Origin of the sequence: Ralstonia psammae, assembly GCF_958405935.1 — a bacterium.
Taxonomy (GTDB): Bacteria; Pseudomonadota; Gammaproteobacteria; order Burkholderiales; family Burkholderiaceae; genus Ralstonia; species Ralstonia psammae.
Genome location: NZ_CATZBU010000003.1, coordinates 455851 through 632416, shown reverse-complemented (window position 1 = coordinate 632416; position 176566 = coordinate 455851). Strand labels below are relative to the sequence as shown.

144 protein-coding genes, 1 pseudogene and 1 riboswitch (1 of these 146 cut by a window edge) are annotated in these 176566 nt (G+C 65.2%); of the genes and pseudogenes, 75 read left to right on the top strand and 70 right to left on the bottom strand.

What is annotated here, in order from left to right; all coding sequences use genetic code 11:
* The first annotated feature begins 118 nt into the window (after window positions 1-118).
* The 3 genes from R2N16_RS09560 (at window position 119) to R2N16_RS09550 (ending at window position 2202) form a co-directional block, all read left to right on the top strand.
* Complete coding sequence (locus R2N16_RS09560; protein WP_316665395.1) at window positions 119-901, top strand: sulfite exporter TauE/SafE family protein; 783 nt, start codon at window positions 119-121, stop codon at window positions 899-901.
* A 146-nt stretch (window positions 902-1047) separates the two neighbouring features.
* Window positions 1048-1380, top strand: a complete 333-nt coding sequence (locus R2N16_RS09555; protein ID WP_316665394.1) for a hypothetical protein — start codon at window positions 1048-1050, stop codon at window positions 1378-1380.
* Between the two features lie 12 nt (window positions 1381-1392).
* A complete protein-coding gene (locus R2N16_RS09550; protein WP_316665393.1) occupies window positions 1393-2202 on the top strand; it encodes an alpha/beta fold hydrolase in 810 nt (269 codons plus the stop codon).
* A 184-nt stretch (window positions 2203-2386) separates the two neighbouring features.
* Here the strand turns inward: R2N16_RS09550 and R2N16_RS09545 are convergent, their stop codons facing one another.
* Window positions 2387-2890, bottom strand: a complete 504-nt coding sequence (locus R2N16_RS09545) for an acyl-CoA thioesterase (protein ID WP_316665391.1) — start codon at window positions 2888-2890, stop codon at window positions 2387-2389.
* A gap of 174 nt (window positions 2891-3064) precedes the next feature.
* Between R2N16_RS09545 and R2N16_RS09540 the strand changes: the two genes are divergently transcribed.
* From R2N16_RS09540 to R2N16_RS09490, 11 genes are all read left to right on the top strand, one after another.
* Window positions 3065-3460, top strand: a complete 396-nt coding sequence (locus R2N16_RS09540) for a DUF2946 family protein (RefSeq protein WP_316665390.1) — start codon at window positions 3065-3067, stop codon at window positions 3458-3460.
* 96 nt (window positions 3461-3556) lie between these two features.
* On the top strand, window positions 3557-3898 hold the full coding sequence (locus R2N16_RS09535; RefSeq protein WP_316665389.1) for a hypothetical protein: 342 nt from the start codon (window positions 3557-3559) through the stop codon (window positions 3896-3898).
* 9 nt (window positions 3899-3907) lie between these two features.
* Window positions 3908-5317, top strand: coding sequence for a TolC family protein (locus R2N16_RS09530; protein WP_316665387.1), 1410 nt, complete (start codon window positions 3908-3910; stop codon window positions 5315-5317).
* A gap of 2 nt (window positions 5318-5319) precedes the next feature.
* The gene (locus R2N16_RS09525; RefSeq protein WP_316665386.1) at window positions 5320-6618 is read left to right on the top strand and encodes a multicopper oxidase domain-containing protein; all 1299 of its coding nucleotides are present in this window, start codon (window positions 5320-5322) and stop codon (window positions 6616-6618) included.
* 36 nt (window positions 6619-6654) lie between these two features.
* Window positions 6655-7143: a cupredoxin domain-containing protein gene (locus R2N16_RS09520; RefSeq protein ID WP_316665384.1), complete on the top strand. Its 489-nt coding sequence runs from the start codon at window positions 6655-6657 to the stop codon at window positions 7141-7143.
* Window positions 7144-7180: 37 nt separating this feature from the next.
* Window positions 7181-7501, top strand: coding sequence for a copper-binding protein (locus tag R2N16_RS09515; RefSeq protein WP_316665383.1), 321 nt, complete (start codon window positions 7181-7183; stop codon window positions 7499-7501).
* Window positions 7502-7711: 210 nt separating this feature from the next.
* Complete coding sequence (locus tag R2N16_RS09510; protein ID WP_316665382.1) at window positions 7712-8899, top strand: glycosyl transferase family 90; 1188 nt, start codon at window positions 7712-7714, stop codon at window positions 8897-8899.
* A gap of 124 nt (window positions 8900-9023) precedes the next feature.
* Window positions 9024-9818 carry a phytanoyl-CoA dioxygenase family protein gene (locus R2N16_RS09505; RefSeq protein WP_316665381.1) on the top strand — a complete coding sequence of 265 codons (795 nt, stop codon included), beginning with the start codon at window positions 9024-9026 and terminating at the stop codon, window positions 9816-9818.
* A gap of 98 nt (window positions 9819-9916) precedes the next feature.
* Complete coding sequence (locus R2N16_RS09500) at window positions 9917-10138, top strand: hypothetical protein (RefSeq protein ID WP_316665380.1); 222 nt, start codon at window positions 9917-9919, stop codon at window positions 10136-10138.
* 218 nt (window positions 10139-10356) lie between these two features.
* Window positions 10357-10797 (top strand): DUF2141 domain-containing protein, encoded by a 441-nt coding sequence (locus R2N16_RS09495; RefSeq protein WP_316665379.1) that lies wholly within the window; start codon window positions 10357-10359, stop codon window positions 10795-10797.
* Between the two features lie 19 nt (window positions 10798-10816).
* Window positions 10817-12343, top strand: a complete 1527-nt coding sequence (locus R2N16_RS09490; RefSeq protein WP_316665378.1) for a carotenoid oxygenase family protein — start codon at window positions 10817-10819, stop codon at window positions 12341-12343.
* A 13-nt stretch (window positions 12344-12356) separates the two neighbouring features.
* Here the strand turns inward: R2N16_RS09490 and R2N16_RS09485 are convergent, their stop codons facing one another.
* Entirely contained in the window at window positions 12357-13850 is a 1494-nt protein-coding gene (locus tag R2N16_RS09485; RefSeq protein ID WP_428984106.1) for a M20/M25/M40 family metallo-hydrolase, read from the bottom strand.
* 206 nt (window positions 13851-14056) lie between these two features.
* On the opposite strand from R2N16_RS09485, the gene R2N16_RS09480 reads away from it, so the two are divergent.
* Window positions 14057-14974 carry a LysR family transcriptional regulator gene (locus R2N16_RS09480; protein ID WP_316665376.1) on the top strand — a complete coding sequence of 306 codons (918 nt, stop codon included), beginning with the start codon at window positions 14057-14059 and terminating at the stop codon, window positions 14972-14974.
* Between the two features lie 6 nt (window positions 14975-14980).
* On the opposite strand, the gene R2N16_RS09475 is transcribed toward R2N16_RS09480, so the two are convergent.
* The 4 genes from R2N16_RS09475 to R2N16_RS09460 are packed head-to-tail and all read right to left on the bottom strand — an operon-like array spanning window position 14981 to window position 18930.
* Entirely contained in the window at window positions 14981-16462 is a 1482-nt protein-coding gene (locus tag R2N16_RS09475) for an AMP nucleosidase (protein WP_316665375.1), read from the bottom strand.
* Between the two features lie 46 nt (window positions 16463-16508).
* The gene (locus R2N16_RS09470) at window positions 16509-17276 is read right to left on the bottom strand and encodes an amino acid ABC transporter permease (RefSeq protein ID WP_316665422.1); all 768 of its coding nucleotides are present in this window, start codon (window positions 17274-17276) and stop codon (window positions 16509-16511) included.
* 2 nt (window positions 17277-17278) lie between these two features.
* Window positions 17279-17989 (bottom strand): amino acid ABC transporter permease, encoded by a 711-nt coding sequence (locus R2N16_RS09465; protein ID WP_316665421.1) that lies wholly within the window; start codon window positions 17987-17989, stop codon window positions 17279-17281.
* A gap of 53 nt (window positions 17990-18042) precedes the next feature.
* Window positions 18043-18930, bottom strand: coding sequence for an ABC transporter substrate-binding protein (locus R2N16_RS09460; RefSeq protein ID WP_316665374.1), 888 nt, complete (start codon window positions 18928-18930; stop codon window positions 18043-18045).
* A 315-nt stretch (window positions 18931-19245) separates the two neighbouring features.
* Here R2N16_RS09460 and R2N16_RS09455 point away from each other — a divergent pair, with 315 nt between their 5' ends.
* Complete coding sequence (locus tag R2N16_RS09455; RefSeq protein WP_316665373.1) at window positions 19246-20895, top strand: GGDEF domain-containing protein; 1650 nt, start codon at window positions 19246-19248, stop codon at window positions 20893-20895.
* A 132-nt stretch (window positions 20896-21027) separates the two neighbouring features.
* Window positions 21028-21534 (top strand): acyl-CoA thioesterase, encoded by a 507-nt coding sequence (locus R2N16_RS09450; RefSeq protein WP_316665372.1) that lies wholly within the window; start codon window positions 21028-21030, stop codon window positions 21532-21534.
* 27 nt (window positions 21535-21561) lie between these two features.
* Here R2N16_RS09450 and R2N16_RS09445 read toward each other — a convergent pair whose 3' ends face one another.
* The 12 genes from R2N16_RS09445 to glgA form a co-directional block, all read right to left on the bottom strand.
* Window positions 21562-22947 carry a sensor histidine kinase gene (locus R2N16_RS09445; RefSeq protein WP_316665371.1) on the bottom strand — a complete coding sequence of 462 codons (1386 nt, stop codon included), beginning with the start codon at window positions 22945-22947 and terminating at the stop codon, window positions 21562-21564.
* A 243-nt stretch (window positions 22948-23190) separates the two neighbouring features.
* Window positions 23191-23943, bottom strand: coding sequence for a class I SAM-dependent methyltransferase (locus R2N16_RS09440; RefSeq protein WP_316665370.1), 753 nt, complete (start codon window positions 23941-23943; stop codon window positions 23191-23193).
* A gap of 119 nt (window positions 23944-24062) precedes the next feature.
* On the bottom strand, window positions 24063-24983 hold the full coding sequence (locus tag R2N16_RS09435) for an amidohydrolase family protein (protein ID WP_316665369.1): 921 nt from the start codon (window positions 24981-24983) through the stop codon (window positions 24063-24065).
* A 55-nt stretch (window positions 24984-25038) separates the two neighbouring features.
* Window positions 25039-26286, bottom strand: coding sequence for an MFS transporter (locus R2N16_RS09430; RefSeq protein WP_316665367.1), 1248 nt, complete (start codon window positions 26284-26286; stop codon window positions 25039-25041).
* A 135-nt stretch (window positions 26287-26421) separates the two neighbouring features.
* On the bottom strand, window positions 26422-29244 hold the full coding sequence (gene treY / locus R2N16_RS09425; RefSeq protein WP_316665366.1) for a malto-oligosyltrehalose synthase: 2823 nt from the start codon (window positions 29242-29244) through the stop codon (window positions 26422-26424).
* Complete coding sequence (malQ, locus tag R2N16_RS09420) at window positions 29241-31523, bottom strand: 4-alpha-glucanotransferase (protein ID WP_316665364.1); 2283 nt, start codon at window positions 31521-31523, stop codon at window positions 29241-29243. Before malQ ends, treY begins: the two co-directional genes overlap by 4 nt.
* 31 nt (window positions 31524-31554) lie before the next feature.
* Window positions 31555-33396, bottom strand: coding sequence for a malto-oligosyltrehalose trehalohydrolase (gene treZ / locus R2N16_RS09415; protein ID WP_316665363.1), 1842 nt, complete (start codon window positions 33394-33396; stop codon window positions 31555-31557).
* The gene (gene glgX / locus R2N16_RS09410) at window positions 33393-35681 is read right to left on the bottom strand and encodes a glycogen debranching protein GlgX (protein WP_316665362.1); all 2289 of its coding nucleotides are present in this window, start codon (window positions 35679-35681) and stop codon (window positions 33393-33395) included. Before glgX ends, treZ begins: the two co-directional genes overlap by 4 nt.
* A 624-nt stretch (window positions 35682-36305) precedes the next feature.
* Window positions 36306-38612 carry a 1,4-alpha-glucan branching protein GlgB gene (glgB, locus tag R2N16_RS09405; RefSeq protein ID WP_316665361.1) on the bottom strand — a complete coding sequence of 769 codons (2307 nt, stop codon included), beginning with the start codon at window positions 38610-38612 and terminating at the stop codon, window positions 36306-36308.
* A complete protein-coding gene (treS, locus tag R2N16_RS09400) occupies window positions 38609-42109 on the bottom strand; it encodes a maltose alpha-D-glucosyltransferase (RefSeq protein WP_316665360.1) in 3501 nt (1166 codons plus the stop codon). Before treS ends, glgB begins: the two co-directional genes overlap by 4 nt.
* On the bottom strand, window positions 42106-45696 hold the full coding sequence (locus tag R2N16_RS09395) for a maltotransferase domain-containing protein (protein WP_316665359.1): 3591 nt from the start codon (window positions 45694-45696) through the stop codon (window positions 42106-42108). The genes treS and R2N16_RS09395 overlap by 4 nt, the downstream gene beginning before the upstream one ends.
* Window positions 45697-45727: 31 nt before the next feature.
* A complete protein-coding gene (glgA, locus tag R2N16_RS09390; RefSeq protein WP_316665358.1) occupies window positions 45728-47359 on the bottom strand; it encodes a glycogen synthase GlgA in 1632 nt (543 codons plus the stop codon).
* 379 nt (window positions 47360-47738) lie between these two features.
* On the opposite strand from glgA, the gene ahpC reads away from it, so the two are divergent.
* Both ahpC and ahpF read left to right on the top strand, forming a co-directional pair.
* Window positions 47739-48302 (top strand): alkyl hydroperoxide reductase subunit C, encoded by a 564-nt coding sequence (gene ahpC / locus R2N16_RS09385; RefSeq protein WP_316665357.1) that lies wholly within the window; start codon window positions 47739-47741, stop codon window positions 48300-48302.
* A 124-nt stretch (window positions 48303-48426) separates the two neighbouring features.
* On the top strand, window positions 48427-50001 hold the full coding sequence (gene ahpF, locus R2N16_RS09380; protein ID WP_316665356.1) for an alkyl hydroperoxide reductase subunit F: 1575 nt from the start codon (window positions 48427-48429) through the stop codon (window positions 49999-50001).
* A gap of 77 nt (window positions 50002-50078) precedes the next feature.
* On the opposite strand, the gene R2N16_RS09375 is transcribed toward ahpF, so the two are convergent.
* The gene (locus tag R2N16_RS09375; protein ID WP_316665355.1) at window positions 50079-50966 is read right to left on the bottom strand and encodes a LysR family transcriptional regulator; all 888 of its coding nucleotides are present in this window, start codon (window positions 50964-50966) and stop codon (window positions 50079-50081) included.
* Between the two features lie 94 nt (window positions 50967-51060).
* Here R2N16_RS09375 and R2N16_RS09370 point away from each other — a divergent pair, with 94 nt between their 5' ends.
* Window positions 51061-51516: a nucleoside deaminase gene (locus tag R2N16_RS09370; RefSeq protein WP_316665354.1), complete on the top strand. Its 456-nt coding sequence runs from the start codon at window positions 51061-51063 to the stop codon at window positions 51514-51516.
* A gap of 110 nt (window positions 51517-51626) precedes the next feature.
* Here the strand turns inward: R2N16_RS09370 and sdhB are convergent.
* The 3 genes and pseudogenes from sdhB to R2N16_RS09355 form a co-directional block, all read right to left on the bottom strand.
* Window positions 51627-51764: pseudogene (gene sdhB / locus R2N16_RS09365) on the bottom strand (succinate dehydrogenase iron-sulfur subunit); the annotation flags it as partial.
* Window positions 51765-52013: 249 nt separating this feature from the next.
* Complete coding sequence (locus R2N16_RS09360; RefSeq protein ID WP_316665352.1) at window positions 52014-53177, bottom strand: L-talarate/galactarate dehydratase; 1164 nt, start codon at window positions 53175-53177, stop codon at window positions 52014-52016.
* 51 nt (window positions 53178-53228) lie between these two features.
* Complete coding sequence (locus R2N16_RS09355) at window positions 53229-54587, bottom strand: MFS transporter (protein ID WP_316665351.1); 1359 nt, start codon at window positions 54585-54587, stop codon at window positions 53229-53231.
* A gap of 233 nt (window positions 54588-54820) precedes the next feature.
* On the opposite strand from R2N16_RS09355, the gene R2N16_RS09350 reads away from it, so the two are divergent.
* The gene (locus R2N16_RS09350) at window positions 54821-55858 is read left to right on the top strand and encodes a LacI family DNA-binding transcriptional regulator (RefSeq protein ID WP_316665350.1); all 1038 of its coding nucleotides are present in this window, start codon (window positions 54821-54823) and stop codon (window positions 55856-55858) included.
* A gap of 75 nt (window positions 55859-55933) precedes the next feature.
* Here the strand turns inward: R2N16_RS09350 and R2N16_RS09345 are convergent, their stop codons facing one another.
* Window positions 55934-56869, bottom strand: coding sequence for a LysR family transcriptional regulator (locus R2N16_RS09345; RefSeq protein WP_316665349.1), 936 nt, complete (start codon window positions 56867-56869; stop codon window positions 55934-55936).
* Window positions 56870-56994: 125 nt separating this feature from the next.
* On the opposite strand from R2N16_RS09345, the gene R2N16_RS09340 reads away from it, so the two are divergent.
* The 7 genes from R2N16_RS09340 (at window position 56995) to R2N16_RS09310 (ending at window position 64440) form a co-directional block, all read left to right on the top strand.
* Window positions 56995-58302: an MFS transporter gene (locus R2N16_RS09340; RefSeq protein ID WP_316665348.1), complete on the top strand. Its 1308-nt coding sequence runs from the start codon at window positions 56995-56997 to the stop codon at window positions 58300-58302.
* A 27-nt stretch (window positions 58303-58329) separates the two neighbouring features.
* Window positions 58330-59715 carry an FAD-binding oxidoreductase gene (locus R2N16_RS09335; RefSeq protein ID WP_316665347.1) on the top strand — a complete coding sequence of 462 codons (1386 nt, stop codon included), beginning with the start codon at window positions 58330-58332 and terminating at the stop codon, window positions 59713-59715.
* Between the two features lie 20 nt (window positions 59716-59735).
* A complete protein-coding gene (locus tag R2N16_RS09330) occupies window positions 59736-60485 on the top strand; it encodes an electron transfer flavoprotein subunit beta/FixA family protein (protein ID WP_316665346.1) in 750 nt (249 codons plus the stop codon).
* 17 nt (window positions 60486-60502) lie between these two features.
* Window positions 60503-61438, top strand: a complete 936-nt coding sequence (locus R2N16_RS09325) for an electron transfer flavoprotein subunit alpha/FixB family protein (RefSeq protein WP_316665345.1) — start codon at window positions 60503-60505, stop codon at window positions 61436-61438.
* A 31-nt stretch (window positions 61439-61469) separates the two neighbouring features.
* Window positions 61470-62549: a 4-hydroxyphenylpyruvate dioxygenase gene (gene hppD, locus R2N16_RS09320; RefSeq protein ID WP_316665344.1), complete on the top strand. Its 1080-nt coding sequence runs from the start codon at window positions 61470-61472 to the stop codon at window positions 62547-62549.
* Between the two features lie 17 nt (window positions 62550-62566).
* On the top strand, window positions 62567-63532 hold the full coding sequence (locus R2N16_RS09315; protein ID WP_316665343.1) for a dienelactone hydrolase family protein: 966 nt from the start codon (window positions 62567-62569) through the stop codon (window positions 63530-63532).
* Between the two features lie 215 nt (window positions 63533-63747).
* Entirely contained in the window at window positions 63748-64440 is a 693-nt protein-coding gene (locus R2N16_RS09310; protein ID WP_316665342.1) for an alpha/beta fold hydrolase, read from the top strand.
* A gap of 54 nt (window positions 64441-64494) precedes the next feature.
* Here the strand turns inward: R2N16_RS09310 and R2N16_RS09305 are convergent, their stop codons facing one another.
* A complete protein-coding gene (locus R2N16_RS09305) occupies window positions 64495-65439 on the bottom strand; it encodes a LysR family transcriptional regulator (RefSeq protein ID WP_316665341.1) in 945 nt (314 codons plus the stop codon).
* Window positions 65440-65580: 141 nt separating this feature from the next.
* Here R2N16_RS09305 and R2N16_RS09300 point away from each other — a divergent pair, with 141 nt between their 5' ends.
* The 5 genes from R2N16_RS09300 (at window position 65581) to R2N16_RS09280 (ending at window position 68952) form a co-directional block, all read left to right on the top strand.
* The gene (locus R2N16_RS09300) at window positions 65581-66204 is read left to right on the top strand and encodes an FMN-dependent NADH-azoreductase (protein WP_316665340.1); all 624 of its coding nucleotides are present in this window, start codon (window positions 65581-65583) and stop codon (window positions 66202-66204) included.
* 45 nt (window positions 66205-66249) lie between these two features.
* Entirely contained in the window at window positions 66250-66558 is a 309-nt protein-coding gene (locus tag R2N16_RS09295) for a YciI family protein (protein ID WP_316665339.1), read from the top strand.
* A 51-nt stretch (window positions 66559-66609) separates the two neighbouring features.
* On the top strand, window positions 66610-67518 hold the full coding sequence (locus R2N16_RS09290) for an MBL fold metallo-hydrolase (RefSeq protein ID WP_316665338.1): 909 nt from the start codon (window positions 66610-66612) through the stop codon (window positions 67516-67518).
* 630 nt (window positions 67519-68148) lie between these two features.
* Window positions 68149-68604, top strand: a complete 456-nt coding sequence (gene fur, locus R2N16_RS09285) for a ferric iron uptake transcriptional regulator (protein ID WP_316665337.1) — start codon at window positions 68149-68151, stop codon at window positions 68602-68604.
* A 96-nt stretch (window positions 68605-68700) separates the two neighbouring features.
* Window positions 68701-68952: a hypothetical protein gene (locus R2N16_RS09280; protein ID WP_316665336.1), complete on the top strand. Its 252-nt coding sequence runs from the start codon at window positions 68701-68703 to the stop codon at window positions 68950-68952.
* A 9-nt stretch (window positions 68953-68961) separates the two neighbouring features.
* Here R2N16_RS09280 and R2N16_RS09275 read toward each other — a convergent pair whose 3' ends face one another.
* The 4 genes from R2N16_RS09275 to R2N16_RS09260 all read right to left on the bottom strand — a co-directional run bounded on the left by R2N16_RS09275 (window position 68962) and on the right by R2N16_RS09260 (window position 71908).
* Window positions 68962-69267: a hypothetical protein gene (locus R2N16_RS09275; protein WP_316665335.1), complete on the bottom strand. Its 306-nt coding sequence runs from the start codon at window positions 69265-69267 to the stop codon at window positions 68962-68964.
* Between the two features lie 106 nt (window positions 69268-69373).
* Window positions 69374-69694, bottom strand: coding sequence for a DUF6587 family protein (locus R2N16_RS09270; RefSeq protein ID WP_316665334.1), 321 nt, complete (start codon window positions 69692-69694; stop codon window positions 69374-69376).
* On the bottom strand, window positions 69691-71556 hold the full coding sequence (feoB, locus tag R2N16_RS09265) for a ferrous iron transport protein B (protein ID WP_316665333.1): 1866 nt from the start codon (window positions 71554-71556) through the stop codon (window positions 69691-69693). Before feoB ends, R2N16_RS09270 begins: the two co-directional genes overlap by 4 nt.
* A 46-nt stretch (window positions 71557-71602) precedes the next feature.
* Window positions 71603-71908, bottom strand: coding sequence for a FeoA family protein (locus tag R2N16_RS09260; protein ID WP_316665332.1), 306 nt, complete (start codon window positions 71906-71908; stop codon window positions 71603-71605).
* 685 nt (window positions 71909-72593) lie between these two features.
* On the opposite strand from R2N16_RS09260, the gene R2N16_RS09255 reads away from it, so the two are divergent.
* On the top strand, window positions 72594-76133 hold the full coding sequence (locus R2N16_RS09255; protein ID WP_316665331.1) for a bifunctional diguanylate cyclase/phosphodiesterase: 3540 nt from the start codon (window positions 72594-72596) through the stop codon (window positions 76131-76133).
* A gap of 21 nt (window positions 76134-76154) precedes the next feature.
* On the opposite strand, the gene R2N16_RS09250 is transcribed toward R2N16_RS09255, so the two are convergent.
* On the bottom strand, window positions 76155-77744 hold the full coding sequence (locus R2N16_RS09250; protein WP_316665330.1) for a methyl-accepting chemotaxis protein: 1590 nt from the start codon (window positions 77742-77744) through the stop codon (window positions 76155-76157).
* Between the two features lie 212 nt (window positions 77745-77956).
* On the opposite strand from R2N16_RS09250, the gene R2N16_RS09245 reads away from it, so the two are divergent.
* A complete protein-coding gene (locus tag R2N16_RS09245) occupies window positions 77957-78208 on the top strand; it encodes a hypothetical protein (RefSeq protein WP_316665329.1) in 252 nt (83 codons plus the stop codon).
* Between the two features lie 13 nt (window positions 78209-78221).
* Here R2N16_RS09245 and R2N16_RS09240 read toward each other — a convergent pair whose 3' ends face one another.
* The 3 genes from R2N16_RS09240 to R2N16_RS09230 form a co-directional block, all read right to left on the bottom strand.
* On the bottom strand, window positions 78222-79043 hold the full coding sequence (locus R2N16_RS09240; RefSeq protein WP_316665328.1) for a siderophore-interacting protein: 822 nt from the start codon (window positions 79041-79043) through the stop codon (window positions 78222-78224).
* 91 nt (window positions 79044-79134) lie between these two features.
* Complete coding sequence (locus R2N16_RS09235; protein ID WP_316665327.1) at window positions 79135-79806, bottom strand: PadR family transcriptional regulator; 672 nt, start codon at window positions 79804-79806, stop codon at window positions 79135-79137.
* 115 nt (window positions 79807-79921) lie between these two features.
* Window positions 79922-80440: a MarR family winged helix-turn-helix transcriptional regulator gene (locus tag R2N16_RS09230; protein ID WP_316665326.1), complete on the bottom strand. Its 519-nt coding sequence runs from the start codon at window positions 80438-80440 to the stop codon at window positions 79922-79924.
* 77 nt (window positions 80441-80517) lie between these two features.
* Here R2N16_RS09230 and R2N16_RS09225 point away from each other — a divergent pair, with 77 nt between their 5' ends.
* The 3 genes from R2N16_RS09225 to R2N16_RS09215 are packed head-to-tail and all read left to right on the top strand — an operon-like array spanning window position 80518 to window position 82084.
* Window positions 80518-81015, top strand: coding sequence for a carboxymuconolactone decarboxylase family protein (locus R2N16_RS09225; RefSeq protein ID WP_316665325.1), 498 nt, complete (start codon window positions 80518-80520; stop codon window positions 81013-81015).
* Window positions 81012-81461, top strand: a complete 450-nt coding sequence (locus tag R2N16_RS09220; RefSeq protein ID WP_316665324.1) for a GNAT family N-acetyltransferase — start codon at window positions 81012-81014, stop codon at window positions 81459-81461. The genes R2N16_RS09225 and R2N16_RS09220 overlap by 4 nt, the downstream gene beginning before the upstream one ends.
* Window positions 81458-82084, top strand: a complete 627-nt coding sequence (locus R2N16_RS09215; RefSeq protein WP_316665323.1) for an FMN-dependent NADH-azoreductase — start codon at window positions 81458-81460, stop codon at window positions 82082-82084. Before R2N16_RS09220 ends, R2N16_RS09215 begins: the two co-directional genes overlap by 4 nt.
* A 118-nt stretch (window positions 82085-82202) precedes the next feature.
* Here R2N16_RS09215 and R2N16_RS09210 read toward each other — a convergent pair whose 3' ends face one another.
* Window positions 82203-83798 carry a hypothetical protein gene (locus R2N16_RS09210; protein ID WP_316665322.1) on the bottom strand — a complete coding sequence of 532 codons (1596 nt, stop codon included), beginning with the start codon at window positions 83796-83798 and terminating at the stop codon, window positions 82203-82205.
* Between the two features lie 189 nt (window positions 83799-83987).
* Between R2N16_RS09210 and blaOXA the strand changes: the two genes are divergently transcribed.
* The gene (gene blaOXA / locus R2N16_RS09205) at window positions 83988-84803 is read left to right on the top strand and encodes an OXA-60 family carbapenem-hydrolyzing class D beta-lactamase (RefSeq protein ID WP_316665321.1); all 816 of its coding nucleotides are present in this window, start codon (window positions 83988-83990) and stop codon (window positions 84801-84803) included.
* 167 nt (window positions 84804-84970) lie between these two features.
* Window positions 84971-85420 (top strand): hypothetical protein, encoded by a 450-nt coding sequence (locus tag R2N16_RS09200; protein ID WP_316665320.1) that lies wholly within the window; start codon window positions 84971-84973, stop codon window positions 85418-85420.
* Window positions 85421-85470: 50 nt separating this feature from the next.
* Here R2N16_RS09200 and R2N16_RS09195 read toward each other — a convergent pair whose 3' ends face one another.
* Complete coding sequence (locus tag R2N16_RS09195; RefSeq protein ID WP_316665319.1) at window positions 85471-87084, bottom strand: OpgD/OpgG family glucan biosynthesis protein; 1614 nt, start codon at window positions 87082-87084, stop codon at window positions 85471-85473.
* 197 nt (window positions 87085-87281) lie between these two features.
* Between R2N16_RS09195 and R2N16_RS09190 the strand changes: the two genes are divergently transcribed.
* On the top strand, window positions 87282-88424 hold the full coding sequence (locus R2N16_RS09190; RefSeq protein ID WP_316665318.1) for a serine hydrolase domain-containing protein: 1143 nt from the start codon (window positions 87282-87284) through the stop codon (window positions 88422-88424).
* 21 nt (window positions 88425-88445) lie between these two features.
* Here R2N16_RS09190 and R2N16_RS09185 read toward each other — a convergent pair whose 3' ends face one another.
* Together R2N16_RS09185 and R2N16_RS09180 are read right to left on the bottom strand one after the other, a co-directional pair.
* Window positions 88446-88916, bottom strand: coding sequence for a cyanophycin metabolism-associated DUF1854 family protein (locus tag R2N16_RS09185; protein WP_316665420.1), 471 nt, complete (start codon window positions 88914-88916; stop codon window positions 88446-88448).
* Window positions 88917-88938: 22 nt separating this feature from the next.
* Window positions 88939-91245, bottom strand: coding sequence for a cyanophycin metabolism-associated ABC transporter (locus tag R2N16_RS09180; protein ID WP_316665317.1), 2307 nt, complete (start codon window positions 91243-91245; stop codon window positions 88939-88941).
* Window positions 91246-91535: 290 nt separating this feature from the next.
* Between R2N16_RS09180 and R2N16_RS09175 the strand changes: the two genes are divergently transcribed.
* From R2N16_RS09175 to R2N16_RS09160, 4 genes are all read left to right on the top strand, one after another.
* Window positions 91536-94196, top strand: a complete 2661-nt coding sequence (locus tag R2N16_RS09175) for a cyanophycin synthetase (RefSeq protein WP_316665316.1) — start codon at window positions 91536-91538, stop codon at window positions 94194-94196.
* Window positions 94197-94249: 53 nt separating this feature from the next.
* Entirely contained in the window at window positions 94250-96817 is a 2568-nt protein-coding gene (cphA, locus tag R2N16_RS09170; protein ID WP_316665315.1) for a cyanophycin synthetase, read from the top strand.
* Window positions 96818-97420: 603 nt separating this feature from the next.
* The gene (locus tag R2N16_RS09165; protein WP_316665314.1) at window positions 97421-98035 is read left to right on the top strand and encodes a flavin reductase family protein; all 615 of its coding nucleotides are present in this window, start codon (window positions 97421-97423) and stop codon (window positions 98033-98035) included.
* On the top strand, window positions 98032-98544 hold the full coding sequence (locus R2N16_RS09160; protein WP_316665313.1) for a GNAT family N-acetyltransferase: 513 nt from the start codon (window positions 98032-98034) through the stop codon (window positions 98542-98544). Before R2N16_RS09165 ends, R2N16_RS09160 begins: the two co-directional genes overlap by 4 nt.
* 4 nt (window positions 98545-98548) lie before the next feature.
* On the opposite strand, the gene R2N16_RS09155 is transcribed toward R2N16_RS09160, so the two are convergent.
* The 8 genes from R2N16_RS09155 to R2N16_RS09120 all read right to left on the bottom strand — a co-directional run bounded on the left by R2N16_RS09155 (window position 98549) and on the right by R2N16_RS09120 (window position 107619).
* Window positions 98549-99937: an amidohydrolase family protein gene (locus R2N16_RS09155; protein WP_316665312.1), complete on the bottom strand. Its 1389-nt coding sequence runs from the start codon at window positions 99935-99937 to the stop codon at window positions 98549-98551.
* Window positions 99938-99956: 19 nt separating this feature from the next.
* The gene (locus R2N16_RS09150; RefSeq protein WP_316665311.1) at window positions 99957-101300 is read right to left on the bottom strand and encodes a nucleobase:cation symporter-2 family protein; all 1344 of its coding nucleotides are present in this window, start codon (window positions 101298-101300) and stop codon (window positions 99957-99959) included.
* A gap of 77 nt (window positions 101301-101377) precedes the next feature.
* Entirely contained in the window at window positions 101378-102514 is a 1137-nt protein-coding gene (locus R2N16_RS09145; RefSeq protein WP_316665310.1) for a CobW family GTP-binding protein, read from the bottom strand.
* Complete coding sequence (locus tag R2N16_RS09140) at window positions 102511-103161, bottom strand: UbiX family flavin prenyltransferase (RefSeq protein WP_316665309.1); 651 nt, start codon at window positions 103159-103161, stop codon at window positions 102511-102513. The genes R2N16_RS09145 and R2N16_RS09140 overlap by 4 nt, the downstream gene beginning before the upstream one ends.
* Complete coding sequence (locus R2N16_RS09135) at window positions 103158-104549, bottom strand: UbiD family decarboxylase (RefSeq protein WP_316665308.1); 1392 nt, start codon at window positions 104547-104549, stop codon at window positions 103158-103160. The genes R2N16_RS09140 and R2N16_RS09135 overlap by 4 nt, the downstream gene beginning before the upstream one ends.
* A 63-nt stretch (window positions 104550-104612) precedes the next feature.
* The gene (locus R2N16_RS09130) at window positions 104613-105536 is read right to left on the bottom strand and encodes an amidohydrolase family protein (protein ID WP_021192951.1); all 924 of its coding nucleotides are present in this window, start codon (window positions 105534-105536) and stop codon (window positions 104613-104615) included.
* Between the two features lie 28 nt (window positions 105537-105564).
* Window positions 105565-106476, bottom strand: a complete 912-nt coding sequence (locus R2N16_RS09125) for an amidohydrolase family protein (RefSeq protein WP_045202142.1) — start codon at window positions 106474-106476, stop codon at window positions 105565-105567.
* A 249-nt stretch (window positions 106477-106725) separates the two neighbouring features.
* Window positions 106726-107619, bottom strand: coding sequence for a LysR family transcriptional regulator (locus R2N16_RS09120; protein ID WP_316665307.1), 894 nt, complete (start codon window positions 107617-107619; stop codon window positions 106726-106728).
* Window positions 107620-107753: 134 nt separating this feature from the next.
* On the opposite strand from R2N16_RS09120, the gene R2N16_RS09115 reads away from it, so the two are divergent.
* Genes R2N16_RS09115 through R2N16_RS09105 form a run of 3 tightly spaced genes read left to right on the top strand, consistent with a single transcriptional unit; the run spans window position 107754 to window position 111369 of the window.
* A complete protein-coding gene (locus R2N16_RS09115; RefSeq protein ID WP_316665418.1) occupies window positions 107754-108218 on the top strand; it encodes a (2Fe-2S)-binding protein in 465 nt (154 codons plus the stop codon).
* Entirely contained in the window at window positions 108215-110422 is a 2208-nt protein-coding gene (locus R2N16_RS09110; protein WP_316665306.1) for a xanthine dehydrogenase family protein molybdopterin-binding subunit, read from the top strand. The genes R2N16_RS09115 and R2N16_RS09110 overlap by 4 nt, the downstream gene beginning before the upstream one ends.
* A gap of 8 nt (window positions 110423-110430) precedes the next feature.
* Window positions 110431-111369 (top strand): LysR family transcriptional regulator, encoded by a 939-nt coding sequence (locus R2N16_RS09105; RefSeq protein WP_316665305.1) that lies wholly within the window; start codon window positions 110431-110433, stop codon window positions 111367-111369.
* Here the strand turns inward: R2N16_RS09105 and R2N16_RS09100 are convergent.
* Window positions 111345-112361 (bottom strand): AraC family transcriptional regulator, encoded by a 1017-nt coding sequence (locus R2N16_RS09100; protein ID WP_316665304.1) that lies wholly within the window; start codon window positions 112359-112361, stop codon window positions 111345-111347. The genes R2N16_RS09105 and R2N16_RS09100 overlap by 25 nt on opposite strands.
* A gap of 171 nt (window positions 112362-112532) precedes the next feature.
* Between R2N16_RS09100 and R2N16_RS09095 the strand changes: the two genes are divergently transcribed.
* The 7 genes from R2N16_RS09095 to R2N16_RS09065 all read left to right on the top strand — a co-directional run bounded on the left by R2N16_RS09095 (window position 112533) and on the right by R2N16_RS09065 (window position 121867).
* Window positions 112533-113666, top strand: coding sequence for an acyl-CoA dehydrogenase (locus tag R2N16_RS09095; protein ID WP_316665303.1), 1134 nt, complete (start codon window positions 112533-112535; stop codon window positions 113664-113666).
* Window positions 113667-113727: 61 nt separating this feature from the next.
* On the top strand, window positions 113728-115422 hold the full coding sequence (locus tag R2N16_RS09090; RefSeq protein ID WP_316665302.1) for an AMP-binding protein: 1695 nt from the start codon (window positions 113728-113730) through the stop codon (window positions 115420-115422).
* A 60-nt stretch (window positions 115423-115482) separates the two neighbouring features.
* The gene (locus R2N16_RS09085; protein ID WP_316665301.1) at window positions 115483-117030 is read left to right on the top strand and encodes a CoA-acylating methylmalonate-semialdehyde dehydrogenase; all 1548 of its coding nucleotides are present in this window, start codon (window positions 115483-115485) and stop codon (window positions 117028-117030) included.
* Between the two features lie 19 nt (window positions 117031-117049).
* On the top strand, window positions 117050-117943 hold the full coding sequence (gene mmsB / locus R2N16_RS09080; protein ID WP_316665300.1) for a 3-hydroxyisobutyrate dehydrogenase: 894 nt from the start codon (window positions 117050-117052) through the stop codon (window positions 117941-117943).
* Window positions 117943-118740, top strand: coding sequence for an enoyl-CoA hydratase (locus R2N16_RS09075; RefSeq protein ID WP_316665299.1), 798 nt, complete (start codon window positions 117943-117945; stop codon window positions 118738-118740). Before mmsB ends, R2N16_RS09075 begins: the two co-directional genes overlap by 1 nt.
* On the top strand, window positions 118737-119888 hold the full coding sequence (locus R2N16_RS09070) for an enoyl-CoA hydratase/isomerase family protein (protein ID WP_316665298.1): 1152 nt from the start codon (window positions 118737-118739) through the stop codon (window positions 119886-119888). Before R2N16_RS09075 ends, R2N16_RS09070 begins: the two co-directional genes overlap by 4 nt.
* A 209-nt stretch (window positions 119889-120097) precedes the next feature.
* Window positions 120098-121867 carry a phospholipase D-like domain-containing protein gene (locus R2N16_RS09065; RefSeq protein WP_316665297.1) on the top strand — a complete coding sequence of 590 codons (1770 nt, stop codon included), beginning with the start codon at window positions 120098-120100 and terminating at the stop codon, window positions 121865-121867.
* Between the two features lie 27 nt (window positions 121868-121894).
* Here R2N16_RS09065 and R2N16_RS09060 read toward each other — a convergent pair whose 3' ends face one another.
* Window positions 121895-123388, bottom strand: coding sequence for an acyl-CoA synthetase (locus tag R2N16_RS09060; protein ID WP_316665296.1), 1494 nt, complete (start codon window positions 123386-123388; stop codon window positions 121895-121897).
* Window positions 123389-123786: 398 nt separating this feature from the next.
* On the opposite strand from R2N16_RS09060, the gene R2N16_RS09055 reads away from it, so the two are divergent.
* From R2N16_RS09055 to R2N16_RS09040, 4 genes are all read left to right on the top strand, one after another.
* The gene (locus R2N16_RS09055) at window positions 123787-126621 is read left to right on the top strand and encodes a xanthine dehydrogenase family protein molybdopterin-binding subunit (RefSeq protein WP_316665295.1); all 2835 of its coding nucleotides are present in this window, start codon (window positions 123787-123789) and stop codon (window positions 126619-126621) included.
* Window positions 126618-127175: a (2Fe-2S)-binding protein gene (locus tag R2N16_RS09050; protein WP_316665294.1), complete on the top strand. Its 558-nt coding sequence runs from the start codon at window positions 126618-126620 to the stop codon at window positions 127173-127175. Before R2N16_RS09055 ends, R2N16_RS09050 begins: the two co-directional genes overlap by 4 nt.
* A 5-nt stretch (window positions 127176-127180) precedes the next feature.
* Complete coding sequence (locus tag R2N16_RS09045) at window positions 127181-128458, top strand: cytochrome c (protein ID WP_316665293.1); 1278 nt, start codon at window positions 127181-127183, stop codon at window positions 128456-128458.
* Window positions 128459-128573: 115 nt separating this feature from the next.
* A riboswitch (Fluoride riboswitch) is annotated at window positions 128574-128650 on the top strand.
* A 77-nt stretch (window positions 128651-128727) separates the two neighbouring features.
* Complete coding sequence (locus R2N16_RS09040) at window positions 128728-130002, top strand: voltage-gated chloride channel family protein (protein WP_316665292.1); 1275 nt, start codon at window positions 128728-128730, stop codon at window positions 130000-130002.
* An 82-nt stretch (window positions 130003-130084) separates the two neighbouring features.
* On the opposite strand, the gene aspA is transcribed toward R2N16_RS09040, so the two are convergent.
* From aspA to R2N16_RS09020, 4 genes are all read right to left on the bottom strand, one after another.
* The gene (gene aspA / locus R2N16_RS09035; RefSeq protein WP_316665291.1) at window positions 130085-131500 is read right to left on the bottom strand and encodes an aspartate ammonia-lyase; all 1416 of its coding nucleotides are present in this window, start codon (window positions 131498-131500) and stop codon (window positions 130085-130087) included.
* Window positions 131497-132978: a cysteate racemase gene (gene cuyB, locus R2N16_RS09030; RefSeq protein ID WP_316665290.1), complete on the bottom strand. Its 1482-nt coding sequence runs from the start codon at window positions 132976-132978 to the stop codon at window positions 131497-131499. The genes aspA and cuyB overlap by 4 nt, the downstream gene beginning before the upstream one ends.
* A complete protein-coding gene (locus tag R2N16_RS09025; RefSeq protein ID WP_316665289.1) occupies window positions 132975-134264 on the bottom strand; it encodes a dicarboxylate/amino acid:cation symporter in 1290 nt (429 codons plus the stop codon). Before R2N16_RS09025 ends, cuyB begins: the two co-directional genes overlap by 4 nt.
* 209 nt (window positions 134265-134473) lie before the next feature.
* Complete coding sequence (locus R2N16_RS09020) at window positions 134474-135373, bottom strand: LysR substrate-binding domain-containing protein (protein WP_316665288.1); 900 nt, start codon at window positions 135371-135373, stop codon at window positions 134474-134476.
* A 212-nt stretch (window positions 135374-135585) separates the two neighbouring features.
* Between R2N16_RS09020 and R2N16_RS09015 the strand changes: the two genes are divergently transcribed.
* Window positions 135586-136890 (top strand): O-acetylhomoserine aminocarboxypropyltransferase/cysteine synthase family protein, encoded by a 1305-nt coding sequence (locus R2N16_RS09015; protein ID WP_316665287.1) that lies wholly within the window; start codon window positions 135586-135588, stop codon window positions 136888-136890.
* A 13-nt stretch (window positions 136891-136903) separates the two neighbouring features.
* On the opposite strand, the gene R2N16_RS09010 is transcribed toward R2N16_RS09015, so the two are convergent.
* The 5 genes from R2N16_RS09010 to R2N16_RS08990 form a co-directional block, all read right to left on the bottom strand.
* The gene (locus tag R2N16_RS09010) at window positions 136904-138289 is read right to left on the bottom strand and encodes an amino acid permease (protein ID WP_316665286.1); all 1386 of its coding nucleotides are present in this window, start codon (window positions 138287-138289) and stop codon (window positions 136904-136906) included.
* Between the two features lie 99 nt (window positions 138290-138388).
* Window positions 138389-138874: a hypothetical protein gene (locus R2N16_RS09005; RefSeq protein WP_316665285.1), complete on the bottom strand. Its 486-nt coding sequence runs from the start codon at window positions 138872-138874 to the stop codon at window positions 138389-138391.
* 22 nt (window positions 138875-138896) lie between these two features.
* On the bottom strand, window positions 138897-140849 hold the full coding sequence (locus R2N16_RS09000; protein WP_316665284.1) for a S8 family serine peptidase: 1953 nt from the start codon (window positions 140847-140849) through the stop codon (window positions 138897-138899).
* A gap of 293 nt (window positions 140850-141142) precedes the next feature.
* Window positions 141143-142159 carry a helix-turn-helix domain-containing protein gene (locus R2N16_RS08995; RefSeq protein ID WP_316665283.1) on the bottom strand — a complete coding sequence of 339 codons (1017 nt, stop codon included), beginning with the start codon at window positions 142157-142159 and terminating at the stop codon, window positions 141143-141145.
* A gap of 83 nt (window positions 142160-142242) precedes the next feature.
* Window positions 142243-143760 carry a sensor domain-containing diguanylate cyclase gene (locus R2N16_RS08990; RefSeq protein ID WP_316665282.1) on the bottom strand — a complete coding sequence of 506 codons (1518 nt, stop codon included), beginning with the start codon at window positions 143758-143760 and terminating at the stop codon, window positions 142243-142245.
* A 295-nt stretch (window positions 143761-144055) separates the two neighbouring features.
* On the opposite strand from R2N16_RS08990, the gene R2N16_RS08985 reads away from it, so the two are divergent.
* The 3 genes from R2N16_RS08985 (at window position 144056) to R2N16_RS08975 (ending at window position 148928) form a co-directional block, all read left to right on the top strand.
* Complete coding sequence (locus tag R2N16_RS08985) at window positions 144056-144250, top strand: hypothetical protein (RefSeq protein WP_316665281.1); 195 nt, start codon at window positions 144056-144058, stop codon at window positions 144248-144250.
* A 281-nt stretch (window positions 144251-144531) separates the two neighbouring features.
* Window positions 144532-147156, top strand: coding sequence for a bifunctional lysylphosphatidylglycerol flippase/synthetase MprF (gene mprF / locus R2N16_RS08980; protein WP_316665417.1), 2625 nt, complete (start codon window positions 144532-144534; stop codon window positions 147154-147156).
* On the top strand, window positions 147153-148928 hold the full coding sequence (locus R2N16_RS08975) for a virulence factor (protein WP_316665280.1): 1776 nt from the start codon (window positions 147153-147155) through the stop codon (window positions 148926-148928). Before mprF ends, R2N16_RS08975 begins: the two co-directional genes overlap by 4 nt.
* On the opposite strand, the gene R2N16_RS08970 is transcribed toward R2N16_RS08975, so the two are convergent.
* On the bottom strand, window positions 148925-149890 hold the full coding sequence (locus R2N16_RS08970; protein ID WP_316665279.1) for an AraC family transcriptional regulator: 966 nt from the start codon (window positions 149888-149890) through the stop codon (window positions 148925-148927). The two genes, R2N16_RS08975 and R2N16_RS08970, sit on opposite strands and share 4 nt — an antisense overlap.
* Before the next feature lie 143 nt (window positions 149891-150033).
* On the opposite strand from R2N16_RS08970, the gene R2N16_RS08965 reads away from it, so the two are divergent.
* A complete protein-coding gene (locus R2N16_RS08965) occupies window positions 150034-150897 on the top strand; it encodes an NmrA family NAD(P)-binding protein (protein ID WP_316665278.1) in 864 nt (287 codons plus the stop codon).
* On the opposite strand, the gene R2N16_RS08960 is transcribed toward R2N16_RS08965, so the two are convergent.
* The 3 genes from R2N16_RS08960 to R2N16_RS08950 form a co-directional block, all read right to left on the bottom strand.
* Complete coding sequence (locus tag R2N16_RS08960; RefSeq protein WP_316665277.1) at window positions 150894-152615, bottom strand: SulP family inorganic anion transporter; 1722 nt, start codon at window positions 152613-152615, stop codon at window positions 150894-150896. The genes R2N16_RS08965 and R2N16_RS08960 overlap by 4 nt on opposite strands.
* A gap of 81 nt (window positions 152616-152696) precedes the next feature.
* Window positions 152697-153221, bottom strand: a complete 525-nt coding sequence (locus R2N16_RS08955; RefSeq protein ID WP_316665276.1) for a DUF3761 domain-containing protein — start codon at window positions 153219-153221, stop codon at window positions 152697-152699.
* 209 nt (window positions 153222-153430) lie between these two features.
* A complete protein-coding gene (locus R2N16_RS08950; RefSeq protein WP_316665275.1) occupies window positions 153431-154357 on the bottom strand; it encodes a LysR family transcriptional regulator in 927 nt (308 codons plus the stop codon).
* 112 nt (window positions 154358-154469) lie between these two features.
* Here R2N16_RS08950 and R2N16_RS08945 point away from each other — a divergent pair, with 112 nt between their 5' ends.
* On the top strand, window positions 154470-155219 hold the full coding sequence (locus R2N16_RS08945) for an SDR family oxidoreductase (RefSeq protein WP_316665274.1): 750 nt from the start codon (window positions 154470-154472) through the stop codon (window positions 155217-155219).
* Between the two features lie 298 nt (window positions 155220-155517).
* Here R2N16_RS08945 and R2N16_RS08940 read toward each other — a convergent pair whose 3' ends face one another.
* The gene (locus R2N16_RS08940) at window positions 155518-156324 is read right to left on the bottom strand and encodes an oxidoreductase (RefSeq protein ID WP_316665273.1); all 807 of its coding nucleotides are present in this window, start codon (window positions 156322-156324) and stop codon (window positions 155518-155520) included.
* A 59-nt stretch (window positions 156325-156383) separates the two neighbouring features.
* A complete protein-coding gene (locus tag R2N16_RS08935) occupies window positions 156384-157844 on the bottom strand; it encodes an efflux transporter outer membrane subunit (RefSeq protein WP_316665272.1) in 1461 nt (486 codons plus the stop codon).
* A gap of 86 nt (window positions 157845-157930) precedes the next feature.
* On the opposite strand from R2N16_RS08935, the gene R2N16_RS08930 reads away from it, so the two are divergent.
* From R2N16_RS08930 to R2N16_RS08900, 7 genes are all read left to right on the top strand, one after another.
* A complete protein-coding gene (locus tag R2N16_RS08930) occupies window positions 157931-158545 on the top strand; it encodes a TetR/AcrR family transcriptional regulator (protein WP_316665271.1) in 615 nt (204 codons plus the stop codon).
* Window positions 158546-158632: 87 nt separating this feature from the next.
* On the top strand, window positions 158633-159748 hold the full coding sequence (locus R2N16_RS08925; protein ID WP_316665270.1) for an efflux RND transporter periplasmic adaptor subunit: 1116 nt from the start codon (window positions 158633-158635) through the stop codon (window positions 159746-159748).
* Window positions 159745-162867, top strand: a complete 3123-nt coding sequence (locus R2N16_RS08920) for an efflux RND transporter permease subunit (RefSeq protein WP_316665269.1) — start codon at window positions 159745-159747, stop codon at window positions 162865-162867. The genes R2N16_RS08925 and R2N16_RS08920 overlap by 4 nt, the downstream gene beginning before the upstream one ends.
* 141 nt (window positions 162868-163008) lie before the next feature.
* A complete protein-coding gene (locus R2N16_RS08915; protein ID WP_316665268.1) occupies window positions 163009-163650 on the top strand; it encodes a helix-turn-helix transcriptional regulator in 642 nt (213 codons plus the stop codon).
* On the top strand, window positions 163647-164615 hold the full coding sequence (locus tag R2N16_RS08910) for a threo-3-hydroxy-L-aspartate ammonia-lyase (protein WP_316665267.1): 969 nt from the start codon (window positions 163647-163649) through the stop codon (window positions 164613-164615). Before R2N16_RS08915 ends, R2N16_RS08910 begins: the two co-directional genes overlap by 4 nt.
* Window positions 164612-165001: a RidA family protein gene (locus R2N16_RS08905; protein WP_316665266.1), complete on the top strand. Its 390-nt coding sequence runs from the start codon at window positions 164612-164614 to the stop codon at window positions 164999-165001. The genes R2N16_RS08910 and R2N16_RS08905 overlap by 4 nt, the downstream gene beginning before the upstream one ends.
* A 154-nt stretch (window positions 165002-165155) precedes the next feature.
* Window positions 165156-166031, top strand: coding sequence for a flagellar brake protein (locus R2N16_RS08900; protein WP_316665265.1), 876 nt, complete (start codon window positions 165156-165158; stop codon window positions 166029-166031).
* A gap of 21 nt (window positions 166032-166052) precedes the next feature.
* On the opposite strand, the gene R2N16_RS08895 is transcribed toward R2N16_RS08900, so the two are convergent.
* Window positions 166053-166949 (bottom strand): LysR family transcriptional regulator, encoded by an 897-nt coding sequence (locus R2N16_RS08895; protein WP_316665264.1) that lies wholly within the window; start codon window positions 166947-166949, stop codon window positions 166053-166055.
* 115 nt (window positions 166950-167064) lie between these two features.
* On the opposite strand from R2N16_RS08895, the gene R2N16_RS08890 reads away from it, so the two are divergent.
* Window positions 167065-167502 (top strand): multidrug/biocide efflux PACE transporter, encoded by a 438-nt coding sequence (locus tag R2N16_RS08890; RefSeq protein WP_316665263.1) that lies wholly within the window; start codon window positions 167065-167067, stop codon window positions 167500-167502.
* 114 nt (window positions 167503-167616) lie between these two features.
* Window positions 167617-168258: a helix-turn-helix transcriptional regulator gene (locus R2N16_RS08885; protein WP_316665262.1), complete on the top strand. Its 642-nt coding sequence runs from the start codon at window positions 167617-167619 to the stop codon at window positions 168256-168258.
* Window positions 168259-168278: 20 nt separating this feature from the next.
* On the opposite strand, the gene R2N16_RS08880 is transcribed toward R2N16_RS08885, so the two are convergent.
* From R2N16_RS08880 to R2N16_RS08845, 8 genes are all read right to left on the bottom strand, one after another.
* On the bottom strand, window positions 168279-168497 hold the full coding sequence (locus tag R2N16_RS08880) for a DUF1059 domain-containing protein (protein ID WP_316665261.1): 219 nt from the start codon (window positions 168495-168497) through the stop codon (window positions 168279-168281).
* A gap of 128 nt (window positions 168498-168625) precedes the next feature.
* A complete protein-coding gene (locus R2N16_RS08875; RefSeq protein WP_316665260.1) occupies window positions 168626-169024 on the bottom strand; it encodes a DUF488 domain-containing protein in 399 nt (132 codons plus the stop codon).
* A 53-nt stretch (window positions 169025-169077) separates the two neighbouring features.
* A complete protein-coding gene (locus R2N16_RS08870) occupies window positions 169078-170106 on the bottom strand; it encodes an ABC transporter substrate-binding protein (RefSeq protein ID WP_316665259.1) in 1029 nt (342 codons plus the stop codon).
* A 159-nt stretch (window positions 170107-170265) separates the two neighbouring features.
* Window positions 170266-171162 (bottom strand): ABC transporter permease, encoded by an 897-nt coding sequence (locus R2N16_RS08865; RefSeq protein WP_316665258.1) that lies wholly within the window; start codon window positions 171160-171162, stop codon window positions 170266-170268.
* The gene (locus R2N16_RS08860) at window positions 171152-171946 is read right to left on the bottom strand and encodes an ABC transporter ATP-binding protein (RefSeq protein ID WP_316665257.1); all 795 of its coding nucleotides are present in this window, start codon (window positions 171944-171946) and stop codon (window positions 171152-171154) included. The genes R2N16_RS08865 and R2N16_RS08860 overlap by 11 nt, the downstream gene beginning before the upstream one ends.
* A 53-nt stretch (window positions 171947-171999) precedes the next feature.
* Window positions 172000-172722 carry a GntR family transcriptional regulator gene (locus R2N16_RS08855; RefSeq protein WP_316665256.1) on the bottom strand — a complete coding sequence of 241 codons (723 nt, stop codon included), beginning with the start codon at window positions 172720-172722 and terminating at the stop codon, window positions 172000-172002.
* Between the two features lie 141 nt (window positions 172723-172863).
* Window positions 172864-175140, bottom strand: a complete 2277-nt coding sequence (locus R2N16_RS08850; RefSeq protein ID WP_316665255.1) for a nitric-oxide reductase large subunit — start codon at window positions 175138-175140, stop codon at window positions 172864-172866.
* Window positions 175141-175172: 32 nt separating this feature from the next.
* Entirely contained in the window at window positions 175173-175463 is a 291-nt protein-coding gene (locus R2N16_RS08845; protein WP_316665254.1) for a DUF2249 domain-containing protein, read from the bottom strand.
* 271 nt (window positions 175464-175734) lie between these two features.
* Here R2N16_RS08845 and nirK point away from each other — a divergent pair, with 271 nt between their 5' ends.
* A protein-coding gene (nirK, locus tag R2N16_RS08840) for a copper-containing nitrite reductase (RefSeq protein WP_316665253.1) crosses the window boundary here: on the top strand, window positions 175735-176566 show its 5' portion. The gene runs 668 nt beyond the window's last position; only the first 832 of its 1500 coding nucleotides appear in the window; it begins with the start codon at window positions 175735-175737; the stop codon falls past the right edge of the window.

Below are 176566 nucleotides of genomic sequence, written 5' to 3'. Positions count from 1 at the left end.
CGCGCATAGAGCTGGTGTGTCGGTAAAACGTTATTTTTTCACATTCCCAGCGGGCGGCGGGGTTTAGCGTATACAGCGCCCCGCCGCATTTGTTTGTCCTCCCTCCCTGCTTGTCGGCATGACATCTCACGCGATTCTTACGGGCCTGATCAATTTGCTGCTTGGCATGGGCCTTGGCGTGGCGGGCGGTTTGCTCGGCATTGGCGGCGGGCTGATCGCCATTCCTGTGCTCGGCTATCTGTACGGGATGGACCAGCACCTGGCGCAGGGCACTGCGCTGGTGATGATTGCGCCCAATGTGCTGATCGGCTTTTGGCGGTATCACCAGCGGCATCCGGTGCATCTGCGTTCCGTCGCGCTGATCTGCGTGTTCTCGATGGCGGCGACCTACGTTTCCGCGCGCTTTGCAGCCGGGCTGGATGCCCATCTGCTGCATACGGCGTTTGCGGTATTCCTGATCGTGCTGGCGGTCTACTTTGCCTCGCAGCTCAAAGAAAAGCCGCATGCCGCTGACGCCTCGCATGCTGCCCCACATGCCATGCCGGCCGCGGCGCTGCCATTGATGGGCATCGCCAGCGGGGCGATGTCGGGCATCTTCACAGTGGGCGGCGGGTTGGTGGTGGTGCCGGCACTGGTGACCTTCTTCGGCATGCCGCAGACACGCGCCCAAGGCATGGCGCTTGCGCTGGTGGTGCCGGGCTCGTTCATTGCACTGGCCACGTATGGGCATGCCGGCCATGTGGATTGGGGTACGGGCATTCCGCTGGCGGCCGGCGGTATTGCGAGCGTGTCGTGGGGCGTAGCGCTGGCGTATCGGTTTTCAGCGCGGCGTCTGCGTCTGGCGTTCTGCGCTGTGCTGCTGGGTACGGCGCTGATGATGTTGCTGGTCAAGCCAGCCTGATCGACCTGATTTTTCAGCATGGAAGAGGGCATCGTGTTAACGGGCTTCACACAAGTTGCGTGGGCGAGGTGGCTTCCTTATTCTCGCGGGATCAGGCTGGTGGCGGAAACCTCACGGCGCCAGCCAACCCATCCCTCGGAACATCCATGTCTCAAGACCTCAAAGCCCGCCTGGGCGGTGTGCTGGTGCTCATCCTGGGCGCAGTGATTGGCTGGATCTTCATCCTCGGCCCGCTGCACCAGGCGCAGGCCGGTGCCGCCACGGTGTGTTACTCGCTCAAGGCGATGGTGCTGGTGCCGGGCTGCGTGGTGTTCGGGCTGGCGTTTCTGGTGGGAGGCGACAAGCTGGCCTACCGTGATGCCCAACGCAAACGCCTCACGCCCCTGGGCTGGGTGCTCATAGCCTTCTTTGCGGCGGCTTCGGCGTTCTGCTACTGGTGGTTCAAGCAGCAGTTTGCGGCGCTCGGCTACGCCAGCTGATACCCGATCGACGTGGACACCTTCGACGACGATCTGACGCGGTTTGCCGCCCACGGCGCTGAGCCACTGCCGGCCGCCGTTGAGCAAGGCCATGTCGAGCACGACGGCGCGCGCATCTGGTATGCCACCTTCGGTGCCGGCAAGCCCGTGATCCTGCTGCATGGCGGGCTTGGCCACGGCGGCAATTGGGGGTATCAGATTTCGGCACTCATGACCGCAGGCTACCGGCCCATCGTCATCGATAGCCGTGGGCACGGCCGCAGCACGCGCGACGCACAGCCTTACGCCTACACGCGCATGGCTTCCGACGTGCGGGCCGTCATGGATGCGCTGCACATCGACCGCGCCGCCTTCATCGGCTGGAGCGACGGTGCTTGCGTTGCGCTCACCCTCGCCATGCAGACGCCGGAACGCGCCACGGGCGTGTTCTTCTTCGGCTGCAACATGGACCCAAGTGGCGCCAAGCCTTTCGTACCCACGCCCGTCATCGACCGCTGCTTCGTTCGCCACCAAAAGGATTACACCGCGCTGTCATCCACACCGGACGACTTCGATGCATTTGTCGCAGCCGTCACCGAGATGATGCAGACGCAGCCGAACGCGACGGCCGCGGAGCTGGCAGCGACCCGCGTGCCGGTGACCATCGCGCAGAGCGAGCACGACGAGTTCATCCGGCCCGAACACGCGCGCTATCTGGCGCGGACCCTTCCTGGTGCACAGTTTGTGTTGCTGCCGGGCGTGAGCCATTTCGCGCCGTTGCAGCGACCGGCGTTGTTCAACGACGCCGTGCTCGCGTTTCTGCACGCACTTCCTCAGCCGTAGGTCGACTCGAAGCTCCGCGCGTTTGCTCAACAGTGGCGCCGCGCGTTATCCACAGAAACAGTGGGTAAGCCTGTGGATAACGATGCGCGACCGCGATACCACGCGGTTCGCAGTTCCTTGCTGACTGCGTAGGCAGGCAGGCGCGACGCGGGGGTGTTGCGTCGCTGCCGATGGCATTGCGCGCTTAGCTGCTCGTGCCGGGCGTGCCGTACGTTGCCTTGATCGCCTTGTGCCGGGCTTCCATTTCCTGACGCAGGGTGCGGCGCTGCTGCGCGGCTTCGAAGCGTTCCTTTTCTTCGGCGTTGGCGGGCGCGAGCGGCGGCACGTCGGCCGGTTTGCCGTCGTCATCCACGGCCACCATCGTGAAGTAGCAACTGTTGGTATGGCGCACGACCTGGTTGCGGATGTTCTCCGTGACGACCTTGATACCGATTTCCATCGACGTGCGGCCGGTGTAGTTGACCGACGCGAGGAACGTCACCAGCTCGCCCACGTGAATCGGCTGGCGAAACACCACCTGATCCACCGACAGCGTCACGACGTAGCGGCCGGCGTAGCGGCTCGCGCACGCATAGGCGACCTGATCGAGCAGCTTGAGAATGTGACCGCCGTGCACGTTGCCGGAAAAATTGGCCATGTCGGGCGTCATCAGCACGGTCATGCTGAGCTGGTGGGATTGCGTATTCATGGGGGCGTTGAAGCTGGAATGATGGGGAAAGCAGGGTGCGCAGAAATGGGTACGCAGCAGGCCGTCATTGTGCCGTGCTCGACTCAACTTGTGCTGCATCGCGCGAAATTTGATGGCATCGCGCTACACTAGCGGCTTGCGCAGCCAACGATTTTTTCAGCCCGTCCTTTTTCCATGCACCGATTGCTGACCCGCCTCCTGCTCTGGCTGGTTGTCCTGGCACTGCCCCTGCAAGGGTTTGCCGCGACGGCCATGATGGCGCGCGGCGGTGCAATGGACGATGCGATGGTTGCCATGGCAATGCCGGATGACGGCACAGTCATGTCCGATGCCTGCCATGAGCACGAAGATGCCCTGGCCGCCGGCGCCGACTCGAAAGCGCCGGCACAGTCGCACTGCAAGACCTGCCCGATCTGCGCGGCCTGTTCGCTCGGTTCGGTCGTCCCCCTGGCTGCCAGCCTTGGTGTGCCGCTGATCAAGCTGCCGGCCGCTGCGCCGCGCGGCCTCGCTGTTTCCTTCCGCAGCTTCATTCCCGAAGCGCTGCAACGTCCACCCTCGATTCGCGTTTGACGCCACCAGTCCGTCCATAGAACGGACTGGCCTCTGGTTTGACGGCTCCGTGCACCACGTGCAGCCGTACGTCATCACGCTTGATCGAGGTTTCTCATGCTTTTCACACGATGGTTCGTGGCCGCCGCGCTGCTGGCCCTGGCGCCGCCATGGGTATTGGCGCAGGGCGCGGCATCTGCGCCGGCGGCAACTGCGCCTGACCCTCTGAATGCGGATGCGGCGGTGCCCGCCGTGGCCGCGCCGCACACATTCGACAGCTACCACGCGTATCGCGATACAGGCCCCGCACCTTGGCGCGAGACCAACGCTGCCGTGAGCCCCACGCCGGACACCGCCGCACACGGCGGCCACGCGGGGCCCGCCATGCCCGCGAGCGCTCCAGCCGCCACCTCCACCAAGCCTGCCGGCAAATCCATGCCCGGCATGCACCACCACTGAGGAGGCACCGTGCTCAATCCATCCACACGCCGCCTCGTCCTGTGCGCGCTGGCTGCCACGCTGCTGCTCGGCGGCTGCGCCACCATCACGCAAGACAGCGGCTTCAAGACCGTTGCCGATGTGGCGCGCGACCGGCTCGGCAAGGACGCCACCTGGCAGCGTTCTCCAGAAGCACGCGACAGCGCCGCGCAGCGTACGCGCGAGCTGCTCGCCCAGCCGCTGACGATGGACAACGCCGTGCAGATCGCACTGCTGAACAACCGTGGCTTGCAGGCTTCGTATGCAGAGCTGGGTCTATCCGAAGCCGCGCTCGTGCAGGCCAGCCGCCTGCCCAATCCCGGCTTCAGCTTCAAACGCACACGCAGCGGCGACGATCTGTCGATCGAGCGCACGTTCTCGCTGTCGTTCCTGAGCCTGCTGACGCTGCCGATGGCCACGCGCATCGAAGGCCGTTACTTTGAGCAGACCAAGCTGCTGGTGGCCAACCAGATGCTGCAGGTGGCCGCCGATACACGTCGCGCGTATGTCAATGCCGTGGCGGCCGAGCAATCCGCGCGCTATGCGGAGCAGGTTCAGCAAGCCGCCGAAGCCGGTGCCGAGTTCGCCAAGCGTCTGGCTTCCGCAGGCAACTTCAGCAAGCTTGATCGCGCACGTGAACAAGCCTTCTATGCGGAGGCCACCGCCACCCTCGCGCGCACGCGTCAGCAGGCGCAGGCCGAGCGCGAGGCGTTGATCCGCCTGCTTGGTGTGTGGGGCGCAGAGACCGCCTTCAGGTTGCCTGAACGGCTGCCCGACCTGCCGAAGGATCGCCCTGAGCTGCAACAGATCGAGGCCTACGCGCTGCGCAACCGGCTCGATATCCAGGCGGGCAAGCTGCAGGTCGAGGGCTTGGCATCGTCGCTGGGGCTCACGCAGGCAACGCGCTTCATCAACGTGCTTGACCTCGGCTACGTGCGCAACAGCCAATCCAACGCGCCCCGTGAAACGGGTTATGAGATCAGCATCGAGATCCCGCTATTCGACTGGGGCGGCGCCCGCGTTGCGCGTGCGCAGTCGATCTACATGCAGGCTGCCGATCAGCTTGCGGACACGGCTGTGCGCGCGCGTTCCGAAGTGCGTGAGTCATACGTGCGCTACCAGACCGCATACGATCTCACGCGGCATTACCGCGACGAGGTGGTGCCCGTGCGCAAGAGCATCTCCGACGAGATGCTGCTGCGCTACAACGGCATGCTCGTGAGCGTGTTTGAGCTGCTGGCCGATGCGCGCGAGCAGGTGAATGCCGTGAACGGCTACATCGACGCGCTGCGCGGTTACTGGATTGCGCAGACCGATCTGCAGATGGCGCTGGGCGGTAAGTTGCCGCCGGCCGAGGCGAACGAAACCGCCTCTGCGCCGAACTCTCCTCAAGGACATTGAACATGGTTTCCCGACGTCAATTTCTCGGCGGCACGGGCGCGGCCATGCTGGGCGCGGCCATGGTCTCGCGCGCCGGCGCTGCCTCGCTGCCCGAAGCGCTGCTGCAATCGAAGCCCGCCACCCAGCCGCCGCTCGCACCGCCCAATGGCCGCCCCTACAACCCCGTCGTCACACTCAACGGCTGGACGCTGCCGTGGCGCATGCGCGGCGGCTGGAAGGAGTTCCACCTGGTGGCCGAACCCGTCGAGCGCGAATTCGCGCCCGGCATGACGGGCCACCTGTGGGGCTACAACGGCCAGAGCCCCGGCCCGACGATCGAATGCGTGGAAGGCGATCGCGTGCGCATCTTCGTCACGAACAAGCTGCCCGAGCACACCACGGTGCATTGGCACGGCATGATCCTGCCCGCCGGCATGGACGGCGTGGGAGGGCTGTCGCAGCCGCACATTCCGCCCGGCAAGACTTTCGTCTACGAGTTCGAGATGAAGAAGTCCGGCACCTTCATGTACCACCCGCATTCCGACGAGATGGTGCAGATGGCGATGGGCATGATGGGTTTTATCGTCGTGCACCCGAAAGACCCGGCGCAGCACCGTGTGGACCGCGACTTTGTCTTCCTGCTTGCCGCGTACGACATCGACCCCGGTTCATACACGCCGCGCGTGGCCCAGATGACCGACTTCAACATGTGGACGTGGAACAGCCGCGTCTTCCCCGGCATCGACCCATTGCCCGTGCGCCTGGGCGACCGCGTGCGCATCCGCATGGGCAACCTCACCATGACGAACCATCCGATGCACGTGCATGGCCACACGTTCGAGGTGGCCGGCACCGACGGCGGCTGGGTCCAGCCCAGCGCGCGCTGGCCCGAGGTGACGACCGACATTGCCGTGGGCCAGATGCGCGCCATCGAGTTTGTCGCTGACAACCCTGGTGACTGGGCCTTCCACTGCCACAAGTCGCACCACACGATGAACGCCATGGGGCACAACGTGCCGACCATGATCGGTGTGCAGCAGAAAGACCTTGCCAAGAAGATGAACGCGCTGGTGCCCGACTACATGGGCATGGGGCAGGCCGGCATGGCCGACATGGGCGAGATGGAAATGCCGCTGCCCGACAACACGCTGCCGATGATGACGGGGCAAGGCCCATTCGGCGCCATCGAAATGGGCGGCATGTTCACGGTGATGAAAGTGCGTCGCGATCTGCCGCGCAACAGCTATGCAGACCCCGGTTGGTACAAGCACCCCAAGGGCACCGTCGCCTACGAATACACCGGCAACGGCATCGACGACTGAGCGATGCCTGAATCCACATCCACGATGAGACCGACCATGCAATCCAATCTGATCCGTTCCACCCTCCTGGCCGCGCTGATGTCGATGGCCGCCATCGCTCACGCCTCTGGCGGTCATGCCGGCGGGCATGACCACGACGATGCTGCCATCGGCGAACCCGGCGACGCTGCGCGCATCACGCGCACCGTGCGCGTCGACATGGCCGACACCATGCGCTTCACGCCCGCGCAGATCACCGTGCAGCGCGGCGAGACGATCCGCTTCGAGGTCATCAACCGTGGCCAGGTGCGGCACGAGATGACGCTCGGTACGCCGGCCGACCTCGTCGCCCACGCAGAGCAGATGCGTAAGCACCCCGAGATGGAGCACGCCGACGCCAACGCCGTGACCGTTGACCCGGGCCAGCGCGGCGAGATCGTCTGGCACTTCACGCGCGCAGGCTCGGTCGAGTTTGCGTGTTTGCAGCCCGGACATTTCGAGGCCGGCATGCGCGGCGCCGTGCAGGTGCGCGGCAACAAATCCTGATCTCTCCCCAACCATGTCTTTCGACAAGGAGCCCAATATGTTCCGTCACGCCCTCATGCTGACCGCGCTGCTGGCCGGTGCACCGTTTGTTCACGCGGCCGAAGACGCCGCTTCCGCGCCGGCGGTCTCCGCCACCGCACCCATGTCCGAAGGCGAGATCAAGAAGATCGACACCGCTGCCGGCAAGCTGACCATCAAGCACGGCCCGCTCGACAACCTCGGTATGGAGCCCATGACGATGGTGTTCAGAGTCCAGGATCCGGCGATGCTCACCAAAGTGCAGGTCGGCAGCAAAGTGCGCTTTGTCGCCGAGAAGATCAACGGCGCACTGACCGTGACTGCGTTGGAAGTGCAGTAATACGCAGGCAGGCGGGCACTCGCTCGCCTGCTTGGGCTTCAACGCCGTGGGCGAGCCCGACGTGACGGGTTGGCCTCGGACGACAGAAAAGTGTGACGCCATGACAACGGCCAAGCGACCGGGAGTCAATCCAGTATGGGAGCCGGCCCTTTGCCTCCAAGAATCGGAATGAGTCGCAAGATACTTACGGTAAAGTGAGGCCCGCTGCGGATGCGAGTGGCAATTGGGGTCGATGTGCTGCCTGAAGAGGGAAGCGCCATCGGCGGCACCGTGCGTCGGCGGCGAGCAGAAAGTGGGCCATGTGGCGCTTGCATCTGCGTGTGGGGGCTGGGACTTTTCGCCCGAAAAGCGACGCCCCTGGGTTTAAATTTCCGCGGCATCTTTTGGTTCATGCGTCATCTCAAATACCGCTTGAGCAGAGTCTCTGCAAGAAAATTCTGGTATTACTTTTCAAATGCCTCAAGTCATTTTCTGGCCCGCGCTACCAAAAATGGAAGAGCCGAGACTCTTCTGAAACGCAAAGGTGGCCACAGTGGCATGCAGGATGTCATCGATCGATTGAGTTATTACAACTCGGTTTCAAAGTCCTTCGACCCGAGCCACAATGCGGTGGAGTATTCAAATTTCTTGTTGAAATCCTCAACAAGCACCATCGTGAACAAGGGGTGTGAAATAGGCAGCACCTATTTCTATGACCTTGTCGATCTGATGGACTATTTTGGACCGGGCTACAGCTTTGACTACGACTGCGGAGATGTGACTGCCGAGCCGAGCCATCCGGCGTTCGTGAAGAGTCGTCCCATCAAGAGCAGTTCCCATAATGGGATTCTCTTGAAGCTGGACGCCATCCGGCATTTTTCGCTGGCACGCGACACGATCCATTTCCACGACAAGAAGCCAATGGCGGTTTTTCGTGGTCCTTGCCACCAGGAACATCGCAAAGCGTTTGTCGAACGGTGTCATGACCTCGCAAACGTTAATATTGGCGATACTCGAAAATCGGAGCTTGGGAAAGCAACTTACAAATCCCCCATGACGATTGCCGAGCAGTTGCAATACAAATTTATTGTGAGCGTCGAGGGGAACGACGTTGCAACCAACCTGAAATGGATCATGTCATCCAATTCGCTTTGCTTCATGAGGCGGCCCCGGTATGAGACATGGTTCATGGAGGGGCGGCTGATTCCGGATGTGCATTATGTCTTGCTGAAGGATGATTATTCAGACCTGCAGGAGAAAATGGAGCATTACCGGAAATACCCTGGCGATGCATTGGCGATCATCCGCCGCGCCAATCAATGGGTGGCGCAGTTCATGAACCGCGACCAGGAACGCCTGCTCGGTTTGATGGTGATCGCAAAGTATTTCCGGCTGTCTGGCCAGCAGGCGTTTTGGTAAAGCGCGAGCAGGGCAACGCCTACCGCGTTTGATCCTGCGCAGGCTCGTCGTATGTCGGGCCTGCAACGCATCCGGCGGCGCGTTACACTCGTTTTCTTTCGCCGTCTCCGTACGCTTTTCCGCCATGCCTGCGTTTGCCCCCACCGCCGCCGCCCACGCACAGCCGCTTTCCGACGAGCAGCGCGCCTTCTTCCATGAGCACGGCTACGTCGTGTTGCGCGGCTTCGCCAGCCAGCAGGTGAGCGCCGCGTTGCTTGCGGCCGCGCAGGACGGGCTGGCCCATGCAGCGGCCCCGCTAGAGCTGGAAACCGACGTCGGTTATGCCGGAGCACCCGCCTCGCGCGAAGCCGAGGGGGGGCAAACGGTGCGCCGCCTGCTCGATGCCGATTCTCGCGGCACGCCTTATACGGAATGGGCGCGCGACCCGCGGGTGGCCGGCGCGATCGCACAATTGATTGGTAGCCCCGTGCATCTTTCGCTCGCGCACCACAACTGCGTGATGACCAAGCACCCCGCCTTTGGCACGGCCACACATTGGCACCGCGATAGCCGCTACTGGTCGTTCGCACGCAACGAGCTGGTGTCGTCGTGGCTGGCCCTGGTGGAGGAGACGGTCGACAACGGTTGCCTGTGGGTGATTCCCGGCAGCCACACGCTTGACCTGCCCGCCGACCGGTTCGACGCCAAGCTGTTCCTGCGCCAGGAGCTGCCGGAGAACCGCGCGCTGATCGACACCGCGCGCCCCGTGCCACTGCTGCCCGGCGACGTGCTGCTCTTCCACTGCAACACGTTCCATGCAGCCCGTGCCAACCAGACGGGCGCCGTCAAATTCTCGGCGGTATTTACGTATTACGGCCCCAATAACCATCCGTTGCCTGGCACGCGCTCGGCTGCGCGCCCCGATCCTCTGGTCGGTTGAGGTGCGCCCTCCCCCATTTGTAGGTGAGCGGCGGACAGATTTGTGTCACAGCCCTTTGCTAAGGTGGGCTTCCAACGATCACAAACGGGGAACCCACAATGTCCATTCAGGAAGTGACACATGGCGCGCATGTCATCGTCGTTGATCCGCTGCAACGCGACGATCATCGTTGGATGGCCCGTTTCCAGATCTGTCGCGCCGGCTGCATCGTGTGTGACTGGGAAGACGTTGAGATGCCGGAGGGCTTCATCTCCGCCCAGCTTGCGTTGAGCGCCAGTGTGCTGTTGGCCGAGCACCGTCTGTCCAGCTTGCCGCACTAGCACCTCCACAGCGCGCCCGCTGAGCCCCCGGGCGTTCGAGTCACCGCGTTCCGTGTGATTTCCCTCCAGCTGTGATTCACTCATCGCCCGCAAGCGACCGTTTGCGCCCCGGCATCCGCACTTCGTCGCATCCTCGCTGACCGCCACAGAGTGCCCGCCTACATTGCCTCCTGACCCGCCGGCCTACCAACGCATCGCCGGCCACTCAGGAGACGTTCATGACTGCCATGTTTTCTCTGCCGCGCGCTGCGCTGGCCCTGATGCTGACAGCACTTGCCGCAAGTGCATCCGCCGCCACGCTTACTGTGGTGGTGGAAGGCGCGCAAGGGCGCCAGGGCGCGGTGCGTGCCGCGATGTTCCGCGACAGCGCCAGCTGGCTCAAGCCCGATTCGGCCATCCGGGCGGACATTGCTGCGCTCGATGGCGTGTCGGGCGCGAGCGTCACCTTCGTATATCCGGATTTGCCGGCGGGGCGCTACGCGTTGTCGGTCTTTCATGACGTCAACAATGACGCCAAGCTCGGCACCAACCCGGCCGGCATTCCCATCGAGCCCTACGGTTTCAGCCGCGATGCACGCGGCCGCTTTGGCCCGCCCGCATTTGACGATGCCGCCATCGACGTGCAGGGCGACCTGCGCGTGACGATTCACCTGCATTGATGTTGAGCGAGGGCCCGTCATGCAACGCCGATCTTTCCTTGCGGCCTTGGGCGCCGCACCGTTTGGCTTGACCCTGACCGACGTCACGGCCGCCACCTCCGACGCGTGGGCTGCGGGGTTTGCTGCAGCACGTGCGCAAAACCCGTGGCTGGCGGGGTACCAGGGGGTCAGTGCCGACATGCCGACCCGCGCGCTGGAGGTGGAGGGGGCGTTCCCGCCAGCGTTGCGCGGCGCGTTCTACCGAAACGGCGCAGCGCGGCACGAGATCGGCGGCGTGCGTTACCACCACCTGTTTGATGGCGACGGCATGATCCAGCGTTACGACATCAGCGAGCAGGGCGTCACGCACCGCGGCGTGTTCGTGCGCACCGACAAGTTTGTCGCCGATACCGCCGCCGGCCGGCCGTTGCGGGCGACTTTCGGTACCGCCAACCCCGACATGGAGCCGGTCGCTTCGCCCGACAGCATCAACGTGGCCAACACCAGCCTGGTGATGCACGGCAACGAGATGCTCGCGCTGTGGGAAGGTGGCTCGGCCACGCGTGTCGATCCGGATTCGCTACGTACGCTGGGGGTGCAGACCTGGCGCGACGACTACAAGGGCATGCCGTTTTCTGCCCACCCGAAAGTCGAGCCCGACGGCACGCTGTGGAACTTTGGCGTGAGCAGCGCGGCCGGTCTGCTGACCGTCTATTGCGTGGGCGCGGACGGTGCGCTGAAGCGGGTGGAATCTGTCAAGGTTCCGGATGTGGCGATGGTGCATGACTTTGCCGTGACGCAGCGCCACCTGGTGTTTCTGCTGCCGCCGTTCGTGTACGACATGGAACGCTCGCACGCTGGCATGTCGTTTCTGGATTCACATGTCTGGCGGCCGGAGCTGGGCATGCGTGTGCTCGTGCTCGACAAGGACGATGTCACGCGCATGCGTTGGCTGCAGTTGCCACCGGGCTTCGTCTTCCATCTGGGCAATGCATGGTCGTCGCCGGATGGGCAGGAGGTCCATCTCGATTACATCCGCTCGGACGATGCCACGGTCGTCACCACGTCGCTGCGCGAATTGATGCGCGGGCAGATACGCCCATCGCCCGGCGCGCGCCTCACGCAAGTGCATCTGAATCTGCGCACTGGCCGCGCCGAGCAGTTCAGCACCGAGCATGTGGCCGAGTTCCCAAAAATCGACACGCGCCGCACCTCGCAGCGTCATCACGCGTTGTTCATGGTGGCCCACACGGCGCCGTCGTCGAATGGCAGCCCGCACGCGCTGCACGGCTTTGACACTGTCATGCGCGTCGATACGGATTCGGGGCAGGTGCAGCAGTACCGCTTTGGACACCGCACGCTGGTGGAAGAGCACGTGTTCGTGCCGGCCTCGGCCAGCGCCCGCGAAGGCGAGGGCTGGCTGGTGGGCACGGTGTTCGATGTGGACGCCGGTTGCACCAGCCTGACGGCGTTCGATGCGCAGCATGTCTCTGCGGGGCCTGTCGCCAAGGCGAGCCTGAACGGCGTGGCGCCGCTCGGCCTGCATGGGCTGTTTCGTGCGGCTTAGGGGCCGTGGCCTGTCAGAGCGGGTGCGTCAGCAGGCCGTAGATTGTGCGCACACCGCTCACGTAGTTACCCATCCGGAGGTTTTCGTTGGCAGCATGCTGATTGTTATCGGCGTTGACCAGAGGGATGATCGCGAACGGCACCTGCAGCACGCCGACGATTTCTGCGGTGGGCACGGTCCCCCCCATCATGCGGATGCGGACCGGCGCCGGGTTGGCCCCAAAGCTGTCGGTCAGCGATTTGTAGGCCCATGTGCCCACTGCCGAATCGATTGGTGAGCCCGCGGCATCCGCGCCCTCGCTCTGATACGTGAAGGTGGCCAGTTTGTCGTAGCGGCTGCGCTCTTCGTCGGTCGGGGCGTTCTTTACGAGGTGGTAGCCCTGGCGCTCGATGTGCTGCTCGATCAGCTTGCCGAGGTAGGCCGCGCTGGAGTCTGGCGTGGTTCGGAGGTCGAGTTCGGCGACGGCCTTGTCGGGCACGATATTCGCCACCTTGTCGCCCACGGCCGCAGAAGCCATGCCGCGCACGTTCAATGACGGGTACTGCATCGCCTCCTGGTAGTTGGCGCCGACCTTGTCGGCATGCGCGATGCCCAGGCGCTTGTTGAGCGCCGCCTGGTCGTCGGGCACGGCAGCCATGATCTTGCGGTCAGCCTCGCTGATCTTGACGTGGTCGTAATAGCCCGGCACCGTCACCCGGCCCTGATCGTTCTTCATCGATGCCAGCAGGTTGGCCAACTGCTGGGCCGGGTTGCGGGCGTAATTGCCGTAGTGCCCGCTGTGCAACGGCACCTTTGCGCCGTAGACGGTGAGCCTGGCTTCGGCCGCGCCACGGTTGCCAAAGACCAGTGTCGGCAGGTTGCTCGCATGCATGGGGCCGTCGTGGATGACGATGGCGTCGCAGCGCAGCAGTTCGCGGTTTGCCTGCATCACCTTGCTGATCGACGGCGACCCTTTCTCTTCCTCGCTGTCGAGAATGATCTTGACGTTGACGGCCGGCTGAGCGCCGCTGGCCTTGAGTGCGTCGATGGCGGTCAGCATCATCATGATCGGGCCTTTGTCGTCGGCGGACGACCGGCCGAAGACACGCCACTCCGGATCGAGCGGGCCGCTGAAAAGCTGCGCCGAGTCGATTTCTTCCCAGTTGCCCTGGGCGGTCTTGTGCTTGAGCACGGGCGTCCACGGGCTCTTCTGCGCCCACTGCGCGGGAATCACCGGCTGGCCGTCCAGGTGCATGTAGAACAGCACCGTCTTGCGGGCAGCATCCGGGTTCGGCAGTTCGGCATAGAGCATCGGCTTGCCGTTGTTCGCCAACTGCTTTGTGGTGAAGCCCCGCTTGCGGAACGCCTGCTCCAGCCAGTCGGCATTCTTGCGGACGTCTTCCGGTGCGATGGCGTCGTTGGGCAGGGAGAGCAGCTCGAAGTACTCGCGGTAGCTTGCCTGGGCCTGGCGTTCGGCGTCTGCCGCAGAGAGTTCGGCGGCGCCGCTCAAGCCAGCGGCACCGAGCATGAGGGCAGGCACCCACGCCCGAAGGCGATGGGATGCACGGTGCGCGGCAGTTTGGCGGGCGGCTAGCTGAAGGGGCATCTGGGTACTCCGCTGATCGGACAGTTCCGCATGAGTCTGAGCACACCACACCTTTTTGACCATTAGAATTTTCTTGGGATATCTTTGCGTTTTCTGCAAAGCAAAAGGGCCTCGCGCCCACGTCGCCTATGTCATCCCATCGCCTGCAGGAGACGTCCCTTCGCTATTTTCTAGAGGTTGTGCGCAGCGGTTCGTTGACGGAGGCGGCCGCGCGCCTGCATGTCAGCGCATCGGCCATCAGCCGGCAAGTGGCGATACTTGAAGAGTTGTTGGGCGTGCCGCTGTTCGAGCGTCAACCGCGCGGCATGACGCCCAGCCCGGCAGGCGAGCTGCTGGCCGCGCATGCGCTGCGCGGGGCACTGGAGGCCGAGCGCGTGGTCTCGGATATTCAGGGCCTGCAAGGGCTGCAGCGCGGGCGTGTGCGCATTGCGTGCTCCGATGGCTTTGCGATTGAGTTTGTTCCACGGGCCATCGTGGCGTTTCGCGAGCAGCATCCGGGCATTCAGTTCGACCTGCGCGCCGAAGAACCCATGCGCGTGACCGAGGCGGTCTTGCGCGGCGACGTCGACATCGGCTTGACCTACAGCCGTGCCGCTGTGCACGGCATCCGCGTGGCGTACCAGCAGCGTGGCTCGGTGTTTGCCATCATGCGGCCCGACCACGCGCTGGCGAAGTTCAACAGCGTGACGCTTGCGCAGATGCACCCATTTCCGATTGCGCTCTCGGGGCCCGACAACACGGTGCGCCAGTTGTTCGACATGGGCTGCAGTCATCGCGGGCTCGTGTTCGAGCCGGTGCTGGTCAGCAATCGCTTCGACGGGCTGTTGAGTTTCGTGCTGCACGGCGGCGGCCTGGCCATCGCGGGAGAGATCACGGTGCGCGATCGCGTGCGGCGCGGTGAGTTGCATGCCGCTGAGATTCGCGAGCGCGGCATGCGTGGGCGGACAGTGGAGCTGCAGACCCTGGCGGGCCGCACCTTGCCCGAGGTGGTCCGGGTGTTTCTGGAATTCCTGCGCCAAGCGCTGCCGGAGCAGCGCCTGCGCTGACCCGCGCTATCGGAACGCGGGCTCGTCAAAGCTGCGCAGCTTGCGCGAGTGCAGCGCTTCAACGCCGCTTTCGCGCAGCAGGCGCACGGCCTCCATGCCGATATCCAGGTGCTGGCTGACACGCTGGCGGTAGAACAGGTTGGCCATGCCGCGCAGCTTCAGTTCGCCGTGCAGCGGTTTGTCCGACACGCACAGCAGGGTGCCGTACGGCACGCGCAGACGGAAGCCGTTGGCGGCAATCGTGGCGCTTTCCATGTCGATGGCAATTGCGCGCGACTGGTTGAAGCGCGTGTACAGCGCCTGGTACTTCAGCTCCCAGTTGCGGTCGTCGGTGGAGACCACCGTGCCGGTGCGCATGCGCGATTTCATGTCGGCGCCGGAGAGCCCCGTGATGCGCGCCACCGCTTCCTGCAGCGCCACCTGAATCTCGGCGATGGGCGGCACGGGCACCCACGGCGGCAGGTCCTGGTCGAGCACGTGGTCGTCGCGCACATAGGCGTGCGCCAGCACGTAGTCGCCCAGCTGCTGCGAGCGGCGCAGTCCGCCGCAGTGGCCGATCATCATCCAGCAGTGCGGACGCAGCACGGCCAGATGGTCGGTGATGGTCTTGGCGTTGGACGGGCCCACGCCGATGTTCACCAGTGTCACGCCCAGGCGGTCTTCGCGCACCAGGTGGTAAGCGGGCATCTGCGGGAGGCCCTTGATGCGGTGCGAGTCGTCCGGCGCGGGCGTGCCGAGTTCGTGTTCGGTGTCGCCCGGCTCGACAAAGCGGATGTAGCCCTCGTCGTTGCCGTCTTCCATGAGCTTGCGGCCCAGGGCGGCAAACTCATCGACGTAGCGCTGGTAGTTGGTAAACAGCACAAAGCGCTGGAAGTGCTTCGGATGCGTGGCGGTGTAGTGGTACAGGCGCTGCAAGGCCAGGTCGACCCGCTCGGCGGTGAACATCGACAGCGGCTGCGGCTCGTCGCCAATCGGGCGATAGGTGCCGTTGGCAATGGAGTCATCGATCTGCGCGAGGTCGGGCAGCATGAACGCGCCACCGAGCGCGCGTGCCTGTTCGGGCGTGATGTCCACGGTGGATGCCTCCACCACGAACGGCAGCGGGATCGGCCGGTTGCTCACGCCCACCACGACGGGGCTGTTGTGATAGTGCAGCAGGCGTTCGATCTGCACGCGGTAGTAGTCGCGGAAGAGGTCCGGCCGCGTGAGCGTCGTGCCGTACACACCCGGATACGCCACCGTGCCCCATGCCGGCCGCGCGTCGCTCACCAGCGTTTTCGGGTCGACGGTGATGCCGAGGTAGGGGTAGCAGGCAGAGAGGTCTTCGCTGCAATCCTCACCGCGCGCAAAGGCGTGGAAACGATCGCGAATCGCTTGCGCAGAGCGCTCGTAGATGGCGGTGATGCGCTCGACAGCGGTGTTGGCGTCGGTGCAGATCGCCAGGTCGTGCGCGGGATAGAGATGGGCGGTGGCGCGGGTATCGGTCATGTTTGGATGATACCGACGTTTTGTGAACGCAAGATAGCGGTGTGGCCTAAGTCACGGCATCTGAAGCGGGGCGTTCGCGCCAGCGCAAGAAGCGCTGCCAGGTCGACACACGGGCCGGTTGCGCCACGGGTGTGCCGGCGCCAGAGCGCAACCATTTGGGCAGCGCTTCAATGCCACTGCACAGCAGGAAATACAGGGCGGCCACCGCGCCAAATACTTCGGCCGGATACGCCACCGTGCGGCTGTTGACCTGGCTGGCGGCGGTTGACAGTTCCACGACGCCCACGATGTAGGCGAGCGAGGTGTCCTTGACCGTCGACACCCACTGATTGGCCAGCGACGGGAGCATGATGCGCCACGCCTGGGGCAGCACCACGGTCAGCAACGCCTGCATGGGCGACATACCCAGCGCCAGTGCCGCGTTGCGCTGTCCGGCACCGACGGCGCGCAACCCGGCTTCCATGCTCTGCGTGATGTAGGCAGCGCCTACGGCGGCAAGCGCGGTGACGACCGTGGCCGTTTCCGGCACCGCAACGCCCAGCACCATCGGGATCAGGAAGTAGGCCCAGAACATCAGCATGAGCACGGGAATGGCGCGCAGCGTGGCCAGCAGCCCGCGCAGCAGATGCGCCAGCCGGCGCAGGCCGGGCGTGGCGTCGAGCCGGTCCAGCAGCAAGGCGCCACCCACACCCGCCGCCGTGGCGGTCACGCAGGCCCACAGCGCCATCCACAACGTGAGCGCCGCTCCGGCCAGGGGGCCGGTCGGATACGGGCCCACCAGCAGGTAGCGCAGGTGCAGGAGCACGGCTTCCATCGTCACGAGGGGGCTCCGGCCGACGCAATCTGCGCTGGCGCCCGACCAAGCCGCCGTAGCGCTATCGGCGCGGCCCATTGCAGCAACAGAATCGCCCCGGCATAGAGCACGGTTGCCACGGCAAAGGCCTGGAAAGCGAGCAGCGTGTCGGTTTCCACCTGCCGCGCGCTATATGCAAGCTCTGCCAGCCCGATGCCCATGGCCAGCGAAGTGTTCTTGATGGTGTTGGCACATTGCCCCAGCAGCGGCAGCGCCGACACGCGCAGCGCCTGCGGCAGCACCACACGCAGGAAGGCGGCACGCGGCGTGAAACCCAGCGAGAGCGCGGCCTCACGTTGCCCGCACGGCACGGCGCGGATGCCGGCGCGCAGCTCTTCTGAGAAGAACGCGCCCGCATACAGCGCAATGCCAAATGCCGCCGACAGGAATTCGAATGACGGCGCAGGCAACCGCCAGCCACCCACGGCGATGCCGCTCCAGCCCGTAATGGCACCGACCACATCCTCGCCCAGCAACTGCGCCGCACCGAAATACCAGAAGAACAGCTGGACCAGCAACGGCGTTTTGCGCAGGAAGGCCACCAGACCGCGCGCCGGCAGATGCAGCCACGGCTGAGTGCTCGCACGCAGCGCAGTCAGCAGCAGGCCCACGGCCAGCCCGCCCGCGATGGCCGCCGCCGACACCAGCAGTGTCATCCCGAAGCCCTCCAGCATCCAGCCGAGATAACGCGGTGGCAGGGGCTGGAGGAGGGCCGGCAGGCTCAAGCTCACTTGGTGCTGCCGATGATGAAGTCGCGCGGCAGCGGGGCCGCGCTCTTCGGGCCGAACCAGCGGTCATAGATGCGGCCGGCGGTGCCGTCTTTCTCCAGGCCTTGCAGGATCTGGTCGATGGTGGCCGTCAGCTTTGCTTCGCCCTTGGGCACGCCGATGCCCATGTATTCGCGCGTCAGCACGAACGGCGAGATCTCCAGCTCGCTGCGGTTGGGCAGCGTGGCCAACAGTGCGCCGAGCTTGGCGCCATCCTGAGCAAACGCCTGGATGGCGCCGCTGCGCAGCGCGGTGAGCGCCAACGGAGAATCGTCATAGGCAATCACGCGGGCGTTGGGGTAGCCGTCGCGCAGGGTGGTTTCCTGCGTGGTGCCCTTGTCGACGCCCAGACGGATGCCGTCTTTCTTCAGATCGTCCGGCTGTTTGAGAACGCCCTTCTTGGCGATGAACTGCAGGCCGCTGGCGAAGTACGGCGTGCTGAATTCAATCTGCTTCTTGCGCTCGTCGGTAATGGTGAAGTTGGCGGCCACGATATCGACCTTGCCCGAGGTGAGCAGCGGCACGCGGTTGGCCGGGTTGGTGGCGCGCAGTTCCAGCTTGACGCCCAGCTTTTTGGCGATTTCCTGCGCGTAGTCCACATCGAGTCCAACCGGCTGGCCGGTCTTGGCATCGGCGTAACCGAAGGGCGGGTTGGCATCGAACACGCCCACGCGCAGCACGCCCGCCTTCTTGATGTCGTCCAGCTTGTCAGCGTGAGCCGCCGGCGCGTGCAGCACCGCCACCGCCAATGCCGCCCCAATGACCACACCCACCGCATGGCGCGATGATCTTGCCAACCCTTGCGCCAGACTTTGCAACGAAGATGTGCCCGAAACACGTGCTTGCATGACAACCCCTGATGATTTTTAGGGGGCCAAGCGTAGGGTGATTGCTGCGCTACGCAAACGAATTCGTTGGCAGATCGATATGCACCGATCAGCACGCGAGGGCCGCGCCATGCGCCGGCAAGCCGCCCCGGCCTTCAGTTTTTACATTTCCTGCCGATGGCAGGGAGAGGTGATCGGGTGCGCACCACGCAGCCGTTCACTCGACAAGAGTGCCCGATACACTGCAAGAACAACAAACAAACGGGGAATACACGTGGATCAACCGGCTGGCGCCGCCATTCGCCGGCATCGCCATGCGCGCGGGGCGTGCCGATCATGCTGATCGCGGCACTGGCTTGCGCTGCACTCGTTTCGATCGCGCTGATCGGCCTGTCTTGGCCGCGCCGTGATGACACGGAAGTCTCTGCCTTCATGTTGCTGGCGCTCGGCACCGCGTTGTGGAGCGGCGCGCGTCTCATGGAGGTCGTCACCTTTGACATGCCCGTGCGGGTGGGTTGGGCCAAGGTCGCCTATCTCGGGATCATGATGGTGCCCGCCGCGTGGCTGCGCATGGTGATTGGCCTCATCCGGCCAGACTTCAATGCATTGCCGCTGGTGCGCGCGGGCTGGGTGCTGGCGCTGCTGGTGGCCGCCGCGTTCATCGGGCTGGTTGCCACCAATGAACTGCACCACCTGGTGTGGCTCGATGCGCGCTTCGTCGTCATCGATGGCATACAGCGCGCAGTGTTCGATCACGGGCGAGTCTTCTGGGTGGGCACCGCCTACAACTACGTGCTGCTGGCCATCAGCCTTGTGCTGTTGGTGCTGCCCACCGGCGAAGCGGCCAGCGGGCTGTACGTGTCGTCGCGCACGCAGGTGCGGCTGGCACTCGTCATCGGGCAACTGTTGCCGCTGGTAGCGCATCTCGCTTATCTGCAGCGCTGGACGACGGCGCTGGGCGGTGATCTCACACCCGCCACGTTTGCCGTGAGCACCGCATTGCTCGGCTGGATCGTGCTGCGGCCGCGCCTGCGTGATACCGCAGCCTATGCCCGGGGCAAGATCATCGGGGCCATGCGAGACGGCTGCATCGTGCTGGCCCGCGATGGCTCCATCGCCAGCATCAACGCCGCCGCGCGCTACCTGTTGCCGAGCGCCCAGGTGCATGCGATGCCGCCTGCCGTGCTGAACGTGGGCGGCATCCTGCGCGAGTTTGAGCGTACGCGCCTGCCCAACCGCCACCAGGTCTGGCTGCCCGACACGGGTCGCACGCTGGAAGTCACGCTCGAAGGCCTGAGCGACGCCCGCGGCCACCACGCCGGCGTTTTCCTGCTGCTGCGCGACGTGACGGTCGAGCAATTGCAGCGCGCCGGCATGGCCAGCGCCCAGGATGCGCTGCGCGGCGAGCTGCAGCGCACGCGGGCCTTGCTCAGCGTGCTGGAGAACGACGTCAACCGCGACACGCTCACGCACCTGTTCAATCGCCGCTTTTTTGAAACGCAGGCCCCGCGCCTGCTCGACCACGCCCGCCGTGACAACCGCTCCGTCACGCTGGCGCTGTTCGACATCGATTGCTTCAAGCAATACAACGACACCTACGGTCACCTGCGTGGCGACGAGTGCCTGCGCATGGTGGCCGACATGCTGGGCATGGCGTGCCGTCACCCCGATGACTTCATTGCGCGCGTGGGCGGCGAAGAATTCGTCGCCATGCTGTTTGACCTGAACCGCGATGACGCCAGCCACGCCGTGGCCCGCTCCGTGGCCAGGGTGGCTGAACGGGCCGAGCCGCACGCGGCGTCCGTCGCCGCGCCGTACGTCACGCTGTCAGCCGGCGCCGTCACGCTCACGCCTGTCGACGAACACCTGGACGTGCTGTTCGGATGGGCCGATGCGGCGCTTTACGATGCCAAGCGCAGCGGCCGCAATACGTTTCGCTTTCACCATAGTCCGCCGGGGCTGCGCAGTGTTGCGGGCGGGGAGTAGGCCGCCCGTTCGTAGGGCTACGCTATTGGCGTGTTACGCAATGGCAAGTGCATCGGAAGAATGGACACATGCGCGGGACCACCGCACATGCGCGGCTGCCGCCAGCAGCCACTTCCATTCTTGGAGTATGCGATGCCGACAGGCCAATCCATTGCCACAGTCGTCGACCACTATCTGCGCAATGCCGAGCTGCCCGAAGCCATTTCCGCGCAGCAGACGTTCCAGTACGCCTTCGATGTCTATCTGAAAGATTCCAACGCCTACGCCAACACGTATTTCGCCCGGTATTTCGAGTGGCAGGGCGTGGTGCGCGAGCGCTGGTTTCACGAGTGCATTGACGCTGATCTGCTCATGAGCGGACGCGTGATCTTCGTGACCAAGCTGGCGCATCAGGAATTCGTTGAAGAGACATTCCCGTTTCAGCGCGTGGAATGCCACCTGAACACATTCCGGGTGCAGCCATGCTCGTTCTACATGGTGTTCCGGTTTGTTTCGGGCGAGCGGCTGGTGTCGCTGGGGTATCAGCAGGTGGTGTGCGCCAACGCCGAGCGCGTGATTCAGCGGCTGCCGGAACACGTGCGCGCGCGTGTGAAGGCGTACGCGCTGGACATGCTGCCGGAGCTTGCGCAGGCGTCCTGACGTGTTGACGCCTTGACGACGTGAACGTCAGATAGCAGGAGGTTGGGGAAACCGCATGGAGAACAGCGTGTATTCCCCAACGACGGATTCGCACTGGATGCGCCCGCCGAATGCCTGCATGACGCGGCGGCAGAACGTCAGTCCCACGCCCGAGCCCTTGCCCACATGCTTGGTGGAGAAGAACGGGTCAAAGATGCGGCGCTGCACGCTGGGCGGAATGCCGGTGGCGCTGTCGCGCACCGCGAGCACATAGCTGTCGCCATCTTGGCGGGCGGAGATTTCGATGTGCCCCTTGCGCGCGATCTGGATGGCATGCAGCGCATTCTTCAGCAGGTTGAACAGCACATACACGAGCAGTGTGTCGGAGCCCACGAAGCGCCAGTCAGCGTTGAACGCCTGCACGTGCACGCGCTCGCGCTCGCCGGCCTGGAACGGATACTGCGCCATGGCCGTCTCCACGCATTCGCGCAGCGAATGTGCCGCGAAGGTGCGCCGGTCCAGCCGCTCAAGCGTGACGGAGGCCAGGGCCATCTCGATCACGCTGTGTGCGGATGCGACTTCCGACGTGATAGCCCCCGCCAGTTTGGAGAGGCGATCCAGCATGGCCGGATGCTGCGGCGGCTGGCACAGGCCGTTGTCGATGGCGAGCTGATAGCCGCGATACACGTCGGGCCAGGCGCGGGCGATTTCGGCCGCCTGCAAGCGGATGGTGGTCAGCGGTGTGCGCACTTCGTGTGCAACGGTGGCCGCCAGTGCGTAGGGGCGCATCAAGTCAAACTTGACCACGCCCACGGCAATGATGCCCAGCGCAACGGCCAGCGGCAGCACACCCGGCGGGTAGAACGCAATGCCGTAGTTGACCGCGTAGTCGGCTGCCGCCAACGAAATCAATCCCACGCCGAAGAGGCACGTCAGCAACCGTTTGCGTTTTTCTGCGGTGGCATGCCGCTGCTCGCGGTAGAGCACCCACATGCCGCGCGTGACCAGTGCGGCAGTCTGGACGATGTGCACGGCTTCCAGCGTGCCCGCCTTCGGATAGAAGCCGAAATGGAACCGATGCACGCCGTCGATGACCAGATTGGTGGTAATCAGGAGCGCGATCAGCACGGCGTCCAGCACATAGGCAGCCATGAGCCAGCGTCGCTCACTCGGTGCCTCGGCCACCTCCACGGCAAAGTGATAGAGCATGGTCGGCATGACGAGGATGGCGATCCAGCCGAGCTTGGCCAGTAGCTGGGCGGTGCCAACGTCATGGGTCTGGAAGAGAAACGCCCAGATGCCTTGCCACAGGCACGTGAGCGTTGTCATGCCGAGAAACGCCAGGCTCGCGCGCGTGCGGCCGCGCGTGGTCACGACGTAGACGCCGTAGAACAGGAAGAGCGACGAGACGAAAGCGGGGAACAGGGCGTACATGGAAATCGGAAGTCGGCGCAGAGGCCACGCGCCAATGCCGACCGGGATCGACGGTAACCCGAGAGGCTACCGGCAACCCCGCGTTCGTACACGCGTTCCGATATCACATTTTTTTCATTCTGGATTAAGCAAAACCCCCAAACCGGCGCCACATAACGGCACCCCTCCAACGGGTGTGACAAAAAGGATGAAGGGGGAGGAAGGTGCCCGGGTTGCTCCAGTGGCCGAAGCGGCTCAAGCGGCTCAGGTGGCCTCAATGAGCATCGCGTCGATGGCAAATGAATGGTCGGGCGCCACGGCAAAGTACGTGCGCGCTTCGTCGGCTGCACGGTCGAACAGGTCGCGGATGGCGTCTGCCCGAACCTGCGGGGTGCGGATGCGGGCAATCCAGCTGTCAAAGGCCATCGTCAACTTCCAGGTGCGCGGGGTGCCGGGCTGGAAACCGGCCTCGGCCAGCATGGCCTGCCATTCCGACACACGGTAGTCGCGCACGTGCGACGCATCGCGCAGCACCTCGGCGGCTTGCAGCAGCGTGTCGAGCAGCGGTGCCTGCGGCGCGACGATATCCACGATGACGAGCTTGCCGCCGGGTTTGAGCACACGGCGCGCTTCCGCCAGTCCCTTGCGCACGTCGTACCAGTGGTGGGCAGAAAAACGCGTGGCAACGATGTCGAATGCGGCATCGTCAAAGGGCAGGCTTTCGGCGCGGCCAGCTTGCGTGTGCAACTGCGCAAGGCCGCGGCGCGCGGCTTCGGCCGCCACCACGCTCAGCATGTCTTGTGACAGGTCATACGCCACCATGGCCGCCACGTGCGGCGCCATGGCAAAGCTCACATGCCCGCCGCCGCAGCCGAGATCGAGCACCTTGGCGTGCGGCACCGACTGCGCCAGCGCGGCCAGCGCGTCGAGATCGGCGCCCTGCGCGTGCACTGCGCTGGTCAGGTAGGCCTGGGCGACCTGGCCGAATTGCTCGTCGACGAGTCGATGCTGCTGCATGGCTGCTCCTTACGGCGTGTGGGGATGAGGAGCGGCCAGTGTAGGAGCGCGGCCTGCGCTGCGAAATTCGTGATTCGCGAAATGGGGTATCGCGCGGGCGCGCTGCGGGTAGGGCGCGTTCAGACGAATCGAAACAGGTGCGCAGGCGTGTCGACCAGCACCTGCTTGCGGTCCGCTGCGTTGGGTAGCAGCACGCCGGCGAAGGCCCACATCTTGTCGTAGTTGATCTGCGATTCGAACTGCGTGTGTGGCCAGTCGCTGCCCCAGACCAGGCGGTCCAGGCCGAGCGCATCCTTCAGGCGCGGCATGGCGGCTTGGGCGATGGCTTCGCCGCGTCCGTTGGTGCCGTTCCGGTATGCGCCGGAAATCTTCACCCACACACGGCGGGAGCGGCCGGCGTTGAGCAACGCGGCAAAGCCCGGATCATCCACGCCGAGTGCGGGATCGGGGCGGCCGAAGTGGTCGACCACCACATTCACCTGCGCCTCTAGCAGCGGTTGCAGCAGCGCGGGAAGGCGGCGTGCCTCGACGTGCAATTCCACGTGCCAGCCGAGCGCATGCAGGCGCGCCAGCGCGGCTTGCCACACGGGCGATTTCAACTGCGGGTCCGCCGCACCAATCAGGTTCAGGCGGATGCCGACAATGCCCTCGGTGTTCATCTGCGTGAGCAAGGTGTCGGGCGCGGCCGGGTCGATGACGGCCACACCGCGCAGGCGCTGCGGCGCCTGCTTGAGCGCTGCCAAGAGGTAGCTGTTGTCGACACCCAGAAAGCTCGGCTGGATCAGCACACCGTGCGACACGCCGTGCGCGTCGAGCTGCGCGAGATAGGACGACAGCGTTGCGTCATAAGTGGGCGCATAGCGGCGCGCGTTGGCCAGCGGCAGCCCGCGTTCGAATACATGCGCATGCGTGTCGATGGCAGTGATGCTGCCGGAGGACTCGCGCGTGGCGTCGCGGTTGCCAGTGACGGCGCAACCGGCAAGGGCGGTGGAACCTAGCATGGCAAGCAACCCGGTGTTGAAGGCGCGGCGAGTGGGCATGGGGTCTCCTGGCGGCGACGGATCAGGTGCGTCGTCATGATGTTGTGATGTGGGTTCAGACCGTAACCGCAGCGAGGTCGCGGCCTTTCGTCTCGGGCAGCATCAGCACCGCCACCGCGACGATCGAATAGGCGATGGCCGCATCGATGCCGATGGCCGTGCCCAGCGACATCGATGCGCTCATCTTGCCCACCAGCACCGGGAAGGCGGCAGACACCACGCGGCCGAAGTTGTAGCAAAAGCCCACGCCTGTGCCACGTACGCCCTGCGGATACAGCTCGTTGAAAAGCGCGCCCATGCTGGCCGGAATGCCTGCTGCAAAGAAGCCCAGCGGAAAGCCCAGCACCAGCATCGCACCATCCGACAACGGCACCAGCAGATACACCAGCACTGTCACCACACAGCAGCACGAGAACAGCAGGATGTTGCCGCGACGGCCGAGCACGTCTAGCAGCCAGGCGCTCGCCACGCAGCCGCACCAGAAGGCGAAGATGATTACCGCCAGGTAGCCGCCCGTGCCCAGCACCGACAGGTGGCGCTCCGTCTTGAGATAGGTCGGCAGCCAAGTCATCAGTGCGTAGTAGCCGCCGTGCGCGCCCACGCCGAGCAGCGCGCCGATCAGCGTCATGCGCAGCACCTGCGGGCGGAAGATGTCGAGCAGCGGAAAACGCGAGATCGGCATCGCGTCGGTTTTCCCGCCCGGCTTGGCGGCCCGCACAGGTTCCTGCACGCCACGGCGGATGTAGATGATGAGCAGCGCCGGCAGCAACCCGGCGGCAAACATCACGCGCCAGGCGAGGTCCGGCTCGATGAAGGAATACGTGAGCGCATACAGAAGCACCGCCGCGCCCCAGCCCACGGCCCACGCGCTCTGCACGGTGCCCATGGCCTTGCCGCGGTGGCTGGCGCGGATGCTCTCGGCCATCAGCACGGCGCCCGCCGCCCATTCCCCGCCAAAGCCGAAGCCCTGGATGGCCTTCAGCACGAGGAACTGCTCGTAGTTCTGCGCGAAGGCCGAGGCGAATGTGGCCAGCGAGAACCACAGCACCGTGAACTGCAGCGTGCGCACGCGGCCGAAGCGGTCGGTCAGGGCACCGGCAATCCAGCCGCCCAAGGCGGATGCCACCAGCGTGACGCCCGACACCAGCCCGGCCTCGGCCTTGCCGATGTGCCAGGCCGCGATGATGGTCGGGATGACCAGGCTGAACATCTGCACGTCAAGCGCGTCAAGCGCCCAGCCCCCAAAGCAGGCCCAGAACGTGCGCTTCTCCCCTTTTGAAATCTCTTTGAACCAGCCGAACATGCGGTCTCCTCCGGGTGACGTGAGCGACGCATCCACCATGCATTGCTCTAGTCATCTATATGAATAGAGGAATTTTAGGGCGTGACGGCACGCGGTGCAGTCGGTGTTAACCCGTGCGAATGCGTGAAGCGGCGATCAGGTGTGTAGCAGGGCGATCGGCAGTTGCGCCAGCACCTGGCCCAACGCAAGACGCGGGCTGCGCAGCGTCTGGCCGTCGAATGCGCTATGCAAGGGGGTGTGGGAGAGCGCAGGCGGCAGACAGACCGTGGTGTCCCGCCAGGCGCCATCCGCAAACGTGGGTGTGGCGGCGTGGCCCAGCAGGGCGGAGGCATGCAGTGGCACGATCGCGACGATCGACTGGGCGCCATGCACACGCGCAAACGCGAACACGTGCTGTGCGCCGCTGCCGGTCACGGCCAGCGGTTGGTAGTCGCCGGATTCGAACACCGCTGGCAGCGACGCACGCAGGGCGAGTGCACGTGCCAGCACGGCTTGCTTGATGCGGCCGTCGGTCCAGTGCGTGAGCAGCGACGCGAGGCCATGGCCCGCATGCATGTGCAATGCGCGTAATGCGCGGTGCCGCGCAGCGTAGTCAACAGGCCGGCGGTTGTCGGGATCAACGAGGCTGGTGTCCCAGAAATCCGTGCCCTGATAGAGGTCGGGCACGCCGGGTAGCGTGGTGCGCAGCAAGGTCTGGGCGAGGCCGTTGATGGCCGCGGCCGGGGCCACGCTCTGCACGAAGGCCGAGAGCGAAGGCAGGAAGGTCGAGGCGGCCTCCCCTGTCAGCAGCGTGAAGACGAATTCGCGGCTGGCGGCTTCGTAGTCCGCATCGGGGGCGAACCAGTCGGTGCGCAGCTTGGCTTCGCGCTGCGCCTTTTCTTGCCACTGCGCGACACGCTCGGCCAGTTCGCGCACGGCATCCGCGTCATGCCAGTCGAGATCCGCCGGCCAGATGCCCACGAGCGTTTGATACAGCATCCACTGTGCGGCGGGTGAGGGGGCAGGACCGGTAGGCAGGTGGCGCACCCACGCAGCGTGGTCCGTGCGCCATTGGTGTGCGGCGGCCAACCATTGCGCGGGCCGCTCCGACAGCACGGCCAACCGCGCGCGCACGTCTTCGCCGCGCTTGTGGTCATGCGTGGCGGTGGTGAGCATCGCGTGTGGCCAGGTGTGAGCGCGCGTTTGCATGGCGTGATGGAACGCGTTGGCGCTCATGGAAAACGCACCCGGGTCCGCGCCGACCTCGTTGCGCGACAGCAGCCGCCCGTAGCGGTAGCACGCCGTGTCTTCCACCGCCTTGGCCGCCACTGGAGACGACAACTGCTGGCACCGCCGCAACGCCAGTTGGCGCAGCTTGTCCTGCCCGGCCGGCTGCCCGCCCAGCCATGCATCGAGCCAGCCGAGCACGGGCTGGTCGACGCGCCGCAGGCAGGTGGCCGCCCCGGACATGGCGGTGTGCAAGATGGCCGCATCCTGCGCATCGCGTTGCTGCGCACTCGCATAGGTGCGATACACCGGAAAGTGGACGATCACCTCCGCCAGCGCACGGCGGATGGCGTGCCACGTCACGTCGTGGGTGTTGCGTTGCTGCTGGGCCACCGCGTGCAGCGCGGACGTGGCTCCATCGAGTTCTGCCGCAAAGTGCGCATGCAGAATCTGCCGACGTGCGGAGACTGCCGTGGCCGAGAACGGCGCTTCAGCCGCCGGCGCGCCAATCCATTCCAGCCAGCCTTGGGTGAGCGCGGTCTCGCCGTGCGCATCGTGCAACAGTGCGCCCACCTGGTTCATGAAGTCGTAGCCGCTGGTGCCGTCGACGCCCCAGTCGGTGCGCATGGCTTCATCAGGGGCGAGGATCTTTTCGACGACGATCCACGGGTGGCTCGTGAGCCGGTCAGCGGGGCGTGCGGCGTGCTCGGCCTGCAGGCGGCGGCGTAGCTGGCGGCAATAGGCGGCCGGGTCGGCCAGGCCATCAACGTGGTCGATGCGCACGCCGTCAATCCAGCCCAGGCGATAGAGCCGGAACAGCAGCGCGTGCGTTGCTTCAAACACCTCGGCGCGCTCCATGCGCAGGCCGGCCAGCGAGCCGATGTCGAAGAAGCGGCGCCAGTTGATCTCATCGTTGGCGGTGCGCCAGTGGGCAAGGCGCCAGTGCTGGCGCGCCATCAGGGCATCGAGTTGATCGGGCTGCGCGTTGAGTGTGCGCACGGCTTCGGCGATGTGTGCGGCACCTGCTTTCGTGGTGGCGAGGTTGCGCAGCGTATCGCGCGCTTCGTCTGCACGTTCGCGCCGCGTGCGCAGTGAGCGGATCATGCCGAGTGCGGCAAAGCGATCGGCCACCGCGTGGGTGGCTGCGTCTGTGTTGCCGGCGCGAAGCAGCGCGGCATAGTCGGTCAGGGCAATCGGAAACCGGTGGTCGTAATAGGCAATCGCCAGCCGCGCAGCCGTGTCGTCGTAGGTGAGTTGCAGTCGGCCGCCGGCCAGCGCGTCGGCGTAGTCTTCACCCAGGAACGGGGCGAGCACCTTGTTGCGGAGCAGCGAGGGGGGCGGCTGCCAGTCGATATCGAAGAAGTTTGCATACGCGCTGTCGGGACCGGATTCGAGCACGTCCAGCCACCACGCGTTGTGTGCGCCGCCCACGCCCATATGGTTCGGCACGATATCGACGATCAGCCCCATGCCGCGTGCATGCAGTGCATCCACCAGTCGTTCGAGTGCGCTTTCGCCACCCAGCTCGGGGTTCACGCGTGTGGGGTCGACGACGTCATAGCCATGCGTGGAGCCCGGCTGCGCCGTGGTGATGGGCGACGTGTAGAGATGCGAGATGCCGAGCGCAGCGAAGTCATCAAGCAACGCGCGCGCATGGTCGAACGTAAAGTCGCGGTGCAGTTGAAGCCGCAGCGTGGCGCGCGGTACACGCGCAAGGGCGACGGGCCCGAGGGGTGTGGTGGGTTCGCTCATGACTTGCTGATGCGCGCGTTGGCCAGCGCTGACAGGCGCGCCTGCACCGCGGGCGTGTCGAGCAGCGTGGCGGCCGGCCCGGGCAGGCGACGCCGCCAGTTGGGGTGCGTGTCGATCGTGCTCGGCAGGTTGGGCTGCTCGGCGAGGCCCAGCAGGTCTTCCAGCGGCACAAGCGCAAGCGGCGTGTTGGCCGCGCCCGTAAACACGGTGGCCGCCGTGGCAAAGTCCTGCGCGCTGGCTTGCAGGATGAGTTCGGCTTGCGCCGCGGTGGCCGCGCGTGCCTGTTCCAACGCTGCCTGCAGCGGCGCCACGCCGATCATCGGCACACCGCCATCGGCCAGCACTAGCCGATTGTGCTCGGCAAAGGCCGCGACGAGCGCGGCGCGATCGTCCATGCGGCGTGCGTGTGCTTCGCTCTCGCTCATCCCGGCCGGCAGCAGGCCGAGCTGGGCTTGCCAGCGCAGATCGGTGCCGGTCCACCAGCCGGCGAGCGTGGGCAGATCGTGCGTGCTTGTCATTGCGACGGATGCCGGCGCCCATGTGCGCGGGGCCTTGAAGGGAGCATTGTCGCGCGCGTAGTCCCGCTCGAACCAGAGGATGCGCATGCCGAGCAGGCCGTCGTCGGCGAGCATGTCGCGTAGACCCGGCGGCACGGTGCCAAGGTCCTCTCCAATGACGATGCAGCGGTTGCGCCACGATTCCAGCGCGACCAGCCGCAGCAGATCCTGCATCGGGTAGCGCAGGTACACGCCGTCGAGCGGCCGTGCGCCATCGGGAATCACCCACAGCCGCATGAGCCCGAGCACGTGGTCGATGCGCACGCCGCCGGGCACGGCCATCACCGCGCGCAACATCTCGATAAAGGCCGTAAAGCCCTGCGTGCGCATGGCGCGGGGGCTGAAGGTGGTCAGACCCCAGCCTTGGCCCTGCGCGTTGAACACATCGGGTGGCGCACCCACCGTCACGCCCATCAGCACGTCCCGCTGCCGGGCCCACGCGTGGCTGCCCGCGCTGTCGGTGCCCACCGCCAGGTCGGCGACGAGGCCAATGGCCATGCCGGCGCTTTCCGCAGTGCGCTGCGCGATGGCCCACTGGCGTGCCGCCGCCCATTGCAGGAAGAGGTGGAAGTTCACCGCATCTTCATGCTCGCGTGCGAATGCCTGCACGGCCAGGTAGGTCGGGTCTTGATACTGCTCGGGCCACTGCTTCCAATGTACGGGCCCAAGGTGCGCATTCAGCGCTTCAAAGTGCGCGTGGTTGCGCAGGCTGGCGCCGCCGTCAATGCAATACGCGCGAAGATCGTCCAGCAGGCTCTGGGCGGTGGTGTCCCCAAGCGGCGCCTGCAGCAGCCGGCGATGCAGCGTGCGCAGTACCGTCATGCGGGCGTTGCCGCTGGCCGGCCAGTCGATGAGCGGTGCGGCTTCCAGGCGGGCATAGTCCGCGACGAGGTTGCAGTCCACCACCGCTTGCCGCACGGCTTCGTCTCCAAAGAGCGCCGCGGGGTCGATCATCCACGCGTTCAGGAACAGGCGGCTCGATGGCGAGTACGGCGAATAGCGACGCGCGTCGGCTGTGAACATGGCATGCACGGGGCTGAGCGCTAACGCATCCGCACCGCGCTGCGCGAGGTGCCGGGCCAGCGTGCCCGCCGTGGTGTAGTCGCCCAGGCCGGCACTGCTGGCGGCGCGTTCAGCATCGCATCGCAAGCCATAGAGCTGCGCGGAGCCGCCCCACAGCCGGGTGTCGGTGGGGCGATCGTGCTGACGCAGGGCATCGGCCACGCCGTAGCAACGCGCAGGGGCAATGGCGAGCGTGGCTTCGATCACGGTGCCCGGTCCAGCGTCGATGGTCAGGCGGTGGTAGCCCGCGGCCTGCACCGGTGCCAGGCGCAGCGTTGCATGGTGCTCGCTTGCACTGACGCTGATCGTGCCCTGCATGCTGCCGGCGGACTCGAAGTCGACGCGATAGGTTTGTCCACCCAGCAACGCAGCTTGCGGCGCAGAGGTCTGCAGCACGATCGGCCGCCCCACCACGCCGGTCACGAGCGGCGGTATGGCCACCTCTTCGGCTTCTGCGCGCAGGCGCGCCTGGCTCTCCGACACCTGGGCCGGCGTGCCGGCTGGCAGGCCCAGCGTGAAGAGCACGGTGCGCAGCACCTCGTCGGCCACGCGCATGGGGCGGCTGGCGGCGTCTTCCCAGTCGACCTGCAGCCCGGCATCGGTGGCCAGTTGCTGGAGCGGCGTGCGTTGCGTGCCGGATGCGTTGGTCATGCTGTCCATGGTGCGTCGGCCCATTGGCTGTTGTCAGACGTCAGGTGGACAATGGCGTGCGCAGCAAGGCCACGCACGCGCGCTCGGGCAGCCGATGTGCGATCAGCGCGGCGGCAGCGCCTTCGCGCGATTCGTGCAGCAGATCGGCAGGGTTGCCCGCCAGTACCGTGGGCACGGCCACGGGTTGATCGGCCAGGTTGAGCATCAGCGTGAGCACGCTGCCATCGCCCATGCGCCAGCGGGCAATGGCGCCGGCCTGACCCAGTGCCACCGCATCGAGCGCGCGCGCATTGGGCAGGCGCGGGATGATTTCCGCATGACGCAGCGCCAGCAGGCGGTGCATGCGGTTGCGTGTGCTGAGCGGCCCCGGTTGGGTCAGATCCGCCTCGCCGGGGCAGGAGGCGAGGTAGGTGCGCTCGTCGTTCGGGTCGGGAATGCGCTCGCGCTGGTGTGGATCGGCAAACGCCTCGAACTTCGCAAACTCCCGGCGGCGGCCTTCCCGCACGGCTTCGGCCAGCATGCCGTGGTGGCTGGTGAAGTACAGGAACGGGCACGTGCTGCCCCATTCCTCACCCATGAAGAGCATCGGAATCTGCGGGCTCAGCAGCAACAGCACTTGGGCGGCGTGCAACGCATCGGGGTGCGCGAGCTGCGTCAGGCGTTCGCCAAAGGCGCGGTTGCCGATCTGATCGTGGTTTTGCAGGAACAGCACGAACGCGGTGGGCGGCAGGTGCGCGCTGGGTTCGCCGCGCGGCGCGTTGTCATGGATGGGCGACGGCTCGCCCTGGTAGCAGAACCCGTCCTGCAGCACGCGCGCCAGGCGCTGCGCGGGCGCATCGGCATAGGCAGCGTAATAGGCTTCGCACTCGCCGGTGAGCAGCACGTGCAGGACGTTGTGTCCGTCGTCGTTCCACTGCGCTTCGAAGTCGCCATGGATACCGGCATCGCGCAGCAGCGATGCGGCGTTGTGCTCGTTCTCCAGCACGAGATGCACGTGCCGGCCGGGCTCGACCGACAGCCGCACGCGAGCGGCGAGTTCGCCCAGCCAGTCGCGCTCGGTGATGGCGTGCACGGCGTCGAGCCGCAGGCCGTCAAAGCGATATTCCATCAGCCACATCAACGCGTTGTGGATGAAGAACTCGCGCACCTGCGGCATGCGGAAATCGATCGCCGCGCCCCAGGGTGTATGCACATCGTCGCGGAAGAAGCGGCGCGCGTAGTGGTGCAGGTAATTGCCGTCGGGCCCGAAGTGGTTGTAGACGACATCCAGAAACACCATCATGCCCAGTCCGTGCGCGGTGTCGATCAACGCCTTGAGGTCGTCCGGTGTGCCGTAGCTGGCGTCGGGCGCAAAGGGCAGTACGCCGTCGTAGCCCCAGTTGCGCGCGCCGGGAAACTCCGCCACCGGCATCAGCTCGATGGCCGTGATGCCCAGCCGCGCCAGTTCCGGCAGCCGCCCGCGCACGCCCTTGAAGCCGCCCAGCGTGCCAACGTGCAGTTCGTACAACACCGTCTCGTGCCAGGGGCGGCCCTGCCAGTTGGCGTGCTGCCAGCGGTAGCGCTGCGGATCGATGACGAGGCTTGGGCCAGGGATGTCCTGCCACTGCGCGCGTGCGGCGGGGTCGGGCACGGAGAGCGTCACGCCTTCCCGGTTGGTGATGCGGTATCGATAGCATGTGCCGGCGCCCACGGGCGCCACCGCTGCATACCAGCCGTCAGGTTCGGCATCCATGCGGATGGCCTCGTTGCCCCGCACGTCGTCAATGTCGATCCAGGCGGCGGTTGCGTCGGGTGCCCACAACCGGAAGCGCGTGTTGCCGTCAACCAGGACGGTGGCGCCAAACGGCATGTCGTGCACAAACCGGGGGGCGGGTGCGGTCATCGCGTGGCGTCTCCTGTGTCATCGTCGGGTACGGGGCCGGCTGTCGGGGCGGTGCGCTCGTCGTCGGTGGCGGGGTGTTCGGGCGTGCCGTTCTGCGGTGCGTTGTGCATTTCGGGCACGCGCCCGAGGGTCTCGCCGCTGGCGTCTGCATCGGGCTGCGCGGCAATATGCGCAATGGTGGCGAGCTGCGTGGCGAGCAGCAGCACGACGCTGCGCCCCTCCACTTTCAGCGTGCCGCTGCCATGGGGCCGAGCGTCCTGCTCAGGTGCCGCGCTGTCGACTGCGAGTTGCCAGTCCATGGCCGGCTCGGGGAGTGTGAACGTCAGGTCCGTTGCGGCGCCGTTGATGAGCAGCAGCGCCACATGGGGGCGCGCTTCCCCATCGATGGTCTCGACGCAGGCGCGGCGCAGCGCGAGCGCCCGTGCCTCGCTGTCGTTCCACGCGTCGGGCGAGAGCACCTGGCCGCGCTCATCAAACCAGGCGATGTCCTGCACGCCCGGCAGGATCTCGGTGTTGCCGTGCACGTAATGCGGCCAGCGCAGCGCGGGGCTTGCCTGACGCAGCGCGATCAGCCGCGCCGTATAGCGCGCGAGGGCCTGCCCCGGGTCTTTCTCCAGCAATGACCAATCCAGCCATGACAGCGGGTTGTCCTGGCAGTAGGCGTTGTTGTTGCCGTCTTGCGTGCGGCCGAACTCGTCGCCCGCCAGCAGCATCGGCGTGCCGTTGGAGAAGAACACCGTGGCCAGCAGCGCGCGCGTCACGCGTTCGCGCAGGGCCTGGATGGCCGCGTCTTCGGTCGGGCCTTCGATGCCCCAGTTGGCGCTGCAGTTGTCGTTGTGGCCGTCGCGGTTGTCTTCGCCATTGGCCTCGTTGTGCTTTTCGGCGTAGGTGACGAGGTCGCGCAGCGTGAAGCCGTCGTGCGAGGCGACGTAGTTGATCGAGGCCCACGGGCGTCGCCAGCGGCGGTCGAAGTGGTCGCCGCTGCCGGTCAGGCGTGCCGCCAGATCCGGGCGCTGGCCGGAATCGCCGCGCCAGAACCGTCGCACGCCGTCGCGAAAGCGGTCGTTCCATTCCGCAAAGCCGGGCGGGTGATTGCCGACCTGGTAGCCGTCGGGGCCGACATCCCAGGGTTCGGAGATCAGCTTCACAGTCGAGAGCACCGGGTCCTGCCGGATGGCGTCGAAGAAGCCCGACCCCGGATCGAAGCCGCCGCCCTCGCGGCCCAGTGTCACGCCCAGGTCGAAGCGGAAGCCGTCGACGTGGAAGGCATTGACCCAGTAGCGCAGCGAATCCATCACCATCTGCAGCACGCGCGGGTGCGACAGGTTGAGCGTGTTGCCGCAACCCGTATCGTTGATGTAGTAGCGCTCCTGCCCCGGCACGAGGCGGTAATAGCTCGCGTTGTCCAGGCCCCGGAACGACAGCGTGGGGCCCAGTTCGCTGCCCTCGCACGTGTGGTTGTAGACCACGTCGAGGAAAACCTCGATGCCCGCCGCATGCAGGCGCCGGATCGCCACTTTCAACTCATGCAGCGACGGCGTCGACAGGTAGCTCGGCTCCGGCGCAAAGAAGCACAGCGTGTTGTAGCCCCAGTAGTTGCGCAGGCCGCGCTCTATCAGGAACTGGTCCTGCAGGAAGGCGTGAATGGGCAGCAGCTCGATGGCCGTGATGCCAAGCCGCTGCAGGTGCTCGATGAAGACGCTGTCGCCCAGCGCGCTGAAGGTGCCGCGCTCCGGCGGCAGCAAGTCTTCGCGCAGCATCGACATTCCGCGCACGTGTCCCTCATAGATGACCGTGCGCGACCATGGCGTGCTCGGGCGGATATCGTTGCCCCAGTTGAACGATTCGTCGGTGACCACCGCCTTGGGCATGGCCGGAGCGCTGTCGCGGCGGTCGAATGAAAGGTCGGCCCGGTTGGAGTTCAGCCGATAACCGAACAGCGCGTCGGACCAGCGCAGCGCGCCCACCAGCCGGCGGGCGTAGGGGTCGAGCAGCAGCTTGTGGGGGTTGAAGCGGTGGCCATGCTGCGGCTCCCACGGCCCGTAGGCGCGGTAACCGTAGACCAGGCCGGCTTCCACGCCGGGGAGGTAGCCGTGCCAGACCTCATCGGTGCATTCGGGCAGGGCGAAGCGGGTCAGTTCCTTTCGGCCGGTGGGGTCGAAAATGCAGAGTTCGATCTTGCTGGCGTTGGCCGAGAAGACAGCGAAGTTGATGCCTAGGCCGTCCCATTGGGCGCCTAGGGGGAAGGGTTTGCCGGGGGCAAGGGAGCTGGGGAGGCGGAGCATTGGTTGATGCGTTTTGCGTTTTTTGCCTTGGTGGTTCATCCCTGTTTCGTACCCTGCTGGGCACGACTTACTTTTCTTTGTCTTGCCAAAGAAAAGTAAGCAAAAGAAAGGCGCGCCCGAGATAGCGACCCCCTCCTTGAATTTTCGTAACCGGGCGGAGACGGGGAAAACTCGCTTCGCTCAGACAGTTCCCCGTCTTGTTTCCGCCCGCTTACAAAAATTCAAGGCGCCATCAAGGGCAGGAAAGGCAAACAGTCGATCGCCGGTGCGCCACTTCGTCGGCATCCCCGGCCCGTCGTCTCTCGTCCAGTTCTTCGCCGCTTACTGGATTTGTTTTGGCGCTCGCTTGTGTTCTCCAATTGGTTTGGCGGTTGAGGCCCTAGATGGCGCCTTGAATTTCTGTTGCAGGGAGGAAAAAGGAAGGGAAACTGTCTGAGCGAAGCGAGTTTTTCCCTTCCCCTCCCTGCGACAGAAATTCAAGGAGTGTTTCGCCATCTCGGGCGCGCCTTTCTTTGCTTACTTTCTTTGGCAAGACAAAGAAAGTGAGTCGGCCCCGGCAGGGGACGAAAAGCAGGCAAACCACCAACACCCAAATAAAAAAACCAAAACAGAAAAAACCAAACCTCAAACCTTCAACACCACAACCCCCAGCGGCGGCAACCGCAACACCAACGACTGCCCCTGCCCATGCGCCGCCACATGATCCACATCCACCGCTCCGCCATTCCCGAGGTCACTGCCGCCATACACGGCAGCGTCCGTGTTCAGCACCTCCCGCCAGTGCGTGGCTCCATCCGCTGGCGGCACACCAATGCGATACCCTTCCCGCGGTACCGGCGTCATATTCGCCACCACCAGCATTGGTCGCCCCTCGCCATCCAGCCGCAGGAAGGCAAACACGCTGTTGGTGCGGTCATCGCCAATCACCCAGTTGAATCCTTCCGGCGCGGTGTCCCGCGCATGCAATGACGGCTCACGCCGGTACAGCGTATTGAGGTCATGCACGAGTCGCTGCACCCCGCGGTGCCGGGGGGCGTCCAGCAGGTGCCATTCGGGCGATGCATCGTGGTTCCATTCGCCCACCTGCCCAAACTCGCAGCCCATGAACAGCAGCTTCTTGCCCGGATGCGTCCACATGAACGCCAGGTAGGCGCGCAGGTTCGCCAGCCGCTGCCATGCATCGCCGGGCATCTTGCCCAGCAGCGAGCCCTTGCCGTGTACCACCTCGTCGTGCGAGATCGGCAGGATGAAGTGCTCTGAGAACGCGTACACCAGCCCGAACGTCATGCCGTCGTGATGGTGCTGTCGGTACACGGGGTCGCGCTGCATGTAGTGCAGCGTGTCGTGCATCCAGCCCATATTCCACTTGTAGTCGAACCCCAGGCCGTTGAATTCCACGGGGGCGGTCACGCCGGGCCAGGCAGTCGATTCTTCGGCGATGGTCATGGCGCCGGGGCAGCGTTCGTGCACCACCGTGTTCATCTGCTGCAGGAAGGCCACGGCTTCGAGGTTTTCGCGGCCACCGTAACGGTTGGGCACCCATTCGCCGGCGCGGCGCGAGTAGTCCCGATAGAGCATCGAGGCCACGGCATCCACACGCAGGCCGTCGACGTGAAAGCGCTCGAGCCATTCCAGTGCGCTGGCAATCAGGAAGCCGCGCACTTCGTTGCGGCCAAAGTTGTAGATGAGCGTGTTCCAGTCCTGGTGGAAGCCTTCGCGCGGGTCCTGGTGTTCGTACAGCGCAGTGCCGTCGAATTGCGCCAGCCCGTGCGCGTCGGTGGGGAAGTGCGCGGGCACCCAGTCGACGATGATGCCCAGGCCCGCCTGGTGGCAGCGGTCGACGAAGCGCGCAAACGCCTCCGGCGGGCCAAAGCGCGCAGACGGTGCGAACAACCCCAGCGGCTGATAGCCCCAACTGCCGCCAAACGGATGCTCCGCCACCGGCAGCAGTTCAATGTGCGTAAAGCCGAGCGCCGTCACGTAGGGGATCAGCCGGTCGGCCAGTTCATCCCAATGCAGGTTGCGACCACCGTCTTCCAGATCGCGCAACCACGAGCCGGCGTGCACTTCATAGATGCTGATGGGCGCGTCGGTCTTGTGGCGTTCGCTGCGCGTTTGCATCCAGTCGTCGTCGCCCCAGCGAAACGGGGCCGGGTCGGCCACCACAGAGGCGGTGGCGGGGGGCGGTTCGGCCTGGCGGGCGGCGGGGTCGGCCTTGACCATCAGCCGGCCGTCGGCGCCGATCAGCTCGAACTTGTAGCGTGCACCCGGGCCGACGCCGAGGCCGCTGGGCAGGAACAGTTCCCACACGCCGGCCTGGTGGCGCAGGCGCATGGGGTGGCGGCGGCCATCCCATTGGTTGAAGTCACCCACCACCGATACGCGCTGCGCATTCGGTGCCCACACCGCAAAGCGCACGCCACTGATGCCGTCGACGCGGATGGCCTGCGCACCCAGGCAGCTTGCCAGCGCCCAATGCGTGCCTTCGTTGAGCAGATGCAGGTCCAGATCACCCAGCAGCAGGCCAAAGGCGTACGGGTCTTCGGTTTCCTGCACGGCTTCGTGGCCGGCGCCGGCGGGCCAGATGATGCGCAGGCGATACATCTGCGGATGACCGTACACGTCTTGCGCCTCGGCGGGCAGCGGGCCGTGGAACAGCCCTGTGCGGCCTACCGGCGTCATCTCGCAGACGATCTGGCCGCGTGCGTCGATGGCCTGCACACGGCGCGCACCCGGGTAGAAGGCGCGCACCACCCAGCGCGCGCCGTCATCGGTGGCCACGCGATGGGGCCCGAGTACGGCGAACGGATCGCCCAGGCGGCCGTGCGTGAGCGCATCAACGTGCATCTGGTCGACGCCGGGCGGCAGCACCATCGGCGGTTCGGGTGCGGCGGCAGTCTTGGTTGGCGTGGCAAAGTCGAGCGCCGTCACGGTGGGCCTCCGGTCGAGTTTTCCGCTGCGGATGGCGGTGCCTCTGCCTGCAGCAGGCGACGTGCCACACGCGTGAGGCCTGCCAGCGGAATCGGCAGCCAGGTCGGGCGGTTGGACGCTTCATAGTTGACCTCGTACGCGGCCTTTTCCAGCAGGAACAGATCGAGCAGGTGGAGGTCGACCACGGGTTGCTCCAGCGCATCCGGATCGGGCCCGCGAATGGCCGCGGCATACGCTTCCAGGAAGCGTTCGGTGGACGCGGCGCGGAAGCGCTCCAGCAGCAGGTTGCGCCGTTCCTGCACGGGGCCGGCCACGTGTTCGGGGCCTTGGCGCATGGCGCCCACCACGTAGTCGAGCGAGCGCATCAGCCCCGCCACGTCGCGCAGCGGGCTGGTCTTGCGCCGGCGCTCTTCCACGGGGCGCGAGGGCTCGCCTTCAAAGTCGATCAGGAAGGCATCCCCCTGCGCCACCAGCACCTGGCCGAGGTGGAAATCGCCATGGATGCGCGAGAGCGTGGCGCCCAGGCCGTCTTCGGCATGCGCGCGGGCGGCGTCGAGCAGCGCCTGGTGTTGTGACAGCAGCCATTGCACGTCGGGTTGCTGGGGGCTGTCAGGGTTTTTCTGCTGCCATGCCGTCAGGTTCTCGTGCGCGCGGGCGAGCTGTTCGCTCACGCGGGCTGTCCAGTAGGCGGCATCGTAGGCGTCGGCAATGCGCACGCCAAAGTTCGGGTCTTCGGTGGGCGCCGCCAGCGCGGCATGCAGTTCGCCCAGCCGCGTGCCGATCACGCCGATGAAGCCGACATAGCTGGCCAATGCCTCGTCGGTATCCACGCGCGCTTCCGAGACGGCCACCGGGGAGGATTCGCCATCGCCCGCGGTCGCGCCTTCCATCTGCACCGCGAGTTCGTCGATGGTACGTCGCAGGTAGTCCAGTGCCCACGTCCAAGCATCGCCCTGGTTGGGAACGAAGCTCTGCATGACGGCCAGCGTGGCGCGTTCGCCGTCGGCCGCGTGGTGAGAGACCTCACCGATCAGCGCCGCCGTGTTGGCGTAGCCCACGCGCGTGAGGTGGCGCGTCATCTCCACCTCGGGGTGGACGCCCGTTGCAATACGGCGGATGAGCTTGACGATGACCGACTCGCCAATCACCAGCGAACTGTTCGATTGCTCGGCCGCCAGCCATTGAATGGGCGTGTCGGGTGCCAGCGGTAGCGGTAGCGGTGCGGGCCGCGAGCTGCCGGCTTCAGGCGTGTCAGCCGGTTCCGCCAGTTCTGCGATGTTCGGCTCGGGCTCGAAGCGCACGGTGCCGTCATTGGCTTCCAGCGTGGTGCCCCGCACGAGGTTGGTGAGCAGCGCGCGGGCGAACGTCTCGGTGGTGAAGGCGTCGGTCAGGTAGCCGACATGGCGGCCACGCCGCACGCGTGCCAGGGCGAGCTGAACCGGCAGTGCCGGTAGGGTGGCCGATTCCCATGCGATTGAAAGCGGAAGCAGGTAGCGCTCGACGCGCTCCGTGCCATTGGGGCTGCCCAGCGTGACGGCCACTTCGTTGAGGAACACCTCGGGCCGCGTTGCCCCGGCCAGCGGGCGGTTGGTGGATGCGGCATCCACCGGCACGGTGGCACCCCAGGCAAACTTCGCGCCACGCAGTACGCTGTCCTTGGCTGCAAACCAGCGGCGCTTGGGCAGATAGGTCGGCAGGATATCGCGCTCGATCAACTGGCGGTGCGCCTCGCGCTGTCCTGTGTCGGCCAGGGCATCCAGCCCTGCACGCAGCACCAGCGTCGTGAACTCGGGCAACTGCTCGGCCGCCGGTTGCGACCAACTCGGGCCGGGCTCGTTCTCGCGCAGCTCCAGCCAGTAGAACGCGTACGGCGGCAGCGTGAGCAGATACGACAACTGGCCGATGGGCGGAAATGCCGCCCCGCCAATCAACTCCACCGGCACGCGCTGCGCAAAGGCCGCCAGGTCCAGCTCCACGGCCTGCGAGGCTCGGGAAAGATTCGCCACGCACAGGATGGGCGCCTCGCCTTCCAGCGCACGGATATACGCCAGCACCTTGCGGTTGGCCGGCTGCAGAAACTGGATGGAACCCCGCCCGAACACGCGATGCCGCTTGCGCGTGGCAAGCAGCCGGCGCGTCCAGTTCAGCAGCGAGTGCGCGTCGCGGCTCTGCGCTTCCACGTTCACCGATTCATAGCCGTACAGCGAGCCCATGAGCGCCCGCAGCACGCGGTGTTGGGGGTCGGCGCGCGAGACGCCGCGGTGGGGGGCGGGCGACCACGCCAGCGGGGGCCCCCCCCCGTCGCGGTCGCCCAGGTGGATGTTGTCGCCCATGCCGATCTCGTCGCCGTAGTACATGACGGGCGTGCCCGGCATCGAAAACAGCAGGCTGTTCATCAGCTCGACCCGGCGGCGGTCGCGTTCCAGCAGCGGCGCCAGGCGGCGGCGGATGCCGAGGTTCAGGCGCGCGCGGCGGTCGCTGGCATAGACCTCCCAGAGGTAGTCGCGCTCGGCGTCGGTCACCATTTCGAGCGTCAGTTCGTCGTGATTGCGCAGGAAGATGGCCCACTGGCAGGTGCTGGGCACTTCTGGCGTCTGCCGCATGATGTCGGTGATCGGAAAGCGGTCTTCACGCGCGATCGCCATGTACATGCGCGGCATCAGCGGGAAGTGGAATGCCATGTGGCATTCGTCGCCGGCACCGAAGTACTCTTGCGTGTCTTCGGGCCACTGGTTGGCTTCGGCCAACAGCAGGCGGTTCTTGAATTGCGCGTCCATGGCCGCGCGAATCTTGCGCAGCACCTCGTGCGTCTCCGGCAGGTTCTCGTTCGACGTGCCTTCGCGCTCCACGAGGTAAGGCACGGCATCCAGCCTCAGGCCATCCACGCCCAGGTTCAGCCAGAACTTCATCACGCCGATGACGGCCTTGAGCACGCGCGGGTTGTCGAAGTTCAGATCTGGCTGGTGCGAATAGAAACGGTGCCAGTAGTAGGCCTTGGCCACCGGGTCCCACGTCCAGTTGGAGGGCTCGGTATCGATGAAGATGATGCGCGTGCCGTCGTACTTCTTGTCGTTGTCGGACCACACATAGAAGTCGCGCAGCGCAGAACCGGGCTTGGCGCGCCGCGCACGCTGGAACCACGGGTGTTGGTCCGACGTGTGGTTGATGACGAGTTCCGTGATCACCCGCAGGCCCCGCGCATGCGCTTCGGCAATGAAGCGGCGCACGTCGGCCATGCTGCCGTAATCAGGATGCACGCCGCGGTATTCGGCGATGTCGTAGCCATCGTCGCGGCGTGGCGACGGATAGAACGGCAGCAGCCAGATCACGTCCACCCCAAGCTCCGCAATGTAGTCGAGCTTGGAGATCAACCCGGGGAAATCCCCCACGCCGTCGTTGTCGGAATCGCAGAACGATTTGACGTGCAGCTGATAGATGACGGCGTCCTTGTACCAGAGCGCGTCGTCCACTAGCAGCGCGGTCGGATTGCGCGTCATGACAGTTGTTCCTCCGAAGGCAGGGCCGGGCGTACGCGCCAGATGGCAAATGGCTGCTCGGGTTCAAGACGGATGTGTTGCCACTTGCCGCGCCACACGGTGCGCTGGTTGTTGATCAGGTTTTCGGCCATCAGCGCGCCGTGGTCGGGCAGGCCCCATTGCCACAGCGGCAGTTCGATGTCGGATTCGTGCGCGTGGTGCGGGTCGAGGTTGATGGCAACGAATAGCGTGTTGTCGCCAAAGCGGTCCGGCGGCGGGGCGTTGGCCAGTTCGGCGGGCGAACTGTGCAACTGCGTGGGCAGCACGGGCGGCGTCGATTTGCTGAAGAACAGGATGTGATCGCCCGAGGCCGGCTGGAACGTCACGCCCAGGTGCGAGTGCAACGCCGGATTGGCCCGGCGGATGCGGTTGAGCAGCGCGATCTCTTTGACGATGTTGCCGGGGCGGTTGTGGTCCCACGCGCGCAGTTGGTACTTCTCGGAGTCGAGGTACTCCTCCTTGCCCGGCACCGGTGCGCCTTCGCACAGCTCGAAGCCGTTATAGACGCCCCAGAGGCCAGAGAGCGTGGCCGCCAGCGCCGCGCGAATCAAGAAGCCCGGTCGCCCGGATGTCTGCAGGAACACCGGGTTGATGTCCGGCGTGTTGACAAAGAAGTGCGGGCGGAAATATTCACGCACCGGCGTGCGCGTCAGTTCGGTCAGGTAATCGATGAATTCCTGTTTGGTATGCCGCCACGTGAAGTACGTGTACGACTGCGAGAACCCCACCTTCGCCAGCCGGTACATCACCTTGGGCCGCGTAAAGGCTTCCGACAGGAACACCGTATCCGGATAGCGCGCACGCACCTCACCGATCATCCATTCCCAAAACGGCAGCGGCTTGGTGTGCGGATTGTCGACGCGGAACAGGCGCACGCCCTCGTCGGCCCAGAACATCACGACATCGCGCAAAGCGTTCCACAGGCCGGGTTTGGCGTCGTTGGCATAGAAGTCGACGTTGACGATGTCTTCGTACTTCTTGGGCGGGTTTTCTGCGTATTTGATGCTCCCATCGGGGCGCCACGCAAACCAGCCGGGGTGCTCGCCCAGCCAGGGGTGGTCGGGCGAGCATTGAATGGCAAAGTCCAGCGCCAGCTCCAGGCCTTTCTCACGCGCGGCATCGCGCATGCGGCGGAAGTCTTCCAGCGTGCCGAGCTGCGGGTGGATGGCGTCGTGCCCGCCTTCGGCGGCGCCAATAGCGTAGGGGCTGCCGGGGTCGTCGGCTTCGGCGCGCAGGCTGTTGTTGCGGCCCTTGCGGTTGGTGCGGCCGATGGGGTGGATGGGCGGGAAGTACAGCACGTCGAAGCCCATGCCGCGAATGGCGCCCAGGCGGCGGATCACGTCGTCGAAGGTGCCGTGTCGCTGTTCGTCATCCGATGCTGAGCGGGGGAACAGCTCGTACCAGCTCGCGAACGCTGCGCCCGCGCGCTCCACGTCCAGCGGGTACGCCACGCTTTCCACATAGAACGGCCGGTAGTGCGAGGCCTGCGCCATCACGTGCGCGGTCACCGGGTCCAGGAGCAACTTGAGACGGTGCGCCGGGTCCGCCTCCGCCAACAGGTGTGCGAGCTTGCGCAACGCGTCGACGGGTGCGTCCTTGGGCGCATGCTCGGCCGCCTGTGCGACGAGCCGCGCGCCTTCTTCCAGCTCCAGCGTCACGTCCACGCCGGCGGTGTGCTTCTTTTCCAGCTCAGACCGGTAGGTGCCGAACGCATCGCGCCACGCGGCCACGGCATACACGTGCCGCCCCAGCCGTCCGGGCCGGAATGTACCTCGCCAGCGGTCGTTGCCCAGCGGCACCATCGGCACGTGCTGCCAGGCGTCTTCATCCTGCGCGCGCCACAGCAGGTGGACGGCCAACTCGTCGTGCCCGTCCATCAGCACATCGGCCTCCACGGTGATGTCGTCGCCCACCAGGCGCTTCACGGCAAAGCGGCCGTCATCCACGCTGGGCTGCACCTGTTCGATGCCGATGCGCGGCGAGGCAATGGCTGCGCTGACGGGTTCCGTCGCTTCGCCGGCCTTCGTGCGCGGACTCTTGGCGGGTTTGCCTGCCGCGGGATAGCGCACCGGCGCGTTGCGGAACACGCGCCAGACCTGTACGTCACCGGGCAGCAGGTCGATCTCGGCCAAGGGCCGTGCACTGGCACGCAGCGCGTCGTCGCAACTGCCGACGGGTTCGGTCAGCAGGTCCAGCGCCACGCCGCGCGTAAAGCCGCCGGCCACGCCGGGCAGGAAATGGTCGGCATGCACCGACACGCCCATGTGCAGGTCGGGATTGATGACGGTCAGCGTAGCGGCATCTCCCGCGCGCAGGTCGGGGCCGTCGGCGCGCAGCAGGGCGGTGGCGGGCGCATCGGGGCCGGTCAGCATGCGCAGTTCGGCGTGCGGTGCCACGGTGTTCGTCTCGCGTGCGGCGCGGATGGTGGCGTTCACATCGCGCACGGCATCGCTCAGGTCGAACGCGGCATGTGCGTCGATCCATTGCTGGTCGGATGGGTCACCGCGCTCGGCCAGCATCGGCAGCAGCGCACCGCGTTCAAAGCCCAGCGGCATCAGCCAGCCGGCATCGAGCGTGTCGGCCACGTGCAGGAGGCGGCGGTACGCGCGTTCACGAATCATCGCTTCGCCAAACGCCTGACCGTAGCGCGTGCCGAACGGTGCCTCCACGGTGGCGATGGGCGGTGCCACGGCGGCCAGGCGCGCGTGTTCTTCCACCATCCAGCCGGCGCGGAAGTCCCACCAGCGCAGTGACGAGAATGTCGCGTCAAAACCGGCACCCGCCAGCGCATCGATCGCCGTGCCATCCATGCCGGGCGTCCAGGCCAGGAAGCGCACGGCGCCGGCGTCTTTGCGCACGTCGGCAATCAACGTGCGCCAGCGTTCCGCAGGCAGGCGGGCGGGCGCTTCACAGCGGAACCCGCCGATGCCGAGTGCGGCCCACGCGCGCAGTTGCTGTGTCCACCACGTGAGGATGGCGCCTGCGGTGCGCGGGTCGTCGTGTCGGAACGAGGCCACCTCCAGGTGCGATGGCGGCAGGCGGGGGTCGAGCGCGTCGCCGTTTTCGGCATGGCTGGCGAACCAGTCGGGGTGGTCGGCACGCAGGGGCGCATCGACGGCCACGCGGTCGATCACCAGATCGAGCAACAGCGTAAGCCCCCGTGTGCGGCAGCCTTGGGCCAGCGTTGCGAGTGCGGCGTCGGCTGGTCCGCCACCCAGCGCTGCATGCAGTAGCGCATGGTCACGCGTGACGAAGACATTGCCGGCCGCACCCACCGCAAACGGCGGTGCCATCAACACATGATCAAAGCCCAACGAGGCGATGCGATCGAGCACGCCGTCCCACCGGTCGAGCCGGCCCAATTGCAGCGGGTGCAGGTAGCAGATGGCGGGGGCATAGGGGGGCTCGGCCGCGGCGCGGGGCTGCCCGATCGGCTTCGTGACGGGCTTCGATGCCGATTTGGCTTTGCTGCCGGGTGGCTTGGCCGCCTTGAGTGCGGCCGTGGTTTTACGTGAAGTGGCGGGCTGGGGCGACTTGGTCTCGGGCATGCGTGAAAGCGGGGCAGGGTGTCAGGCGCGGTCAGGCACGGATCTTCTCGGCACTGGCGGCGCGCGCCACCGCGTGCGCTCGGATCTCGTCGGACAGCGCCGTTGAGCGTCGCCGCGCCGGCGTACGCACAGGTTGGTCGGGTCGGGGCGCGTGCAGCGCGTCGGGTGCGGTGGGCGCCTGCGCCAGCGCCAAGGCGGGCATGGGCGTGGCGGCCGGCACCAGGGTGCGGTACAGCGCGAGGTACTCGCGTGCGGCCTGCGACCAGCCGAAGTCGGTCGTCATGCCGTTGTATTGCAGGATGCGCCACGCCTGCGGCTGGGCGAAGACGCGTAGCGCGCGCTCCACCGCGGCCACCATGGCGTCTGCGGTGTCGCCGTCAAACAGGAAACCCGTCGCGCCGTGCAACGCCGCTTCGGGCGAGCCACGGTCGGTGATGGTGTCCGTCAGCCCGCCCACGCGGGACGCGACCGGCACCGTGCCGTAGCGCATTGAATAGAGCGGCGTCAGGCCGCACGGCTCGAAGCGGCTGCCATGCAGCAGGATGTCGGCGCCGGCGTGCAGCAGGTGGGCATAGGCCTCGGTGTAGCCAATCTTCGCGGCCACCTGGCGCGGATAGCGCGCCGCCAGTTCGGCCATGCCGGTCTCGTACGCGTGTTCACCGCAGCCGAGCACGGCCACCTGCAATTGCGGGTTGGATTCGAGCAGTTGAGGCAGCGCCTGCAACGTCACGTCGGACATCTTCTGATGCGTCAGGCGGCTGCCGACGGCCAGCAGCGGCGCCTTGGCATCTTCCGGCAGGCCAAAGCGTTGCTGAAGCACACGCTTGGCGGTGTGCTTGCCGCTCAGGTTGGCGGCAACAAACGGCTGCGGCAGCAACGGGTCTTTCGATGGGTTCCATACATCGTTGTCGATGCCGTTGAGGATGGCGACCAGGTCTTGCTGTCGCGCGCGCAGCAGGTCTTGCATGCCGCAACCTGCCGCGTCGGTCAGGATCTCGCGCGCATACGCGTGGCTTACGGTGGTGAGGCGATCGGCCCACAGCAGGCCGGCCTTCAGGAAGCTGAACTGGCCCCAGAATTCGGCTTCGTGCGCAGCATCGGGTGGCACGCCAATGGCCGGTACCACGTGCATCGGGAAATTGCCCTGGAACGCGAGGTTATGCACCGTAAAGACGGTCTTGACCGGCAGCTGCGCACGCTTGACGAACAGCGGCACCAGCCCCGCATGCCAGTCATGCGCCTGCACGATGTCAGAGCGACGCACACCGGGCACCCCGCCGGCAACGCGGGCAGCGGCCTGGCTGAACGCCGCAAAGCGCAGCGCGTTGTCTTCATACGGCTCGCCGTGGTCATCCAGGTAAGGGTTGCCGGGCCGCGCGAACAGCGCCGGCGCGTCGAACAGCAGCACCGGGGCGCCCTGCGCGCCCATCCGCCCGCTCAACAGGCGTGCGCGGCCACCTGGCAGGTCGGTCCATTCGCACACGGTGCGCGTGTGCTGCAACTGCGTGATGGCGTTGGGATAGCCGGGCAGCATCACCGTCACTTTCATGCCGGCGCGCCGGAGGGCATTGGCGCACGCCCCGACCATATCTCCAAGCCCGCCGGTCTTGGCCAGCGGCACAGCTTCAGAAGCGACAAAGAGAACGTTCAGCGACAAGGTCATGCTCCCGGAGGAATTCGCCTGCCGGGCCGTCAGCCAACTGCATGAGCAGTGGCGGGCGCCGATGCGTGGCGGAGGTTTGTGATCCTCTCCTTCGCGCAAGAGCTATGCCAGTCGGACAGGCGCTGACAAGGCAGTGGGTTTGTGCTCACGCCGCCTTGGCTGTACGTGATGTGCGCGCTGCGAGCGCACGTGCGGAGTGTGCAACCTGCGGGTGCGCTGTGTAATTTCGTCCATGGGCTGCATCAGGCCGTCGTTCGTTCGATTGCCTGGGCAATAGAAAAAAACAATCGGTAAAATCATATCAATCAACTTGTGCAATGCATCGAACGACGATACGATCACCTCCGTTGTCAACCAAGCAACCCAACCGAAAACCACTATGTCGCTGATCAATACTCAAGTCCAACCGTTCAAGGCCCAAGCGTTCCACAACGGCAAGTTCATCGAAGTCTCGGATGAGTCGCTCAAGGGCAAGTGGTCCGTGCTGATCTTCATGCCGGCCGCATTCACGTTCAACTGCCCGACCGAAGTGGAAGACGCAGCGGACAACTACGCAGAATTCCAGAAGGCTGGCGCCGAGGTCTACATCATCACGACTGACACGCACTTCTCGCACAAGGTGTGGCACGAAACGTCGCCGGCCGTGGGCAAGGCACAGTTCCCGCTGGTGGGCGACCCGACCCACGCGCTGACCAACGCATTCGGCGTGCACATTCCGGAAGAAGGCCTGGCACTGCGCGGCACGTTCGTGATCGACCCGCAAGGCGTGATCAAGACGATGGAAGTGCACGACAACGCCATCGCCCGTGACGTGAAGGAAACCCTGCGCAAGCTCAAGGCTGCCCAGTTCGTCGCCAACAACCCCGGCAACGTGTGCCCGGCCAAGTGGAACGAAGGCGCCAAGACGATCAAGCCGTCGCTCGACCTGGTCGGCAAGATCTAAATTTCAAGGCTGTTTGCTGCTCTCGGGCAGCATGAAAAACGGCCGGCACTGCCGGCCGTTTGCTTAAGGGCGACGGCATGTGCCACGCCCTGTTACGGATTCAATGAATACAAAGGAAGTCGTCATGCTGGATGCTGATGTCAAGGCCCAACTGAAGGCCTACCTCGAACGCCTCGTGCAGCCCATTGAGCTGGTCGCCAACGTCGATGACAGCGAGGGCTCCCGCGACATGATGGACCTGCTGCGCGACGTGGCCGAGCAGTCCAGCATGATCGTGCTGACCGAACAACGCGACGCCGCCGAGCGCGCGCCCTCGTTTCTGATCCGTCGCACCGGCGCCGATGTGAGCGTGCGTTTTGCAGCGATCCCGACGGGCCACGAGTTCACCTCGCTTGTGCTGGCGTTGCTGCAGGTGGGCGGCTACGCGCCCAAGCTCGAAGCCGACGTCGTCGAACAGATTCGCAATATCGAAGGGGAGTTCCGCTTCGAGACCTACATGTCGCTCACGTGCCAGAACTGCCCCGACGTGGTCCAGGCGCTGAACGTGATGTCCGTGATCAACCCGCGCATCCAGCATGTCGCCATTGATGGTGCGCTGTTCCAGGGCGAAATCGAAGCGCGCCAGATCATGGCTGTGCCGACCGTGTTCCTGAACGGTGAGACATTCGGCACGGGCCGCATGGGCGTGGAAGAGATTCTCGCCAAGATCGACACTGGCGCGGCCGCGCGTGACGCTGAAAAGCTCGCCGCCAAGGAAGCGTTTGACGTACTGATCGTCGGCGGTGGGCCTGCCGGTGCTGCTGCCGCTGTGTATGCGGCGCGCAAGGGCGTGCGCACCGGCGTGGTGGCCGAGCGCTTTGGCGGGCAGGTGCTCGACACGCTGGGCATCGAGAACTTCATCTCCGTGCAGGAGACGGAAGGGCCGAAGTTTGCCGCCGCGCTGGAGCAGCACGTGCGCCAGTACGACGTCGACATCATGAATACGCAGCGCGCGGTCAAGCTCACGCCTGCGGCTGCGCCTGGCGGCTTTGCCGAGGTGACGCTGGCCAACGGCGCGGTGCTCAAGGGCCGCTCGGTCATCCTGTCGACCGGTGCGCGCTGGCGCAACGTCAACGTGCCCGGCGAGCAGGAATACAAGAACAAGGGCGTGGCGTATTGCCCGCACTGCGACGGCCCGCTGTTCAAGGGCAAGCGCGTGGCCGTGATCGGTGGTGGCAACTCGGGCGTGGAAGCCGCCATCGATCTGGCCGGCCTGGTGAACCACGTCACGCTGCTGGAGTTTGCCAGTGAGCTGAAGGCCGATGCCGTGCTGGTGCGCAAGCTGCAAAGCCTGCCGAATGCGACCATCGTCACCAACGCGCAGACGACCGAGATCACCGGTGACGGCCAGAAGGTCAATGGCCTGCGTTACAAGGACCGCGTGGGCGGCGTCGAGCACACTGTCGCGCTCGAAGGCGTGTTCGTGCAGATCGGCCTGGTGCCCAACACCGAATGGCTGGACGGCGCACTTGAGCGCAACCGCTTCGGCGAGATCGTCGTCGATGCACGTGGCCAGACCAGCGCGGAAGGCGTGTTCGCCGCAGGCGATGCGACCACGACGCCGTACAAGCAGATCATCATCGCGACGGGCGATGGTGCGAAGGCTGCACTGTCGGCGTTCGATCATCTGATCCGCGTGCCGCTGGCCGAAGCTGCCTGAAGCTGAACGAAGCCGTACTCGTACCGAGCCGGACTCCGCAATCTGCGGGTCCGGCTTTTTCTTTGATGCCTCGGTGCTCAGCCAGCGGCGGACTGCAGCGCCTGCGCACGCGCGGAGCACATGTCGACAAGGCGATCGCGCAACGCGCGCCCCGCGCTGTCGAGGTCGGGTCGCGCAAACAGCGCCAGCTCCAGCCCACCGATCTCCGGCAAACCATCGGCAGCGCCAACCACGCGATGCCCGGCCTGCACGGTGCTGGCCGGCAGCAGGCTCACACCCAACCCAGCGCTGACCGCCGCACACAGGCTCGCCAGGCTCGGACTCGAATACGTGATGCGCCACGGTTGGCCGATCGATTCCAGCGCGTGCAGCATCTCCTGCCGATACAGCGCGCCGACCGGAAACACCACCAGCGGCAACGGAGGTTGCGACGCGCCGAGCGGCAGCGTGTGTGGCCGCTCGGCGCTGTCGATCCAGCAGACCGGTTCGGCCCAGCGCGCATGGCAGTCACTATCGGTACCCCATTGCTTGACGAGCAGCATGTCCAGATCGCCATTGCGATACAGGCGCAGCAGGTGGTGAGAAAGGCCGCTTTCCACTTCCAGACGCAGCCGTGGGCGCTCGCGTGCAAAGCTGGCAATGAGCGGCATCAGCGCACCGCTGCCGAGGTCTTCCGGCACACCCAGGCGCAGCACGCCCCCGGTGTGTTCGGGGCTGAGCGCCTCGCTGGCTTCATTGGCCAGGCGTAGCAGACGGCGTGCGTAGCCGAGCAGGCGGTCGCCTTCTTCGGTAGGCAACACCTGGCGCTTGCTGCGGTCGAGCAGGCGGCAATCCAGTTGCTGCTCCAGACGCAGGATCTGCTGGCTGACGGTCGATTGGGTCAGATGCAAATGCTCTGCCGCCCGTGTGAAGTTGCCTGTGTCCACCACGGTGACAAAGCTACGCAGCAAGACAAGATCAATCATTTGAAAACCCACTGAACATCGTTTCACTATTTAATTTGAACATGTTTAGGGGCGCAACCATAATCGACCGGCAATGTTTGTATGGGGAGAATCGATGTCCCATGACCGGTACATGCGCGAGGCCGTGGAGCTTGCGCGCGGTAACGTCAACGCCGGCGGCCTGCCATTTGGGGCGGTGCTGGTACGCGATGGCAAGATCGTCGCGCGTGCCGTCAACGAGGTGCACACCACCAGCGACCCCACCGCACACGCCGAAATGCAGGGCATCCGCCAGGCCAGCCACGCACTGGCCACGCCCGACTTGCGCGGTGTGGTGATGTACGCCAGCGGTCATCCGTGCCCGATGTGTTTTGCAGCGATGCATCGCTGCGGCATTCGCGCGGCCTACTTTGCGTATTCGAACGAAGATGGCGAGCCGTTTGGCATGTCGACCGCCGCCCTGTATGCCGAGATGCGTCGCGCGCCGGAAGGCGGTGAGTTGCAACTGCATTCGTCCAAGCCGACGGGCGAGCAGGGCCTCTACGAGGCATGGCAGGCACGTCAATCGTGAGCGACGTCGTCGCACAGGGTGCCGCGGCGGGCGGGCGTAGCGAGTCGGACCACGCGGTCTCACAGCACAGAGATGCGTTCTCCAAGTGTCGCGCGTGGGGTCGAACCAATTCAAATGATGCGGCGGGCAAGCATGGCTCTGATTTCGCCGATTGCCTTTGCTGGGTTCAGCCCCCTCGGGCGAACGTCCGTGCAATTCAATATCGAGCGGCAGCGGAACAGCCGATAGGGGTCGCCGAGATTATCGCGGCTTGCCGATTTGGACTGGAGCGGTTGCGCAACGTTGCCGGCTGGTGAACCCTCGATGCGCGTGGTCTGCAGTAAGTTGCACGTTAGCACCTGTACACTTCAGCGACGGTTGAAGGAGGAGGGCACGCGTTACCAGGAAACTCCTGACGGTTTGCGAGAAGCGCTGGCGAAGCCCTACCTGCAGAACCCGTCCATGTCTGCCGCTGAAATCTCCTTCCGGCTCGGTCCTAGCGACACATGTCGCGTTGCTTACCCTGCATTCGTGATTTCCGCCGCCAGAGCTGTCCACCCGGCGACGCGCTCGCTCAAGGACAGGCCAAGGCCAGGCCGCGTCGGCACCATCATGCGGCCATCGCGCGTTTCCAGCCTCTCGTTGAACAGCGGTTCCAGCCACTCGAAATGCTCGACCCACGGTTCACGCGAGTACGCTGCGGCAAGGTGAACGTGCAGCTCCATTGCAAAGTGCGGCGCGAGCATGAGACCGGCGTGATCGGCCAGCGCGGCAATCTTGAGGAACGGGGTGATGCCGCCGACGCGCGGGCCATCCGGCATGAGGTAATCCGCCCCACGCTGCCGGATGAACTCCCAGTGTTCCGACACACTGGTAAGCATCTCACCGGTGGCGATCGGTGTGTCGAACTGGGCGGCGAGTGCGGCATGGCCTTCAGCGTCGTAGCAATCGAGCGGCTCTTCGATCCAAACGAGGTTGAAGGGCTCGAAGGTGCGGCACATGCGCTGGGCAGTCGGGCGGTCCCACTGCTGGTTGGCGTCGACCATGAGCGGGAAATCGTCACCGAGATGCTCTCGCACCGCTGCGACACGCTTCACATCCAGGGCGCGATCGGGCTGGCCCACCTTGAGCTTGATGCCCCCGATGCCCTTGGCGCGCGAGATGTCGGTGTTCACCAGCAACTGGTCCAGCGGCGTGTGAAGGAAGCCGCCTGAGGTGTTGTAGCAACGCACGGAATCGCGTTGCGCACCTAGCAGCTTGGCAAGCGACAGATTGGCGCGTTTGGCCTTCATGTCCCACAACGCGACGTCGAACGCGCCGATCGCCTGAACGGCCAGACCGCTACGGCCCACCGATGCGCCGGCCCACGCAAGTTTGTCCCACAGGCGCGCAATGTCATTCGGGTCTTCGCCGATCAGCACCGGCGCAATCTCCTTGGCATGCGCAAACTGACCGGGGCCGCCGGCACGCTTGGAGTAGCTGAAGCCCAGGCCGCGATGGCCGTCTGCCGTACTGATCTCGACAAAGAGGATGGCGATTTCGGTCATCGGCTTCTGACGACCTGTCAGGACCTTGGCGTCGCTGATGGGGTTCGCAAGCGGCAGGAACACCGAGCTGATGCGGATGTGCTCGATGCGATCGCGGACAAGCTGGTAGGCAAGAAGGCTGTCAGGATGGTTCATGGTGATTGCTTGAGAGAAGAGACAGGAAGTTCAATGGCTGCTGCATCGCAGTCAAGGCAGCGACTCCGCAGGTGCCCTTGATGAAGCGGAATGGGTGTCCGGTGCCGGTTCGGAGGGAAGGCGCTCCAGCTTGCCGACAACCAGCAGGTAAGAGAACGCACCAACCAGCGCCACGCCTGCAACGTACGTGAGCGCGGCCTCAAACGAACCGGTCTGCTTGATCATCCAACCAATAGCCAACGGCGTGACGATGCTGGCGAGATTGCCGCACAGGTTGAAGATGCCGCCGCTGATGCCCATGGCCTTCCTGGGCGAGACATCGCCCACGATGCACCAGCCAAGATTGCCGATGCCTTTGGCGAAGAACGCGACCGACATCACCAGCACCACAACGGCGGTTGACTGCACGTAGTTGGCAATGACGATGCAGCTCGATAGCGCCAGGCCGGTGATGATCGGCACCTTGCGCGCGGCGGTCAGGCTAAAGCCGCGCTTGAGCATCCAGTCAGACCACAGGCCACCGATGATGCCGCCCAGGCAGCCGGCCACGGCCGGAATCGCCGCCACCAGGCCCACCTTCAGGATCGACATGCCTTTGGCCTCGATCAGATACGTCGGGAACCACGTCAGAAAGAACCAGGTAATTGAAGTGAGGCAGAACTGACCGATGTAGATACCGACCATCATGCGGTTTGCCGAGATGGCCTTGACCTGACGCCAGCTGAACGGGCTCGGACCATCTGCCATGGTCGGCAGGCCGCCACCGGCGGAGATGTACTCAAGCTCCGCCGTATTCACACGGGCATGTTTGGACGGCTCACGGACCACGCGCAGCCAGATCAGGCCCAGCAGGACGCCCACGGCGCCCGTGGTGAAGAAGACGTACTGCCATCCCCATGTGCTGACGGTGAACGTCATGACCGGGGTGAACACGGCCAACGCAAAGTACTGGGCCGACTGGAACACTGATGTCGCCAGCCCGCGTTCCTGACTGGGGAACCACATCACCGTGAGCCGGCTGTTACACGGGAAGGCAGGCGACTCTGCCACCCCCATCAGAAAGCGCAGCACAAACAGCACGATGAAGGCAGACGCCGCAAACAGGTGCACATAGCCTTGCAGGAATGTCAGGACCGACCATGTGATCAGGCTGACCCCGAGCACGACACGCGCACCAAGCCGGTCGAGAATCAGACCGCCCGGAATCTGCATGGCGGTGTAGGCCCATCCGAACGCCGAAAACGCAATGCCCATGGCCAACGCGTCAAAGCCCAGGTCGTGGCGCATCCTGGGTGCGGCGATGGAGAGCGTGGCGCGATCCACATAGTTGAACACCGTCACGATGAAGATCATCGACAAGATGAACCATCGCACGCGGGTTCGGTGCGTGGATTGGGCGGATGTGGGCATACAGGTCTCCTGTTGGACGCCATGGCTCGCTTCCGTGGTTGAGCGAGTTCTCTTTTTCGCCGGCCCGGGCTCCCATGCAACTGGGATTCGCTGCCGTCGATGAGGCCATTATTAGATGATTGCGCAATCATTCAAGTAGAATTGATTGCGCAATCATCCTCGTTTACCCTGCGGCGACATCGGAGGTCGACAGCGCCCTTCGTCGCACCTCATCCACTATCCGGAGAGGACACATGGTCCGAAAACTGAAGAGCCGCTCGCCCGACGCGCGAGCGAGTGGGGCGCCCAGCGTGACGCTCATCGATGTCGCGCGTGTGGCCGGCGTCGCGCCCATGACGGTTTCGCGAGCGCTTCATCGTCCTGAACTCGTGCGGGAGGAAACGCAGAAGAAGGTATTGGCAGCCGTGCGCGCAACGGGATACGTGCCGAATATGCTTGCCGGCGGGCTCGCCAGTAGCCGAAGCCGGCTGGTGGCCGTGCTGTTGCCCACCATTGCCAGCTCAATCTTTGCCGAGACGGTTCAGGCGCTGATGGACGGATTGTCGGTGGCCAACTACCAGACGCTCATTGGTTTGACCGGTTACTCCGCCAGTCGCGAAGAGGCCTTGGTCGAGGCACTGCTGGGGCGCCGGCCGGATGCCATCGTTCTCGCGGGGACAGACCACACCAACACGACCATCGATCGTTTGACCAGAACAGGAATCCCGGTCGTGGAAATCTGGGATCTGACCGAGAAGCCGATCGATATGGTGATCGGCTTTTCGCACGAGCAAGTGGGGCGAGAGGTTGCTCGCCATCTTCTGCAGAAGGGCTATCACCGGTTCGGCGTCATCTCGGTCAACGACCCACGCGGCTTGCGGCGATGTGAAAGCTTCAGGGCAGAACTCGCGAGACACGGCATCAGCGAATGCCCATTCGAAACGCTGCCCGCGCCCGCAACGCTTGAGGGCGGACGGCGAGGGCTGTCGCACATGCTCGAATACACCACGCCGGACATCATCGTCTGCAGCTCTGACACGCTCGCCGAGGGCGTTCTGATGGAAGCGGCCAGCCGCGGCATTCAAGTGCCAACGGATCTCGCGGTGATGGGCTTCGGCGATCTGAGCATGGCGGCGCAATTGCATCCCGCGCTGTCCACCGTCAAGGTGGGCGGCGCCGATATCGGCAAGCGGACGGCAGAGGCGTTGCTTGAACGCTTCGAGACGGCGCCCCCCGCGGGGCCGCGGTGCATCGATACCGGGTTCGCCATCATTGACCGAGAGAGCGCATAGAGCAGTATTGGACCGCGGATCGATAGCGTGTTCGCGTAACCGGATGGTGCGCGCCTGCCCAGTTCCAGTGAAAGATCACGTGCTCTTTCTTGCGGCCATCCCGAGATCGTCTTTGCCTCTGAGCCAGTCAATCAGGTGGTCGCGAAACCCTTCGGCCGCGGGCGAGACTGTCCGGCTTGCGGAGTGATAGAGACACACTTGGCGCACCACCTCCGGATCGACGATGTGTCGCATCACTAGACCCAGCGGGCGGCCCAGCAAACCGACATAAGCCGGCGCAAGCGTGAGCGCCAACCCTTCGGCCGCCATCCCCAGCGCTGTGCTGATGTTGTCCACGATATCCATGGGTGCAATGCGCTCGTGCTCGTCAGCGCCGGCCCGCATCAGCGATACGTTGCGCTCGTAGTCCCGACCCGCCGCCACCAGCGGCTGATGGCGCAAGTCTGCCCATGCAATTTCCCGCCGCTTTGCGAGCGGGTGGCTGCGCGCACACCAAAGGACCCAAGGACTCTGGAACAGGCCGATGCTCGCGACATCCTCCGATACCCCCTGGTCGGGCCCGATCGCGAGATCGACGTCAGCATTGACCACCATGTTGATGAGATCGTCCACTGCCGCGTCGCGGATGCGGATCACCACCTTGGGGTGGTCCTTTGCGTATGCCTTGATCGCCGCAGGCAGGATGGTGCTGGCCACCACCAGAGGCGCGGCGACGCGCACGATGCCTGCCGCGCGATTGCGGATGTCGTCCGCTGATGACTGAGCCAATTCAATGTGCTTCAGCACGCTTCTCGCAGGTGCCAGGAACTCACGACCCGCAGGGGACAGCATCACGCTGCGGGTGGTCCGATCAAACAGCCGAAAACCCACCGCAGCTTCCAGTTCCGCCACGAGCTGGCTGATTGCCGAGGCCGACAGATTCATCCGCTCACCCGCTTTGGCAAAGCTACGAACGTCTGCGACGGTCAGGAAGGCGTGGAGTTGTCTTGGGGTAAATCGTGCTTGAGACATACGCGATCGATTCATAAGGCGAACTTAATGATAGGCCATTATTCATCGATTGTTTTGTTCTATACCCTGCCGCATGCTCTCGCCAGTCCAAGAAAAAAATGAGCGGTTCCACTCAAGGAGACACCATGGCGCCCCCCACCATTGCGGCCCTCGCCACGACGGACGATTCCGAAGAACGCGCATACAGAAAAGTCACGTGGCGTTTGGTCCCGTTTCTTTGCCTGTGCTTCGTGATCGCGTTTCTAGACCGCGTCAATGTCGCGTTCGCCAAACTTCAGATGGTTTCGCAGTTGGGGTGGAGCGAGCAGGCCTATGGCTTCGGCGCGGGCATTTTTTTCCTCGCTTACTTCCTCTTCGAGGTCCCGAGCAACCTCGTCATGCACCGTGTCGGCGCGCGCCGCTGGATCGCGCGAATCATGATCACGTGGGCATTGCTGACGGGGGCCATGGCGTTCGTTCATTCCACCACGGCCTTCTACGTGGTGCGTTTGCTCATCGGGGCCGCCGAAGCCGGTTTTTTTCCCGCCATCATCCTGTATCTGACTTACTGGTATCCCGCCAATCGAAGGAGCCGCGTGATCGCCATCTTCATGACGGCAATCCCCATCGCGGGGGTCAGCGGCGGTGTGCTTTCGGGATGGATCCTGACGGCGTTTGATGGCTATCGAGCCTTGGCCGGCTGGCAGTGGCTCTTCCTTATCGAGAGCGTTCCCTCGCTGCTGATTGGCATCGCCGCGCTCTTCTATCTGGACGACGACATCCGTGGCGCCAGATGGCTGACCCCGGCCGAACAGCATCTGCTGGCTTCCAACATTCAAGCGGATAGCCAACGCAAAACGGCGGTTTCATTGTCTGCCGCGTTTCGGCGGCCCATGGTGTGGGTCCTGGCACTGGTCTACTTCGGCGCAGCCATGGGCCAGTACGGATTCGGGTTCTGGCTTCCGTCCATCATCAAGAGCATGGGCGTGCAGTCGCCCTCTGAAGTTGGATTGCTTTCTGCCATTCCGTACGCCTTCGGCATTGTCGCCATGCTTGCAGTCGGACACAGTGCCGACCATCGAAACGAGCATCGGTGGCACTACCTTGTGGCGGCGATTGCCGGAGCGGCCGGGTTGGCCCTGAGCGCCGCATATAGCGACCACAGAGCCCTCTCCATTGGGGCGCTCACGCTGGCTTGCATGGGTTTGCAGTGTCTTGCGCCTGTGTTCTGGCGGATTCCCACTTCCATGCTCGGCGGCGTGGCGGCCGCTGCAGGCATTGCGTTGATCAACTCAGTGGGCAACCTCGCCGGATTCCTGAGCCCGTACATGGTCGGTTGGATTGTCGATCACACCGGCAACACGAACCTGGCGCTCTACGTTATTGCCGGATGTCTCTTCGCCTCGGGCGCCATCGTATTTGGTCTCCCAGACCAATCGCCCCACGGCAACTGACAGCCTGCTCAACCGGGACTCTGCATCATGACGCACCACATGGAAGACTTGTATGCCGCGCTGGCCGATGTGCTCGGAGAGGGTGGCACCGTCCGTGACGAAGACATCGTGTCTGCGTACGCGGGGGACTGGAGCGAAGCACCAAAGCAATCGCCAAGGCTCGTCCTGCTTCCGCAGACGCCGCAACAGGTGGCTGCCGCGCTCGACGTGTGCTCGCGCTTTCGCCAGCCGGTCGTCGTGCAAGGCGGGCTGACCGGGCTTGCTGGCGGCGGCACGCCGCGCACGGGTGAGATTGCACTTTCCTTATCGCGGCTGAATCGCATCGAAGAGATCGATGCTGTTGGGGGTATCGCTGTCGTACAAGCCGGCGTGGTTCTTGAAGCGCTGCAGCAGCGCGTTGAAGAGCACGGTTGGTCATTCCCATTGGATCTCGGCGCGCGGGGATCGTGTCAGCTGGGCGGAAACGCGGCAGTGAATGCGGGCGGAAACCGCGTCATCCGTTACGGAACCATGCGCGCCATGGTGTTGGGTGTCGAAGTCGCCTTGCCCAACGGCACGCTCCTCACGATGCTCAATCGAGTCGAGAAGAACACGACCGGCATCGACCTGAAGCATCTTTTCATTGGCAGTGAGGGGACACTGGGTGTCATTACGCGGCTCGTTCTCAAGCTATCACCCAAGCCGACCAGCTCCTGCACGGCGTTGTGCGCCATGCCGTCATTCTCTGCTGCTGCTCAACTCCTTCGGCGGGCCCGTATGGCCCTGCCCAGCCTCTCAGCATTTGAAGTCATGTGGGCGGACTTCATGGCCGCGGCCATCCAGGTTGCATCACTTCGCCAGCCATTCTCAGTAGAGGCGCCCGTCTATGTCTTGATTGAAACGCAAGGCGCCAACGAGGAAGAAGAACGCCGGCAACTCGAGGCCTTCCTGGGTGAAGCGTTGGAGGCAGAGGCGGTGATGGACGTCATCGTTGCGCAGTCGCTCGATGGCAAGGATCAACTATGGCAATACCGCGAAACCGTCGGGGAACTGCTGGCGCAGATGAAACCGCATGCTGCGTTTGATGTGGGCATCCCGATGGCTGCCATGGAGACCTTCGTCGAATCGACGCGAGAGGTTCTGACGCAAAGGTTTCCCGAACAGCGGCATCTGTTCTTCGGACACATCGGCGACGGCAACCTGCATGTTCTGTCGGGCCCCCACATGACGGACGAGAACCTGCATTGCGTCGAGGACATCGTCTACACGGCAGTGCGGGAAGTAGGCGGTTCTATCTCGGCCGAACATGGCATCGGCGTCATAAAGAAGGCGTTCCTACATAACAGCCGGTCCACGGAGGAAATCTCGCTGATGCGCAGCCTCAAGGCGTTGCTCGACCCCGATTCCATTCTGAACAGCGGCCGGATTCTATAAACAGCAAGAAGGAAAGCACGATGAAAGTCCTGGTCGCAGTCAAGCGCGTGATCGATTACAACGTGAAGGTTCGCGTGAAGACGGACGGCAGCGGTGTCGATCTAGCCAACGTCAAGATGAGCATGAACCCGTTCGACGAGATCGCCGTGGAAGAGGCGGTTCGCCTGAAAGAAGCGGGCGTCGCGACTGAAGTGATCGCCGTGTCGTGCGGCGTGGCGCAGTGCCAGGAAACCCTGCGCACCGCCATGGCCATCGGCGCCGACCGCGGCATCCTGGTCGAGACCGCCGAAGAGCTGCAGCCGCTGGCTGTCGCCAAGCTGCTCAAGGCGCTGGTCGACAAGGAACAGCCGCAGCTGATCATCCTGGGCAAGCAGGCGATTGACGACGACGCCAACCAGACCGGCCAGATGCTGGCTGCGCTGGCGGGCCTGCCGCAAGCCACGTTCGCCTCGAAGGTGCAGGTTGCCGACGGCAAGGCCTCGGTCACGCGTGAAGTGGACGGCGGCCTGGAAACCCTGTCGGTCAAGCTGCCGGCCGTGGTCACCACCGACCTGCGCCTGAACGAGCCGCGCTACGTGACGCTGCCGAACATCATGAAGGCGAAGAAGAAGCAGCTCGATACGGTCAAGCCGGAAGACCTGGGCGTGGATGTTGCACCGCGCCTGAAGACGCTGAAGGTGGTCGAGCCCGCCAAGCGCAGCGCCGGCGTGATGGTGCCCGATGTGGCCACGCTGGTGTCCAAGCTGAAGACCGAAGCCAAAGTTATCTGAGCGCGGGGAGAACAAACATGACTGCACTCGTTATTGCTGAACACGACAATCAATCCATCAAGGCCGCGACGCTGAACACCGTGGCGGCAGCCGCCCAATGCGGCGGTGACGTCCACGTGCTGGTGGCCGGCGCTGGCTGCGGCGCGGCTGCACAAGCTGCCGCGCAGATCGCCGGCGTGACCAAGGTGCTGGTGGCTGACGCGCCCCAGTTTGCCGATGGCCTGGCAGAGAACGTCGCCGAGCAGGCGCTGGCCATTGCTGGCAACTACAGCCACATCCTGGCGCCCGCCACCGCCTACGGCAAGAACATCCTGCCGCGTGTTGCCGCCAAGCTGGACGTGGCCCAACTGTCCGACATCACCAAGGTCGACAGCCCCGACACGTTCGAGCGCCCGATCTACGCCGGCAACGCGATCGCCACCGTGCAATCGGCCGACAAGGTGAAGGTGATCACCGTGCGCGGCACGGCATTCGACCCGGCTGCTGCCACCGGTGGCTCCGCTGCAACCGAGAACCTGAGCGCAGTGGCCGACGCCGGCATCTCGCAATTCGTCTCGCGCGAAGTGACGAAGAGCGACCGCCCGGAACTGACCGCCGCCAAGATCATCGTCTCTGGTGGCCGTGGCGTGGGCTCGGGCGAGAACTACACCAAGGTGCTGACGCCGCTGGCCGACAAGCTGGGTGCCGCGCTGGGTGCTTCGCGCGCCGCAGTGGACGCCGGCTTCGTGCCGAATGACTACCAGGTTGGCCAGACGGGCAAGATCGTCGCGCCGCAGCTGTACATCGCTGTGGGTATCTCGGGTGCGATCCAGCACCTGGCCGGCATGAAGGACTCCAAGGTGATCGTCGCGATCAACAAGGATCCGGAAGCGCCGATCTTCCAGGTGGCCGATTACGGCCTCGTGGGCGACCTGAACACCGTGGTGCCGGAGCTGGTGACCGCAGTCGAGTGAACAGGAAACAGCAAACGCGTGGAGAACGCTGATGACCGACCTTTTTAGCAACCCGATGGGCTTGATGGGATTCGAGTTTGTGGAATTCGCATCCCCCTTGCCAAACACGCTCGAACCTATATTTGAGACGCTCGGCTTTACCCTCGTCGCGCGACATCGTTCGAAAGACGTTCTTCTTTATAGACAAGGGGAGATCAATTTCATCGTCAACCGTGAGCCGAAAAGCCTGGCCGCATACTTTGCGGCCGAACACGGGCCCAGCGCGTGCGGCATGGCGTTCCGGGTCAAGGATTCACATCAAGCGTTCCACCGCGCGCTTGAACTCGGCGCCCAACCGGTCGATATTCCGACGGGCCCCATGGAGTTGCGATTACCCGCCATCAAAGGCATTGGTGGTGCGCCGATCTATCTCATCGACCGGTTTGAAGACGGCAAGTCCATCTACGACATCGACTTCGCATTCATCGAAGGCGCCGATACGCACCCCACGGGATATGGACTGAAGCGCATCGACCATCTGACGCACAACGTCTACCGTGGCCGCATGGCGTTCTGGGCGACCTTCTACGAAAACCTGTTCAACTTTCGAGAACTTCGATACTTCGACATCCAGGGCGAATACACAGGACTGGCGTCGCGAGCGATGACGGCGCCCGACGGGAAAATCCGGATTCCCCTGAATGAAGAATCATCCAGGGGCAGCGGCCAGATCGAAGAGTTCCTCCTGCAATTCAATGGAGAAGGGATTCAGCACATCGCGCTTCTGACGGACAATCTGCTCGACACCATCGACCAGCTCCAATTGGCCGGCGTGCCGTTGATGACCGCTCCGAACGACTATTACTACGACGCATTGGAGGCACGCCTGCCGAATCATGGGCAGCCGATCGAGCAGTTGAAGGCGCGGGGCATCCTGCTGGACGGAAGCACTTCCGGAGGGAAACCTCGTCTGCTGCTGCAGATCTTTTCTCAAACCGTGCTTGGGCCGGTCTTTTTTGAATTCATTCAACGCCAGGGCGACGAAGGTTTCGGAGAAGGCAACTTCAAGGCGCTGTTCGAGTCGTTGGAGCGCGACCAGATTTCGCGCGGCACGCTCAAAACTGAAGGTTGAATCGCGAGGGGGTGGCAATGAAGTGGTTGACTGTTTTCGCGCTCGCCCTGTGCTGCTGGGCTACCCAATCACAGGCGCAAAGCGGTGATATCGCGGCGCATGTTGAAGTGCATGCGATCCCGTCGCTTACGCTGTCGGACAGTCAGGTCTTGACCGGCAGCAAAGATGGAAAGCCGGTGACAGTGGGTGGCGTGCTGCGCCTCGCGCAGGCGAGCGGGCGTCAACCGGCGGTGGTGCTCATTCACGGTTCGAGCGGCATTGGCCCCAACATCGAGATGTGGGAACGCATATTCAACGCCATGGGCATTGCCACGTTCACCATCGACGGCTTCACGGGGCGAGGCATCGTTTCGACGAGTCGTGACCAAAGCCAACTGGGTCGGTTGAATCTCATCATCGACGCGTATGGCGCGCTCTCCGTTCTCGCGCATCATTCGCGCATCGATCCCCAAAGAATCGTCCTGATGGGGTTTTCGCGCGGAGGGCAGGCCACGCTCTATGCGGCGATGCGCCGGCTTCACCGGCTGTGGAATACGAGCGGTGCGCGCTTCCAGGCATACCTTCCGTTTTATCCGGACTGCATGACCCGCTATAAGAACGACACCGACGTAGATGCACCGATCAGGGAATTCCATGGCGCTGCGGACGACTACGACCCACCCCAAAAGTGCGCCGCTTATGTAGACCGGCTGCGCGAGTCCGGTCACGACGTCGCGATGACGGTATACCCCGATGCGCATCATGCATTCGATCTGCCGTTCGACATGGCGCCCACGGTTGCCAAGGGTTCGCAAACCGTGCGCGCGTGCGAGATTGCCGAAGACGAGAAGGGGATATTGATCAACCTCGCGACGCAATCCGAATTCAGCTTCAAGGATGCGTGCGTTCAATTGGACCCGCACGTCGGTGCCAACGCCCAGGCGCGCGAAGCAGCCATCCGTGACGTTCGTGCGTATTTGAGCACGCTCTTCTCACGCCCCTAGACGCAGCATCTGCTTGACCCCGTTTTTCCTCCAACGTGCGAGATCCGCCCATGAACGCATTCCCGAGTCGCTCAGTCATTCCATTTCTTCACGGCCGCAGCATCCGAACCCTTCGTGCCGGCCCCACCAATACCGCACTGCGATGGCTCAAAGCTGCCGCAATCATCATCGGGCTCACGGCAAGCATGTTCACCGTAACAAGTGAGGCAAAGGAAGTGCATCACCCCATCCGGAACATTGTCCTGGTGCACGGAGCGTTTGCCGACGGGTCCAGTTGGTCGGAGGTCATCACCGCAATGCAGCGCAAGGGCTATCACGTCACCGCCGTGCAGAATCCGCTCACCTCACTGGCGGACGATGTTGCCGCCACGCGGCGTGTTCTGGCCCGGCAGTCGGGCGATGTCATTCTGGTGGGGCACTCCTATGCCGGTGCCGTGGTGACTGAAGCGGGGAACGCAGACAACGTCAAAGGCATCGTCTACCTCTCGGCGCTCGTACCGGACAGCGGGGAGTCCGTGTCGGACTTGCTCACGCGCCTGAAGGCGCCCATGGATGGCTTGAAACCCGATGCCGACGGCTTGATCTGGCTCGACGATCCCGCCGCCTATCGCCAAGTCATGGCGGGCGATGTGCCGGAACCCCGCGCCCGCGTTCTTGCCGCGACGCAGGTACCCATTTCAACGGCCGCTTTTGAAGGCAAGGTTTCGCATGCGGCATGGCACGACAAGCCAACGTGGTATCTCGTTACCGAACAGGATCACGCGCTCAAGACGCCCGTGCAGCGTGAGTTGGCGCAACTGATCGGCGCCCGCGTCACATCGGTCAAATCGAGCCACATGTCGTTGGTCTCGCACCCTGCCGTGGTGGTCAACCTGATCGAGCGCGCTGCCAAAGAAGCGCACCGTTGAATGCGCTGGCGACGAAGGCGCATGGGGCGGGTGGTCTCACCGCTCGTCGCCACGTCACTGGGCGCTGGGCCGCGCCGTCTCCTCCGGATGGCGGGCCGCCGAGGTCATGACCGGCAACTCTGCGGCAAGAAATTCGATGAAGGCGCGCACTGCCGGCACGAGCCCCCGGCGCGACGGAAATACCGCATGAAGCTGGTGTGCGGGCATCCGGTATTCCGGTAGCAGAACCACAAGCCGGCCATCCTGAATGGCCGGCCCGCACAGATCCACTGGCAACTGCGCCACGCCCGCACTGCGGATTGCCATCTGCTCGAGCAGGTAGACATCGTCGGTCACGAGCGTCGGCTTGTAGTGGATGTCCTGGGTGAGGCCATCGGGGCCAGTGACTTCCCAACGCGCAGGCTCGCCACGCGCGCCGCCCGGTCCGACCCCGTTCACGCCTTGCAGCGCGTCGACCGTATCAAACGGGCCTCGCATTGCCACAAAGGCTGGGCTAGCAGCAAGCACCTGTTCACTGAGCCCAAAACTGCGCAAGACCAGCTCCGAATCATCCAGCGTGGACCGGATACGCAAGGCCACGTCATAGCCTTCGGCGATGACGTCCACCCGGCGGTTGGTCAGCTCAAGCTCCAGCCGTACATCGGGCTGCGCGTCAAGAAACTTGGCCAGTACCGGGGCCAGGAAGATATGTGCAACGCCGACCGGACAACTCACGCGCAGGCGCCCCGAAGGCTTGTCGCTTGCGCGCTCGGCAACTTCCATTGCCGCGCGTGCGGATTGCGTGATGGCCTCGCAGTGCGCATAGAAGGCCGAGCCCACATCCGTCACGCGCACGGCCCGCGTGGACCGCTGCAGCAACCGAACGCCAAGCCGCTCTTCCAACTCCGCCACGCAGCGGCTGACCCGAGACTTTGGAATGCCGAGCGCCCGTGCGGCGCTCGAAAAATTGCCATGCGTTACGACAGCGGCAAACATGACGAGGTCGTTGAGATCCTCCACGGCAGTGCTCCAAAAGCGATGGCAAGGGTGAGCAAGGATTGTCTCATTCATAGGACGCTCCGTAACGAAACGCGCCCCTAGTTGCGCAAGGGCCGTCCCCCTATCTTGGCGTCCATCCCACCACTTTTTTGGAGAGACGTCATGCAAATCCTGCACCTCGATTCGAGCATCCTTGGCGATGCATCTGCTTCGCGCATCCTGAGCGCCGCAATCACGGATGAACTGCGCCGTGAGCACCCTGCGGCCGTGGTCGTTCATCGTGATCTGGCCGTCGAGCCCATCCCGCATCTGGACGGTGCCATCGCCGCCGGTTTCCGCAGCCCCGGCGTTGGCGACTTTGATGACGCCACCCGCGCCGAACATGCACGGTCTGAAACGCTGGTCAGGGAACTGCTGGCCAGCGACGTGATCGTCGTGGGCGCGCCGATGTACAACTTTTCGGTACCGAGCCAGTTGAAGGCATGGATTGACCGTGTGGCGCAAGTTGGCCGCACGTTCAAGTACACGGAGAACGGCCCTGTGGGCTTGGTCCAGGGCAAGCGGGTGATCGTCGCCTCCACGCGCGGCGGCATGTACTCCGCCGGGCCGGCAGCGGCCATGGACTTCCAGGAAGCCTACCTGCGCGCAGTGTTCGGCTTTTTGGGCATCACGGACGTCCGCTTCGTACGCGCGGAGCGGCTCTCCAGGGGCACCGATGCACGCTGCGAATCCATGAATGCGGCACAGGCTGGCGTGCGCGATGCCGTGTCCGCCGCAGCCCTTTAAGCCGGTCCGCGCGCCAACAACCCGATCGACCCGGAGATTGAACCCATGCTGTATGCCGTCACGCTGAACTACGTCCGTCCCATGCAGGAGATTGAAAGCCATCTCGATACGCATCGCGATTGGCTCATCGACTACACCAGGCAAGGGCGGATTCTTTTAGCCGGACCGCTTGAACCGCGAACCGGCGGTTTTCTGCTCGCCTGCTGTGAAAACCGCGCAGAGCTTGACGCCATGCTGGAGAAAGACTCGTTCCACGTTCACAAGCTCGTCGACTACGCCGTTGTGGCGGCCATGCCTGCGTTGCGCGCCGAGGACTTTCCGGCCAGATGGGCGCCCGACGCCAAAGCTGTGTAAGCGATCCCCCGACTTCCCGAGCACGTTCCAACTGAAGAGAGAACCACATCCATGAAGCTCAATGCATTGCTCAGCGCCGCAATGGCCGCCCTGCTGGTACCCATTGGCGCCATCGCTGCCGGCCCCGGCCCTGCCGCCCCTGCGGCGACCCAGTTCACCTTCGGGGCGCTCCGCGTGACGTCGCTTGCCGACGGTGTGTACGTGCTACCCAACGACGGAAAAATCTTTGGTGCCGACGTTGGCCCGAGCGCCGTGGCTGAAGTCTTGAAAGCGGCCCAGGCGCCCACCGACCAGATCACCTTGCCCGTCGATGCCTTGCTCGTCCGCGATGGCGCCCACCTCGTACTGATCGACACAGGTCTCGGCCCGAAGGTCGGGGGCGTATTGCTCGACAGTCTCAAGTTGGCCGACGCCACTGCCGCGCAGGTCACGGATGTCCTGATCACGCACCCGCATCCGGACCATATCGGCGGGCTTCTCACAAAGGCGGGCGAATCTGCGTTCCCCCACGCAAAGATCTGGTTCTCCTCCGTCGATTGGGCTGCCTTGCAGACGCAATCGGGCATGGCGGAGGTCATCAAGGTCATCGGGCCACAAGTCGAGCCGTTTGACGCCGGCGCCAAGGTGACGCCATCCATCACCTCGGTTCCGTTGAAAGGGCACACGCCAGGGCATGTGGGGTATGAGGTCGTGTCGGGCGGCAGCCGTCTGCTCGACATCGGGGACGCCGCCCACAGCGCCATCCTCTCCTTGCAAAAGCCGGAGTGGACGATGGGCTTTGACAGCGAGCCGCAAGTCGCCAAGGACAACCGCCGAGCAACGCTGGCGCGGCTTGCGGCGTCTCACGAGACCATCTTTGCGCCGCACTTTCCGTATCCCGGCATCGGCACGGTCGTGACTGCCGCAGACGCCTTCGCATGGCACCCCGCCGTCGAGGCTGATGGAGCGCGGCGCAAATAAGGAAGGGCGTCACGCCGAGGGCGACAGCGGCGCCGGATTCCGCATCGTCGGGACTTGTCGATAGCCGTCGCCATCTCGTACCAGGTGTCTGCTGCTGATTGCCATCGTGATCGCGTCGATGATCACAACCGTGCGCTTTGCCCCCAGCGACTACGCCGACGCGATCGGCCCGGTGTAACGCCCCCGCAGTGCCGGGTAACCACGCCCGGCGCGGGGTCTTCAAAAGTACCCAAAGAAAAGACTTGTAATGCGAATCATTCGCATTTATAGTGTGTCCATCGACAGCGTTGTAGCCGATGGACCCGCCCTCCAGGGCACATCCCCCAAGGCACGGCGCATCGAACCGAATTTCGATGCGTGCGCCCGCTGTTTCACGGGTCGGCGCCCGGCAACCGATCTTTTGTGGGGACCGCTCTGACACACAGAGCGTTTGGCAGTAGCAAGCCGCCCGACAGTCGGGAAAGCACTCAGACCCCGCTTTCCCGACTGCGACTTTTCCGGGCTGCCAGCCATGCCGTTTTTTTTGAAGAACTCAGCGACCGGCGCGGATGCTTGCGATGTTGTCGTTCCTGGTCTTTACCCGCTGTAGTGCCCCGCCTGCTGTACCCAAATCTCGCCCCAACGAACGCCATGCCAAACTCGACCGACCTGCGCCGGGCGGGGCTCAAAGCCACCTCACCGCGCGTCAAGATTCTGGAAATCCTCACCGCCGGCACGGAACACGGCCGCCACCTGAGCGCGGAAGATGTGTACCGTCAGTTGCTCACGTCGGAACTCGACATCGGCATTTCGACGGTCTATCGCGTGCTCAATCAGTTGGTGGACGCCGGTGTGCTGCTGCGTCATACGTTCGAGGCCGGCCATGCCGTGTATGAGTTGAACGAGGGCGCACATCACGATCACCTGATCTGCCTGTCGTGCGGCCGTGTGGAGGAGTTTCACGACGACGCCATCGAGTCGCGGCAGGAGCGTGTGGCCAACGAGCGCGGCTTTGTGCTGCGCGATCATGCGCTGGCGCTCTACGGCATCTGTCCGGCGTGTCAGGCACGCGCGGGCGTGTCCGGCGCGATCGGGTTGAACGCGTGATGTGATCCGGTAACTTGCTGAAACAGTATCGACGGAATCATGGCGAAACTCACTGCGCGCTCGGGGTTCCAACTTCCTGTTATCCAGGAGATGCCGATGCAACGCCGCCTGAAGTCCGAAGATGAACTCAAGACCTTGCTGGCCCGCTGTGTCCAGCAACATCCGGAATGCGCACAGTGCGAACTGCGCGCCATGTGCATTCACCGCCCCGATCACACCGGCTGCAATTGGAGCGCCGAGTTTGATTTTCCGGTCGACGACGATGCCGCCGCCATTCGCGGCCTGTCTGTCGCCAAGCGCCTGCTGACGCGGGCCCGCACGCAGTACAACGTGGTGCCGGGCCAGTAACCGCGCCGCTTATCCCTTCGCCTGGCGAGCGATCCGCTCCAGCAGCGCGCGAGCGCTTTCGCCGTGACCCTGCTGTGCCAGCAGGCGCGCATTCAGCACGAGATTTTCGAGCACCAGCTTGGCAATGCTCGCCGTGAGCGACACGATCACCTCGTCCTGGCTGAAGTGGGCATTTTCCATTTGCGTCAGCTGGCGCGAAACCAGCTTGCACACCAGGTCGCGCAACATCTGCTCGTCAAAGGGCAGATTGGCGAAGTCCACCGGGTCTTCCTTCTCGACTTCCGCAATCAACTGGACCAGCAATTCTTCGGTCATGACGCGTCCCCCGTTCAGGTTTGGACCAGTCTACGCTTGCACCCCACAAAAACAAAACGGGCCCGCGTCATGCGAGCCCGTCGGTGTTGTGGCGTTGCGTCGGCCGCTATTTGCGCCGCACGAAGTGGATCGGCTGTTCAACCGCCGCGGGTGATGACGATCCGCCCGATGCGCAGCCGCTGCAACCGCTGCCGCACGCGCTGCCCGAAAGCGGATCGGAGTGGCAAGAAGGCGACTCGCCCGGCGTGAGCAACCGCTGCCCGAAGGCGCGCATCCAGCCCGGCCGCGACGGCCGATCACACCAGCCGGCCACACGCGCCATCGTGCGGGCGCGCGTGGCCGGCGCATAGCGGCCGGTCAGCGACAACGCGCTCAGCGCCACGACCGTGGCGACAACGCCGGTTTCGACAACGTGGTAGACGCTCATGTCAGCACCCGTGCGATCTGGTAGGTGGCGAAAGCGGCCAGATAGGCCAGCGCGAAGAGGTAGCCGGCAGTGCCCGCCATGACCTTCCACGAGTTGGTTTCGCGGCGGATGGTGGCCAGCGTCGAGATGCATTGCGGCGCGTAGACGTACCACGCCAGGAAGGCCAGCGCTGTGGCCAGCGACCATTGCTGGGAGATGATCGGTGCCAGCTGCGCAGCCGCATCTTCATGCGTGGCCGATAGCGAGTACACCGTCGCCAACGCGCCCACGGCCACTTCACGTGCAGCCATGCCTGGAATCAGCGCAATACACATCTGCCATGTGAAGCCGATCGGCGCGAACACGACTTCCAGCGCGCGGCCGATCATTCCCGCAAAGCTGTAATCGATGGCCGGCAGCGTGGCGTTTGCCGGCGGCGACGGGAACGTCGAGAGGAACCACAGCAGCACCATCATCTTCAGGATGACCGTGCCGATGCGGCGCAGGAAAATGCGTGCGCGTTCGATCAGGCCGACGATCAGGTTGCGCACGCTGGGCAGGCGGTACGACGGCAGTTCGAGAATGAGCGGGTGCTCGTTGCGATCGCGCTTCAGGTACTTGAGCACGTATGCCACGATCAGCGCCGACACGATGCCCGCCATGTACAGCCCGAACAGCACCAGCCCCTGCAGATTGAACAGGCCCCACACCTGCCGGACCGGGATGAACGCGCCGATCAGCAGCGCATACACTGGCAGCCGCGCCGAGCATGTCATGAGGGGCGCAACCAGAATCGTCACCAGTCGGTCGCGCGGGTCCTGAATCGTGCGCGTGGCCATCACGCCGGGGATGGCGCACGCAAAACTCGACAGCAGCGGAATGAACGAGCGCCCCGACAGCCCCGCACCCGCCATCAACCGGTCGAGCAGGAAGGCCGCGCGCGGCAGATAGCCCGATTCCTCCAGCGAGAGGATGAAGAGGAAGAGGATCAGGATCTGCGGCAGGAACACCAGCACGCTGCCCGTGCCGGCAATGATGCCGTTCACCAACAAGCTCTTGAGCATGCCGTCGGGCATCACGTTGCCGACCCACACGCCCACGCCTTCCACAGCGCCCTGAATGCCGTCCATGAGCGGCTGTGCCCACGAGAACACTGCCTGGAACATGAAGAACATCAGCACGGCCAGCAGCATCAGGCCCAGTACCGGGTGCAGCACGATGCGGTCGAGCCGGTCGTCCAGCTCGGCTGTGCTCCGCGGCATGGTCACGGCGGTATCGAGCAGGCGCTTCACTTCAACGTGCGGATCCGCATCGGCCGGCAGCCCAACCGGCACAGCCGGCAGGTGTTCGTGGTCGATATGCGCGACGAGGTCTGACGCGCCATTGCGTTTGATGGCCACGGTCTGCACCACCGGCACGCCCAGGGCGGCTTCGAGCTTGGCACGGTCGATGCGGATGCCACGTCGCTCGGCCGCATCCACCATGTTCAGCGCCAGCACCATCGGCAAGCCCAGGCGTTGCAGCTCCAGCACGAAGCGCAGGTGCAGCCGCAGGTTGGTGGCGTCGACCACGCAGATCAGCATGTCCGGGCGAGACTCGCCGCGGAATGTGCCCAGGCAGATATCGCGCGTGATGGCTTCGTCTGGGCTGGTGGCGATCAGGCTGTAGGCGCCGGGCAGATCGAGGATCTGCACATGCCGGCCCGACGGCGCGGTGAAGCGGCCTTCCTTGCGCTCGACCGTCACGCCGGCATAGTTAGCGACCTTCTGGCGGCTGCCCGTCAGCAGGTTGAACAGCGCGGTCTTGCCGCAGTTGGGGTTGCCGACCAGGGCAACGCGCAATGCGGGTGAGGAAGCGGAGGAGGAAGAAGCGTGCATCTGCATGAAGCCGGATAAGCGGAGCCGGAAAGCGGCGCCAATGGGAGGCGGCCTATGCCGCCTCGCGCACCTTTGCGGGCGGGGCGGTTTCGGGGGCAGCAATGGCGGCGGGTTGCGCGGCCGATTCGGTGCGCACGCACACGCGGGCGGCCTCCTGACGGCGCAGTGCAAAACGGGTAAAGCCCACCTGCACGACCAGCGGATCGCCGCCGAACGGGCCGACGGCCACCACGCGCACCTCTTCACCCGTCACGAACCCGAGTTCGCGCAGGCGTTGGCTGATGGGATCGGCGGGTTCACGGTCTTCAACGTGGTCCACCACCGCCGTCGCCCGGCGGGAAAGCTCGGAAAGCCGCATCGTAGGTGATTGTTAACGTACGTGGTCAGGCAAGGAAGCTAAATGCGAATCGTTTTCATTATAACGCAACATACCGGGGGCGGGCTGCGGCACCGGGTCGCCGGGATGGATATTTCGGAGGACGGGTTGTTACGGGGGCAGACGTTGTGCAGAAGGCACATCCGAAAGGGGCGGGGCGGCCAAAACCGCTGCCCATGCAGGGTTTTTACCAAATTACCCTATCCTGGGTATTGGCCAGAACAAGGACCATTGCCTATGCTTCAACTGCGCTGAACTTCCCCGTTCAAAGCGTATTCTTGAAGCCACCGGATACCGCTATCCGGTGGCTTTTTCTATGGGCGCGCGCCGCGTGCAGGTGAGCTGCGTCAAACGGTGCCGACTCCCAGACCGCCAGCTTGCGTCGCCGTCGACCGGGGCAGCGGCAACGGTGGTTCGGGGCGCCCACCGCCCGCGCTGCTGCCACCCCTCGTGCCGCCTGCCACGCCGATTTGCGGCCGGGTCGACTACAGACTATCCACAAGTTGCGTGCGATAGGAATTGCAAGCAAAATGCTTGCGCACTGCGTCAGCCGTCAGCCGGCACGATGCCGCAACTGCATCGTGCGCCGGGGGATGGTCCTTGAGCCGCGCATCGTGCAACCGCAGAGTGCATCCGCTCTCCACATAAGGCTCTACCGGTTACCCAAGTGCCGAAGCACGCTCTCTTTCCCACCACGCTGCGCGGCCGCTTGCTTGCTCTGGCCGCGGTGGCCGCCTTGCCGGCCATTGTCGTGGCGATTGCCGGCGTGGCGCTCTACCGTGACCGGCTCAATGACCACCTTGCCCAGCACCTGACTCACGAGACCGAGGCCGCCGCCGCGCGCGTCGGCATGGTGCTGTCCAATGCCAACGCGCTGCTGTCCGTGCTGCTTGCCGACGATTCGGCCCTCCGGATGGACGAACAGGAATGCAGCAGCTTCGTCAGCCGCGTCTCTCACAACCAGAATGACCTGGCCGGGCTGGGCCTCATCGATGTGCACAGCAAGGTGGTGTGCACGCCCGATGCGGCCCGACTTGGCGTTACGGTGTCGGATCGTCCGTATGTTCATGAAGTGTTGGCGAGCGGCAAGCCGGCGCTGTCGACGTTCTCGACTGGCCGCGTTTCTCGCGAGCCCGTGCTGATTTCCGGCCAGCCCATGGTGGGCGGCGATGGCGCCATTCGTGGCGTCGCCTACGCAGCCGTGCGGCAGAGTGCACTGATTGCGGCGGCCATGGAGGGCATGCCGGACGCGCCGGTCTACCTTGTTGATCAGGCAGGCAATGTGCTGTCGACCCACGGCGCTTTGACCGCCGCGCAAGTGCCGGCCATCGTGCGTGGGCCGCTGCTGGCTACGGCCGGGCAGCAGCCAGGCGAACCCCTGCTGGTGGACGACACCGACGGCGTGCGCCGCGCCTACGCCGCCATGGTGGTGCCGCATGCGGCCGGCGGGCATTTGCGCATCGTGCGGGGCGTGGATGCGACCGACATCGTTCGCCAGCAGCGCAACATGACGCTGGCCGGCGGCGGCGCCATCCTGCTGATGGTCGTGATGTTGCTGGCGCTGATCCAGATGGCGCTGCGGCGGATGGTCATGCCACGCATCGACGCGCTCGTGGATGCGGCACGCCACTACGCAACCGGCGATTTTTCTGCCCAGGTACCCGAGCACGGCGCCTCGCGCGATGAACTCTCGCTGCTTGAGCGCACCTTCAACGAAATGCGTGCCGCCATCCAGCGCCACGACGCCACCGTCCATCGCCTCACCGAACGCTTCCAGCGCGTGGCGCGCGCCACCAACGACTGGATCTTCGATTGGGATATCGCAACCGGCGAGTCCTGGGCCAACGCCAGCCTGCATCGGCTGCTTGGCAGCGACGCGCTGCTCAGCCAAGGTGACGACGACGGTGTGTCGCGCACGCTGACCTTCCACCAGTTCGTCCACCCGGACGACGTCGATGCCTTTGCCCAGGAGCTGCGCGCCGTACTGAATTCGGACCGCGACAGCTGGCAGTACGTCTGCCGGGTGATCGATGCCCACCGTGCCACGCGCACGGTGGAAATTCGCGCAAGTCTTTATCGTGATCAGGACGGCCGCGCCGTGCGCATGGTCGGTGGGGTAACCGACATTTCGCAGCGCTCGGCGATCGAGCAGGAACTGCGCAGCAGCGAAGCGAACCTGCGCGTGGCGGAGCAGATTGCGCTCCTGGGCAGTTGGCGCTGGGATGTGCTGCGCGACTCGACCACGTGGTCGTCGGGCATGTACGTGTTGACGGGCGTGCCGCAGGGTGCGCCGCCGGCCTTTGCGCAGCAGGCGCAGTTCTTTACCGCCGATAGCTATAACCGCCTGCGTGAAGCTGCCAGCCGCGCCGTGACCGAAGGCGAACCCTACTCGCTGGAGCTGGAGGTGATCCGCCGCGACGGCGAGCACCGCTGGGTGCTCTCGCGCGGCAACATCGAGCGCAACGATCGCGATGAGGTCGTCGCCCTGTTCGGCACCATGCAGGACATCACCGAGCGGCGCGAATCCGACGAGCAACTGCGGTTGCTGCGCCGTGTGGTCGAATCGGTGCCGTCCGGTATTACCGTGGCCGACGCGCAGCAGCCCGACCTTCCCATCGTGTACGTGAACCCCGGCTTCGAGCGCATGACGGGCTATCGCGCAGAAGAAGTGCTGGGCCGCAACGCGCGCTTCCTGCATTCATCCGAGCCGGGGCAGCCTGCGCTCAACGAAGTGCGCGCCGCCCTGCGCGACGCGAGCGAGATCCGCGTGCTGCTGCGCAACTTCCGCAAGGACGGCCACGCATTCCTGAACAACTTCCTGCTCTCGCCCGTACGGGATGCCAAGGGCGCGGTCACGCACTACGTCGGCATTCAGGACGATGTGACCGAGCAAGAGATGACGCGCGCGCGCCTGGCACAGCACGCCACCATCGACTCGCTCACGGGCCTGCCCAACCGCACGCTGCTGGCCGACCGCGTGCAGCAGTCGGTGGAGATGGCCGCACGCCAGCGCAGCCGCTTCTATGTGGCGCTGGTCAACATCGACCGTTTCAAGGTCGTCAACGATAGCCTTGGCCACCTGCTGGGCGACGAGGTGCTGCGCCGTGTGGCCGAGCGCCTGCGCGATGCTGCCGATACGGTGGACACCGTGGCGCGTTTTGGCGGCGACGTGTTTGCGCTGGTGATCTCGCACGCGGGTTCGCGTGGTGTCGATTTCGGTTTCGACCTCTTTGCCGAGCCGGTGCGCGTGGAAGGGCACGAGGTGTTCGTGACGGCGAGTATTGGCGTGGCTGAATACCCGGCGCACGGCGCAGACGCCGACACCCTCATCCGTCATGCCGAGATGGCGATGTACTACGCCAAGCAGAACGGCCGCAATCGCCTGGAATTCTTCGCGCCCGAGATGGACATCGGCGTGTCGTACCGGCTGAACCTGGAACACCAGATTCGCGCAGCGCTGGAACAAGGCCAGTTCCGCTTGCTGTATCAGCCCCAGATCGACACAAAGACGGGCCGCGTGTGCGGGCTCGAAGCGCTGATCCGCTGGGTTCATCCGACGCGCGGGTTGCTGCCGCCGGCCGCCTTCATTCCGGTGGCCGAAGAGAGCGGGCTGATTGTCGAGATCGGCAACTGGGTCTTGACCGAGGCCGCGCAGCAGCGCGCCGAGTGGCACAAGCGCGGTCTGGCTGACGACCTGACGCTGGCAGTGAACGTGTCGCCGCTGCAGTTCAAGCGCGGCACCGTGCTGCCGACGCTGCTCAAGCTGCAGCGCCAATACGGCCTGGGCTCGGGCTTCCTTGAGCTGGAAGTGACCGAATCGATGCTGATGGAGGGCACCGAGCGCACCATCGAAGACCTCACCGCCATTCGCCAGCTAGGCGTTCGCATTGCCATCGACGATTTCGGCACGGGCTATTCGAGCCTGGCGTATCTGAAGCGCTTGCCGATCGACCTCATCAAGATCGACCGCGCTTTCGTCAAGGACATCGACCGCGATTCCAACGATGCCGCCATCTGCACGACCGTCGTGGTGCTCGCGCACAACCTGGGCGTGAAGGTGTGCGCGGAAGGCGTGGAAGATGCCGCGCAGTGCGCCTTCCTGGCTTCGCACCAATGCGACGTGCTGCAGGGCTATTACTTCAGCGAGCCGCTGTTGCCCGATGCGGTAACGGCATTGCTGGAACGCGACACGCACTTCACGCTGTAAGACACCGCACCCGCTGCGGCCCTACGCGCGGAATACCGCGATGGCGTGCTTCAGATCTTCCGATTGGCGCGCCAGCACCGACGTGGCGGCCGCCGCTTCTTCCACCAGCGTGGCATTCTGCTGCGTGACCCCATCGAGCTGCGAAACCGACGCGTTGATCTGCGCAATGCCGCTGGACTGCTCGCGCGAGCTGGCCGAGATCTCCGACATGAGCTGCGTGACGGTCTGCACCGATTGCACGATCTGCGTCATGGTGGCGCCCGCCTTGTGGACGAGTTCAACGCCGTCGCGCACGGATTGATCGGAGGCGCGGATGATCTCCTTGCTCTGCGCTGCGGCCTGCGCGCTGCGTTGCGCGAGGCTGCGCACCTCGCCGGCGACGACAGCAAAGCCGCGGCCTTCTTCGCCTGCGCGGGCGGCTTCCACTGCGGCGTTGAGCGCAAGGATGTTGGTCTGGAACGCGATACTCTCAATGGTGGCAATGATCTCGGTCACGCGCTGGCTGTCGGCGCGGATGGCGTCCATGGTATGCACCACGCGCTGCACGACCTGGCCGCCGTCGGCCGCAATCGTGGAAGCCTGCTCGGCAAGGGCACTGGCCGCTCGGGCGTGGTCGGCATTCTGGGCGACCATCGACGTCAGCTCTTCCATGCTCGATGCGGTTTCTTCCAGCGCGGCCGCTTGCTGCTCGGTGCGGGCAGAAAGGTCATGGTTGCCGGCGGAAATTTGCAGCGTGCTGTGTGCGACGCTGGCGGCGCCGTCCTGGATGTCGCGCACGATGGACGACAGGCTCGCGCGCATGGTGCCCATGGCGCGCATGACTTCGCCCAGCTCGTCGTTGGAGCGGGCTTCGACCACGGTGGTCAGATCGCCGGCAGCCAGGCGCGTGGCCAGCGTGGCGGCTTCTTCCAGCGGGCGGATGAGCGTGCGGGCCAGCAGCACGCCCGACACCGTTGCCAGCCCGGCGCAGCCCACGCCGGTGAGCCACAGCCAGTCGCGGCTGAACACGAGCCACGCTGCGCCATGCAGATCGGCAGCTTCCAGCGCGATGTGCGCCCACAGCGTGCCGATCAGGATGGCCGACGCAATCAGCGTTTGCAGGCCGATCACCTTGAAGCGCAGGCTGTCGCGCTGGAACAGATTCGCGGCGCGCCGCCAGCCTGTGCGCAGAATGCGGCCGGCGCGCACGGTGTACGACGTGTCGCCTTCGTTGATGGCGGTATAGGCGCGTTGCGCGCGCGCGATCTGCGCAGGCGTGGCCATTGAGCGCACGGACGTATAGCCGACCACTGCGTTGTTCTGAAACACCGGCGTCACGTTGGCCAGCACCCAGTAGAAGCCGCCGTCCTTGCGGCGGTTCTTGACGAAGCCGCGCCACGGCTTGCCGGCTTGCAGCGTGGCCCATAAATCCGCGAAGGCGGCTTCGGGCATGTCTGGGTGGCGCACGAGGTTGTGCGGCGCACCCACCAGCTCGTCGTGCGTGTAGCCGCTGATGCGCACGAACGCCGGGTTGGCGAAGACGATGCGGCCTTTGAGATCGGTGCGGGAGATGAGGTAGTCCGTCGGGTTGAGGGCGGTTTCGGCTTGGGTGACCGGCAGATTCTTGCGCATGGTGGTGCCACGCTTTGTGGGCGCGGATGGACGGAAGGGGGGCGTGAGAGACGCCCTGTCCTCCCTTGCATCGGCACGCCGGCGTCGGGCTAAAGGTGAGGCGGGCCTTAGGATTTGATCTCGATCAAATCACAGCGCCCCGCGCACCTGGGCATGGCCGTTGCTACGTTGCTGGCAGTGCGCCGTTCAGGCGCTGCAGATGGAGGAACGAGGTGCACAAGATCTGTGGAGACGTCGAGATCGTCCCGCGTGTGGTTCCCGCCGGCGGGCGGGGCTGGGAGGCGCGTGTCGACGTGGTGTTCCGTGGCGCGGAGGGGCAATCGTTGTCGGGCTCGCAACCGGTGCGGCCCGGATGTACATTCGGCTCGCCGCGCGAAGCAATGGATGCGGCGCTGCTTTACGGGCAGCGCCTGTTGCGCGATTGGGTGCGGGGTGCCACGCCCAGTGCAGAAGCCGCCACCTGAGGCGACTCGAAGATCAGCGCGCCTCGGCCGCCTTGCGTTCTTCGCGTGAGAGCCCCGCCGTCCAGTAGCCCTTGGCGTCGATGGCGTCGTGCGGCACGGCCCAGGCGCCTTCGAGCAGCGTGCGGACCTGCTTGAGCAATGACGCCTCGCCGGCCAGGAACACCTGCGGTGTGCCGGTCGGCATGGCTTGCGCACTGAGCGCGCCGACCATCATTGCGCCGGCGTGGGCCGAATCGCTTTCCACCCAATGGATGCTGCGGCTGCGCGGGTGCGCGGCCAACGCGCCTTCCAGCGGCAGTCGGGCGCGCGCGTCGCCAATGGCGATATAGGTCAGCACCTGCGCGTGCTCGGGCAACGTCTCCAGAATCGCGAAGATGGCGGGCAACGCGGTTTCATCGCCGATGAGCAGCGTCCACGGTGCAGCAGGGTCGGCACGGAAGCCACGCTTGGGGCCCGCAAATTCCACTTCATCGCCGGGTGCGGCGTGTTCGAGCCAGCGTGCGGCAGGGCCGTGCTGCGCGGCGGGGGTTTCGTCGTGCACGACAAAATCGATTTCAAGTTCGTCGCGCGCCGCGTGATAGCGGCGGATGGTGTAAGCGCGGCCCAGCGTGCGGCCGGTGCCTGCAGCATCGTGCGGGAACATGAGCTTGATGGCCGCGCCGGGCGGCGCGCCCGCCAGATCAGCGAGATCCGTAGCGGCCACGCCGGTAAAGACCACGCGCCGCATGCGCGGCGACAGCGTATGGATGGCGCGCACACGCATGCGGCGTGTGGCGGGTTTGACAGAACTGAGCAGCTGCGACATGAGACCTTGTGTGCGATTGAATGCAAACATAGATGGCTGCGGAACGGACCGGGGGCGGGGCCCGGGCGATGATGCTTCACCCGGGGCGGCTGAATCGGTGCGGCTGCTTGCGGCTTACCGCTTACCGCTCTCCGGTGATTTCCTTGAGAGCACGTAGCAGGATGTCTGCCACGCGCTGCTGTTCTTCGCGCGAGGCGAAGCGCTTTTCCATGAGCGCGAACTTCAGGCGCCAGCGCGCTGTGCGCAGCGGGTCGTGGCCCGTGTCTGTCCATTCGGCGGCGTTGTCGGTTTCGCGGTCGAAGGCCATGGCTTCGTTCATGCGCTTGACGCGTTCACCCATGGCGCGCAACTGCGCGAGGATGGCGTCGGCGCTGTTCTGGCGCTCGGCCAGCCATGTTTCGCCTTCGGGGGTGATGCCGTAGCGTTTCTTGTTGCCCTCGGCGGTGACGGAGGCAAAACCGTGATCCTCCAAGTACGACAGCGCCGGGTACACCATGCCCGGGCTCGGCGTGTAGAAGCCGAGCGAATGCTCTTCCACCGCCTTGATCAACTCATAGCCGTGGCGCGGTGCGCCCTTGAGCAGTGCCAGCAGCACCAGTTGCAAGTCGGCCGAGCTGAGCCGGCGGCCGCGCCATGGGCTACCCCCCTCGTCGTCGCCTTCTCCGTAGCCGCCGGGGCCACCAAAGCCGCCGCCCATGCCGCGCCCGAAACCGTGTCCACCATGACCATGGCGGCCCATCATCAGGTGCTTTTCTATCCACATCTTGGGGTGGTGTCCGAACCATCCGCGCATCGCCGTTCTCCTGATAGCATCACTAGATATATCTTACGATACATCGCATGATAGTGGCGATGACCCAGAAGTCAAGGACATCAAGGACGACAGCGGGAAAAAATGGCCCGGTGGATCAGGCGCCGGGTTTGTCGTTACCGAGTTTGGCGACGTGGACAAGCCAGCGCCGCACAACCTCCTCCTCTTCGGGCGTGAACCCGTCGAGCAGATCCCGTTCGATGCCGCCCGAGCGCTTTCGGCACGCGGCAAGCAAGGCCGACCCCTCTGGCGTGACGTCGATGTGCTGGATGCGACCGTGCACCGCGTGGGGTCTGCGTGTGATGGCACCGCTGCGCTCCAGGTTGGCGACGATGACGCTCACCGTCTGGGGCGTCAGCATGGTCAGCCGGGCGAGGTCGGCGTTCGAGATGCCCGGGTACGCGCGGAGCATCGTAAGCACCAGGAACTGCGGCAGGGTGACGTCCACGTCGGCCATGGCGCGCTCGATGCGCAGCCGTTGGGCGGCACTGGCCTGGCGCAGCAGATAGCCGAGATAGCCTTCTTCACCACGCTTGCCCTGCCCGGGCTCGGGGATGGAAGGCGAATTGCGGGGCGTGTCGTTTTCCTTGCCGGCAGCAGTGGCGCGCTTGCTCATAATGTTAGAGTTCGAATATGATGTTCGAACACTGATATTACCACTCCTCCAACCCGGACCCTCAGCAGGAGCCAGACATGGAAGATCTCTCCCCGCGCATGGACTACTCGGAATTTGTCGACACTGCCGTCGGCGTGGCGCCGGCATTGCAGGCGCTCGGCAAGGCGGTGGACGCCTCCGGGCTGGAAAAGCTGCTGACCGAACTCGTCAAGCTGCGTGCCTCGCAAATCAACGGCTGCGCGTTCTGCGTGCAGTTCCACCTGAACCTGGCGCGCAAGCTGCGCGTGGCGCCGGCCAAGCTGGATCTGGTGGCGGTCTGGCGCGACACGCCGGCTGTTTTCACCCCGCGCGAGCGCGCCGCGCTGGCCTGGACGGAAGCGCTGACCACCTTGGCCCGCGCCGCCGACCATGGCGTGGAAGATCACGAATACGACGCCGTGCTCCAGCATTTCTCCAGGACGGAAGTCGCCTTCCTCACGGCCGCCGTCGCCAATATCCAGGCATGGAACCGTATTGCCATTGCGATGCGCTTTGCGCCGCAGGTGCCGGCCGCCGTGACCGCAGAGGAAGCATGACCATGGACGCCATCCGTCCCATCGAAGACGAAGCCGCGTTGCGTGCGTGCTTTCCCGTGATGCATCAACTGCGGCCGCACCTTGCCGACGCCGACGAGCTGGTCGCGCGCTGGCGCCGGCAGGTGGAAGACGGCTATCGCCTCATCGCCGTCTGGCGGGATGGCGTGCCGGTTGCGCTGGCGGGCTATCGGCAGCAGGAGAACCTCGTCTACGGTGCCTTCCTCTATGTCGACGACCTGGTGACCGATGCCAACCTGCGCAGCAGCGGCCTCGGCAACGTGCTGATGGACCACCTCAAGGCCGAAGCCGAGCGCCTCGGCTGTGCACGGCTGGTGCTCGACACGCCGCTGTCCAACGTGCTCGGCCATCGCTTCTACTATCGCAGCGGGCTGCTCGCAGGCGCCTTGCGCTTTGGCATGAACACGCAACCTGGAGCTTGCCGATGACAACACTGCTGCACGTGACCGTGAGCCCGCGCGACGATCGCTCGCACAGCCGGCGCGGCGCGCAATTGGTGGTTGCACAATTGGCGCAAGCCGCCGGCGGCCTGCGCGTCATCGAGCGCGACCTGGCGGCGACGCCGCTGCCGCATCCCGATGCGGGCTTCGTCGAAGCCAGCCTCATGGCCGATGCCGACCGCACTGCCGCGCACCGCGCAGCGCTTGCCCTATCGGAAACGTTGATCGGTGAACTGGAAGCGGCGGACGCCGTGCTGATCTCCACGCCGGTGCACAACTACACGGTGCCTTCGGCGTTGAAGGCGTGGATCGACTTGGTGGTGCGGCCTGAACGCACGTTCCGCCGCACACCCACGGGCAAGGTGGGCATGCTGACCGATCGCTCGGTGCTGGTGGTATCCGCCTCTGGCGGCCACTTTGATGGTGCCCACGCGCAGACCGATTTCCTGATGCCGTATCTGCGTTATGTGTTTGCCACGGTGGGCATCCATCAGGTGGAAGGGATCCGCTTGCAGAACACTGCTCGCGGTGCCGATGCCGCCATGCAGGCTCTCGAAGGTTTCCGACAGGAACTGGCCGCGCGGATGTTGCTCATGCCGCTGGTGGCCTGAAGGTTGTCGCGCGCAAGAACAAGCGTGGCTGGCCTGTAGCGTCGGGTCAGCCATTTGCCATTGCGCGTGTCGGTGCACGGCACCGGCGTTCACTTCGTCGATCGGCTGAAGGTGCGGTTTAAGTCGCCGCGTCTGCCGTATGCGCGAGCTGCTTCAGCGCTTGGACGAAGTACGCGCGATCGTGCGGCGCCAGGTCTTGCATGGCTTGCGAGAGGCGGTCCATTGTCGTGCGTGCGGTGACGTGGTCGCCGTCTGCGTGGGAGAACCATGCCAGCTCCAGCAGCAATCCGCTCACCTGCACGTGGCCGTAGCGATGACGGCCGCTGTCGTGTTCGCGCAGGCGCAGTGCGGCCACGTCGGTCCAGCGCTGCGGCCAGTAGCGCGCGTCAAAGGCTTCGGCAAACGGGCCGGCCTGCGTGCGCAGGTCCATCAACGTGAGCGCCGCGCGGCTCGTGTCGGCGCGTGCAATGCGCATCAGCGCGATGGCATTCCACGCCGATTGCAGCGGCCCACCGTTACGCAGCGCCTGCCATTCGCTCATGGCCAGCCAGCGGACGGCATCGACGGTGCCGTCGGCATGCGCCGAGTTGCCGAGTGCATCGCGCAGCAGCCAGCACGTCATGCCGAGGTTGGCGGCAACTTGCTGCACAGCATCGGAGGCCTGGCTTTCCAGTGCGGCAGCCAGCGCGGTTTCGAATTGCGCGACGATGCGCTGCGCGGCCTGGGCGCGCACGTCCGATGCAATGCCGTCGGTGTCGGCGTAGAGAAGACGGGCGCGCTCGATGAGTGCGCTGAGGTTGTTCCACTCGAAGCGGATCTGCGGGTGATAGCGCAGCAGGCTGCGGCCCGGCTCGGCATCGGCCAGGCGGGCGAGCAGGCCGGCGGCGAGGTCGAGGTCGCGCCGGTCATACGCGCACCATGCGGTGACGATGCGCTCCATGGCGGCGAGGTAATCGTTGCCGAGTACATGGCGCTGCCGGCGGTGCGCGCGCAGTTGCGAGAGCAGGGCGCTCGCGCGTGTGGAATCGCCCAGGCGGCGCGCGGCCATCGCCTCGCCCAAAGTGACGAGGGCGCGCTGGAAGTCGTTGTCGGCAGCGTCACCGGCGTGGCGCAGCGCGAGCAGGGCGCCACCGCGCTCGGTGTCGGACGCGCCCGTGCTGGCGTCCAGCGCATGCAGCAGGCGGCCTTCGCGCATGGCGTGGCGCGCGGTCAGAAAGGCGTGCCAGAACGCGGGGTTGGGTGTGCCAGGCTCGGGGCCAGACAACGCGCTGGCGTTGGCTTCGGCGCTATCCGTGCCGCTTTCTGGAGCGGCGATCCCGAGGAAAGCCCGCACATCGGCGTCATCGGCTATCCGCCCTTCAACCATACAGACCACGCGTGCCGCGTCTTCGGGTGTGAGCCAGAACGGGCCCTGGCTGCGTTTGTCCGCGTTGAGGAAGCGTGGCTCGCGGTCGCGCTGTTCACCCCAGCCGGCTTGCACGCCCCAGTTTTGCCAGTCGCGAAAGGCGCGGCTGATCATCATGCGCTGCGTGCTGGCGTCCGACACGGCGCCGCGCAAGTCGGCCAGGCGCACCAGCGGTTGCTCCGGCGACAGGCGATGCGCGTATGACAGCCGCACCAGCAGCCACAGGCTCTGGAACGGCGCACGCCGGCCATCCACCGTTTGCGGGGTGGTCAGCTCGACATGGAGGGCGGGCAGGGTGGGCGGCGTCATGCAGGCAATCAGGCGAGGCGAAACGTGGCGCCATTGTGCGCCAAGCCGATTGTTACAGGCGTTACGCGCGTGACGTGCGGCTTGTCCTGCACGCTGGCGGCGGTATGGCGCGCTCCCTACGATGCGCACGCCGGCACATCTCTGCCTCGACGGGTGCCGGTAGCCATCCACCCATTCAAGGAGCCCTTCATGTTTTCTCGCTGGTCGAAGACCTTCGCGTTCGCGCTCACGGCCTGCGCCGTCGCGATGAGCACCACCACCGCCCACGCTGAGCTGGTCGTGCGCAATGACCTTAAGCACGTGTTCGACGCCGCCGGCGTCTCCGGCACCTTTGTGCTGATGGACATCTGCGGCGACCGCACCTATGTCGTCGACCCGGCGCGCGCCGCGCGGCGCATCCACCCGGCATCCACGTTCAAGATTCCGAACAGCCTGATCGCCTTCGACACCGGGGCGGTGCGTGACGAGCAGGAAGTGCTGCCCTACGGCGGCAAGCCGCAACCTTACAAGCAGTGGGAGCACGACATGGCGTTGCCCGAGGCGATTCGTCTGTCCGCCGTGCCGATCTACCAGGAAGTGGCGCGCCGTGTTGGCTTTGCGCGCATGCAGGCCTACGTGGATGCGTTCGATTACGGCAATCGCCAACTCGGCAGCGTGATCGATCAGTTCTGGCTGCGCGGCCCGCTGGAGATTTCCGCATTCGAAGAGGCGCGCTTCACCAGCCGCATGGCGCTCAAGCAGTTGCCGGTGACGCCGCGCACGTGGGACAGGGTCCACCGCATGCTGTTGATCGAGCAGCAAGGCGACGCCGCGCTGTATGCCAAGACGGGTGTCGCTACCGAATACCAGCCCGAGATCGGGTGGTGGGTCGGCTGGGTGGAGCGTGCCGGGCGCGTGTATGCCTTCGCACTGAACATCGACATGCCGCGCGAGGGCGATATGGCCAAGCGCATTCCGCTGGGCAAGCAGTTGATGCAGGCGCTGGCGGTTTGGCCCGCGCCATGAGCGGGGTATCTGCAGGTTCCACTGTCTGACCCGCAATCAGGGATGCCCGTAATCCTCAATGAGATCGATCCCGAGGATGATCCAAATCGTAAAAAACTGTTGCGCCAGTCCGTAGGAACACGGACGGATGCAACACATCGCCCAAGGGTCGGGCATCGGGGGGTCTCATGTTCAGGGTCTACAAGGCAATGGCCGTCGCCACGGCAGCGGCCATCGGTGCGAGTGGGAGTGGCGCTCTGGCGGGCGGCAGCCAGGGTGGCGTGATTTATTTCACGGGCGCCATCGTCGAGGCCGGGTTCCACGTGCAGCCTGCGCAGCCGGCAACCGGTGCGGAAAGCGCGTTGCAGTCGCGCGCGTCCGCGTCCGGTGGGCAGGTGGTGTTGGACTTTCGCTCGGCGGCGGTGCGGGTGGTGCCGGTCGATGTGTCGGTGGAGGCGCGTGCAGCGTCGTCGCTCGAGCCACTGCGGGTGGGTGATGCGCGCGGCAAGGCGGACGTCTTGGTCAAGTACGGCGGCTTCAAGGCCAACTTGCTGACGGCAAACAACGGCACGCTGACCTTGTCGCGCTTGCCGGGGGTGGAACCAGCGCTTGCGGTGGTGACACTCTCCTACCAGTAATGAAAAAGGCGGGAACGCCCCGCCTTTTTTGTTCACCGCCGAGATGTTGTTTACGACGCCACCGGCCCCACCGGCGATTGGAACGGGTGGTACTGGTACAGCCACGTCTCGGACAGCGGCTTGCCATCCACACGCAGGAACAGGCGCATGTCCACGGGCTCCTTCCCGTCGACCGTCAGGTCGAACTGCGCGCGCCAGTGGCCCGGCACGCCATTGGGCACGGCTTCGGTAAACACATACGAGAACGTGCCGCGCGAGGTGGAGAGCACTGCCTCCGGTTTGACGCCGAAGGGCAGCTTTTCCAGGGGGCCGCCCTTGAACTCGACCATGAACTTGCGCACGCCGTGCGGACGCGGCTGGCCGGGCTGGCCGCCGTTGCCAAGGCGCGTGGCCACGCAGCGCGCCAGCGGCGTCGGATACGGTTCATCGGCCAGCCAGTGCAGGCGGTAGCGCAGGCGGTACTGGTTGCCCGCACGCGCCGGTGCCTTCGGCACCCACATGGCGACGATGTTGTCGTGGATCTCATCGTCAGTCGGGATCTCGATGAGTTGCACGGCGCCTTCGCCCCAGCCTTCCAGCGGCTCGACCCACAGGCTCGGGCGGCGCTCGTAGTGCACGCCGTCCTGGTAGTTGTTGAAATCGCGGTCGCGCTGGAGCAGGCCGAAGCCGCGCGGGTTGTTGTCGCCAAACGCGGACGCCATCGTGCGCGGCGGGTCGTTCAGCGGGCGCCAGATACGTTCGCCGCTGCCCGTCCAGAGGGCCAGGCCGTCGGAGTCGTGCACCTCGGGGCGCCAGTCGGTGGCGGTGCCCTTGGCGGTTTCAGAGAACCAGTACATCGACGTGGCCGGCGCGATGCCGAACCGGTCTACATCCTTGCGCAGGAAGATGGCCGTATCGATGTCCATCACCACGCCCTTCGTGCGGTGCATCACGAAGCGATATGCGCCCGTGATGCTCGGGCCGTCGAGCAGCGTGTAGATCGTCACGGAATCGGCGCGGTTGTCTGCGGGCGTGTCGAACCACACGTGCGTGAAATTGGGGAATTCCTCAGGCTTGCCCGCCTGCGCCACATCCAATGCGATGCCGCGCGCGGAGAGTCCGTACTGATACAGCTCGCCGATGGCGCGGAAATACGACGCGCCCAGGAAGGCGACCCAATCGTTCTTCTTCCAGTCGAGCTTCTTCTGGTCACCCAGGCGGCTTTCCTGGAAGCGGAAGCCGGCAAAGCCGCTGCCCCGCGGCAGCTTGCGCGCCGGGCTGTCGGCGGGCATGTCGAAGTAGGACTCGTCGTAGACGATCTCGCGAGCGGCGTCTTTCTCCACCACGTGCATGCGCACCGGCGCGCGGAAGAACGTGCCCAAGTGGAAGAACGTCACTGGAAACTGGCCGGGGCCGTCGGCAAAGAGCGCGTGGGCGGTGTCGAACTTGATCTTGCCGTGTGCCTCGTAGTCGATCTTGGCCAGGATGTCGGCCGGCGCCGTGGCAGGCGGCGTGTAGGGCTTGCCGGCCATCGTGCGGGCGCGCTCGATCAGTGCATCGAAAGAAAACGGCGCGGCATCGCCCAGCTTGACGCGATTGGCGGCCAGCGCTTCGGGCGTAATGCCGAGCGCCGCCAGCGTGGCGGTAACGGATGCGGAGGCAAGAAGGGTTCGACGTGTGACCATAGGTGCCTGTGATGTGACTGATGAATAAGAATGGTCCGACATGGTAACGCGGGCCAGGGTTCCAACGCGGGCCGGGGGCTCCTCCGGATGGCCGATCCACCGCCGTTCGGGCGCCCAAATCGACCATTTATCGCACGGCGTTTGCACCCTCACGTGCAGGGTACGATACTTGGCGGCCCATCGAACTGGGGGCCGGGATGACACGACGACTTCGCAGCATCGGCATCGCTTGGGCATTGGCTTGCATGGTAGGCGGCGCCCTGGCGGCACCTTGCGATGCGCCCACCCACCTGAATGACGGGTGGCAGGTCGAGGCCGATCCTGCTGCAGCCGGCTTCGATGCCGATCGCCTCTGCGCTGTCCTGCGCAATATCGCCGACGCCGATATCAACTTCCACAGCCTGCTCGTGGTGCGTCATGGCCGTCTGGTCGGAGAGGTCTACCACGCCGGCAAGGATGAGCGGGTGAAGGATGTGTTTCGCACTACGCGCACGTTCGACGCCACTACGCTTCACGACATCCGCTCGATCAGCAAATCGGTGACGAGCCTGTTGTGGGGCATCGCGCAGGGGCAACGCAAGACGCCGCCGCTCGACACGCCGGCACTGTCCCTGTTTCCCGAGCTGGCGGATCTGAATCGCGATGGCCGCGAGGCGATCACGCTCTCGCAGATGCTGTCGATGTCCAGTGGCCTTGCCTGGAACGAATGGCGTGCGACGAGCCTGTTCAACAACGACGAGTTCGGGCTGTTTTGGCACACGTCTCAGGTGCACTATGTGTTCGACCGACCGATGGCGGCCCCGGCGGGCACGCAGTTCAATTACAACGGCGGCAACACGGCGGTACTGGCGCGACTGCTGGCAGAGCGCGTCGGCATGTCATTGCCGGAGTACGCGCGCAAGCAACTCTTCGAACCGCTGGGCATCACCGACTGGGAATGGGTGGACGATTACCGTGGCCGCCCGCTGGCGTTTGCCGGCGTGCGCCTGCGCCCCCGAGACCTGGCGCGCATCGGCCAGCTCGTGCTGCAGCATGGCCAATGGAATGGGCGGCAAATCGTGCCTGCCGAGTGGATTGCCGAATCCACGCGCCCGCACATCGATACCGGCATGGGCTTGCAGTACGGCTATCAGTGGGGGCTTGGCAAGGTGGCGGCCGGCGGCACCGAACACGCGTGGATCGGTGGCATCGGCAACGGTGGCCAGCGCCTGTGGATCGTGCCCGGACTCGACATGGTGATTGTCACCACGGCTGGCGACTACAACCAGCGCGCGAGCTGGAAGCAGGCCGAAACCCTGCGCGACCAAGTGATGACGGCCGTGCTGCCGTCACCCCGGTAACGGCAGCGCGGCTGAGCGGGCTTAGAGGAACCGGTCGAGGATCTTGCGGCTGGGCTTGTCCAGGGCAAATTGATCGCGGATCAGGTAGTGGATGCCGTGGCTGTCGGAAATGAGCAACGTGGTGCCGGTCAGGCGGCGGATGGCTTCCTCGCCGCGCAGCACGAGGTCGGTCTGGCCGCGGTCGGTCTGCACCGTCCACGTGCTGGGCGTGGCGTAGGTCGACACGCCGAGGATCTTGCGGATCTCGGGCATGAATTCACGCGCGCCGAGTTCGTCGTCGATGAGCGCGCGCATCGGCGTGGGCAGCGTATCTGGCCGAGCGATCCATGCCAGCTCGCGGCCGTCGGTGCTCATCAGGCTCAAGCCGTCGTTGGCGGCGGAGATCGGGAACGCGCGCACCGGCACCACGCCTTCATGCACGGTGCCGTCGACCAGGGTCATCACAAGCTTGCCGAAGCCGTTGCGGTTGAGGGTGAAATCGGGCGTTTGCATCGCAGTCATTTCAAATAAGGGATCACTGCGCGTAAGCCGGCGCGGCGGCGTCCACGCGCTCGCCGTCGCTGGTCAGATCGGCGTCGGCATCGACATTGCGGGCCTGCGCCTGATAGAGGTTGTAGTACGCCCCTTCGCGCGCGAGCAGCTCATCGTGGTTGCCGACTTCGACGATCTGGCCACGGTCCATGACGACCAGGCGATCGGCCTTGCGCAGCGTCGACAAGCGGTGCGCGATGGCGATGGTCGTGCGGCCCTGCACGAGGTTGTCGAGCGCCTTCTGGATTTCCTTCTCGGTGGTCGTATCCACCGACGACGTGGCCTCGTCCATGATCAGGATGCGGGGGTTGATGAGCAGCGCGCGCGCAATCGAAATACGCTGGCGTTCACCGCCCGACAGCGCTTGGCCGCGTTCACCCACCAGCGAGTCGTAGCCGTGCGGCAGGCGCAGGATGAACTCGTGTGCGTGGGCAGCACGCGCGGCGGCAACGATCTCTTCGCGCGTGGCGCCGGGTTTGCCATAGGCAATGTTGTCGGCAATCGTGCCGAAGAACAGGAACGGCTCCTGCAGCACTAGGCCGATGTTGCGGCGGAATTCCGAGACGGGCAGCGAGCGGATGTCCACGCCATCCACCCGGATCGCACCTTCCGATACATCGTAGAAGCGGCAGATCAGGTTCACGAGCGTGCTCTTGCCCGAGCCGCTATGCCCCACCAGCCCGATCATCTCGCCCGGCTGGATCGACAGGTTCAGGCCACGGATCACCGCGCGGTTGCCGTAACGGAAGCCCAGGTCGCGCAGCTCGATCGCGCCGTTCACTTTCTCAATGTGCACGGGCCTGGCCGGCTCCGGCACGCTCGACACGTGATCGAGAATGTCGAAGATCCGCTTGGCGCCGGCCGCCGCCTTCTGCGTGACGGACACGATGCGGCTCATGGAATCCAGACGCGTGTAGAAGCGGCTGATATAGGTCAGGAACGCCACCAGCACACCGACGGTAATGGCGTCGTGGCTGACCTGCCAGATGCCGAAAATCCACACCACCAGCAGCCCGACTTCGGTCAGCAGCGTGACGGTCGGGGTGAACAGCGACCACACCGCGTTGACGCGATCGTTGATCGCCAGGTTGTGCTTGTTGGCCTCGGTAAAGCGCGTCACTTCGCGCTTTTCCTGGGCAAAGGCCTTGACCACGCGGATGCCCGGGATCGTATCGGCCAGCACGTTGGTGATTTCCGACCAGATCCGGTCGATCTTCTCAAAGCCATGGCGCAGGCGGTCGCGCACCAGGTGGATCATCCACGCGATGAACGGCAGCGGCACCAGCGTGACGAGCGCCAGCCACGGGTCGATCGAGACCAGGATCACCGCCGTCATCGCAATCATCAGCACGTCGGTGGCGAAATCGAGCAGGTGCAACGACAGGAACACGCTGATCCGGTCGCTCTCCGAGCCGATGCGTGCCATCAGGTCGCCAGTGCGCTTGCCGCCGAAGTATTCGAGCGACAGCTTGAGCAGGTGCTCGTAGGTGGTCGTGCGCAGGTCGGCGCTGATGCGCTCGGACACGCGCGCCAGCAGGTAGGTGCGGGCCCAGCCCAGCACCCACGCCACTAGCGCGGCGCCAAACAGGCCGGACAGGTAGAGCGTGACCAGGTGGTAATCGACGGGTTGCCCGTTCTGATAGGGGATCAGCACCTTGTCCATCAAGGGCATCGTCAGGTACGGCGGTACCAGGGTGGCGGCCGTGCCGATCAGCAACAGGGCGAAACCGGCCAGCAATTCCCACTGATACGGCCGGGCGAAGCGCCACAGGCGCAGCAGCGCCCAGGTGGAGGGCGGCTGTTCCAGTTCGCGGTTGCATTGCAGGCAGTTGTCTTCGCCGGGCGGGAGCGGCGCCTTGCAGGTCGGGCAGACATTCGTGTCGGGCTGCGCGGCCTGGGCGCCGGTCGCCAGGGCGTTGCGGTGGGCGTCGAAGACGTCGGCCAGCCGCAGGGCATCGGTGTTGTGGCTCAGCGTGTAGCGCCAGCTCGCCAGGCGGCGCTGGCCGTCGGACAGCTCCAGCGTGCCGACGCCGGCGTGGTCGCTGTGAGCAAGCGTCATGCCGGGGGCGATGTCCCAGCTTTGCAAATCCTTTTCACCGGGGGCCTGCCCGATCAGGCGGCGGTTCGTAACAACCAGCCACCCTTGGGTAAAATGCAGCCTCGCGTCCAAATCCAGCTGCAGCCCGGCCAGGACGGTCTCTTCTGGAGCGAGGCTTGAGCCGAGCACGACACTCCAGGGTTCCTGAGCGCGGGCGACGGTGGGGGCGGACGATGGGGAGGACTGGGTCATCAGTGGCGCAAAGAATTCAAAAAGCGCGTCCCAATGGCCCAGAAAACAGCCCAAAACGGGAAAAGGACGAACATAAATCGGAGCAAGGGGGCGGCGTCGCGTGTGTTGCGGCCTGCAAATTTTGCTCGCAAGTATACATAGCCACGCGAGCCGGGCGTTTGGTGCGCCGCACAACGCACTTCCGGCTCAAGACGTCAACGCCGATGCCGTTGTAACGTTATTGAAAGGTAACGGTTCGATTTCACGGACCAATTCACGGGTACATCGCCCCTGCTTTCCAAGCAAATTCAATGAAGAAGAAGGACATTGAGATTCTCGATGTCATGTCGCTGCGCGGCCCGAATATGTGGACATATCGGCCAGTGCTGGAGGCATGGGTCGACATTGGTGAACTGGAGGACTTTCCCTCCAACACGATTCCGGGGTTCTACGAGCGCCTGTCGACATGGCTGCCCACGCTGATCGAGCACCGCTGCAGCCCCGGCGTGCGCGGCGGCTTTCTGATGCGCTTGAAGGAAGGCACCTGGCCCGGCCACATCCTGGAACACGTCACCCTGGAATTGCAGAACCTCGCCGGTATGCCCGGCGGTTTTGGCAAGGCGCGCGAGACCCCGGTGCGCGGCGTCTACAAGGTGATCGTGCGTGCCTGGCACGAAGACGTGACCCGCGCCGCCCTGCTGGCCGCCCGTGACCTGGTCATGGCGGCCATTGAAGACCGCCCGTATGACGTGGACGCCGCCGTCGAAGCGCTGCGCGACCTGGTCGACGAACACTGCCTCGGCCCCAGCACCGCCTGCATCGTCGACGCCGCCGATGATCGCAACATCCCCTCCATCCGCCTGTCGGACGGCAACCTCGTGCAGCTCGGCTACGGCGCACGGCAGCGCCGCATCTGGACGGCCGAGACGGACCGCACCAGCGCCATTGCCGAATCGATCTCGCGCGACAAGGACCTGACCAAGAGCCTGCTGCAATCGTGCGGCGTGCCGGTGCCGGAAGGCCGCATGGTCGATAGCGCCGAAGACGCCTGGGACGCCGCCGAAGATATCGGCGTGCCGGTGGTGGTCAAGCCGTATGACGGTAACCACGGCCGTGGCGTGTTCACGAACCTGATGACGCGCGAAGAGGTGGAAACCGCGTACGCCGTGGCCATCGAGGAAGGCAGCGGCGTGATTGTCGAGCGCTTCGTCTCCGGCAACGAACACCGCCTGCTGGTGGTGGGCGGCCGCGTGGCAGCGGCTGCGATGGGCGAAACCGCGTCGGTGACCGGCGACGGCACCTCGACCATCGAAGAACTGATCGAATCGCAGATCAATTCCGACCCGCGCCGTGGCAGCACCGAAGACCACCCGCTGAACTGCGTGCGCCTGGATTCCGCCGCGCGCCTCGAACTCAAGCGCCAGGGCTATGCAGATGGCACCGCCGTGCCGCCGGCGGGCCGCAGCGTGCTGATCCAGCGCAACGGCAACGTCGCCTTTGACGTGACCGACCGCGTGCACCCGAGCGTGGCCGCGCATGCATCGCTGGCGGCGCGGGTGGTGGGGCTCGATATTGCCGGCGTCGACCTGGTGGCCGACGACATCTCGCGCCCGCTGGATGAACAGCGCGGCGCCATTGTGGAAGTCAACGCGGGGCCGGGCCTGCTGATGCACATCCGGCCGGCCGAGGGCGAACCGCGCCCTGTGGGCCGCGCGATTGTTGATCACCTGTTTTCCGGCAAGGACGGCGTGCAGGATGATGGCCGCATTCCCATCGTCGGCATCACGGGCACCAACGGCAAGACCGTCGTGGCCAAGCTCGTCGCGCAACTGCTGCAGCTGTCGGGCAAGCACACGGGGCTGGGCTGCAGCGACGGCCTGTACCTCGATCGCCGCCAGGTGGAAGCCGGTGCGCGCAGCGATCGCGCTGCCTGGGACGCGTGCCACCGCATCCTGATGAACCGCGCGGTGGAAGCCGCCGTGTTCGAGAGCGACAGCGGCATGATCCTCTCGCAGGGCCTGCCGTACGACCGCTGCCAGGTTGGTGTGGTGACCAACTTTGCGGCCCCCGACCACATCGGCGATTTCTACGTCGAAGACGAAGATCGCATGTACAGCGTCCTGCGCACGCAGATTGACGTTGTGCTGAAGAGTGGCGTGGGCGTGCTCAATGCCGCCGACGCGCGCCTCGTTGAAATGGCCGACCTGTGCGACGGCGATGTGATCTTCTTCGCCGTGTCGGGCGAGTTGGAGGCCATCGCTGCGCACCGCGCCGCAGGCAAACGGGCCGTGTTCGTGCGTGACGGCAAGGTGGTGCTCGCCACCGGCCCGACCGAAGTGGCACTGGCCGATGTGTCGGCCATTCCGCTGACCTACGCCGGCCGGGTGCCGTTCCAGCTTGAGAACGTGCTGGCCGCCGTGGCCACCGGCTGGGCACTGGGCATTTCGAACGATCTGATGCGCGCCGGCATCGTCACCTTCGATGTGGGCCAAGTGGATGTGCCGGGCCGCTTCACGCTGTTCCAGCACAACGGCGCCACGATTGTGGTGGATGACCCGCACAACGCGTCGGCGCTGGAAGCCCTGGCCGCTGCGCTGGACAACTTCCCGGCGCAACGCCGCACGCTGGTGTTCGGTGCCGGCCTGCAACGCCGCGATCAGGATCTGGTGGCGCAGGGCACCGTCATCGGCCGGACATTCGACCGCGTGCTGCTGTGTGAAGACGCCAGCGTCAAGCGCACCGATGCTGAGTTCGACCGCCAAGCACGCGCGCTGCTCAAGCAAGGCTTGCAGGCAGGCGGTCGCGTGGCCGAAGTCGTTGTCGAGGGGGGCAAGCGCCGGGATGCCGTGGAAGCGGCGCTCTCGCAGCTCACGGCAGGCGAATTGCTGGTCCTGCAATGCGACGAATGCGCCATCGAGGGCACCGTCGAGCAAGTACACCAGTGGATGGGCCGCGCCGTATCCCAGAACTGACGACCGGGCCTGAGTCAGAAAGAAAGCCCAAAGCACAACGGAAAGCTGATTGCATGGAAGTCTCTCGTATCCGCGCCTTGCGCGGCCCAAATCTCTGGTGTCGCCATACGGCCATCGAGGCCATCGTGGCCTGCTCGGATCAATCCCAACTGCTGGCCGAACTGCCGGGTTTTGAAGACCGTTTGCGCGCGCGCTTTCCGGCCATTGGCCCGATGCGCCCAGATGACGAAGCCGATGCCCCGTCGATTGCGCACGCGCTGGAAGCCGCCGCACTGGGCTTGCAAGCTGCCGCCGGTTGCCCGGTGACGTTCAGCCATACCGAGCCCACGCTCGAACCCGGTACGTACCAGGTCGTCGTCGAATACAGCGAAGAGGAAGTGGGGCGATTGGCATTCGAGCTGGCCGGCCAACTGTGCCTGGCCGCACGGGACGACCAGCCGTTCGATCTGGACGACGCGCTCCACCGCCTGCGCGAGCTGGACGAAGACGTGCGTCTGGGCCCGAGCACCGGTTCCATCGTCTACGCTGCCGTGGCGCGCGGGATTCCGTACCGCCGGCTCACGCAGGGTTCGATGGTGCAGTTTGGCTGGGGCAGCAAGCAGCGCCGCATCCAGGCCGCCGAAACCGACATGACCAGCGCCGTGGCTGAATCCATCGCGCAGGACAAAGAGCTGACGAAGACCCTGCTGCATGCGGCCGGCGTGCCGGTGCCGCTAGGCCGTTCGGTGACCAGCGCCGAAGAGGCCTGGGAAGCCGCACAGGAAATCCAGGGTCCGGTCGTGGTCAAGCCGCGCGACGGCAACCAGGGCAAGGGCGTCGCCGTGCGCATCCGCACGCGCGAAGAAGTGATGACGGCCTATGAAGTGGCGGCCGACATTTCGTCGGACGTGATCGTCGAGCGCTACATCCCCGGCCATGACTTCCGTCTGCTCGTGGTCGGCAAGCATCTGGTGGCGGCTGCACGCCGCGACCCCCCGCAAGTCATTGGCGACGGCAAGCACACCGTGCGTGAGCTGGTCGACGAAGTGAACCGCGACCCGCGTCGCGGCGAAGGCCATGCCACGTCGCTGACGAAAATCCGCTTTGACGACATCGCACTGGCCACGCTCGCCAAGCAAGGCCTCACCGCCGATGCCGTGCCACCGAAGGGCACGCGCGTGGTGTTGCGCAATAACGCGAACCTCTCCACGGGCGGCACCGCCACCGACGTGACCGACGACGTGCATCCGGCCATCGCGGCGCGTGCAGTGGCGGCCGCGCAGATGGTCGGCCTCGACATCTGCGGCGTGGATGCCGTTTGCGAAACGATGCTCAAGCCGTTCGAGGACCAGGCCGGCGGCATCGTGGAAGTCAACGCCGCGCCGGGTTTGCGCATGCATTTGCAGCCCTCGTACGGCAAGGGCCGCGCGGTGGGCGAGGCCATCGTCTCGACGATGTTTGCCGATGGCGACGACGGCCGCATTCCCGTGGTGGCGGTGTCCGGTACCAACGGCAAGACGACCACCGTGCGCCTGATTACCCATCTGCTGGCGTCCAGCGGCCTGCGCATGGGCATGACCGGCACCGACGGTGTGTACATCCAGGGCCAGCGCATCGACACCGGCGACTGCAGCGGCCCGCGCAGCGCGCGCAACGTGCTGCTGCATCCGGACGTCGACGCTGCCGTGTTTGAAACCGCGCGCGGCGGCCTGCTGCGCGAAGGTCTCGCTTTCGACCGCTGCGATGTGGCCGTGGTGACCAACGTGGGCGAGGGTGACCACCTGGGCCTGAACTACATCAGCACGGTGGAAGACCTGGCCGTGCTCAAGAGCGTGATTGTGCAGAACGTCGCACCGCGCGGCATGGCGGTGCTCAACGCCGCCGACCCGATGGTCGCGCGCATGGCAGACGGCTGCCCCGGTTCGGTCACCTTCTTCGCGCACGATCCGGGCTTGCCGACCATGGCGCTGCACCGCGCGCAGGGCAAGCGCGTGGTGTTTGTCGAGGGCGCAGAGATTGTGGCCGCCGAGGGCGCCAGCGAAACCCGCATCGCGCTGGCCGACATTCCGCTCACGCGCAACGGCACAATCGGCTTCCAGATTGAAAATGCGATGTCGTCGATTGCCGCAGCTTGGGCACTTGGCATCGACTGGGCGGTGATCCGCCGCGGGCTGGGGACGTTCGTGAACGACGCCGCCACCGCGCCGGGGCGCTTCAACCTGTTCGACTACAAGGGCGCGACTCTGATCGCCGACTACGGCCATAACCCGGATGCCATCCAGGCGTTGTGCAACGCCGTGGCGACCATGCCGGCGCAGCGCCGCATGGTGGTGATCAGCGGTGCGGGCGACCGTCGCGACGAGGATATCCGCCGGCAGACGCAGATTCTTGGCGGCGTGTTTGACGATGTGGTCCTGTACGAAGACCAATGCCAGCGCGGGCGCGCCGACGGTGAAGTGCTCGCGCTGTTGCGTGAAGGGCTGCAGGGTGCGTCGCGCACGAGCCGTGTTGATGAAATCCGTGGTGAGTTCCTTGCGATCGACACCGCGCTGGGTCGGCTGCAGCCGGGTGATCTCTGCCTGATTTTGATTGATCAGGTGGAGGAGGCGTTGGAGCATATTGCTAGGCGGGTTGCTGAGTAAATTAGAGCCCCAGTGAACTTCGCTGGGGTTTTGTTTTTGTTCTTGTGGTCCATCCCTGTTTCGTACCCTGCCGGGCACGACTCACTTTTCTTTGTCTTGCCAAAGAAAAGTAAGCAAAAGAAAGGCGCGCCCGAGATGGCGACTTCCCCTTGGATTTGTGTCGCGGGGAGGGGAAGGAGCCAAACTCGCTGCGCTCAGACAAGGCTCCTTCCTTGATCCTCCCCGCAACAAAAATCCAAGGCGCCATCAAGGGCTCAACGTCAAAAGAGAAAGGCCAACCCATCGCGCGGTTGGCCTTGTCGTTTGGGCTGGCGCCCAGAGGGTGCGGCTTCTGTCTTTTGACTTTCCTGCCCTATGCGGCGCCTTGAATTTCTGTGGGCGGGCTGAAAAAGGAAGGAGGCTTGTCTGAGCGCAGCGAGTTTGCCTCCTTCCCCGCCCGGTCACAGAAATTCAAGGAGTCTTTCGCCGCATCGGGCGCGCCTTTCTTTGCTTACTTTCTTTGGCAAGACAAAGAAAGTGAGTCAGCCCCGGCAGGGGATGAAACAAGGGATGCACCAACAACAAAAAAAGCCAACACAAAACCACCCACAATATCGTTGGCCTATGATGACGCCTCCCCTAAGTCCCCTCGCCATCATGCCCAACCCCATCACACTCGCCCCGGTAGAACTGGCAAAGTCCTACCGCCTCCTGAACCACGGCCCGACCACGCTGGTCACCAGCGCCCACAACGGCGTGCGCAACGTCATGGCAGCGGCTTGGGCGATGCCACTCGACTTCGACCCGCCCAAGGTGCTCGTCGTGGTCGACAGCCGCACGCTCACACGCGAGCTGATCGAAGCCTCGGGCGTGTTTGCGCTCAACATTCCCACACGCGCGATTGCCGAGACGACACTGACTGTGGGCACACTCTCCGGCCGGGATGGCGACAAGTTCGATGCCCTGGGCCTCGCCACCATGCCCGCCCGCACGATCGACGTGCCGCTGGTGGCGGGCTGCGCGGGGTGGCTGGAGTGCCGCGTCATTCCCGAGCCGCACAACGAGAAGCGCTACGACCTCTTCATCGGAGAGGTGACAGCCGCCTGGGCGGACCCCGCGCTGTTCAGCAACGGGCGCTGGCACTTTACCGATGCAGGCAGCAAGACCCTGCACTACCTCGCGGGCGGCGCGTTCTTTGAGACGGGCGATGCTTTTACCGTGGAGGCCAGACAGCCATGAGCGAGGTCGCCATCCGCCCGTTGATTGATGAGGATGCCGAGGCGTTCAAGGCGCTGCGCCTGAAGGCCATTCAAGACGTGCCCACCGCCATCTGGCCGACGCACGATGAAGAGTCGGGGCGCACGCTGGAAGAAACACGCAACCGCATTCGCACGACTGACCATCAGATCGTGTTTGGCGCATTTGCCGGGCCTGAGCTGATTGGCATTGCCGGCTTGCGCCGCGAGCCGCTGGCGCAAGTTGCACACAAGGCCGTGCTGTGGGGCGTGTTTGTTGACCCCGCGCATCGGCGAGGCGGTATTGCCGGCCGTCTGCTGGACGCCGCCATCGCGCATGCGCGTGGTGCACGCGTGTTGCAGATTCACCTCTGCGTGAACGCCGAAAACCCGCGTGCGCAAGCGCTGTATCGCGACGCGGGTTTCGAAACCTTCGGCGTCGAGCGCCGCGCCATGCGTGTCGGTGATCGCTTCTACGACGAAGAACACATGGCGCTGCGCATCGACGCCTGAACCGTCAGGCACACGCCATCAGGTCGGCCACGCCCTGGCTGGCCTCGGCACGCATGCCCGCCACATCCAGCCCGCACACTGCACCTTCGTCCACCACCACGCGCCCGCCGATGATGCTGGTGCGCACGGTGATGGGCTCGCCGGCCACCACGGGCGCGAGCGCCGGATCATGGAAGCCGTAGAAGCGCGGGTGGTTGATGTCGTAGAGCACCAGATCGGCCACTTGCCCGACCTGCAGCGTGCCCACTTCGCTCAAGCCGAGCACGCGCGCGCCGCCTGCGGTGGCCCAGTGAATGACGTCTTCGGCGGTGGTGGCGCCGGCGCCTTGGGCGGCACGGTGGATCAGCCACGCGGTGTTGACCTCGCCGGTCATGCTGCCCGATTCGTTGGACGCGACGCCATCCACGCCCAATGACACCGGCACGCCGGCGGCCACCAGCTGCGGCACCGGGGCGATGCCGCTGCCCAGCCGGCTGTTGCTGACCGGGCAATGCGCGATGCCGCTGCCCGTTTGCGCGAGCATGCGGATCTCCGACGGCTGCAGGTGCACGAGGTGCGCAAACCAGACGTCCGGCCCCAGCCATTCGTGCTCGGCCACGAACTCCACCGGCAGGCAGTTGTATTTCTCGCGGCAGAAGCGCACGTAGTTGTCGGTCTCGGACAGATGCGTGTGCATGCGCAGGTTCATGCCGCGCGCAGCATGTGCCAGTTCCACCAGCAATGCGGGCGGCAACGAGAACGTGGGCGTGGTCGGTGCCACCACCACACGGCGCATCGCGTCGGGTGCGTCGTCGTGATAGCGGTGCTTGAGCCGCTCGATGTCGGCCAGCATCTGGTCGAGCGTTTCAGGTTGCAGCGCCGTCTTCGAGAAGCCCGGGTGGCTGCTGGCCGATTCGATGGCGCCGCCGCGGCACAGCACGAAGCGCATGCCGAATTCGCTGGCCACATCGAACAGCATGTCGCCCGATTCGGTGCTGCCTCCGGCGTGATAGAGGTAATGGTGGTCGGCGCAAGTGGTGGCGCCCGACAGCAGCAGCTCTGCCATGCCCAGGCGTGCGGCGGTGCGCATCAGCTCCGGCGTGAACAGCGGCAGGCGCGGATACGGCACGCTGGCCAGCCACCCTTGCAGGTCCTGGTTCATGCCTTCCGGCACGGCTTTGAGCAGGTTCTGGAACAGGTGGTGATGCGTGTTGATCCAGCCGGGGTAGACGATGCAGTCGCTGGCGTCGATGACGCGCTCGCCAGGGCGGGGCATGAGGTCGGGGCCCATCTCGGCGATGCGGCCGCCGGCGATGCGGATGTCGACGGCACCGGCGCGTGCCGCGTCGCCGCGCAGGCCGGTCATGACGGCCATGGGGCGGCGGATGAGGATGTCTAGAGGCGTGTTGTGCATGGAGATGTCCATTGGAAGGTCAGGCGCGGCCGGCCGTACGCACGACGGATGCGGGCACGTGCGCTTCTTCGGTGCCGTTGAGCAGCAGGTTCAGCGCCACCGACACCAGGCAGGCGATGACCACGCCGCTGTGCAGGAACGGTTGCGTCCAGTCGGGCAGGGCCTTGAACAGCGTGGGCGCGAGCACCGGCACCAGCGCTGCGGCGATCGTGAAGCCCACGATCAGCACGTTGTAACGGTTGTGCTCGTAGTCCACGCGCGACAGCGTCTGGATGCCGGCCGCAGCCACAACACCAAACATGGCGATGCCTGCACCGCCCAGCGCAGCCGATGGCGTGGCGGCAATCACGGCGCCGGCCTTGGGCACCAGTGCCACCAGGCACATCAGCACGCCGCTCACGGCCACCACCCAGCGGCTGCGCACGCCGGTGAGCACGACCAGCCCGACGTTCTCCATGAACGCGATGAACGGAAAGGCCGCGAACATGCCGGCAATGGCGCTGGCCAGGCCGTTGGCGCGCAGGCCATTGATGGCTTCCTCTTCCTCGATGGGCTTTTCGACAATGTCGCCGATGGCCAGGAACAGGCCCATCGATTCCACCATCTGCACGATCATCACCACGATCATGGTGAGCGCGGGCACCACGGCAAACACGGGCATCCCAAAGTGGAACGGCACCGGCAGCGTCACCCACGGCGCGTCTGCCACGCCGTGGAAGTTGCCCATGCCCATGGCGCAGCCGAGCAGCGTGCCGACAATCATGCCCACCAGCACCGCAAGGTTGCGCAGCAGCGGGTTGCCGAAGCGGTTGATGAGGAGGATGGTGGCGACCACCACCACGGCCACCAGCAGGAACGACGGCGCACCGAAGTTGGCGGCGTTGCGTCCGCCGCCCACCCAGTCATAGGCGACGGGAAAGAGCTGCAGGCCGATGACGGTCACGATGCAGCCCGTGACCACCGGTGGAAAAAATCGCCGCAGCCGCCCCACCAGCGGTGCGGCGAGCAGCGTGAACAGCCCGGCCGCAATGACCGCACCGCACACGCCCGCGAAACCTACGGCAGGGTTGGTGCCGATGGCAATCACCGGCCCCACGCTGCTGAACGCAACCCCCTGCAAGATCGGCAACCGTACTCCGAACTTCCAGAACCCGATGGTCTGTAACAGCGTGGCGATGCCCGAGCAGAACAACGTGGTGCTGATGAGGACAATGGTGTCTGCCTGCGACATCTTGAGCGCCGATGCAATGATCATCGGCACCGCGATGGCGCCGATGTACGACACCGCCATATGCTGCAAGCCCAACGTCAACATCTGTCGGGTCGACAGAATCTGGTCGACCGGGTGTACGGGTGTTGTCATGGTTGTCTCCTATCGTTGTGATGCCCGGGGCGTGCCGGGGGCCGCCCTCAGGTCAGGGGTGTCATGTCATGGCATGCTCACGCCGCCAGACACGCGTTGAAACCGTCCTGCAGGGCCGCACGATCGAGGTCGCGGCCGATGAAGACGATCTTGCTGCTGCGCGCTTCGCTGCCCCAGGGCTGCGTTGCGCGAAAGTCGATGAGGCTGTGTACGCCCTGCAGCACGTAGCGCTGTGCCTGGCCCTTCACGGCCAGGATGCCCTTCATGCGGAACAGCGTTTCCGCTTGCTCGGTCCGCAGGGTATCGATCCACGCGTGGAAGCGTGCGAGGTCCACGTCGGCGGGCACGTCAAAGCCGACCGAGCTGACGCTGGGGTCATGCTCGTGGTCAGGTTCGTGTTCATGTTCATGTTCATGTTCATGTTCATGTTCATGTTCATGTTCATGTTCATGTTCATGCGTATGGTCGTGACCGTGACCATCGTCCGCGTGATCGGAGTGCGGGTGGTCTTGCGCCGCGCCGATCTCCAGCAGCTTCTGCGTGGCTTCAAATGCGCCCACGCCGATGATCTTGTCCAGATCGATCTCGGCATAGCTGGACGTGACGATATCGGCCGTGGCGTTCAACCCGCGGATGCGCCCGTGCAGCGCAGTGACGGCGTCGGCGTCGACCAGATCCACCTTGTTGATGACGATGCGGTCTGCGCAGACGATCTGGTCAACGGCCTGGTTGTCGACGCCGTCGAGGTGCAGGTCGTCCAGATGCGCAGCGATGTGCTTGGCGTCGACCATGGTGACGATGGCGTCCAGCTCCACATGTTCGGCAATCGGATCGTCGATGAAGAACGACTGCGCCACCGGATACGGATCGGCCAGGCCGCTGGTTTCCACCAGGATGTGGTCCAGCCGCTCGGGCCGCGCGACGAGCTGGCGCACGATGCGCACGAGGTCTTCGCGTACCTCGGCCGTGCAGCACACGCAGCCGTTGACCATCTCGTAGATCTCTTCGTTTTCGGAAGCCATCACCAGGCCGCCGTCGATGCCGACCTCGCCGAACTCGTTTTCGATCACAGCGATCTTGCGGCCATGGTTTTCGCGCAGGATGAAGTTCAGCAGCGTGGTTTTGCCGGCGCCCAGGAAGCCGGTGAGGATGGTGACCGGAATCTTGGTGTTCGGGCCGGGCAGCGCAGCGTGCGCCGTGGTTTGGGGTTTCATGCAGTCTCCTTGTCGAGCGTGGGTGGGGTACGGACTAAGGCAGGTAAGGCGTGTTCGCCCCAGCGCAGGGCGGTGCCGGCATCGAGCCCGAAGAGATCGAGTACGCGGCCGAGGGTGTGGTCGATCATGTCGTCCAACGTATGAGGGCGCGCATAGAAGGCCGGCACGGGGGGCGCTACGATGGCGCCCATCTCCGTGACGGCCTGCATGTTGCGCAGGTGTGCCAGCGTGAATGGCGTCTCGCGCGCCATCAGTACGAGCGGCCGGCGCTCCTTGAGCGTGACGTCGGCCGCGCGTGTCAGCAGCGTCGACGAGACACCGGTGGCGATCTCGGCCAGCGACTTCATCGAGCACGGCGCCACGATCATGCCGAGCGCCCGGAATGAACCGCTGGCGATGCCGGCGGCCATGTCGTCTGCGCGGTGGTAATGCGTGGCACGACCGATCACGTCGGCCAGCTTGTACGGCGTTTCATGAGTCATCGTCAGCAGCGCAGAACGCGTGACGACGAGGTGCGTTTCCACCTCCAGCGCCCGCAGCAGCTCCAGCAGGCGCACGCCGTAAATGAAGCCTGACGCCCCGCTGATGCCGACCACCATGCGAGGTGGCGCTGCCGGGCGAAGGTGGCCAGGGTGGCGCGCACTCATGACCGGACTCCGGCCTGGTGAAGGATCTCGCCCGCGCGCCGGATGGCTTCGGGGTCGATACGCGCACGGATGCCTTCGAAGCCGGCGCCGCGCGTGGCGTCAATGCCCATGCGCGAGGTCGTTCCATGCACGGACGACGACGGGTCGAGCGGGCTGCCCGGCAGGCCATCGACCATGAACACATCCTGATGCGGCTGGAAGTGCGTGGCCATGGCCCACAGCACCTGCTCGTCCTGCTGCAGATCGATATCCGAATCCACGGCAATCACGGTCTTGAGGTATGGGTCCCAGCCGAGCAGCGCGAGCATGACCTGGCGCGCCTCGCCATCGCGCGTGGGGTTGAGCGCCACGTAACAATGGAAGTGCGTGCCCGAGTTTGGATAGTGCAGCGCCGTTACCGATGGGAAACGCGCCTTGAGCTTCTCGCTCATCTCGGCTTCGCGCGGCAGGCGGGCCAGCGTCAGGTGCTCCGCATAGGGGCCACCCACCACGTCGACCAGCCACGCATCGCGCCGGCGCATCAGCGTGTCGATGCGCAGCACGTTGTTGGTGGAGCGGTCCGACGAATAGCCGGTGAACTCGCCGAACGGACCTTCCTCGGCATAGGCGGCCGGGTCGATGGTGCCTTCGAGCACGAACTCCGCTGCTGCCGGTACGCCAATGCCATAACGCGGCGTGCGTACGATATCCAGCGGCGAACCGAGCAGGCCGCCTGCCACCGCGCGTTCGTCGGCGCCGAAAGGCAGGCGCGCTGCGGCGGCCAGCATGAACAGCGGATGCGCACCCACCACCATGGCCACGCGCAGCACGTCGGCGCGCTCGCGCGCAGTCTGCAGCATGCGCCACAGGTGGCCACGCGAGTGCAGGCTCGTCGCCAGCACGTTGCGCGCATGGCGCATCGAGCGGTGATAGCTCATGTTCGCCACGCCCGTCACCGGGTCTTCGGCCACGATGATGGCGTTGGTGATGTAGGGCGCGCGGTCGCTCTCGAAATGCTTGATCATCGGCAGCAGCGCAACGTCCACTGCATCGCCTTCGATCACCTCATCGGTGATGGGCCCGCACGACACGACGCGTGGGGCGATGGGGGCATTGGCCCGCGCCTGAAAGGCATCGTGCAGTTGATGCGGCAGCACGTCGAACATCCGTGCCAACCGTGTGCGCGAGGCAAAGACGTTGGTGACCAGCGGCACTTGCAGGCCGCTCACCTGCTCGCAGACCAGCATGGGGTTCTGGTTGCGCGCAGCAAGCTGATCAATGACGGCGGTGACGTCCTGGTCGGCAGAGATGCCGTTGTGCAGGGTCAGCACATCTTCCGGATACAGCTCGCGATAGAGATTGGCGAAGACGTGGAAATCCTGGCCTTCGCCAAGCCGGGTCATGCTCATGGCACACCTCGCTAGAGGCGGGCGCCGCATGCCACAGAGGCGCGGCGCCCGCGGGATCGGCGCTCAGGCCGCTTCTGCTGTCTGGACGTAAGTCGACTTCAGGCGCAGTTCCGCCTCGGCCAGGTCCTTGGGTGGCTTGGTGGGCTCGATGCCGACCAGTCGCGCAATGTTGTTGCCCAGGTAGTCTTCGAGGTGGTCTTCGTCGATACCCAGCCCCTGCGGCGGCGCCGAACACAGAACCTCCAGCTCGCGCAGCCACATGCCGGGCTCGTTGGGCGGCGAATCGGTACCGAACACGATCTTGTCGCGCGGCAGTTGCTTGGCAAACTCGACGATGCGCGACTGGAAGCACCAACCCGATTCGCAGTACACGTTGGGCGTGTCCATCGCCATCCAGAACGCCTCAAACGAGTAGTTGCCGCCGGTCTGGATACCGAAGTGGCCGATGATGAAGTTCACCATGGGGAACTCGCGGATGATCGGATAGAACATCGTCGGGATGGTGTACGGACCGTCGCCTGTGTGGATCAGCACCACGATGTTGTACTTGGCGCAGACCTTCATGGCGGGGCGCAGCCAGTCGAGCGCGCGGTCGGGGCGGTAGCCGTGCATGTTGGCGTGCAGCTTGACCATCTTGAAGCCGTATTCCTTGATGTGGAATTCCAGCTCCGCCGCGCCGTTTTCCGGGCCCCATCGCGGGTTGTAGGTGAAGTTGCCGATGAAGCGATCGGGGTACTTCTGCGTGAGTTCTGCGATATACGACATGTAGTCGCGAATGCCTTCACGGCCACGGCGGTTGCCGTCGCGGTAGCCGGTGTTGCCCGGCGGCGGCTGTATGAAACCCATGTCGATGCGGCGCGGCTTGCCGTTGATCATGTAGGGGCCATCCATCAGCTGGATCATGCGCTCGCCGTTGAACGGCGTGCCCGTGTGGCGCCAGGCCTCGTCAACGAGGTTGGTCGGGTGCAGATGGGTATCGATAATCATGTGTGCGCTCCGTGCGTTCTGCGGTGGCTCAGGCGGCAGCCAGCGCGAGCTGCGCTTCGGCTTCGGCCACGGTCTTGGGCGGACGGGTCGGCTCCAGGCCGATCATGCGGGCGATGTTGTTGCCCAGGTAATCCTCGAGCGTGTCTTCATCGAGGTTCAGGCCCTGCGGCGGGTCCATGCACAGCACTTCCAGCAGGCGCAGCCACATGCCCGGCTCGTTGGGCGGTGTGTCGGTGCCGAACAGGATCTTGTGCTTGGGCAACACCTTGGCAAATTCGACGATGCGCGACTGCAGGCACCAGCCCGATTCGCAATACACGTTGGGCAGCTCCATCGCCCACTGCATCGGTTCGAACACGTAGACGCCGCCGGTCTGCACGCCGAAGTGCGCCATGATGAAATCGACGTTCGGGAACCGCTTGATCATCGGAATCCACTCCGACGGGATGCTGTAGGGGCCGTCTCCCGTATGCAGCTTGACGGGCACACCCAGCTCGGCGCATTTCTCGAACGCAGGCATCACCCAGTCCAGTGCGCGGTCGGGGCGATAGGCGTGCATGTTGGCCTGCATCTGGACCATCTTGAAGCCGTGCTCCTTGACGTAGCGCTCGATGGCTTCGACGCCGTTCTGCACACCGCAGCGCGGGTTGTAGACGAAGCAGCCGATGAAGCGGTCGGGGTATGTCTGCACCATCTTGAGCGTGTACGCCATGTAGGCGTCGATGGATTCGCGGCCCGAAAGCTCGCCGTCCGTCCATGTGTAGATGGTGTTGCCCTGCGGCGGCTGGATGAAGGCCTTGTCGATACGGCGTGGCTTGCCGTTGATCATGTAAGGGCCATCCATCATTTCGAGCAGGCGCTCGCCGGTAAAGGGGTCGCCGTCGTGCCACCACGCGAGGTCCACCAGGTCGGTGGGGTAGCAGCTGATGTCGATGATCATCGTTCGATCTCCTGATGACTGGGAGGAAGCGCGTGATGGCTTCCCGGTGAGGGCAGGCACGTCAGGCAGCGCGGCGCTTTGCTAGGCGTGTGCCTTCCCCTCGCCGGATCGCGTGATGCCGGATGCGTGCTGCTTGGGGCGCAGTATCGGAGTCAGGGCCGGTGGGCGGCCAATACTATTTGGCGGCGGTCTTGATACGTTGCCGATATCGGCAAGTGGGCGGGAGGGAAACGGGGTGACGGGGCGGGCTTATCCGGCCAGCGTGTCGCGCGCGAGTTGCTGCACCGCGCTCACCACGGCCTGCGCGCGTTCGCCATGGCCGCGCTGCCAGACCGCATACAGGTTGTAGTGCGCTGGGATGGCCACGTCCGTCAGTTGCACAAGGCGCCCATGCTGCAGTGCATCGGCCGCCAGCAGCCCGCGCACGAGCGCCACGCCAATGCCGGCCTCGGCCGCCGCGACCATGTTGGCCGCGTTGTCGAAGGCGGCCGCCACGGCGGGTTCCAGCGGCTCCAGCGCGGCTGCGTCAAGCCAGGGAATCCAGGAGCGACGCGTGTAGCCCAGCAGCGGCAGCGCCATCGCGGCCGACGGGGCCAGCGGTGCCTGCACGCCATGCCGCTGCAGCAGCGCGGGTGCCGCCACGGCGGTGACGTGATCGCCACAGATCAAGGCCATCTCGCAGTCATCCCATTCGCCATAACCGTAGCGCAGCGAGACGTCCACGCGCTCGAACGACGGCCGGTCGCCGCGCGTGGTCGACAGGAACATCACCTGGTAACCGGGAAGCGCCGCCAGCAACCGCGGCAGCCGCGCATTGAGCCAGCCCTGCGCCAGTTCGCTGTCGACATCGACGATGAGCGTTTGCGGCACATGCCGGTTGCGCACGGAAGACAGTGCCCGGTCCACCTGTCCGAAGCCGTCGGTGAGCATGCTGGCGAAGAGCTGGCCGGCGTCGGTCAGCACGATGCCGCCGGCTTCGCGCACAAACAGCGGCTGGCCGATGAACTCCTCCAGCGAGCGGATCTGCTGGCTGATCGCGCTGTGCGTGAGGTCCAGTTGCTGCGCGGCCTTGGTAAAGCTGCCGGTGCGCGCGGCCTGCAGGAAGGCATGCATCGACTGGATCGACGGATAACGCTTGTACATGGCGGCGGTGGGTGAGCTGTTAGTTCGGCTTACAGGGGTTGGCAGAAATCGTCGCTGGCGGGGTGCGGGGGCGTGGCGTCATATTGCAGCCGGTAGTGGCCGCACGAGACGGCCTGATTCCGGAGGAGACAATGATGACCGAGATTATGGTCAATGGCGCCCCCCATGCGCTGGATGCCGCCGATGCCGACATGCCCCTGCTGTGGGTACTGCGCGATCGGCTCAAGCTGACCGGTACCAAGTTTGGCTGCGGCGGCGGTTTCTGCGGGGCCTGCACGGTCCATCTGGATGGCGCGCCCATCCGCGCGTGCATCACGCCCGCGTCGGTGGCGGCGGGGCACAGCGTCACCACCATCGAAGGGCTGTCGAAAGACGGCACGCACCCGCTGCAACGCGCCTGGGTGGCGGAAGACGTGCCGCAATGCGGCTACTGCCAGTCGGGGCAGATCATGTCCGCAGCCGCGCTGCTGGCGGCGGGCACGCCCGTCAACGACGAGGCCATCACCAACGCCATGGCCGGCAACATCTGCCGCTGCGGCACCTACGGGCGCATCCGCCAGGCCATCAAGCGTGCCGCCGACGAACGGGGCAAGGCATGAGCGCGCCGCGTGAGCTGCATGCACCGTCGCGCCGCCGCTTCCTGCAGCAGGGCGCGCTGTTGACGGCGGGGCTGGCGGTCGGCTTCCGTCTGCCCGATGCGCTGGCCGCCGGCAAGGATGCTGTCGCGGGCGAGTTCGAGCCCAACGCCTGGGTGCGGGTGCTGGCCGACAACACGGTCAGGATCGTCGTTCACAAGCATGACTCCGGCACCGGCACGCAGACGGCCTTGGCGGCCTGCGTGGCGGAAGAGCTGGATGTGGACCCGATGCGCATTGCCGTCATCACGCCGGAAGATCCGTTCTTCCACGAATACATCCACCCGGTCTGGAAGGTGCATTCCACCGGCGGCAGTACCAGCGTGTCGCTCGAATACGTGCGCCTGAGGCAAGCCGGTGCCACGGCGCGCGCGATGCTCGTCAGCGCGGCCGCGCAGCGCTGGGGCGTGCCCGACACCGCGTGCAGCACGGCGGACGGCACCGTCATCTGCAATGCCGACGGCCGCCAGGCCACGTACGGCGAGCTGGCCGATGCCGCTGGCCGCCTGTCTGCGCCCGCCCATGTCTCGCTCAAGCCCGCGGCGGACTTCAAGTACATCGGCAAGCTGCGCCACAAGCGCGACGCGCTCGCCAAGGTGACGGGCCGCTTCCAGTACGGCATCGATGTGTCGTTGCCCGGCATGTTGGTGGCGGTCGTACAGCGTGCGCCCATGCCGGGTGCACGCGTGCGCCGCATCGACAGCGCCGAGGCGCTGAAGGTGCGCGGCGTGCGCCAGGTCATCACGATCCCCATGCGGCCCGATGTGCTGGGCGGCAACCAGGAAGGCGTGGCCGTGCTGGCCGACGACTACTGGGCCGCCAACAGGGGCCGCGCCGTGCTCAAGGTGGAGTGGGACGACAGCCCCTTCGCCGATTTCGACAGCGGCGAGGTGGCCAGGCAACAGGCGGCGTGGCTTGCCGGCGGCAAGGCGCGCGTGGTGCATACGATCCAGGCAGGCGCGACGGACGTTGCGATGAGCCATGCGGCGCGCCGCGTCAGTGCGGCGTACCGCATGCCGTACAAGCAGCAGAATCCGCTCGAACCGGTCAACATCACGGCGTGGCTCAAGGACGGCGTCATCCAGTATTGGGGTGGCATCCAGGTGCCGTCGACGGCAATGGAGGCGGCCGAGGTGGTCTGCGGGCTGCCGCGCGACAAGGTGGTGCTGCACGAGAGGGTGTCGGGCGGCAGCTTTGGCGCACGCGAGAGCAAGTACTGGCTGTTCGAGGTCAGCTACCTCGCCAGGAAGACCGGCGTGCCCGTCAAGCTGATGAACAGCCGCGAAGACGAGATGCGCGCGCTGTACGGCCACCCCGCCACGTACCACCAGCTCGAAGGTGCGCTCGATGCCCAGGGCCGGCTGGATGCGCTGCGCATCCGCGCGGTGTCGCCGGCCTCGCCCGAGCAGTGGGAGCCCGGCTACTTCGACCGCCCCGATCGCATGGACTACAGCACCACCGAGGCCCTCTCGAAGTGGGATTTCCCGTACCGTGCCAACCACATGGATATCGGCTGGGTGCGCCACGAAACGGGCATCCCGACGGGCTGGTACCGGGCTGTCAGCTTCATCCCCAACGTGTTCGCCACCGAGAGCTTCATGGACGAGGTGGCCACGGCGGCCCAGCGTGATCCGGTGGAATTTCGCGTTGCGCACATGGCTGACCGGCCGCGTCATGTGGCGGTGCTGCGTACCGCCGCGCAGCACGCCGGGTGGGGAAACACTGCCCGTGGACACGCACTGGGTGTCGCCACGCATCAGGCGTATGACAGCTACATTGCCGTGGTGGCCCAGGTGGCGCGCAAGGATGGCCGCGTTGTGGTGGAAAAGCTCACCTGCGTGGCGGACGTCGGCCTGGCCGTCTCACGCACGGGCGTGGAAGAACAGCTCTACGGCGGGCTGATGTGGGGCCTTGGCCATGCACTGTTCGATCGCATCGACATCCAGCGCGGGGCGGTGCAGCAAAGCAACTTCCACGACTACCCGGTGATGCGCATGTCGGACATGCCCGCCATCGACATCGTCATCGTCGATGGCAATCGCGATAAGCCCGGCGGTGTGGGCGAGCTGGCCAACCCACCGGTTGCGCCCGCCATTGCCAATGCCATCTTCCGGCTGACCGGCAAGCGCCAGCGCGAGACGCCCTTCAAGCTCGACCTGCAGGCGTAGCGCGCATCGTGGATATCCGCCTGCTGCGCTACTTCTCGGTGCTGGCCGACGAGCTGCATTTCGGGCGGGCGGCGGCGCGCCTGTTCATGTCGCAGCCGCCGCTGAGCCAGCAGATCCGGCTGCTGGAAGACGAGATCGGCACGCCGCTGTTTGTGCGCAGCCACCACCGCGTGGAACTCACGGCGGCCGGCCGCACGCTCAAAGAGCAAGCCCCGCTGGTGTTCGCGCAGCTCAACCGCGCGCTGGATCTCACACGGCAGGCAGGCCGTGGCCAGGTGGGCGAGCTGGAAATCGGCATGATCAGTTCGGTGATGGTGGGGCTGCTGCCCGAAGCGCTGCGCCAGTTTCGCGAGCGCTACCCCGGCGTTGAATGGCGTCTGCAAGAGATGACACCCGCCGCGCAGGTGGCCGCCCTCAAGGAGCGCCGCATCGACGCGTGCATCTTCCGACTGGGCCAGGAAGACCCCGCCGTGCGCAGCGAGCTGCTGCAGCACGAGCCGATCGTGATGGCGCTGCCGGCCACGCACCGGTTGGCCGGCCACGCCAGCCTTGCCCTTGGGGACTTTGCCGGCGAGCCGTTTGTTGCCTTCGAGTCCAAGCGCTCGCGCTTTGCCGATCACCTGCTGCATCTATGCATCCAGGCCGGCTTTGCGCCGCTCGTGCGCCAGCAGGTGACCGAGGTGCAGACGTTGCTCGCACTGGTGAGCGCAGGCTTTGGCGTGGCACTGCTGCCGGGCTCCACGGCCAACCTGGCACCCCCGGGTGTGGTCTTCCGGCCGCTGGAGCCGGCGCTGCCGTCCGTGCCGCTGTACGTGCACTATCGCGTGGACGATCAATCGCCGGTGCTCAAGGCCTTTCTCGATACGCTGCGGGAAGTGAGCGGAGCGGGCGACGCTGCTGCTGCTGCTGCTGCTGCGCAGCCTCAGTCTGCGCTGGCCAGCCGATAGTCCGTCGGCCGCATGCCCGTCCATTTGCGGAACGCGCGGTGAAACGCACTCGGTTCTGCAAAGCCGACGGCCACCGCAATGTCTGCAATCGTGCGGCGCGTGTCCTGCAACTGGCCGATGGCAATGTCGCGCCGCAGATCGTCCTTGATCGACTGATACGTGTGGCCTTCCAGCTTCAGGCGCCGCCGCATGGTGGCCTCTGCCACATTCAGCTTGAGTGCCATCGCGTCTGCAGCGGGCCAGCTTGCCACCGGCAGGTTGCGCAGCGTCTTGCGCACGCGCGCCGAGAATGAATCCGGGTTGCGGTACTTGACGATGAAGCTGCCCGGTGCATCGCGCAGGAAGGTCTTGATGGACGCCGCCGTCTGGATGACGGGCAGTTCCAGGAAGGCCGGTGAAAGATCCACGAACGAGGCTTCCTGCCGGAACGCCATGTCGTCGCAGAACATCAGGCGATATTCCTGCGCGTCCTGCGGTGCCGCGCATCGGAAGCGCGCCGCAATGAACGGAATGCGCCGCCCCACCAGCCAGCACACCAGGCCGTAGACCATGATGAGCCATGTGGCGTAGGTGAACATGGGCGGCACCCGCGTGCCCTTGCGGTGCACGAAGATGAGGCGCACACGCTGATCGTCTTCTTCAATCTGCACATGCAGATCGTCCAGCACCAGCCGCAGAAAGCCCGTGGCCCGCGCGAGCGCCTGCCGACCCGTGCGCGCGGTGAGCGCCGCTTGCGTCATCGCCACGAAACTGCCCCAGCGCATGGGGTGCGCATCCTGCCCGAAGAACTCATCGTCCATGGCCTGCGCAATGCCGGCCCACAGCGCGCCGTACTGCGCCGAAGACACGCGGCTGCGCGGTTGCGCCAGCATCTGCGGCGTGATGCCCGCAGCGGCCATGATGGGCTGCGTGTCCACACCGTGCGCGCGCGCACGTGTCACCGCCTCGTTGACGAGGCTGACAGAGACGGTTCCCTTTTCGTTGTTTTTCATCGGTATGGCAAATCCGCTCACGCAAGTTGATCGTGACGGGCATCGAAGCCGCCCCGCCGCGTGCCTACACTTTTTCCCCATCGAAACCCAGCGCCGCAGGCTGCACAGTGTAAGGCGCCTGTACAGGCAGCGTCACGCGGCGCCGGTCCGCAAACAAGCGAGAGCCAAGCGATGGACGACTTCTATACCGAAGAACAGCGGATGATCCACGATGCCGCGCGCGACTTTGCCACCGAGCGCCTGGCGCCCAACGCCGCACAATGGGACCGCGATGGTGCACTGCCGGATGACGTGGTGCGCGAGATGGGCGAGCTGGGGCTGCTGGGCATGATCGTGCCGGCGGAGTGGGGCGGTTCGTACACCGACTACGTGGCCTATGCGCTCGCGCTGGAAGAAGTGGCCGCCGGCTGCGCCGCCAGCGCGACGATGATGAGCGTGCACAATTCGGTCGGCTGCGGCCCGATCCTCAAGTTCGGCACCGAGGCGCAGAAGGCGCGTTACCTGCCCGACCTTGCCACGGGCCGCGCGATTGGCGCGTTCTGCCTGACCGAGCCGCATGCCGGTTCCGAAGCCAACAACCTGCGCACGCGCGCCGTGCTGCGCGACGGCCAGTGGGTGCTCAACGGCAACAAGCAGTTCGTCACCAACGGCGCGCGGGCGGACATCGCCATCGTGTTTGCCGTGACCGATCCCGAGGCCGGCAAGCGCGGCATCTCCGCCTTCATTGTGCCGACGGACACGCCGGGCTTTCTCGTTGGGCGGCCCGAACACAAGCTTGGCATTCGCGCGTCGGACACCTGTCCGATCACGCTCGAAGACTGCGCCGTGCCCGAGGCCAACCTGCTCGGCGAGCGCGGCGAAGGTTTGAAGATCGCGCTGTCGAACCTGGAGGGCGGGCGCATCGGCATTGCCGCGCAAGCCGTGGGCATTGCACGTGCCGCATTCGATGCCGCGCGCAACTACGCCAACGAGCGCATCCAGTTCGGCAAGGCGCTGCGCGAGCACCAGACCATCGCCAACATGCTGGCCGACATGGCCACGCGCCTGAATGCCGCGCGCTTGCTCGTTCACCACGCGGCGCGCCTGCGCAGTGCAGACAAGCCTTGTTTGTCGGAAGCCTCGCAGGCCAAGCTCTATGCGTCGGAACTGGCCGAAGAAATCTGCTCCAACGCCATCCAGATCCACGGGGGCTACGGTTACCTGGCCGACTACGCCGTCGAGCGCCACTACCGCGATGCACGCATTACCCAGATCTACGAAGGCACCAGCGAAGTCCAGCGGATGGTGATCGCGCGGCACGTGTAGCACGCACCGCGCACATCGACCGAACACGAAAGAGCGCAAACGCGCCGACCAGGAGACGACGATGAACGAAGCGGTATCTGCAGCACAGGGTTTTGTGGAAGCGCGCGATTTTCTGCTGCGCCATCGCACCGACTACGACCGCGCGTACCGCGAGTTCACGTGGCCCGCGCTGGACACCTTCAACTGGGCGCTTGACTACTTCGATGTGATGGCGCGCGGCAATGACAGCCCGGCGCTGTGGATCGTCGATGATCTGCAGGGCGAGGGGTTGAAGCTCTCGTTTGCGCAGATGTCCGAGCGCTCGTCGCGCATGGCGAACTTCCTGCGCGGGCTTGGCATCGTGCGTGGTGATCGTCTGCTGCTGATGCTGCCCAACCGCGTGGAACTCTGGGACGTGATGCTCGCGGCGATGAAGCTGGGCGCGGTGGTATTGCCGGCCACCACGCAGCTCTCGCCGGACGATGTGCGTGACCGCGTGGAACTCGGCGGTGCGAACTGCGTGGTTGTCGACGCGGCGGATCTGCACAAGTTTGACGGTGTTGATGCGGGCGTCAAACGCATCGCCGTGGGTGGGCAGCGTGATGGCTGGATCGACTTGGCCGCAGCCTACGACGCGCCTGCGCAGTTCGTGCCCGACGGCCCGACCGGCGCCACCGACCCGCTGCTGCTGTACTTCACCTCGGGCACCACGTCCAAGCCGAAGCTCGTCAAGCACACGCACCAGAGCTATCCGGTCGGCCACCTGTCGACCATGTACTGGATCGGTCTGCAGCCCGGCGACATCCACTGGAACATCAGCTCGCCCGGCTGGGCCAAGCATGCGTGGAGCTGCTTCTTCGCCCCCTGGAACGCACAGGCTTGCGTGTTCGTCTACAACTACGCGCGCTTCGTACCCAAGGACACGCTCGACGTGCTGGTGCGCTTTAGCGTGACCACGCTGTGCGCGCCGCCGACCGTGTGGCGCATGCTGGTGCAGGAGCCACTGGCCTCGTACGCGGTCAAGCTGCGTGAGATTGTCGGTGCGGGCGAGCCGCTGAACCCCGAGATCATCGAACGTGTGCGCAGCGCCTGGGGCGTCACCATCCGCGACGGCTTCGGCCAGACCGAGACCACCTGCCAGATTGGCAATACGCCCGGCCAGCCGGTGGTGCCAGGTTCGGTGGGGCGCCCCCTGCCGGGTTACCGCGTAGAGCTGGTCGACCACGACGACCAGCCCGTCAGCGAAGGCGAGATCGTGCTGCCGCTCTCGCACCGTCCGCTCGGCCTGATGGAGGGTTACGCCAACAATGCCCGCGCCACCGCCGAGGCGATGCGCAACGGCTATTACCACACGTCGGACGTCGCCATGCGCCGCGACGACGGCTACTTTGTCTACGTGGGCCGCACCGATGACGTGTTCAAGTCGTCGGATTACCGCCTGAGCCCCTTCGAGCTGGAAAGCGTATTGATCGAGCACGAAGCCATTGCCGAGGCGGCCGTGGTGCCGAGTTCCGACCCCCTGCGCTTGTCCGTGCCCAAGGCGTTCGTCACGGTCCGGCAGGGCTATGAGGCGGGCCCTGAACTGGCCCGCGCCGTGTTCCTCTTCTCGCGCGAGAAGCTCGCACCCTACAAGCGCATCCGCCGCCTGCAGTTCAGCGAATTGCCCAAGACCATTTCCGGAAAGATCCGCCGCGTTGAGCTGCGCCGGCTCGAACTCGAGCGTACCCCCCAGCCGGCTCGCCTGCCCGGCGAGTACTGGGAAGAAGATTTCGCCTGATTTGCCCATCCCGCATTGAACCCGCTACCGCTACCGACACCGATTCGCCAGGAGACCCCCATGAGCGCCGTTGCCTCTCTCGCTTCCGCCAAGCCTGCCGCACAGCAGGACACCCCGCCCACCGTCAAGCTGCTGATCGGCGGCGAGTTTGTCGAATCGCAGTCGAAGGAATGGCGCGATGTGGTCAACCCCGCTACGCAGGAGGTGCTGGCGCGCGTGCCATTTGCCACGGCTGATGAGGTGGACGCCGCCATCCGCTCGGCACACGCAGCGTTTGCCACGTGGAAGAACACGCCGGTGGGCGCACGCATGCGCATCATGCTGAGGTTTCAGGCGCTGATTCGCGAGCACTCGCCGCGCATCGCGCGCACGCTGACGGCCGAGCAGGGCAAGACGCTGCCCGATGCGGAAGGCGACATCTTCCGTGGGCTGGAGGTGGTGGAGCACGCGTGCTCGGTGGGCTCGCTGCAGCAGGGTGAGTTTCTGGAGAACGTGGCCGGCGCGGTGGACACCTATACGCTGCGCCAGCCGATTGGCGTGTGCGCGGGCATCACGCCGTTCAACTTTCCCGCAATGATCCCGTTGTGGATGTTCCCGATGGCCATCGTGTGTGGCAACACGTTCGTGCTGAAGCCTTCCGAGCAAGACCCGCTGTCGACCATGCAACTCGTCGAGCTGGCCTTGGAGGCCGGTGTGCCGCCGGGCGTGCTGAACGTTGTGCACGGTGGCAAGGACGTCGTGGATGCACTGTGCACGCACGAGCATGTGAAGGCGATTTCGTTTGTCGGCTCCACGGCGGTCGGCACGCATGTGTACCGCCTGGGCAGCGAGCACGGCAAGCGTGTGCAATCGATGATGGGCGCGAAGAACCATGCTGTGGTGCTGCCCGATGCCAACCGTGAACAGACCCTCAACGCACTCGTCGGCGCAGCCTTTGGCGCGGCGGGGCAGCGCTGCATGGCCACGTCCGTGGTGGTGCTGGTGGGCGCCGCCCAGGCCTGGGTGCCGGACCTGATCGCCAAGGCCCGGACGCTCAAGGTCAATGCCGGTGTGGAGCCGGGCACCGACGTTGGCCCCGTCGTCTCGCGTGCGGCCAAGCAACGCATTCTCGGCCTGATCGAATCGGGTGTGCAGCAGGGCGCCACGCTCGCGCTGGACGGCCGCGGCGTACGCGTGGCCGGCTATGAAGACGGCAACTTCGTCGGCCCGACCGTCTTCACCGATGTGACGACCGACATGGACATCTACACCAACGAAATCTTCGGCCCCGTGCTGCTGGTGCTGACCGCACCCACGCTGGACGATGCCATTGCGCTGGTTAACGCGAACCCGTTCGGCAACGGCGTGGGGCTGTTCACGCAGAGCGGTGCAGCGGCGCGCAAGTTCCAGAGCGAGATCGACGTGGGCCAGGTCGGCATCAACATCCCGATCCCGGTGCCGGTGCCGTACTTCAGCTTTACCGGTTCGCGCGGCTCCAAGCTGGGGGACCTGGGCCCGTACGGCAAGCAGGTGGTGCAGTTCTATACGCAAACGAAGACGGTGACGGCGCGCTGGTTTGACGACGCGGTCGATGCCGGTGGCGTGAACACCACCATCAGCCTGCGCTGATTGCACGAGGAGCGTTGTCATGAAAATCGCATTCATCGGCCTGGGCAACATGGGCGCCCCCATGGCGCGCAACCTGCTCAAGGCGGGCCATGCGCTGACCGTGTTTGATCTGAGCGCGCAGGCGGTGGGCGCGCTGGTCGAAGCCGGCGCCACGGCAGCGGCTTCGCCCAAAGCGGCCGTGACCGGCGCGGAGACCGTCATCACCATGCTGCCTGCCGCGGCGCATGTGCGCCATGTGCTGACAGCGGAAGACGGTGTGCTGGCTGGCATTGCCAAGGGTGTGCCCATCATCGATTCCAGCACCATTGACCCGGCCAGCGTGAAGGCATTTGCCGCGCTGGCGGCCGAGCACGGCAATACCTTTGTCGACGCGCCGGTCTCGGGCGGCACGGGCGGCGCTGCGGCCGGCACACTCACCTTCATGGTGGGCGGCAGCGCGGCGGCGTTCGAACAGGTGCGCCCCGTGCTCTCCGCCATGGGCAAGAACCTCGTGCATTGCGGCGACACGGGCGCCGGCCAGGGCGCGAAGATCTGCAACAACCTCGTGCTCGGCATCACCATGGCAGGCGTGGCCGAAGCCATGTCGCTGGGCGAAGCGCTGGGCATCGACCCGAAGGTGCTGGGCGGCATCATCAATACCTCGACGGGGCGCTGCTGGAGTTCGGACACGTACAACCCGTTCCCCGGTGTGATCGAGACCGCGCCCTCATCGCGCGGATACACCGGCGGGTTCGGTACCGACTTGATGCTCAAGGATCTGGGCCTGGCCGGTGACGCAGCAAAGTCCGTCCGTCAGCCCGTCTATTTGGGTGCGCTGGCACAGCAGCTGTACCAAACCGTGAGCAGCAAGGGCGATGGCAAGCTGGATTTCTCCGCTGTCATCAAGCTCTATCGGAAGGATGGAGCGGCGTGATGATTGAACTGGAAACGCTGCACCAGGGCACCATCGCGCTGCTGACGCTCAAGCGTCCGCCTGCCAACGCGTTCACGCCGGAAGGTCTGCTGCAACTGCAATCCACCGTCGAACGCTTGAATGCCGACGCACGCGTGCGCGCCATCGTGATCACCGGCGATGGCCCGAAGTTCTTCAGCGCGGGAGCCGACCTCAACACCTTTGCCAGTGGCGACCGCGATGTGGCCCGCGAGGCGGCTGCCCGTTTCGGTGCCGCGTTCGAAGCGTTGCAGAATGCGCGCCCGGTGGTGATTGCCGCCATCAACGGCTTTGCGATGGGGGGTGGTTTGGAGTGCGCGTTGGCATGCGACATCCGCATCGCCGAGGCCCACGCCAAGCTGGCCGTGCCCGAGACCGCCGTCGGCCTGCTGTGCTGCGGTTGCGGCACGCAGACGCTGCCATGGCTCGTGGGTGAAGGCTGGGCCAAGCGCATGATCCTGACCGGCGAGCGCGTCGATGCGCAGACCGCCCTGCGTATCGGCCTGGTGGAAGAGGTGGTGGACACGGGCGCCGCACGCGAAGCGGCCATCGCTATGGCACAGCGTGTGACGGCGTTGAGCCCGCAGGCCGTCACCTTCAGCAAGCAGCTCATTCACCAGGCCCGCAATGGCGTGCCACGCAGCGCGGCGCAGGCCGTAGAGCGCGAACGCTTTGTCGATCTGTTTGATCACCCGGACCAGCGCGAAGGCGTGAATGCTTTCCTTGAGAAACGCGCGCCGCGCTGGCAGTCCGCGCACGAATCGGAGACGCTGCAATGAGTGCCGTCCAAATGCAGGCGACGCCGCCCGAGGCAGCCGCTGCCGAACCCGAGGTGTTGATGCGCGTGGTGAACCGCGTGGCCATCATCACCTTGAACCGGCCGTCTGCCCTGAATGCCCTGTCGCACGGCATGGTGCGCCAGTTGGCGGCGCTGCTGGAGCAATGCCGCCACGACGACGGCATCGTCGCACTGGTGCTGCGCGGTGCGGGCCAGAAGGGCTTCTGCGCCGGCGGCGATGTACGCGCGCTCTATCAGCTCGCGCAACGGGGCCACATGGACGGCGACGACGGCTGGTTACAATTCTTCGTCGACGAATACCGGCTCGACTACACACTGCACCAGTTTCCGAAGCCCATCGTCGCGCTGATGGACGGCATCACCATGGGCGGCGGCATGGGCCTTGGGCAGGCTGCACAGCTGCGTGTGGTGACCGAGCGCACGAAGATGGCGATGCCGGAAACGCGCATCGGGTTTCTGCCAGACGTGGGCGCCACGCGCTTTCTGAGTGTGATGTCGCCGGAGCTTGAGCTGTATGTCGGGCTGACGGGCGTGACGCTGACGGGCGCCGACGCGCTGCACTGCCATCTGGCCGATGTGTGCGTGCCTGCCGAATGGCTCGCCTCATTCGAAGACCGCCTGCAGCGCATGCCGCACGGCGGCGATCTCATGCAGGCCCTGCGCCGCGTGTTCGAGCCGCCGTGCAACATCGTTCCGCACGCGCCGCTTGCACAGGCGGTGCCCTGGGTGCAGCGCTATTTCGATCGGCGATCGTCGGTCGATCGCATTGTCGCCACGCTGCGCGAGAGCCTGGAGCGCGAACCCGCCCGCGAGCCACGCCAGTGGCTGCAGGCCACGCTTGATGCCATGACGACGCATTCACCGACGATGCTGCACGTGACGCGCGAAGCGCTGCTGCGGGGTCGGCAGTTGTCACTGGCCGAATGCTTTCAGATGGAGTTGGGGATTGTGGCGCGCGGCATCCAGGAAGGCGACTTTTGCGAGGGCGTGCGCGCGCATCTGGTCGACAAGGACCATCGGCCCGGCTGGGCGCCCGCCACATTGCCGCAGGTGCGGCCGGAGCGGGTGCGGCATTTTCTGACGTCGCCGTGGCGCGCCGAGGGGCATCCGTTGGTAGGCCTTGGTTGAGCCAGGTGATGGAACGGGACGTATGGTCGACATACGTTGGGGTGGCTGCGCCGCATCCAGTTGCAGGCGCGTGCGCAGATCGGAATAAAGCACGATTGAATTCGCTGCCCCTCAACCCGCATGGCAGCTAGGTTCGGGTGCCTTGCGTCAGATGGTTGTCACAATCGCGGTGCTAACTGGCGGATGCTTTGCCACCCCAGGAGGCTCCCATGGCGACATCCGTCGATTCATTCCAGGTGAAGGTGTATCAGGGCGACAGTGCGGTGCTGTTCGCCTTTGATGTGGCCGATGCCGATCGCGCCGATCTGGCCGGTTTTGCCATCCAGTGCACGCCGCAGGGCGGGGCGCCGTATTGGGTGGCCAACCGGCTGACATTCGACACGCCCGTTCATGCAGATGCGCCGCTGAAGGCCGGCAAGTACGCCGATTCCATCGACGCGCCGTTTCAGTCGTTCCACTGGGTCCACTTTCCGCCCCACGCGGCCACGCAGCTCAGCTACACCGTGCACGTGCGCTACTTTGCGTCGACGAACCCGGTGCAGCTCGAAACGCGCGCCACGCGCGCGGTGCACGTGACGCTGCAACAGCCGATGAGCGATTGGGCCACCGTGGGCATGGTGCGCGGTTATGTGTCGTCGCAGGCGTTCATCGATCACTACGGCGGCAACACGGCGCTGGCGCCGGACAAGCGCGCACAAACAAAATCGCCGCTGCTGTACGACACGCAGCCGTATCAGAACAAGTACGCCTACCTGGGCGCCACCGGCCGCAGTCTCATCATCGATCTGCTGAACCAGTGCCGGGCGTCCGACGGCTACGGCATCGACGTGCTCGCCTATGACTTGGACGAGCCGGACATCATCCGTGCCATTGCGTGGCTTGCACAGAACGGGCGCAAAGTCCGCGTGATCCAGGACAACTACGTCGGCACCGGCGCCAACCCGGCGGGCCATGGCACCGACAACGCCTTCGAAACGCAGGCCACTGAATACTTCCGGCAGGCCGGCGCGGACGTTCGCCGCACGCACCTTGCGCGCTTTCAGCACCACAAGGCGATCCTGCTGCGCGATGCCGCCGGCAAGCCGGTGCGCGTGCTCGCAGGCTCGGCCAATTTCTCGCTGCGCGGGTTGTACGTGCAGGCCAACAGCGTGCTGGTGTTCGGGCAAGACGCCGCACAGCTCTATGCGCAGGTGTTCGAGCATCTGTGGGGGTGGATCGGCCAGTACGGTGAGGATTCCGCCGGCAGCCGCAAGGTGGCGGCTGCCTTTCGCGCCGATGCGCTGGCCGCCGGCTGGCAGGCGGTACCGCAAGGCAGCACACCGCGGGCGCGCTTCGGGTTCTCGCCGCATCAGACCGATGCGTTGCTGACGGAGGCGGCTGACCGCGTGAAGGGTGCGCTGTCGTCCGTGCTGTTTGCGGTGATGGCCACCGATGGCGGTGGCGAGATGCTGACCACGCTCGAACAGGTTGTGCCGCACAAGGCTGGGCTGCTCTCGCTGGGCGTGATCGATAAACAGGGTGGTGTGGATGCCTTTGCGCCCGGCCGCGATGTGCCCTCGCAAACCGTGTCGTTCGCGTATTTGAAGGACGAAGCGCCTGCGCCGTTCAAGCAGGAGGTGGATGCCGGCACTGGCCAGCACATCCACCACAAGTTTGTCGTGTGCGATTTCAATGGCGACGAGCCAGTGGTGTTCTGCGGCTCGTCGAACCTGTCCAAGGGCGGTGAGGAGCAGAACGGCGACAGCCTGATCGCCATCTACGACCCGGCCATCGTCACAGCCTACGCGATCGAAGCCATCCGCCTGTTCGACCACTATCGCTTTCGCGCCGGCGAATCGAAGGCCACGGCCGCCAACCCGCTGCTCCTGAAGACGTCCGCCGCATGGGCCGACCCGTACTACGATCCGCAGAACATCAAGTTCACGGAGCGCACGCTGTTCGCCAAGTCGGGCACGGAGCAGGAGGCTGCCATCGCGTGATCGACGACGGCAGCGGTTCGTGCGCCTTCACACGCGCCGCTGCCGGTCGCCCCACCATGCGTCGCGCAGACGGCGCTTGGCAATCTTGCCGTTGTCGTCGCGCGGCAGCGCGGTGGTGAACTCGATCTGGCGCGGGATCTTGAAGCCGGCAATCTGGCCGCGCAGCCATTCGATCACGGGCTCGGCCTGCGCGTTCGCGCGCTCGGTCTGCACCACGGCGATCAGGCGCTCGCCGTATTCGTCGTCGGGCACGCCGAAGACGGCGCAGTCCACGACATCGGGGTGGCGCAGTAGCGCATGTTCGATCTCGGCTGGGTAGATGTTCACGCCACCCGAGATGACCATGTCCGAAGCGCGGTCGCATACATACAGGTAGCCGTCTGCATCGAGGTAGCCCATGTCACCGAGCGTGACCAGGCCGTCTCGCTCGATCTTGCCGCGCGCTTCGTCATTGCCGCGATAGGTGAAATCGGGGTACGCGGGCTGGTGGCTGTAGATCAGGCCAATCTCGCCGGTGGGGCAGGGCGTGCCGTCTTCCCGCAGGATGCGCACGCGCGCGTCGCACACCGGGCGGCCGGCGCTGCCGGGGCGGGCGGCCGCGTCGCGCGGGTCCATCACGGTGATCATGCCGGTCTCGCTCGATGCATACGTTTCGTAGATGACGGGGCCGAGCCAGTCGATCATGCGGCGTTTGATCTCGGGGGCACAGGGTGCGCCCGTGGATGCCACAAAGCGCAGCGAAGACAGGTCGTAGCGGCTGCGTTCTTCCTCCGTCAGCTTGAGCAGGCGCACATACATGATCGGCACGAGGTAGACGGTGTCGATGCGGTAGCGCTCGATCTGCTCCAGCACGCGCAGTGCATCAAAGCGCGCGTTCACCACCAGCACCTCCGCCATCTGCGCGGCTTGCTGAGCGAAGAGGCTTGGCGCGCTGTGATAGAGCGGCGCCGGCACTAGCGCACGGCAGCCCGGCACGATACCGAACGTGGCGGCTACCACGGCGCGTGCTTTCTGCAGATGTGCATCGAGCTGATCGAGCGGTACGGCCTGGCGCACCACGCCCTTGGGGCGGCCCGTGGTGCCCGACGTATAGGCCATGTGCCCGCGTGGCGATACCAGCGGCCCGTCGTACGGCGTCTGCAGCGCAAGCCAGTTGGCATAGCCGTCGGCGCGATCGGTGCCTTCGGCGTCCACGCGCAGCAGTTGCACGTGGGGTGGCAGCAGCGGTTCCACTGCATCCACGAGGTCGCGATGGCCGATCAATACCTTGGCGCCCGAATCGCGCACAAGAAACTCCACCTCGGCCGGCGTGAAGTGCCAGTTGATCGGGCAGAAGTAGCACCCCGCAATGCGGCAGGCGTGCATCACGTCGATGTAGGCGGGCGCATTGCGCAGCAGCACGCCGATCACGTCGCCCTCAAGCACGCCCATGCGGCGCAAACCACCGGCCAGGGCTGCGCCGCGCGCGAGCAGCGTGCCCGCATCGGTGGCGCGGTCGTCGAAGATCAGTTGGGCGGTCATGCATGTCTCCTGTGGCGGGCGCGATGTCGTGATGGTTCGATCTGACGGCAGTTCAACCTGCGCAGCATGCCGGATCGCCCCATGCTGAACAATCCGCCCTTGATTGCGCACACTGGTGAATGCGATTGGACAACGCCTGCGCGACGACCCGGGAGCGATTTCTGCGCCTGCCATCAAGCGTGGTGGAACCCGGCTAAAACGAGGGCAGCAATGCTGCGTATGCACAAAAGAATGCCAAGGCAGATAACGCGCGCCAAATAGACGGTATTCGTCACTTCGTCTTGTTATCGATCAAAGCGCGAACCAAAATCGAAAGAGGCGGAGCCGCTTGCAACACCCGCACTTGGTCCCCTTCTCCTTCTCTTTCCCCACATCATCCTCCCGTCGAGGAAGAATTCATGCCGCTTACCCATCCGTCACGCCGCGCTTTCCTGAAAGCGACCGTCGTGGCCGGCGTCTCGGTGTATATCGCACCGCTGGGCGGCCGCGCTTTTGCGGCCCTGTTTGAAGAAAAGATCCTCACTCCCGTCCAATGGGACCCGAAAACCGGCACGCCAAGGTTCCGCATCGACGGCATTGCCAAGGTGACGGGCGACAAGGTCTTCGCGCGTGACATCCGCTCGCGCGACATGCCGCACTGGCCCCAGCAGCAATCGCATGCGTTCATCCTGCGCACCACGCTGGCTGACCGTACGTACGAAGGGTTCGACCTGAGCCTGCTGGGCGATGCGCTGCAGCCCGATCGCGTGGTGACCGCCGACGATCTGGCGCGCGATGGCATCGTCTTCCCCGCCTTCTATGGCGACGATATGCTGCTGCCCACCGGCAAGACGCCTGCATATCTTGGGCATGCCGTTGCCATCCTGGTCTATCACGACTTCGCGCGCTTCCGCTTTGCGAAAGACAAGCTCAAGTTCCAGGACAAGATCATCCGGTACGGCGCGCAGACCGGCCCGCTGGAGCGCGATCCCTGGGGCACCTTCCGCTTTGTGCGCGTGGGCGGCGCAGGCCCGTATGACGACGATGTGTTCTCCAGCCTGAAGAACGCGCCGATCTTCCCGAGCATGATGCGCAAGCACGAGCCCGTGTGGCCCGACGGCGTGGACCACGGCAAGCTCGGCGAGCAGGGCATCTTCTACGCCAACCAGATTGCCGCAGAACTGGACCAACCGCCGGCGGACTGGCTGGTGCTCGAGCGCGAGTACAACACGCAATCGGTCGACACGGCCGCGCTGGAGAGCGACAACGCCAACTGCTGGTACGACGGCGCCACGCAGACGCTGCACATGGTTGTGCCCACGCAAAGTCCGGTGGAAGTGGGCGAGAGCGCGGCCGAGATGGTGGCCCGCGCCCGCGGCGCGTTCCCGGTGAAGCAGGTGATCGTGCACCCGTGCTACACGGTCGGCTACGGCTCGAAAGACCACTACAACTTCCCGTTCTACGGCCTGGTGACGGCGCTGTATGCCGACGGCAAGCCCGTGCGCCTGGCGAATGACCGCTACGAGCAGTTCCAGACCTCCATCAAGCGCCACGCCTTCAAGATGCGGTACCGCATCGCCGTCGACAAGAAGACGGGTCTGTTCCAATCGTTCCAGGGCCACTTCGAGGCCAATGGCGGCGGGCGTGCCAACTTCTCGCCGTCCGTCGCGATGGTGGGCGCGACGGCTGCACAGTCGATCTACTACTTCCCGAAGAACGACCTGACTGGCGTGGCGATTGCCTCGCGCGCCATCGACGCGGGTTCGGCGCGCGGCTACGGCACGCTGCAGAGCATGGCGGCCACCGAAGTGATGGTCGACGAGTTTGCCGAACAATTGAAGCTCGACCCGATCGAGTTCCGCCTGAAGAACGCGCTGCGTTCGGGCATGAAGAACACGCAGGGCGCGATCCCCGCCGGTGCCATCCGCGTGGATGAAGTGCTGCAGGCCGCCAAGGTGCACCCCCTGTGGGTGAACCGCGCAAAGAAGAAGGCCGAGTTTGAAGCCGCACACCCGGGCAAGCGCTACGGCGTGGGTTTTGCCTGCGTGCAGAAGGACTTCGGCACGGGCGCCGAAGCGTCGTTCGCCAAGGTGGAAATCCGCGCCGATGGACAGATCACGCTGCATCACGTGGCGGCGGAAATCGGTACCGGCATGTCGACCTCGCAAGCCGTGGCGGTGGCGCGCTGGCTGGGGCGCCCGGCATCGGAAGTGCGCGTGGCGGTGACCGAGTGGGCGGACTTGCCCGTGGTCACCAGCGGCGACCCGTACCTGATGAGCCAGGCCGAGCAGGACAAGGCATCGGCCAACCCGCGCTGGTCTGCGGCATATGCATCGCCATCCAGCGCGACCAACTCGGCGTACTACTTCACGCACAGCACGCGCGAGGCGGCACGCATCGTCTTCATGCATGGCCTGTGGCCGGCAGCGATGGCGATCTGGAGCCAGGGCATCGGCGGTGGCCAGGCGGCCTCGCTGGTGGTGCGCGTGGAAGATGCGCGCTGGGTGGACGGCAAGCTCTCGGCCGGCGGCCTGGAGGCACTGCCCTACGAGCGGATCGTCAAGAAGGCGCACGAGCTGGGCCTGGTGACGGGTGCGGTGGTACACGTGTTCAACCGCTGGCAATGGACGGAAGCCGATTTCGAGGTCAATGGCGCGGCCACACGCGTGCCGATCGACGGTTTGTCCGTGCGCTACGGCGACGGTGCCGATGCGGCTCGCAAGGCCAGGATGACCACCCCGGGCGGTTACCACGTGCTGGATCGCAAGAAGGTCTACATCGCGCCGACGCAGCGTAACAACGCGTCGGTCACGTACTACAGCGCGGTCGGCACGCTGGTCGAGCTGTCGGTGCACGAAGCGAGCGGCAAGGTCGATCTGTTGTCGCACCACACGATCATGGAGTGCGGCACGCAGATCTCGCCGCAACTCGTGTCGGGGCAATTGCAGGGCGGGCTGGCCATGGGCATCGGCCATGCGCTGCACGAGGCCCTGCCGCTGTACGAAGACGGCCCGGGCAACGGCACGTGGAACTTCAACCGCTACCACCTGCCGCGCGCGAAGGACGTGGCCGTGTGGACGCAGACCGGCACGGTGCTGCCCCCCGTGTCGGAAACCGACCCGCCCAAGGGCATCGCCGAGGTGGTGATGATCCCGGTGGTGGGCGCCATTGTGAACGGCATCGCGCATGCCATCGGACACCGCTTCACCAGCCTGCCAGTGACCGCGGAAAAGATTCAGGAGGTACTGGCATGAGCACGACCATCACGACGAAACCGCTCACCGTGCATATCAATGGCAAGGACGTCGGCCCAACGCAAGTGCCCGAGGGCCTGATGATGATCGACTTTCTGCATGAATATGCGGGCTTGACCGGCTCGAGGCTGGGCTGCGGGCAGGGCGTATGCCGCGCATGCACGGTCATCCTCGACAAGCCGGACGGCACCAGCGAAGAAGTGCGCACCTGCATTACCGGCGCGCATTTCTTCCAGAACAAGAAGGTGCGCACGGTGGAAGGGCATGCCAAGCGCGACGCGCGCGGCGAGGTGGTGTCGCTCACGCTCGTGCAACAGAAGTTCCTGGAGCACTTCAGCTTCCAGTGCGGCTATTGCACGCCGGGTTTCGTCAACGGGGCGACGGTTCTGGTGGAGCGCCTCAAGCGCGAGCCGGTGTCGCGCGACAAGCTTGACGAGACGATTACCGAAGCACTGAACGACCATATCTGCCGCTGCACCGGTTATGTCCGCTACTTCGAGGCCGTGAAGGACGTCGTCCTGAGCACGCCCGGACTCGTCAAGGACAGTAAGTGATGGTCATGGCTGAACTGACCCAATTGGCTCGCAAGGCCCTGCTGCCACTGGTGCCCCTCCTGGCCGCCGCTGCGCTCTCCGCCTGTGGTGACCATGCCGCCGACATCCCGCCTGCCGCTGACCAGCCGCCCCCGGCCAAGCTGACCGGCGCAGACCTCATCAACCGCGGCCGCGCCCTCGTGCGTGCGGCCGATTGCGCGGCCTGCCACACGGCCAAGAACGGTGCACCGTTTGCGGGTGGCGTGGCGCTGGCCTCGCCGTTCGGCACGTTCTACGGCACCAACATCACGCCGGACAAGGCGCACGGCATCGGCAAGTGGAGCGCGGACGATTTCTACAAGGCGCTGCACGATGGCGTCACGCCCGACAAGCACCTGTACCCGGCGATGCCGTACACGTCGTATCGCGGCCTGTCGCGCGGCGATACCGATGCGATGTACGCCTACCTGACGCAGCAGGTGAAGCCTGTGGCCGTCGTCAACCGCGAACATGCGCTGCGCTTTCCGTACAACATCCGCATCGCCATGGCAGGCTGGAACGTGTTCTTCCTGAAGGACGCGCTGCCCGATGCCTCCGTCGGCAATGCGGCGGCGTGGCAGCGTGGCCGGTATCTGGCCAACGCGCTGGGCCACTGCGCCGAGTGCCACAGCCCGCGCGGGTTTGCCGGTCAGCTCGATAGCAGCAAGCCGCTCGCCGGCGCTGCGCTTGGCCGCGTGGTTGCGCCGGACATCACGCCCGCTGGGCTGGCTGCACGCGGCTGGACGCAGGCCGATCTGCAGACGTTCTTTAGCGTGGGCATCGCGCCGCAGGGTTCCGCCTTTGGCGAGATGTACCCGGTGGTCCACCTGAGCACGCAGTACCTCACCCAGGCGGACGTGGGTGCACTGGCAACGTATCTGCTTGGCGACAAGGCCCCAGCGCCGCAACCGCTCAAGCCGGTGGCCGCTACGCCTGAGAATGTCGACCAACTCAAGGCCGGACGCGCGCATTACCTCGCCGTCTGCGCCGGTTGTCATGGCCGCGACGGCGAAGGCAAGCCGCACGTTGCCGTGCCGATGCTGGGCAACGCCACCGTGCGCAATGCCGACGCGCATAACCTGCTTGTCTCGATGCTCGACGGCATTGAAGCGCAGCGCTTCCCGCGCACGGAAGCCATGCAGGAGATGCCCAGCTTCGCGCAGATGAACGATACGGAACTGGCTGCGTTGGCCAATTACCTGCGGACGAGCTTTGGCGGGCAACCTGCCGACATCACCGCAGGCCGCGTGAAGGGTTTGCGGTAGTAAGTGGCCGCCTGAAGTCAGAAAGCCCGCCCGGTGTGATGCCTGGGCGGGCTTCTTTCTGGGTTGCGCGCGATTGTGCCGGGTTGTGACCGTGGCCGCCTTCAGGCAAAATGCACGACCTTGTGGAGATGGCATTCCTCCCTTAACCGCCGGTGATCGGTAACGAAACCGGCTGATGATGCCTACAAGTTCCTGAGAGAAGGGAGTTGTAGGCACGCGCCCATACGACGTTCTGTCGCTCAGGTTTGAGTTCTTCGAATCTGGTCATCATGAAGAAAATGGTCACTCGCTCCGAGCCGCTGCTCATGTTTGGGTATCTGCTGCGCTGGCTCTCGTTGGGATCGCTCGTCGGCATGCTTGCGGGGTTCGGCTCTGCGGTATTGCTGCTGGCGCTCGATTGGGCCACCGACACGCGCAGCGCCCACCCTTGGCTGCTGTGGTTCCTGCCCGTGGCGGGCTTTGGTGTTGGCTTGCTCTACCACTACACGGGACGCTCGGTGGAAGGGGGCAATAACCTGCTCATCGACGAGATCCACGACCCGAAGCGTGTCGTGCCCAAGCGCATGGCGCCGCTCATTCTGATGGGCACCGTTGTCACCCACGTCTTTGGCGGTTCGGCCGGCCGTGAGGGCACGGCGGTCCAGATGGGCGGCAGCTTTGCGGACTACCTGACCCGGCTGTTCGCATTGCCCCCGGCGGACCGGCGCATCTTGCTCATGGCGGGCATCAGCGCCGGTTTCGCATCGGTGTTCGGCACGCCGCTGGCCGGTGCCGTGTTCGGGCTGGAGGTGCTTGCGATCGGGCGTCTGCGCTATGACGCGATCCTGCCATGTTTCATCGCAGCCATTGTGGGTGACCTGGTGCCGCCGCTGCTGGGCGTGCATCACACGCCGTATGCGATTCCTTTTGTGCCGCATCTCACGCCCCTCGCGATTGGCCTGGTGGTGCTGGCCGGCATCGTCTTCGGTCTGGCGGGCATGACGTTCGCGGCGCTGACGCACCGGCTGAGCCGCCTGTTGAAGCATCACATTGCATTTGGCCCGCTGCGCCCCGTGCTGGGCGGCTGCGTGGTCGTGGCTGCGGCCATGGCGCTGGGCACGGACAAGTATCTGGGCCTCGGCATTCCCGTGATCGTGGATGCGTTCCACAACCCGCTGCCGGCCTACGATTTTGCCGGCAAGGCGGCCTTCACCATCGTCACGCTGGCCTCCGGTTTCAAGGGGGGCGAAGTCACGCCGCTGTTCTACATCGGCGCCACGTTGGGTAATGCGCTTGGTTATGTGCTGCCGCTGCCGTTCCCGCTGCTCGCCGGTCTCGGGTTTGTTGCGGTGTTTGCGGGCGCCGCCAATACGCCCATTGCGTCGACCCTGATGGCGATGGAACTCTTTGGCCCCGAAGTCGGCACGTTTGCCGGCATTGCGTGCGTGGTGAGCTATCTCTTCTCAGGCCACACCGGCATCTATCAGGCACAGCGCATCGGTCAGGCGAAGCGCCCAGCCGAAGCAGAGCCGGCGGTGCAGGCTCCGGCTGCCGAGCGCTCTTAGAACCGAGGCCCGAGCTTGGCTTCAAGCGGCGCCTTGCCTCGGGCCCCACTACGGCACGCCGGACCACCTTAATTGCGTTCGATCAAATGGCCCTGACCGCCGCCACTGCACGCGGCTGTGCCAGCATCTCCGGCTGCAGTATCTCGTCCAGTGCCTCGCGGCTGAGCAGGCGCTTGTCCAGCACGAGCTGATACACGCTGGTGCCGCTCGCGAGCGCCTCCTGCGCAATCGCTGTGGCATTCGCATACCCAATATGCGGATTGAGTGCGGTGACGATGCCGATCGAGTGTTCCACATTGGCACGCAAGTGCGCCTCGTTGGCGGTAATGCCGTCGACGCACTTCTCAGCCAGCGTCAGACACCCATTGCGCAGGTGCGCAACGCTCTTGAACAGGCTGTGCGCGATGATGGGCTCGAAGGCATTGAGCTGAAGCTGCCCGGCCTCGGCGGCAAAGGTGATGGTCAGGTCATTGCCGATTACCTCGAAGGCAATCTGATTGACCACTTCCGGAATCACCGGATTCACCTTGCCGGGCATGATGCTCGACCCCGCCTGCATGGGCGGCAGATTGATCTCGCCCAGCCCAGCGCGGGGGCCGCTGGAGAGCAGCCGCAGGTCATTGCAGGTCTTCGATAGTTTGACCGCCGTCCGCTTGAGCACGCCCGAGAGCTGAACGAACGCGCCCACATCCTGCGTGGCCTCCACCAGGTTGTGCGACGTCACCAGCGGAATGCCAGTGATCTGCGCCAAATGCCGGCAAACCGCCGCCGCATAGCTCGGATGCGTGTTGATGCCGGTGCCGATGGCTGTGGCGCCCAGGTTGATCTCGCGCATCAGTGCGGCGGCTTCGGCCAGGCGTTCCTGGTCTTCGCCCAGCATGACGGCATAGGCGCTGAACTCCTGGCCGAGCGTCATCGGCACGGCGTCCTGGAGCTGCGTGCGGCCCATCTTCAGCACACCGCGAAACGCTTCGACCTTGCGCTCGAACGCTTGCCGCAACACGCCCATCGCATCGATCAGGGCCAGCACGCCTTCGTGCGCGGCAATCCGCAGCGCGGTCGGATAGACGTCGTTCGTGCTCTGGCTCAGGTTGACGTGCTCGTTCGGGTGCAGGTGCTGGTAGTCCCCGCGTGCGTGGCCAAGCGACTCCAGCGCCAGGTTGGCGATGACCTCGTTGGCGTTCATGTTGGTGGACGTGCCCGCGCCGCCCTGGATGACGTCGACGACGAAATGCGCGTGCGCCTCGCCCGCCCGCACACGCTCGCATGCGTGCACGATGGCGTTGGCATGGAGGCTGTCCAGCAGCCCCAGCTCGTGATTGGCCAGCGCTGCGGCAGCCTTCACGCTGGCCAATGCCCTGAGCAATTGGGGATACACGGAGATAGGGGTTCCGGTAATCGGAAAGTTCTCCAGCGCGCGCAGCGTGTGCACGCCGTAGTAGGCATCGGTGGGGACCTCGCGGTCGCCGAGCAGGTCGTGTTCGATACGATGGGTCATGTGGTTTGCAGTGAAGCGTTGGAATGCGATGGAGAAGGGTGGGCGAGTGCACGCGTCACGCAGTGCCGGGCCAGGACATCGGTCGGGTCGATCAACGTGACAACGCGGCCTTGCGATGTGGTGACGCTGGCGTGGGGTAGCAGCAGCGGCAGTTCCGTGCAGCCGAGAATCACCACCTCGACGCCGCTTGCGGCCAGCGCGTCGATGGCGGCCAGCAAATCGTCTACGCAGGTGCCCGCGGTGAAGCCCGCCTTCGCGCCCTGCGGGCCGTAGATGGCGCTCATCACGCCGGCTTGCCGCTCGGCGCTGGGCACCACTTGCTCAAGGCCGGCCGCTTCCAGCGCCTTGCGGTAGACGCCGCTGGCCACCGTGCCGGAGGTCGCCAGCAGGCCGACCTTGCGCAAGGCGGGAAACCTGTCGCGAATATGTTCGGCCGTCACGGTCAGCATGTTGACGATCGGGATGCCGAGATACGGCTGGACGCGCTCCACGTACGCATGTGCCGTGTTGCACGGGATGGCGATGATGTCGGCGTCGCCCGCCTCCAGCTTGCGGCACGTGGCGTACAGCGAGATGGTCGGGTCCGGGCCTTCACCAATGAGGTTTTCGGTGCGGTCGGGAATCTGCGGGTTCTGCTCGACCAGCAGCTTGATGTGGTCCTGGTCGCGCGTGGCCGGCGTGTTGCGCACGATCTTCTGCATGAAGTCGACCGTGGCGGCCGGCCCCACGCCACCCACTACGCCCACCTTGAACAGCTTGCCGGGCGCATCGTGCTGCCCTGACACCACATACTGCGCATAGGCCAGGTTGGAATCGACGATGGGCACGTCCAGCGGGCCAAGCTCGCCGAGCACCAGTGCGATCTCGGTCAGCCCCGGCAGGATCAGGTCGGCGCCCTGGGCAACAAGATCGGCGCAGGCTTCGCGCAGCAGCGCAATGGGCCGCCCGCGCAGGTTGCCGCTCTTGATGCCGTCGGGGGCATACACCGCTTCGGTCACGCGGTCGATGCCATTAACGCGCGGGTGGATGACGTCGAACTCCGGTGCGTTGAAGTAGCGCTCGAACAAACGCTTGTTGCGCGTGGTGTCCGAGGCCAATACGCCAATGCGGCGCGCGGCCGGAAACTTGCGCCGCACGTGGCTGCGCAACCCGGCCATCATGTCGATGATGGGTAACGGTGAATTGGCGCTCAGTTCATCAATGAAGGTGTGGCTCAAGAAGCAAGGCAGCACCACCGCCCCGATGCCGCGACGCTGGAAATCGCGAATCAGATCGAAGATGTAGAGCTTGCGCTCCGTGGTGGCTGCCGTCGTGTGGCCTGCCTGATAAAACGGATGCTGCTCGAACGCGATGTCGAGGTGCTCCGCATCGGTGCTGGCGGGGGTGGACTGGATCAGCTTGAAGAACACGTCTGCGCTGGCCAGCGCCCCCAGGCCGCCAATCACGCCGAGCGAGCGACGGGTGTGCGGGGTTGTCATTTTGCTTCGCCCGAAATACCGGAAAGGCCGTCGAAACCTTGCGTCTGCTCACGCGCGGCGCGGCGTGTTTCCCACTTGGCGATGGCCGTGGTGGCGATGCTGTTACCGACCACGTTGGTGGCAGTGCGGCCCATGTCCAGAATCTGGTCGATGGCCAGGATCAGCACCACGCCCGAGGGCGGCAGATGGAACATCGGCGCCACCGCTGCCACCACCACCACCGAGCCACGCGCCACACCGGCCATGCCCTTGCTGCTGACCATCAGCACCAGCAGCATCAGGATCTGCTGCGACAGCGGCATCTCGACGCCAAACGCCTGCGCGATGAAGAGCGCCGCAAACGCCTGGTACATCATGGAACCATCGAGGTTGAACGCGTAGCCCAGCGGCAGCGTGAAACCCACCACCTTCTTGTCAACGCCAAAGGCTTCGAGCTTTTCGGTCAGGCGCGGGTAGGCCGCTTCGCTGCTGGCGGTCGAGAACGCTAGCATGGCGGGCTCGCGAATCGTCTTGAGCAGCGCCCACGTCTGGCGGCCCAGGAAGAGGTGGCCGATACCGATCAGGATGGCCAGCAGCAGCGCCAGCCCCAGGTAGAAACTGCCGACCAGCTTGCCGTACGTTGTCAACACATCGAGCCCATGCAGCGTAATGGCCGAGGCAATGGCACCGAACACGCCGATGGGCGCCAGCGCCATGACGTAGTCGGTCAGTTTGAGCATGGCGGGCACGAGCGCATCGATGGTGCGCGACAGCGGCGCGACACGTTCGTCGCCCTTGAGCACCCCCAGCACCACACCAAATAACACCGAGAACACCAGGATCTGCAGGATGTCGTTGCGTGCCATGGCATCCAGCACGCTGGTGGGGAATGCGTGGGTGATGAAGTCTTTGAAGTTCAGGCCGGCGGTGTTCAGGCCGGTGGCAACGTCAGCTGCATTGGGCGTCATGTTCAGCCCCGCGCCCGGCTGCAGCACGTTGGCGAGCACCAGCCCGAGCGCTAGCGAGATCAGCGACGCGCAAACGAACCACGCGACCGAACGCAGGCCGATGCGGCGCACGGCCTGCGTGCCGTCCATGCCGGCCAGACCCGAGACGAGCGTGGCGAATACCAGCGGCGCAATGATCATCTTGATCAGCCGCAGGAAGATGTCCGTGATGATGGAGAAATAGCCGGCGATGGCTTTGGCGGCATTGGCGTCGGGGGCGAGCCTGTGGCACGCATAGCCGACGGCGATGCCCAGCAGCATGCCTGCCAGGATGGTTGCGGTAAGGCGATTCTTTTTCATGGTGCTCCGTCCAGTGAGGTCTCTTGCCGGAATCGGAGAACACCGAATCCGTGGCCTTTCGCATGACGCCGGCCGGCGATTGCGGCTCGGCTTGCATTGCGTGGACGGAGTGTAGGAACGGCAGCCCGCGCCGTGATGCGACTCCCGCACGGGCTCATGCGGATGCCGCATAGTTCGGGTAAACGAGCAAGCTGCCCGCCTTGGCAGGCTCAGGGCAGGCTGAGATGGCGCCAGAGTTTTTCGAGCAGCTCGTTGCGTGTGTATTGGTTGCGGTACACGCGCAGGTCCAGATCGAGCGACCACGTCGGCCCGCCGGCCGGCACCAGGACGCCGGCGGCCAGTTCCGCTTCAATTGAACTCTTCGGCAGCCAGGCGATGCCTTCGCCCGCAAGCAGCATCTTCTTGAGCACCTCGGCCATGTCGGATTCGTAGTCGAGCCGCAGGAAGGGCTGCGCTTCGGCCTGGCTCAGCAGCAGCGCCAGGCAACGGCCGAAGTAGCTGGTGGGGGTGTAAGAGATCAGCGGCACGGGCCGGTTGGCCGTGCCGGGCAGGCGATGCATCGGCCCAAGGCGCGCGTTGGGCTTGCTGACCGGCATGAAGGTGTCGCGCCCGACCGTCAGGCTGGGGTATTTGATCGGGTCCAGATGCAGGGGCAGGTTGGGGTGGTCGTACGCGAACATCAGGTCGCACGTGCCGTTGACGAGCGTGAGTACCGAGTCGTGCACGTTGCCCGGAATGACGCGCGCCCGCAGGTTGCCGATCTGCTTGCCAACCGCCGTGAACCACGTTGGCAGGAAGTTGAGCGAGATCGTGTGGCCGGCTGCAATCTGCAGCCCTGGCCCCGGCATGCGGTGTTCGGAACGGATGATGGCGCGCGTGTCGATCAGCTTGCTCAGCACGTCATCCGCCGCTTCTTCAAACAGGCGGCCTGCCGCTGTCAACGTGGGCGGATACGTGCTGCGATCCACCAGCTCGGCGCCCACCCACTGCTCTAGCGCCTGGATGCGCCGGCTGAAGCCGGACTGGGTGACGTTGCGAATCTCCGCCGCCCGCGAAAAGCTCTGGTGCTGTGTGAGGGCAATAAAGTCCTCGATCCATTTGACTTCCATGTCCCTCTCCGGTGCGGTGCGTTCGATAGGGTGGAGGCTATCCGCTCGGTTCACGCCAGATGGCCCCTGTTTACCCTAGGTATGCGAGATCCGCATGACCGCATGCGGCATCCGCATTCCGTCGTTTCGCGCATAACCAAAGGCAAAAACGGTCGTTCCCCCGCCGAAGGCCTGCCCATATGCTCGCCGGACCAACCTTCCGGAGACGCACCATGACGCAGCCGTCCTTGAGCACTACCCCTGCCTGGAAACTCGACACCGTGGCTGTCCACGGCGGCTACAGTGCCGACCCAACCACCCGCGCGGTGGCGGTGCCGATCTACCAGACCGTTGCGTTTGCGTTTGACGACACCCAGCACGGCGCCGATCTGTTCGACCTGAAAGTGCCGGGCAACATCTACTCGCGCATCATGAACCCGACCAACGATGTGCTGGAGAAGCGCATTGCCGCGCTCGAAGGCGGCATCGGCGCGCTGGCGCTGGCGTCGGGGCAGGCGGCCGTGACGTATGCGATCCAGACCATTGCGGAGGCGGGCGACAACATCGTCTCGGCCAGCACGCTATACGGCGGCACCTACAACCTGTTCGCGCACACGCTGCCGCTGTCGGGCATCACCACGCGCTTTGCGGATCCGCGCGACCCCGCATCGTTCGAAGCGCTGATCGACGACCGCACCAAGGCCATCTTTGCCGAGACGGTCGGCAACCCGCTGGGCAACGTCACCGACATTGCCGCGCTGGCCGAGATCGCGCATCGCCACGGCGTGCCGCTCATCGTCGACAACACCGTGCCGACGCCGTATCTGACGCGGCCCTTCGAGCACGGCGCCGACATCGTTGTGCATTCGCTGACGAAGTATCTGGGCGGCCACGGCACGAGCCTGGGCGGAGCGATTGTCGATTCGGGCAAGTTTCCGTGGGCCAAGCACAAGGCGCGCTTCAAGCGTTTGAACGAGCCGGACGTGAGCTACCACGGCGTCGTCTACACGGAAGCGCTGGGCGACGCTGCGTATATCGGCCGCGCTCGCGTGGTGCCGCTGCGCAATACCGGCGCGGCGCTGTCGCCGTTCAACGCGTTCCTGATCCTGCAGGGCATCGAGACGCTGGGCTTGCGCATCGACCGCATCACGCAGAATGCCGCGCACATCGCACGGCATCTGCGGGGCCACGCCAAAGTGGAGTGGGTCAACCACGCCAGCCTGGACGACCACCCCGATCACGCACACGTGAGGAAGTACCTCTCAGGCAAGGCGCCAGGGTTGCTCACGTTTGGCGTGAAGGGCGGCTTTGCCGCCGGGGCGCGCTTTCAGGACGCGCTGCAGTTGTTCACGCGGCTGGTGAACATTGGCGATGCGAAGTCGCTGGCCACGCATCCGGCATCGACCACGCATCGGCAGCTCTCGGAAGCCGAACTTGCCAAGGCGGGCGTGCGGCAGGAGACGATCCGGCTATCCATCGGCATCGAGCATATCGATGACCTGCTGGCCGATCTGGACCAGGCATTGGCGCGCGCCTGATCCTGGTGCGCGGTCAGGCGTTCACTGCCGGGCCGCGCACCCACCGGAACACCACCGCCATCGCCACCAGGAAGGGGACACCCACCACCAGCGTCATCCGGAAATCGGGCATCCACGCCGTGCTCACGATGATGGCCGCCATGGCAATCGCGCCAAGCGTGGTCAGCACCGGAAAGCCCCACATACGAAAGCGCAGGGTGCGGCCTTCGCGCTGCGCCGCACGCCGGAAGCGCAAGTGCGTGACAAAGATGACGAACCACGTAAACAGCGCGCCGAACATCGCCAGCGACATCATCAGCAGGAACGAGTGCCCCGGCAGCACCACGCTCAGTACGGCGGCCAATGCCGCGCCGGAGCTGGACACCGCCAGTGCGCGCAGCGGCACGCCGCGTTCGTTTACCGCGCCCAGCGCCTTGGGCGCCTGCCCGCCGCGCGCGAGGCTGAACAGCATGCGCGTCGACACATACAGCTGCGCGTTCATCGACGACAGTGCCGCCGTGAGCACCACGAAGTTCATCACGCCCGCACCCCCGGCAATGCCGAGGATTTCCATCACCCGCACGAAGGGGCTTTTGCCCGTGCCGGCCTGCTGCCACGGCACGACGGCCAGCATCAGCGCGAGCGTGCAGAGGTAGAAGAACACCAGCCGGAACAGCGTGGAGCGGAATGCGCTGGTGGCGGCAGCTTCGGGCTCGCGTGCCTCGCCCGCGGCCACGGCGATCAGCTCGATACCGAAGAAGCTGAAGATGCTGACCACCGCACCGAACCACACGCCATTCCAGCCGTGCGGCAGAAAGCCACCCGCGCTCACGTAGTTGTGAAAACCGATCGGGCCACCATCGGGCGCGCGATGGATGGCGTAGCTTGCCACCGCCAGAAACGCGACGATGGCGACCACCTTGATCATCGAGCACCAGTATTCGGCCACGCCAAACACCTCGACGCTGCTGGCGTTGATCCACACCAGCACGGCCGAGAACCCCATGATCCACACCCACGCCGGCACCCCCGGAAACCAGTACCCCATGTACACCGCCACCGCCGTCACTTCTGCGCCGATCACGAAGACGACGGCCGCCCAGTACGCATAACGCACCAGGAAGCCGGCGAGCGGGCTTACGTAGTGCTCGGCATATGCGCCGAAAGAACCGGTGGTCGGGTGGGCCACCACCATATCGGCCAGGCAGCCCATCAGCAGCAGCGCAATTGCAGCCCCGATGGCATAGCTGGCGATGACACCCGGGCCGGCCAACTGAATGGCCGCGCCGCTGCCCAGGAACAAGCCGGTGCCGATCGCACTGCCGATGGCGATCATGGTGAGTTGCGCAGAAGAGAGGCGGTGCTGCAGGCCGCCTTCGCGTGCGGCCAGCGCTTCGAAGCTGCCGGTGGCCTTGGTCATGGTGGTGTCCTGGCTTGGGAAAAGGCCGGGATGATACGCCCTCCACGCAAAACGCCCTGCGCGAAGGCAGGGCGTTTTGCGTGGTGGGGCGGCAGTGGATCAGCGTGCCACGGGCTTGGCGTACTGGATCGGAACGTCCACCCGTGCCTGCGGCAGCGTCTTCTTGAGCAGCGCACGCGCATTCACGGCATCCTGGAACGACGCAAAGCGCAGTGTGCTGATGTTCAGGTGGCCGTAATACTCCGCCGACACTGGTGTGACCGTCAGCCCTGCCGCCGCCTGACGCACGCTGTCAACCGACACCTGCGAGACGACCACCTCGTTGCGGCTCTCGCCCACCACGCCGCGCTCATTGGCCACCTGCGTCACGGCAGCGGATGCAGCGCCCGCTGCCCTGGTGCGTGTGCCGCTGGAGAGCACCTTGAACGACTGCGATTCGATCTGCACCGTCGGCGCGCTCGCGTATCGCGCCAGTTCCTGCGTGCTCAGGTGCTTGCCGACCGTCAGGTCAGCCGCCTGGCACGCCGAGCCCATCGAAAGGAGCGCCGCTAGCGCGACGGTCTTCATAAACGTTGTATTGATCATGTTGAATGTTCTCCGAACGGGCTCACTTGGCGGCAATCACGCGGTATTCCACGGCCAGCGGCGTGGCCAGGGTCACGGTATGGGTGCCGCCTTGCGGCTGGTACGTCGAGCAGGCATTGGTCGGTACGCCGCTTACGGCGTAGACCTCCCACGTGCCCCCTGCGTTCTCGCCGTAGAACGCGTAGCTGCCAAGGCCGTACTTGTTCACGGTATCCACGCCGTTGTTGTAATAGCCGTTGTACGGCAGGGACAACGCGGACACCGTGCCCGAGGGCGATTTCACAAAGAAGCCGATGCTACCGACGCACACCGAGCCCGACACGCGCAGTTGCAGGGCGTCGACCTTGTCGGTGCCCGACACACTGAACTGGCCAAGCTTCTGCACCGCGCCGTAGTTCAACTGGTTGACGTTGGCAAAGGCGGCGGTGAAATCCGGCACCGACAGGCTGGCCGGCTTGTAGACGGTGGTGGCCTTGGCCATCTTCACGGCGGCCGATGCGTCGACCAGCCCGAAGCCGTACCACGTGGAATACGCATAGCCGGCGGCGTTGGTCTGCCAGCCGTAGTCCAGGCGTGCGGTGGTGGCGCCATCAACCAGGGTGGCACTCGTGTCAGCCGTGGCCGTGTTGCTGGTCAGGTCGATCTTGGCGTTGCGGCCTTCACGGCTGCCGTAGTCGGCGTCAACCTTGCGGGCCGTGGCGCGCAGGATCTCGCGTACATCGCGCCACGTCAGGTTCGGGTTGGCCGCCAGCATCAGCGCGACCACGCCCGACAGCGTGGGCGTGGCTGCCGACGTGCCGTTCATACTGGAGTAGTCGCACTTCGCGTTGTCTTTGGCATTGGTTTCCGAGCCGCCGATCGCGAAATCGTTGGTGTCGCTGACACCATTGCGGCTATAGCCGCGTGCGCAGCCGGACAGGTCGGTCGAGAAGATCATCGGCCCGCTGCCCACTTCGCCGTATTTGCCGCCGTTGCCGAACTCGCCGCCCAGGCCGGTGACCCAGTTGACTGCGCCCGCGTTGGAGTAGCTGGACTTGATGCCCTTCGCGTTGGCCGCGCCGACCACGATCACGCCCGGCTCCAGCGCTTCGGGGTCGTTTGCGGGGTTTTCGCAGCCGATCATGCCGGGGGTGCCACCCACGGTCGGGCACGTGCGCGGCGGCACGCCGATGCCGTCGTTGATGGACTCGTATTCATTGCCCGACGCCTTGAGCATGACGAGCCCGCGCCCGCCGCGCAAGTTCGGGAATGCGCGCACCGCTGCCTGTGTGGACGTGGAGGTGTCGTACTCCAGCGGAGACGGAGGGTTCGCGCCGTACGACGCATTGATGATGTGACCGTTCTTCGACCAGTCCGCGCCGCCGTAGGCCGCGGTCGTGTCCGGATTGGCCGCACCGATGTAGCGCGCCCCGCCCAGCGTCGCGCGCGGCGCGATCCCCATCACGCCCTTGCCGTTCTGCGCCGCGGCGATGATGCCGGCCACGTTGGTGCCATGCGCGTCATTGATGTTTGCGGGAATGTCTTCCGGTGTCGGATCGTTCGAGCCATCGTCGAAGTTGTGCGTCATGTTCGAGTTGGCATTGGCGAACAGGTCTTCGTTGTGCACGTCGATGCCGTCGTCCAGCACGAGCACGTTCACGCCCTGGCCTTTGATGCCGGCCTTGTGCGCGTCCTCTACGTCGATGTCGGTCGTGCCGTTGGCCACGAGACCGAATGCCGCAAAGAAACTCGTCGCCTGCTTGAGTGCCCATTGGTAGGCATACAGCGGCTCGGTGCTGCCCGTCTGGCAGGCGTACTTTGCGTCGACGCCGGTTTCCGCGCAGGTGGATGCGGGCGGCGTATTGCCCCCGGTATTGCCACCGGTGTTGCCGGCGTTGCTTGCCGTGGTGCTTCCCGAGTCACCACCACCGCACGCGGCCAAGGCCAAGGTGGCGAACAGCGTCAGGGCAAGCGTTTTTCCCGTTATGTCTTTCACGAGACCCCCGTTTTGTCGTTGTGTGTTGTGCAAAGCGCGGAATGTCCGCACCGCTTTGACCTGTTCGACGAAGAGAGAGCACGTCGCTCGTGCCCGCCGCGAGCGCATGGGCACTCGTCAGGTCGGGCCGGATGCTCGCACGCACGCCGGCTGGGATTCAACGAAGAAAGCGGCTGCTGCCGCCAACCGGTTCGGCCGTCGCGCGAACCTGTCAACGCGTCTCAGGCCGGGGGCGGCAAGGCGTGGGAGGTGGGAGGGGAAAGTGAGTGCGGGGGGAGGGCGCCGCACGCGCCTCAGCGCATCTGTATGACCCAGGTGCGCCAGTCCTTGTGCTGCACGAAGGGCATGGCAGCGGCGCGGCCTTCGACGGCCAGCATGCGTGTCTCACGCGGCGACATGCCCGACGCGCGGCGGTACGCACGTGCAAAGTTCGATGCGTCGGAAAAGCCGTAGGTCTGCGCGATTTCCGCCACCGAGCGGTGCGTCTGCGACCGGTCGGCCAGGATCGCGTGGCATTGCCGCAGCCGCTGCAGGCGCAGGTGGTTGAAAAAGCCGCCTTCGCGCTCGAACAGCCGGTACAGCGTGGCGCGTGAGATGCCGAACTGCACGGCGACGCCTTCGGGCGACAGCGTGAGATCGGACAGGTTGTGCTGCACGTGCCTGCAGATCGATGCAAACAGGCTTTCCTTCACGGCAGGCGCGTTGGCTTCGGTCACCTGGCAGTTGATGGCCGCCGCGGCCAGTTGCAGCGTGCCCGGAATGACGGCCTGCGCCTCGGCATCGGTCAGCTTTCCGACGGAGTGGTAGAGCGAGCACAGGTGATCGCGCAGCAGCCCGACCATCGGCGCATCGCCGCGCAACACGCGCATGCTGAGTTCGTCCGGTGCGCGCAGCAACGGCGCCAGCAGGCGCCGTGGCACGGCCAGGCTGAGGAAGCGGCTGTCGGTCGTGCTTGTGGCGAGCGGCTGCGCCGCGTCGACGATGAACAGATCGCCGGGGCGCGTGGCGGTGCCGCTGGCGCCGTCACGCTGTCCGCAACTGCCTTCCAGGTAGTACTGGAGCACGTAGACATCCATGCCGTCGCGGCCCAGCTTAGAGCGGGACCGATCATAGTGCTGGGCTTGCGCGCTGATCATGCCCATCCCCGACTCGCCGCACAGATAAGCGTCGACGCTGGCCTGAAAGCCATGCGATTGGGGCGCGGCGGAGCGCGTGTCGAACAGCACGTTGATGGCGTCCCGCCACGCCGCGAATTGATGCTCGCGCGGTAGCGCCGACGTATCGAAGTGGGAATGCGGAGGTTTGCTCACGGCGGTTTCCTGAAAGCCCACGGCATTTTGCACAAGCGGCGGCCGATGATGGCATGCCCCCAAAGGAGGGGGCGGGCGTCGGTCTAGACAACCGCCAGCTTGGGCCGCTCGTGCCGCGGGATGACGACGTTGCGGCCGGCAGCCTTGGCTTCATACAGTCGCCCGTCGGCCAGTCGAACGATATCTTCCAGCGTGTCGTCCTCGGCGGCAACGCCCGAATGCACGGCCACCCCGATGCTCACCGTCAGCTTGCCGTACGCGCTTCCTGCGTTGGGCTCGTCAGCGGCCAGAACGGCGGCGCGAATGTTTTCTGCCACGCGCACGGCGCCGCTGAGGTCCGTATTCGGCAGCACCGCGCAGAACTCTTCGCCGCCGTAGCGGCCGGCAAAATCGCCGGGGCGCTTGATGCTGTCGTTCAGGCAGCGCGCCACGGTGCGCAGTGCGGTGTCGCCGGCGGCATGGCCGTAGCGGTCGTTGTAGCGCTTGAAGTCGTCCACGTCGATCATCAGCACCGCCATCGGCGTGTGATGCCGATTGGCGCGGCGCCATTCCGCGTCCAGCGCGGAGTCCAGCGCGCGGCGCGTGCCGAGCCCGGTCAGGCTGTCGGTATTGGCCAGCAGTTGAAGCTGCCGTTCCATCTCCAGCCGCTTGCGCAGTTGCCCGGCAAACAAGAACGACAGCCCCATGAACACCGCGTCGAGCACCAGCACGATGCCGCCGATCACCCACGCGCGCTGCCACCACTCGGCGTAGATGTCTTCGGTGGCCAGGCCTACGCTGACGATCAGCGGGTGATCGCCGATATGGCGGAAGCTGAAGAGGCGCTCAATACCGTCAATAGCGGCGATGTCCACATAGGAACCTTCCGGCGCGAGCAGGCGCTTCTGAAAGGCGGTGGCATCGGCCAGACTGCGGCCGATGATTTTTTCGCTGTACGGGCGCCGCATGAGCAGCGTGCCGTCGGTGCGCACGAGTGTCACAGCGGCATGCGGGCCGAGGTTGATGCCGTCGAACAGCCGACGGAAGTAGTTCAGGCGCAGCGTGCCGACCACGATGCCGTTGAATTCGCCGTGCGGGCCGTTCAGGCGCCGGCTGAGTCCGAGTGACTTTTCCAGGCCGGTCACGCGCGGGGTAAATGGCTCGCTGATATACAGCCCGACGTCCGCGGAGCCCTGGTGCACCTGGAAGTAGTCGCGGTCGCCCAGGTGGATATGCCGCGGCGGCACCGAATGTGAATCGATGACCACGTCGCCGGCCTGGTTGGTGACCAGCAGGGAGCCCAGGTCCTGCGCGTTGGTCGACCGGTCGAACAGCACGAGCTGGCGAACGGCGGGCGGCAGCGCCAGCATGGCGGGATCCCGCACGCCGTCGATCACGGCCTGCAGCGACAGGTCATACACCTCGATGTTCCGGGCGATGTCGCGCTGCAGGATCAGCGAGAGGTTGTCGGCAGCATCGCGTGCGCGGGCCAGCGCGTCCGTGCGCATTTCCCACAGTGACAGGGCGGTGAGGGCGGCCAGCACCAGCGACAGCACCGAAGCGCCGATGATCAGCAGAGAGGGCCGCCGCAGGAATGCACCGGTGGCGCGCTGTAAAGGCATGCGCAGAATTGTGAAAATATTGAAAACGATAGCTTCGATTGTGTACCGAACTCCACCTTCCTACGCAATACTATCTAGGACGTTTTCGGGAAAGAAAACGTTTGCGAGCGCGGCGCTTCTCCCGTTTGCCCACTGCCTGAGGGGGGGCGCTGGCGCACCGCTTGCTGAGCATCGGCTGAGTGCCGCACCCGTGGCGCCGAGCACGCCGCCCGCCCGACATATGCCCACGCCGTCCTCCATGTCATCCTGTTAGGTCGGCTTTGCCTATTCTGGGTAAGCATCCTTGGAGAACGTCATGCCAAAGCCAGACGATCGCGCCTCGCCCACCCCAGCGCCCGCCAACCCGCATCCTCCCGTGGCCGATACGCACGAGGAAGCCCGGCTCGACGAGGGGATTGAGGAAACCTTTCCCGCCAGCGACCCGGTTTCTGTCGATGCCGGCAAACCCCATGTGCCGCCCAAGGCGCCGGGGAGTGCGCCCAAACCGTAAAATACGGAATGCGTGTCAACGAATCGGTCGCTTCAACCGTATTACGTAGGCCGCAAACAACGTGCGAATCCAGCACACGCGCCGTTTGAAGCGCGGGTCGAGAGAACACCGGCGCGTGCAACAAGCCCGCGCGGGTAGGTCAGGGGTCAATCAATAAGTCGATACCGTGCGGAGCGTGGGCTTCGACGGTCTGGCTTGCCGCGCTCCCCCCTTGGCGTGCCCGGATTCGCATGTCGATTCGACCAGGCATTTCGCCAAGCCAGCAGGATTTCGTTTTCACCATGCCTGACGCCGCGTCCAACGACGCCAGTCCAACATCACGCCGATCATCGGCCCACACCGCGCCTGCCGCGCCTGCGCGCTCCGACTCGGGCCTTGGTCTCACCGGCTGGATCGTGATCGGTGTGGTGCTCATGCTTGGCGCGCTGGTGTTCGACAGCCTGTATGCGCTGCTCGACCATGTGCATTACGCCGACATGGTCTCCGCGCTGCAGGCCACGCCACGCTCGCACCTGATGCTGGCCGTGCTTGCCACGGCGCTGAGTTACGCCGCCCTGACCGGCTACGACGCGTCCGGCCTGCGCTATGTAGGCGCGCATGTGGCGCCCGCTACCGTGGCCACCACCTCGTTCATTGCTTATGCGCTGGGCAACACCGTCGGCCTCGGTTCATTTACGGCCGGGGCGGTGCGCACGCGCTTGTACAGCGCGGCCGGGGTTGATCCCGCGCGCGTGACAGAGGCGGTGGCCTTTGATGCGGGCGCGCTGGGCGTGTCCACCACGGCCTTTGGTGCGGTCGGGCTGTTGTGGGGCGCGCCGCACATCGCTTCCATTGCGCACTTGCCAGCGGCGTTGCTCGAAGTCGTGGCACTGCTGGTGCTGGCCGGCGTCGTGGCGTTGTTGGTGCTGTGCATGCGGCAGCGCCACGTGACGCTGTTCGGCCGGTGGGAGATCCGCCTGCCGCCGCCGGGGCTGGCCGCGCGGCAGTTTGCAATTTCGGCGGCGGACATGATTGCGGCTGCGGCGGCGCTGTGGGTGCTGATGCCGGCAGGCGCCGTCGATCTGCCGACGTTTGTGGCGTTCTACGCGCTGGCGGTCACGCTGGGGGTGCTGAGCCAGAGCCCGGGCGGCCTGGGCGTATTCGAGGCCGTCATCCTGCTGGGCTGCAGCGGCCAGGCACCGCCGGCTGAGGTGCTGGCGGCGCTGTTGTTCTACCGCGTCATCTACTTCCTGCTGCCGCTGGTCGTGGCCGCCGCCATGCTTGGCGTGTTCGAGCTGCGCTCGGGCGCCGGGGCACCGTTCGGCCGAGCTGCGGTCAAGCTGTCGCCGGGGCTGTTGGCCGCGTTGACGATGGTGGCAGGCGTGATGCTGCTCGTCTCGGGCGTCACCCCCGCCAGCGACGAAGCCGAAGACCTCCTGCGCATGCATGTGCCGCTGTTCGTGGTGGAAGCCTCGCACATGATCGGCAGCGTGGCGGGGCTCATCATGCTGTTTGTCGCACGCGGGCTGCTGCACCGGCTGGATGCCGCGTGGTGGGCCGCGCTGGTGCTGTCGCTGCTCACCGGCGTGCTGGCGCTGCCCAAGGGCATTGCCGTGTCGGAGATGGCGGTGCTGGTGACGCTGGCGGTGCTGCTCGTCATCTCGCGCCGGCAGTTTGACCGGCCGTCGTCGCTGTTCTCGCAGCGGCTGGAGGCGGGGTGGCTGCTCGCCATGGTCTGCGTGTTTGCGGCGTGCGTGTGGATCCTCTTCTTCGCCTACCGCGAGGTGGCCTACGCCAACCAGCTCTGGTGGCAATTCACGTTTGACGGCGATGCGCCGCGCTCCATACGCGCGCTGATGGCGGTGGCCGTGACGGGGCTCGGGTTCGGCATGCGCCAGCTCTTTCGCAAGGAGCCGGGCGTCACGACCTTCCCCAGCGACGAAGAACTCGCCCGCGCCGCCGAGATCGTCCGCAAGCAGCCCGCCGCCGATGCCGTGCTCGCGCTGATGGGCGACAAGAGCCTGCTGTTCTCGCCGTCGGGCAACGCGTTCATCATGTACGCCAAGCAGGGGCGCTCGTGGGTGGCGCTGTCGGACCCCGTGGGCGCGCAGCAGGAATGGCCCGAGCTGATCTGGCGCTTTATCGAAATGGCCGACGCGCACGGGGGCCGCGCCGCGTTCTACAAGACGCGCCCGCAGACGCTGTCGCTGTATCTGGATGCGGGCCTGCGCGCCTACAAGCTGGGCGAAGAAGCCTACGTGTCGTTGCCCGAGTTCAGCCTGAAGGGCTCGCGCCGCGCCAACCTGCGCCACGGCGTCACGCGCGGTGAGCGCGAAGGCCTGTCGTTCGAAATCGTGCCGAAGGCAGACGTGCCCACCGTGCTCGACGAATTGCGCGCCATCTCCGACGAATGGCTGCGCAACCAGAACGCACGTGAGAAGGGCTTTTCGCTCGGCGCATTTGAAGACCGCTACATCCGCAGCCAGCCCGTGGCCGTGGTGCGCCGCGAGGGCGTCATCCTGGCATTTGCCACGCTGATGTGCCCCGACGTGCTGCGCATCGAGGCGAGTGTCGACCTCATGCGTTATCGCAGCGACGTGCCACCCGGCACGATGGATTTCCTGTTCGGCAAGCTCATCCTCCACTTCCAGGCGGAGGGGTATCAGCGTTTCGGGCTAGGCATGGCACCCATGTCTGGCATGGTTGAGCATCAGCTTGCGCCGCGCTGGCACCGCTTCGGACGGATGATGTTCCGACACGGTGCGCGCTTCTACAATTTCAGAGGACTGCGCAGTTTCAAGGACAAGTTCGAGCCGGTGTGGGAAGCCCGCTACCTACTCGCGCGTGGCGGTATTGCGCCGCTATTCACATTGACGGACGTCGCCGCGCTGATCAGTGGCGGCTTGAAGGGAGTGATCTCCAAATGAGTTGGCAAGCACCGCGCACGCAAGAGGCGCGGCATCGGGGAGTGCTACGCGACGCTTTGCGTCGGGGCGCATGTCTGGGCGCGATGGCCCTGACACTGGCCGCGTCGTGGGCTGTGGCCGCCGATGCGCCGGCGGCTGCGCCCAAGCCTGCGGCGCCGGTGCGTGCCCAGGGCTCGGTGTTGGTGCCGCCCGTCGGCATGACCGGAGCCAGCGGCGTCACAGCAGTGTCCCCTCAGGGCGACATGCCGCCGCGCCTGCAGATGAGCGCCGCTGCCGTTACCGCCAACAAGGCCGCCAACGGCGGCGTGCTGTCGCTGCCCGTGGTGGCGCCTCCTACGCCCGCGGCTGCACCGGGCGCTGTCGAGTTCGTCACGCACGGGCGCTTTCGCGATGTGCCGGTCTACAAGCCCAAGGGCGAAATCCGCTCCGTCGTGCTGATGCTCTCGGGCGACCTGGGCTGGACGCCCGCCGCATCGCGCATGGCAGAGGGCCTTGCGCAGCAGGGCGCATTGGTAGCAGGTCTGTCGACGCCCGCGCTGTTCGCCAGCCTGGAGGCAGACGTGGGCGATTGCGCCTTCCCCGACGGCGATCTCGAAAACTTCAGCCGCTTCCTGCAGGCCTACGAGAAGGTGCCGGGTTACTTCCCGCCCATCCTCGTTGGCGACAACGAAGGCGGTGCGCTGGCCTACGCCATGATTGCCCAGGCGCGCCCGAACATCTTCGCCGCAGCCATGTCGATGGAGTTCTGCCCGGTGCTGGAGCTGCGCAAGCCCCTGTGCAAGGGCGAGGGCGTGCACTTCAGCCGCCGCATGAGTGAGAGCCGCACCACCGCCAAGCGCGTCAAGCCGCCCGAGAACGCTGGTGTGGTCCTGTTGCCTGCCACGAAATTGTCGGCGCCGTGGGTGGCGCTGCAATCGGGCACGCTGACGTCGTTTGCGCGCCGCTCCGGTCCGCTGTGCGAAGCGCGTGCCACGCAGGCCTTTATCGATACGATTTCCGGGGCGCAATCGGTGGCGTTGCCGGCCACGGCATCGGTTGCCAATGCACCGCCCGTGACCGCCAGCGAGCCGTTCAAGACCGCCTTTGCCAAGCTCGTTGCACAACGCAAACCGCCGCCGCCGCCGCCACCTGCGGCGGTGTCTGATTTGCCGATCATCGAAGTGCTCGCGCAGCCCGGAACATCATCCGAGCTGTTCGCGGTGCTGCTCTCGGGTGACGGTGGTTGGGCAGGACTCGACAAGGAGGTCGCCGCAGCGCTGTCCAAGTCGGGCGTGCCCGTGGTCGGCATCGATTCGCTGCGCTACTTCTGGACGCCGCGTACGCCGGCTTCTGCTGCGGCCGACATGGATCGCCTCGTGCGTTTCTATGCGTCGCGCTGGAAGAAACAGAAAGCCTTGCTGATCGGCTATTCGCAAGGCGCAGACGTGCTGCCCTTCATCGTCAACCGGTTGCCGGCGGCGTCGCGCGAGCATGTCGCGCTGGCCGTGATGATGGGCCTGGGCAAGCGCGCGGATTTTGAGTTCCACATGACGAACTGGGTGTCGAGCAGCGCGTCCGGCCTGCTGATTCTGCCCGAGGTGCAGAAGCTGCCGGCGGGCCTGGGCATGTGCATCTACGGCAAGGAAGAGAAGGACACCAACTGCCCGGGCCTGGATCCGAAGCAGGTGCAGCTTGTCAAGCTGCCGGGCGGCCATCATTTTGATGGCGACTACGCCAAGCTGGCACGCATCATCCTCGAAGGCGCGCGCGTAGCGGGCAACGCTTCGCGCTAGCCCGTCCGCTCCGAGGTTGACGTGCGTCGCGCAGCCCCGGGCGTCACCCCATTGAACCGCTTGAACGCCCGGCTGAACGCTGCCTCCGACTGGTAACCCAGCCGGCTGGCGGCTTCGGCCAGGGGCACGCGTTCTTCCTGCAGCCAGCCCAGCGCAATCTGCATGCGCCATCGGGCGACGTATTGCATGGCCGATTCGCCCACCAGCCGCGTGAAGCGCGCCGCAAATGCAGAGCGCGACATGGCCGCCTCGTCGGCGAGGGCGTTCAACGTCCAATCCCGTTCGGGCTCGCGGTGGATGCGCGCCATCGCGCGGCCGATCTGCTTGTCCTGCAACGCGCCTACCCAACCGATTCGCGCGGCCGGATCACGCTCGATCCATTCGCGGATGGCAAGGATGACGAGGATGTCCGCCAGCCGCGTCACCATGGTTTCGCCGCCGGGTTGCAGCGTGCGGGCCTCGGCAGCCATGAAACGCAGCGTCTGGTCGATCCATTGCGCGTGCGGCGACTGGCGACTGTCGACGCACAGTGCGGCGGGCAGCAGCGCCGCCAGCCGTTGCGCAGCCGGGTGGCTGAAGCGCACGGCTGCGCAGATCATCTGCGCGGGCTCGCCGCCGCCACCGTGGCGCAGCACCTCGTAGCGCTCGCTCATCAACTCGCGCGGCAGGTCGAACAGGCCGGCGGAGGCCACGCCCGGCTGGCTGGTCAGCCTGTGCCCCGTACCGCGCGGCACGATAGCCAAGTCGCCAGCGCTGAGCGCGCGGGGCACCTCGCCATCCAACTCCAGCCAGGCGCGGCCGCTGGCCACCACGTGCAGCATCATGCAATCGGGCATGGGCGGGAGCGCGAGCCCCCACGGCGCAGAGAATTCCGAGCGGCAATAGAACATGCCGGTCATGCGCAGGAAGTGCAGCGCTTCGCCTAGTGGGTCGACGTGGGTCCAGGGGGCGGGCGTATTCATGGTGGCAGCCGGTTTGAGGACAGGCGCATTCTGCGCTGTTCTGGACGATCGAGCATGAATGGCGGACGCCCAATCACGCCAGGAACGGCGCGTCTTTCCATACTGGAGGCGTTTTCCACCCCCATGCCTTCAGGAGCGCCACCATGCCGATCGTCCCGTCTTCCCGCATCTTCCCTGTCTCTTCCGTCCTCGTTCTTGGCGCCACCGGCAAGACCGGCGCACGTGTCGCCCAAGGCCTGCGTGCCCGCGGCGTGGTCGTGCGGGAGGGCTCGCGCAGTGCCAGCCCCGCATTCGACTGGGAAGACTCCGTCACCTGGCGCGCGGCGCTGGCCGGCGTGGAAGGGGTCTATATAACCTACCAGCCGGACTTGGCCGCGCCGGGTGCCGAGGCGGCCATCGCGGCGTTCGTCGATGCGGCCAAGGCGGCCGGCGTTCGCCACCTTGTGCTGCTCTCTGGCCGAGGCGAGCTGGCCGCACAGCACTGCGAAGCCATCGTGCAGAACAGCGGACTCGCCTGGACGGTGCTGCGGGCCGCCTGGTTCAACCAGAATTTCAGCGAAGGCCATCTGCTTGAGCCTGTGCTGGCTGGCGTGCTTGCGCTGCCCGCCGGCAATGTCGCCGAACCGTTTGTGGATGCCAATGACCTGGCCGATGCCGCAGTCGCTGCCTTCACAGATGTGCGCCACATTGGCCAGTTGTACGAGCTGACCGGCCCGCGCGCGCTGACATTTGCGGAAGTGGCCGACATCCTGAGTGGTGCCCTCGGCCGCGACATCCACTATCAGCCGATGGAGACAGGCGCGTATGTCGACATGCTGTCTGACTACGTGCCGCGCGAGTTTGCGGAATTTCTAGGCAAGCTGTTCAGCGAGGTGCTGGATGGCCGCAATACGCAGGTGGCCAATGGCGTGCAGCGGGCCTTAGGGCGGGCGCCGCGGGATTTTGCCGACTATGTGCGGGACGCGGCGACGGCTGGCGTCTGGAATGCGGCAGCGTTGTCGAGCTAGGCACCGACCTGCGTGTCGGCAGTTGCGGCCAACGACTGCACACACTCATCCACACTCAGCTCGTGCAGCATCTCGGGGCGCAGCGTGTCGTCGGCCGCGCGCTGCAGCACGGTCAGCGCCCGCGGCTTGAGCCGCACAAACATCAACTGCAGGCCGCGCGCGGCACATTCGGCGGCAAAGATGCGCAGCGCTTCGATGGCCGAGCCGTCCACGTCCGGCGTTTCTTCCAGACTGAGCATGATGGCGCGCAGGGCGGGCTCGTGCGGCTGTTGCAGCATCGCGCGCACCGTGCCCAGCACGCGTTCGGTGTTGGCGAAGAACAGGGGAACTTCGGGCCGGACGATCAGCACGCCGGGCACAGGCTTGGCTTCCGGGTGCAGAGACACATCGACGAAATCGTGGCTCTCGCGCAGGCGGCCGAGCACACTCACGTTGGGCTCGGAGAGCTGGCGCAGGGTCAGCAGCAGGCTCACGCCAATCGCGGCCAGGAGCCCATGCAGCACGCCCAGCACCAGCACGGCGAGCAACGCGGCGATCACCACTAGCCGGTCGCGGCGCCAGGCCCAGTACGGTTTGAAGACGGCCGGATGGAGCGAGTGGCTCACCGCAAAGATCACGATGGCCGCCAGCACCGGCTCGGGAATGCGCGCGAGCTGCGGTAGGAACAGCCACACGATCAGCGCCACCACGGCCGCTGCGCACAGTCCGGCCAGACGCGATTGCGCGCCCGCTGCTTCGTTGGCAGACGTGGCTGAATACCCGGCGCCGACGGGCATGCCATGCAGCAGGCCCGAGAGCAGATTCGCGCAGCCCAGTGCGACGAGGTCACGGTTGGCCGAGATGCCATCGCCGTGCTTGAGCGCGAAGTTGCGGATCGAGCCATACGACTCTGCGTAGAGGATCAGCATCAGCGCAAAGCCGAGTTCGGCGCTTTGCATCCATTGCGTGCGGCCCAGGTCGGGTACCCCGAAGCTGATGTTCTGCAGGTCGATATGGCCGACCACGGCAATGCCATAGGTGTGCCAGTCGATCCAGTAGCCCGCCGCGATGGCCAGCACGATGACCACCAGCGTGGCCGGAATACGCCCCCAGCGCCCCAGGCCGAAGAGCAGGGCGAGTGCGACCGCGCCCAATGTCGTGCTGTACTGGTTGGCACTGGCCGCACTGGTGATCAGATCCAGCGCAACGCGTGGCGTGTCGCTGTGGTGCACCGTCACGTCGAGGATCTTGGGCAACTGTTTGATGGCAATCGTCAGCGCCAGCCCGAACGTAAAGCCGCGCAGCACCGGCCGCGCGATGAAATCCGACATGCCGCCCAGCCGCGCCGCGCCCGCCAGGATGAACAGCACCCCCGTCGCGATGATGAGCGCCGCCGCCATCGTGAGCGCCGTTGCGCCGCTGGCACCAGGCTCCGAGAGCACCGTCGCAAACAGCACGGCGGCCGACGACGAGGTGGCCGAGACAATGGCAAAGCGGCTCGTGCCGACCAGCGAATAGACCACCAGGCCGCACAGCAATGCGATCAGGCCGGCCTGTGGCGGCAGGCTGGCGATGCCTGCATAGGCAACGGCTTCGGGCAGCAGCAGGCCCGCAATCGAGAACCCCGCGATGACGTCGCGCACCACGCGCTGCTGTGGCGGTTGGGGCGGCACGCCCAACGGGGCGAAGCTCTCCGGGTGTTGCAGGGCGGCGGCGGGATGTTCGTTGCTGGGGGGCATGCGATGCGGTGATCCGGCTGAAATGGACGACGCCGCGACCCGGGTGTGGGCCGCGGCGTGCGGGTGGGCTTCAGGCGTGTGTTACTTGGTACAGGCCTTGTTGCGGCTTGGGCGCATACCAGCGGCCTTGGCGTCGGCTTCGGTCATGTATTCGCCTTGCTTGGTCTTGCCGTAGTAGCGATCGCCCGGGCAGTGGTAGATCTTCGTGCTGGCATTGGCCCATACCTTGTCGGGGCCGCCGCCGGGCGCAACGGTGGCGGCAGCGGCAGGCTTGGCAGGCGCTGCGGCTGCAGGTTTGGCTGCGGGTGCCGGAGTCGGTGCTGCGGCAGGCGCAGCGGGCGCGGCAGCCGCGGGTTTGGCCGGGGCCGGCGCGGCAGCTGCTGCCGCGGGCGCCGCACCGCCTGCGCTCGCTTTCTTGTCGACACCGCCATGGCCGCGGCAAGCGCCCTTGAGCGTCGCGCCGCTGTAGGGCGTGCCGTCCTTGCAGACCGCGTGGACGGCCGCCGGAGCCGCTGCCGGTGCGGTGGCGGGTGCGGCGGTGCCTTGTGCAAACGCCGAGCCCATCACCAGCGCACCCATTGAAAACATCAACGCAGACAGTTTCATAACGAGACCCTCAACGAGGCACGGAGATACGTGCGTGACCGATTAACGCCGGCCGGCAGCGCGCGTTGACCGATCCGAGGGTTTGTCAGAAGACAAACGCTGCAACATTGATCATTCCGCAACAGTCGGCGTCGCTTGTGGTGCGCTGACACGCGATGCGGCGTCGGCGCCATCCCAGCATAGGCAAGATCACACGGCCCGGCGAAGTTTCAGGCGAATGCGTCGATGCCCTGTACCAGCCGCTTGGCCAGACGGGGCTGCCGTAGCTGCTCGAGCCACCATTGGAGTGCGCGGCCTTCGCCGTCGACACCGCCGCTGCGCCAGCCGACATAGAGCAGGTTCGGCTCGCGCGGATCGGTGGTGCGTTTTTCCACCAGCTCCCCGCGTGCGAGCAGTGACGCCACGCGGTGCCTCGGCAGCCAGCCAACGCCCAGGCCGTCGCGCTGGGCGAGCGTCTTGGCACGCATGCTGGGCACGGCCAGCGTCGGTTGGCCGCTGAGCATGCCGTAGGCGCGGCCGGCGGTGGTTCGCGCCGAATCGGCCACCACCACGGCGCGGTGCCGCGCGATTTCCTCGCGCGTGAGCGGGGCCTCGATGGCAGCCAGCGGATGCCGTGGCGACACAGCAAACACCCACTCCACCACGCCCAGCTCGAACCACCCGAGGTTGGGGATGGACGGCGGCTCGTTGGTCGCCCCGATGACGAGATCGGCGCGGCCATCGCGCAGTGCCTCCCATGTGCCGGCCAGCACTTCGTGCGTCACGCGCAGCGCCACGCCCGATTGCAGCGCGTCGAACGCGTGCATCACAGACATGAGCGATTCGAACTCCAGTAGCTCGTCCGTCACGATCCACAAGCGGTCTTCCCAACCGTTGGCCACCTGCCGCACACGCTGCGTCACGCGCGACACATCCTGCGCCAGCCGCGCGGCTTCTTCGGTGAGGAGCAGCCCGGCACGCGTGAGTTGCAGCCGGTAGCGGCGCCGATCAAACAGCAGGGCATCGAAGCGCTGCTCCAGTTGCCGCGCGGCGTACGACACGGTCGACGGCGCCTTGCCCAATTGCGCTGCCGCGCGCGACAGGCTGCCCGTCTGGCGGATGGCTTCCAGCAAGGCCAATTCTTCGTCCGTCAACATGTGCAATTCCTTCGAACGTGTTCATCGTCAGGATCGTATGGCAAACCGCTTGACCGCGTCCACACTGCAGTCACGCGATTGTTCAAGTTCAACTTTCCTACTGGAGGACATCATGAATCGCTTCGAAGGCAAGACCGTTCTGGTCACGGGGGGCAACAGCGGTATTGGCCTGGCAGCCGCCCAGGCATTTGCGCGGGAAGGCGCTCGCGTGGTCATTACCGGCCGTGATGCGGCAGCGCTGGAAATGGCGCGCGCCACGCTGGGTAACAACGCCATCGCCATCCGCAATGAAACCGGCACCGTGGCCGCCGCGCGTGAGCTGACCCGCCAGCTGCAGGAGGCCGGCGTGCGTCTGGACGCCGTGTTCATCAACGCCGGCATGGCCAGGTTTGCTGCCGTACCGGACGTGGACGAGGGGCTGTGGGATGCCACCTTCAACGCCAACGTGAAGGGTGCGTTCTTCCAGATTCAGGCGCTGCTGCCCATCCTCAACCCGGGCACGTCGATCGTGCTGAACGGTTCGATCAACGCCCATATCGGCATGCCGAATTCGTCGGTGTATGCGGCGAGCAAGGCTGCGCTGATCTCGCTGGCGAAGACGCTGTCCGGTGAACTGATCGCCTCGGGCATCCGCGTGAATGTGGTGAGCCCCGGTCCGGTGACGACACCGCTATACGGCAAGCTCGGGCTGGATGCCGATACGCTGGCTGCCACGGCCGCGCAGATCCAGGGCCAAGTGCCGCTGGGCCGCTTTGGCCGGCCGGACGAGATTGCATCGACAGTGCTGCATCTGTCGGCGCCGGAATCGGCCTTCATTGTCGGCACGGAAATCATTGCCGACGGCGGCATGAGCCAGCTTTAAGCCCATCCATTGGCCTCGGTGCCTGACTTGGCGGCAAGCGCAGAGGGACGTTCCCTTGAGCGCAGGGCTTTGCCGGCGTCGTTGGGCCGGGCGTCATTGTGGTTGGCATGAGCGAGCGGGTTTCTCAAGCCCGCTCGCGGGCCGTCGCGGTATGCGGTCTTCACTATTCAGGATGTTTTCTGACCACACATCCCATGTCTTGACGCGTCATGAGCTTTGTTGAGTTTTTGCGTGACCATCACAAGGGCGCTCATGTCTCCGATGGTGCGCGTGCCGGAAGCGTTCGGGGCAATGCGCTTCAGGAGAGTCCGAATGTCTTCCTCAGGCCCGAATCGACGGGGCCAGCGGGCATGAAGCGGCGCAGCTTGCGCAAAAGAGAGGCTTCGCCTTTGGGGGTGCGACGCATCTTCCATGCACCCAAAGCGGCGTCGACGATCGTGCTGGCGACGCCATCGGGGTCCGGTGCCTTTTGGACATTCGTTTGAATGGCCTGGGAAACCACGCCGCGCTCAGCGTCGTAGGCGGCTACCTTGGAAGCTGCGAGGGGCGCATTGGCATCCAGGCTGGTCTTGGTAAATGAGGGTTCGACAAGCGCCACGCGGATGCCGAACTTGCGCACCTCGTGGTCCAGCGTCTCGGACATCCCCTCCACCGCGTGCTTGGATGCCGAGTAGAGCCCCATGTACGGTGCCGGTAGAAAGCCGAGCACCGAACTGATATTCACGATGCGTCCCGAGCGTTGCGCGCGCATGTGCGGCAACACGGCTTGCGTGGTGCGCAAGACGCCAAACACGTTGGTGTCGAACAGCGTCTGGGCCTCGGCAACTGACGTTTCTTCGGTCGCGCCGAGCAGGGCCACGCCTGCACTGTTGACCAGCACATCGATGCGTTGAGCCTGCCTGATGATGGTCTCGATTCCCTGCTGAACCGAGGCTTCATCGCGAATGTCCATCTGGACCAGTTCAACACCGGCGATCGGCTGCGTTCGTGCAAGGTTGCGCACGGTGCCGAATACGCGGCATCCCCGCAGGGCAAACTTTGCGGCGGTGGCGCGGCCGATGCCCGAGGACACGCCGGTAATCACAACAACTTTGGAATTCGACATGGCAGATTCTTTCTGTATGGGTGAGCGGGAGCTGCGTTAAATCGGTTCTTGCGAAGCGTCTATTTGCTTGCAACGGCGGTCGAGGGATCGGGCTGCCAGCCGCCGCCCAACGCCTTGAAGGCTGCGACGGCAGCACGTGCCGATTCCGTTTGGGCCTGGGCGCGCGCGTCGGACGCACGCAACAGGCTGTCGTCTGCCTGCAGGACTTCGATGAGGCTGACGACGCCTTTTTGATACGCGGCAAACGAAGCATTGCGCGCCCGACTGAGCGAATCGACGCCTTGCGTGAGCACGGTCGCCTGCTCCTCGCGCTTGACCAGGGCAGAGAAGGCGTCCTCCACATCTTCCGTGGCGCGCAGCACGGCGAGCCGGTAGGCGGCCAGCATTTCGGCCTCTTGCCCCTTGGCCTGATCGATCTGCGCGTTGATGCGGCCGAAGTCGAACAGGCGCCAGCGCAAGCCCAGTACGCCGGCAAATTGGCTGGCACCGCTGCCGAACAGGCTTCCGGCCCCCACCGATGTGGCGCTGCCCAGCAGGCCGCCGAGCGAGAACTTCGGGTAGTACTCGGCAATGGCGACACCGATGCGCGCGTTGGATGCCGCCAGGCGGCGCTCGGCGACGATGAGGTCAGGGCGGCGCCTCAGCAATTCACCCGGCGATCCGCCGATCGCAATTTGCGGAGCGGCCGGAATGTCACCGCCCTGTGCAAGCTCTGCCCGGTGCGTGCCCGGCAGCGAGCCCAACATCACGTCCAGCGCGTTCATCGCCGCATCGAGGCCCGTCTCAAGCTGCGGGATGGACGCGCGCACCTGAGCGAGCGCGCCTTCAGCCTGCCGTACCTGCAGCTCGGCCGCCAAGCCTTTGCCATACAGCAGGTTGATGGTGGAGAGCAATTCCTCCTGCGTCTGCACTTGGTGACGCGCCACCCTCAGGCGCGTTTGCAAGCCGCGGATCGTGATGTAGATATCGGCAGTCTGTGCGGCCACGGCCAGCCGTGTGGCGACTGCCCCCGCCTGCGAGGCCTGGTAATCCGCCAGAGCCGCCTCACGGCCGCGGCGCAGTCCGCCGAACACGTCCAACTCCCAGCTTGCGTTGGCGTCGGCTTCAAACGCGTTGCCGTAGCGATCGAAGCCAGGCCTTGAATTCAACACGCGGCCTAAAGGCGTTTCGACGGATTGGTACGCACGCGCTGCCTGGCCCGTGACATTGCCGGAGGGCAGCAACGCGGCATTCGCGGCGCCCAGGCCCGCACGGGCTTGCGTGACGCGGGCGAAGGCCTGTGCGAGGTCCAGGTTCTGCTCCAGCGCAAGCTGGACGAACCGCGTGAGCTGCGGATCGCCAAAGCCGGCCCACCACGCGGACAGATCGGGGGCCGCATTCGCAGTTCGCTGCTCAATGGCCGTCTCGCCCTGGAATCGTTCGGGAATCGGCGCATCAGGCTTCACATAGTCCGGGCCGACAGCGCACCCGGTGGCGAGGCTGACAACGAGCAGGGCCGCGAGGGAGTGTTTTGGCAACATGGGAGACTTCCATCGGATTTTTGGTGACTATAGTACAAAATGGTCACAAGTTGTTCAACTATCGCGACTCGCGTAAGCTGGAGCCCATGAAGACCACTCCTTACCCCGTCTCCGCCCGCGGCCCGGCGGACCACGACGTGCGAGACCAGATCGTCGCCGCCGCCACCGAGCACTTCAGCCGCTACGGCTACGAGAAGACTGCCGTGTCCGATCTGGCCAAGGCCATTGGCTTTTCCAAGGCCTACATCTACAAGTTCTTCGAGTCCAAGCAGGCCATTGGCGAGATGATTTGCGCCAACTGCCTGCGCGAGATCGAGGCCGACGTGAGTACTGCCCTGGCCGAGGCAGACTCGCCCCCGGAGAAGCTGCGCCGCATGTTCAAAGCCTTGACGGAGGCCAGCATTCGGTTGTTTTCTCATGACCGCAAGCTGTACGAGATCGCGGCTTCGGCAGCGACGGAGCGCTGGCAATCGGTGATCGCCTATGAGGGCCGCATCCAGACGTTGCTACGCGAGGTGCTGCAGGAAGGGCGGGAGACCGGAGACTTCGAGCGCAAGACGCCGTTGGACGAGGCGGCGGCGGCGATCTACCTCGTCATGCGCCCGTACATGAATCCGTTGCTTTTGCAGTACAGCTTTGACTACACGGAGACGGCGCCGGGGCTGCTCTCCAGCCTCGTGCTCCGAAGTCTTTCTCCCTGACACGCAGATTTTTTCACTGTGACCATTGACTAAAATGGTCACAAGAACAAGAATGAAAGCCCAGATCATCTTGCCGATGGGGCTTTCATGCTTTCGCGTCGCTTTGTTACCTCTACCGCCGTCCTTGCGTTGCCGCTGGCGTTGATCGCTTGCGGCGAAAAGGCCCCTGCCGACCCACGCACCGAGGCACCGTTGGTGCGCACCGCGTTCGTGCAGCCGGTCGCTTCCGCATCGCGTTCATTCACGGGGGTCGTCGCAGCCCGGGTGCAGAGCGACCTCGGGTTCCGTGTGCCTGGCAAGGTGCTGGAGCGGCTGGTGGATGCGGGGCAAACCGTCAAGCGCGGGCAGCCGCTCATGCGTATCGACCCGGTCGATCTGAAGCTCGCCGCGCATGCGCAGCAAGAAGCCGTCGCCGCTGCACGGGCACGCGCGCAACAGACGGCGGAGGACGAAGCGCGCTACCGCGATCTGCGCGGGACGGGCGCGATTTCCGCCTCGGCCTATGACCAGGCCAAAGCCGCGGCGGATGCGGCCAAAGCGCAACTGAGCGCAGCAGAAGCGCAGGCGGACGTTGCGCGTAACGCCAGCCGCTACGCAGAGTTGGTTGCAGATGGCGACGGCGTGGTCATGGAAACGCTGGCCGAGCCCGGCCAAGTCGTCAACGCGGGGCAGACGGTTGTGCGCCTGGCCCACGCTGGCCGCCGTGAAGCGGTGGTCCAGTTGCCGGAAACGTTGCGGCCCGCGATCGGCTCGGTTGCACAGGCCACACTGTTCGGTAAGGAAAGCGATGGTGCGCCTGCCAAGCTGCGTCAATTGTCGGACGCTGCTGATCGGCTCACCCGCACATACGAAGCGCGCTATGTGCTGGATGGCGAACTGGCCAATGCGCCGCTCGGCGCCACCGTAACGATCCAGATTCCCGATCGGCTGGCCACCGCCCAAGGCGATCTCAAGGTGCCGCTGGGTGCCGTGTTCGATGCTGGCAAGGGTCCCGGCGTGTGGCTCATCCAGGGTGATCCCGCCAAAGTGTCGTGGCGCTCCATCACCATCGTGCGTCTGGGTGACGAGGATGCTCGGGTTGCCGGCCAGGTCAAGCAAGGCGACCGGATCGTCACGCTTGGCGCGCAACTGCTGCGTGAGGGACAGCAAGTCCGCGTGGCGGGTCAGGGCGCCAGCACCGCCATCGCGGGGGTGCGTCTGTGAGCCAAGGCCGCTTCAACCTATCGGCGCTCGCGGTGCGCGAGCGTGCCGTCACGCTGTTCCTCATCTGCCTGATCTCGCTGGCGGGGCTCGTTTCCTTCTTCAAGCTGGGGCGCGCGGAAGACCCGGCGTTTACCGTCAAGGTGATGAACATCGTCACCGTGTGGCCCGGCGCCACCGCGCAGGAAATGCAGGACCAGGTGGCAGAGAAGATCGAAAAGCGCATGCAGGAGCTGCGCTGGTATGACCGTACGGAAACCTACACGCGGCCAGGCCTGGCGTTCACCACGTTGACCTTGCTCGACAGCACGCCGCCGTCGGAAGTGCAGGCAGAGTTTTATCAAGCGCGTAAGAAGGTTGGCGACGAGGTGGGCAATCTGCCATCCGGCGTGATCGGACCGATCGTTAACGACGAATACTCGGACGTGACATTTGCGTTGTTCGCGCTCAAGGCGCACGGCGAGCCGCAACGTGCGCTGGTGCGCGATGCGGAGACGCTGCGTCAGCGCTTGCTGCACGTGCCCGGCGTGAAGAAGGTCAACATCATCGGTGAGCAGTCGGAGCGCATCTACGTCGAGTTCTCGCATGACCGGCTGGCGACGCTGGGTGTGAGTCCGCAAGACGTGTTTGCTGCGCTCAACAGTCAGAACGCCTTGACGGCCGCTGGCTCCGTGGAAACAAAAGGGCCGCAGGTGTTCATCCGCCTGGACGGCGCGTTCGACGAACTGCAGAAGATTCGGGATACGCCGGTGGTGTCGCAGGGCCGCACGTTGAAGCTGTCAGACATTGCCACCGTCAAGCGCGGTTATGAAGACCCGGCCACGTTCAGGGTGCGTAATGCTGGGCAGCCCGCCTTGTTGTTGGGCATCGTCATGCGCGAAGGCTGGAATGGGCTGGATCTAGGCAAGGCGCTCGACAAGGAAGTCGGCGCCATCAATGCGGAGATGCCGCTAGGCATGAGTCTGACCAAGGTGACGGACCAGGCAGTCAACATCGCCGCTGCCGTCGACGAATTCATGCTCAAGTTCTTTGCCGCGCTGCTGGTGGTGATGCTGGTGAGTTTCGTCAGCATGGGCTGGCGCGCAGGCCTGGTGGTGGCTGCTGCAGTGCCGCTCACGCTGGCCGTGGTGTTCGTGGTGATGGCCGCGACAGGCAAGAACTTCGATCGCATCACCCTAGGGTCTTTGATCCTGGCGCTGGGCCTGCTGGTGGACGACGCCATCATCGCCATCGAAATGATGGTGGTGAAGATGGAAGAGGGCTACAGCCGCGTAGCGGCTTCGGCTTACGCGTGGAGCCACACCGCCGCGCCCATGCTGTCGGGCACGCTGGTGACTGCCGTTGGCTTTATGCCCAACGGCTTTGCGCGCTCCACCGCCGGCGAATACACCAGCAACATGTTCTGGATCGTGGGCATTGCGCTGATTGCGTCGTGGGTGGTCGCCGTGGTGTTCACGCCTTACCTGGGCGTAAAGATGCTGCCCGACTTCAAGAAGGTTGAAGGCGGCCACGATGCGATTTACGACACACCGCGCTACAACCGCTTCCGTGTGCTGCTCGGGCGTGTGATCGCGCGCAAATGGCTGGTCGCAGGTGCGGTGGTGGGCCTCTTTGCCTTGGCCATTGCGGGCATGGCGGTGGTCAAGAAGCAGTTCTTCCCGGTTTCGGATCGCCCCGAAGTGCTGGTCGAGGTGCAGATGCCTTACGGCACGTCGATCAACCAGACCGATGCGACGACCGCCAAGGTCGAGGCTTGGCTCGCCAAACAGAAGGAAGCCAAGATCGTGACGGCCTACATCGGCCAGGGTGCGCCGCGCTTCTATCTGGCGATGGGGCCGGAGTTGCCCGATCCATCGTTCGCCAAGATCGTGATCCGCACCGATAGCCAGGAAGAGCGTGATGCGTTGAAGCAGCACCTGCGTCGGGCCGTGGCCGATGGTCTCGCTCCCGAGGCGCGTGTGCGCGTCACGCAGCTCGTGTTTGGTCCGTATTCGCCATTCCCGGTGGCTTACCGTGTCACGGGTCCGGATGCGGAGACATTGCGCCGCATCGCAGCCGACGTCCGGCAGGTCATGGATGCAAGCCCGATGATGCGCACCGTCAACACCGACTGGGGCACGCGCGTACCCACGCTGCACTTCACCTTGCAGCAAGACCGTTTGCAAGCGGTAGGGCTGACCTCCAGCGCCGTCGCGCAGCAACTGCAGTTCCTGCTCAACGGCGTTCCAGTGACGGCCGTGCGCGAGGACATTCGCACCGTGCAGGTGACCGCGCGCTCGGCCGGTGATGTTCGTCTCGACCCCGCCAAGATTGGCGACTTCACGCTGGCCGGCGCCAACGGACAACGCATCCCACTCTCGCAGGTTGGCAAGATCGATGTGCGCATGGAGGAGCCCATCATCCGCCGGCGCGATCGCATGCCGACCATCACGGTGCGCGGTGATATTGCCGATGGCCTGCAACCGCCCGATGTGTCGACCGCCATAGCCAAGCAGCTTCAGCCCATCATCGAGAAACTGCCGAGCGGATACCGCATTGAACAAGCGGGCTCCATCGAAGAATCGGGCAAAGCGACAAAGGCCATGCTGCCGCTGTTCCCGATCATGCTGGCCGTCACGCTGTTGATCCTGATCTTCCAGGTACGGTCCATTCCGGCGATGGTCATGGTGTTCCTGACCAGCCCGCTGGGGTTGATCGGTGTGGTGCCTACCTTGATTCTGTTCGGGCAGCCCTTCGGCATTAATGCGCTGGTCGGGTTGATCGCCTTGTCGGGCATCTTGATGCGCAACACGTTGATCCTCATCGGCCAGATCCAGCACAACAAGGACGAAGGGTTGGATCCGTTCCGCGCCGTGGTGGAGGCCACCGTCCAACGTGCGCGGCCGGTGATTCTGACTGCCCTGGCTGCCATCCTGGCCTTCATCCCGCTCACGCATTCGGTGTTTTGGGGCGCGCTTGCCTACACGCTGATCGGCGGAACCTTTGCGGGAACGATCTTGACCCTGGTGTTTCTGCCGGCGATGTACTCCATCTGGTTCAGGATCCGGCCCGGCAACGCGGCCGATGTGGAGCGCAATCCGCACGAAACCGGGCAGCCCGCAGGCCGACTGGTACCCGAATGATTTTTACCAGCCTGCCCAAGTTACCTCCGTTCTCTCTCGACCTTCGGGCAGGCTTTTTTTATCCAACAGCGAGTCGCACGTTTCCAAGGCGGCAATCGTGATATTGACGAATTGTCAGTAATTGACGTATCGTCAATGCCCATGAAGCTCGTTGAAGAAAACCGCCTGCTGCTGCGCGAAGGGCGCAAGATCGTCGAAGCGCTGGGCAAGACACTGGCGCCGCTGGTGGAAGTCGTCCTGCACGACCTGACCGACCCCGATCATTCCGTCGTCGCCATCGCCAACAACCTGTCCGGCCGCCAGGTGGGCGACGCCGTGACCGAACTGGGTCTCGCACGCCTGGCCGATCCGGAATTCCCGGAAGTCATCGAGAACTACGCCAACCGGTTTCCCGACGGGCGCCCGGCCAAGAGCACATCGATCGGTCTGAAAAACAGCCGGGGTCAATACGTCGCGGCCATTTGCCTGAACATGGACGTCTCCATGTTGAACGCGGTGACCACGGGCCTCACGCAACTGATGCGCGTTGATGTGGCTGCACCGCCGGTCCCCGAGTCGCTCGGCTCCCGTCGCGTGGAAGACGTGCGCGTTGCGCTCGAACGGTTTGCCGCCGCACGCAACACCACCCCCATGGCCATGACGCTCGACCAGCGCCGTGAAGCCATGCGCGAACTGGCCGCCAGCGGCCTGCTGAATTTGCGCCGCGCACTGACAGAAGTCGCGCAAACACTCGGCGTGGCGCGCTCCACCGTCTACACCTACCTTCCCGAGGACCTTGCATGAGCCTGCCCATTTCCTACGACGACGTCGTTGCCGCCCACGCGCGTCTGCACGGCGTTGCCCACAAGACGCCCGTGCTGACCTCGGCGACCGCCAACGCCCTGAGCGGCGCCGAGCTGTTCTTCAAGGCCGAGAGCTTTCAGCGCATGGGCGCGTTCAAGTTTCGCGGCGCGTACAACGCGCTGTCGCAGTTCACGCCGGAGCAGCGCGCGGCAGGCGTGATCACGTTCTCGTCCGGCAACCACGCGCAGGCGATTGCGCTGTCGGCCAAGCTGCTCGGCATGCGTGCCGTCATCGTCATGCCCAAGGATGCGCCTGTCGTGAAGGTGGACGCCACGCGCGGCTACGGCGGCGAGGTGGTGTTCTTCGATCGCTACACCGAAGACCGCGAAGCCATCGGCCGCAAGCTGGCCGAGGAACACGGTCTTACGCTGATCCCGCCGTACGACCACCCGCACGTGATGGCCGGGCAGGGCACGGCTGCCAAGGAACTGATCGAAGAGGTCGGCCCGCTGGATGTGCTGCTCGCCCCGCTGGGCGGCGGCGGTCTGCTCTCAGGCTGCGCCACGGCAGCGCGCGCACTGAACCCCGCGTGCAAGATCATCGGCGTGGAGCCCGAGGCCGGCAACGACGGCCAGCAGAGCTTTCGCACGGGCGAGATCGTCCACATCGATACGCCCAAGACGCTGGCCGATGGCGCGCAGACGCAGCACCTGGGTCACTACACGTTTGCCGTGATCCGGGAACTGGTCGACGACATCGTGACCGTGAGCGATGCAGACCTGGTCAGCGTCATGCAGTTCTTCGCCAGCCGCATGAAGGCGGTGGTCGAGCCCACCGGCTGCCTGGCTGCCGCAGCAGCATTCACCGGCAAGGTCGATGTGCGTGGTAAGCGCGTCGGCGTGATTCTGTCGGGCGGCAATGTGGATTTGCAGCACTTCGCCAAGCTCGTGCTGGGGGCAGCATGAGCGATGTGCGCTACCTGAACGCGCCGGCGTTGCGTCCGCCCGCGGGGCATTATTCGCATGCGGTCTGCGCCAACGGCTTCGTGTTCGTGGCCGGGCAGATTCCGGTTACGCCGGCAGGCGAAAAGCTCGTCGATGCGCCGTTCGAGACGCAGGTGCGGCAGGTGCTGTCCAACCTGGATGCTGTGCTTGCCGCCGCTGGCACGGACCGCTCGCGCCTGGTGCAGGTGCGCGTGTACGTGACCGACATGGAAACGCACTGGCCCGCGTTCGATGCGCTCTACAGCGCGTGGATCGGCGATCAGCGCCCGGCGCGTGCGGTGGTGCCGGTACCGACGCTGCATTACGGCCTGGCCGTCGAGATTGAGGCAACTGCAGTCGCGGGGTAACGCCGCAAACGCTTGCCGTTGATGTGGGTCAGGTGGGGAGGGTTGATGCGAGTTGATCTCCGGCGGTTTGGCGGCCATTGTTACAAAATGGCCGGTGTACCTGCCGAGGCATCGGCCTTGGCCCGCCCATGATAGACGCGATCCTTCGCCACACATGACCCTTCAAAAAACGCGGCAACTCACGCAGGAAGACGTTCCGGTCGGTCAACCGCTGCCGTTTCCCCTGGCTGACAGTGTGGGCCGGCTTCTGTTGCCTGCCGGTGCCGTCGTGCCGGACGCCGAAGACGTTCGCCTCCTGTTCCACCACGGCCCCGTGCTGGCACTGGCAGAAGGCGGTGACGTTACCGCAGCGCCGTCAGCTGCGCCCGCGGAAGCCGCGCCCCGCCTTGGGTCGGCCGGCTTGACTGTGGGCACCGTCTTGCAGGTGCAGGAGAAGTCCGCGCCGCACCGTGGCCTGCTGCCGTGCCGCCTGATCGGCTATATCGAGGGCGAGGCGCTGTTTGTCACGCAGCCAGCCGACGCCAAACGTACGCTGCGGCCCGAGCCGCGAGACGTGTTGATACTGCGCGGTTTTTCCGGCCGCGCGGTGTTCACCATGATGTGCAGCGTGGTGTCGGTGGGCCAGTTTCCATCACCGTATCTGGTCTTGTCTGCGCCCATCAAGATGCAGAAGATGCCGCTGCGCCGTGCCAAGCGCGTGCAAGTTCGGATTGGCGCGCGGGTGCGTGCGCAAGGGCAGGCCGCCTCGGCAGCGGATCGCGTGGCAGTGATCCGCGACATCTGCCTGAATGGGGCGCTTGTGCAGAGCGCCAACCCCGCGTTCCAGCCCGGCGATAGACTCGACCTGGATTTCAATGCCTACGTGGACGGTCAGTTGGAGACGTTTGCCCTGACCGGGCGCGTGGCGAGCGGGTCGCCTGCGCTGGGGGCAACCGCGTCTGCGTTTCCCTCGTTTGGCGTGGAATTTACGCTGTCGAAAGAGCAAACCGCCCAGCTCTCGCATCTCATCATCGAGCGGCTCGACGAGTAGCGATCATGACCGGCGCCAGCCTCAGGGCTGGGTGGCGCCGGCAAGCATCGTCTCCAGCAGCCACGCGCCGGCCTGGCCAAGCGGACGCTTGCGCGACCACACTGCATCGACCGGCACATGGCGCGGCCATCCGCGGGCGTGCACCTCGTGCAGCCGATCCGCCGCGAAGTGGTCGACCAGCCAGCGCGGCAGTTCCGTCCACCCAAAACCCAGCACGGCCATTTCCAGCAGCATCAGGTAGCTTGGCGCAGACCAGCGGCGCAGGCTGCGCACGGGCACTGCGTCGGTGCGCGGGCCTGTTGGGTCGACGAAGGTGTTCAGCCGTAGCTCGCGCGCCTCGCGCAGGATCGCGTGCGGCACTTCTTCGTCGCCGTATCGGGCGAGTGGGTGCCGCAGGCCGACGAACAGCCCGATCTCTGATTGCTCTGCGATAGTCGCCGACCCGATATCGGCCGGATATGCCGCCTGCGCGGCTACCAAGCCGAACTGTGCGCGGCCCAGCTGGATGATGTCGACCACGTCTTCGTGTTCAGCGATCAGGCATTCGAGTTCGAGGTCGGGGTAGCGCTGCTCGAGCGTGGCGAGCGTTTGCTCGTAACGGTCGGACTGATACGTGTCTGATACGACGAGCGTCAGACGCGCTTCCAGGCCGCCGGCCATCTGTGCGGCAAGGCGGTCCATCTGTTCGCTGGCGTCGAGCACGCGACGCACCTGCGTGAACATGGCGCGTCCCGCGTCCGTTAGCGTTGGTTGCCGCGTGCTCCGGTCGAACAGCGTCAGACCCAGGTCGATTTCAAGATTGGCGATCGCCTCGCTGATCGTGGATTGCCGTTTGCCCAGCTTGCGGGCTGCGGCGGAAAACGAACCGAGCGTGGCCGCTTCGGCAAAGGCGAGCAAGGCTTCGGGCGAGTGGCGCATTGCGCGCTCCGGACAGGGGTGTATCGCTCAATATATCGGAAAAACCGATAGTGGAAAACTGGATAAAGCGGCTATCACCGATGAAAATGGCCCCTGTCAATTGGAGGTAATCGCAATGCAAGCCACATACAAAACGCCAGTCGAGCGCCTCGCACATGCGCTGACGTTTGAACTGGTTGCCATGCTCATCTGTGCGCCCCTGTTTAGTTGGTTGATGGATTTGCCATTGGCGGAGATGGGGGTCATGACGCTCATGTTTGCCGCGGTGGCGATGGTATGGAACATGGTGTTCAACGCCATCTTCGAGCGCGTGGAGCGTCGCTACAGGCTCTCGCGTACCGTGGTCCTGCGGGTGGTGCACGCCTGTCTGTTCGAGGGCGGGTTGGTCTTGATGCTGGTGCCGCTGGCCGCCTGGTGGCTCGACGTGGGTCTGTGGGAAGCGTTCGTGCTCGACATCGGCATCATGCTGCTGTTCCTGCCGTACACGTTCTTCTTCAACCTCGGATACGACCATCTGCGCGCACGCTGGATGTCGCGCCGTGCGCTGGCCTGAAGCAAAGATGGGCCTAGGGCAAAAGGGGCAGTGCGGGAGGTGGCGCGCTTCCTATAATGAAGTCCCTTTCGAACGGGCGCAGCGGTCGCAAGCCGCTGCGCCCGTATTGCCTTCATGCCGCATCTTTCTGTCACCTCATCCCATGCCTCGGCAACCGTGCTGCGCCAATGCTATGTGGCGGCCTGCGCGGGCGATGCGGTGGGCGTGATGAACGTACTGCGCGACGCGTGCGGCGCTGACCATGCCGCGGCCATGATCCGGTGGCGAGTCGATGGAAGGTGGCACTGGGTGGCATCGCGCGGCGCACGCGCGGCGGACATGCTGCTGCATGCGGTACGCGATGATGGCGTCGACGCCTGGCCCATGGCCGACGCCGAAGTGCGCGGCGCGGTGTGGCTCGATTACCGCAGGGCAGGCGTGCCGCAACCCTTGCAGCATGGTGCGATGCCGCAAGCGCTGCTGCCGCACTTTGCGCAAGCGCTGCCGTTGTGCTGGCAGCGCGTTGCGGCGCGCGCGGGCATCTCGCCTGCGCAGCCGGTCAGCCTGTGGTTGACCGATGCGTTCCACCTGACGCGCCGCGAAGCCGATGTGGCGGATCTGCTCGCAAGGGGCTCCGACCCAGCCTGTATTGCCCGCACGCTGGGCATTTCACTCGACACGGTGCGCACGCACCTCAAGCACGTCTATCGCAAGACCAACACGCACAGCCAGTGTGATGTGGTGCGACTGATGCTGGCGATGTCAGCGCGTCGGTAGGCGCAGTCACGTCTGCATCATCAGGCGGCGCTCATCTTTGGTGGTGCCACGGCTGGGGTGCCGTCCTGGAAAAGGGTTTTCAGCTGCGCCCGCAACTCGGGCGAATCGGTGTGCTTATGTACCGAAACGGCATGCTGCACAGCCGCCTCCAGCAGTTCGGCATCGCTGTCGGCGCTGATGGCGACCGAGCAGTTGGTCTCGCTGGGGAAGGCGCGACAATCGATGTAGCGGCGGCCCATGTTGGTGCTCCTGAAATAACGACGGCGCGACGCGACGAGGGTTCGGTCGCGCGTATCTCCGTTATAGGTTTGCCGCAGCGGCGCGTCATCACCTGCATGGGGTACGTGCTGCCTTCCCGGGCCGTCCGTCAGCCGACCACGTTTGCCCCCCGCTCCTTCAGCAACGCGCGCAGCACTGAGCGATGGCAATGGGCTTCATCTTCGCAATAGCAACCGATCGACAGGTGGGTCTGGTGCGATAGCGCGGCCAGCATGTCTAGCAGGCGTGCGGCATCGCCGTCGCGCATTTCGGTGCGGAAGTGGCGCACGAAGGTTTGCCAGGCTTTTTCGTCGTGCCCGGACTGCGCGGCCTGCGCTTGCTTGACGAGTTCGGGCGTGGGCGAGAGCAGCGGCATCCACACATCGTAGAAATCGCGGCTGGCGAATTCTTCCTTGGGCACGCCGCGCGGCGGGCGCCGCACGGTGCCGATGCGCAAGCCTTCACCGGGGTGACGCGGCTCGCCGAGCCGGACGATGCGTAGTGCCATGAATGCCTCCGTGCGGATGCCGCGTGCTGCTAGTTGTGCTCGGGCGTTACGCGTTACGAACCCTGCCGGTTCTGCACCGTCGGGAAGAAGACATCCTTCCACGATGCCGGCTTGTTCTTGAGCGTGCCCACGCGCTGCATGAACTCAGCATAGTGTGCGACGCCCACCGGCGTGGTCGTGAAGCGCGAATCCGGGTCGTCCAGGATCTTCTTCACTTCTTCGGGTGAACTCTTCACCTTCGATTGCGCAATGTAGATCTGCGCAGCTTTGGTCTTGTCCTTGGCGATGAGTGCGTTGGCCTCATCCAGCGCGGCCACGAATGCCGCCGACAGCTTCGGGTTGGCCTCGTAGAACTTCTTGCTGGTGTAGGTCATGTCCAGCGTGATGTTGCCCAGCACGTCGACCGTGTTGAACACGCGGTGCAGGCCGGGTGCAGCGGCCTCGGTGTACGAGAACGGCGGCGAGGCCATGTGGCTGTTGATCTGGCTGCCGCCGGCCAGCATGACGGCAGTGGCGTCGGGGTGCGGCAGCGGCACGGTGATCGGATCGAGCTTGTTGAACTGCTTGTCGCCGAAGGTCTTGGCGGCTGCCATTTGCAGCACCACGGCAGGCAGCGAGGTCTTGATGCCGGGCACGGCAATGCGGTCCTTGTCGGAGAAATCCGCCAGTGTCTTCACGTTCGGGTTGCGCGTCATCAGATACATCGACGACGAGCTGAGCGACGACAGCCCGCGCACTTCCATCGCGCTGCCGCGGGTCTTGTCCCATAGCGTGAGGAAGCCCGGCACGCCCAGCGAGGCGATGTCGAGCGCGCCCGAGAGCATGGCGTCGTTGATGACGTTGCCGCCATCGAGAATGCGGTAGTTGACTTTCACCTCGCCCAGGCCAGCGGCCTTGGCCTGCTTCTCAAGCAGGTGCTCGCTGGCCATCACCATGATAGGCAGGTAGAGGATGCCGTAGCCGTGGGAGATGCGCACTTCGCTGGCTTCTGCGTGGGCTGCGTTGATGGCGCCGCCGAGGAGCGATGCAGCTAGGGTGGCGGCCATTGTCAGGCGGAGGACGTTACGTCGGGTTTGCTGCATGGCTTGTCTCCTTGTCGTTGTTTGTATGGTTGTGTGTGGGTGGTGCAATTCGTGTTTCGTCCGCTGTCGGGGCCGACTTCCTCCCGCCACACAGATTCAAGGCGCCCTCTAGCGCAGGGTACGGCCACACCATCCGGGCGCGAGTGTGGGCGGCAATGCTCAGTTCTGCATGCCCCAGCGCTTGATGGTGCGTGCTTCCAGGGTGCGGAACACCAGGTTCTCCACCAGCAGGCCGATGATGATCACCGTCAGCAGGCCGGCAAACACCTCCGGGATCTGCAACTGGTTCTTGTTTTCGTAGATGTACCAGCCCAGACCGCCTTGGCCGGAACTCACGCCAAACACGAGTTCCGAAGCAATCAACGTACGCCACGCAAATGCCCAGCCGATCTTCAGGCCCGTGAGGATGGATGGGAACGCCGCCGGGATCAGGATCTTCGTCAGATACCCCATGCCGGAGAGCCCATAGTTGCGGCCCACCATGCGCAGCGTGTTCGATACCGACAGGAAGCCCGCATGCGTGTTGAGCGACACCGCCCACACCACCGAGTGCACGATCACGAAGATCAGGCTGCCGTTGCCCAGGCCAAACCACACCAGCGCGATTGGCAGCAGGGCGATGGCCGGCAGCGGGTTGAACATGGCGGTGAGCGTTTCCAGAAAGTCCTGCCCCAGCCGGTTGCTGATGCCCAATACCACCAGCGCGCACGACAGCGCCAGGCCCAACGCATAACCCGCCAGCAGCGTCTGCATCGACGTGCCGATGCGAGCAAACAGCGTGCCGCTTGCCAGCCCTGCCCACAGCGCCTGGACGGTGTCGGAGAAGGTCGGCATCAAGAGCGGGTTGTCGAGCCAGCGTGCACCGCCTTCCCACACGAGCGCCAGAACGATGAGGATGACCAGCTTGCGCAGCCACGCCTGCTCGTACAAACGTTCGGCAATGGAGAGCGGTTTTTCCACCACGCCGATGCGCTCGAATGCCACGGGGGTGCTGTAGACCGGTGCGCGATTGCTGATGTCGGTGGTGGCCGGAATGGAAAGGGTTTCAGTCTGCATGGGTTTCCTCTACCGCGCGGGCGAACAGCATGTCGTGGATCTCGGCTTCGAGGGCCTTGAAGCGTTGGGGGTCGCTGCTCTCATCCGTGCCACGTGCGAGGCTCGGCAGTTCAGCGCGCACCTGGCCCGGATGCGGCGAGAGGATCAGGATGCGGCTGCCGCAGCGGATCGCCTCCGGAATCGAGTGCGTGACGAACAGCACCGTGAAGCGCGTTTCGTCCCACAACTGCAGCAGTTCGTCCTGCATCTTGCGGCGCGTGAGCGCGTCGAGCGCGGCGAAGGGCTCGTCCATCAGCAGCACGTCGGGTTCCATGGCCATGCCGCGTGCGATCGCCACGCGCTGCTTCATCCCGCCCGAGAGCATGTGAGGGTGGTGGTCGGCAAACTTGGTGAGGTTGACCTTGTTGATGTAGTGCAGGGCGCGCTCCTCGGCTTCGCGGGCGCCCAGCTTGCCTGTGGAGAGCAGCGGGAACAGCACGTTCTCTTTCACGGTCTTCCATGGCAGGAGCTGGTCGAACTCCTGGAACACCATCATGCGATCCGGCCCCGGCTTGGTTACGGGCTGGCCCTTCAGGCGGATCTCGCCCTCGGTGGGTGTAAGGTAGCCGCCGATGGCCTTGAGCAACGTCGATTTACCGCAGCCCGACGGCCCGAGCAGGATGTAGCGCTCGCCGGGATAGACCTGGAAGTCGACGCGGTAGGTGGCCGTCACCAGATGCTGGCGCGTTTTGTACTGCAGCGTCACGCCGCGTACGTCCAGCAACGGCGGGGAGGTCGCCTGCATGGTGTTGTCTCCTGTGTGTGTTTTGTAGGTATGAATGTATGGAGGCGAGGGCGCTATCGGATATCAACGTGATACCGGAAGTGCGCCGCCGCGCCGCGCGAGCGCCGCCATTCGAGCGGCACGCGGTCGTAACCGCGCGCGATGCGTTCAATGACCATCACCGGGTCTCCCGGCTTGATGCGCAGCAGGCGCGCGTAGGTGGCGTTGACGGCCTCGGCCGTGAGCGTTTCTTCGGCACTGGCGATGATCTGTCCGCAGTGCGTTTCGTACAGCGGATACAGCAGGTCACCAAACGCGTCCAGCTCCAGTGTGGCGAGCGGCGAAAAGCGGTCGTACGGTAACCAGATTTCTTCTGCCAGCATTGGCGCGCCATCCAGCAGGCGCAGCCGGGTCAGGCGAATGACCGGCGAGCCTGTTTCAATCTGCAGGCCAGCAGCCGGTGCAGACGGTGCGTCGAGCACGTCGCGTTTGAGGATGCGGCTCTCGGGAATGCGTCGCTCGCCACTTTCGCTCTGGAAGCGGAAGAACCGGAACAACGAGCTGGCAAAGCTGGCACGCCGCACAAAGGTGCCACGGCCCTGGAAGCGTTCGAGCAGCCCTTCGGCCACCAGCACGTCTACGGCTTTGCGGACTGTGCCGACCGCCACGTTGTACATCTTGGCAAGCTCGGCTTCGGTCGGGATGGCGTCACCCGGGCGCCAGTGCTGCTGGGCGATCTGCGCGGCCAGATCGTCGCGCAATTGCTGATAGCGGGGCAGGCGGAGGTCGGCGGGCATGGTGTGGTGAATGGGTCAACTACTCATCTATATGACTCCGCATTGTAGGGAGCTTGCCTCCCCTGGGCATTACAGGAAAACCCGCAGGCCCCGGTCAAAACTGACACGGGGCCTGCGGGCTTTTACGATAAGTACGACGGATCAGCGGCTGACGCGGGCGGAAGCCGGGAGCGGTTCAGCCGGTTGTGCCTTGGGACGGCGCAGCAGCCGCAGCGCATACCAGGCCAGCACCAGGGCACCGGCGGCGAACACGATGTCACCCGGCACACGCAGCCAGACCAGCGTTTCCATCACCTTGGAGTGGACCACCTCCGGCGAGCGGGCGTACCACATGCCCTTGGTGACACTGGCCCAGGCCTGGTAGATGCCGGCCGGCAGCAGCGACATGAACACCATCATCGCCAGGCCGATGTTCAGCCCCCAGAACGCGGGCTTGAGCAGGCGATCGGCATGCAGGCTGCGCGCATACAGGCCGCGCAGGCAGAACAGCATCAGGCCGATACCGAGCATGCCGTACACCCCGAACAGCGCGGCGTGCCCGTGGGCGGCTGTCATGTTCAGGCCCTGCACGTAGTACAGCGAAGCCGGCGGGTTGATGGCGAAGCCGAGCAGGCCGGCGCCGACGGTATTCCAGAAGCCCACGGCCACGAAGCACAGCACGGGCCACTTGTACGCATTGAGCCACGGCGTGCCTTGCGTGCGGCGATAGTTCTGCAGCGCTTCGAGCCCGATCAGCGTGAGCGGCACCACTTCCAACGCCGAGAACACCGCACCCACCGAGATGATTGAGGTTGGTGTCCCCGTGAAGTACAGGTGGTGCAGCGTGCCAAGAATGCCGCCGAACAGGAACACGATCGTCTCGGCCACGATGGCGCGATTGGCGCTGCTGGCGCGAATCAGGCCCAGGCGCGTGAAGATGAGCGCGATGACGGCGGTGGCGAACACTTCAAAGAAGCCCTCGACCCACAGGTGGACGAGCCACCAGCGCCAGTACTCGATCATCGAATAGTGCGTGTGTTGGCCCCACACCAGCGAGGTCGAATAGAACCCGCCGATGCACGTGGCCGACAGGAACACCATGGCGATCAGCCCGCGCGATTCCGACGGCGTCTTCAGTGCCGGCCACAGTGCGCGGCCCAGCAGCACGACCCAGAACAGCAAGCCGACGAACAGCAGCAGCTGCCACACGCGGCCCATGCTGGTGTACTCCAGCCCCTGATTGCCGATCCAGAAGCCGAAGTCTGCACCGCGATGCTGCAGCGTGCCGAGCCAGCCGGTGGCGATGGAGCCCACCACGATAAAGATCAACGCCCAGAACAGCAGGTCAACGCCCAGCTTCTGAAACTTCGGTTCACGCCCCGACAGCAGCGGCGCAATGTACAGGCCCGTGGCCAGCCACGCCGTGGCAATCCACAGCACGCCCAATTGCGTGTGCACGGTGCGGCTGATCACATACGGCAGCACCTGCGCCAGCGGAATCCCGAAGAACGATTCACCTTCCACCGCATAGTGCGCGGTGATGGCACCCATGCCGATTTGCACCAGCATCAGCCCGATCACGGCAAAGAAGTACTTGCGCGTGGCCTTCATCGATGGCGTGGCGACCGCGTTGAGGAACGGATCGGCCGGCAGCGGCGCAGCCTCTTCTTCGTGCTTGCTGCTGCCTTGCAGCCACAGCATGGCGGCAATACCGCCCAGCAGCAGCACGATACTGACCATTGACCACACGGCGGCACCGCCGGTCATGGTGTTGCCCACGAGCGGCTCATGCGGCCAGTTGCTCGTGTACGAGATGTCGGTCTCGCCCGGGCGGTCGGCAGCGGCGGCCCATGACGTCCAGAAGAAGAACGCCGCCAGGGCTTCGCGATCGGCCGGCTCGGGCAGCACGCCGGTGGCCATGGCGTATTGATCTCGCAACGTTGCCAGTGAAGGATCGGTGCCGAACAGCGCCTCGAAATGCTGGGCCACACCGCGGATGGCCTCCGCGCGCTCGCGCGACACGGTCAGGATGTCGTGATCTGCGTCGTACGTATTGCGGCGCATTTCCTCCTTCACGCTGGCATCGACGGCGGCTTGCTGCACGGTCGTCAGCGGTCCATCGGTATCGAACTGCTGATGCGCGCGGATGGCTTGCAGCGCTGTGGCTTCGCGGTGCAGCCAATCGGCAGACCAGTCAGGCGCAACGTAGCTGCCGTGGCCCCAGACGGTGCCAAGTTGCTGGCCACCGGCCGCCAGCCAGGCTTCCTGGCCGCGCTGGATCTGCTCGCCGGTAAAGAGCACGTCGCCCACAGAGGTGACAACGGCATGCGGAATCGGCGGCGCTGCCAGATAGATCTGCCGCCCCAGATAGCCCAATGCCCCGAACGACAGAATGAAGATCAGGCCGAGCCACCGCCACAGCCTCTGATTGTTTTTCATGACAAGGTTCCTTGCAGGATGCAGTCGGAAATTCAGGCGCCACCACCGCAGCCGCCACAGCAGTGGCCGGCGCTGGCGGCAGACGCCACCTTGGTGATGGCAACGCGCCACGTGCCGGGGCCGCGCTCAAGGTAGTCCCAGGAAAACTGCCCTGGGCGCTCGACTTGAAACTGCGACTGCAGCGGGCGTGGATCGTGATCGTTGATCAGCTCCAGGCTCTGGCCGATACCGAGTTCCCCAAAGGCGGAGAAGATCAGCGGATGGCGCTCGCGCGGCGCCAGCACGCGGAGGTCGAGCTGGATGGTGGAGGTGGACTGAGTCATGGGATTCCCTCTGTGGGTGTTGCATCAAAAAGATGCATTAAGGATGCAACTATATTAATGAGGAGAATCTCCGCCGTTATTGATGTATATCAGATGCTTGTTTTGTGGGCATCTTGATGTGGCGAATCACGCCACGACTGGGCTTGCCCGCCATGCGGCGGGGCGGATGTGCTGGTCGGGGCCGGTTTTCGTTTGCGCTGTATCAAAGCCCTACTGGCTGCCGGGGCCTAACGTGGAGCGGACGACACCAGACCGATATACGGGGGAAAAAATGAGCCGTCTTCACACCGTCCGCAGCCTGATGCGCGCGGGCTTGATTTCTGTGGTGCTGGGCGCAGTGCTTGCGGGCACTGCGGCCCGCGCCGCCAGCGCCAAGTTGCCGGGCGACTTTGGCCCGCCACGTGGCGAGCCGATCCACGCCGTCCTTACGAGTCCGCCGCTTGTGCCGCCACCAGTCCACCGGAACTATCCGGCCAAGGTCATCGTGGAACTGGAAGTGGTCGAGAAGGAAATGCAGATCTCCGAAGGGGTCAGCTACACCTTCTGGACGTTCGGGGGCACCGTTCCCGGCAGCTTCATCCGCGTGCGGCAGGGCGACACGGTGGAGTTCCACCTCAAGAACCACCCGGGCAGCAAGATGCCGCACAACATCGACCTGCACGGCGTGACAGGGCCGGGCGGTGGTGCAGCGTCGAGCTTTACCGCACCGGGCCATGAATCACAGTTCACCTTCAAGGCGCTCAACGAGGGCATCTACGTTTATCACTGCGCCACCGCGCCCGTGGGCATGCATATCGCCAACGGCATGTACGGCCTGATCCTGGTCGAACCGCCCGAGGGCTTGCCCAAGGTTGATCACGAGTACTACGTCATGCAGGGCGACTTCTATACCGCCGGCAAGTACCGCGAGAAGGGCCTACAGCCGTTCGACATGGAAAAGGCCATCGACGAGCGCCCGAGCTACGTGCTGTTCAACGGTGCGGAAGGCGCGCTCACTGGTGACAAGGCGTTGCACGCCAAGGTGGGTGAAACGGTACGCATCTTCGTTGGCAACGGCGGGCCCAATTTGGTCTCCAGCTTCCACGTGATCGGTGCCATCTTTG

Bases quoted from the DNA above. Each gene is read 5' to 3' on its own strand.
- R2N16_RS09560 (WP_316665395.1), top strand. From the start codon at position 119: ATGACATCTCACGCGATTCTTACGGGCCTGATCAATTTGCTGCTTGGC.
- R2N16_RS09555 (WP_316665394.1), top strand. From the start codon at position 1,048: ATGTCTCAAGACCTCAAAGCCCGCCTGGGCGGTGTGCTGGTGCTCATC.
- R2N16_RS09545 (WP_316665391.1), bottom strand. From the start codon at position 2,890: ATGAATACGCAATCCCACCAGCTCAGCATGACCGTGCTGATGACGCCC.
- R2N16_RS09540 (WP_316665390.1), top strand. From the start codon at position 3,065: ATGCACCGATTGCTGACCCGCCTCCTGCTCTGGCTGGTTGTCCTGGCA.
- R2N16_RS09535 (WP_316665389.1), top strand. From the start codon at position 3,557: ATGCTTTTCACACGATGGTTCGTGGCCGCCGCGCTGCTGGCCCTGGCG.
- R2N16_RS09525 (WP_316665386.1), top strand. From the start codon at position 5,320: ATGGTTTCCCGACGTCAATTTCTCGGCGGCACGGGCGCGGCCATGCTG.
- R2N16_RS09520 (WP_316665384.1), top strand. From the start codon at position 6,655: ATGCAATCCAATCTGATCCGTTCCACCCTCCTGGCCGCGCTGATGTCG.
- R2N16_RS09515 (WP_316665383.1), top strand. From the start codon at position 7,181: ATGTTCCGTCACGCCCTCATGCTGACCGCGCTGCTGGCCGGTGCACCG.
- R2N16_RS09510 (WP_316665382.1), top strand. From the start codon at position 7,712: ATGCGAGTGGCAATTGGGGTCGATGTGCTGCCTGAAGAGGGAAGCGCC.
- R2N16_RS09505 (WP_316665381.1), top strand. From the start codon at position 9,024: ATGCCTGCGTTTGCCCCCACCGCCGCCGCCCACGCACAGCCGCTTTCC.
- R2N16_RS09500 (WP_316665380.1), top strand. From the start codon at position 9,917: ATGTCCATTCAGGAAGTGACACATGGCGCGCATGTCATCGTCGTTGAT.
- R2N16_RS09495 (WP_316665379.1), top strand. From the start codon at position 10,357: ATGACTGCCATGTTTTCTCTGCCGCGCGCTGCGCTGGCCCTGATGCTG.
- R2N16_RS09490 (WP_316665378.1), top strand. From the start codon at position 10,817: ATGCAACGCCGATCTTTCCTTGCGGCCTTGGGCGCCGCACCGTTTGGC.
- R2N16_RS09485 (WP_428984106.1), bottom strand. From the start codon at position 13,850: ATGCTCGGTGCCGCTGGCTTGAGCGGCGCCGCCGAACTCTCTGCGGCA.
- R2N16_RS09480 (WP_316665376.1), top strand. From the start codon at position 14,057: ATGTCATCCCATCGCCTGCAGGAGACGTCCCTTCGCTATTTTCTAGAG.
- R2N16_RS09475 (WP_316665375.1), bottom strand. From the start codon at position 16,462: ATGACCGATACCCGCGCCACCGCCCATCTCTATCCCGCGCACGACCTG.
- R2N16_RS09470 (WP_316665422.1), bottom strand. From the start codon at position 17,276: ATGGAAGCCGTGCTCCTGCACCTGCGCTACCTGCTGGTGGGCCCGTAT.
- R2N16_RS09465 (WP_316665421.1), bottom strand. From the start codon at position 17,989: ATGCTGGAGGGCTTCGGGATGACACTGCTGGTGTCGGCGGCGGCCATC.
- R2N16_RS09460 (WP_316665374.1), bottom strand. From the start codon at position 18,930: ATGCAAGCACGTGTTTCGGGCACATCTTCGTTGCAAAGTCTGGCGCAA.
- R2N16_RS09455 (WP_316665373.1), top strand. From the start codon at position 19,246: ATGCTGATCGCGGCACTGGCTTGCGCTGCACTCGTTTCGATCGCGCTG.
- R2N16_RS09450 (WP_316665372.1), top strand. From the start codon at position 21,028: ATGCCGACAGGCCAATCCATTGCCACAGTCGTCGACCACTATCTGCGC.
- R2N16_RS09445 (WP_316665371.1), bottom strand. From the start codon at position 22,947: ATGTACGCCCTGTTCCCCGCTTTCGTCTCGTCGCTCTTCCTGTTCTAC.
- R2N16_RS09440 (WP_316665370.1), bottom strand. From the start codon at position 23,943: ATGCAGCAGCATCGACTCGTCGACGAGCAATTCGGCCAGGTCGCCCAG.
- R2N16_RS09435 (WP_316665369.1), bottom strand. From the start codon at position 24,983: ATGCCCACTCGCCGCGCCTTCAACACCGGGTTGCTTGCCATGCTAGGT.
- R2N16_RS09430 (WP_316665367.1), bottom strand. From the start codon at position 26,286: ATGTTCGGCTGGTTCAAAGAGATTTCAAAAGGGGAGAAGCGCACGTTC.
- treY (WP_316665366.1), bottom strand. From the start codon at position 29,244: ATGAGCGAACCCACCACACCCCTCGGGCCCGTCGCCCTTGCGCGTGTA.
- malQ (WP_316665364.1), bottom strand. From the start codon at position 31,523: ATGGACAGCATGACCAACGCATCCGGCACGCAACGCACGCCGCTCCAG.
- treZ (WP_316665363.1), bottom strand. From the start codon at position 33,396: ATGACCGCACCCGCCCCCCGGTTTGTGCACGACATGCCGTTTGGCGCC.
- glgX (WP_316665362.1), bottom strand. From the start codon at position 35,681: ATGCTCCGCCTCCCCAGCTCCCTTGCCCCCGGCAAACCCTTCCCCCTA.
- treS (WP_316665360.1), bottom strand. From the start codon at position 42,109: ATGACGCGCAATCCGACCGCGCTGCTAGTGGACGACGCGCTCTGGTAC.
- R2N16_RS09395 (WP_316665359.1), bottom strand. From the start codon at position 45,696: ATGCCCGAGACCAAGTCGCCCCAGCCCGCCACTTCACGTAAAACCACG.
- glgA (WP_316665358.1), bottom strand. From the start codon at position 47,359: ATGACCTTGTCGCTGAACGTTCTCTTTGTCGCTTCTGAAGCTGTGCCG.
- ahpC (WP_316665357.1), top strand. From the start codon at position 47,739: ATGTCGCTGATCAATACTCAAGTCCAACCGTTCAAGGCCCAAGCGTTC.
- ahpF (WP_316665356.1), top strand. From the start codon at position 48,427: ATGCTGGATGCTGATGTCAAGGCCCAACTGAAGGCCTACCTCGAACGC.
- R2N16_RS09375 (WP_316665355.1), bottom strand. From the start codon at position 50,966: ATGATTGATCTTGTCTTGCTGCGTAGCTTTGTCACCGTGGTGGACACA.
- R2N16_RS09370 (WP_316665354.1), top strand. From the start codon at position 51,061: ATGTCCCATGACCGGTACATGCGCGAGGCCGTGGAGCTTGCGCGCGGT.
- R2N16_RS09360 (WP_316665352.1), bottom strand. From the start codon at position 53,177: ATGAACCATCCTGACAGCCTTCTTGCCTACCAGCTTGTCCGCGATCGC.
- R2N16_RS09355 (WP_316665351.1), bottom strand. From the start codon at position 54,587: ATGCCCACATCCGCCCAATCCACGCACCGAACCCGCGTGCGATGGTTC.
- R2N16_RS09350 (WP_316665350.1), top strand. From the start codon at position 54,821: ATGGTCCGAAAACTGAAGAGCCGCTCGCCCGACGCGCGAGCGAGTGGG.
- R2N16_RS09345 (WP_316665349.1), bottom strand. From the start codon at position 56,869: ATGTCTCAAGCACGATTTACCCCAAGACAACTCCACGCCTTCCTGACC.
- R2N16_RS09340 (WP_316665348.1), top strand. From the start codon at position 56,995: ATGGCGCCCCCCACCATTGCGGCCCTCGCCACGACGGACGATTCCGAA.
- R2N16_RS09335 (WP_316665347.1), top strand. From the start codon at position 58,330: ATGACGCACCACATGGAAGACTTGTATGCCGCGCTGGCCGATGTGCTC.
- R2N16_RS09330 (WP_316665346.1), top strand. From the start codon at position 59,736: ATGAAAGTCCTGGTCGCAGTCAAGCGCGTGATCGATTACAACGTGAAG.
- R2N16_RS09325 (WP_316665345.1), top strand. From the start codon at position 60,503: ATGACTGCACTCGTTATTGCTGAACACGACAATCAATCCATCAAGGCC.
- hppD (WP_316665344.1), top strand. From the start codon at position 61,470: ATGACCGACCTTTTTAGCAACCCGATGGGCTTGATGGGATTCGAGTTT.
- R2N16_RS09315 (WP_316665343.1), top strand. From the start codon at position 62,567: ATGAAGTGGTTGACTGTTTTCGCGCTCGCCCTGTGCTGCTGGGCTACC.
- R2N16_RS09300 (WP_316665340.1), top strand. From the start codon at position 65,581: ATGCAAATCCTGCACCTCGATTCGAGCATCCTTGGCGATGCATCTGCT.
- R2N16_RS09295 (WP_316665339.1), top strand. From the start codon at position 66,250: ATGCTGTATGCCGTCACGCTGAACTACGTCCGTCCCATGCAGGAGATT.
- R2N16_RS09290 (WP_316665338.1), top strand. From the start codon at position 66,610: ATGAAGCTCAATGCATTGCTCAGCGCCGCAATGGCCGCCCTGCTGGTA.
- fur (WP_316665337.1), top strand. From the start codon at position 68,149: ATGCCAAACTCGACCGACCTGCGCCGGGCGGGGCTCAAAGCCACCTCA.
- R2N16_RS09280 (WP_316665336.1), top strand. From the start codon at position 68,701: ATGCAACGCCGCCTGAAGTCCGAAGATGAACTCAAGACCTTGCTGGCC.
- R2N16_RS09275 (WP_316665335.1), bottom strand. From the start codon at position 69,267: ATGACCGAAGAATTGCTGGTCCAGTTGATTGCGGAAGTCGAGAAGGAA.
- R2N16_RS09270 (WP_316665334.1), bottom strand. From the start codon at position 69,694: ATGAGCGTCTACCACGTTGTCGAAACCGGCGTTGTCGCCACGGTCGTG.
- feoB (WP_316665333.1), bottom strand. From the start codon at position 71,556: ATGCAGATGCACGCTTCTTCCTCCTCCGCTTCCTCACCCGCATTGCGC.
- R2N16_RS09260 (WP_316665332.1), bottom strand. From the start codon at position 71,908: ATGCGGCTTTCCGAGCTTTCCCGCCGGGCGACGGCGGTGGTGGACCAC.
- R2N16_RS09250 (WP_316665330.1), bottom strand. From the start codon at position 77,744: ATGCGCAAGAATCTGCCGGTCACCCAAGCCGAAACCGCCCTCAACCCG.
- R2N16_RS09240 (WP_316665328.1), bottom strand. From the start codon at position 79,043: ATGTTTGCATTCAATCGCACACAAGGTCTCATGTCGCAGCTGCTCAGT.
- R2N16_RS09235 (WP_316665327.1), bottom strand. From the start codon at position 79,806: ATGCGCGGATGGTTCGGACACCACCCCAAGATGTGGATAGAAAAGCAC.
- R2N16_RS09230 (WP_316665326.1), bottom strand. From the start codon at position 80,440: ATGAGCAAGCGCGCCACTGCTGCCGGCAAGGAAAACGACACGCCCCGC.
- R2N16_RS09225 (WP_316665325.1), top strand. From the start codon at position 80,518: ATGGAAGATCTCTCCCCGCGCATGGACTACTCGGAATTTGTCGACACT.
- R2N16_RS09220 (WP_316665324.1), top strand. From the start codon at position 81,012: ATGACCATGGACGCCATCCGTCCCATCGAAGACGAAGCCGCGTTGCGT.
- R2N16_RS09215 (WP_316665323.1), top strand. From the start codon at position 81,458: ATGACAACACTGCTGCACGTGACCGTGAGCCCGCGCGACGATCGCTCG.
- R2N16_RS09210 (WP_316665322.1), bottom strand. From the start codon at position 83,798: ATGACGCCGCCCACCCTGCCCGCCCTCCATGTCGAGCTGACCACCCCG.
- blaOXA (WP_316665321.1), top strand. From the start codon at position 83,988: ATGTTTTCTCGCTGGTCGAAGACCTTCGCGTTCGCGCTCACGGCCTGC.
- R2N16_RS09200 (WP_316665320.1), top strand. From the start codon at position 84,971: ATGTTCAGGGTCTACAAGGCAATGGCCGTCGCCACGGCAGCGGCCATC.
- R2N16_RS09195 (WP_316665319.1), bottom strand. From the start codon at position 87,084: ATGGTCACACGTCGAACCCTTCTTGCCTCCGCATCCGTTACCGCCACG.
- R2N16_RS09190 (WP_316665318.1), top strand. From the start codon at position 87,282: ATGACACGACGACTTCGCAGCATCGGCATCGCTTGGGCATTGGCTTGC.
- R2N16_RS09185 (WP_316665420.1), bottom strand. From the start codon at position 88,916: ATGCAAACGCCCGATTTCACCCTCAACCGCAACGGCTTCGGCAAGCTT.
- R2N16_RS09180 (WP_316665317.1), bottom strand. From the start codon at position 91,245: ATGACCCAGTCCTCCCCATCGTCCGCCCCCACCGTCGCCCGCGCTCAG.
- R2N16_RS09175 (WP_316665316.1), top strand. From the start codon at position 91,536: ATGAAGAAGAAGGACATTGAGATTCTCGATGTCATGTCGCTGCGCGGC.
- cphA (WP_316665315.1), top strand. From the start codon at position 94,250: ATGGAAGTCTCTCGTATCCGCGCCTTGCGCGGCCCAAATCTCTGGTGT.
- R2N16_RS09165 (WP_316665314.1), top strand. From the start codon at position 97,421: ATGATGACGCCTCCCCTAAGTCCCCTCGCCATCATGCCCAACCCCATC.
- R2N16_RS09160 (WP_316665313.1), top strand. From the start codon at position 98,032: ATGAGCGAGGTCGCCATCCGCCCGTTGATTGATGAGGATGCCGAGGCG.
- R2N16_RS09155 (WP_316665312.1), bottom strand. From the start codon at position 99,937: ATGCACAACACGCCTCTAGACATCCTCATCCGCCGCCCCATGGCCGTC.
- R2N16_RS09150 (WP_316665311.1), bottom strand. From the start codon at position 101,300: ATGACAACACCCGTACACCCGGTCGACCAGATTCTGTCGACCCGACAG.
- R2N16_RS09145 (WP_316665310.1), bottom strand. From the start codon at position 102,514: ATGAAACCCCAAACCACGGCGCACGCTGCGCTGCCCGGCCCGAACACC.
- R2N16_RS09140 (WP_316665309.1), bottom strand. From the start codon at position 103,161: ATGAGTGCGCGCCACCCTGGCCACCTTCGCCCGGCAGCGCCACCTCGC.
- R2N16_RS09135 (WP_316665308.1), bottom strand. From the start codon at position 104,549: ATGAGCATGACCCGGCTTGGCGAAGGCCAGGATTTCCACGTCTTCGCC.
- R2N16_RS09130 (WP_021192951.1), bottom strand. From the start codon at position 105,536: ATGATTATCGATACCCATCTGCACCCGACCAACCTCGTTGACGAGGCC.
- R2N16_RS09125 (WP_045202142.1), bottom strand. From the start codon at position 106,476: ATGATCATCGACATCAGCTGCTACCCCACCGACCTGGTGGACCTCGCG.
- R2N16_RS09120 (WP_316665307.1), bottom strand. From the start codon at position 107,619: ATGTACAAGCGTTATCCGTCGATCCAGTCGATGCATGCCTTCCTGCAG.
- R2N16_RS09115 (WP_316665418.1), top strand. From the start codon at position 107,754: ATGACCGAGATTATGGTCAATGGCGCCCCCCATGCGCTGGATGCCGCC.
- R2N16_RS09110 (WP_316665306.1), top strand. From the start codon at position 108,215: ATGAGCGCGCCGCGTGAGCTGCATGCACCGTCGCGCCGCCGCTTCCTG.
- R2N16_RS09100 (WP_316665304.1), bottom strand. From the start codon at position 112,361: ATGAAAAACAACGAAAAGGGAACCGTCTCTGTCAGCCTCGTCAACGAG.
- R2N16_RS09095 (WP_316665303.1), top strand. From the start codon at position 112,533: ATGGACGACTTCTATACCGAAGAACAGCGGATGATCCACGATGCCGCG.
- R2N16_RS09090 (WP_316665302.1), top strand. From the start codon at position 113,728: ATGAACGAAGCGGTATCTGCAGCACAGGGTTTTGTGGAAGCGCGCGAT.
- R2N16_RS09085 (WP_316665301.1), top strand. From the start codon at position 115,483: ATGAGCGCCGTTGCCTCTCTCGCTTCCGCCAAGCCTGCCGCACAGCAG.
- mmsB (WP_316665300.1), top strand. From the start codon at position 117,050: ATGAAAATCGCATTCATCGGCCTGGGCAACATGGGCGCCCCCATGGCG.
- R2N16_RS09075 (WP_316665299.1), top strand. From the start codon at position 117,943: ATGATTGAACTGGAAACGCTGCACCAGGGCACCATCGCGCTGCTGACG.
- R2N16_RS09070 (WP_316665298.1), top strand. From the start codon at position 118,737: ATGAGTGCCGTCCAAATGCAGGCGACGCCGCCCGAGGCAGCCGCTGCC.
- R2N16_RS09065 (WP_316665297.1), top strand. From the start codon at position 120,098: ATGGCGACATCCGTCGATTCATTCCAGGTGAAGGTGTATCAGGGCGAC.
- R2N16_RS09060 (WP_316665296.1), bottom strand. From the start codon at position 123,388: ATGACCGCCCAACTGATCTTCGACGACCGCGCCACCGATGCGGGCACG.
- R2N16_RS09055 (WP_316665295.1), top strand. From the start codon at position 123,787: ATGCCGCTTACCCATCCGTCACGCCGCGCTTTCCTGAAAGCGACCGTC.
- R2N16_RS09050 (WP_316665294.1), top strand. From the start codon at position 126,618: ATGAGCACGACCATCACGACGAAACCGCTCACCGTGCATATCAATGGC.
- R2N16_RS09045 (WP_316665293.1), top strand. From the start codon at position 127,181: ATGGCTGAACTGACCCAATTGGCTCGCAAGGCCCTGCTGCCACTGGTG.
- R2N16_RS09040 (WP_316665292.1), top strand. From the start codon at position 128,728: ATGAAGAAAATGGTCACTCGCTCCGAGCCGCTGCTCATGTTTGGGTAT.
- aspA (WP_316665291.1), bottom strand. From the start codon at position 131,500: ATGACCCATCGTATCGAACACGACCTGCTCGGCGACCGCGAGGTCCCC.
- cuyB (WP_316665290.1), bottom strand. From the start codon at position 132,978: ATGACAACCCCGCACACCCGTCGCTCGCTCGGCGTGATTGGCGGCCTG.
- R2N16_RS09025 (WP_316665289.1), bottom strand. From the start codon at position 134,264: ATGAAAAAGAATCGCCTTACCGCAACCATCCTGGCAGGCATGCTGCTG.
- R2N16_RS09020 (WP_316665288.1), bottom strand. From the start codon at position 135,373: ATGGAAGTCAAATGGATCGAGGACTTTATTGCCCTCACACAGCACCAG.
- R2N16_RS09015 (WP_316665287.1), top strand. From the start codon at position 135,586: ATGACGCAGCCGTCCTTGAGCACTACCCCTGCCTGGAAACTCGACACC.
- R2N16_RS09010 (WP_316665286.1), bottom strand. From the start codon at position 138,289: ATGACCAAGGCCACCGGCAGCTTCGAAGCGCTGGCCGCACGCGAAGGC.
- R2N16_RS09005 (WP_316665285.1), bottom strand. From the start codon at position 138,874: ATGATCAATACAACGTTTATGAAGACCGTCGCGCTAGCGGCGCTCCTT.
- R2N16_RS08990 (WP_316665282.1), bottom strand. From the start codon at position 143,760: ATGCCTTTACAGCGCGCCACCGGTGCATTCCTGCGGCGGCCCTCTCTG.
- R2N16_RS08985 (WP_316665281.1), top strand. From the start codon at position 144,056: ATGCCAAAGCCAGACGATCGCGCCTCGCCCACCCCAGCGCCCGCCAAC.
- mprF (WP_316665417.1), top strand. From the start codon at position 144,532: ATGCCTGACGCCGCGTCCAACGACGCCAGTCCAACATCACGCCGATCA.
- R2N16_RS08975 (WP_316665280.1), top strand. From the start codon at position 147,153: ATGAGTTGGCAAGCACCGCGCACGCAAGAGGCGCGGCATCGGGGAGTG.
- R2N16_RS08970 (WP_316665279.1), bottom strand. From the start codon at position 149,890: ATGAATACGCCCGCCCCCTGGACCCACGTCGACCCACTAGGCGAAGCG.
- R2N16_RS08965 (WP_316665278.1), top strand. From the start codon at position 150,034: ATGCCGATCGTCCCGTCTTCCCGCATCTTCCCTGTCTCTTCCGTCCTC.
- R2N16_RS08960 (WP_316665277.1), bottom strand. From the start codon at position 152,615: ATGCCCCCCAGCAACGAACATCCCGCCGCCGCCCTGCAACACCCGGAG.
- R2N16_RS08955 (WP_316665276.1), bottom strand. From the start codon at position 153,221: ATGAAACTGTCTGCGTTGATGTTTTCAATGGGTGCGCTGGTGATGGGC.
- R2N16_RS08950 (WP_316665275.1), bottom strand. From the start codon at position 154,357: ATGTTGACGGACGAAGAATTGGCCTTGCTGGAAGCCATCCGCCAGACG.
- R2N16_RS08945 (WP_316665274.1), top strand. From the start codon at position 154,470: ATGAATCGCTTCGAAGGCAAGACCGTTCTGGTCACGGGGGGCAACAGC.
- R2N16_RS08940 (WP_316665273.1), bottom strand. From the start codon at position 156,324: ATGTCGAATTCCAAAGTTGTTGTGATTACCGGCGTGTCCTCGGGCATC.
- R2N16_RS08935 (WP_316665272.1), bottom strand. From the start codon at position 157,844: ATGTTGCCAAAACACTCCCTCGCGGCCCTGCTCGTTGTCAGCCTCGCC.
- R2N16_RS08930 (WP_316665271.1), top strand. From the start codon at position 157,931: ATGAAGACCACTCCTTACCCCGTCTCCGCCCGCGGCCCGGCGGACCAC.
- R2N16_RS08925 (WP_316665270.1), top strand. From the start codon at position 158,633: ATGCTTTCGCGTCGCTTTGTTACCTCTACCGCCGTCCTTGCGTTGCCG.
- R2N16_RS08915 (WP_316665268.1), top strand. From the start codon at position 163,009: ATGAAGCTCGTTGAAGAAAACCGCCTGCTGCTGCGCGAAGGGCGCAAG.
- R2N16_RS08910 (WP_316665267.1), top strand. From the start codon at position 163,647: ATGAGCCTGCCCATTTCCTACGACGACGTCGTTGCCGCCCACGCGCGT.
- R2N16_RS08905 (WP_316665266.1), top strand. From the start codon at position 164,612: ATGAGCGATGTGCGCTACCTGAACGCGCCGGCGTTGCGTCCGCCCGCG.
- R2N16_RS08900 (WP_316665265.1), top strand. From the start codon at position 165,156: ATGACCCTTCAAAAAACGCGGCAACTCACGCAGGAAGACGTTCCGGTC.
- R2N16_RS08895 (WP_316665264.1), bottom strand. From the start codon at position 166,949: ATGCGCCACTCGCCCGAAGCCTTGCTCGCCTTTGCCGAAGCGGCCACG.
- R2N16_RS08890 (WP_316665263.1), top strand. From the start codon at position 167,065: ATGCAAGCCACATACAAAACGCCAGTCGAGCGCCTCGCACATGCGCTG.
- R2N16_RS08885 (WP_316665262.1), top strand. From the start codon at position 167,617: ATGCCGCATCTTTCTGTCACCTCATCCCATGCCTCGGCAACCGTGCTG.
- R2N16_RS08880 (WP_316665261.1), bottom strand. From the start codon at position 168,497: ATGGGCCGCCGCTACATCGATTGTCGCGCCTTCCCCAGCGAGACCAAC.
- R2N16_RS08875 (WP_316665260.1), bottom strand. From the start codon at position 169,024: ATGGCACTACGCATCGTCCGGCTCGGCGAGCCGCGTCACCCCGGTGAA.
- R2N16_RS08870 (WP_316665259.1), bottom strand. From the start codon at position 170,106: ATGCAGCAAACCCGACGTAACGTCCTCCGCCTGACAATGGCCGCCACC.
- R2N16_RS08865 (WP_316665258.1), bottom strand. From the start codon at position 171,162: ATGCAGACTGAAACCCTTTCCATTCCGGCCACCACCGACATCAGCAAT.
- R2N16_RS08860 (WP_316665257.1), bottom strand. From the start codon at position 171,946: ATGCAGGCGACCTCCCCGCCGTTGCTGGACGTACGCGGCGTGACGCTG.
- R2N16_RS08855 (WP_316665256.1), bottom strand. From the start codon at position 172,722: ATGCCCGCCGACCTCCGCCTGCCCCGCTATCAGCAATTGCGCGACGAT.
- R2N16_RS08850 (WP_316665255.1), bottom strand. From the start codon at position 175,140: ATGAAAAACAATCAGAGGCTGTGGCGGTGGCTCGGCCTGATCTTCATT.
- R2N16_RS08845 (WP_316665254.1), bottom strand. From the start codon at position 175,463: ATGACTCAGTCCACCTCCACCATCCAGCTCGACCTCCGCGTGCTGGCG.